Genomic DNA, 229,723 nt, shown 5'->3' with positions numbered 1-229,723 from the left:
ATCTGATCCGCTTTGTCACCTATCCGTTTGTATCCGGTACGTTCACACAGGCCATCTTTGTCTGCGTCTTTGTGCTGGCCATGGGTAAAATGGTGGCCGAGGTTTTTGGCAGTGTTCAGATGCTGGTGATCTTTGTGCTGTCGGGCGTGGGTGGTGCGCTGGCTTATGCACTGTTGCTGGATCCGCGCTTTCCGCTGGTGGGTGGGTTCCCTCCGGTCTATGGGCTGATCGGAGCGTTTACGTGGATATTATGGCGCAAGCTGTCGCTGGTGGGCGCAAACCAATCCCGCGCCTTCAGCCTGATCGCCGTTTTGATGGGCATTCAGTTGTTGTTCGGCCTGCTGTTTGGCGGAACGCTGGACTGGGTGGCTGATCTGGGCGGTTTTGCCACTGGTTTTGCCCTGTCGTTCCTGGTTGCTCCGGGTGGGTGGGCGCGGATCGTCAGGCGTATTCGGCGCGACTGATCAGGATCGACGCAGAGCCTTTCCGAACTCGGAAAGTTTGAATGCACCAATCAGGTGGCCGAGCAGGAAATACGTGACTGCAGCAACGATGATCAAACCGAGCAGTGCCAGGTAACGCCAGCCTTCCAGGGCAAAGGCCCAGCCAAACAGCTCAATAGCGGCATACAAGACAGCTCCCATCCCCATGGACGCCGCAATGATCCGCCATGCCCTGTTCTTGAACCGGTCGTCAAACTGCGCTTCTTTCCCCATTTTTCGCGCGCCCAAGGCCAGCAGTCCAACCATGGCCCATCCGGCCACCGAGGCGGCAATCGCCGGCGCGAACCATCCCACCAACGGATACAGCCCGAAAGCCAGTGCAGCGTTCACGACCATCGCAAACACTGCATAGTGAAAGGGCGAGCGTGTATCTTCTCGCGCGAAATACAAAGGCTGCAACAATTTCTGCAGCATGAACGCGGGCAGGCCGATGCCATAGATCGCCACGGCAAGTGCGGTGGCGGCGGTGTCTTCGGGGGTGAACTGTCCGCGCTCGAACAGAACCGAGACCAGCTGGGTGGGGATGAGCACAAAGGCAACGGTCGACGGGATGGTCAACAGCAACGTAAACTCACCTGCGCGAGAAAACGCATCGCGGGCGCCCGATTTGTCCCCAGCGCGCAGGCGGCGAGATAGATCGGGTAACAGGACGATGCCGACGGCGATGCCCACGACGCCTAATGGCAACTGGTACAAGCGATCCGCTGCAAACAACCAGCTGACGGCCTTTTCGGTTTTCGAAGCAACCAGCTGGCCCACCACCAGATTGACCTGTGTAACCCCCATGGCCAAGGCGGCCGGAACCGCAATGCGGACCATGTTGCGCATTTCAGGGCTGAGTTTCGGCAGGCCCGGGCGGATACGGATGCCCGCACGTTCGGTTGCAATCCAGACCAGCGCTAGCTGCGCAACACCAGCGATGGGGATGACGGCGATCAGCCAACGGATGACTTCTCCGCCTGATATAGCGCCGGCGATCAGTGCTGTGCAGGCAAAGATGTTCAGTAAAATCGGCGCGGCGGCGGCAGCCGCGAAACGGCCGGTTGCGTTCAGCACGCCCGAGAACAGCGCCGCTAGCGACATGAAAAAGATGTAGGGAAAGACCACATATCCATAATCCACGGCAAGGTCGAAGCGGTCGTCACCGTAAAAGCCCTCGGCCGTCAGCCAGACCAGGCCAGGCATGAAAACCATCGCCAGCCCGACCAGCGCCAGCACCGCCACGGCCAGCAGGTTGAACGCGTCCTGTGCAAAGCCTTGCGCGTTTTCCCCGCCTTCGAGCCGTTTGGAAAACATTGGCACAAAGGCTGCGTTAAACGCACCTTCGGCAAAGAAGCGGCGGAACATGTTGGGCAGGCGAAAGGCGGCGACGAATGCATCCATTACTGGCCCGGGCCCGATGTAGGCGGTCAGCAGGATTTCCCGCAGAAAGCCCAGAATACGGCTGGCCAGGGTCCAGAACCCGACAGTGAACAGGCCTGAAAACAGCCGGATCTGTTTCATGAGACCGCGCGCTCGGCGCCTTCGGAGATGGCCTTGCGCAGCTTGGCCTCAAGCCCGCGCTGCTTGCTTTCCGAGTGATATTTCAACCCAAACATATCCTTGACGTAAAAGGTGTCCACCACTTGTTCGCCATAAGTCGCGATCACCGCATTGGCGATATAGACATTGGCGGCAGCAAGCGTTCGTGTCAGATCATAAAGCAGGCCGGGCCTGTCCCGGGTATCGACCTCGATGATCGTGTAGATCTCGGACCCGTCATTGTCGAAGATGATATGGGTCGGCACGTTAAAGGCCCGTTCGCGTTTCTTGATCTTGTCGCGTGATTTAAGGGCATCCCGCGCCACGACCTCGCCTTTAAGGGTCTTGTGGATCATCTGTGTCAGGCGCGGCAAGCGGCTGGCCTCGAACGGGTGGCCATCGGCGTCCTGAATCCAGAACGCATCGGTGACATAGCCGTCCTTGGTGGTGTAACTGCGCGCATCAACCACATTGGCCCCGACCAGCGCCAAAGCGCCTGCGATACGGGCAAAAATGCCGGGGTGATCACCCATGGCAAAGCAGGCCCGCGTCGCGTCGCGGTCTTCATCCGGGTGCAGACGGATTTCCATCGCGCCAGCATCACCGCTGCGGTCCAGCTCTTTCAGCATCTCGGCAAATTCTACATGGGTCGAAAGGTTCAGGCCCTGCCAATAGGGGTCATAGTGCCGACCCGTCTCGGTTTTGAGGGCGGCTTTGGTCCATTCCGCCAGCTCGGCCCGCAACGCCTTTTTGGCACCGGCACCGCGATTGGCCCGGTTGAGGTCTTCCATCCCGGTCTCAAGCGCGCGTTTGGTTTCGGCATGTAGCGCCCGCAGCAGGGTGGCTTTCCAGTTGTTCCAGGTGTTGGGTCCAACGCCGCGAATGTCGCAGACGGTCAACACGGTCAGTAGGTCCAACCTTTTGACTGTCTTCACGGCCTTGGCAAAGTCGCGCACCGTGCGCGGGTCGGAAATATCGCGTTTCTGCGCCATGTCCGACATCAACAAGTGATAACGCACCAACCATTCCACGGTTTCTGAATCCGATTTGTTCAGACCCAGCCGAGGTGCAATCTTTCGGGCCATCTGTGCGCCTAAAATCGAATGATCCTCGGGTCGCCCCTTAGCAATGTCATGGATCAGCAGGGCAACATACAGAACCTTGCGATTGACCCCGCCCTCCAGGATTGAAGACGCCAGCGGCAGGGATTCCCCCAACTCTCCGCGTTCAATCTGGGCCAGATTGACGATGCACTGAATGGTGTGCTCATCCACCGTATAGCTGTGGTACATGTTGAACTGCATCATCGCCACGATGTGTTCGAACTCGGGCAGAAAGGCCGACAGCACCCCCAGTTCGTTCATGCGGCGCAGGGCGCGTTCCGGGTTGCCGTGTTTCAGCATCAGGTCGAGAAAGATGCGCCGCGCCTCTTTGTCTTCGCGCATGTCGTCATCAATCAGGTTCAGGTTGGCGCTGACCAGCCGCATCGCGTCCGGGTGGATCAGCATGCCGGTGCGCAGACCTTCCTCGAACAGGCGCAGAAGGTTCAACTTGTTCGCCAGAAACTTGTTCGGATCGGCTACGTCCAGACGCCCATGGACGACTTTGTATCCGGCTTTGATCCTGGGGCGGCGGCGGAAAATACGCTCTAGCAGAGGCGCGCCTTTCATATGCGTCGCCTCGAGTTTGGTCAGAAAGATGCGCGTCAGCTCGCCAACCTTCGTGGCCTCGCGGAAATAGCGCTGCATAAACACTTCGACCGCCCGACGACCGGCCCGGTCTTCGTATCCCATACGGGAAGCAACCTCGACCTGCATGTCAAAGGACAGTTGTTCGGTTGCGCGCCCGGTCACCAGATGCAAATGCGAGCGAACGGCCCACAGGAAATCTTCGGCTTCCACAAAAGTGCTGAATTCCTCGGGGGTGAACAGACCCAGCGGTACCAACTCGGCCACGTCCTGAACGCTGTAGATATATTTGGCAATCCAGTAGAGCGATTGCAGGTCGCGCAATCCGCCTTTGCCCTCTTTTACGTTGGGCTCGACCATATACCGCTCGCCCTGTTTCAGATGGCGCGCGTCGCGTTCCTGCAGCTTGGCCTCGATGAACTGGCGCTCAGTGCCTTTGAACAGATCGTCTTTCAGGCGCGTTTCCAACTCATTTGCCAGATCGGCGTCGCCAGCCAAATAGCGCTGTTCCAACATCGCGGTGCGAATGGTGAAATCCTCGGATCCCAGGCGCAGGCAATCCTTGATGGTGCGCGAAGAATGCCCGACCTTCAGCCGCAGATCCCACAGGATATACAACATGGACTCGATCACACTCTCTGCCCAGGCAGTGATTTTGTAGGGGGTCAGAAACAGCAGATCGACATCCGAGGACGGGGCCATTTCCCCGCGCCCATAGCCGCCCACTGCCAGCACGGCCATTTTTTCACCCTGTGTCGGCGTGGCCAGCGGGTGAAGCTCGCGACTGGCCACTTGCATCGCGGTGCAGACCAGCCCGTCGGTCAGGTAGGTATAGGAATGGGTCAGCCGCCGCGCGTCAAATGGATCGCGGACAAAGGCATCCGCGATTGCCTGACGACCGGATTTCTGGACGTTGCGCAAAATCCGCACGGTTTCGCCGCGCCTTTCGGCGTTATCAGATGTCTTGTCGAAGGCCTCTGACAGCTGTGCCATAACGGCTGCGCTGTCAAAGATTTCTTCGGGCTGGCAAATCAGGTCACCCCTTGGGATGAGTGTCAGAGCCAGCCGATCAGAATCCGGCGCCAGAGAAGCTTTGTGGGGCAGGGTCAATCACAACCACCTGTTTGTTCTGGATCGTGGCAATGGCCAGACCACGTTCATTCGTACCGTTGGGTCGCAGACGGAAGATACCGCCAACGCCCTGAAAACCGGCGTTCTGAGTTAGGGCAGATGCGGTCAGAGCGTCGGATTTGCCCTGGCTGACCAAGGCAGCAATCGCGGCTATGCCATCATAGGCTAGGCCACTGATCGGATGTGGTGCCTCGCCATATGTGTTGTTGTACCGCTGACGATAAGCCTGTGCCTTGGATGGGTCCGGCAATGCGAACCAGCCACCCTGAACGCCTGGCAGTTCCAGTGTCTGGGCCGGGATGTCCCAGCGAGTCAGGCCCATATATTGCGTGGTTGCCGGGGAGACGCCCGCTTCTGGTAGAAGCTGGGAATACAGCGGCAACGCCCCTGCAGTGGTCGAAGTCAGAAAGATCGAATCCGCCCCCGAGGACGCCACAGTAGCCTTGATTGTCGGCACCGAGTTGATGACCCCCTGCTGAGAGCGGTCATAGCCGACCGTGCCTGCATTACCCACTCGGCTGTTGCTCAGTGCGGTTGCAATAGCCGATTGTCCAAGCCGCCCGGCGGCATCGTTGCTATGCACGATGACCGTTCCGGTCTTGCCGCGCGAACCGGCATAGTTGACCAACCGGTTGGCGGTGTTTTCAAAAGTGGGGCCGAGCACGAAGACATTGCCGCCTGCGATGCTGGTATTGTTCGAAAACGACAGCAGGTTGACCTTGTTGTTCAGTACCGCAAGACCAGCTGAGTTTGCCGCCTGGGCGTAGACCGGACCGATGATTATCTTCGCACCGTCTGCCACGGCTTGCTGCGCGACTGTTGCGGCGGTACCCGAATTGCCCCGGGTGTCGTAGACCCGCAAATCAATCTGTACATTCTGCAGATCGGACATCGCCAGGCGGGCTGCGTTTTCAAGGCTGCGCGCCAGTTCAGCGTCCCCGGAATTTCCAGATCCAGCCGGAACCAGCAAAGCAACCGGTACAGGTTTTGAAGTGTTGATCGACGGGCCTCCGCCGATACTGCTGACGTCACACGCCGTCAGAATGGTCGCGGTGGCCAAGACGGCGGCTGCACGCGCCAACTTGCGAACGGGCTTGCAAACGGTAAACATCTAAATGAAAACTCCCTGATCCGGCGGCTTGGGATGCTGCCATTATTTGCGCCGCGATAATAGACGTCACGCTGTGAGGGTCCAGCTTTGAATTTTCAAAAAGTCAAATTGGGCACGGGCCTGTATTTTGTTGCCACTCCGATCGGGGCGGCGCGCGACATTACGCTCAGGGCGCTAGACGTGTTGGCGTCGGCGGACATGATCGCCGCCGAAGACACGCGCAGCCTGCGCCGGTTGATGGAGATTCACGGCGTTCCGCTCGAAGGGCGCCGCATTCTTGCCTATCACGATCACAGCGGTGCCGGTGCACGCGGCAAAATCCTGGACGCGCTGGCTGAGGGAAAATCGGTGGCTTATGCGTCCGAGGCCGGGATGCCGTTGATCGCGGACCCGGGCTATGACCTGGGGCGGCAGGCGGTCGAGGCGGGGCAAATGGTGACCTGCGCGCCGGGCCCCTCCGCCGCGCTGATGGCGCTGACGCTGGCTGGTTTGCCGACGGATGCCTTCTTCTTTGCCGGGTTTTTGCCCAATGCCTCGGGCGCGCGCCGGACGCGGATCGAGGCGCTGCGAGATGTGCCTGGGACGTTGGTATTTTATGAATCTCCGAAACGTGTGGCGTCCTGTCTGTCGGATCTGGCCGAGGTTCTAGGGGAAAACAGGCAGGCCGCGATGTGCCGCGAATTAACCAAGAAATTCGAAGAAGTTCGGCGCGGGTCGCTGGCAGAGCTGGCAGAAGAATTGGCGAGTCAGACGGTCAAAGGCGAAATTGTTCTGCTGGTAGACCGTGGCGCTTCGGAAACTGTTAACGATTCAGACATAGAAGAGGCTTTGATACGCGCCCTGGAAACTCATTCAGTACGCGATGCGGCGGATTTGGTGTCGCAGATGTATAAACTGCCGCGTCGACCGATCTATCAGAAGGCGCTGAAACTCGGGAAAGGGTAAGATGACCTCACGCACTGTCCGAAGTTCGGTTTCTTATCATGCGGGTCAGGCGGCGGAACAGCAGGTTGCGGCAGATTACGAGCGGTGGGGATATTCCATAGCACATCGCCGTTGGCGCGGGGCAGGGGGTGAGATTGATCTGATCGTCCGCAACGGTGACGGATTGGTTTTCGTCGAGGTCAAGAAAAGCACAAGCTTTGAGATGGCTGCTGCCCGGATCAAACGGCGCCAGATTGACCGTATCTGTGCCTCGGCCGCCCAATTTCTGGAAGGGGAACCCAACGGCCAGCTGACAAATGTTCGGTTTGATGCGGCTTTGGTGGATGCATTCGGCGCGGTGCAAATCATCGAAAACGCCTTTGATCAGGTCTGACCCCATTGAACCCCCGGCCTGGCTGGGCCATGTATCTGGCGTGAAACTGAGGGACACGCCATGAAAATTGCCTTTCAGATGGACCCGATCGGGGCCGTGGATATCAATGCCGACAGCTCATTCCGTCTGGCCGAAGAGGCACAGGCGCGCGGGCATATGCTGTTCTTCTACAGCCCTGACAAACTGGCTTATCAGGAGGGCCGGATCACGGCCCGCGGCCACGATATGACGGTGCAGCGCGTGGCTGGAAACCCGGCAGAATTGGGGCCCGAGCGCGAGGTTGATCTGGCCGAGTTCGACGTGGTCTGGCTGCGTCAGGATCCCCCGTTTGACATGCACTATATCACTTCTACCCACCTGCTGGACCGGCTTAAGGGACAGGCGCTGGTGGTAAATGATCCATTCTGGGTTCGGAACTATCCCGAAAAACTCCTAGTGCTGGATTTCCCTGATCTGACGCCACCGACAACCATCGCCCGCGATCTGCAGACGATTAAGGCGTTCAAAGAAAAGCACGGCGATATTATCCTGAAACCGCTTTATGGAAATGGCGGTGCGGGGGTGTTCCGGTTGGATGGCAACGACCGGAACCTGACATCTTTGCACGAATTGTTCACCGGGTTTTCGCGCGAACCTCTGATCGTTCAGAAATTCCTGCCCGATGTCAGCAATGGCGACAAACGGGTCATTCTGGTGGACGGTCAGGCTGTGGGTGCAATCAACCGTGTTCCCGCCAAAGGTGAAACACGATCCAACATGCATGTGGGGGGACGGCCCGAAAAGGTTGGTCTGACGGATCGCGATCTTGAGATTTGCGCAGCCATTGGACCTTTGTTGAAGGAAAAAGGGCAGGTTTTTGTTGGTATCGATGTAATCGGCGATTACCTGACCGAGATTAACGTGACTTCGCCAACCGGAATTCAGGAATTGGAACGGTTTGATGGCGTGAACATCGCGGAAAAGATTTGGCAGGCCATCGAAGCCAGGCTTTAAGATGCAATATTGGCGCTGATGCGAAAGCTCAGCGCCTCGGCCACATGGGGTCTTCGGACATCTGATGCGCCGTCCAGATCGGCGATGGTGCGCGCGACCCGCAAGATGCGGTGAAAGGCGCGCGCTGACAAACCAAATTTCTCGGCTGCTTTCAACAGCAGCTCTTTTCCTTCGGCATCCGGCGCGGCGATTTCTTCCAGCACATTGCCCTCAACATCCGCATTCTGGCGCGCGGACGTTCCCGTGTATCTTTGCGCTTGAACCGCACGCGCCTGCTCGACACGCGCGGCAACCGTTGCCGAACTGTCCCCGGATGGAGGCAGGTCAAGGTCGGTGAACCCGACCGGAGGCACCTCGATCCTCAGGTCGAACCGATCTATCAGCGGGCCTGAAATGCGTCCCAGATAATCCTCGCCGCAGACCGGCGCACGCGAACAGGCTCGCGCCGGGTCCGTCAGGTAGCCACATTTGCAGGGGTTGGCGGCGGCAACCAGCATAAAGCGGCAGGGATATTTCACATGCGCATTGGCACGTGCAATCATGACCTCTCCGGTTTCGATGGGTTGGCGCAGGGTTTCCAGAACGGTTCGTGGGAATTCGGGAAATTCATCCATGAACAAAACCCCGTTATGGGCCAATGAGATTTCTCCTGGTTTGGCTCCTTTCCCTCCACCAACAATGGCCGCCATCGATGCCGTATGATGCGGCTCGCGAAACGGTCTGGTGCGGCTGATGCCGCCTTCGTCAAGCAGGCCGCACAGGGATTGGATCATCGAGGTTTCAAGCGCCTCGGCCGGTGTCAGGGGCGGTAAGATCCCCGGCAGGCGCGCGGCCAGCATGGATTTCCCGGACCCCGGCGTGCCGATCATCATCAGGTGGTGCCGCCCTGCGGCGGCAATCTCCAACGCGCGTTTCGCCCGCTCCTGCCCTTTGACATCGCGCAGGTCGCGGGTGCTGGGGGAAAGGTTGACCTCGCCGGGCAGGGCAGCGGGCAAAGGGGCTTGGCCCGAGAAGTGGCGGACAACATCGCCCAAAGATTCAGCGCCGATCACCTGAGTAGCGTCAACCCAAGCCGCCTCGGCGCTGGAGGCCCGAGGGCACAGCAGGGTTCGGTCCTCGGCCGCGGCGGTCATCGCGGCAGGAAGCGCCCCGACAACAGGCACAAGAGACCCGTCCAGTGACAATTCCCCCAGTGAAACGGCCCCTTCAGCCGCGTCCTTGGGAATGATTTCCAGGGCTGACAGCAGAGCAACCGCAATGGGCAGGTCGAAATGGCTGCCTTCTTTGGGCAGGTCAGCGGGGGATAGGTTGATGGTGATACGCTTTGACGGCAGGGCAATGGCCATCGAGCTTAGCGCGCTTCGGACGCGATCGCGGGCCTCTGAAACTGCTTTGTCGGGCAGGCCGACGATGGAAAAGGCAGGCAACCCCGGTGAAACCGCGCATTGCACCTCGACCGGGCGGGCGTCGACACCTTGAAAGGCGACTGTATGAGAACGAGCGACCATGAACGACCTGCTTGGTTAACAGGTCGTTACTGGCACGCCGCCGGTTTAGGAATCGTTAACGGCGCTGACCATCTGAGTGAATTTCGGCCATGCCTCCGGATCGGCGAGGGTTTTGTCGCGGCAGAACCGATTGCAGAATCCCCAGCGCTGACCGTCCAGGTCCAGAAAATCTGTGACGGGCTCTCCGGAATAGGGGCAGGTCTGGTTGACCGAGGGACCGCTCTGGGCGGCCACAGCAGACGATGCCCCGCCGATTGGCCAGGGATCCGATTGAAGGTCCAGCGAATACGGGAAAGGGTCGTACTGGACTGTCAGACCCATCGCACGCCACTGCCTGACAACCGGATCCGACAGGAGGGTCAGGCAATAGTCCCGGTTGGCGTCCGAAACAGGCAGCCCATAACCGATGATCCGCGCGGCAACGGGCGTGTAAAACACATCCACCAAAGAATATGTACCGAACAAAGGGCCGGTGTTCGCCCCAGACACTTGGCGCGCATGATCCCAAAGGGTTTCGATCCGGCGCAGGTCAGCAAGCGTTTCGGCCGCCGGTTCGAACCCCTTCCAACTATGAAGCAGCTGCATCGCGCATTCCCCGCGGAGGGCTGAAAACCCGGCCACCATCTCGGTGCAAAGCCACCGTGCAGTGGCGCGGGCAGCCGCGTCAGAGGGCCACAATCCGACCTGTGGGTGGCGCTCAGCCAAGGTCTCGGCCATGGCAAGGCTTTCACCAACCACAGTTCCGTCTGGCAGGCGCAGAGCAGGCACCAGACGCGCCGGGAACAGGGGTTTCATATCCTCGGCCATAGTGCCTGAATAAAGGCCGATCATGTGGTTTCGATAGGGCAGGTCGAACTTCTCCAGCATCAACCAACCACGCAAGGACCAACTGGAAAACAGGCGGTCTCCGATAAACAAATCATAGGTCATGGGTCTAGGATGACTCAGGCTATTCAATCCGTAAAACAGAGATTTGTGCGCGGCCTGATCACGGGCAGTGATTGATCCGACCGACCGACCAACGGTCGCCGTGATGGGTGATCTCCGTCACGGAAAGATTGTCGATCCGGTGGCCGAAAGCCTCTTGCGCGTCCACATCCATGGCACGCTGGACCTGTGTCAGGATGACGCCGAAATGGGCAACAATGATCAGGTCCTGGCCGGTGTGATCGCCAATCAACCTGTCAATAACCGCGTTGACGCGGGCTCGGACTTCATTCCAGCTTTCGCCGTTTGGCGGGCGAACTTCACCGGGATTTTCCCAGTAGGCGAAGGTTAGTTCGGGGTCTTCGGCCTCGATTTCCTCGAACCCGCGCAATTCCCAACTGCCAAAATTGATCTCACGCAGGTCGGGGTGGTGGGGCAGGCGGTGCCGGGTGCCCTGTACCGCCGAAGCCGTGTCAGCGGCACGGCACAGGTCGGATGAGATCAACAACCCGTTGGCCGGCAGGTAGCTTTGTAGCCGACCAATGGCGGCGTGGTCGCTTAGGTCAGCAGGCAGATCGGACCAGCCGACCATGGTTTTGGCATGGGTCGGACCATGCCTGACTAGATGCAGACGCGTCATGGCAGTTGCCCTTTCAATACCACAGGAAGCCCGGCAGTGACCTGAACCACCAGATCAGCCTGCGCGGCGAGCGCGATGTTCAGGCGGCCTTGCGCCTCGCGGAATTGGCGAGACAGGGCGTTGCCCGGGACGATCCCGTGGCCAACCTCGTTCGAGACGATGACGACCGGGGCAGGACAGTCTCGTAACGCATCAAGCAGTGCTGTCTGGGCCTGCTGCAGGTCGTGTTCCGCCAGCAGGTGATTGGTTAGCCACATGGTGGCACAATCTATCAGACAGATCTGATCCTGGGTCAGCTCGGCCAGGGGTGCGCCAAGGTCCAGGGGGGTCTCGATCGTTTCCCAACCGCTGCCGCGCTGTGAAACATGGCGCTTAACCTTATCGCGCATCTCATCATCAAACACTTGTGATGTGGCCAGATAAACGCGGCTTTTACTTGATGAAACAACAAGTTGCTCGGCGAATGCCGACTTGCCTGAGGCTGCTCCGCCCAGCACAAAGGTTAAATCCGAACCCACGATCATTACCTTTTAAGTGATCCACCTGGTGTTGTTCTGCGTATCGACCATGGGTCGGCAAGGCAAGCCCGGGCCGCGCCAGCGAAAAAGGGAGATTTCCATGGCACTGGACAGCGCAAACGATTTCTCGATGTCGCGCAGGGCGATGAAGGCCGAGTTACTGGATGCAGAAACCGAGTTGAAGCTGGCCTATGCCTGGCGTGACCAGCGTGATGAAAAGGCGCTGCACCGGTTGATCACGGCCTATATGCGGTTGGCAATTTCGATGGCGGCCAAGTTCAAACGTTATGGCGCGCCGATGAACGATCTGATCCAAGAGGCCGGATTGGGTCTGATGAAGGCCGCTGACAAATTTGACCCGGATCGCGGGGTTCGGTTCTCGACCTATGCCGTCTGGTGGATCAAGGCGAGTATCCAGGACTATGTAATGCGAAACTGGTCAATGGTTCGGACCGGGTCCACCTCTGCCCAGAAATCCCTGTTTTTCAACATGCGTCGCGTCCAGGCCCGGCTTGAACGCGAAGCGGCCACTGATGGAATGGCGCTGGACCGTCACCAGTTGCACCAGATGATAGCAGCCGAGATCGGTGTTCCGTTGCGCGACGTTGAGATGATGCAAGGCCGGCTGGCAGGGTCGGATTTCTCGTTGAACGCTGTGCAATCCACGGATGAAGACGGGCGCGAATGGATCGACGCGTTAGAGGATGACCGGGAACAGGCCGCTGAAACCGTTGAAAACAAGCACGACACCGAACAGTTGCGCGAATGGCTGGTGATGGCGATGCAAGCCCTCAACGACCGAGAGCGCTTCATAGTGCGCGAACGCAAGCTGCGTGAACCGGTGCGCACACTGGAAAGCCTGGGTCAGGAACTGGGCCTGTCGAAAGAGAGGGTGCGTCAGCTTGAAGCCGCGGCTTTTGTAAAAATGCGTAAGAACCTTGAAGCTCAATCGCGCGAGGTGCAACACTTCATCGCATGAAACAGATTGCGATTCTGATGTGTACGCTGATGGTTATGGCTGGGTCCGGTCATGCCGATGACCTGATCCCTGACGATGTTACGGCCGCGATGCGAATGGCAGACGTTGTTTTGTTGGGCGAAACCCATGACAATCCTCGCCATCATCTGGTTCAGGAACAGGCGATTACATTGATCGACCCCTCCGCCGTGGTCTGGGAAATGGTCACCGAGGAAGGCGCACAGCGCCTGGCGCAAAAAGCGGCGTCCGATCCCGAAGAACTGTCACGCATCCTGCGTTGGGCGGAATCCGGCTGGCCCCCTCTCAGCCTGTATTACCCGATCTTTCAGGCCACGGATGCGCCGGTCTATGGCGCAATGGTCCCGCGTAAGGCAGCGCGTACAGCGATGGAACGTGGCGCTGCAACTGCGCTGGGCGCTGACGCAGCGCGATTTGGGTTGACCGTTCCTCTGTCAAAGGCGGAACAGGCGGCGCGCGAGGCTGACCAGATGGCGGCGCATTGCGATGCGCTGCCTGAAAGCGCTCTGCCGCAGCTGGTTGCGATCCAAAGGTTGCGCGATGCGGTGCTGGCACGGGCCATATTGCGTGCCGTTGACGAAACCGGTGGCCCGGTTGCAGTTATCACCGGAAATGGCCACGCGCGAAAGGACCGCGGTATTCCGACATTCCTATCGCGTCTGCGTCCGGGTCTTAAAGTGTATGTCCTGGGTCAGTCCGAAGACGGTACGATCCAAGGGGACTATGATGCAGTCATCGACAGCCCGACCGCGGACCGAGAAGACCCCTGCCTGGCCTTTCAACCGCAGAATTAACCGCTGGAACTGTCGGGCGCGCTTGCCTAATGTCGGGGCCGACCGAGACGGGAAGGGCACAACATGCTGGCATCGAAACGGATTCTGCTGATCATTGGTGGCGGTATTGCTGCCTATAAGTCACTGGATCTGATCCGGCGACTGAAGGAACGCGGCGCCTCTGTTGCGCCTGTCCTGACCCGCGCAGCAGAAGAATTCGTGACACCTCTGTCTGTTGCCGCGCTGGCCGGCGAGAAGGCCTATCGCGATCTGTTCGATCTGACCGATGAGGCCGAGATGGGGCATATCCAGCTGTCCCGATCTGCGGATCTTGTCGTAGTCGCTCCGGCGACTGCGGATTTAATGGGCAAAATGGCAGGTGGGTTGGCGAATGATCTGGCCTCGACCCTATTGATGGCGACTGACACACCGGTTCTGTGTGCGCCTGCGATGAATGTCCGTATGTGGGATCACCCGGCGACGCGTCGTAATTTTGAACAGTTGCAGGCGGACGGCATTCGTTTTGTCGGGCCAAACGAAGGCGACATGGCCTGTGGCGAATATGGTCCGGGCCGCATGTCGGAACCGCTTGAGATCGTCGCCGCGATTGATGCATCGCTGGGCAGCGGACCGCTCAGCGGTAAACGCATTCTTGTGACCTCGGGTCCCACGCACGAGCCGATTGACCCGGTGCGCTATATCGCGAACCGCTCATCCGGGGCGCAGGGCACAGCGATTGCACGTGCTCTGTCTGCGTTGGGTGCAGAGGTTGTGTTTGTGACCGGACCTGCTGAGGTTCCCGCACCAGACGGGGTCGAGGTTGTGCGGGTTGAAACAGCCCAGCAGATGTCAGACGCGGTGGATGCAGCATTGCCTGTCGATGCCGGGGTATTTGCCGCCGCCGTGGCGGATTGGCGGGTGGCCAGCGCGTCGGACCGCAAGCTGAAAAAGACACGCGAAGGTCTTCCGGCGCTGGATTTTGCTGAAAACCCGGACATTCTGAAGCGGGTCGCCAAGCTGGACGATGGACGCCCCGCGCTAGTTGTTGGCTTTGCCGCGGAAACGGACAATGTGATCGAACATGCGACCGCCAAACGCGAGCGCAAAGGGTGCGACTGGATCATTGCGAATGATGTCAGCCCGGCGACCGGGATCATGGGGGGCGCCGAAAACGCGGTGATCCTGATCTCCGATGATGGGGCTGAGGAATGGCCACGTATGGGCAAAGACGCAGTGGCCGAAAAACTGGCACACAAGATTTCCGACGCGCTGGCCGGTTAGACAAGAGGATATCCGATGGTAGCAATTCGTGTGATCCGTGAGGACGGGGCCGACCCTTCGGTGCCCTTGCCATCTTATGAAACCACCGGAGCGGCAGGCGCGGATGTGCGTGCAAACTTCCCGGACAAGACGCCGATCACGTTGCTGCCCGGTCAGCGGGCTCTGGTTCCCACCGGACTGCGGATTGAAATCCCAAAAGGGTATGAGGTGCAGGTCCGGCCCCGCTCGGGCCTTGCGCTGAAATACGGGATCACGCTGCCCAATACGCCGGGTACGATCGACAGCGACTATCGCGGCCCTCTGGGGGTGATCCTGTTGAACGCTGGGCAGGAGAGCTTTGAAATCACACATGGGGAACGTATCGCCCAACTGGTCGTCGCCCCGGTGGTGCAGGCGTCATTCGAGGCCACGGATACACTCAGCGATACTGACCGCGGTGCAGGCGGGTTCGGTTCGACCGGGCGCGGCTGATGTTACTTGTCCTGATCATCGCCGCAGCGCTTTGGGGGCTCGGCTATCTGGCTGGCGTGTCACGCAATGCACGGATGATTTCGGTTGGGGTGTTGTTGCTGGGGGTAATCTCGGCACAGCTGGTTTTGCCCCTTGGCAACCCCCTGCGTCAGGCCACGGGTGGTTCTGCTGCGACCTGGTTGATTTTGGTTGGTACGGGGGTTCTGGTTCTGATCTATGGAAGGGGACTGAAAGCGCTGCGAAAACGCGCGGCGCCGGCCTCGAACAAGGAGCCAGCCATGCCCTCAGACAAATTCTCCGAGACCGAGCTTGACCGCTATGCCCGCCATATCGTGTTGCGCGAAATTGGTGGGCCAGGGCAGAAAAAGATGAAGCAGGCCCGCGTGCTTGTGATCGGCGCTGGGGGGCTTGGGGCGCCCGCTTTGCAGTATCTGGCTGCGGCCGGGGTCGGCACGATCGGGGTGATTGATGATGATGAGGTTGAGAACGCCAATCTTCAGCGTCAGGTGATCCACCAGGATGCGGATATCGGTATGCCCAAGGTTTTTTCGGCCCAGCAGGCCATGCTGGCGCAAAACCCGAATGTGGTTGTTCTGCCCTATCACCGCCGACTGACCGAAGAGGTCGCCACCGAGTTATTTTCCGATTTTGACGTCATCCTGGACGGAACTGATAATTTCGACACGCGCTATTTGGCCAATCGCACGGCGGTCGCGTTGGGCAAGCCGCTGATTTCGGGTGCGCTGTCGCAGTGGGAAGGCCAGCTCAGCGTTTTCGACCCGGCCAACGATGCGCCTTGTTATCAGTGCATTTTCCCCGAGGCTCCGGCTCCAGGTCTGGCCCCGTCCTGCGCCGAGGCTGGGGTGATCGGCCCCTTGCCTGGCGTCGTCGGTTCGATGATGGCTGTTGAGGCGATCAAGGTGATCACCGGGGCGGGTCTGGCACTCAGGGGTGAGATGCTGATTTACGACGCTCTCTATGGCGAAAGCCGCAAGATTACACTGCCTCGCCGTGCAGATTGCCCCGTTTGTGGCAAAGGATAACCCCTCTGCTCTGGATCGAACGCGCCGTCGTTCTTAGGTAGGGGACAAAGGAGACTTCAATGACCAACCCGATTCTGTCCGCCTGGACCAGCGCGTTCGAAATTGCACCGTTCGACACGATATCCGACACGGATTTCGCCCCGGCCCTGGACGCGGCCATGCAGGCCCATAACGCTGAGATTGGCGCGATTGCCTCTAACCCGGAGGCCCCGACTTTTGCCAACACGGTCGAAGCGCTGGAAGCTGCAGGAGAGATGATGGACAAGGTTCTGTCGGTATTCTTCACGGTCGCGGGCGCAGACAGCAATCCCTTGCGTGAGGAGTTGCAGCGCGAATTTTCACCCAAGCTGGCCGCGCATTTCTCGGGGATTTCGTCCAACAAGGCGTTGTTTCAGCGGGTTGCCGATCTGTGGGCGCGCAAGGATGAACTGGGCCTGACGGATGAGCAGGCACGCGTTCTGATGCTGTCGCATCGCGGGTTTGTGCGCGCTGGTGCGGCGCTTGAGGGAAACGAAGACACGCGGATGCAAGAGATCAAAGCGCGGCTTGCCTCGCTGGGGACGTCCTTCACCCAGAACCTTCTTGCCGATGAGCGCGATTGGTTCATGGAATTGTCCGAAGATGACCTACAGGGGCTTCCTGGTTTTGTGGTCAATTCTGCCCGGGCAGCGGGTGAGGAAAAGGGTGCAAAAGGACCGGTTGTCACCCTGTCCCGGTCACTGATCGTACCGTTTCTGCAGTTTTCACCGCGCCGGGATTTGCGCCAGAAAGCCTATCGCGCATGGACTGCCCGGGGGGCAAATGGCGGCGAGACTGACAACCGGGAAATTGCCGCCGAAATCCTGCAGTTGCGTCAGGAACGTGCAAAGCTGCTGGGCTATGAAAGTTTTGCCGATTTCAAACTGGAAACCGAAATGGCCCGCACGCCCGACCGCGTCCGTGATCTGCTGATGCAGGTTTGGGAGCCTGCCAAAACGCGTGCCAATGCTGATGCTGAAATCCTGACGCAGATGATGCAGAATGATGGGGTGAATGGGCCTTTGGAGGCGTGGGACTGGCGTTACTACGCCGAGAAACGTCGCAAGGCTGAACACGATCTGGATGAGGCTGCGCTGAAACCGTACCTGCAGTTGGATCGCATGATCGAGGCCTCTTTTGCTTGCGCGAACCGTTTGTTCGGGCTGGAATTCAAGCAGTTGGACATACCGCTGTACCATCCGGACTGCCGGGCCTGGGAAGTGACACGGAACGGGCAACATATCGCGGTGTTCATCGGGGATTACTTTGCACGCGGCTCCAAACGGTCAGGCGCTTGGTGCAGCGCGATGCGCGGGCAGGCAAAGTTTCCCAAGGTGCAGGCTCCGGTCGTGATCAACGTCTGTAATTTCGCCAAGGGTGATCCGGCGCTGCTGTCTTATGACGACGCTCGGACTTTGTTCCATGAATTCGGCCATGCGTTGCACCAGATGCTGTCGAACGTGACCTATGAAAGCATCTCGGGCACCTCCGTTGCGCGCGACTTTGTCGAGCTGCCCAGCCAGCTATACGAACACTGGCTTGAAGTCCCAGAGGTTCTGGCCGAATTCGCCACTCATGCCGAAACCGGCGCGCCGATGCCGCAGGAGATGCTAAAGAAAGTGCTCAAGGCCGCCAATTTCGATCAGGGGTTCCAGACTGTAGAATATGTGGCCTCGGCGCTGGTTGATCTGGCCTTTCATGAGGGCGCTGTGCCCGACGATCCGATGGCGAGACAGGCAGAAGTTCTGGCGGATCTGGGAATGCCCGCGGCAATCCGGATGCGCCATGCCACGCCGCATTTTGCGCATGTGTTTGCCGGTGACGGCTATAGCGCAGGCTATTACAGCTATATGTGGTCCGAGGTCATGGATGCAGACGCCTTCGCCGCGTTCGAAGAGGCGGGGGGCGCCTTTGATTCCGAACGCGCAAAAGCGCTGGAGGAAAATATCCTGTCCACTGGCGGTTCCCGCGAAGCCGAAGACCTGTATCTGGCCTTCCGCGGTCGTTTGCCGGGGGTTGAGGCCCTGCTGAAGGGGCGCGGCCTTATCGCAGCCTAATATCCCAATTCGCGGTCAACGAGGTGCAGGAAAGGCTCGCCCGCCTCACCTCTGCGAATATTTTCACAGATCACCTGCGCCGATGTAACGGGGCGGGTTTCAGAGGCAATGTGAGGCGTCACCGTGACGTTTGGATGCGTCCAATACGGGTGGCTCGCAGGCAGCGGCTCGACCCGGAAAACATCCAGCGTTGCGTGACCGATCTGGCCCGTATCCAGAGCTGCCAGCAAGGCTTGATCGTCGATCAGCGGTCCTCGGCCCGGGTTGATGATATGCGCACCCTTGGGCATCAGGGACAGGGTTTCGGCGTTCAGTGTGTTTTCCGTGGCAGGCGTATCGGGCAGCAATAAAACCGCGATCTCGGCCTGTGTCAGTGCCGCACGCAACCTATCCTCACCGTGAAAGCAGGTGACCCCGGGGATGGCCTTGGCCGAGCGGCTCCAGCCGGTAACGTTGAAATTCAGTGCAGACAGCGCGTGGGCTGCGGCCTCTCCCAATGCGCCAAGGCCCAGGATGCAGACGGTTCTGTCCGAGGCCAGCGGTGGTGGATCTGGGGCCCAAACCCCATCCTGAACCGTGATGTGTCGGTCCATACCCAGATGATAGCGCAGCACGTGACCGACGACCCATTCGGTCATTCCCTGCGTCAACCCGTGGTCCACCATTCGCGCCAGCGGCACGGTCAGAGTGTCATTCTCGACGATGCTTTCGATCCCAGCCCAAAGGCTGAGCACGGCCTTGAGGCGGGTGTAAGGTGCAAAATCCCGTAAGCTGCTATTGGGCGCATAGACGACGTAATCCACCTGATCTGGTTCAAACGTGGTGCCTAGCTGAAACGCGACCCCGGCATTAGTCAGGTACTGTGTCATCAAGGGTTGATACACGGGCCATAGTTCGGGGCGTGCCGAGAACAGGATGTTTGCAGTCATAACGGGCCTTTCGGATCAGCGGGGGCGGTGAATATGGGCACTTTGGACGATGCCGAAAGCTGCCATCAAAACCAGCATGGCCGAACCGCCATAGCTGACCATCGGCAGGGGAACTCCTACGACTGGGGCCAAGCCCATGACCATCGACATGTTCACGGCAAAGAATAGGAAGAAGTTCAATGCGATACCCAGCGTGACCAAAGAGGAGAACCTGTCCTTGGTTGTCAGGGCCGTAACCAGGCAAAAGATCAGGATCAGCCCATAGAGAACCAGCAGGGTGATGCCGCCGACAAATCCGAATTCTTCGGCCAGCGTCGTAAAGATGAAATCTGTGTGTTTCTCGGGCAGGAAGTTCAGGCGCGATTGTGTGCCCTGCATGAACCCGCGCCCGTTCCAGCCTCCGGACCCCAGCGCGATCTTGGATTGGGTGATGTGATACCCCGCGCCCAGCGGATCGGTGGAGGGATCAAGGAAGGTGTCGATGCGGCGGAACTGGTAATCCTTGAGCAACTGCCACTCGGTTCCGCGGCTGTTGAAGACCGTGGCGATCAGACCGACACCCGCGGCGATAACCGCAGCGAAATAGGCCCAGTGAACGCCGGCCAGAAACATCAGGCCTCCCCCCGCCGCCAGCAGCAGGATCGAGGTGCCGAGATCCGGCTGGCGCAACACCATGAAGGTGGGGATCAGGATCAGGATGACAGGGATCAGAACCCAAAGGGGGCGTGACGTTTTATGCGATGGGAGCCAGTCGTAATAGGCCGCAAGCACCATCACCAGTGCTACTTTCATCACCTCTGATGGCTGCAGGCGCATGAACCCCAGGTCGATCCAGCGTTGCGCGCCCATGCCAACCGTTCCGAACAACTCGACCACCACAAGTAGAGCGATCGCGGCCAGATAAGCCAGAACCGACATATTTCGCCAGAACCAGATCGGGACCAGTGCCACAATGAACATCGCGATCAAGCCCAACCCAAAGCGTTCCATCTGAGGTTCGGCCCAAGGGGTCCATGATCCACCCGCCACCGAGTACAGCATCAGGAACCCTGCGCTGGCCACGCTGATCAGCAGCAGGGTCAGGGGCCAGTTCATATACAGGAACTTGCGGAACCCCGATGGCGTGGATTTGACGGCATATTCAAGATAGCTCATGCGCGGTCCTTCTGGGGCGGACGCGCTTTGGGGCGGCGGTCGCCCTCCAGCCGTTTTTGCTGTTCCTTGATACGCTCACGATCGGCGGCCGGATAGGCTTCGAGTGGTGGCGTACCGTTGTACAGCGCCTGCAGCATGATATCTCGTGCAACCGGTGCCGCGGCCTTCGACCCCCCGCCGCCATGTTCCACCACGACGGCTACGGCGTATTTCGGGTTGTCATAGGGGGCAAAGCTGACGAACAGCGCGTGGTCACGGCGTTCCCACGGCAGGTCTTCGTTGCGGATAACGCCAGCCGCACGTTCTGCCTTGGTGATATTGCGGACTTGGCTGGTGCCGGTCTTGCCCGCCATACGGAACTCATCCGAGATGATACGGCTGCGATAAGCGGTGCCGCGCCGGTCGTTCGAGACCGAAAACATTGCCTTGCGGACATATTCCAGATTAGTCCGATTGACCGCGAGCGGTTCCCCCGCGCCCGAGGGTTGTTCAACCCCATTGACCGAACGCACAAGGCGTGGCGAGACCGCACGCCCAGTTGCAATCCGGGCTGTCATGACGGCTAGTTGCAGCGGTGAGGCCAGCATAAAGCCCTGACCGATTGAGGCATTGGCAGTGTCACCTACCAGCCATTCTTCGCCGTGGACACGCTCTTTCCAAGCCTGATTGGGGGCAAGCCCTGCAGCCACTGCGGACATCGGGATATCGTGTTTCACGCCCAGCCCAAAGATACGAGCCATGTCGGAGATATTGTCGATGCCTGTGCGCAGGGCAACTTCGTAATAATACACATCGCAGCTGCGTTTCAGAGACAGACCAAGATCAACTGTACCATGCCCGCCGCGTTTCCAACAATGGAACCGGCGACTGCCGACTTTCAAGTGGCCGGGGCAGTAAACAGTGTTTCCAGGACCGATGACCCCAGCCTCAAGCGCGGCCATGGCAGTGATCATCTTAAAGGTCGAGCCGGGTGGATAGGTGCCCTGTACTGTCTTGTTGGCCAACGGGCGATAATTGTCTTGTGTCAGAGCCCGGTAATCGGCAACCGAGATTCCGCGCACAAAAAGGTTGGGATCAAAGCTGGGTGCGGAACTGATGGCGCGGATATCACCGGTCTCACAGTCGATCACCACTGCTGCGGCGCTTTCACCAGCCAAACGGGCCTGAGCGTATTGTTGAAGATCGGCATCGACCGACAGTTGCAAATCGGCCCCGGCCAAACCTTCTTGACGGTCAAGTTCACGCATCACGCGGCCGGTGGCGTTCACTTCGACGCGTTTGGCGCCTGCTTTGCCGCGCAGACTGATTTCCTGTTTGGCCTCAAGCCCGACCTTGCCGATCTGAAAACGGGGAATGCGCAGAACGGGTTCCGGATCTTCTATCTGACTGAGGTCGTAATCGCTGACCGGTCCGACATAGCCGACGATATGCGCGAAATCCTCATATCTGGGATATTGCCGGGTCATCCCGACCTCGGGAGTGACACCGGGCAGGGCGGGGGCGTTGACGGCAACTTTCGAGATATCTTCCCACGTGACTTGATCGGCCAGAGTGACCGGCAGGAACGGGGCCGATCTGCGCATTTCGGTCATGGCGCGTTCGATCTCATCCTCGGTCAGTGGGATCAGTTCAGAAAGCTTGGAGATGACGGCTTCAACATCGCCCGCATCTTCGCGCACCATGACGATACGGTAGGACGGAGAGTTTTGCCCGATGATCTGCCCGTTGCGATCGTATATTCGACCACGTGTGGGCGGGATAAGGCGGATGTTAATCCGGTTTTCCTCGGCCAACAGGCGGTATTCGTCAGCCTGATCTACCTGCATAAACCGCATCCGGGCAGCCAGACCCCCGATAAAGGCGGCTTGCAGGCCTCCAAGGATCAGCGCACGGCGTGGCAAACGTTTATAGGCGAGGCCCTGTGACTTAGGTTTGCGCTGTTTCATTACCGCCCTCCCGACAGGCCAGGGTCAGAAGGTGCGACACGACGCACACCAAAACCGTTCTGACTGAGCAGAACGATCAATGGGTAGATCCCGATTGTCAGAACCACTTGCACCACGACCATCCCCAATGCCGCTTGTTGCACGGACAGAATAGCAAGAATGACGCGATTCAGGAAAAAAACAGCTGTGATCACGACGGCAACGGTGGTCCATTCGCCCAAAAAGCCCGCGTCGCGCAACCCGGGAGTTGCGGACCGAAGATAGGCAGTACCCAACACAACAAGCGCGGCCAGCAAGCCGGGGGGACGTTGAAACAGAAGGTCGGCTGCCAGCATGATCAGGGCGACCAGCAGGGTTGGCACATATTCGGGGCGCCGCAGAACCCAGGCAAAGGTCAACGCAATCAGGAAATCCGGAAACGGCCAGCGATCCGGCTGCGTGTCCAGTGGCAGCAGGTGCAGGAACAAGACCAGCAGCGCCATCAGCAGATACAGGCCACGTTTGAGCCACAGATTGGATGCGGCACTATCCATCGCCGGTCTCCGTCGGTGTCAGTGCCGCTTCGGGTTGGCGTGGGCCGACAATTCCTCCGGGGTCCTGAATAAGTGGCGCAGACTGATAGCGTAGCACTCTTAGAAATTTGAGCCGTTCAAAATCTGCAGACAGCCGCACCCGCAGGCGGCCACCCGGATCAGCGGTAATCTGACCGATCAGCAGGCCGCCAGGGAAAACGCCGCCATCCCCCGAGGTCACAACCCTGTCGCCCGGGCGCACCAGTTCGCGGTTCTCCAGAAACTCAACCACAGGCGCGGCGGTGTTGTCCCCGGCAATCAGAGCGGTCTGCCCCGACGGTTGAATCGTGGCAGGTATCGCGCTGGATGCGTCGGTCATCAGGATCACCCGTGCGGTATCTGGACCAACACCCGAGATACGACCGACAACGCCAATCCCGTCCATGGTGGCCCATCCATCCATGATTCCGTCACGCTCGCCCACGTTCAACAGAACCGACTGCCGGAACGGAGAACCGCTATCGGCCATGACGACCCCGGTAATATAGGTCAGGCGCGGATCGAGACGCACATTGTTTAGATCCAGAAGCCGGGCATTTTCCTGCTCAAGTTGCAGTGCGGCCTCTTTCCAGGCGCGCATCAGACGCAACTCGCTGCGCAATTCCTGGTTCTGCTCGCTCAGGCGTTGATAGCTCTGAAAATCCCGTGCCAGATTGACCGCAGCGGTAACCGGAACCATCGCCCAATCCATCGAGGGCACCACGTTGTCGACAACCTGCGCCCGAAACCGTTCGACGCGAGGGCTGTCAATGCGCCAGACCAGAAAGATGCCCAGAAGGCACAGAACCACAATCCCCAGCAGCAGACGGCGGAGCGGGGTGGTGTATTCATCGCGCTGTGATCGGTCCTTTGCCACAGGACTCCTTCCCGTGCTGCTCGCGCCCGAATGTACCCATTAGAGGGTGCGCGCCTTAGCTTTCGTAGTCAATCGCGTGGCGCAGCTGTTTTTCGTATTCCAGTGCCTTGCCGGTGCCCAAAGCCACACAGTTCAGGCTTTCATCCGCAATCGACACGGCCAGACCTGTCTGTTCGCGCAGTGCCAGATCCAGATCGCCCAGCAGCGCACCGCCACCGGTCAGCATCACGCCGCGGTCCACGATATCTGCGGCCAGATCAGGCGGCGTAGTTTCAAGTGCGGTCATAACGGCTTCGCAGATTGCCTGAACCGGTTCCGACAGGGCCTCGGCGACCTGCGCCTGGCTGATCTCGATTTCTTTGGGCACGCCATTCAACAGATCGCGGCCACGGATATGCATCGACTGGCCACGTCCGTCATCAGGCATACGGGCGGTTCCGATGGTGGTCTTGATCCGTTCGGCGGTGGATTCACCCACCAACAGGTTCTGCTGGCGGCGCAAGTATGAGATAATCGCCTCATCCATTCGGTCTCCGCCAACGCGGACCGAACGGGCATAGACAATGTCGCCCAGCGACAGAACGGCAACCTCGGTGGTGCCGCCGCCGATATCCACGACCATGTTGCCGGTCGGGTCAGTGATGGGCATTCCTGCACCAATAGCCGCAGCGATGGGTTCGGCGATCAGGCCCGCCCGGCGAGCGCCTGCGGACATAACCGATTGGCGAATGGCCCGTTTTTCAACAGGCGTAGCACCATGGGGGACGCAGACAATGATTTTGGGCTTTGAGAATGTGGAGCGTTTATGCACCTTACGAATAAAGTGCTTGATCATTTCTTCAGCGGTGTCGAAATCCGCAATCACGCCTTCGCGCATGGGGCGGATCGCTTCGATCGAACCAGGGGTTCGGCCCAGCATCAGCTTGGCATCCTCACCGACGGCGAGGACTTTCTTAACCCCATCCTTGACGTGGTAAGCCACAACTGAAGGTTCCGACAGGATCACACCGCGCCCTTTGACATAAACAAGCGTATTTGCTGTTCCAAGGTCGATCGCCATGTCCGCTGAGAACAAGCCGCCCAGATTGCCAAAGATGCCCATGTTGTACTGATCCCGTTCGTCAGAATTTCTACTGCCCGCGACTCGACGGTTCCGGGACGGATGTCTTATAGGGTGCCATCTCGCCCGGTAAAAGGGCTGATTCCGCGTAACTCAGCACCTTTCCGCCTTATTGAGAGGGACTTTAGAAGGCAACATGCTCTCTTATCAACACATTTACCACGCCGGGAATCTGGCTGATGTTCAAAAGCACGCTCTTTTGGCATGGGTACTGGACTATCTGACGCGAAAAGATAAGCCGATAACCTATCTGGAAACCCATTCCGGGCGTGGCCTGTACCAGCTAGACGCAGCAGAAGCCGTGCGCACAGGCGAGGCAGCCGTAGGTATCAAGCGAGCGCAGCGCGAAGGGTGGTTTCCATCTGATCATCCTTTGTCTCTGGCGTTGGCCAAGGTCCATGAACGGCACGGAGAAAACAGCTATGCCGGTTCACCGCTGATCGCGGCCAACCTGCTGAGGGATCAGGACAGTCTGCATTTCGCAGAGCTGCACCCGCAGGAATACGCGGCATTGTCGATGACCATGTCCCCCTTTGGGGCAAAGGAGTACAAACAGGACGGGTATGAGCTGGCGCAGTCTTTGCTGCCACCAACGCCGCGGCGCGGGATGCTGTTGATTGATCCCAGCTATGAGGTGAAGGCGGATTATGACCGGCTACCGGGCGTGATCTCAAAACTGCACCGTAAATGGAATGTGGGCGTCATCGCGCTGTGGTATCCGATCCTGTCCGATCAACGTCAGGCCCCGATGGTTGCCGCGTTGAAGGCGCAGGGTTTTCCCAAGGCGATCCGTCATGAAGTCCGGTTTGCACCTGCGCGGGAAGGTCACCGAATGGTCGGATCAGGGATGTTTCTGCTGAACGCGCCCTTTGGCATCCAAGATGAAATGGACCGTCTGTCAGAGCTGTTCAAAGGGCTGTGACGCCAGTCTGATTTCGGACCACAAGGTTCTCCCGCCTCATCTGCCAGCATCTAAAGATGCCGTCAAACGTGTTGGGCCCGGCAGCGCGCCGCATGCGCGCTGCCGGGCCCAAAGCCGCAAGGGCGTCCGGTGTAGCCGGGCGCCCGCGGGTGCGGGAGCCCTTGGGAGTTTCATCTGGCGGTCAGGTCAGGTCCTTATAGCTGATTTCACGCGTGTCTGCACCTGGCCCGGCCTTTTCACGGCGCATGATCAGGCGGTTCAGTGCGTGGATATAGGCCTTGGCGGATGCCACGACCGTATCGGTATTCGCTGACTGACCGGTGGCGATCATGCCGTCCTCTTCCAGCCGAACCGATACGGTTGCCTGCGCATCAGTACCCTCGGTCACAGCATGGACCTGATACAGTTGCAGGCGGGCGGTGTTGGGATAGATTCGGCGAACGGCTTTGAAGGTGGCATCGACTGGACCGTCGCCATGTTCGGTCGCGACAATGTCCTTGCCATCCACTTCCAGCTCGACCGTCGATTCCGCCTGACCGCCGGTGCCGCAGGTGACTTTCATCGAAACCAACTGCAGGCGATCGTCGGCCTCATCATCCTGGCTCATCAACGCGATCAGGTCGTCGTCAAAAACCTCTTTCTTGCGGTCGGCCAGATCCTTGAACCGCACGAAGATGTCCTTGAGCTGATTGTCACCGACCTCAAAGCCGAGCGTTTCCAGCTTGTCGCGCAACGCAGCCCGGCCCGAGTGTTTGCCAAGCGGCAGAGAGGTGCCCGACAGGCCGATATCTTCAGGGCGCATGATCTCGAAATTCTCTCGGTTCTTCAGCATGCCGTCCTGATGGATTCCGCTTTCATGCGCAAAGGCATTCTTGCCGACGATGGCTTTGTTGAACTGAACCGGGAAGCCCGCAACCGTCGCAACCCGGCGCGAGATATGCATGATCTTGGTGGTGTCGATGCCGGTATGCCACGGCATGATGTCATTGCGGGTGCGCAGCGCCATCACAACTTCTTCCAGCGCAGTATTGCCCGCACGCTCGCCAAGGCCATTGATGGTGCACTCGATTTGACGCGCACCACCAGCGACAGCCGCCAGTGAGTTCGCCGTCGCCATGCCAAGATCGTTGTGGCAATGGGTGGCAAACACCACCTCATCCGCGCCCGGAACCGTTTCGATCAGGCGCTTGATCAGGTCAGCGGATTCGACAGGTGCCGTGTAACCGACAGTGTCGGGGATGTTGATCGTTGTGGCACCGGCCTTGATCGCGATCTCGATCACACGGCACAGATAATCCCACTCGGTCCGGGTCGCATCCATCGGCGACCACTGTACATTTTCGCACAGGTTGCGGGCGTGGCTGACGGTTTCGTGGATCTTGTCGGCCATCTCGTCCATGGTCAGGTTCGGAATGGCACGGTGCAGCGGCGAGGTGCCGATGAAAGTGTGGATGCGGTTCTTGCCAGCGTGTTTGATCGCCTCCCAGCAGCGGTCGATATCAGCGAAATTCGCACGGGCCAACCCGCAGATGCGGCTGTTTTGCGATCGCTCGGCAATCTCGCTGACGGCTTTGAAGTCGCCTTCTGATGCGATCGGGAAACCGGCCTCGATGATGTCGACACCCATCTCGTCCAGTAGTTCCGCGATTTCCAGCTTTTCGGCATGGGTCATGGTCGCGCCGGGGCTCTGCTCGCCGTCGCGCAAAGTGGTGTCAAAGATCAAGACGCGGTCTTGGTCGGTCACATTGGTCATGGGATTCTCTTTCTTCTTCTGTCCTAAAGCCTATGGCGCGCGGGCGTCCTCCTCTGAGCGGGCGCGCCGGGTGGCACGCTCAGAGGCGGATTAGGATCAGTAGGCCACGCAGAGACGCACCGCAGGGGGCGGTGTCGGCAACAAGGATATCTGCGCGGTTGATCATGGGGTTGAGCTTATACAGCGCATGCGGGGAATGAAAAGTAGGAATTTCATGCAGACGTCAAAACCTGCACGAACCGTGACGGTTGATTGCCGAGTGAAGACTGCTAGTTGATCCGGAATGGAGAAAGCTCTCATCATAGGTGCCTCGGGTGGTATCGGTGCCGCGCTGCAAAGGCTGTTGACCATGCAATCCGTAGACGTAACCACCTTGTCGCGTTCTGCAGATGGTTTCGACCTCACGAATGTCGAAGCTGTCGGCCCGGCTCTGGAAGCATTGCAATGCCCGTTTGACATGATCTTCATTGCGACGGGTGCTTTGGAAATCAATGGTGCACAGCCAGAGAAGTCCATCAGATCAATTTCAGCGCAGGCAATGATGGACCAGTTTGCCCTGAATGCGGTTGGTCCGGCCCTTGTGCTGTCACACGCTGCGCGGCTGCTACCACGGGGTAGGCGATCTGTCGTGGCGGTGTTGTCCGCCCGCGTCGGATCAATCGGAGATAATCAGCTGGGTGGATGGATCAGTTATCGGGCCTCAAAAGCTGCGGCCAACCAGATTGTGCGCACATCCGCGATTGAGCTGGCCCGCACCCACAAACAGGCGATCTGTGTGGCCCTGCATCCGGGCACAGTGCGTACAGAATTCACGCGCAAATATGTCGGGCGACACCCGGCCGTTGAATCGGATGAAGCCGCGCGAAACCTGCTGAGCGTCGCCAAGGCGCTTGTGCCCGCAGACACGGGCGGGTTCTTCGACTGGGCTGGAAAACCTGTGCCGTGGTGAGACCCGCTAACCGTCAGAGGCAGGGCTGGTTGCCGTTGTCGCGCTGTCGTCTGCCGGAGCACTCTCCTGCGGCTCGCTGGTGTTTTCACCCGGCAGAACACCGTTTTCCCAGACGCCGGTTTCTTCTTTGCCGTCTGCATAGCGCATCGTGCCGTCACCGTGGCGTTTGTTGTCCAAAAACCCACCTTCGTACACGTCACCAGTCGCATAGGTAGCGGTTCCGGTGCCGCTGATCTTCCCCTCGACCCAACCGCCTGTATAGGTGAAGCCGCGCGGTGTGGTTATCGATCCTTGCCCGTGGCGCTGCCCATCTTTGAAATCGCCCTTGTAGGTAGTTCCGTCCGGGAAGCTGGCTTTGCCCTCGCCCTGGCGTGCACCGTCGACCCAATCGCCTTCATATTTGTACCCGTTTGCAAATGTCAGAACACCGGTGCCGTGGTTCAGACCGTTCTTGAACTGCCCATCGTAGATGGCGCCGTTCGGGTAAGTGGCCTTGCCCTGACCCTCGAAGACTCCGGCGATCCAGTCGCCGTCGTAAATCAGGCCATCAGGATAGGTGTGCATTCCTTTGCCATGGGGCAGGTCTGCACTGAAATCACCGACATAGGTCGAACCGTCAGGATAGGTCAGCTCTCCGAGGCCCTCAATCTGGCCGTCTTTCCACTCACCGGTATAGTCGAACCCATCCGTGCCCAGAAACCGGCCTTTGCCGTGGCGGCGATCATCGTGATAGTCACCTTCGTAAATGGCGCCACTGGCATAGGTTGCCTTGCCTTTGCCCTGTCGGCGCCCATCAAAAAAATCGCCTTCATACAAATCGCCATTGGCTTGCAGTAGACGGCCTTTTCCGGTCATGCGATTTTCGGACCAGTCACCCGTATAACTCATACCTTCCGGCCGCGTCAGGCTGCCTGTGCCATGACGCTTGCCGTCTTTGATGTCGCCCTCATACACGTTGCCTTTGGCTGAGGTGATCTTGCCTTTGCCCTGCTTGACCCCGTAGACCCAATCGCCCTCGTACACCTCTCCGGTCGGGTCGGTCAGAGTGCCTTGGCCGTGGTGCCTGGCATTCTTGAACCCACCTTCGTATTTCGCTCCGTTGGCATAGACGGCGACTCCTTGGCCGTTGAACGAGCCATCGGCCCATTCCCCTTCATAGCTGCCACCATCAGCATAGACGATCGTTCCGAACCCTTCGGGTTGACCGTTGGCAAAGGCGCCCTGATAGATCGACCCGTTAGCATAGCGCGCAATACCCTGGCCCTGAATTTCGCCTTCGATCCATTCGCCTTCGTATTCGAAACCATCCGGCAACTGGTAGGTGCCGGTTCCGTGCCGCAGGCCATTTAGGAACGTGCCTTCGTATACGCCGCCCACTTCGTCATCGGCCACGACTACCTGATCGTTCTGCGCGAAGGCGGTCAGCGCTGACAGGGTCAATGCAACTGCGGCGATTGAAGTGCGAAAAACGTTCATGTTTGGTCCTGTCTGCGCGAGCATCGTGCTTTTGCGCAAAACTAGGATACCGACGCAGGCAGGGCAACGGCTTTTGCCTTATTGGTCTTTCACTCGCGGTGCGATCTGGTAAATGGCAATAGGACAGACGAGGGCAAGAGGGCAGTATGGCCGACCGTTTCCGTATCACTCTGGCGCAACTCAATCCCATTGTCGGGGATTTGGAAGGCAATGCGGCCAAGGCTTTTTCTGCGTGGGAGCAGGCGCGTGAGGCCGGTGCCCAACTTGTTGCTTTCCCCGAGATGTTCATCACCGGCTATAATACGCAGGACCTTGTGATTAAGCCCGCGTTCCACAAAGCCGCAATGAAAGCTGTTGAGGCGCTTGCGGAACGTTGCGCCGATGGACCTGCGATTGCGATCGGCGGGCCGTGGTTCGAAGATGACCGGCTGTATAACGCCTATCTCATCCTCAAGAACGGCAGGATCAGCAGTAAAGTGCTGAAACATCACCTGCCGAATGAGACAGTCTTTGACGAAGTGCGCCTGTATGATTCCGGCCCGCTGGGCGGTCCCTATTCGGTTGGCAACTCTCGGATCGGCAGCCCAATCTGCGAAGACAGCTGGCATCCGGATGTTGCCGAGACGCTGGAGGAGACAGGAGCCGAATTTCTGTTGATCCCCAACGGCTCGCCTTATTTCCGAAACAAATATGATGTGCGCCTGAACCATATGGTGGCGCGCGTGGTTGAGACCGGATTGCCGCTGATTTACCTGAACATGGTCGGGGGGCAGGACGATCAGGTCTTTGACGGGGCGACCTTCGGGTTGAATCCAGGCGGAGAACTGGCATTCCGTATGCCTGTGTTCGACGAAGCGATAGCGCATGTGGATATTGAACGCGGCGACGCAGGTTGGCGCATAATTCCGGAAGAGATTGTGCCGCAGCCAGATGCTTGGGAGCAGGACTATCGCGCGATGGTCCAGTCTCTGCGTGATTACATGGCCAAAACCGGGTTCAAAAAGGGTGTTCTGGGTCTCTCTGGCGGCGTTGATTCAGCCCTTGTCGCGGCAATAGCGGTGGATGCGATTGGCGCTGAAAATGTTCGCTGCGTGATGTTGCCGTCGGAATATACCAGCCAGGATTCTTTGGATGATGCCGAAGCGGTGGCTAAGGTGTTGGGTGTTCACTATGATTTCGTCCCTATTGCACAGGGGCGCGCGGCGATCACGGATACGCTTGCCCCATTGTTTGCCGGGCGAGACGAAGATCTGACCGAAGAAAACATCCAGTCCCGCCTGCGGGGGCTGTTGCTGATGGCCCTGTCGAACAAGTTCGGCGAGATGCTGCTGACCACAGGCAACAAATCCGAAGTCGCCGTTGGATATGCCACGATCTATGGGGATATGAACGGTGGTTATAATCCAATCAAAGACCTGTACAAAACCCGCGTGTTCGAGACTTGCCGCTGGCGCAATGCCAATCATCGCGGCTGGATGAAAGGCCCCGAGGGCGAGGTCATCCGACCCTCGGTCATCGACAAACCTCCTAGTGCCGAGTTGCGCGAAGACCAGAAGGACAGTGACAGCCTGCCGGATTATCCGGTTCTGGACGCCATTCTGGATATATTGGTTGATCAGGATGGGTCGATCGCGGATTGCGTGGCCGCCGGGTTCGAAGAAGCCGTTGCGCGCCGGATCGAACATTTGGTCTATATCAGCGAATATAAACGGTTTCAGTCCGCCCCGGGGACACGTTTGACCAAGCGGGCATTCTGGCTGGATCGCAGGTATCCTATCGTGAATCGTTGGCGCGACAGGACCTGACGCCTTACAGGAATCACCATTTTGACGCGAAAACTGTTTCCATTTTATGGGCAATAACCGCTTGCTTCTGGAACTGTTTTTATTTTTGAGTGCAGTGGCTTAGATTCTCTTGGGCGTATCCGAGCTCCACTTGATGCCCGGTCTTTTTTTTGCCACATTTTAGCTTGATTGTTGCCCCATGTGGGGCGGATGCGACGCATTGTGGGAAATAGGTGTTTATGAGCTTTCCCTTCGGTCTTTAGCGACGCGTCCGAAATTGGATGTCTGAGTTAACGATTTGGTGCCATTATGTACGATGAATACGATAAACCGCTTCATTCACCGCCAAAATGGCGGTCTATGCAATCCGAAGGTCGGTCTCTGGATGAGGCAAAGGTAGATGCTGCCATTGCCAATTTGTTGAATGAAGAGGTGCCCAAAGAGGAATCCACGACGGTGGGCCCCGGCGCGCAGTTTCTGGAAACAGAAGCCGAGGTGCCGGAAGGCGGTATCGCTACCTCTTTGCGTCAGAAACTGGCTGAATTGTGCGGCGCGGCCTGAAGTTTTCAAAATCCTGAATTAGATGCGCTGGCTTGCCACGTTGGCCGAATGGTCACAGGCCTGCGCAATAGTCATTGACGCAAAGTTTCTTCTGTTGCGTCTGTCGTGATCCCGCGCCTTCATTGCGGTCCGTGCAATGAATTATGAGCGGTTGATGCCTGGCCCCAAGCCTAATGCTGTTGAACCCGATCTAAAGCTGCCAAAAGCCGTTGATGTTGTTGTCATTGGTGGAGGAATTATTGGGGCATCAACCGCCCTCGAACTGTCAGAGCGGGGAATGTCTGTCCTTCTGTGCGAAAAGGGACAAATTGCCTCCGAGCAGAGTTCACGGAACTGGGGATGGGTGCGTTTGGGTATGCGCGATCCTCGGGAAATCCCGCTGATGCAGGAATCACAGCGTATCTGGGCGCAGCTCGATCAACGCACCGGGCGCAAGACAGGTTTCACACAGGCAGGTATCCTGTTCGGCGCCTCTGGCAAGCGGGAACAGGGCAATCTTGAACGCTGGCTTCGCCATGTGGAGGGGTTGAATACTGGGGCAAGGATGGTGTCCGGGGCTCTGTTGGCGGAACTAATGCCAGACCATCGGACGGGGTTGGATTGCGCATTGTTTATGCCGCAAGACGGTAGGGCGGAACCGCAATGGGCTGCACCCGCAATCGCCGAAGCTGCGCGTGACCGGGGGGCTCTGTTGATGACCAACTGTGCAGTGCGCAGTCTGGATACAGAGGCGGACCGTGTCGTCGGTGTCTTCACAGAACGCGGTCGCGTGGCCTGCGGCAATGTCGTACTGGCGGGCGGTGCGTGGTCGCGCTTGTTTGCAGGGAATGCCGGAGTTGATTTTCCACAACTGAAGGTGCTGAACACCGTATTCCGAACCTCTCCGGTTTCCGGTCCTGAGGCCGCCTTGTGGTCGGACGATTTTGCAATACGCAAGCGGGACGACGGAGGGTATACGATTGCGTCCGGGCACGAAAACACCGTTGATATCGTGCCGGATAGCCTTCGTCTGGCGTGGCAATTTCTTCCTGCGTTTCGTCAGGAGTGGCGGTCGCTGCGGTTTCGGGTGTCGAAGCGGTGGGCCGAAGAGGCGCGACAAGATCGGAGGTGGTTGCCCACGGATGTGACACCGTTCGAACTTTGCCGCACTCTGGATCCCGAACCATCGCGCCGGGCGTTGCGGCGGGCTTGGAAAAGCGCAATCACTGGCATTCCCGCGCTAAAGCAGGCTGAAATCGTTCAAAGCTGGGCAGGGATGATTGATGTAACGCCGGATGCGATCCCGATCATCTCGCACGTGGACCACAGGCCCGGCCTGTTCATCGCTACGGGTTTCTCGGGTCATGGGTTCGGAATCGGGCCCGGTGCTGGGCGGCTGATGGCTGATCTGGTCTCGGGCAATGCCCCCTGTGTTAATCCGGCCGTTTTCCGCCTGTCCCGCTTTGCGGACGGGTCGAAAATCCGGCCGGACCCGGGGTATTAGACGTTAACCCATCATCTGATAGCTGACCGGGACAAACCTGAACCCATCGCCGCGCGTCTCGACGTAACCGGCTGCGGGGAAGGGCATGTGATATCCGATCATCGGAACTTTGTCTGCCGCCAGCATCCCCAGCACATTGCGGCGTGAAGCGGTGGCTGCGGCTTTGTCCATGTCGAACTTTACCTCCCACTCGGGACGAGCAAAAGACCACACATAGTGATTGGCCAGATCGGCCGTTAGAACCAGGCGTTGGCCATTGCTTTCCAGATGAAAGACTGTGTGTCCGGGTGTATGCCCGTGCGCTGAAACGGCCGTTATTCCGGAAAGAACTTCGCCATTATCCCCGACAAAGGTCATCTTTTCGGCCAACGGAGTAACTTTCGCGGCGACTAGATCACCAACCCGATTGCCAGAATCCTGAGCGGCCCAAAAGTCATATTCGGTCGATGCGGTGACATAGCGCGCGTTCGGGAAAGTCGGCGCGTCATTTGTGGTCATGCCGCCAATATGGTCAGGGTGCATATGGGTGATGACGACGACGTCGATTTGATCCGGGTTCACGCCTGCATCTGCCAATGCCGCCTGAATGCCGCCTTGCCCAAGGCCAGTATCAAACAGCACAAGTTCAGATCCGGTATTGACCAGCGTTGGTGTGAAAAAGAACTGGGCTTTATCGGCAGGAATAAAATTCTGGGCCGATACGTTTGCAAATTCCTCATCCGTGGCGCCGCCGCCGAAAATCTCTTTGGCGCCATCGCGCGGCAGGCTGCCATCCAGCAGAGTTGTTACGGTGAAATCGCCCAGCTGGAACGATTTCGCGATGGTTGAATTCGCTTTGGTATCGCTTGCTGCAGCCAGGATGGGGGTAGCAGCTGATGCAAAAGGCAAGGCTGCCGCCGCGCCCAGTGCGGCCCTACGAGTTAGTGTAACGGTCATTTTGAGATCTCCCTGTGTGTGCCAGCACTTTGAAGATAGGGTATCGCCCGAGGATTGCCACCTGACGTTGGCGTGAACCGGTGCGGTGGCTGGACAATTTGCCCATGCTGTGAGAAGAGCCGCGCCAACAGGAGACTCCTATGACAACCACCCGTTTCGCCCCGTCACCCACCGGTTACATCCATGTGGGCAACCTGCGCACAGCTCTGATGAACTACCTGATTGCCCGCAAGGCTGGCGGCACCTTCATCCTGCGTATCGACGACACAGACCCCGAGCGATCGAAGGAAGAATATGTCGATGCCATCAAGCAGGACCTCGAGTGGCTGGGCCTGCATTGGGACCGGGTCGAACGACAGTCCGAGCGTCTGGACCGCTATGCCGAGGCAGCCGACAAGCTGCGCGAGATGGGCCGGTTCTATGAAGCCTTCGAAACCCCGACCGAGCTGGACCTCAAGCGCAAGAAACAACTGAACATGGGCAAGCCGCCGGTTTATGACCGCGCAGCATTGAACCTTAACGACGCCGAGAAAGACGCGCTGCGGGCAGAACGTGGCAACGGTGTCTGGCGCTTTAGGCTGGATCATGAACGGATCGAGTGGACCGACGGCATTCTAGGCGATATCTCGATTGATGCATCCTCGGTGTCGGATCCGGTACTGATCCGGGGCGACGGTCAGGTTCTGTACACGATTGCGTCGGTGGTCGATGATACCGAAATGGGTGTGACCGACGTGGTGCGTGGCTCGGACCATGTGACCAATACCGCGACGCAGATTCAGATCATCCAAGCGCTGGGCGGTACTTGCCCGCGTTTTGCACATCATTCTCTGCTGACCGGCCCCCAGGGCGAGGCGCTGTCTAAGCGACTGGGCACGCTGGCTCTGCGTGATCTGCGCGAGCAGGGCGTACAGCCGTTAGCATTGCTCAGCTTGATGGCGCGTCTGGGCTCATCCGACCCGGTTGAGTTGCGGACTGAGATGGCCGAGCTGATCGATGGATTTGACATTGGTCGTTTTGGTGCCGCGCCGACCAAGTTTGACGTTCAGGACCTGTTTCCGTTGACGGCAAAACACCTTCAATCTTTGTCATTGGCCGACGTTGCGGATGCTGTGGCAGATGCGGGCGTACCGGCCGAACTGGCCGAACCGTTCTGGGCCATGGCCCGCGAGAACATCACCACTCTGGCAGACCTGAAAGGGTGGTGGGAGCTGTGCCGTAACGGTGCCGAACCACTGATTGCCGATGAAGACCGAGAGTTCATCACCGAGGCCGTGGCGTTGTTGCCAGAAGGCCCGTTCGACGGCGAGACCTGGGGGCAGTGGACCAGCGCGGTGAAAGACGCGACAGGCCGCAAGGGCAAGAGTCTGTTCATGCCTTTACGCAAGGCACTGACAGGGATGGAGCGCGGCCCCGAGATGGCAACCCTGTTGCCCCTTTTGCAGGTGATCCGCGCGCGCGGCTGATCTTAGTGCCTTAGATTGTGATAAGGCGTGGTCTGCTGGCCGCGCCTTTTTTCTATAAGGTCTTTACGATCTGGGCTGCTATTCGCTTCAGCCGATCATCCACAAAACAAGTCTCATCCGGTTTCAATGCCTGGTGGCGCGGATACCGCGGCTCTGCCCGGTCATTCAGGATCGGGGCGTCCCAGCCATCAGTGGTGGCAAAAAAGCGATCGGCGCCCTCGGACCCGAACGCACGCAAATAGCCTTGCACAACCACGTCGATATAGCTCATCAGCAGGGGGTGGCGCCGGCTGGCCGCGGATTGACGGTCATCAGGTACGGCATAAACAGCGATCTCAACCTCGTGTGGCAGAGAATGGGTGACGGCCTTAGTCGCTGGAACGCGGTCGTAGGCCCACTCACGTTGATCCAGCGCGTCCCAGTCATTGCCTGGGACATGGGCAATCATGCCGTCGATTTCAGAAGTGGGATCCGGAATGGCGGTCAAGAAAGCGACCGGGCGCAAATCGGTATGCCGCCAGGCCCGCCGCCATCCCTTCAACTGCGCGGGATGCGGGTCGGGGAAATCGTGGGTCGCGAGGTTCACGAGGCTGCCGTAGCCAAAGAAATAGGGGTCTGCCATGCGGGATCACTTCTGACTGGGAATTGATGTATGTCAAACCGCTTTTTTGCCCAACATGCAATAAGGCAGCATGTTGAACTTAGGGAGGCAAACATGCGGATAACCAAGCGGACAAATATTGCTGTGCGCCTACTGATGTATTGTGCAGCAAATCCAGACAGGTTGGTGACCAAATCCGAGATCGCAAAGACCTGCAATATCTCGGAAAACCACTTGGCACAGGTGATCAACCAACTCAGCCAGTTAGATTATCTGAGCACTCATCGCGGTCGCAATGGTGGTATGGTACTCGCTAGATCTGCTGATCAGATACGGATCGGTTCGGTTTTTCGACATATCGAGGGCGACTTGCCGATTGCCGAGTGCTTTGCGGATGCCGACAATACATGCCCGCTCACCAACGCCTGCCGGCTGCGCCTTGCGCTGCGGGACGCGGCCGAGGTTTTTTATGCCTCGCTGGACGAAATCACGCTGGATTCGCTGGTGTGTGACAATGCAAATCTGCTGACGATTTTGCAGCCCGTCGCCTGCGTCCGATAAACTCAGTCGCTGGCGCGCAAGATGCGCGCCGGGCGAACGGCAAGGGGTTTCAGGGCAAAGATCAACCCCGCGCCCAGCGTGACGATGATCCCGGCCAATACGATGCCGATGGCAGATGGCCAGATGACGTCAAAGCTGGTGTCGAAAATATATGTCGCAACCGCCCAGCCGCCGAGGATGCCCACCATCAGGGCTACAATTCCAGCGGCAGACCCCAGCAGAACAGCCCGAAGGGCAAAGCTGATCAATATGCGCCGTCGGTCGGCACCGATGGTCTTCAGGACTGCGGCCTCGTACCGCCGGGCTGGTTCACCCGCTGCCGCGGCGCCGATCAGGACCAGAAAGCCGGTTAGCAGCGATACACCAGCCCCATAAGACGTCGCAGCGGCCAACCCGGCCAGCAGACCCGAGACCCGGTCAATCGCATCGCGGACACGGATTGCGGTGATATTGGGGAATTTACCCGCCAGATCACGAAGGATCGCGGCTTCGGCCTGCTCTTCGGCATAGACGGTGGCAATGAAGCTATGCGGTGCGCCGGCCAGGGCCGACGGATTCATGGACATGATGAAACCCATCCCGGCGGTCGAGAAATCCACCTCGCGCAACGAGGTGAGCTCTGCGGTGATGTCGCGCCCCAATATGTTGATGGTCAGTTGGTCACCCAGCTTCAGGCCCATCTCTTCGGCCTCTTCAGCGGCAAAGCTGACCTGAGGCGTTCCGGAATAGTCTTCGGACCACCATTCCCCGGCGGTGACCCGTGCGTTCGAGGGCGGGGCGTCGGAATAGGTGACCCCGCGGTCGCCTTCCAGTACCCAGTGGTCCCCGGCGACCTCAATCGCGGGCTGCCCGTTAATCTGCGTGATGATCCCACGCAGCATGGGCGCGCTTTGGATCCGGCTTACGGCAGGGTCGTTTTCCAGCCGTTCGGTAAAGCCAGGCATCTGCTCTTTCTGGATATCGACGAAGAAATAAGAAGGGGCGACATCGGGCAGGTTTCCTGAAATCGCGTTTCGCAGCGTGCCGTCGATCTGCCCGACTGCGGCCAGAACCGACAGGCCCAGCCCCAGCGACAGGACAACCGATGCGGCTCCTTCGCGTGGGTCGGAAATGGCTGACAGGGCCCATCGCAGGGGCGGATTCCCTCGGGCGGGTTTTGTGGTCAAGCGTGCCAGTTTGCGGATTGCCAGCGCCGCCACCGAAAGCAGAACCAACGCTCCGGCCAACCCGCCGCTGGTCCAAAGGGTCAGGCGCGCCGATCCGCTGAAAAAGGCAGCTGCGCCGATCAGCGCCGCAAGCCCGATGCCTGTCGCTAGGATGTATTTTGCACGGGGCAGGAAGCGCGCCGAAGACAGCGCATCGCGAAACAGGGTCGCTGCGCGGACTTCTTCAGTACGGGCAAGGGGCCAGAGTGTGAATAAAAAGGCGGTGAGCACGCCGTAAAGCGCGGCTTCAGCCAGAGGCTGCGGATAGAACGAGAACACTGCGGGCACAGGCAGGCGAGTTTCGATCAGCGGCGCAAGCAGCAGAGGCACCGATCCACCCAATATGATGCCCAGAAAAATCCCGATGCCAGAGAGAATACCGATCTGGATCAGATAAGTCTGAAACACGGTCGCCCGATCGGCACCCAAAGTACGCAAGGTAGCAATGGTTTCAGTCTTTTGCGCCAGATAGGCGCGCACCGCTGCAGATACGCCGATGCCGCCAACAGCCAGCCCGGATAGTCCAACCAGAACCAGAAAAGCGCTGAGCCGGGCAACAAATTCTGAAATGCCGGGGGCACCGTTCCGTGCATCGGTCCACCGCATTCCGCTGCCTTCAAGGGCTTCGCTTGCCTGCGCCGAAAGAGCTGTAAGATCAGACCCCGGCGGCAGATCCAGACGGTATTTGGTGGAAAACAGAGTACCCGGTGCCAATAATCCGGAATTCAGCAAGTCCTGTGTGCGGATCAGCGTGCGCGGACCCAATCCAAACCCGTCTGCCGCCCCGTCCGGTTCGTGGATCAGGGCTGCCATCAGGACAAATTCCTGAGTTCCAAGTGAAAACCGATCCCCAACCGATAGCTGAAGCCGGTCGATCAGAGCAGGAGCCATTACGGCACCGGGCGCCCCTTGCTGGCCTATAAAGGCGTCACGCAGGGGCATCTGAGGCTCTAGTATTGGCTTGCCCAACAATGGATAGGAGTCGTCAACGGATTTGACCTGCGTAAGCGCCCGCTGTGGGTCACTATTCTGCTGCGCGACTGCCATTGACCGAAAATCGACGACTTCGGAGATGGCTAAGGCCGCGTCGTTCATCCATGCACGCTCAGCCTCATCCGCAAAGCGATAGGTGAATTCCAGCTGTGCATCCCCGCCCAGCAGAGCCGCGCCTTCTTGCGTCAGTCCGGTTTGGATGGCGTGGCGGACCGAACCCACAGCGGCAATGGCAGCGACCCCAAGTGCAAGACAAGCCAGAAACACCCGAAAACCGCGCAGACCTCCGCGCAGTTCCCGCCGCGCCAGCCGCCCGGCCATCCGCAGGCTCATTCGGCAGCCTCTTGCCTTGTGTCATCGGCAATCCTTCCATCGCGCAGCCGGACAACACGGTCACATCTGCGCGCAAGGCTGTGGCTATGGGTCACCAGAACCAAAGTAGCACCATGCCTGTCGCGCAGGCCAAGCAGCAGATCAATGATGGCGGCTCCGTTTGTTTCGTCCAGATTGCCGGTAGGCTCATCCGCCAGCAGGATCTGTGGTCGCGGGGCAGAGGCACGGGCGAGCGCGACGCGCTGCTGCTCTCCACCGGAGAGCTGCGCCGGATAATGGTCGCGTCGATGCGTCAGCCCTACGGACTCCAATTCGGCTTCGGCCCGTTGAAAGGCATCTTTGTGGCCGGCCAACTCCAGCGGTGTGGCCACGTTCTCAAGGGCAGTCATCGTGTGGATCAGGTGGAAATTCTGAAATACAACGCCCATGCTGTTGCGTCGGAACCGCGCGAGCTCGTCTTCGTTCATGCGGGTCAGATTTTGCCCGAGTGCGGTTACCTGGCCGCCCGTCGCCTGTTCCAGCCCGCCCATCAGCATTAGTAACGACGATTTTCCTGACCCGGACGGCCCAATCAGACCCAGTGTCTCGCCCTTGTGTACGGAAAGCGTGATGTCGTGCAGGATATCTACCTGACCGGCATTGCCATCCAGCGATAAAGCGGCATTTTCAAGCGATAGAACAGTTGCGATCATGGGTTGGTCCGAACCGAGGTAATCAAATGGGATATGGAGCAGTTGAGATGTTGCGCAAGGCTTTGATGCCGGTGCTTATCACGTGTTGCGGCTTTGCGGCCACAGCAGAAACCGTAGTGATTGCAGCTCTCGGGGATTCTTTGACTCAAGGGTACGGCCTGCCCGAGCAAGACGGATTTGTTCCGCAGCTGGATCGTTGGTTGAAAGATCACGGAGCGGATGTGCGCCTGATCAATGCGGGTGTATCCGGGGACACCACCGCCGGAGGGGCGGCACGTGTGGACTGGACACTGACGCCCGACGTGGATGGGATGATCGTCGCATTGGGCGGGAACGATCTGTTGCGAGGGCTTGATCCGGCAGTTGCACGCGCAAATCTTGAGACGATCCTGAAAGCAGCAGATGGCGCTGAGGTCGCCGTATTGTTGGTCGGGATGCAGGCGCCGGGGAATTACGGCCCAGATTACAAAGCCGCATTTGATGCGATCTACCCCGATCTGGCGGATCGATATCAGACTGGATATGCGCCAAGTTTTTTCACAGGTTTGACTGCGGCAGGAAACCCCGAAGAAGTACGGGAACACATGCAGGCAGATGGCATCCATCCCAACGCCAGTGGTGTGGCCCTCATCGTTGAAGACCTTGGACCAAAGGTTTTGGAACTTGTGAAATCAGCGGAAGATTGATCAGACGACCGTCACAACTGTTCCAATCGGCACCCGCTGGTACAGGTCGATGACATGCGTGTTCAGCATGCGTATACATCCGTTCGAGGCCGCACGGCCTATGGTCTGCGGCTGAGTGGTCCCGTGAATTCGGAAATAAGTGTCAACGCCGTTCTGGAACAGATAAAGCGCCCGTGCACCTAACGGATTGCCGTCACCGCCAGGCTGCACATAGTCGTTATCCTTGAAACGAGCATATGTAATTGGCTCACGCTCGATCATTTCATTGGTGGGGCGCCAGGTGGGCCACTCCTTTTTGACGTCTATGGTCGCTGTTCCGGTGAACTCCAGCCCGGCTTTGCCCACCCCGCACCCGTAACGGATTGCCTTGCGAGGTTCTGTTACGAAGTACAGATAGAACGAGCGTGGAACCACCAGAAGCTGGCCTGGCAGGAATTGCTTTTTGATTCGAACAAATTGTGGAGTGGGGTCGTATTCGACGGCTTTCTTTGCCGACGCGGCGGTCGAAACAAGGCTTGCTGCTGCTGTTGCAGTCAGGAATGTACGGCGTGTCAACATATCAGCTCTCTTCAATACAACAGAAAAATCATGACCATAGTGTCCGGATGATATCCGATCCGGTCAATCGTCGGGGAAGAGTAACTGAATTGTGATGTAATCGCCGGGACACACTTTTACAGGTGGTCGCTCAGGCACAAATAGAAAAGGGCAGAGGAAAACCCTGCCCTTACAGCGGCTTACGCCAGCTGGATGTCGTCGGCGCTTTCGCGACCGTCACGACCCGAGCGCAGCTCGTACGTGACTTTCTGGTTGTCGGCCAGACCGGTCAGGCCCGAGCGTTCGACGGCCGAGATGTGAACGAAGATGTCTTTGCCGCCATCTTCGGGTGCAATAAAGCCGTAGCCTTTGGTGGTGTTGAACCATTTTACGGTGCCTGAAGGCATATCCGTGTTCTCCTTATCTGGTGCTGCCCACGGAGTTGCGACAGCCTGGCGTCGTCGTCTGTATCGATAGACTGAACGCCGTAGAAGGAGACAGTGGGTCGAAATAGAAAAACGGTAGCACTCTGAGTATGCCAGTTCAGACGAGATGTGACAAGCCGGATTTGCAATCCTGAACGGCTGAAACTAGCGCCAGGCATCAGAATCTACGCATCAGAATATCCTGAAACAATCTATACAATGTATGAGGTTAGACTGAATTTTTTGGATCCACGAACGCCCGGAAGAACGTCACTCGCCAGACCGTCCGAGGATCACTTTGCGAGCGGCAATTTGCCCACGATCTCGTTCATTTCGGGCGAGGCCACAAAACATCTGGGAAGCTGGGAAATCACTTCGTCAATCGGATCGTAGATTTGGCTCGCGGCCTTTCGCAGATCTTCCGGAATATCTTTTTCAGCCCGTTCACGCCGCGGAGCCGGTACAAATTTCAATCCGGTAAATTCAGAGATTTCGTCCTGATATTCCCACAACGCATCGTAGTGAACGCACAATACCGGGATGTCGTCATAAGTGACCCATTCCTTGATCTGCCGTGCCTGTTGCAGCACATCCCGTTCGAAAAGCTCGTCATATGTGCCCGTCGCATGCAGATTGTAGAAGTGCTTTTTTATCCACTCAGGGCCATAGCCTTCCATCGCTGTGTAGACTGAAAAGGTAGAGTCCTTTGTCGAGCCAAAGCAAAAGACGACTCGGGTATCTTTTGACCAGTTTGACAAAACCTGCGGAAAATCATGCGTCTTGTAAAGAAACGGCGCCTGGAAGGTGGCGTCGTCCAACCGAGACACGAAACTGGCCTGACCCGAGAGGTTTGGGTCCAGCCTTTCCAGTGCATCGCGCAGCGCATGGTAGGTCATGGTGCTGCCCGACCGGCCATTGCTTGCGACGATCACACAGTAATCTGTCTTGTACATTTGCCGGATGCGCTTGCGCAGCGGCGCGCTGATTTTCAGCGCGCTACGTTGCCATTTTTCCAACCGTCTTTTGAGCTTCCGTCTCATCGCGCAAACTTCTTATGCTTCAACCGCTTCGGCTCCAGCGCGTCTGGTCCCAGACGGCGTTTCTTGTCCTCTTCGTAATCCTCGAAGTTGCCCTCGAACCATTCGACATGGGCATCACCCTCAAACGCCAGGATATGCGTGCAGATCCGGTCGAGGAAGAAGCGGTCGTGGCTGATGACCACGGCGCAGCCGGCGAAATCGACCAGCGCGTCTTCCAGCGCGCGCAGGGTTTCGACGTCCAAATCGTTGGTCGGTTCATCGAGCAGCAGGACGTTGCCGCCCTCTTTCAGTAGGCGGGCCATGTGGACTCGGTTGCGCTCGCCCCCTGACAGCAGAGAGACCTTTTTCTGCTGGTCGCCGCCCTTGAAGTTGAAGGAGGAGCAATAGGCGCGGGAATTGACCTGCGCATCGCCCAACTGAATGATCTCGGCGCCGCCGGTGATCGCTTCCCACACGGTGTCGTTGTCCTTCAGGTCATCGCGGGATTGGTCGACATAGGACAGTTCAACCGTATCGCCAAGCGTGATGGTGCCTGCGTCGGGTTGCTCTTGACTAGTAAGCATCTTGAACAGGGTCGATTTACCGGCGCCGTTGGGCCCGATGACGCCGACAATTCCGCCGGGGGGCAGGGTAAAGTCGAGGTTCTCGATCAGTTGCTTATCGCCCATGTGTTTGGACAGGCCTTCGACCTCGATCACCTTACCGCCAAGGCGCTGGCCGTTGGGGATGACGATCTGTGCGCGGGTCAGCTTTTCGCGCTCGGACTGTTCCGCCAGATCGTTATAGGCGTTGATCCGGGCTTTGGATTTGGCCTGACGGGCCTTCTGGCCTTGGCGCATCCAGTCCAACTCGCGCTGCAGAGTCTTTTGCTTAGACTTGTCCTCGCGGGCTTCCTGCTCCAGCCGTTTGGCCTTTTGTTCCAGCCAGGCGGAATAGTTGCCCTCATACGGCAGACCACGACCCCGGTCGAGTTCGAGGATCCAGCCGGTGATACTGTCGAGGAAATACCGGTCGTGAGTGACGATCAGGATGGTGCCCTTGTAGTCTATCAGGTGCTGTTGCAGCCAGGCGATTGTTTCGGCATCCAGGTGGTTGGTCGGCTCGTCGAGCAGCAGCATGTCGGGCGCTTCGAGCAGCAATTTGCACAGCGCGACGCGGCGTTTTTCACCGCCTGAGAGGTTGGCGATATTGGCATCATCCGGCGGGCAGCGCAGGGCCTCCATGCTGACGTCGATCTGGCTGTCGAGATCCCAAAGGTTCTGGCTGTCGATCTCGTCCTGCAGCTTGGCCATCTCATCCGCGGTTTCGTCTGAGTAGTTCATCGCCAATTCGTTATAGCGGTCGAGGATCGCCTTTTTCTCGGCTACGCCCAGCATGACGTTTTCGCGCACGCTGAGGGTTTCGTCCAGTTTCGGCTCCTGCGGCAGATAACCGACCTTGGCACCTTCGGCCGCCCATGCCTCACCCGTGAAGTCTTTGTCGAGACCGGCCATGATCTTCATCAGCGTCGATTTACCAGCACCGTTGACGCCGACGACACCGATTTTCACGCCGGGCAGGAAGCTCAGGTGGATGTTTTCAAAGCACTTCTTGCCACCGGGATAGGTCTTGGAGACACCCTGCATGTGGTAGACATATTGATAGGCGGCCATGGTGTGTCCTCTGGGTCGGGGAAATTGGGTTGGGCGGTGTGATAGCGAAACGTGGGCGCAGGGGCAATCAGGATCGCATCGCGGGTTTGATTTTGATTGCCTGATACGACGCGCTGTTTTCAAAAGGCGTTGCGTTGAGCTGGCTGGGGTACTAAGCGGTCGCGGAAGATAAATATGAATTGGCAAGCCAGAGTGACGACGCTGGATCGACTTAAAACGGGATTGGCGCTGCTCGCAGCGTTGGGCTTTGTCATTTTGGCAAGTCTGCATCTGACCCGTCCCGTATCTGCAGATTCCGAACCGATTCTGCTTGGCTTTGCCCCCGGTGACATTTGTGGAACCGGTCAACCGAACGGCGATCAAAGCAGGTGCCCGGTTTGCACCTTAGCTGAAAGTGGTGTCACCTTATGTGGCCCTCTCGTGCTTGCGTCCTTGTGCCCTGAGGGTGTGCCGCTTCTTATTCCAGTTCGGGTGGAGTTGGTGCCACGTGGCGCAACAACGGCATATTTTGCGCGTGGACCCCCTTGGATGGTGTGAAGCTTCAATCCGGGTTGACCCCGGACGAAACAGAACGTCAAACAAGGAAATACCTTATGAAACTGGTGAAACTTACATCGGCTGCGATGATCGTGGCTGCAATAGGGACGACTGCGCAAGCGCACGCAACTCTGGAGCAGCAGGAAGCTCAGGTGGGCAGCTTCTACAAGGGGGTGATGCGGGTCGGCCATGGCTGCGAGGGCGAGGCAACGCTAAAGCTGCGCATCGCCATCCCCGAAGGTGTGATTTCGGTCAAGCCGATGCCCAAACCCGGCTGGAAGCTCGAAACCGTCGCGGGTGATTATGCCAACAGCTACGACTACTATGGCACGACCCTGACATCGGGTGTGCAAGAGATTATCTGGACCGGCGAATTGTCGAATGATCATTACGATGAGTTTGTATTCCGGGCCAAGCTGGATGGATCGCTTGCGGCAGAGCAGATGCTGTTTTTCCCGACCATTCAGGAATGTGCCAACGGCAGCCACAATTGGGTGGAAATTCCGGCCGAAGGTCAGGATCCGCATGACTTGGATCATCCCGCGCCGGGCTTGTATCTGCAACCGGAGGGTAAGCATTCGCACTGACCCCGGAATGTTGATCTGATCTTAAGAGCGGCAGGCGTTGGTACTGCCGCTCTTGTATGGCGCGATCGGTGCCTGTAGCTCGGACAGGGATAAAGCGGGAAGACTGGCAATGGCGGATTTGAAGGCCTTGATTTCCGACTGGGCGCAGTCGGGTTGTGTCGAATGGATCGGATTGCGGCCTGCACGACGAGATGAGTTGCAGTTGGTTGAAACTGCGATGATTTCGGCCGACGGTCTCGATGGCGACCGAAGCCGTGCAGGCAAACGGGCCGTGACGCTGATCCAGCAGGAGCATTTAGCGGCGATTGGGTCTTATCTGGGGCAGGGGCCGGTTGCGCCTGAAATACTGCGGCGCAATTTGGTGGTGTCGGGGATCAATCTGGCGGCCCTAAAAGAGCGCGAGGTTCAGGTGGGGGAGGCTGTTTTGCGGTTCACAGTCATCTGCGCCCCTTGCAGCCGGATGGAGGAGGCGCTGAGCAAGGGGGGCTATTCTGCCGTGCGTGGGCATGGCGGGTGGTGTGCCGAGGTTGTTCGGCCCGGGCGGGTGCGGCTTGGTGATGCGGTACAGCCGATTGATTGACAACGCCCTTCAGTTCTGAACATCAGCAAGGGATGCAACGCAGTGACATTCCATATGTGCGGCCCGGGCAGGTCGTGGGGTTGTTCGGGGGGTCATTTGATCCGCCGCATAAGGGCCATGTGCATGTGACACTCGAGGCAATGAAGGCCTTTGGGCTGGATCGGGTGTGGTGGCTGGTCTCTCCGGGCAATCCGTTGAAAGAGCACGGGCCTGCGCCATTGGCGCGGCGGGTGAAGGCAGCGCAAGCTGTGATGCAGCATCCACGTGTCGAGGTGACGGATATCGAGGCCCAGACCGGCACGCGCGCCACGGCAAATACTGTCGCAGCCCTGAAAAAGCTTTATCCGCAGGTCAGGTTTGTCTGGCTGATGGGCGCGGATAACCTGGCGCAATTCCATAAGTGGCAGGATTGGCAGTCGATTATCGAAACCGTACCGGTTGGCGTTGTTGCCCGTCCCGGAGACCGCATCTCTGCACGTATGTCCCCTGCGGCGCGTCGCTATGCCGACTACCGGATTGACGGGCAGGCGCGGCATTTACTCGGCCGGGCACAGGCCCCGGCGTGGTGTTTTGTGAATGTGCCGATGCTGGATGTCAGTTCGACCCAGTTGCGCATTCAGGGGGATTGGGGCAACAAGGTGTTGCCTGAATAGCCCCTGTGGGCCCATAATTCGGATCTCAGGTTGTTTGCCTGTGATCTCTGGGATTTTAATTGACCCATGATTGATCGTTATTCGCGACGAGGATTTATTGCTGGGCTGGGCGCGGCCCTGATGCCTGTAGCCGTTATGGCTGAGGCACCGCTGACGTCACTGAGACCTCAGCTTCGTAATGAGCCGATCGTAGGTGTTGAGCGCTTGGTCGATGCCGCGAACCTGCGCGGCGAGGTCGCCTTTGCCGTAGCGGACGCCAATACTGGCGTTGTGCTTGAGACCTATGGTGGCGACCGGAGCCTTCCTCCGGCGAGCGTTGGCAAGGCTCTGACCGCGCTCTATGCGCTGAATGTGCTGGGTGCCGATTACAGGTTTGAGACTGCATTGGTCGCCGAGGGGCCAATAGAAAACGGCATATTGAACGGCGATCTTGTTCTTGTTGGCGGTGGTGATCCATTGCTGGATACGGATGCGCTGGCCACGATGGCGGCAAACTTGCGCGAGGCCGGAATCACCGAGGTTCGCGGCGCGTTCAAAGTTTATGATGGCGCGTTGCCTTACGTGTTCAGCATTGATCCGGGGCAGCCAGATCATTTGGGGTACAGTCCTGCGATCAGCGGCATTTCTCTGAATTTCAATCGCGTGCATTTCGAGTGGAAAAAGCAGGGCGCCAGCTATGACGTGACCATGGATGCCCGAAGCACGCGCTATACCCCTGCAGTGGAAGTGGCGTCCATGAAGGTCGAGGGCCGCAACCTGCCGATCTATACCTACGAACCCAGCGCCCGTCAGGACCGGTGGACTGTTGCCAAAGGCGCGTTAGGTAGCGATGGGGCGCGGTGGCTGCCTGTCCGCAAGCCCGCGCTTTATGCAGGTGACGTTTTCAGAACATTGGCCCGATCCAACGGAATTGTGCTGGGGCGGACGCAGGTCACGCGGCAGATGCCGAATGGAACGCCTTTGGTCATTCATCAAAGCGACCCGCTCAAGAGCATATTGCAGGGCATGCTGAAATACTCGACCAACCTCACTGCCGAGATGGTAGGGCTCGCTGCCTCGAGGGCGCGCGGTACGCGACCGCAGACTTTGGCGGAGTCAGCCGCCGAGATGAACAGATGGGCCACAGAGACCTATGGTGTGACCGGGGTTGCGATGGTCGATCATTCAGGGCTTGGGGGCGATTCACGCGTAGCGCCCGAGGATTTGGTGGTCGCGCTGCTGGCGGCGCAGAAAGCCGGAGACCTCCGGCCTTTGCTGAAGAAATTTACCCTTGCCGACAGTCAGGGGCGGCCGGTTAAGGATCATCCGATCAGAGTGAATGCGAAAACCGGAACCCTGAACTTTGTCTCGGGCCTGGGTGGGTTCATAACCTCACCGGATGGGGCAGAGCTGGCCTTTGCAATATTCACGGCCGACATAGAGCATCGCGCAACGATCCCCCGAGCGTATCGTGAACGGCCCGAAGGCGGGCGGAGCTGGAATAACAGGTCGCGCAAATTGCAGCGCGCACTGATCGAAAGGTGGGGGAAGCTGGCCGGCAGCAGCTGACGTCAGGTCGTGTGCCGTGCCCGCGCGCCGCGCTCGATGGCAGCAGCATGCAAACGGTCGATGTCCAACTCGTAACGGATTTCCTCGAGCAGCCGCAATTCGGATTCTGCCAGCGTACCATCTGCAGCAGCAACATCACATGCAAGCGCATAGGAGGTTTCGTTCAGGCGTTCGGGCAGGTTGTCGCGGATCAGTCCAAACAGGGCATCCAGGCCATCTTCTTGTTCAAACAGATCGAAGACGATCTGGGAAACGCGATACATCCGGTCGATGTCATATTCTGCAAAGACAGGCAGCATGTTGACCGCGCCCTCGATCTTGACCAGCTCGGCGGTGCGGATGGTCTCATCTGATGCAGAGATCGCAACCATAATCGCCACGAGGCAATCTTGAGGAGACATCGGGTGTGGCACTTGGTTGGTCATAGGGGTGTCCTGATTGAACTGTTCTGATCCCGCACGATAGGTGGGGCAGGGAATAGGTTCAACGGATTTTGGAGCGATAGATCAAAGAATGGGCAAAGGGCCACGTGTTTTCGTCTGCCGCAGTACAAAATTGCTGCGAGTGTCGCGGACTAACCCCGATTTCAACAGCCTTTGCATGATGAACGCCTCAAGATCTTCGGGTGTTTTCGAATAGACTTTCAGAATGAAGTCATGATCCCCGGTGATTGAGGCGCACTCGACAATCTGAGCCTCGGTCTCAACCAGCCGCAAAAACGAAGTGATGCTGTCTTCCTGATGATCGCGCAGCGCAACATGAACATAGGCTATTGCGTTCAGGCCAACGGATTTGGCGGGCACACGAGCGGTATAGCCTGCCACAACCCCGGCAGCTTCGAGATCGCGAACCCGCCGCCAACATTGCGAGGCAGACAGGCCGGTACGATCCGCGAGCTCTTGCATAGACAGACGGCCATCGGTCTGAAGCTCTTGCAGGATGGCGATATCCGCGTTTTGAAGCATTTGCGTCATATCTTTTGAGTTTGTGAGATGTTTCGTTCATATTGTATGATCCTGAAAAACATTCAAATGAAATTTTTCACGATGGCTGGCTATGCTCTTTTCAGGAGGAGCTTCCATGCCAAAGTCGACAAAATACGTCGCCAAGGTGGCCAATGCCAATGGTCACATCACATATACCGACGAAGAGGATGCTGTCTGGGCTGATCTTTATGCCGCTCAGCAAGAGAACGTACAGCGCTATATGGCGCGTGATTATCTTGAGGGGCTGGACCGGCTGGAGCTTCCGAAAACCCGTGTTCCATCATGCGCTGATATTTCTGAGAGGCTTCTGGATATGACAGGCTGGAAAGTGCAGCCTGTACCCGCGCTGATCGGGTTCAAGACCTTCTTTGGCATGTTGGCCGACCGGGTTTTCCCGGCGGCCTCGTTCATCCGGTCCCGCGAGGATTTCGATTACATCGAAGAGCCTGACATCTTTCATGAGATTTTCGGCCATACCCCACTGCTGAGCGATCCGCGATTTGCCGCCTTCAGCCACGCTATCGGATTGGCGGGGGTGCAGGCCGGTGAAAAAGACTATGCCTGGCTGATCCGGCTGTATTGGTTCTCGATCGAATTTGGCCTGCGGCGTCAGGATGGGGTGATCAAGGCGCTGGGATCGGGGCTTGCCTCATCCCCGACCGAACTTGTCTACGCGGTGGAAAGCGAAATACCCGACCGCGATCCCTTTGACGTTCTTACGATCCTGCGCACGCCCTACCGGATTGATATGCACCAGATGGGCTATTTCGTGCTGGACGACCCCGAGGAACTGTTTGCTGCCGCCGATCGGGATTTGCTGGCGGATGTGCATAAGGCGCAATCACTGGGCCTGTTGCCGAATAAGTTTCCCGAAAAGGCAACAGCGGCGGAGTAAGCTGGACATGACCACATCAGAACAAACCTGCACCCTATCGGATCGGACCTGTGCCCCTTGTTCCGGCGGCATTCCAGCTTTGAACCGTGATGCGGCAAGCGCGCATCTGGCCCAGTTGACCCCGGACTGGTCGCTGGATGCGGATGCAAAAACTCTCAGCCGTCATTTCAAATTCAAAGGCTTTGCCAAGGCGATCTATCTGGCAAACCTTTGCGCCTGGCTGGCCGATCAGCAAGGGCATCATCCCGACATCAGATTTGGATGGGGATATGTGGACGTTCTACTGACGACACACGAAATCAGTGGCCTCAGCGAGAATGATTTCATCTGGGCGGCCAAGTTGGATCAGTTGGTCGCCTGATGTCAGCTTCCCGTTAGGAAAAACAGCGTGCTTTATTGACTCATGCTGCACCGGCACAATAGGAGGGGTCGGTCGGCTGCAAACCAAAGCTGACGCTGTTTTTCCGATGGAGCTTGAAGAAAATGTCTGAACTGCGTGAAACCGCGATGTCGTCCAAGGCCTGGCCTTTTGAAGAGGCGCGCCGGTTACTCAAACGCTATCAGAAAGGGGCTCCGGACAAAGGGTATGTGCTGTTTGAGACGGGCTATGGCCCGTCTGGCCTGCCGCATATCGGGACATTTGGCGAGGTGGCGCGGACCACCATGGTCAAGCGCGCGTTTGAGGCGCTGTCGGATATCCCGACCAAGCTGATCTGTTTCTCGGATGATCTGGACGGCATGCGCAAAGTGCCCAGCAATGTGCCCAACCCCGAAGCACTTGCGGAGCATTTGCAGCGTCCTCTGACCTCGGTCCCTGATCCGTTCGGGGAATACCCAAGTTTCGGCGAATATAACAACGCGATGCTGCGCCGGTTCCTTGATACCTTTGGGTTCGAGTATGATTTCTATTCGGCGCGCGACTTTTATCGCTCGGGTCAGTTTGACGAGATTCTGAAGCGGGCGGTCGACAACTATGATGCCGTAATGGCCATCATGTTGAAAAGCCTGCGAGAAGAGCGGCAGCAGACCTATTCGATCTTCCTGCCGATCCACCCCGAAACGGGTCGGGTTCTGTACGTGCCGATGAAAAAGGTCTGCGTCGAGACCTATACCGTCACCTTTGATGACGACGACGGCAAGGAATGGACGCTGCCGGTCACGGGGGGCAACGTAAAGCTGCAATGGAAGCCGGATTTCGGTGCGCGCTGGGCCGCGCTGGGCGTTGATTTTGAAATGTATGGCAAGGAACATGCCACCAACGAAAAGATCTATGACGCGATCTGCCGGGCGTTGGGTGGCCGTGCGCCAGAGCATTTCAGTTATGAGCTGTTTTTGGATGAGAACGGTCAGAAGATTTCGAAATCTTCGGGCAATGGTGTCTCGATCGACGAATGGCTGACCTATGCACCGACTGAGAGTCTTGCGTATTTTATGTATCAAAAGCCCAAGACCGCCAAGCGGATGCATTTTGATGTGATCCCCAAGGCCTATGATGAATATCATCAGCAACTGCGGGCCTATCCGGGGCAAGAGTTGAAGGCGCAGCTGAACAATCCCGTGTGGCATATCCACGGCGGCGATGTTCCTGAATCGACGCTGATGGTGCCGTTTGCGATGCTGTTGAATCTGGCGTCAGTTTCGGGGGCCGAAGACAAAGAAGCGCTGTGGGGCTTCATCCGCCGCTATGCGCCGGAGGCCACGGCTGAGACGCATCCTGATCTGGATCAGGCGGCGGGATTTGCGGTCCGCTACTTTAACGATTTCGTCAAGCCCACCCGCCAGCACCGGGCGCCGACGGATCAAGAGCGCGAAGCGCTGGAGGCGTTGAAAGCAGAGCTGGCGGCATATGACGGACCGATCGAGGATGAGGCGCTGCAATCGGTGGTCTACTCTGTCGGGCGCGAGCGGTTTGACCCTATGCGGGGCTGGTTCACCGCGCTCTACGAGGTGTTGTTGGGCGCATCCCAGGGGCCGCGATTTGGCGGGTTTATCGCGCTTTACGGCGTGCCGGAAACCATTGCGCTGATCGACAAGGCGCTGGCCGGAGAGCTGGTCTGATTTGACCTAATCTCGCGTGGGGCTATCCTTCGATCAGGAGGTGGCACCATGCGTCGTTTATTGCTTGCTGTATCTTTGAGTGCCGGACTGGCATCCGGAGCCTTTGCCCAAAACGCCGAGATCGAGGCGAATATCGCGGGGCAGATACAGGCATTCAAGGCGGATGATTTCGCAACCGCCTTTACCTTTGCCAGCCCCACCATCCAGCGCCTGTTCGGAACGCCCGAGAATTTCGGGGTCATGGTCCGGCGTGGCTATCCAATGGTCTGGCGACCTGCGGATGTGCGGTTTCTGGAACTTCGCGAAATTTCAGGGGCGTTGTGGCAGAAGGTGATGATCACGGATGGCGACGGGCAGGTTCACATTCTGGACTATGAGATGATCCCTCAGGAAGAGGGCTGGAAAATCAATGGCGTGCAGCTTTTGGGCAATTCGGATCCGGCGGCGTAACGCAACACCACCGTCACGGTGATATGAGCGGCGGTTAATTCCTTTTCGATACTCAGACTTTTGCGTTCGGGGTGCGTGGCCCTGGGCACTGGGTTTATGCGCACGGCGACTGACCGCAGCGCGATTGGGAAAGGGATTTCTATGAATAAGGCAATCACTGACGGCATCGTATTCATGCCGCCTGTTTTCGCATCCGGTCTGAACGTGTGGTCGAGCCGCGATGGTACTCCGGGTTCGCCAACCTATGACGGATCGGGGAACGGCGTATATGTCCCGGCCGATGCGGATTTTGGCGGATGTCTGGAAATTCTGAAGGTGAACGCAACACAACAGCTGCGTTATATGGGTCAGACACCGCTGCTGCCGGGATGCTACTTACAGATCAAAGCCCGGATAAAAGCGATTAGCGGCCCCTTGCCCGAGGTTCGTATCGCCGCTTGGGCGGGTGGTGCAGGTGATGTTCAGGTGACGGGCGTGGTCGAGCAAGGCCCGGCAACACAGCTATCTGGCTATGGAACAGTGCACGAAATCACAGCGATTGTGGGCGCGGGGCAACGGACGGGTGTGGATATGTCTTGGGGTGTTTCCGCCCTGTACGGGCATTTCGGGTTGGATATTGAGGGCACCAACGGGGCTGTGGTCCGGGTTGACGACATCGAAATCACGGATGTTACCAATGTGTTCCTGCGCGACATGATCTCTCTGGTCGATGTGCGCGATTTTGGGGCCGTGGGCGATGGCGTGGCAGATGACACGGATGCGTTTGTCGCGGCTGATCAGGCGGCGAATGGGCGGCGTGTTTTTGTCTCGAATGGCACTTACCTTTTGACGGAGAACACGACGATCTCGTCTGAGATTGAATTTGAGGGCACGGTCACGATGCCCGATGACAAGATGCTATTGCTGACCAAGGATTTTAACCTGCCAGCCTATATCACGGCCTTTGGCGCCGAGGATCTGGCGTTCAAAAAGGCCTTTCAGGCTTTGCTGAATAACTCGGATCATGAATCGCTGGATTTGGGTGGGCGTAAGATTTCGGTGAGCGAGCCGATTGATATGGCGGCGGCGGTTCCCAACAAACAGACCGGGTTTTCGACACGGCGGATCATCCGCAATGGCCAGTTCGATGTTCAGAGCAGTTCGGCCTGGGACACCGAGACGTTCACATCTCTGGCAAGCTACAGCCCGTCGGACCCAACGCGTTTGACCAATGTTGCGAATGTGGCCAACATTCCTGTCGGCGCGCTGGTGCAGGGCAGCGGCGTAGGCCGCGAGATCTATGTCCGGTCCAAGGATGAGGGGGCGGGAGAGATCACTTTGAACGCCCCGATCTATAACGCATCCGGGACGCAAACGTTCACCTTTTTGTCTTTCAAATATCTGCTCGATTTCAGCGGTTTCAGCACGTTGCGCAAGTTCGGAATGGAAGAGATCGAGTTTCAATGCAATGGCCGCTGTAGCGCAATCCGCCTTGCGCCGTCAGGCAGCACATTTGCCATAACGAACTGTTTTATCAGCCGACCTTTGGATCGTGGTATCACCTCGATCGGTACAGGGTGTCAGGGCATGTTGGTCGATAATTGTCAGTTCCTGTCTTCTGAAGAGTCCTTTGACGTCTCGGATCGCAAGTCGATTGCGTTGAACTCAACGGCCAATGACATCAAGTTGCGCCACAATCGCGCGGTTCGTTTCCTGCATTTTGCGGTGCTGGCAGGGACCAACAACATGGTCCTGGGTAACCATTTTTTCCAGGGAGACAGCATCGCTCAGGGGGTGCGCTCGGCCGGTTTGGTCATGATCGGAACTTACAACAGCTCGACCATCGCCGAGAACTATGTCGATAACTGTTTTGTCGAATGGACAAATGAGCGGGATTCAGACCCTGTTTACACCGCTGGCTTCTCATTCAGCGCCATGAGCATTACCGACAATATCTTCTACTCGAACGAGGTCGCACCCTGGTTCAGCAGCATTGTCATTCGTCCCTATGGCGCCGGGCATTTCCTGAACGGCGTTGTCGTGACGGGGAACAAATTCCGGTCCATCAACGGTGGGATCGACCGGGCCGAACGCGTGGACACGACATTCGCTGATCTGAACAACACAGCCCATTTGAACGTGACGTTTGAAAACAATACGTTCCATGGTGTCACTGCTAAAACCGCAAATCCACTGAGAGTACGGCACGCACAGAACACCGCTGCAACGGCTTGGACGGTGTCTTCTGAGGATCGGTTGCCCTTTGGTGGCAAGGCGCGCAGTTGTGACTCGGTTACCGTTCTGGGGCCTTTGAAGACAGCGCTTGGGTCAACCAAATATTTGCACCCCTATGTCCTGCTGGAGCACGGGGTGGATGGATCTGATATCCAGTTACGCTGGCCTGAGGGTCTGAAGGGCGAGGTTTCAGCAATCCTGAGGATGGAGCGCTGACGGTGCGGGCGTCTGCCTGAATTAATGTAGGAACGGATTGGACTTAGAATTCGTTCCACAAAGCCAGTTTGATGCCCGTGTTTTTGCGGGCATCGTTTCTTTCCACCCCCAGAACCCAGGTAGTAGAACTGTCTTTGGTTCGGATCATGACCGAGGGGCGTGCCTTCCAATATATTGAGTGCCCAGACCTGTAGGCCGTTTCGATTTGGATTAGGGGATTGATCAACCTGTCCGATGAAAGCCCTGTTGTCAGGTCGAGCTTTCGATAGATGTCATCATGTGTTCGGTTTTCGATGGCGGCATCAATCGCGATCCAACCGCTTCCCAAGGCGCTCTGGAATCCTTTGCCGTAAGACAGCGTCACTTTGTACTGTGCCCAAGCCCGTTCTTGTTTGTGATATGCACCGGCACCAAATTCAGCAGCGAACCGACCCCATTGGCCCAAATCCGCTACTGGGACACGGGCAAAGATAAGTGCATGGCCATAGAGGTCTTGGTTTTGTTCGAAATCAAAGCCGACCGTCAGGTTCTGGCTGTATCCCCATTCCGCATAGAGAGAGGTTTTATAGTCGTACCCATCCTCAGGGAGCCGAAAAGCTGTCAGTGAGGCAGCTGTGAATGCTGCATCCTTTTCTCGCAGCCATGCACCTGACCAGGCAGGAGAGGCCATCAGCAACAGGTGCAATATCAGGGCAAAGCGATACATGCTTGCAGCTTCCGTCAGCATGGTTAACGGAGTGTTAGTGTTTTGTTCATTTTGAACTGAAAAGAGCGCGCCTAGGCCAAAAGGAAACACAAGACCTTTCAGAATCCTGTGTTAGGTTTGAGACAAACAAGGGAGTTTCAAGATGCCAAAGATTTCCAAAAACGCTACTGTGCAGACCGTAATCACAACATTTGAAATGACGCCTGGCACCTGCCAGGATCTGCTTGAGGCGTTGACGGATGCCTATGCCAGCTTCATCTCAAAGCAACCTGGATTTGTTGCAGCGGGATTGCACGTGAATGACGCCCAGACCCGGATTGCCAATTATTCGCAATGGGAGCGTCGCGAGGATTTTCTGGCCATGCTGCGTACGTCAGAAATGCGTGATAGAAACCGTAAAATCAACGAGCTGTGCAAGAGTTTTGAGCCCGTCATGTACGATGTTGCGGAAACCTTCAACTGATCCTGACCTGGATCAAGGTCACGCGTCTGGTAATCGACCAGTATACTTGAGCAACCAAGGAGGCGCGTGCCATGTATCACAATATTCTTGTACCAATTTCATTCGACGACGCGCGTGATATGCCGTCCGCATTGAAACTGGCGCAACTGTTGGCGGCACCCGAGTCGCAGGTCACGTTGCTGCACGTGGTCGAACATATACCGGCCTATGCCAGCGCTTATATGCCGGTCGGGTATCTGGACGAGGCGCGCAAGGCCGTTCAAGCCGAGTTGGATGCGCTGGCAGAAAATATTTCGGGCGCCCGCGGAGTCGTTGTCGAGGGGCATTCCGGTCGGACGATCCTTGACTGGGCCGACGTGAATAAGCCGGATCTGATCATCATCGCGTCTCATCGACCAGGTATGCAGGATTTGCTTTTGGGCTCCACCGCTACCCATGTTGTCCGCCACGCTGCATGCTCAGTGCACGTGGTGCGTTAGGTCTCTGCCAGATCACAAGCGAGCAGCCAAGAATTTGGCGGTCTGTCTTGTTTGCTTGGTCCAGGCTCGTAGAGCGTCCTGCATCGTGACAGAGTTTCACAGATATGTTTGTCCCTTAGGTATCGGCATCCCACGGATACTGGTGTATTGATCGGGAATGCAGCCAGAAAAGACCACTCCCAAGGCGCTGTTCACGGATCCGAAATCGGCCAAACGTGTTCAACGCGCCGAAGCTCTGCGCCGGCGCGCATTGTCACCGGTGCGGATTCTGCTGATGGTCCTCATGTTGCCGCTGACGACAGGCATCATTGCCCTGAGCGTCTGGTTGCGCACTTCCGAATTCGAGCGTGATGAGGCGGTTTTACATCTTGTTGCCCTTGCCGGATGTGGCGCTGCGCTCTCGGTTCTTCCTGGTCCGTTTCTGGAGGGCGAGCCGGGTTATCACCTGCAAAACGATCCCGATCAGGATGGTGTGGCCTGTGGAGTGATTGCCCCGAATGCAGAACAAAGCGCTGCCCCTCAAAAACGCGTTGGCAATGCCAAATTCGTGAGGCCCTGACAGGTGGGTAAGGACTTCGGAACAAAGAGGCTGAGCCGATGACGCGAGCAGAGTTCAACAGTTTCTGCGCGGGCCTGAAGGCCAGCTCTCATGTGGTTCAATGGGGCAATGCAGACGTGTGGAAAGTGGGGGGCAAGGTGTTTGCGATCTGCGGCTGGAACGACGGTCAGGACGCCTTCACCTTCAAAGCCACTGAACTGGCCTTTGAGGTGCTGAGCGACGAACCCGGAATTCGCCCTGCGCCATATCTGGCCTCGCGCGGGATGAAATGGCTGCAGGTCTATGAGGACCGCGGGATGAGCGACACGTCGCTGCGCGAGCATATCGTGACGTCCTATGATCTGGTCGTGGCCAAGCTGACCAAGAAGATGCGGGCGGAACTGGGCGTATAGGAATAGGTAATCCCATCCGCCACCCAGCCCATTTCACCTTTACTCACTTGCGCCAATAGTTGTTCGCTGCCGCCACGGTCTGGTAATTTGTCGCCACGACATGCGACACCATAGTCAGGCTGTCCGCATCGTTTTCGTAGATCGGCCTCAGGCGCTGACGAATCTCGTCATTGGGCTGCGTCTTCTTAACCGCCATCCGTGATAGTTTGATTGCCAGGTCAAATCCCTCCTCGGGTGTCTCGGTGATGAGCGTTGGTAGCCAGGACATGTGTCGTCTCCTATATCGCGTACAATAATATCGAGCACGATATAAACTACCTTGTGGGCGTGGGTCAATGAATTATATCGTGCACGATATAAGCGAGCGAAGGTGCTGCCGTGACAGATTCTCCGACCCAACCGAAGACCGACGAGATGTTTTGCCATGCGGTTTATACGTCGTGGCATGTGATCAACCGCGCTTATAAGAGACACCTCGGCCCGCTAGGGCTGACCTATCCGCAATACATCACCCTGACCCTGCTGTGGCAGAGAGACCGGCGAAATGTCAGTGAGTTGGCCAACGCGTTGTCGATGGAAACCAGCACGCTGACCCCGCTGCTGAAACGCCTTGAGGCCGACGGGCTTGTCGACCGAACCCGTAGCAAAGAGGACGAACGCCAGGTTGTTGTTTCTCTGACCGGGGCGGGATCGGCCTTGCGGTCTGTGGCGCATGAGATCACCGCCTGCATGATCGCCGATACCGGGCTGGACGAACCTGACCTAGACCGCCTTTTGAATACGCTGGAGAAGCTGAAAGCTGGCTTGTCACAGGCCGGCAATTAGTACAGGCCGCAAACACGGTGAACGGCGCTTTGGTAGTTCGGGTTCGATCTGGCTGCGGCTGTGGAATCACAATATGTGAATTCAGATGTCGAGCCTTCCGCGCTGGGCAGCAACTCTGGCGTGTCAGTGGCCCAAATACAGTGAGGCGTATGGTTGAAAATGGCCACAAATCACGCGTATCAATGTGAGATTTCGGGCTGCCGTGCTAGGTTGCGTGCGGCGGGGTCGTTCCGACCGCGCCACATGGCGATATCGCCGGACGAGGGAGGAAGATCATGTTCGCACGTATTACTCAATTCAAGATGAAGCCCGGCACGCGTGAGGCGGCGACGGCGAAAATGAACGCATTGAAATCAGAAATCATGGGCATGCCCGGCATGCACAGCTTTACCAATGTGATGAACGAGGACGGGTCGGGCTATGTGATCTCGGTTGTCGAGAGCGAGGAGACCTCAAACGCAAACGCACCCAAAGTGGCCGAGCTGTGGGGCCATTTCGCCGAGTTCATGGAAGGCCCACCGACGCCGGTTGGGTATGATGTGATTGCCCATTGGGATAAGGGGTAAGGTATCGGGCGGGATATTCCCGCCCTTTTTTTGCAAAAGAACCTGTGCCAGATTCTCGGCCAGCACCACACGGATGCCGCGCACCCGGTGAATGGCGCTTTGGTCCTCATGGGTACTGGGCAGGGTGTGGGAGGTTGTCATGGCAACAGGTTGGGATCACAATTCGTGATTTCAAACGTGGAGGAGAGGGCGCTAGGCTGTAAGTTTGAAGTGCGGGTACCTTGAATTGCGAACGTGTTGGGTAGTGCTTTCACCCATATTTGGTTGGCAATCCGAAAAAATGGGAGCGAGCAATAGACGAAATTCGCAGTGCTCGACTGATAGACTAGAGAGCGGGTGCGTAAGACTCCAATAGATTGATATCTACAGATCGCTTGCACAGGTAAAGTAGTATCCGCATAGTTCATACGCGCAGCTTGGAATCAGTATATGTGGAACTTCAAAGGAAGCCTCTGATGATTGGGCTGATAACCCTGATTAAAGAATTCTGTGTCTTCAACTCTGGCGCTCTAAAAGTGCTGGTTTGCTTGAGCCCAGGTGTCGTTTGGAAATTTGTGTACCCTGAAATCTATTATTCGTCTGGGTGGTCAGGATATGCCGACTTTAGCATTTTGATTCTAATGCCGTTGATGGTAATTTTCATGATTTGGGAATTTATCAAGCACAAGCGCCAACCTGCATAAATTGGTGCAAGAACCAAGTAACTTGGTCGTGCGCGAAGGGAACGTGCGTCGGTAGTTTCAGAAAAGTTAACTTTTGCGAGACTGAAGCAATGAGAGTGAATAGGTACGCGGGCGCGATATGGAAGGTTCGCAAATAGATATCTTCTCAGCCTACCTCTTCCGCCGCTTCACATTCCCACCCCGCTGCCCGGGCCGTCCGGCCGTTGATCGTCCACGCGATTTCACCGCGTCCTCTGATGCTTTCTCGACCGCCCATTGGCGCGCCATGGGGTCGTCGGCGATGGCCAGATCGACTGCTTCCAGGCGTTTGATCTCGTCCCTAATATTGGCGGCCTCTTCGAATTCCAGATTCTCGGCAGCTTTGCGCATCTTGTCGCGCAGCCCGTCCAGATGCGCCTCAAGATTCGCGCCGTGCATCGGTTTGTCGATGGTGGCGGTGACGCGGTTCATGTCGACGTCGCCTTTGTAGAGACCGGCCAGAACATCCTCGACGTTTTTCTTCACCGTTGCTGGGGTGATGCCGTGTTCTTCGTTATAGGCGATCTGCTTGGCGCGGCGGCGATCGGTTTCGTTCAGCGCGCGCTCCATGGAACCGGTGATCTTGTCGGCATACATGATCACCCGCCCGTCAGCGTTCCGCGCGGCGCGGCCAATGGTCTGAACCAGTGAGGTTTCCGAGCGCAGGAAGCCTTCTTTGTCGGCGTCCAGAATGGCCACCAGCCCGCATTCCGGGATGTCGAGCCCCTCACGCAGCAGGTTGATGCCGATCAGAACGTCGAAGGCCCCCAACCGCAGGTCACGCAGAATCTCGATGCGTTCCAGCGTGTCGATATCCGAGTGCATGTAACGGACCCTGATGCCCTGTTCGTGCATGTATTCAGTCAGGTCCTCGGCCATGCGTTTGGTCAGGGTGGTGACCAGCGTGCGATAGCCATCGGCGGCGACCTTGCGCACCTCGTCCAGCAGATCGTCGACCTGCATGCCGACAGGGCGGATTTCGACCTCGGGATCCAGCAGGCCGGTGGGGCGGATCACCTGTTCGGTGAAGACGCCGCCGGTCTGTTCGATCTCCCACTTGGCAGGCGTGGCAGAAACGAACACGGATTGCGGGCGCATGGCGTCCCATTCCTCGAACTTGAGGGGTCGGTTGTCCATGCAGGATGGTAGGCGGAACCCGTGTTCGGCCAGGGTGAATTTACGCCGATAGTCGCCCCGGTACATGCCGCCGATCTGCGGCACGCTGACGTGGGATTCGTCGGCAAAGACGATGGCGTTATCGGGGATGAATTCGAACAGGGTCGGGGGCGGCTCGCCCGGCGCGCGACCGGTCAGATAGCGCGAGTAGTTTTCGATCCCGTTGCAGACGCCAGTGGCCTCAAGCATTTCCAGATCGAAGTTGGTGCGCTGTTCCAGCCGTTGGGCTTCCAGCAGCTTGCCCTCGCCGACCAGCTGGTCCAGCCGGATACGTAGTTCCTTTTTAATGCCGATGATCGCTTGGTTCATCGTTGGCTTCGGCGTCACGTAGTGGGAATTCGCATAGACGCGCACCTGCTCCATCGACGCGGCGCGTTCGCCGGTCAGCGGGTCGAATTCGGTGATAGTCTCCAACTCCTCACCAAAGAACGAGAATTTCCAAGCGCGATCTTCAAGGTGGGCGGGCCAGATTTCCAGGCTGTCACCCCGCACCCGGAACGAGCCCCGTTGGAATGCCTGATCATTTCGGCGGTATTGCTGGGCGACCAGATCGGCCATGATCTGGCGCTGGTTGTATTCACCGCCGACCTTCAGGTCCTGCGTCATCGCCCCATAGGTTTCGACCGAGCCGATACCGTAGATGCACGACACTGAGGCGACGATGATTACGTCGTCGCGTTCCAACAGCGCCCGCGTGGCCGAGTGGCGCATCCGGTCGATCTGTTCGTTGATCTGGGATTCTTTCTCGATATAGGTATCCGACCGTGCGACATAAGCCTCGGGCTGGTAATAGTCGTAGTAGGACACGAAATATTCGACCGAGTTTTCCGGGAAGAAGCCTTTGAATTCGCCATAGAGCTGCGCCGCGAGCGTTTTGTTGGGCGCAAGGATAATGGCGGGTCGCTGGGTTTCCTCGATCACTTTGGCCATTGTGAAGGTCTTGCCCGTCCCGGTCGCGCCCAGCAGAACCTGTTCTCTTTCGCCGTCGAAGATGCCGTTGGTCAGCTCTTTGATCGCGGTGGGCTGGTCGCCTGCCGGTGAGAACTCGGTATGCATGACGAATTCTTTACCGCCTTCCAGTTTCAGGCGGGCGCGGACGTCATCAGCAGTCAGCTGAGTCTTGTCGGAATGGGCGTAAGGCATGGGCAGGCTCCAGGTCAGGCCCCTACATTTGTTCTTATTTTGTCCAACTGCAAGACCTGATCCGAGATAGAAACGGCAGTTTCAGTAATACGCAAACCGATGATCCGGAATTTGATCCGAACGCACCTTTTCTTCAAGCGCTTTCAGGTTGTCACCCAGGACACGCCCCATCATCGCTTTCAGCACAGTCTGCCCGATAAGCCATCCCAATGGACCAAACTTCATTTGATAATCCATGCTCCAGACTACTCTGGATTGGTTGTTGGCAAGGGGTTCAACGGCGATTGCTGCATGTGCTTGGGTCAGAGGCATTGCAGACATCTCAGACAAGCGGACACGGTAGCCCCGGTTGATTTGCCAATCCGTGACTTCTTCGACCAGAGACGTCCCATTTTCAAAATGGCATCGTCGTTTCGATCCCACCCCATCCGCACCTTGTGTTAGCGCATCTACTGAAGTCACCTGCGGGGCGAAATCGTCGATATGCATGAACCGGCTCAGAATGGCCCAGATATCTTCGGGTCGGGTATCAATGTCGAGGCTGCGTTCGTGGTGGATCATCTTGCTGTCCTTGTTGTGGCGTTTGAATGATTATACCATTCCCCTAATGACAGTTTTCGTCATCAGAACATCCTTGTCCTCCGCGACATTTGCCACCTTGTCCCAGGCCTCGCTCTGACGCATAAACAACCTCAGCCAAGTGAGTACGGAGAGGCGACATGCGCGCACGGATCTACCAGCCTTCGCGGAATGCGATGACATCGGGTACGGCCAAGACCCGGCATTGGGTGTTGGAATATGCCCCAGCATCCACGCGCGAGGTTGATCCGTTGATGGGCTGGACGTCTTCCAGTGACACCCAGACCCAGGTGCGTCTGAATTTCGACACCAAGGAAGAGGCGCTGGATTACGCCAAGGACAACGGTATCGACGCACAGGTCAGTGAACCGCATAAACGCAAGCCGAACCTGCGCGCGCGCGGTTATGGCGAGAATTTTGCCACCGATCGGCGCGCACCCTGGACGCATTAAATGATCGACATTCGCGAGGCTGACCCAACCTCCGACGCATTGCGCCCCGTGGTCGAGGCGCATTTTGCCCATAGCGAAACCGCCGGGCCAGCCGAGAGCAATCACACGATGGATGCCAGTGCCTTGGCCGGGCCCGGAATGCGGTTCTGGGCTTTGTATGAGGGTAACAAGGTGCTGGGCTGCGGCGCGCTAAAGGCGCTGCCGGATGGGACCGCCGAAGTCAAATCCGTGCATATCCTTGCCGCAGCGCGTGGCCGCGGTCTGGCGCGAGTGATGATGACCCATCTTGCTGATCACGCACGGGTCGAAGGAACCTCGGCGCTGGTTCTTGAGACGGGCGCCGATCATCTGTCCTACTATGACGCCGCGCGCAGGCTGTATGAAGCGCTGGGCTATTCCTATTGCGGCCCGATCTACGGCTATGAGGCCGACCCCAACAGTGCCTTCATGCGATTGGATCTAAAGCCCGCAGAATAGGCCGGTTGTTAGGCACTATCTTCGTTCAGCAATGCCACGACCTGTTGCGTTTCGAGTCTTTGCCGCGTTGCGCCAGGTATCTGGACGAACAGAAAGCGGCCCGTTGGGCAGGTGTATTCGCTTGCAGACTTAAGAGCGCCGCTTGCCAGGGCATCCTCAAGCAAACATAGATGCCCCATCAGAATACCCGCACCTGCCTTCGCTTCCTCCACGGCCAGGCTGTACAGAGAAAACTTCGGCCCGGTCTGCGCATCTTGCAGTTCAATTCCCGTGTTCTGTGACCAGATTGTCCAATCGTCGTTCCAGGTCTGGTCATGCAGAAGGACGGCGTCGCCAAAGTGGTTCATACGTTCGATCAGGCTAGGCGCGCCGACCGGAGAGATGAGATCGGGGCAAATGCAAATCTGCTTGGGCTCAGCATTGGGTTCGCCAATGAATATGGCCAGATCGAACAATTCCCGATCAAGACTGGGTGGGTTTTCCATCGCGGTCACCGAAAAATTGATATGCGGAAACTGCGCCCTGACCCGGCTTAGCCGTTTCGGTAGCCAAAGCTGCGCAACAGATGGCAAGGCGGCGATATGAAAATCGGCGTTGGGTTTGAGGTTGCGGAGGGCACGCGTCGCCTCGGCCAACCCGTCGAAGGCCGCAGAAAATTCAGCCACCAGAGAAGCCCCGGCCTTGGTCAGTTCCACCCCCTGCGCATTGCGCCGAAACAGCGCGGTACCTGCCCAGCCCTCCAGTGTTTTGATGTGCTGCGAAATCGCTCCGGGCGTGACGCTCAATTCCTCAGCGGCGGCGACAAAGCTGACATGACGTGCGGCAGCTTCAAAGGCGCGCATTGCATTCAGCGGGGGCCCTTTCGGGCGTTTGGGCATGACACTCATTTCAAGCCTTAGTTTTTCTACGCCAAGAAATAGCAAATCTGCTTTGCGCTGTCACGGAATGGCTGCCACCATGCTGCAAAACGGAGGACGTCCAATGACGCTTGCACAACGAGATTGGGTGCCGAGCACCAGTGAAATCCTGATTCAGGACATAGCGGCCACGACGGCGTCCGCAACGTCTGCCGATCTGCTGGCCCGTATCGAGCAGCTGGCCGAGCAGAACCGAGTGATCCATGAGGAAGAGTGCTTTAACCTCAACCCTGCGACCAATGTGATGAACCCGAAAGCCGAAGCGCTATTATCCTCTGGCATCGGGTCGCGCCCCTCTTTGGGGTATCCCGGCGACAAATACGAAATGGGACTGGAAGCGATCGAGGAAATCGAAGTGATCGCGGCCCAGCTTTGCGCGGATGTGTTCGATGCCAAATTCGCCGAGGTTCGTGTGCCTTCTGGTGCGATTGCCAACCTCTATGGCTTTATGGCCACCTGCAAACCGGGCGACACAATCATTGCGCCGCCCGCATCCCTAGGCGGGCATGTGACGCATCATGTCGATGGCTGCGCCGGCTTATACGGCTTGCGCACCATAGAGGCCCCGGTGAGTGCCGATGGCTATACCGTTGAGCTGGACCAACTGCGGGCGCTGGCACGAGCCGAGCGGCCCAAGCTGATTACGATTGGTGGCAGCCTGAACCTGTTCGAGCATCCCGTGTCCGAAGTGCGGTCCATCGCCGATGAGGTCGGGGCCAAGGTCATGTTCGATGCGGCCCATCAATGCGGCATTATTGCCGGGCGCGCCTGGTCCAACCCGCTGGCCGAGGGCGCGCATTTCATGACGATGAGCACCTATAAAAGCCTTGGTGGCCCTGCAGGTGGGCTGATCGTTTCGAATGATGCAGAAATCGCCAAAGCGCTGGACGCTATCGCCTTTCCCGGCATGACGGCCAATTTCGATGCGGCGAAAACTGCAGCGCTTGCGGTCACGATGCTGGACTGGAAAGACTTTGGCGCGGCCTATGCGAAAGAGATGATTGCTATGGCGCAGGCATTGGCTGCGGCTTTGGATGCACAAAATGTGCCTGTGTTCGCTGGGGCCGAGGGCTTTACCAACTCTCACCAGTTCGCTGTGCTGGCCGAGCCATTCGGGGGCGGGCAAGCGGCCTCAAAAACCTTACGCCAAGCTGGGTTCCTTGCCTGCGGCATCGGTCTGCCTGTGGTGGCGGTTGAAGGTGATATGAACGGTCTGCGAATTGGCACGCCCGAGCTTGTCCGCTGGGGGATGACCGCAGGCGATGCGGATCGTCTGGCGGGGCTGATCAAACAAGGTCTGCAAGGCGCGCCGATTGCCTCCGAGGTTTCAGCCTGGAGACGCGCGTTCAATACGCTGTGCTTTGTCCATTAGATCACCGTTTCCAAAAGCAACCGGCGCGCACGGTGTTTGGTGATCGTTCAATCCCGGCCTTCACAAATGAATGGCCGGGATCTGTTCCGCTTGATCCAAGCTTAGTTTCCCAGAATACCAGGCAGGCGCAGCCCGTGTTCACGAGCGCAATCCTTGGCCAGGTCATAACCCGCATCGGCGTGACGCCACACGCCCGAGGCAGGGTCGTTCCACAAAACGCGCTCCAGGCGTTTGGCAGCATCATCGGTGCCGTCGGCGCAGATCACCACACCCGCATGCTGGGAAAAGCCCATGCCAACGCCGCCGCCATGGTGCAGAGATACCCAAGTCGCGCCCGAGGCGGTGTTGACCAGTGCATTTAGCAGAGGCCAGTCCGAGACCGCGTCAGACCCGTCCTTCATCGCTTCGGTCTCGCGGTTGGGCGAGGCGACTGAACCGGAATCCAGATGGTCACGACCAATGACCACCGGCGCGCTTAGCTCGCCCGTTCTGACCATCTCGTTAAACGCCAGACCCAGGCGATGTCGGTCACCCAGACCAACCCAGCAGATGCGCGCGGGCAGGCCCTGGAATGCGATCCGTTCGCGCGCCATGTCCAGCCAGTTGTGCAGATGTGTGTTGTCGGGCAGCAGTTCCTTGACCTTTTGATCGGTCTTGTAGATGTCCTCGGGGTCCCCCGACAGGGCCGCCCAGCGGAACGGGCCAATGCCACGGCAGAATAGCGGACGGATATAGGCAGGCACGAAGCCCGGGAAGGCGAAGGCGTCTTCCAGACCTTCCTCAAGCGCCATTTGCCGGATGTTGTTGCCGTAATCTACGGTTGGAACACCATCATTGTGAAAAGCAACCATCGCCGCGACCTGCACCTTCATCGAGGCGCGGGCAGCCTTTTCCACTTCCTTCGGAGCTGTTTCAGCCTTGGATCGCCACTCGGCTACGGTCCAGCCCTGCGGCAGATAGCCATTGACCGGGTCGTGCGCGCTGGTCTGATCGGTGACGATATCGGGCTTGACGCCGCGCTTGTGTATTTCGGGGAAGATATCGGCGGCGTTTCCGATCAGCGCCACGGATTTGGCTTCGCCCGCTTTGGTCCAGCGGTCGATCATGTCCAGCGCCTCGTCCAGACTGTGGGTTTTTTCGTCGACATAGCGCGTGCGCAGCCGGAAATCGGCGGATTTCTCGTCGCACTCCACGGCCAGACAGCAGGCACCCGCCATCACAGCAGCCAGTGGCTGAGCACCGCCCATACCACCCAGACCCCCGGTCAGGATCCAACGGCCTTTCAGACTGCCACCATAGTGCTGACGTCCTGCTTCCATGAAGGTCTCATAGGTGCCTTGGACGATGCCCTGCGACCCGATGTAAATCCAGGAACCCGCGGTCATCTGGCCATACATCGCCAGACCTTTCTTATCCAACTCGTTGAAGTGATCCCAATTCGCCCAATGCGGCACCAGGTTCGAGTTGGCAATCAGCACGCGCGGTGCGTCCTTGTGGGTTTTCACGATGGCGACGGGCTTTCCCGACTGCACGACCAGGGTTTCGTCCGCTTCCAGATCTTTCAGGCTGTCGACGATCAGGTCGAAATCCTTCCAGGTTCGCGCGGCCCGGCCTATGCCGCCATATACTACCAGCTCGTGCGGGTTTTCTGCCACGTCGGGATGCAGGTTGTTCATCAGCATCCGCAGTGGTGCTTCGGTCAGCCAGCTTTTGGCATTCAGTTCGGTCCCGGTTGGCGGATAGATGTCCCGGCTGTTCTTACGAGGATCGCTCATCGGTCATTCCCTTCAGATTGGATAGAGCCCGACAGGGCAAGGGCATTGAAGTTTTCAATCATGTGTCTCGGCTGCGGTCGCGCGCCATCATGGCAAAGACCGCCATCAGTTAAGGCCCGGCAAAGAGGCGTTCAGCGCGTTCAGCAACGCGCCCGACGCGACCAATTCCTTTGCCGCTTTCAGATCGGGCGCCATATAGCGATCCTCTTGCAGGCTCGAAACATCCTCGCGCAGCCGTGCGATGGCCTGTTGCAGCAACGGGCTCGTCTGGAGGGGGGCGCGGAATTCGATGCCACGCGCGGCGCAGAGCAGCTCGACCCCAAGGATGTGGTTGAGATTTTCGACCATGCGGGCCAGCCGCCGCGCACCATGCGCTGCCATCGAGACGTGATCTTCCTGATTGGCGGAGGTGGGTGTTGAATCGGTGACACAAGGGTTGGCCAGATGCTTGTTCTCGCTCATCAAAGCGGCTGTCGTCACCTCGGCAATCATCAGGCCGGAATTCAATCCGGGTTCAGGTGTCAGGAAGGGCGGAAGATCGAAGCTGAGCGTTGGATCGACCATCAGAGCAATACGCCGTTGACTGATCGCGCCAATCTCGGACAATGCCAGCGCAATCATGTCAGCAGCGAACCCAACGGGTTCCGCGTGAAAATTACCACCGGATACGATCATATCCGCTTCGGTCAGCACAAGTGGATTGTCTGTTGCAGCATTCGCTTCGATCAAAAGGGTTTGTGCGGCTTGTCGCAGGACATCCATCGCCGCACCAGTCACCTGCGGCTGACAGCGGATGCAATAGGGATCCTGAACACGTGTATCATCATCCCGGTGGCTTTCTCGAATTTCGGATTGCGCCAGTATCTCACGCATCGAACCTGCCGCTTCGATCTGGCCACGATGTCCTCGCAGCGCATGGATTTCGGGCTGCAGCGGAGCGGTTGATCCCATGATGGCATCGGTGGACATGGCCGAGATGACCAGCGCATTGCGTACAGCACGCCAGACTTCGAACAGACCGGCAAGCGCATAGGCCGTTGAAAACTGTGTGCCATTGATAAAGGCCAAACCTTCCTTGGGGCCAAGCTCGATCGGGGACAGGCCAGCCTTTGCAAGCGCCTCGGCACCCGGAAGAATTTCGCCTTTATATTCCGCCTCTCCCTCACCGATCACTACTGCGGTCATATGTGAAAGAGGTGCCAGATCGCCTGACGCGCCAACCGATCCCTGATTTGGAACAACAGGGGTGACGCCTTTTTCCAGCATGTCTTGCATAAGCTTGATCAGTTGCCAGCGGACGCCAGATGCGCCACGGCCAAAACTCAATAGCTTAAGAGACATCATAAGCCGAACCATCCGGCGGGGCATCGCGTTTCCTACGCCGCAGCAATGGCTGAGGATCAGATTTCGCTGCAAAGTGGCGGTGTCTTCAGATTTGATCTTGAGACTGGCCAATTTGCCAAAACCCGTGTTGACGCCATAAACCGGTACATCACCCGCAGCGGCGATAGCGATCCGTTTTGCGGCCGCCTCGACCGCAGGACGACACGTCGGATCAAGTATGACCGAGGCTTCATCCCAATAGATGGTTTCAAGCTGAGGCAGAGTAGCCTGCCCGGGCGCCAGAGTGAGAGTTGTCACGCTTGACCTCCAAAGATGCGTTTGTGAAGCGGGTTGAACCCGATACGATAAGAAAGCTCGGCCGGACGGCCCACATTCCAGACCGCCAGATCGGCCCGCTGACCCGCTGCGATCATACCGCGATCACTCAAACCAAGGGCACGCGCTGCGTTACAGGTTACGCCCGCAAGTGTTTCCTCTGGCGTCATGCGGAACAGGGTGCAGCCCATATTCATGGTCAGAAGAAGAGATGTCAGGGGGGATGATCCCGGATTGCAATCGGTTGCCAGTGCCATTGGGACATCGTGTTTGCGCAGAAACTCAATCGGAGGCTGACGCGTTTCGCGCAGAGTATAGAACGCACCGGGCAGGATTACGCCCGCTGTTCCCGCCTGGGCCATGGTGATCACGCCGTCTTCGTCAAGATACTCGATATGATCCGCAGACAATGCGCCATAGGAGGCGGCAAGCTGCGCCCCGCCCAGATTAGAAAGCTGCTCGGCATGCAGTTTAAGCGGAAGGCCAAGCGCAGCGGCGGCGTCAAAGACACGGGCGATCTGTTTGGGCTGAAAGGCGATCCCTTCGCAGAATCCGTCAACCGCATCGACCAGCCCTTCTATATGGGCGGCCCGCAAGGTCGGAATGACGACCTCGTCGATATAGGCGTCATCGCGCCCCTTGTACTCTGGCGGAGTCGCGTGGGCGCCCAGATATGTGGTTTGAACAGAAACTGGGCGACGTTTTCCAATTTCGCGCGCGGCGCGCAGCATGTTCAGTTCTGTCTGTTGTTCTAGCCCATAGCCGGACTTGATTTCGATAGTGGTCATGCCCTCTTGGATCATCGCGTCGACGCGGGGCAATGCACTTTCTATCAGCTCTTCCAGGCTGGCGGCCCGTGTCGCTTGAACGGTTGCGTTAATACCGCCTCCGGCGCGCGCAACCTGTTCATAGCTTGCACCATTCAGGCGCATTTCAAACTCTTGGGCGCGGTCGCCGCCAAATACAACATGGGTGTGGCAGTCGATCAAACCGGGCGTCACAAGGCGTCCGTTCAGATCCTCGGCCTCAAGCTCGGTATATTCATCGGGCAGATCGCGTCTGGGTCCGACCCATTCGATAAACTCACCTGATATTACGATGATGCCATCCTCGATTAGCCCATAAGGGCCCTGCTGGCTGGCTTGTGTTGCAATTTTCGCGCCACGAAGGGTTGTTTTACCAGTCATGAGAATCTGATCCCAAGTTGCAATGCTTCTGAAATAGGTATACTGATTACTTCATAATGTGTACACAAAATAATGAAAGGCATCGCGCCGAAGCCGCCTTCTTGGAGTCAAATTAGGTGGAGGTCTTAGGTGCGGGGCAGAGTTACATGCTTCATTGCAGATGTCTAATGTGTATGTATAAGCCAAATAAGGCCGGTTTTTGAGTTGGGGAGTTTTATGGCAAGACCTCAGGGGAACATGAGCTTTCGGGACATCAAGCAGGTGGTTTTGGATCGAATCCAAACCGGTATCTGGAGCCCGGATTCCATTTTGCCAAGCGAGATGGATTTGGCCGCTGAATTCTCAAGTACACGAACAACGGTCAACCGGGCGTTGAGAGAGCTTGCCGAAGAAGGATACCTGGAAAGAAAACGCAAGGCCGGCACGCGGGTTCTGAATTCTCCCATCAGAAAGGCGCAATTTGCGATCCCTTTGGTGCGTGACGAGATAACGGCCACCGGTGCGGCCTATCGGTACTCTTTGGTGGACCGAGAGGTGCAACCCGCACCGTCCTGGCTGGCATCACGCCTCGACCTGAAAAAAGAGCAGGACGTCTTGCACCTGCGATGTATGCATTATGCCGACAACGTAGCGTTTCAGCTTGAGGTGCGATGGATAGTTGCCGACGTTGTACCTGAAGTGTTGGAGGAAAGTTTCGAACAATCGGGGCCGAATGACTGGTTGGTTAACAGGGTACCATTCAGCAATCTGGAGCTTAGTTTCATGGCGACCAAGGCTGATGGTGAAATCTCCAAGTTCCTGGACACGCCACCTGGCGACCCGATCTTTACTGCCGAACGCATTACCTGGCTGCGTCGCGCGCCGGTGACATATGCCAAGCTTTACTTTGCGCCGGGATACCGGATGACGACGCATCTCTGATCTGACCGGAGTCCAGCTTTTGGGGCGGTAAAAAATGTCGGTTTTCGTCGGTCCGCCGAATTATGGGCTGACAGAACATCAAACAAAGGGAACGCGATGGCTGTTCAGAATCTGATGACGTTTAAGGCGGGTTCAACGCCGATTTTGCTGAATGTCCCACATGCCGGAACCTTGCTGCATCCGGAGGTAGAACGCCGTTTGCGACCCGCCGCGCTGGAGCTGAAGGATACGGATTGGCACATGGACAAGCTGGCGCTGCCTTGTGCCGAATTGGGTGTGGGTGTCATGGCGGCGCAGTATTCGCGCTATGTGGTGGACCTGAACCGTTCAGCTGATGACGCGCCGCTTTATTCCGGTCCGACAACCGGCCTGATATCGCAAATCGATTTTGACGGTCAGCCGCTTTATCTGGAAGGGCAAGAGCCAGATGGGCAGGAGACACAGGCGCGCATCCAATCCTATTGGGGACCGTATCATCAGGCTCTCAAGGCTGAGATTCTGCGGATCAGGGCGCAGTTTGGCACCTGCATTCTGTTGGATCTGCATTCCATCCGTTCCGAAGTGCCAAGGCTGTTTGATGGGGTGCTGCCGGATTTGAATCTGGGCACAAATAGCGGGGCCAGCACAGCCGCGCGCTTTGAGGCCTGCGCCGAAAGATCGCTGGGGTCCGGCCAATACAGCTTTGTCAAAAACGGCCGCTTTAAGGGAGGCCATATTACCCGGCACTATGGCCAACCCGACCAGAACATTCATGCGCTGCAACTCGAAATTGCACAGTCCACCTATATGATCGAGCACGCCCCTTGGGACCTTGTGCCCCCTAAGGCAGAGATGCTTGGCGCCGCGATCAAGAACCTTGTTACCGCGTTGCTGGATGAAGTTAACACCACCCGTGGATGACCCAAACAGACTCGCCGATACGGCATCCAAGTAAAGGAAAGTGGATGACAACTGGATTTCATTTCAAACAGGCACTGACGGACCAGGGTTGGCTTAGCAATATCTCTGTAACCGTCACGGAATCTGGTGAGTTTGGAGCACTGGTCGCAGACGACAATCCCAACGCCTATCCGGTGATTGAAAGCCCGGTTGTGCCGGGCATGCCCAACCTGCACAGTCATTCCTTTCAATACGCGATGGCGGGGTTATCAGAAGTGCGCCGGAATCCGGTCGACAGCTTCTGGTCCTGGCGCGAAATGATGTATTATTTCGCTCATAACGTATCGCCCGAGGACCTGCAGGCAATCACTGCCAAGCTGTATATGGAATTGCTCAAAGGCGGCTATACCGAGATTGTCGAGTTTCATTATCTGCACAACGAAGAGGATGGAGCGCACTACGCCCAACCTGAGGAGCTGTCTTCTGCTATTGTCTCTGCTGCAGATCGAACGAGCCTCAGCCTGACGCATCTTCCGGTGTTTTATGCACACGCAAATTTCGGCGGGCTGTCTCCGCAAGATGCTCAGAGGCGATTCACCAATGCACGCGATCAATACGCTTTGCTGATCGAAACCCTGAAGCAGCAGCATGAAAAGCTTAACCTCGGAATCGCGCCGCATTCCCTGCGCGCCGTAACCGAAGATGAAATGTCATGGCTTATGGAGCTTCGGCAAGACCAGTTGCCGGGGTGTCCAGTTCACATCCATGTGGCCGAACAGACCAAAGAGGTGGAAGACAGTATCGCCCATAGTGGCAAACGCTCTGTTTCGGCGCTGATGGACCAGGTCCAGATTGACGCCGCGTGGTGCCTGATCCATGCCACCCATCTGGATGACGCCGAGGTTGCGGCCATTGCCGCTTCGGGTGCGACCGTGGGTCTGTGCCCGCTGACGGAATCAAATCTTGGAGACGGGATTTTCCGGGCGGTCGATTTCGTGGCAGCAAATGGCCATTTTGGTATCGGCTCGGACAGCAACATCTGTACCCAGGCAGTTCAGGAGCTGCGCACACTGGAATATAGTCAGCGCCTGCTGCACCGGCAGCGCAATGTTATGTGCTCCAAGGACATGCCCAATGTCGGCGGTTATCTCTGGCAAGCCGCCGCCCAAGGTGGAGCGCGTGCAGCCGGGCGCAATATCGGCCGTATCGCAGAAGGGTGCCGTGCTGATTTTGTAGAATTGTCTTACGATAGGAATGGTCTGATGGCGGCGGTGTCGCCCGAAGCCGTGCTGGATTTCCACATGTTCTCGGGTCAGCAGGCAGAAATCATTGCCGTCTATGTTGCTGGTCAAAAGGTCATTGAAGATGGTCAGCACCCCGATCACGAGTCCATCGACGCCGGATATATTTCCACCATGCGTCGGTTGGCGCAAAAACTATGATGTAGGGTGAATAGAACCAGCGGAACTCATTACTGTGCGAGCTTAAGAACCTTGGGGCACTTGGTGCTGGTCAGGCTGAAAACACTGTCCGAGATCGCCGAGGAATTTTCTGTCACCCAGCCCATTGGTCTCGAACATTCCAGTTGGTACGCGCCTTCCGAACCTTGTCACATCAATGGCGCGCGTGATGCTGGCGGATCTGAGCGAAACGGAACTGGATCACCGTACCCCCCAATGACGGGTCTGGGCATGTGTGCGGTGCTATTAACAATTCCGGCCACCGCAATCAGCTGGGATCTGCGGAAGATCTGATCAAACAGGTCTGCCACTGCGCGGCGCAATATCAAATTGCAGTGATGCAGGTGGCGGCATCCCAGTTTGCCGATGTATTCCGTCATCGTGACAGGCTGCATATGCGGCCTGAATTAGTCTGGTAAGTTCGACTCGGTTAGGGCCTTTTGAGGCATGGCTTCGAGGTGCAGTCCACCCAGCAATCAAGGTACCTGTATAAGCTTGCTCCGGTCAGAGATAATGCTGAAATCAGAGAGGTTTTTTGCCCCAAAACCTCATCTCTCCATCAAGTTGACAAGGCGAGGGATTTGGCTGATACAGCCAGAATATGAGCGGGCCGTTAGCTCAGCTGGATTAGAGCAGGGAACTTCTAATTCTCAGGTCGGGGGTTCGAGTCCTCCACGGCTCGCCAAATGCACAATTCCTAATTGAGTATTCATCCGCCACCCTCAGATTACGACGTTGGCAAAGCTCTCGACTGTGACGATCGGACGTGGTTGTCCCGCCAGGCTTTCTGCATCGGTCAGACGCTGCGCCAATGGGTCGGCGTCGCTAAGGGGGCCAAAGTTCAGCCCGGTTAATTTTTCCAAATCCCGGACGCGGATCTGGAATGTCTTATAGGCACCAAACTCAAACCCACCGACAGATTCCACGCTCCCCTGGTTCGAGAGCATCTGTTGGATGACCTCAACCTGGCTGAGTACATAGGCGGTGGAATGAAGGCGAAGAATGCCTTCGCTGCCATCCTCTTCGGCCAGCATGGTCACAAGCTTGAAGAACTTCAGGGGTACCGGCGATCCGGTATCTTTCAACATCGGCTCGTCACCGGTCAGGATTGGTCCGGTGAACACACAGGCCTTGAATCCATGTGTGCGCACATTTGTCATGATAAAGTTCTCAAGACCCAACCATTGCGCGTGGCTCCGGTTAAAGGCCCGGTGCTGCGGGGCAGCAGCGGTATAGTGAAAGCTGTCATCATTGGCCTGTTTGGCCTGTGCATCATCGACACCCCAATTTGTCGCCGCACGGCGAACCAGGTGGCCCCGGTCAATATCCGCGTGATCATAATCCTCTTTGCCGAGTTGGACATTTGCTGGGATGCGCAGGTCGGCGAACCACTTGTCGCTACCTCGTTTTTGCGGTCGGGTCTTGGCACCATCGATATTTAGCGCGGCAATGATCGGTGTTTTGAAAGTCGCAGAATAGAGAATGCCGAAATTCTGATAGCGCAATTCGTTGGGGCGTTCCGGGGTCGCATCCGACGGAGTGGCAAGTCCAAACGCATTCGGTACCACCGGCAGAGGCACCTCTGCCACCTGAAGGAAGTCCGGGTTGTACCCGTCGCGCGGTTCAAAATGGTCTGCGTCATGGTTTCCGTCAGGTCGTTCTGGCCGGACGATTTCAGTTCCGGGGATCGAGGTCGGCACCGCCCCGTCCAACAATGCGTTGACCGTGCTGATCCTGACCGCCGAGTTTCCGACGCCGAAGGTACCTGCATAATGCAGACCAACTGCTTTGCCGCTGTCCAACGAGATCACAGGCGAGCCCGAGTTGCCGCCCAAAGTCGTGCAGTCATGGCGCAGGATCGTCACGCCGCCATCTTCGATGAGAAATCCGGGCGAAAAGCGTTTCACGTCATACAGGTCGTTGAAATAGTTGGACATCTGCGTGGGGTCATTGCGCAGGGAATCCTTGGCGGGATACCCGATCACCGCGACGCATTCGCCGTGCTGGGCATCCGTATCGGCGCGCGGGATCGGCGCAGGCGTGAAATTGGCCGTATCTGCGGGCAGGTCGATCTTTCCAAGCGCGATATCTGCGGCCGCATCTTCGGCGATATAGGTGAACTTGCGAATGTCGAAAAGCCGTTCGGGGTCTTGTGCCGCGCCGACCTCTTCGAGGAAATCTATCCGGGCGCCATAGCGGGCATTGCCAGGGGCAAACATGAAGACACCATCGCCCAGGAAACTGCGCCGCGCGACCAGCTTGGCAACATGGCGATTGGTGATGATCAGCAGATGGTCGTCCTTCTTTTCGATCACCCAGCCAGTGCCACCCCAGCTAAAGTCATGATTGATAAACTCGATCCGCCCGACCGAGGCGATATTGTCTTCGGCCTTGCCGATACGAATGTCGATATCCGGCGGAAAGTCGGATGACAGCGATTGTTTGCCTTCAACCTTGCCGCCGCGCACGATCAGGGGCGGACGTCCGACCGCGCGCACGATGGCTTCAAGTTGCGAGGGCGTGGAGCCAAAGCTTTCCAGCTTATTCATCTGTGCGCCCATCAATTCACGGGCACGATCCGGTGTCAGGCCCATTTCACCAAGAATGCCCGGACTGGCATCCAGAACCTCGCGCGCCTTGTCGATTGTTCCGGCATTTCCAAGGCCTTCCAGCCGGCTGAATGTTTCCTTTTCGAAATCGCTCATGGCATTGGTTCCTCAGCTAATATGAAGTTTTCAAACTCAGTCGATCTGCCTCTAGGGATCGAGGTATTTTGGCCCCCGCCCTGTTTCGGCAAACATGGTCAGTGCCGGATGAAACACCACGGGCGCCCGGCTTTTGGTAAGCCAACCAAGGATTTCCTCTGTTCCTGAACCATGGGTGAGCCCCCGAGCGACTGGTGCAAGGCGGCGTTGCAGGGTTTGAGTGGACTTACCGCGCCCTTCGTTCAAAGGATCCGCCCAGAAGTTTAGAACTCGGTCTGCCAGACCATGACTGCCGCGTTCCAAAAGGTCGACGGTTCGACTTGATGTCAGGTCGCTCCATTCCCGTGTGGAATTCCATTCTGGTGGCGGTGGTGAGGGGAAGGCCCAATAGCCGCCGATGACTTGTTGCCAACGTCTTGCCGCGCGTGCGAGCGTTGGCAAGTCAGGGATCGGGTGGTAAAAACTGTACCCCTCGGCCCAATCAGCGGTAAGGCCCATCGCGCGCAATAGCGAAATCACATCCGTTGGACGCTCTGACAGCTGGGACATCGCATTGTTGATCCCCTGTAAACCCGGGGCAAAAATGTCAGCCGCTTCATATAGGCCGGTGGCAAGGTTGGACAAATCGCGCAGAACACGACCTCGGCCACTTGCTTGAAACTCTTCCACAAGCGCCAGCATCCGGTCGAAATAGGGATTCAATGGGGCCAACGCGAGCCCGTAATCATCCGTCGGTAAAGCGGGGTCGGGCATGTCCGGCTCTGAATATTCCAGCCCGAACTCCTGACGGATACCCGCCGCATAGCGGAGCCTTTCATAGGTCAGCTCGCGTGGGCCGTGATCCAGATAGGGGGCGATCAGGCCCAGAACCTCATGATCACCCTCAAAGCTCATACCCGTTGCCAGAAGAGCGAATTCAAGCGCTGCTGACTGCATTCCAATTCGAGACGAGCTGTTCACGACGCGAAGAGCTATGTCGCGAAAGTCCTTATCGCGGAGTCGGTTAACGAGCTCTTCGAATTCAAACTCGGCATAAATCTCTAGGAGCATCCGGCCTTCCAGTTCGGGCCTTTGTTGTGCCTCTCTCAGCAAGGTATCTGCTGGCAACAAATTGAATAGGCTTCGCGCCATGGACCAATGACCGCTCTGCCAGTTGTGGCACAGGATCAGGATGCCAACTTCGCTTGCCGGATCATAGGCGCCTTTCAATCCTTCGCGTATGATATGTGTTGCCTCGCGGCGCTGGCCCTGCTCCAACATCGCTCGCAGGTCTTTGACTGCGCGACTATCTGGTGCGGCCACATAACCGCGACCTTTGACGATCCGTGCTCGTGCCGTCGCGGCCTTGGACTCAACCTGTACAAGGTCTTCGGGGGGAAGTTCAGAACTGCTGTCCAGCCCAGTGGCGCCGTATTCCCGTTGTTTGGTTTCTTGCACCGGGGCCGAGCGCTGGCCGCGAGCTTGACGGATCAGGTCCTGCGCGTCGATTGGCAGCTCTTTCAACAGCTGTTCGGGGAAGCGTTCAGCCAGTGAGGGATTGATGCTTGGAGGGGCTTCTCCGACGCGCATAAGCTGAAGCGAATGATAAAGGAACAACAGCGGATCGCGGTCAGCGTAATAGTCACAAGCTGCACGGTTTACCTCTGCGGTTTCGACGGGGCTTTGGTTATAGGTGGGTTCTAGCAGGTCCCGCCGCATGTCGGCCTTATGGGTCAGTTGACCATCAGTGGCGGCGTCCATCAGCCAGGATTGCAGGCCAAGATCCGCGACGATTGTGCCTGCTTCGCTGCTGAGGTCACCCAGCCCAAGCGCCGGTGCAACGATGCCGTTCAGGTTGTCGGCGTTTATCTCGCTTAGAACCATGCCGTAATTGGCTATGCCACGCAGGTGCACGGGCAGGCGCGATGTGATGGCCCGGTTCACGATGCCCGCAGCAATCGGGTCATTCTCGTCTTCGGTGACTTCGGCCAATCGGCCCTCGGTCTGCACCTCGTCAATCAACAGCCGCAATTTCAACGGATTGCCCTGACAGCGCAAAATGATCTGATCGCGGAATTCCTCGGGGATTCCGGCCTCATCCAGCGTTTGATTGACCAATTCGTCTTCGATCTGGTCGAGCTTGATGTATTCGCCCCGTCTTGGGTGATCTTCGCCGAAAATCGGCCCGCGACCGGCTGAGATGATCGATACTTCGATCTGTTCCTTTTCGACAAAGCGATCCAGATCGTTCATGAGGTTATTCACGAAGGTCGCGCCCTGACCATGCAGTACTTCGAGCGTATCCAGCAGAATGACAAGGCGCAGGCGGGCATCAGCCACCGCGTTGGTCATCGCCAGGATCAACTGACGCGGTGTAAGGTCCGAGCTTTCGTAGATCTCTCGGGTGACCTGTTCGGAATAGCGCAGCCGCAATTTGCGGAGTTCGGGGGCCGCTTGGGGTATTGCGGTACCGATCTGACGCGAGATCTCTTCAAAGATTGGACCGGTCTGCAATGAGGGCTGATCGAAATCCAGCCGGATCAGGATGACGTCTTCGCGTTCGCTTGTAATCTGGATGATGCGTTCCAGAAGGTAGGATTTTCCGATCCCGTACTGACCTTCGATATGCAGGGTTTTCAAAGGGGCCGAGCGCATAGGGTGGTCGATCCAGCGTTGAATCTTGTCGATTTCGCTGACACGCCCCACGAATTTTTCGCCCAGGCGCTCTTTTGACCGGCGCTCGCGTCTGAGCAGGTTCAATCGGCTGCGCAGCCTGAACAGACGGTCATATCCCGGCGCTTTTTGGCCTGCACGCTCTAACGTGACAAGGTGCTGCGACAGGTTTTGTTCATCTGTTTCCGCCTCGATAAGGTGATCCAGAGCGCCCGGTGCGAACCCCTCTTGGCCCGACAGGGCCTGCACGATCTCGGACTGCGTGGTGGCCGAGTCGAACTCTTCCATCTCAGACAATTCGCGATGTCGGGCGGTCAGGCGGAGAATCCATTTGGTCGAGTCGCCCGACTTATCAACATGGCTCAGCTCACGAAGGGATGACATCAGCCGCGCCCGCAGCACGCGGTTGCGGTATTCATCCTCGCTCAGCACCTCGCGCATAAGCTGCCGTGGTTCAAATGCCCCGCGAAGGGCGGCGGCGCGCAGCAGGCGCGAACGGAGTTCTTCCTGCGCCTCGTTCATCCTTCTATCTCCAGAAAGCGTTTGGCCTCTTGGCGAACACGGGTGACAACGGTTTCCAGATGTTCGCCATCGAATTCACCTGTGTTGTCAGGGCTCAACCCGGCCAGAGCAGAGTCCACCATTGCCCGTCGAGCAGCCGGTGTCAGCTCTTTTGCCGGGTCAAGCGAAGTGATCATGCTGTTAATTGTAGCCTCAACATCGCTACGTGTGAATGGTCCCAGCTCTTCCACCAATAGGCCGCTGCGCTGCGCGCCGTCGACAGCGCCGACATTGGCAAAACGCAGGGGCGACAGGCGATAGGTCTCATAGCCTGCGAGGATCAGGCGCAGATTCTCGGATGTGGGCAAGCATTTGGCGATATGCTCGAACTGTACCTGGGCACGTGGTGAGAGCCCTTCGGGCGGGTTGTCGAAATAGATCCACCATGTTTGCCCTGCGGTTTTGGCGGCCTGATCCATGTCAGCAATCAGGGTCTCCGCGCGGCTGCCTTCGAATGCAACATCGGTAGTCTGGGCGGCGGTTGTTCCAGCAGCAGCGTCTGGCGAGGCGACGGTCCCGTTGGCCTTCTCGGCAAGATCAGCAAGCAAATCGTCCGTATTCAGGGTCGGCCCCAATCGGATGCAACGATGTTGCGGCGCCGCGTTAGGTGCTTCTTGCATCAGCAGATAGGATTCCAGCATGTCATAGCTGAATCCGAGACCACGAATAGACGTCGTATCCTCGCGCCTGATCCAGATCCCACGCAGTTTGGACTTGGGATGATCCAGCATATAGGCAAGCCCGGATACGAATTGGTTGCGGCCGATGATGATGGTCCCGTCAATGTCGCGGCTCAGCGACCACATGTCCCGCTGTTTCGAGTTCTTGCTGATCAGATCTTGGAAGTCGGGGTCATCGCGGAACTGCTCGAAAGGGACAAGCCGTTTCGTTGTCTCCCATTTGCCCTGGTGGATGCCCAAAAACCTGAACTGGCTGTCAAAACCGGGGCCACCCGATGACCCGCCGGATGTGTCGATGTCATGAGGGAACCGTTTGGCGCCAGGTTCTCGGTGCACTTTGCCGGGCATGAACCCCTTGGTGACACCTTCGGGGTAGTGGACCAATGTGAACAGGTCCGCGCCCTCAAAATCGGGGGGGTCGCCGGTCACATCGACACTGCCATAGGTATGCCCCAGCGGCAGGAATATCCGCAGCAGCGCGATATCCACCTCATCGCCCGGCGGCAGGTTTCCGGTCTTTTCACTGGTGTGATAGGGCCAGAGCTTTACGCATTTTGCCCGGTACCGTTTTTCGTCCGAGGCAAGTATTTCAAGCCGTGGGTCGACCCCGGCGGGCACGGAGTTAAGCGGGTCCAGAACATGGGCTGCGGTCAGCACCAGGTTTGGGGCCACAAACGCGCCGGATCCTTCGAATGTGTTGTTGATCCAGATCTGACAGCGAAAGCTTTCCGCGCGCGGGGCAAAATCGCCCAATGCGGCAAAGTCGAACGAATTATTTGCCGGTGTGCCAATCAAGGTGCCGTCAAACCGAGCGATGTTTTCGGCAAAAATCAGGTTACGGTCGCGCGGCACAGGGTCGGCGCCGCGCGCGCGCAGAAAGTTGAGGAACTGCTTGACCTTCGCAGCGTCGACCAGAATTTCCAGCAAGACATCGGCAAGCGTTTCGCCGATATCTTCGTCTACACTTTCCTCGACGGCTTCATAATTCACCGGGTCATCAGGGTCGGGAAACAGCGCAGTCAGAGCATGACGCACAATCGGTTCATGCTTTCGGATTGCAATCCGGATATGCGCTGCATTCACCATCCGTGGCTTATCCCATGCCCAAATAGGCGCTGAGGGCCGGTTTGTCCGACAATGCGGTGTCCAGCCCCGAGGTCGGGGCGTCTTCGCCAACCATGGCCTCGGCCCCACCATCGCTTTCGACGATACGCTTCCGGGCCCCGCGACGATAGCTGAGCCAGATGATCTCATTGGCGTAATCGGCCATGTCTGGGGTAATTTCTCCGGCGGCCTCGCTGTCTGTTCCCGCAAGATGCGAGACCAGAATGTTCAATGTCGGGGTTGCATTCGGGTCGGGTGCCGCCGGGCTTTCGGCGCCTGTGGGTAGCGGCGCGTCCAGGACCGCCTTAGCGTTGATGATGCCCGCGCCAAGATCGGTGGCGCCGTTCCAGACGGCTGGCTTGCTCATCCCGTGTTTGGCACAGTGCAACCACATCGCCTGAACGGTGGTCCCAGCATTCTGGGCCTTTTGCAACAGCGCCGCCCGACCGCCGTGATGTGCGACCCACAGCGCTGCAACGCCTCCAGTCATTGAGGTGGCAAGCGTGGTACCCTGGCTGGCGCGGATACCCGAGTTTGGGTCGGTCGCCTTGTTCTTGGCCGCGCCCCACACGTTTTCGCCATAGGCCGAAAAGCTGACCTCGGGGCCACGCCCAGTTTTGCGCCAGGGGCGTCTGTCGGGCTGCAGTGCAGCGACCGCTGTGCAGATTTCCAGTGATGCATAGGCGGCGGGAAAGACCACATTCGGATAACAGTTGCCCGCAGCGCAGACGATGACCAGCCCGGCCTGTACCGCATTGCGCAACGCCTGTTCCGTCGAAGAGACCCGTACCGGCCCGCCAAGCGCCATCACGATGACATCGGCGTTTTGGCTGACCGCATGAGAGATTGCCGCAGGAATACGCAGCTGGGTCATGTCGATCACCGATTTGATCGCCCGGATCGGCAGAACCTTGGCCGCAGGGGCCGTACCGGTTATTGCCCCGGGCGACGTGGTGTCGCCATTCATATCGGCCCCGCCCCGCGATCCGACGACCGAGGTGACAAGCGTGCCATGACCGGGATGTTTAAGGACGCCGCCTGAAAACCGGTCACGCGCATCCCCGTTCCCTTCGACAAAATTCCACATGCCGTTGGTTTCGATCACGCCCGCCAGTTCGCTATGGTCGGAATAGCCCGTGTCGATCACCGCGACCTTGCTACCCTGACCCCGGGTGTGCTGCCAGGCCAGCGGTGTCTTGATCCGTTTGTGGTGCCAGCCATAGGGCCGAGAGTTGTCGCGCTTGGTTTCGCAGAAACTGAGAAAGCTTTCCGTACCCACATGTGCAGCCCCGTACAGGCTGTCTGGCAAGACCGGGTTGGCCTCGGCTACGTCCAGCGCCATACGGAGGGCACGGCCAAATGCAAAAACCTCACGCTCTTGGCCTTTTGGATCGATCTCGGGGAATTCAACAAAGAAAAATCGATCCGCATCTGCGTCAAAGACCGCTTGGGTACTGGTGGCAACATCAGGAAGTGCACTACCCACACGTTCTTGAATTGCCGACAAGGATTGCGGTGTATCCGAGACCACTTCAATGACTAGCGGATCGCCGTCGAGCGAGACATCGGACCTTGTTAGGGCGTCATATTCCTGCATGGCAAATATCCTTATACAAAAGCAAAAGATGGTGGGGCGCATGGGCCAACGCCGTAAGCGCAAGCGCGGTCAGCAACAGGGTGAATGCGCTGGCGCGGGGGTCGGGGCGAAGAACGGCGCGCTCCGACAGGATGATCACAGTCAAAAAGATCATGATGGCAAAGTCATGGGTCCCTAGCATGACAAGCATCATCGGCAAGCAAGAGGTGATGCAATCGCGCGCATAGGTCAGCCCAAAGATCAGCACATCGCGGTCGGCACTAGGACCAAAGGCGGCCAGGACCGGACGGCTGTGGCATTTCCTTAATGCGCTGCGTTTTTGCGGGCTGAACTGCCATGCTGCGGCGCACAGGCAAGCCAACGGCGCGAACACGGTTTGGTGCAGAACCGGCGCCAGAAGAAACGCAGCAAGCGCGCCTGCGACCAGCCAGGCCAACAGATATGGCAGAACAAACAGAAGTGCCGCGCGTGATCTTCGATCTGCGAAGCTGCGCGCGCGGACATGTGCGATCTGCGGAACAAGCGTTGGAAGCATCATCGCCAGAACCATCGCCGGCCAATGCAATGAGGGCGCGGGCACCAAAGCAAGCCAAAGCCATGCAAGCGCTGCCACGCCAAGTGTCGTGCGTATTTCGATATCGGCCCGTCCAAACAGGCGAGGGCGATCTATTCCGGTAGCCGACGCCATGGGCGATCAGTCGAAATAAAGGTTTATGCGGCCGATCTCAATGTCTGGCTGCTGTTCTGTTGGGGCGATCTGTTCCAACCCTGGTACTTGGCCAAAGGCCTCGCTGTCATCAAACATCCGTTGAAACCGGATTTGCAACCTGTTGGCGTCGCCTTGGCTCAGCCCCAGTGCAAAGGCCAGCTTTGTGATCTCGTAAGTCACCGCAAGGCCGTTGCCGCCATGTGGACCGTCCGGGTTGCTTGCCTGTTCAAGGCCGAACGGCGACAAGGTGCCAATAATCGCTGGCGGCAAAGCGTCATCCGGAAGATCCAGCATGACGCGGTAAGATCCGGGCATGCCACGGCCCTTGATCCCCTCAAGATGCAGGTGAACGCGCCGGGTGGTGCCGGGGGCCTCGGCGCCGGAAATCAGCGCGACTGAAGTGTCGAGCTTTACGCCAGCAGTGGTCATTGCACCACGCAACTTGACCGGAGCTTCGCTTGCGCCAGCAAGCTCGGGTTCCTTGCCTGCCATGACGAACTCCTCTGCTGGAATGGCGGGTTCTACTGCGGGTGGAACGCCGTCATATTGAAACCCGTGCAGGACGCTTGTGCTGTCCAGCATTTCTTCGCTGTTGAAGGTGAATGCCGCGCCATCGCCATCATGCATCGAGAATGTCTGGCCAGTGCGCCACAGTGGCGAGGGTGGGGCGACATGGCTCGGGTCGGCGTTGCGCCAGACTTCCCATAGCCGATCAATGTTGCAATGGTGCAGCCAGAAAATCGGATCAAAGGCCGCAGTGGCCGGATTTGCCATAAAACCGCCAGAGCCCCCAATCCAAACGTGTATATCGTTATGGGGCGTGCTTTCCAATGCGCCATTGTCCCCACCGCCGGGGTGAAACCCGGTTTGCGGGCCACCAAACCCTGATGAGAATCCGGGCGTATCATTGGTGAAATCTTCATGATCCAACGCATCCAACGACACCACGTCGTCCGGAAATCCGAAATCTCCATTCACCACTACACGTCGGCGGGAAAACAGGAAGTTGCGCGTGCCGTCTGACTTGGTCGGCTCACGGAACGCCACAGGAAGGCGGCGCGCATTCGGGTTTTCTGACAGGGGTTGGGAATAGTCCCAATAAGGCAGCGCCCAATCCTGCGGCCCGCCCAGATCGGCGACGGCTTTGCCGACGACGGCCTCAAATGCGGTGATATATCCGCGGTGCCAGGGCAGGAAGAACCAGCTTTGGTGCTGGCATTGGTTCCAGAATTGTCCGGAACCGGGAATGTTCGGAAAATTCTGCGGCTGCCCATGAACTGCGCCCATGAAAAACCACGATGTCGGGTCTTCCAGATCTCGGTCCCAGAGAGCTTCGACAGCACGCTCATACCAGATTAGAGTTTCGTCGTTGGCTGGCAGGGTCCAAACGTTTTTGCGGATTCTTGTGGCCATAACAATACCTCAAACTGCAAATAAATCTTGGAATCTAATAATGCGTCGAGTGTAACACTTGCGTGGTTTTATGTTAACCAAAATGAATCCAAGCCATAGCAGGGTAGGCCTGGACAGGTGTTGAGTGTGCCAATGTGCGTTTCCCAAATAAGATGAATTCAGGGTGACGCGCGGCCTTTCGCTTGCGTTCTGAGTCAGAGGCGCCAGTTACTGTATATTTGTGAATTGGACGGCCGCAGCTGCAGTGGGCACACATGCCGAGTACCCGAAAACAAGGGTGAATTCGAGTAACAGTGAAATAATTCTTGCAACCGGTTGCAAAGAGAATCATTGTGGTGTCGAAAAAAGGGATTCGGGGGCGCGGGATGCTAAAAGTAGGATTGCTGGGGGCTGGGCGCATTGGGCGTGTTCACGCGCAGGCTATTGCGGCGCATCCTTACAGTGAACTGAGTGCGGTGTCTGATGCACTGCCCGAAGCTTCGGCGCGTTTGGCTGAGGAATTCGGGGCCAGTGCGCGACAGTCACAAGAGATTATTTCCGATCCTTCGATAAATGCAGTGCTGATCGCCACGCCGACGGATACGCATTCCGACCTGATCGAAGCGGCCACCCAAGCCGGGAAAGCGGTATTGTGCGAGAAGCCGGTTGATTTGAGCCTTGAGAGGGCTGTCGCCTGTCAATCCGTTGCAAAAGCCACCGGCCAGCCCGTCATGGTCGGTTTCAATCGTCGATTCGACCCGAATTTTTCTGCTTTGAAGGCTGCATTTGAGGCTGGTGAGGTCGGCAAGGCCGAGTTGTTGTCCATTACATCTTTCGACCCAGCGCCGCCACCGGTGAGCTATGTCAAAGTATCAGGAGGGCTGTTTCGGGACATGATGATTCATGATTTCGACATGGCGAACTTCCTGATGGGTGACCTGCCGGAAGTAATCTCGGCAGTGGGCACATCGGTTGTTGACCCCGAAATCGGTGCCGTAGGTGATGTGGACACGGCGGTCGTGACAATGACTTATGCAGATGGCCGGATCGCTGTGATCAAAAACTCTCGGCGTGCGGCCTATGGGTATGATCAGAGGGTTGAACTTCTGGGATCAGAAGGGATGCTTCAGGCGCAAAATATCCTTGAAAACTCAGTAGTTAAGTCAACTTCGAATGGCGTGACCGGTGCCAAGCCGACTTACTTTTTCCTTGAACGCTACATGTCTGCCTATCGCGCAGAATGGGATGCATTCGTTAGGTCAGTAAATTCTGGATCAGGGGTGCCTGTAACTCTGGACGACGGTGTAGCCGCGCTTGCTATGGCCGAGGCCGCAACCCGTTCTGCGCAGTCCGGACAGTCGATGGTTTTGGCCAAAGTTTTGAAACCGGTTGCAAAATGATCGGATATGCGGAAACTTGGGGCAGCTTCGCCCCGGATCGGGGCGAAGAAGATTCGGTTTAATCGGAAGATTGGGGCCAAGACCCCAACACACTGTTCAAACGGGAGGAGAAACCATATGAATAATTTCTTTAAAGGCGCACTGGCAGCTGGTGCACTGGCGATGGCCACGCCTGCATTCGCGCAGGAGATCGTCGTTGTGTCTCATGGTCAGGCCAATGACGCCTTCTGGAACGTCGTGAAAAACGGCGTTGAGCAAGCGGGCAAGGATGTCGGCGTGAACGTGGAATACCGCGCACCCGAGACCTTTGACATGGTTGCGATGTCACAGCTGATCGACGCCGCCGTGAACCAGGAACCGGACGGGTTGATTGTCTCGATCCCGGATGCCGATGCGCTTGGCCCGTCAATCGAACGTGCTGTTGCTGCCGGAATTCCAGTGATCTCGATCAACTCGGGTTCGGACGTGTCCAAACAGCTGGGCGCATTGCTGCATGTCGGTCAGGACGAGTTTGATGCGGGCAAGGCCGCAGGCGAAAAGCTGGCTTCGATGGGTGGCGCGAATGCGATCTGTGTGAACCACGAAGTCGGAAACGTGGCGCTTGACCTGCGTTGCGCCGGTTTTGCCGAAGGCTTTGGTGGCAGCGTAGAAGTTCTGCCGACCTCGAACGATCCTTCAGAAATCGAAGCGAAGGTCTCGGCCGCTCTGGCCGCGAATGACGCTGTCGACACAGTCATGGCGCTGGGTGCAAGTTCGGCTGGTGAACCCACGGTAGCGGCTGTGAAAGCATCGGGCCGTGATGTGAACGTGGCCTCGTTCGACCTGTCTGCGAACTTCTTGCAGTCCATCGCCGATGGAGATGCGGCATTTGCCATTGACCAGCAGCAGTATCTGCAGGGCTATCTGTCTGTGAACTTCATGGGCCTGCATGCCAAATACGGTCTGATGCCAGGTGGCAACGTGCCATCGGGTCCGAACCTGATCACACAGGACAAGGCAGCCCAGGTTATCGACCTATCGGCACAGGGTATCCGCTGATCCGTTTGGGACAGTGAAAAACAGAAACGGCGCCAGGTGCGCCGTTTCAACCGAATTGGGAGGGAAACATGAGTGAGTCAGCGCCCGTCACTACGGACGAACGCGTAAAGAAAGAACCGTTTCTGACCAAGCTGATGAAACGTCCAGAGCTTGGTGCCATGGCCGGTGTGGTCCTGGTGGTCATTTTCTTCGCGCTCACGGCAGACGATTCCATGTTCACGCTGGCTGGAGTTATGAACTTCATGACGCCTGCGGCACAGCTGGGTATCCTGGCTATCGGAGCGGCGCTGCTGATGATCGGGGGTGAGTTTGACCTGTCGATCGGTTCGATGGTTGCCTTTGCAGGCTTGTTCTTTGGTGTCTGCGTGGTGACTTGGCAGTTACCTCTGATCATTGCGATCCCGATGACATTTGTTTTTGCGGCCTTTGTTGGGGCGGTGAACGGCAATATCGTCATACGGTCGGGCCTACCTTCTTTTATTGTAACTCTGGCTTTCCTTTTCATTCTGCGCGGTCTCTCACTGGTGGGTCTCAAAGCAGCCACTGGCGGGTCAACCCAGCTGCGTGGCGTGCGCGATGTAGTCGAAAACGACTGGCTGGCCCCGTTCTTCTCGGGCGAAGCTTTTGCCGGTTTGTTTGCCTGGCTGGCTGCAAACGGATTGATCGATACATTCAAAAACGGGGCGCCGAAAGTACCGGGCATTCCGGTCGAGATTCTGTGGTTTATCGTTCTGGCCCTAGCGGCGACCTATGTTTTGCTGCGGACCCCAGCTGGAAACTGGATTTTTGCCGCCGGTGGCGACAGCAATGCGGCGTCGAATTCTGGTGTGCCGGTGAGCCGTATCAAAGTGTCTTTGTTCATGCTAACCGCCTGCTGTGCGGCGCTGGTCGCAATCATCACCGTGATCGACGCGGGATCGACCGATGCGCGCCGTGGCTTCCAGAAAGAGTTTGAGGCCATCATTGCGGCGGTGATCGGAGGTTGTCTGCTGACCGGTGGCTATGGATCGGCCATCGGGGCGTTCTTTGGCGCGATCATCTTTGGCATGGTGGTCATCGGGCTGACTTACACGGATTTCGATCAGGACTGGTTCCAGGTGTTCCTGGGCGCAATGCTTCTGATCGCGGTATTGTTCAACAACGCCATCCGCAAACGCGTAACCGGGGAGCGCTGATATGACTGAAGACAGCAAGTTCCATCACGGGGATGCGGTAAAGGATGTTGCGCCGATCGTGCAAATGAAGAATATCGAAAAGCACTTTGGTAACATTATTGCCCTGGCAGGCGTCAGCTTTGACGTCAGGCCTGGCGAATGCCACTGCCTGCTGGGCGACAACGGTGCCGGAAAGTCGACCTTCATCAAGACCATGTCCGGAGTTCACAAACCCACCAAGGGCGAGATCTTTTTCGAAGGCAAACCGCTGCAATTTGACACGCCACGCGATGCGATGGAGGCGGGCATTGCGACCGTGTTTCAGGATCTGGCGATGATCCCGCTGATGAGTGTGACGCGGAATTTCTTCATGGGTCGCGAACCGACCAAGGGCAAGGGATTGCTGAAACGGTTCGATATCGACCAGGCCAATGAGGTCTGTATGGCCGAGATGCGCAAGATGGGTATCAATCTGCGCGGGCCGGATCAGGCCGTTGGAACCCTGTCAGGGGGCGAGCGTCAGACGGTTGCCATTGCCCGGGCGGTTTACTTCGGGGCCAAGGTTTTGATCCTTGATGAGCCAACCTCGGCACTTGGGGTACGTCAGACATCGAATGTTTTGGCAACCATCGACAAGGTGCGTAATCAGGGCGTGGGTGTGGTGTTTATCAGCCATAACGTGCGCCATGCGCTGGCAGTGGGTGATCGCTTTACCGTGCTCAATCGTGGCAAGACGCTAGGCACGGCCACACGTGGAGAGATCACACCCGAGGAATTGCAGGACCTGATGGCCGGAGGTCAGGAAATGGCCCAGCTGGAAGGCTCTTTGGGCGGAACGGTTTAACCGTTCCCCCGTCTGGGCCACAGGCCCCTATTTTCGAAATTGCAGGAATGGCCGAGATGGCCTTGTGTTGAAAGGTATCACTATGGGCAACACAGTCCGACTGACCGCAGCGCAAGCTTTGGTGCGCTATCTGGGCGCGCAGATGAACGAAGCGGGCGAGCCCTTTATCGCCGGTATCTGGGCCATTTTTGGCCATGGCAATGTGGCCGGGCTGGGCGAAGCGCTGCACGGCGCGAAAGACAGCCTGCCAACCTATCGCGGGCAAAATGAACAGACAATGGCACATTGCGCGATTGCCTATGCCAAGCAGATGCGGCGGACGCGGGCGATGGCGGTGACCTCATCCATTGGACCGGGGGCCACCAATATGGTCACCGCGGCGGCGTTGGCGCATGTGAATAGGTTGCCGGTTCTGATTATCCCCGGCGATGTGTTTGCCACCCGCGGGCCTGACCCTGTGTTGCAACAGATCGAAAGCTTTGGTGATGGTACGGTTAGTGCCAATGACTGTTTTCGCCCGGCCAGCCGGTACTATGATCGCATCTCGCGGCCTGAACATCTGTTGACGGCCTTGCCTCGCGCCTTTCGCACCATGACCGACCCGGCCGATTGCGGGCCTGTGACGTTGGCCTTTTGCCAGGATGTTCAGGCTGAAGCCTATGACTATCCCGAGAGTTTCTTCGAGCCGAGGGTCTGGTATCAGCGCCGCATTCGCCCGGATGAGGCGGAGTTGGCCCGTGCGGTGACTGCAATCAGATCAGCCAAACGTCCCGTTATCGTTTCCGGAGGTGGCGTGCATTACTCCGGAGCGACGGATGTGCTGCAGAGCTTTGTGGAATCCCACAATATCCCGATCACCGAGACGCAGGCCGGGAAATCGGCGCTGGCCTGGGATCATCCGTTGAACCTTGGCCCGGTTGGTGTAACCGGTGGTGAACCGGCCAACGCCACCTGCGCCGAGGCCGATCTGGTGCTTGCTGTTGGGACGCGGTTGCAGGACTTTACCACCGGGTCCTGGGGGCTGTTTTCCAATCCGAACCGCGAGATGATCTGCCTGAACACAGCCGCCTATGACGCCGAAAAACACGGCGCAATGCCGCTGCAAAGCGATGCGCGTGTCGGGTTAGAGGAACTTGGCGAAGCCTTGCACAGCTACCGGGCCGACCCGGTGGCGGACACGCTGAAGGCAGATTGGTTTGGCAAGGTGGATGCACTGACCGACGCGCCCGGTGACGGAAACGCGTTGCCTACGGATATGCAGGTAGTGGGTGCGGTGCAACGCGCCTCGGACAATAACACGGTAGTCATGTGCGCCGCGGGCACGATGCCAGGTGAGCTGCACAAGCTGTGGAAAGCGCCCCGCCCAGGTGCCTATCACATGGAATACGGGTTCAGTTGCATGGGCTATGAAATCGCCGGTGCAATGGGCATCAAGATGGCCCAACCTGATCGCGACGTCATCTGCTTTACCGGTGACGGCACCTATATGATGGCGAACTCCGAAATGGCGACGGCAGCGATGATGGGCATCTCCTTTACTGTCGTCGTGACCGACAATCGTGGATTCGGCTGCATCAACCGCCTGCAAATCGGCACCGGCGGGGCCGAGTTTAACAATCTGCTGGATCATGCGGTGCACGAAACGCCCTCGGCCATAGACTTCGCTGCGCACGCGGCGGCGATGGGGGCGACTTCGGTCAAGGTGGGCTCGATCGTTGAGCTGGAGCAGGCATTGGCCAAACGTGGCGAGGTCACCGGCCCCTATGTGGTCGTCATAGACACCGATCCGTACCCGTCGACCGAATATGGCGGCACCTGGTGGGAAGTGGCCGTGCCCGAGGTCAGCATCCGCCCGGAAGTGAATGAAAAGCGCGCAGCCTATGAGGTTGCCATCAAAGAAAGAAACACGAAATGAGCGTGAAGATCGGCATCTCTCCGATTGCATGGCAGAATGATGATCTGCCGGACCTGACCGCGGCTTACACGATGGAACAGGCCCTGAAAGAGGCGCGCGAGATCGGCTATACCGGCGTCGAACGCGGTCAGCGGATGCCCGGCGATACCGAAGGTCTGCGCGCCTATCTCGAAACCAATGATATCGCCCTGTGTGGCGGTTGGTGTTCTGGGGCTTCTCTGGTTAACGATTTTGCCACCGAGCGCGAGGCCGTGCGCGCGCAGGTCGAACAATTCGTAGCGCTCAACAGCCCGTGCATCGTCTATGCCGAATGTTCGAACACCGTGCAGGGGCAGATCGGGGTCGCGGTTAATGACCGGGTGAAACTGTCCCGGGATGAGGTGTTGGCCTATGCCGCCAAAATCACCGAGCTGGCCAAATGGATGGCTGATCAGGGCATGCCGATGGCCTATCACCACCACATGGGCACGGTTATCGAAAGCGAAGAGGATGTTAACTGGTTGATGGAAGGGTCGGGCCCCGAGGTTGGCTTGTGCTTTGATACCGGCCACTTGCTGTTTGGTGGCGGCAACGTGATGGCGACCCTCAATCGGTGGGGCGACCGGGTGCATCACGTCCATTTCAAGGATATCCGTCCGGCGGTCGTACAGGATGTGCGCGAAAACAACCGCAGCTTCCTGGATGCTGTCGTCGCGGGCGCGTTCACCGTGCCTGGCGATGGTTGCATTGATTTTCAGGCCGTGACGAATGCGCTGAAATCCATGGGCTATGACGGCTGGATCGTGGTCGAGGCCGAGCAAGACCCCGCCAAGGCCCCGCCCTATGAGTATTCTAAGATGGGTTACGACCACATTGTCGATGTCTGCGCTCAGGCAAGATTGGAGATCACCAGCTAACAAACCGCCCCGAGGGGCAACACCAAGGCCATGAAAAAGGAGAAAATCATGGTAAGTCAAAGAATTGGATATGTCGGGTATTTTGACCGGGAATCCTGTGATCTGGACGAATTCAAGGTGTTGACCTCTCGGAAACTGACCTCGGACATGGTTCCGCAGGCCGCGATGATCGAAAAGAACGTCCCCGTCTATGACATGAATGCCCTGCGTCCCGCGCTGGAAGATACAGGGCAACGGCGCGCTTTGATGGCGGAATGGGGCCATGTGCTGAACCAAACCGCCGGGGTGATCGCGCTGAAAGGGGCCTATCAGGATCTGTCGGTGATCGACCGGGCGACCGAGGTTTTTCGGCAGATCATCGACGAGGAACGCCAAAGCGGCGAAGGCGAGGGTGATCATTTTGCCGCCTCAGGGGCGAATGACCGGATATGGAATGCGTTGCAAAAGCACTGCCTGCGCGATCCGGAAGGTTTCTCAAGATACTTCGGCAACGCTGCTGTTGCCACCGCCTGCGAGGCATGGCTGGGGCCGAACTATCAGCTCACCGCTCAGGTCAATCAGGTCCGCCCCGGTGGCAAGGCGCAGCAGGCGCATCGGGACTACCATCTAGGCTTTCAGACCGCTGAAAGCGCTGCCCGGTACCCTGTGCATGCACATCTGCTGACGGCGGCGCTGACCTTGCAGGGGGCAGTGGCACATTGTGACATGCCGGTGGAAAGCGGGCCCACCAAACTGTTGCCGTTTTCACAGCTATATCCAGCCGGATATATTGGCTTTCACGACCCCGCGCACAGGGACCACTTTGAGAAGAGCTATGTTCAGGTGCCGTTGAACAAAGGCGACGCGGTATTCTTCAACCCCGCGCTGTTCCACTCGGCCGGCGAGAACCGCAGCACGGATATCGACCGTATGGCGAACTTGTTGCAGATCTCATCCGCTTTTGGTCGTGCGATGGAGGCCATCGACCGCCGGTCCATGGCGCTGGCCGTACTGCCGTCACTGGTGGCCTTGAAGCGAAGCGGCGAGCTGACTGGGTCCGAGCTGGACGCGGCCATCGCGGCGACTGCCGAAGGCTATCCGTTTCCGACAAATCTGGACACAGATCCCCCGATTGGCGGTAATGCTCCGGAAAGCCAGGCGGATATCTTGCGGCGTGCGGTCGCCGAAGAATGGACGCCAGAGCAACTGACCTCGGCACTTTCGGCTTTGAAAACCCGACAATCCGCCTGACGTTACGAACCGGGCCAGCGCGCCCAGAAAGGAGGCCCCATGGCCAACCTGCTCAGGAAACCACGCGGCTCCTATGGCAAGGTGCATGACATCACCCCTGCCTCTGCGGGATGGCGTTATGTCGGGTTCGGTCTTTACCACCTACGCGCAGGCGACAGGGCGACCGAAGAAACCGGTGACAATGAGGTCATACTGGTCATGGTCGAGGGCAAGGCGCATATCACCGGGGCCGGGCAGGATTGGGGTGTGCTGGGTGACCGCATGGATGTCTTTGAAAAGACGCCGCCGCATTGTCTGTACCTGCCCAACGGAACCGATTGGCAGGCCGTGGCGGAAACCGATTGTGTTGTGGCCGTGTGTTCGGGCCCCGGCACAGGTGGCCACCCGGCGCGACGGGTCGGGCCGGGTGGCATCACACTGACCGAACGCGGGAAGGGTGTGAATACCCGCTATATCAACAATATCGCGATGGAGGCCGAAGACGTCGCTGACAGCCTGCTGGTGACCGAGGTCTTCACGCCCAACGGCCACTGGTCCTCCTACCCCAGCCATCGCCATGATGAGGATGACTTTCCTCGCATCACCTATCTGGAAGAGACCTATTACCACCGTCTGAACCCCGCGAACGGCTTCGGCATTCAAAGAGTCTATACCGATGATGGCGATCTGGACGAGGCTATGGCTGTGTCGGATGGCGATGTCGTGCTTGTGCCTCGGGGGCATCATCCCTGTGGCGCACCATATGGGTTTGAGATGTACTACCTGAACGTCATGGCCGGCCCATTGCGGAAATGGCGCTTTGTAGCCGCCCCCGAAGTAGAATGGATCATGGAGCGCGACGCATGAGCACGAGTTTCGCCAATTACCCGGGTCTTGCGGGAAAAACAGTCTTTATCACCGGCGGGGCCGGGGGGATCGGCGCCGAAACGGTTCGCGCCTTCGCCGCCCAGGGGGCCAGGGTCGGGTTTGTGGATCTGAACGCAGATGCGGGCCAAGCGCTGCTGGCGGAGCTGGACGGGCAGCATGCCTTTGCCCAATGCGATTTGCGCGACATAGATGCGCTGCAAGAGGCATTCGGGCGGCTGGTCGCCGCGCTGGGCGAAGCGGATATTCTGGTTAACAACGCCGCACATGACGAACGCCACGACTGGCGCGAAGTGACGCCGGGATATTGGGATGACCGAATGGCCACCAATATCCGCCATATGTTCTTTGCCATCCAATCGGTTGCCCCAGGCATGATTGCCAAGGGCAAGGGGGCCATCATCAATCTGGGATCGAATTCCTGGTGGGAATGCGGCGCAGGATTCCCGGCCTATGCCACCGCCAAATCAGCCGTCCACGGCTTGACCCGTACCATGGCGCGCGAGTTGGGCGACCATCGCATCCGGGTGAACACGGTGGTTCCGGGCTGGATCATGACAGACAGGCAAAAAGAGCTATGGGTGACGCCCGAAGCGCTGGCCAAGCAACTGGATCGCCAGTGCCTGCCGGACCCGATTGACCCGGTCTTTGTGGCGCGCATGGTCCTGTTTCTGGCCTCGGACGACGCGGCCATGTGCAGCGCGGGGAACTTCATGGTCGAAGGCGGCTCGATCTGAGGGGATGCCGCTTGGCGATGCGCTCCCGGCAGATTGGTAACATGACGCCCTAACGCTGGGGCGGGGCGCCGAATGCTCGGATCACGGTGCGGGCAGCTGCCTCAACCGGGTCGTGCGTTTCCTTCAGGATCGTGACGCGGTCAAACCGTTCAGGATCACGATTGACGGCTTCACGCATGGCATTTCCGAATGCCATACGCAGCTCGGTTCCTATGTTGAACTTGCAGATCGAGGTCTCGCGCGCCAGCTTCATACGCTGCTCTACCGGCACACCGGACCCGCCATGAATGACCAAAGGCACTTCGGTCACGGCATCGATTTCGGCGATACGCGCCTCATCCAGGCCACCTTCTTTGTTTTGCTGCAAGTGAACATTGCCAACCGAAATCGCCATCGCGTCGACGCCGCTTTCGCGTGCAAACTTCGCGGCTTCCTCGGGGTCGGTACCATTTGAGCCTTCGCCGCCGGAATACCCCACAAAGCCGATCTCTCCCTCGCATGAAATCCCTGCCGCATGGGCCATTTCGGCAATGGCCGCGGTCTCATCGATGTTTTGCTGCAATGGCTTACGCGACCCGTCGAACATCAGCGAGGTAAAGCCGCTGTCCAACGCGATTTTGCAGTCCTCGAAGGTGTACCCATGGTCCAGGTGGGCGACGACGGGGACAGAGGCGTTTTCGGCCAGATAGCGGAACATCTTGCCCAGAACGGGCAGGGGGGTGTGCTCGCGGCAACTGGGTCCGGCCTGCAGAATCAGAGGCGCGTTTTCGGCTTCGGCTGCGGCCACATAGGCGCGCATATCCTCCCATCCTAACGTGACCAGGCCGCCCACGGCATAGCCTTGTTCATAAGCCGGTTGCAGAACGTCTTTCAGTGTGGCGAGGGTCATTTGAATTTTGCAATCATGTCTTTGATGCCCGGTATGGTTTCGATCTGATAGGCATGGGTGGGTTGGAAATACTGGACTAGCGAGCGTTGGGTCAGGCCGCCGAGGATCGTGAAATAATACATCTCATACCCCGGCAGGACGCAGCAGGGGTGATAACCCTTGTCGATACAGACGGTCGATCCGTCCATGATATGATAGGCGTCGCCCGGTTCGTTATCCTCGCGCTGCAGCATCTGTAGGCCAGAGCCCCAGTTGGGTTTGAAACGGAAATTATAGGTCTCGTCATGGCGGGTCTCATCCGGCAGGCGGTTAGTATCGTGTTTGTGGCTGGGAAATCCCGACCATCCCCCCTGACCCACGGTGAACAACTCACTCACCAGCAGACGGCCCACCTTGTCATGCTGTTTCTGGCCCAGGATGTGCTTGATCTTGCGGTGGGTTTTGGTGTCGTCGCTGCCGTACTGCACCAGATCGTGCTGGCGGACATCGAACGGGTCCAGCACCTTGTCGTATCTGGCGCCCGCGATGAAGACTTCGGTGTGGTCCGAGGCGCAGACGATCTGCACCTTGGCGCCAACGGGTGCATAAACGCCCTCTGGCTCTCCATCCCAGACATCCTCTCCTCGGTTGCCCAGCTTGGCAAATTGCACGCCTTCGACATCCACATCGACCGTACCTGTGGCCGGGACGATGCAGGTCTCATACCCCGGCACTTGATATTCGAACGCCTCGCCCTGTTTCAGTTTGACGATGTTGAAATAGTTCAGGGGCACCATTGGGTCATCGGCATCCACGATGGGTTTGTTCTGGTTCTCATAGGGGGCGATATGCATTGGGATCTCCTATGCCGTGGGGCCGGGATGGGTGGCCAGAAACGTGTCTAGCTGTTCGGTAGTCGGCATAGCGGGCGCACAGCCGGGTTGAGACACGACGATCGAGGCGCAGGCCGATCCGCGCATCACCGCGTCCTTCAGCGAGTACCCCGCTGCAACCGAGGCCAGTAACCCGGCCATGAAACTGTCACCTGCGCCATTCGGCTTGACGGCAGTCACCGGATAGATGCCTGTCTGAAATTCCTGCCCGTCCATCAGCGTGATGGCGCCTTTTTCACCCATTTTATAGATCACCACGCGGCCTGGTTTGGCCGCCAGTTCCTGCGCCTTGGCAAACCCTTTGTTTATCCCGCCCGCCATGAAACCGAATTCTTCGTCATTGCCTACGATCAGATCACTGGCGTCACCGGCGCGGGACAGGACCTCGGACGCGACTTCGGGTGAGGGCCAACTGTAAGGGCGATAGTCTATGTCAAATATTACGGGCACACCGGCCTTGCGGGCCGTATCGATGGCCCGGAATGTGGCGCTGCGCGAAGGCTCGGCCGCAAAGACGGTTCCGGCCGAGATCACAGCCGAGAAGGAGCTGAAATCGACCTGGTCCATATCCTCTTCGGTGACTTGGAAATCGACTGCGCCATTGCGGTAGATGACATTCTGGAAATCTTCTGTCCGGCTTTCGTAGATTGCCAGCGACATGCGGTATTCGCCCCTTACAACCCGTATGTTGGACGTATCGACGCCGTAATGCGCCAGCCGGTTCAGGCAGAACCGCGCGACCGCGTCGTCTGATACCGAGGTGATCAGCGACGCTTGACTGCCCAGCTTGACCAGACCCACACATATATTTGCCGATGAACCGCCCAGATCGGCCCGGAACGCGTCGGCATCCTCACTTTTCTCGCCGATGGGATCGGCAAACAGGTCCATGCCCGCACGACCCAAGACGCCAAAGCGGTTTCCTTTGATACCGTCCATCAAAGCGGTCACGTCATTTCCTCCGGCGAAAAGGGTCGGCAAGGTGTGTTGATCCTTGCGTTGAATCGATTCACACGATACTGATTTTGCAACCGGTTGCAAATGATATGTGCGAGGCCGCGGCAGATGCCTGAAATTGGAATTGGAATTGTTGGCGGCGGCTATATGGGCAAGGCCCACTCCGTCGCGATGTCAGCGGTAGGTGCGGTGTTCGACACCGCGCTGCGCCCGCGGCTTGAGGTGATCTGTGCCTCGACATCTGCAAGCGCGGAAGTCTATCGCGCCGCCTACGGGTTCCAGCGCGCCACCGATGACTGGCGCATGCTGGTCGAGGATCCAAAGGTCGAGGCCATTGTGATCGCCTCACCTCAATCGACACACCGTCAAATCGCTGAGGCGGCGTTTGCCCTTGGTAAACCGGTGCTGTGCGAAAAACCCTTGGGGGCGTCCTTGGACGACAGCCGCGCGATGGTGTCGGCAGCCGAGGCCACAGGTGCAATCAACATGGTCGGGTTCAACTATATCCGTACGCCCGCTAGCCAATATGCGCGTCAGCTTATTGCTGAAGGGGAAATCGGTCAGGTCACATGGTTCCGTGGCGAACATACCGAGGATTTCTATGCCGACCCCGAGGCCCCAGCAACCTGGCGCACAACGGGAATGGCCAATGGAACCATCGGCGATCTTGCTCCGCATATGGTGAATGGTGCGTTGGCGCTGATCGGGCCGATCACTCAGGTTATGGCCGATGTGGAGACGGTGCACCGGCATCGCCCCGGCGGCGAAGTTACCAATGATGATCACGCGCAGATGATGTGCCGTTTTGAAAGCGGGGTCATGGGCAACCTCTATTTCAGCCGTGTCGCAACGGGTCGCAAGATGGGCTACGCCTATGAAGTCTCGGGTACCAAAGGTGCGATCCGGTTCGATCAGGAGGACCAGAATGCCTTGTGGCTGTATCGCCGCGAAGGTCCCGAAGCTGCACGCGGTTTTACCAAGATCCTGACAGGCCCTGCGCACCCGGATTACGAACCTTTTTGCCAGGGTCCGGGGCACGGCACAGGTTATCAGGATCAGATCATTATCGAGGCCAAGGATTTCCTGCAGGCCATCGATTCAGGACAGAATACCTGGCCCACCTTCCGCGATGGGCACGAGGTGAACCGCGTTCTGGCGGCTGCATTGGCATCGTCAGACGGGCGGCAATGGACAGATATCAGCGATTTCTGAAAGCTCACCACCCAATTTCCAAAGAGAGACTAAGACCATGACAAAGCTGAAATGGGGCATGATCGGTGGCGGTGAAGGCAGCCAGATTGGCCCTGCGCACCGCCTTGGCGCACAGGCCGATGGGCTGTTTGAGTTCGCTGCCGGTGCGTTGGACCACCGCCCCGACGTGGGACGTGAATATGCACAGCGTCTGGGCGTTGCAACTGATCGCGCCTATGGCGACTGGCAAGAGATGCTAGCCGGTGAAAAAGACCGTAGCGACCGCATCGATCTGGTTACCATCGCGACACCGAACTCGACCCATTTTGAAATTGCCAAGGCCTATCTCGAGGCGGGTTTTAACGTTCTGTGCGAAAAGCCGATGACGATGACCGTGGACGAAGGCGAAGAGATCGTGCGCATCGCCGAAGCATCGGGCAAGCTATGCGCCGTGAATTATTGCTATTCGGCTTATCCGATGGTGCGCCAGGCACGTGCAATGGTGAGAGTCGGGGATATCGGCAAGGTGCGTCTGGTCGTGACGAATTTCAGCCACGGCCACCACGGGGATGCCTCTGACGCCGACAATCCACGCGTGCGCTGGCGGTATGATCCGGCGATGGCCGGTGTCTCGGGGCAGTTCGCGGATTGCGGTATACACGCGCTGCATATGGCCAGCTTCATTTGCGATGATGAGGTCACGTCGCTGTCCGCCGACATGGCCTCGACCATCTCAAGCCGCGTGCTGGAGGATGATGCCATGGTCAACTTCCGGACAGAGCGTGGCACCGTCGGGCGCTTGTGGACTTCGTCCGTTGCGATCGGGCGCCAACATGGGTTCGACATTCAGGTCTTCGGTGAAACCGGCGGTCTGCGCTGGACCTCGGAACAGCCCAACCAGTTGCTCTATACACCGGTCGGCGGCCGCACACAGATCATTGAAAAGGGCGAAGGTGGCTTGTACGAGGACGCCCAGCGCCTGTCGCGGGTGGCCATCGCACATCCTGAAGGGTTTCCCTTGGCTGTGGCCAACATCTATTGCGATCTGGCCGATGCCATTCGTGGCGAAACCCGCGACGGGTTGCCAGGCGCAGCGGATGGGGTGCGGTCTATCGCAGCGGTCCATGCTGCCGTTGCGTCGGGCAATGAAGACGGAGCCTGGAAGGATGCGCGCCCCCCTATGTTCCGCTGACTAGGCGCGGGGGCGCAGCGTGCCCCTTTCGACTACGCGGCAGGGGAAAATGCGGGCCTCGGGATAACGCTCGGGGTCTTTCAGCATTTCTTCCACCAGATCCACAGACGAGGTGATGATTTGCTTGATCGGTTGGTGGATGGTTGTCAGATTTACGCTTTCCCAACGCGACATCTCCATGTCATTCAGGCCGATGATCCCGATATCCTTGCCCGGTTTAAGCCCGTGATCCGACAGGGCGGACAGCGCACCGACGGACAGAATGTCATCGCCGCAGAAATAGCTTTCGGCTGGTTGACCCTTTAGCAGATCCAGCATTTCCGCGCGCCCCGCCTCAAATGAATAGGCCCCGGCGAAAGAGTATGTGACCTCAAGACCAGGGTGCTTTTCGGCCTCTTCCATAAAGCCCTGATAGCGATCCATGGCCGAGGTCGCATCCTTTGGCCCGCCCAGATATCCAACACGCCGATAGCCCCGCGCCTGCAGCTCGCGGGCTGCCATGCGACCACATTCGACATTGTCGATCCCGACGACATGTACCTCTGGTGAGGTCGCCGAGCGCCCGAACGTATGCACAACCGGAACACCGGCATCGTGAAACGCCTTGGCGAAACTTGGCGGCAGGGTCGAAGAGGCCACGATGGCAGCGTCAACAGAATACTGGCGCAGCATCCGAACGGAATTGGCAGGCTCGGTCTCATCGGTCAGGTTCACGATCAACGGGCGCAAACCGCGTTCCTGCAAGGCGCGCGTGAATTGATCGAAGACTTCAAGGAAAATCGGGTTGTGAAAGTTGTTCGAGATCAACCCAATCAGTTTTGTCCGCCCCGTGGTCAGGGACGAGGCCAGGGCGTTTGGGCTGTAACCCAGTTCCGCCGCGGCCTTTTCCACCTTGCTTCGGGTTTTTGCCGAAACCGAGGCACCCTCGGTAAAGGTGCGCGACACGGCAGAGCGCGACACCCCGGCCAGAGCTGCGACGTCTTTTAGGGTGACGCTCATGTTTCGTACCTGCAGAAGAAAGGTGGGATGACAGACATTTTCATGTCGTGATACTAAGCCAGTTAGTCTGGTGGCTGCAATCGGTTGCAAATGATTGCTCGTTTGACGCGGGGCCCGGTTTATTGACCCCGAGCAGCTTCTCACCAATCGATTCTTTCTGACGGGAGATCAGGTAAATCTGCCGCCGCGCACCGTAAATCGGTCCGCGATTTGACACATTTCCGCCCAAAATGATCGAAAATTCGCCCTAAGCGGGAATTTCTTTTCGTTTGTGGGGAGGTTTCGGCACCGCCTCATCGGTAACGATTTAGTTAACGGGGGTGTGTTCCTCGTGTCAGTGCGGGATTTCGCACTTTGGTAAAACAGTCTGGAGTTCAAGTAATGTTGAATGGAATTCGCAAAGTATTTCTGAAGCTACGCAAAGACGAGAGTGGCGCCACCCTGGTTGAATATGGCATCGCGCTGTTTGTTGCGATTGTCGTCGGCGGGACAATTCTGACCAATTTGGCTGGCACGACCAGCAGCAACTTTAGTGATGCAAACTCGGCAGCCCAGCGGACAACGCCTTAAGCTGCGCGCCAATTTCCCAAGTGAAAAAACCTGACTTCCCATTCGCAAGCGTGGGGCGTCAGTTTCCTACCAGACCACCTTTGATTTGCATAAGCGGTCTGTTTGGCCATTCAGGCCCAATTAAGTAATTATCCTGAGTTTTCCCGGGAATTGGAGGATACCATGCGTATTAAATCATTTTTGATGACTTTCCTGGGAATAGGTTTGGCGGGTGGCGCAGTCATTCTGGCGCAGGATCAGATCCGAAGGAATCAGTCAGCGGGTGAACCAACCATAGTTCGTGTTGTGGCCGTGGCCGAAGATATCGCATTCGGAACGCCGATCGAAGGGCACAAGCTGACGACCATTGATTGGCCTACTGCATCTGTGCCTGCAGGTGTTTTTACAAGCTTTGATGATGTCTTGCCTGCCGCCGGCATAGAACCTCGCCGGGCCAAGCGCGCTTTGGCGCAGGGTGAAATTCTTTTGACCTCGAAAGTTTCCGATTTTGGTGAAAAAGTGACAATCGTTCAGACGATTGGCGAGAATAACCGCGCGATGGCGATCAATGTCGACGCGCAGACAGGGGTAGGCGGATTTGTTACGCCTGGCGACTTTGTCGACATTGTTCTGACCCGCGGCACCAATGATACACTGCGTGCAGTGACGATCCTGCAGAATATCCGGGTCATCGGCGTGGACCAAACCGCGGATGAAGAGCTTGACCAACCCGGCATTGCCCGCACGGTTACGATCGAGGTCACCCCGGATGAAGGTCAGAAGTTGGCTCTGGCGCAGAAGGCCGGGCAGCTCAGCCTGTCTCTGCGGTCTCTGCAAACAGAAGAGGATAAGCCGCTGGAAGCGGTTCGCCTCAGCGACATCCTCCTTGAAAAATCACCGCTAGAAGAGGGCACGCCCAGGCCGATTGTGAAAGTTCGCCGTGGGGCAACCGACGTTCAGGAAATTCAGGTCTTTGGGAACACCAGTGCAACAACTGAGCCGGTGAACTGAGGTCAGGTTGGTCTTTCGAGGGAGGTTGATATGACTTCGCTACGCAAAATCAGGGACAAAGAAGACGGCACAATTCTGGTTTTTGTCGGCATGTTCATGGTCGTCATGATCGGAATGGCTGCACTGACTTTTGATCTGGGGCGTATCGCCTCTACCCAAACTGACATGCAAGCCTATACCGACCACGTGGCGCTTGCCGCCGCAGGAGAGCTGGATGGCAATGCTGACGCCATTACACGTGCAACAGCTGCGGCATCCGGCATGATCGACGACGAACAGTTTTTCGCGGATGGCAGCCAAAGCCTTGGAACTTCTGCGGATTTTTCGCTTCGCTTTCTGACCGGATTGCCTACTCCGGTGGCAGACCCAGACGATAACGACTCGGTTACGCCCTTTGTGACGACAGACCCGGCGCGTGCCGTCTTGGTCGAGGTGACCGCGACACCACGGACTGTTTTCCTGCCTTTTGGCCGATCGCTGGCCAGCTTGCTGGGTGTCGCCGGCCCGTCCGGAGAGGTGAATTCAGTCTCGATCGCTGGGTATTCAGCATACGCCTGTGACGTAACGCCGTTGATGTTCTGCATCCCGTCGGGCTGGACCTCCAGCGCCAATATCGGCGCTTCCATCAAATTGCGTACTGGCGGCAACAACTCGGCCTGGGGGCCGGGGAATTTCGGATTTCTGGATCCAACGGATATCGGGATCAATCCAAACGGGCCATGCGCAGGTCTAACCGGCTCAAAGCTGTATATCTGCCTCATTGCTGCGAATGGGAACCTGACTAAATGCGTGTCTCAGCGCGGTGTCGACACCGAACCCGGTCAGCGTAACGGGATTGGCAGCGCGATCTACAATTCGCGGTTCGATATGTTCCAGTCGACCATGAACCAACTGAAGAACGATCCAGACTATGCGCCGGGTCCAAATGTGATTTCAGGCTGGGACCATTCTGGCGGGGGCTGTGTGAAAAACAACCCGGACCTGTCGACCAATACTATTCCAATGCCGCCGGATGACTGCTTTGACCCGGTGAGTGGTCTTTGCAATGGCAGCCGTTTTGGCAATGGCAACTGGACGTCAGGGCAAGCGGCTTACAATCTTATGAATTATGGAGTTGGACCGGACGGTACGCTGACACCGCATGCGCAGGGCGCACCGAAAGGAAACACCCGGTATCAGGTATATCTGGACGAGGTCAGCCGGGCCGGGTCGGGCGATATCGTCACCGGACGGGACGAGACCGGCCGCGCCCAATGTTCAGGCCAACCCAGCACCGATCCCGAGCGGCGTACGTTCATCGCCGCAGCGATTGACTGCACCGCGAACCCGGTTTCCGGGCGGGCCACCGATGTGCCGGTGAAGGAATTCGTAAAAGTATTTCTGTTTCAGCCACTTGAAGAATCCACAGGCTCAGATTTCGACATCTTCGTCGAGGTGGTCAAACAGGTTGGCGGCGGAGTTGGTGGCAGTGCCGTTGATGGCATTTTCCGCGATGTCGTGAGGCTGTACCGATGAAGCCGCTGGGTCGCTTCCTCTCACGCTTTCAGCGCTGCGAGTCTGGCGCGCCGATGGTCGAGTTTGCCATGGTTCTGCCGGTTATCTTGCTGTTCTTTGTTGTGATCATCGAGGGCAGCCGGATCACCTGGATACATCAGGCGACATCTGCCGGCGTACGGGATGCGTCACGCATGATCGCTCGCATCGCACCGCTGGATCTATGCAGCGCGGGCGGCGTCGCAAGCTATGATGCAATGGCCACAGATATTGTAGCCAACCGACTGGGCGGTGGGGCGCATTTGCCGGTCGGAACAACGCTGGTAGATGTAACCCCGACCTGCATATCGCGGTCTGGCAGCTATCGTATTGACCCGACCTCAGTGGTCGAAGTGACCGCGAAAATCCAGATTGATTTTATCCTGGGCAATGTTCTGGGCTTGTTCGGCGGGGCTGTTAGCACGCTTGACACGGTGATTTCGGATCAGAGCCGGGTGTTCGGCGTATGACCCGGTTGTCGCATATCCTGCGGACCTTCCGGAGTCAGGAGCGTGGCGCTGCCCTAGTCGAATTGGGGATGGTCATTCCACTGTTCCTGTTGCTGATGTTCGGCATTGTGGATTATGGCCGGTTGTTCTGGTCGACAACCATGGCGCAGAAGGCGATGCAAAAAACATCCCGGCTGGCAACTCTTGGGCCTCCGCTTTGCGGCGCGTTGCCGACCGAGCACACGCTGGCAAGCGGCGCTCCTACAAGTACGAAATTTGGGGTGCTCTGCCGCAGTGGCAATGTCTGTGCCGTGCCTGCCCTGCCTGCGCCTTGCCCTTTGAATACCGCGACGGATTACGGCGCACGTGTCTGGAATGATATCCGCATGTTGCTGCCACCGGGAACGACTGCCGCCAACGTACAGATCGGATATTCGCATGACGCGCGCCTTGGATTTTTAGGGGGGCCATATACGCCGGTCGTTACCGCCGAACTTGTTAACGTAAACTTTAACTTCATGATGCCAATCGCCGGTCTGGCCGCTCTTGCGTCGAACGGCACAACACCTGCGTCAAATACCCCCAACAGTATTTCTCTTCCCGCGATGAGCACATCGGTTCCCGCCGAAGATCTGGCGGCCGGGGCGAGTGAGTAAGGAGAAACATAATGAGTGCCAAGCAGATTTCAGTATTGTTGATTTCACCGGACGAGCAGATTTACTCGGCCATAGAAGGCTCGTTGCGGGGGCAGGCGAACTGCCGGTTCACCGGTCGTCAGGACACCGTTGCGGGGGTAAACGGCTCTGCGATCTCGCTGACTGCAGAGCATGATGTTGTTCTGTTCGATGTGGATGAGAATTCCGGGGACCTACTGCAAACCGCACGGAAAATCTGTGATGCCCGTATGCCAAATGCGATCATCATTGCGTTGGCCCACGAGGATCTGCCCTTGGAAAAGGCGCGCCAGCTGAAAAAGCTTGGTGTCGACGACGTTCTTCCGAGAAAGTGGATCGACGAGGAAATTGTGCCGCAGGTGGACGCAATCCGGGCCCGCCGTCAGGCGCAGTTGCCGGCCGTGTGGGGCGGTCAGGCAACCCTGGGCAAAGTGATCGCCGTGGCCAAATCCCGTGGTGGGGTTGGATCGTCTATCGTCGCTGCCAATCTGGCCAACGAGCTACAGGCCAAGGAAGGGTTCTTCAAGAAGAAAGCCGCCAACGAAGTCGCGGTTGTCGATTTGGATTTTCAGTTCGGATCTATTGCCGCCCTGATGGATGTTGAGGAAAGTGACGCCATGTGGCGGATGGCGATGGATGAGAGCATTCCCGATGGCGCCTTTCTGGAACAGGCCATGACCAAATCCCCCTGTGGGGTTGATGTTCTGGCTGCACCGTCGCGCTTTGGTCCTCTCAGTGCCATTAATGAAGAACAGATCTCGGCCATTTTGGACAGCCTCAAGCGCAGCCATGATTATGTGATTATTGATCTGCCGCGAGCTCTGGTCGAGTGGATCACGCCGGTTTTGTCCCAAGCCGACCGGCTGCTTTTGGTGACGGATGTCGCGGTGCCTTCGATCCGGTCAGCGCGGAAATTGATGGATTTCTATCACGCCGAAAACCCGGCCTTGGAAATCCAGCTGGTTGCGAGCCTGGAAAAGAAACCCCTGATCCCGGCCGCGCACCACCGCGCAGCGGCAAAGCTGTTGGAACAGGATTTCGCCCACTGGATTCCCAAGGATGAGCGAACCGTTCGTGAATGCGTGGATCGGGGCGTACCTCTGCAAGAGGTCTCAAACCGGGCGCCTCTGACACGAGCCATCCGCCGCATCGCGCAGGAAACCACAGTTTCTCTGCCGCCACGCGTGGGCAAACAGTAAATCGAAGTCCGAAGATGTGAAGATCAGTTAAGTAAAAGGTAAAGCAGAATGTTTCGTGAATTTGACAGAACGGGTCGCACTACATCCCAATCCCCAAAAGTTGTGCCGTTGGACACGAAACAGCCGAACGGAAATGTTGCTGATATCGAGGTCAAGAACGCCGAACGCCGTGCCATGGAGCGCGAGCGCGAGATGGACCGTATTGACCTCAAGGCCCGGATGCACAACTCGCTGCTTGATAAGCTGAATCTGGCTGTGATCGACAAGGTCGAAGAAGACACTTTGCGGGGCGAAATCGGCAAACACGCAACTGATCTGTTGCGGTCCGAGGGCCGGGCCATGCGGTCCGAGGAAATCAAGCTTTTGGTCGAAGAACTGATGCACGAGGTGCTTGGGCTTGGGCCACTGGAGCCTTTGCTGGCCGACCCTTCGATCAACGATATTCTGGTGAACGGTCACAAGCAGATTTTCGTCGAACGTTCGGGTATTCTGGAAAAAACCTCGGCCCGTTTTCGGGATGAACGTCATTTGCTGCGGATCATCGACAAGATTGTCAGTCGTGTCGGCCGTCGTATCGATGAACGCCAACCCTGGGTGGATGCGCGGCTTGAGGATGGCAGCCGTGTAAACGCGATCATTCGGCCCTGCGCGCTGGACGGGCCGGCCTTGTCGATCCGTAAATTCGCGCGCGTACCGCTGACGATGGAGCGGTTGGTTAAGAACGATGCATTGAATGACAGTGCCGCGGCGTTGTTGCGCGGTCTGGTCGAGGCAAAGATGAATGTCCTGATTTCCGGAGGAACCGGATCAGGTAAAACGACGATGCTGAATGCCTTGTCTTCCTATATCGGCGGCAACGAACGGGTCGTGACCATCGAAGACGCTGCTGAACTGCAACTGCAGCAGGAACATGTTCTCCGCATGGAGACCCGCCCAGCCGGTTTGGACGGGACCGGCGCTGTGGCCCAGCGTGATCTTGTCCGCAATGCGCTGCGGATGCGCCCTGACCGTATTGTGGTCGGCGAGGTGCGCGGATCAGAGGCCTTCGACATGCTGCAGGCGATGAATACCGGCCATGACGGTTCGATGACGACCGTTCATGCCAACAGTCCCCGCGATGCGCTGTCTCGGGTCGAGCAGATGGTACAGATGGGCGGGATGGAGCTGCCGCATTCGGCGATCCGGGCCACCATCGCTTCGGCCATCCACTTTGTGCTTCAGTTGAACCGACTGTCAGACGGGACGCGCCGGGTTACTTCGATCTCGGAAGTGACTGGAATGGAAGGCGACATCATCACCATGCAGGACATCTTTGTCTTCAAGCGCGAAGGCAAGGATGAAGACGGCAAGGTTCTGGGCCGGTTCATGCCCACGGGAATTCGGCCAAAATCCAGTGATGCACTGGCGGCTGCCGGGGTCGACCTGTCCACGGTCAAGTTCAACTAAGGAGGTCTGGGATGTTCGAGAAAATCAGGTCATATCTGGCCAACCTGAACATCAACAACCTGATCGGCCCGGAAATGGAAGTTGCTGGGTTCGATGTCAGGTTTGTTCTGGCGCTTGCGGTTTTCCTGGGTGCGCTGATTGCTTTTGAAGGGCTGCGTCAGTTTATGCGGCGTGGCGAAAACCGCGAAGAGGCGATCAACCGCCGAATTCAGATGCTGTCCGAGGGGAAGTCGGGTGAGGATGTCCTCAGCCTGTTGAAACCGCAGGAAGCCAAGCCACTGTTGCGGAGTTTCCCGCTGGTGGGGGATTTGCCTCTGGCGTTGAAGGTTTCGGGCCTGAACATGGTTCCCGAAATGTTTCTGGCCGGTTGTGGCGCAGCCTTTCTGATCTCGGCCATTGGTGGGTCTATGGTGGCTGATCCGTTGAAAGTGGTCCCCACCTGCGCCCTTGTTTTCCTGATTGCGCCACTGGTTGCGTTGGGTGTGACGTTGCGCAAGCGCAAGGCGGCGTTGATCAAGCAGTTGCCCGATGCGCTGGACCTGATGTCCCGTGGATTGAAGGTGGGGCACCCACTGAACACAACCTTACAAAGTGTCGCCGAAGAAATGCCTGACCCGATTGGAACCGAGTTTGGGCTGGTCGTTGATCAGGTCTCTTATGGCGAAGAACTGACAACTGCGATCAAAAGCATGGCTGACCGCATCGATGAAGAAGATATCCAATATCTAGCTGTTGCACTGATGATGCAGCACGGCACAGGTGGCGACCTGGCCGGCATCCTGCGCACACTGGCTCGCGTGATCCGAGCGCGCATGTCATTGCGTCGCAAGGTCAAGGCCATCTCGGCCGAAGGCCGCATGACGGCTTATATCCTGTCATCCATTCCCGTTGGCATTGCCGTGTTCATGACCATCATGACGCCGACATATTATGGCGATGTCGCGGACTCTCCGGCCTTTGTGCCAGTCATGAGCGTTATCGCCGTGACCATCGTCCTGAACGCGATTGTGATGTTCAAGCTTGTGAATTTCCGGATTTGAAGAGGCGTATTCGATGGAGTATTTGAGTTCGATTTTTGATAGCGAGTTATCAACGCAGATCCTGGTTCTGGGTTGTGTGCTGATAGGTGCGGTCGTAGCGTTTCTTGGTATCTCGTCCTCGCTTAGCGAACGGTCCACAGCCGCAGAGCGCATGGTGTCAAGCCGACCACGTCAGGCTTTGTCACGGGCAGTTCCTGAAAAAGTCGAGGGCGAAGCGCCGACAGGGTTGAGTGCGGCCCTGATACCCAGCGATGCCAGTGTACGTTTCGAAGTTGGGCAAGTGTTGGCGCGTTCCGGATTTCGCAGCAAAAACGCAATCGTGAATTTCTATCTTATCCGTCTGGGGCTGGCGACGTTCCTGCCGCTGGCCTTCCTCTTCCTGATGTCCTGGCAACCGGCAAACAACTTGGGTGCGCGGATCGCGGAATATACGTCCAGCCTGAACGCGTTCGAGATTATCCGGAATGTCGGCGTATTGTGCGGAATCGGGTATCTCATACCGCAGTTATGGATGGGCGCCCGGATCAAAGAGCGCAAGCGTCTGATGGAAAATGCGTTTCCGAACATGCTGGATCTGCTTCAGATCGGTATCGAGGCTGGCCTCGGTTTTGATCAGGCCTTGCTGAAAGTGGCGGTCGAAATGCAGCTTGTCGCGCCGGAAATGTCCGAAGAGATGCTGATTGCGCTTTCCGAGATTCAGGCAGGGCGTGACCGAGATACCGCGCTGATGCGTATGGCGCGTCGAACAGGTATCGAGGAAATGAGCTCATTCGTAAGTGTTGTGCTGCAATCGACCCGGTTTGGCGTTCCCCTGGCTGCGGCTTTGAACACCTATGCCGAAGAAATGCGTGAACTGCGCGAGGTGCGGGCACAGGAAAAGGCCAACAAGTTGCCTGTCCAAATGTCGGCGGTTATGGCCAGTTTTATGCTGCCTGCAATCGCTGGGCTGATCCTGGCCCCGATCGTGATCCGTTATATGGATGCGTTTGGCCCCTAAAACGCTGACATGGTCAGAACCAAAGCGCAGTAGCCGACCAGATTGCAAGGATCACCCCGGATGATCCGATAGCGATTCCAAGAGGAAATTCGCGCGACTGGGCGGTCGACTTGATATGCGAGGAAGTTTGTCGGGCGAAGCGCCGAAACAGCGACATTCCGATCAGCCCCGCTGCCATGCAGCCTGCCAGTATTAGCAGATAGGTCGATACGACCGGGACCGGAATTGCGGCAAATACGATTGGCAATATCTTGGCGTCGCCACCGCCCAGCCAACCCGCTGCAAACAGACCGAAACAAATCGCAAAACACGCTGCGGCCACAAGAAGGCGCAGCAGCAGTTGGTTCCAATCCGGAAACGGCGCGGTCACAAGCACGACTGCACCGCCCAGCAGGCAGTACAGGTTAGGGATGCGCATTTGGGTGAAATCCGTCCAGGCGATCATTACGAACAGCGGTGTGAATACCCACAATGTCAGCCAGGACTGCCAGTCCAGTTCAGGCATCAGGCACGTGCCTGGCCAGGTTTCCCAAAAAGGGCCTCGCGCTCTTCTACCGATACCAAGCGCCGGGCCAGCATGTGGAAGGTGTCCAGCGCCGTTTTTGAATAGATATGCTTGAGATGCGTGCGAACTGTCGCTGGTCCGATCTCAAGTTCGGCACCAATGGACTGAGGCGACAGCCCGCGTGAAACAAGAACGCAAACACGCCATTCGGCACGGGTCAGGCCCGTTGGGTTCTCGGTGCTGAGAATAGGTGCTTCACTGTATGATTTTCTGAGTGCGGTGACTGATTGCCGAGACAATGATTCAGTGATCAGTCCGGCTCGGCGGGCCTGATAGGTCTCGGATAGTTGCGGAGCCACCTGTTCAATAGCTTCGCGGTAACCGGGTTCGGAACTCTGCCCGAAATGAAGTTCCAGAAAGTCGATTTCGCCGCCGTTATGGTCCAGGCATATGAACAGAATGTCATCCAGCTTGCGGTGCGACATCCAATCCAACAAAACTGCGGAGATATCACTGGGGTCTGCCCCGTCATCTCGCAGACTAAACACCGAGGCGCGTTTTGGTTTGTTCCGAAACGGGCCGAGGGCGTCGTTGGCGAAAGAATGAAACAATGGTCTTTGGAATTTTGGATCCCGTGTGTCAGCCCGTGCGGCAACACGATGGGCCCCTTTGTTCAGCCACACACGGCTGATGACAGCACAATCGGCGCCAAATGCTTTGACGATACCTTCAAGCGCGGCATCAAGAACGACGCCTGCCTGGCTCCAATGAATGAAATTAATGATGGCTCTGGCATGAAGCGCGTTTGGCAACCACGCAGCGCTCTGAGCATTCCCCCGGACCATAGATAACAACCTGTACTCGAACAAACATAAACGCGCATTTGCAATATAAGAGTGCGCAACCTCCTACCGATTCTTTACATTCCTATAGTTCTATATAATCGTCTAAAACTCATCTAAAAAATCATTAACCTAATTATGTACGATCAATTCGTCGCGTTTCAGTAAACAAACTGCACAAAATCCGCGGACTATTTCTTTGAACTATTCGCGGAATACGGGGCGAAGCGTAGCGGTTTATGCCTTTTTTGTAAGGTTATTGCGCTTGTTTGGTCGTCGGTTGGTCGGGCGGTTGCCTGTATTCACCGATGCAGCCGTGGAGGGATTAACCGTTTTTCAATTTGTCACAATTCTTGATTTGCACGATGCTTCGGGTTTGAGAATCCAGGTTCAAACGGCTTGATCTGCAGGGGAAGTCAGCTCGTCCCGGTGACCATCTGAGCTGTATCATGCGGCCCGGGCTCTCCTTTTGATTTAGCAACAACTTCTTGCTTGCCGAGCAGAGCGGCACTGCCTGCATGGCGATCACCCGCATGTTTTCAAATAATACCTTTTAATTTCAATTCTTAAGAAGCATAAGATGTTTAAGAATTTACAAAAATCCGCACCTAGGTGTTCATTTGTTTACATAACATAGCTGCTTTTTGAATAGGTTATTGAGAAATTTTCAGAACCCCCGCCATACTCGCGGTGCGTAAACCTGCGCAATCGTTTGCTGGAAGAGGAGCCAACAGACGTAAAACAGGGAACTGGGAGGAATGAATGACTAATAAATCTGTCACACGCCGCGGCGTGCTGAAGTCTGGTGCTGTTGCCGGTACCGGTCTGGCCCTACCTACGATTTTTACCGCATCGTCGGCTGCTGCATATACTAACGAACCTTCTGGGTCGTCTGTCACATTGGGTTTCAATGTTCCGCAGACCGGGCCTTATGCAGAAGAGGGTAATGATGAACTGCTGGCACAGCAGCTTGCAGTCGAGCATCTGAACGGTGAGGGCGATGGCGGTTGCCTGAACACCTTTACGTCCAAGGCCCTGAAAGGGAACGGGATTCTTGGTAAAAAGGTTGGGTTCGTAACCGGCGACACCCAGACCAAATCGGACGCCGCACGCGCATCGGCCAAGTCGATGATCGAAAAAGACGGTGCGATCATGATCAACGGCGGCTCGTCTTCGGGCGTGGCTGTCGCAGTTCAGGGTCTGTGTCAGGAAGCGGGCGTGATCTTCATGGCTGGCCTGACCCATGCCAACGACACGACCGGTAAGGACAAGAAGGCGAACGGTTTCCGCCATTTCTTCAATGCTTACATGTCGGGCGCTGCTCTGGCGCCGGTTCTTGCTGCCGAAATGGGCAGTGAACGCCGGGCCTATCATCTGACCGCTGACTACAACTGGGGCTGGACTCAGGAAGAGTCGATTGTGGCCTCGACCGAAGCCCTGGGATGGGAAACGGTCAACACGGTCAAAACACCGCTCGCGTCGACGGACTTCTCGTCCTATATCGCGCCGGTTCTGAACTCGGGCGCGGATGTGCTGGTTCTGAACCACTATGGCGGTAACATGGTGAACTCGCTGACCAATGCGATTCAGTTCGGTCTACTCGACAAGGTGGCCAACGGCAAAGACTTTAAGATTGTCGTGCCGCTGTATTCCGAATTGATGGCTGCTGGTGCTGGCGAGAACATCAAGGGCGTGCTGGGTTCGATGAACTGGAACTGGCAGCTGCAAGACGAAGGCACCAAGGCCTTTGTGAAATCCTTTGGTGAGAAATACGGCAAGCCGCCGTCCAATTCGGCTCAGACCTGCTATGCGCAGGTTCTGCTCTATGCGGATGCGTGTGAACGGGCGGGTACCTTCAACCCCTGTGGTGTCGCCGAAGCGCTGGAAGACTTTGAGTTCGACGGTCTGGGCAACGGACCGACATGGTATCGTGGCGCGGATCATCAGTGCTTCAAGGATGTGCTGGTGGTGCGGGGCAACGAGAACCCGACCAACGCCTATGACACGCTGGAGATCGTCGAGATCACCCCACGCGCGCAGGTCGAATACGATCCCGAGCACCCGATGTTTGCCGGTGGCGAACTGGGTAAATGCAATCCGGGCGCGTAACACAAGCGCGAGAATTTTCGAAGAAAATTCTCTGACCTAGAAAACGGGCTCTCCCGCCTATGGGGGAGTCCACTGGACAGGCCAAAGGTGGGGACTATGGACGCCATTCTTCTGCAAATTCTGAACGGGTTGGACAAGGGGTCGGCTTATGCGCTGATCGCGCTTGGCCTGACGCTGATTTTCGGAACGCTTGGAGTTGTGAACTTTGCCCATGGGGCGCTGTTCATGATTGGCGCGTTCTGCGCGGTGTCTTTGCAAAAACTCTTTAACTTGAGCTACGTGACCCTTGATGAAAGTCAGAAAGATTTTCTGGGCAACCCGCTGAAGGTTGAAACCCCGTATATTGAGGCCTGGTTCGGCCCCGAGATTGGCGCGTCAATCATAGATTGGTCCGTTCCTCTGGCTGTCCTGTTCGCGATCCCGATCATGTTGTTTGTCGGCTATGTGATGGAGCGCGGGCTGATCAAACATTTTTACAAGCGCCCTCATGCGGATCAGATCCTTGTGACTTTTGGCCTGGCGATCGTGCTGCAGGAGATCATCAAATATTTCTTCGGTGCCAATCCGATCCAGACCCCGCCCCCCGATATGCTGAGTGGGTCTGTTGATCTTGGCATCATGGTTGGATTCGATCCCAACGCCATCATCTATCCGATCTGGCGGCTGGTCTATTTCGGGTTTGCCGTTGGCATTATCGGAGCGGTGTTCTCGTTCCTGCAATTCACAACCTTTGGCATGGTCGTGCGGGCTGGCATGGCAGATCGTGAAACGGTGGGCCTGCTGGGGATAAATATCGACAGGCGGTTTACCATCATGTTCGGGATTGCGGCCGCGGTCGCGGGTCTTGCCGGGGTGATGTACGGGCCGCTCAACCCCCCGAATTATCACATGGGCATGGACTTTCTGGTTCTCAGCTTTGTGGTTGTGGTTGTGGGGGGGATGGGCTCATTGCCGGGCGCGGTTCTGGCCGGGTTCCTGCTGGGCGTGCTCGAAAGCTTTGCGTCGACCACCTGGGCCACGACCACGATCCCCGGCATCAACCAGATCATCATCTACCTTGTCGCCATCATCGTGCTTTTGACCCGTCCACGCGGGTTGATGGGGCGCAAAGGCGTGATGGAGGAATAAGCCATGTTGGGACTGAACAAGAGAGATACCAGCCTGCTGATCATCGTCGCCATACTGACCCTGTTGGCGCCCTTTATCCTGAACCCGTTCCCCGAAGGCAGCGCCATGGCGCAGTTCAACGCGGGCTATCCCGATTTGATGCAGCGGTTCGTGATCTTTGGGATCTTTGCGATCGGCTTCAACATTCTGTTTGGATTGACCGGATACCTGTCCTTTGGCCATGCGGCCTTTCTTGGGGTGGGGTCGTATTCCGCTGTGTGGATGTTCAAACTGCTCAGCTATAACGTCATTCCGGCCATCGCACTCAGCGTTCTGGTTGCTGGATTGTTTTCGCTGCTGATCGGATTTGTCAGCCTGCGTCGGTCGGGCATCTATTTCTCGATCCTGACGCTGGCTTTTGCACAGATGAGCTTTGCGCTGGCCTATTCGGTGCTTTCGAACCCAAAATTCAACCTGACAAATGGTGAGACCGGCTTGCAGGTCTATGCGGACGATCCGCAGATCCTGCAATCGGCCAGCGCGCCAAACCTACCGCATCTGTTCGGCATTCCCATGCGCGCGACCTATACGTTGGATGTGGGTGCCTGGAGCTTTGACTTTAACGCGGGCTATTACCTGTGTGCGGTGATCATGATGGCGGTGTTCTATCTCTCTATCCGCATCTTCCGCTCGCCCTTTGGCATGATGCTGCGGGCGGTGAAATCCAACCAGCAGCGGATGAACTATACCGGCCTGAACTCCAAACCCTACACGCTGGCGGCCTTTGTGATCTCGGGCATGTATGCCGGTCTGGCGGGGGGGCTGATGGCCGCGATGGACCCGCTAGCGGGGGCCGAACGGATGCAATGGACCGCCTCGGGCGAGGTGGTACTGATGACAATTCTGGGCGGTACAGGGACCCTGATCGGGCCGGTACTGGGAGCAGGCTTTATCAAGTATTTCGAAAACATCTTCTCGAAGATCAACGACAATGTTCTGCACAGCTGGTTCGCTTTCCTGCCCGATGGGATTGAGGACGCGGTTGTGTTCCTGATCCATCCGTTCATCGGCAAGGGTTGGCACCTGACGCTGGGTATCCTGTTCATGCTGGTGGTGATCTATCTGCCGGGTGGGCTGGTTGAAGGTGGTCAGCGGCTGATGGGCTGGTTCAAGCGTAAGAAGCCGGGCGCCGATGATGCACCGAAGGGCAAAACCGAGCCAGCGGAATAAGGGGGCACCATGGCAATTCTACGAGTCAAAGACGTCAGCAAACGCTTCGGTGGCCTCAAGGCGCTGTCGGATGTGAACCTCAACGTCGAAGAAAACTCGGTCCACGCGATCATCGGCCCGAACGGTGCGGGCAAGTCAACCTTGCTGAACTGTTTGGTGGGAAAGCTGATGCCGGATACCGGTTCTGTTTTGTTCGACAACAATTCTGTTCTGGGGTTGGAACCCTATCAGATCAACCAGATGGGTATCAGCCGTGTGTTCCAGACGCCCGAGATTTTCGGCGATTTGACTGTGATGGAGAACATGTTGATCCCGATCTTTGCGATGCGGGACGGCGCGTTTCGGATGCACGCCTATGAAACCATCTCCAGTGAAAAGGCGATTGTCGAGCAGGCCGAGGCGATGCTGTTAGAGATGAACATGGCTGACAAACGCGAGATGCACGCGGCATCGCTGTCACGCGGGGACAAGCGACGACTTGAGATCGGCATGTGCCTCAGCCAGAACCCGCGCCTGCTTTTGCTGGACGAACCCACCGCCGGGATGGCCCGGGCAGATACCAACAACACGATCGACCTGCTCAAACAGATCAAGGACGAGCGTGACATTACCATCGCCATCATTGAACATGACATGCATGTGGTGTTCAGCCTGGCCGAGCGCATCACCGTTCTGGCGCAGGGAACACCTCTGGTCGAAGATACGCCAGAAAACATCCGCGGGCATCCCAAGGTTCGCGAAGCTTATCTGGGTGAGGCCGCGTAAGGAAAAGCAATGAACGAGAAACCTGACTTTTCGAAAAACGCCAATATGGCCAGCACCGCCCCTGCGTTTTTGTCCGTATGGGACATGCATTCATACTATGGCGAAAGCTATATCGTGCAGGGCGTCAGCTTTAACGTGCACGAAGGTGAAATTCTGGCCCTGCTGGGCCGGAATGGTGCTGGCAAGACCTCGACGCTCAGATCCATCGCGCGGGTCAGTGACCCCGAGGTGCGTCATGGTGAGATCTGGCTGGATCACAAGCCGCTGCACAAAATGACCAGCTATGAGGCTGCCGCCGCAGGCCTTGGCCTTGTGCCCGAGGATCGCCGTATCATCCCCGGTCTGACGGTCGAAGAGAACCTGCAACTCGCCCAGATCGCTCCACCTGTCGGCTGGTCGCTGGAACGGCTTTATGAGCTGTTCCCAAGGCTGGGTGAGCGCCGCAAGCAAGAAGGCATTACCCTGTCTGGCGGAGAGCAGCAGATGCTGTCGATTGCGCGGGCTTTGGCACGGGACATCAAGGTGTTGCTTCTGGATGAACCCTATGAAGGGCTTGCCCCGGTGATCGTGGATGAGATCGAAAAGACTCTGCTTCACGTCAAACAGCAGGGTATGACCACGATCATTGTCGAGCAGAACGCGGTGCGCGCCCTGGAATTGGCGGACCGTGCGATCATTCTGGATACGGGCAGCATCGTGTTTGATGGAGCCGCCAGCGAGGTGTTAGAGAATCCACAGCTGCGCGAGGAATATCTGGCAATCTGAACATGCGGATTCAGAAATTGTTCTGAACCGTCGGGCGGGGTGTTCATCCCCGCCCGTTTTCGTTGTTCAGCTTTCGATTGGCGGTGTCCTGGGTCCAGGTCACCAACGGAAAATGACAATATTCAACGAATTTCTAGAATTTACGGATAATTTATTATTTAATTTCAATACTCTATCTAGGGCTACGGGAAACCCCCTATATCTTTGATTGGAGCGATTCGTTAACTTCAAATCATCCAAGGAGTTTCCAAGGACCTACCACTTTTCCCCCTTGAGGGGCTGGCTACTTACCCCCTCGGCCGGCCCCTCACTAGTTGGGGGACATCAACCCAATTCCCCCAAAAGCTCACTTACGAGCGCAGGCACTTCGTGCCAGTCGGCGAAGTTACAGGTATGATACAGTTCAGAAACCGGGCTTTTCCGATAGCCTTCCGTGAATAGCAAAAAGGGCACCTGGGCCCGTTCAGCGGTTTCTGCATCGACCTCACTGTCACCCACGAACAGGCGCGGACCTATAGCGGCCACTGCGCTAAAACTTGCCTCAAGATGGGCTGGGTCTGGTTTGCGCGTGGCCAGGCTGTCACCACCCAGGGTGGCATCGAAATGATGGGTCAGGCCCATCGACTTCAGAACATGGTCAGCCGGTGCTTTGGGTTTGTTTGTACAAACACCCAGAACACAACCCATCTGGCGCAGCTGTTCAAGCGCTTCGGCCACGCCAGGGTAAACGACGGTTTTGTCGCTGGAGGCTGCGTTGTAGTGGGTCAGCGTCAGTTCCGATAGCTCGGCATGGCGATCCATAGGCAGGTCGCAATGAAACATCATACGTTCTACCAATTTCGGGAGGCCATTGCCGACGAATTGTTTGATCGTGTCCTGGGGCAGGGGCGGGACACCAGTGTCCCGCAGCATTGCATTCGCAGCGGCGGTGATGTCCGGAAGGCTGTCGACCAGTGTTCCGTCCAAATCGAACATAATTGTAGCGCTCATTGAAATCCTTGCCTCTGAAGCTGCACCGCAAGTCCTAACTGGTGTGTTCAGGCAGTGCAATTCAACCCGGTTGCGAGAGTGGGATATTGAGGCTTGACATACCTGACTAAAATAATCAGATTATATTTCAAGCCGTCAGCAACCCCGGAATCGGGCCAGCCAGATACCCGAAAAGTAAACCGATAAGGCGCATTGCCTGAAACCCTCCGGAGTGATCCTGATGAATGTTCAGAACCCGAATCCCAGCCAGTCTTTTGCCGTATCAATGCTGCCTGCACATAAGGCTGAAGATCTGACCAAAGGGGGCAATCTGGCCCATATCGAGCTGGGCGATCAGCTGTACACCCTGCGCATCACGCGCGCGGGCAAACTGATCCTGACGAAATGAGCGCGCCTGTAGCCCGGGGTGGCGCGACCGTTGGTCGTCTGTCCGACCTAAACCCTGTCGAGGCCGGTGCGGTCATGTATCTGCGCCTCTGGGGGGACGGAATGCAAACGCGTATGGATGCGGCGCAGGACTTTCAGATCGCCCTGGGTACGGATCAGGGCCGGGCAGCGATGTTGACGCTGGACCGGCTGTGCTCGCTTTGTGCCCATCACGGGCGGCGCCCGCTGATCCGGCATGGGTTGGGCTGTGCCTGCCTTGGCGCGGATGAAAACTGTTTCGCCCAGATGATTGCGGCGGCATCAGAAGGCGCGCGCGAAGACGCTATGATGATGGCGTCCCTGATCGTCCGTCCCGATTTTGCCCCCGCATTGGCCGCTTTGTCTGAGGAATTAGGGCTGGCTTTGCGACGCATGACGGTCTCGATCCCGATGCCAACCTCAAGACATCAGAACCCCACTGCCACGCTGCACTAAGCAGCAGGGCAGGTGCAGAACCCCGGCGTATGCGCGCCGGGGTTCCGTGCCCTCAGCAGCAGCCGCACCCTGCGTGGTGATGGTCATGATCGCATGAGGGTGGCGGGCTGTAATCACCAACTTCTGCCAGCACATCCCGTAATGCCCACAGGATCATGTCCACATCTTCCGCTTCGATCGTCAGCGGCGGGCGAATTTTCAGGATGCTGTCCTTTGGGCCTTCGCTGCCAATAAGAATCCGGTGGTCGCGCATCCGGTTCTTGACATATTTGCAGATCTCACGGCCCTCAGAGCCATCGGGGTTGATCAGTTCGACTCCAACGAACAGGCCCATGCCGCGCACATCACCGACAGATCCGAAATCGGTCTCGATCTGACGCAGGCCTGTCATCAACCTGTCGCCCATCAGGCGGGCATTGTCCTGCAAGCCTTCATCATCGACGATATCCAGAACTTCTTTGCCGATGCGGCAGGACAGGGTCGATCCGCCAAATGTCGAAAAGAACTCGATCCCGTTGTCAAAGCTGCGGGCGATCTCTTTGGTAGTAACCAGAACGCCCAATGGATGACCGTTGCCAATGGGTTTGCCCATGACCACGATATCCGGCAGCGCGCCTTGATGCTCAAAGCCGAAATAATATTTGCCCAGACGCCCCAGACCTGTCTGCACCTCGTCGGCGATGCAGACACCCCCAGCGGCGCGGATTTTCTCATAAACCGCGGGCAGATAGCCTTTGGGTGGTATGATCTGCCCGCCAACTGAAGGGAAGGTCTCGGCAATGAAACCGGCAACGCCCTGACCTTTGTCCTGTAGGGCTGCAATCGCTGGGTCCACTAGATCTGCAAACTTCTGGGCGCGATCGGGGTCGTCGCGCCGGAAAGACCCTCGGTAGTCATCCGCGACCTCAACCAGTTCCACCCAATCCGCCTGACCAACTCCGCCCGGTTTGTTGAACTTATAGGCCGAAATTGCCACCGCGGCGTTGGTATTGCCGTGATACCCATGATCGGGCGTCACGATCCCTTTGGCGCCGGTATGGGCGCGGGCCAGCCGCAGGGCGAGCTCATTGGCTTCGGTGCCGGAATTCACAAAGAAGCAGACCTCGAGGTGATCGGGCAGCTTGGACAGAACCTTATCGGCAAAAGCCGTCTGGGCCGGATGCAGATACCGGGTGTTGGAATTCATCCGCTTGAGCTGATCTGCTGCGACAGCCTGAATGCGCGGGTGGGCGTGGCCCACATGGGGTACATTGTTATACGCATCCAGATAAGGGCGACCCCATTCGTCAAACAGGTGATGCTTCCAACCGCGTACCAGCATGACTGGATCGTCATAGGTCAGGGACAGGTTGCCTCCGAAGTGGTCCTGCCGTCCCTGCAGGATCGCCTGTTTATCGGTCGGCCGATAGAACACCTTGTCATCGGGAAGGTTCAGCAGAGCCGCCGGATTCGGGCAGACGGCGTGCCACAGTTCAAGCTCGTCAGGGTCGCCAACACCCGGCCAGTTGGCCTGCATCCCGTTCGTAGTCAGGGCCAGCTGGAAATGTACATGTGGGGCCCAGCCCCCGTTCTGTGTGACATCCCCAAGCCGTGCAAAAGCCGCTCCCTGTGCGACTGGATCGCCCGGGTTCAGCCTGTCGCAGACCTCGGGATCCAAATGTCCGTAGAGTGTATAGAACGGATCGCCTTGGGGTGTTTCGTGATGCAGGATCACCACCCCGCCATAGTCAAGGTGACTGTCGCGGTTCTCGACCGCCTCGACCCGGCCACTGATCGGGGCATTCAGGACAGTGCTGGAAGGCGCGAACACATCCACCGCTAGATGCACGGTGCGTCGGTCCGAAGCTTTCCATGGCCCTTTGCGGAACCCCGGCTCTGCGTAAATCAGGCGGGGTTCATTGTAATATCCCAACCAGAAGTCTGTGCCATTTTCCTCGCCAACACGTGCCGCCTCGGCCAGGGGCATGTGGAATGGGTTTTGCGGCCACACCGAGTTTTCGACCGATAGCGAGCCAATGGGCACATCTTTTAGACCCTGTCCAAACATCTCGGCGAATTGACCGCGATGCGCGGACAGATAGGCGTGGATGCGTTCGGCCCCATCGGTGACCGGCAGACTACAGGCGACGCGCAGGCGCGCTGGCATCAATCCGCCGTTGACGTTTTGGTCCTCAAGAAACCGCCAGGCCGGCGCCTGACTGATGGTGACATAAGGATCATCCGGGTTTTCAAGGGCCATCAGGGTCGAGTTCACAACCGACACAGCCAGTCGCATCCGCAAGAGAGGCCAGATCAGATCGACTTCGTCCGCGCGCAGGGGGTTTGCCGCCTGATAGCCGCGCACCAGTGCCGCCAATGCGCGTTCGGGTTGCGGATGATCCAATACGATATAGGCCCCGGCAATCGCCAGATCGCAAACGCGTGGCGCGGCACACATATCGCCAAGGTCAATCAAGCCCGACACCCCCAGGCGCTGGCCAGGCTCTGCTTCGACCAGAACGTTATAGTCATTGGCGTCATTATGAATCGCCTGACTGGGCAAGCCTGCCAACTTGTCTGATATCGCATTGAATTCGGAACATATCTCGGCCAGCACTGCCTGCCGTGCGGGGCTACTAACGGTGTCCAGATGCTGTTCGATCCACCCTGCCTGCGTCAGATTCCATTTGAAATCGCCCCGGGCCAAACCCTCATGCGTGAACCGCTCTAATGCGCGGTCTGTAGCACCCAGAACGCGACCCAGCTTTAGGATCAACTCTTCGGATTTGGGTGCCGATTTCGCATAGCATTGCCCAGGCAGGCATTCCAGCAACCAAACAAGGCGCGGTCCCCCCTCGTGATCTTCGATCCTGGGCAGATAATCCCCCTGCAAATCGGGAAACACTGTAGGAAATGGCAGCCCCGGTGCTTCTGAGGCGATATGTTCTAAGGCTTTGACCTGGAGGTCCACAAGCTCTGCTTCGCATCCGGGGCGCATGACTTTCAGAACATAATCCTGTCCGTTGGTTGCCCGGACCAGAAAATTAAGATCGTATTCGCCGTCCAATCGGGTCAGCCGCGCGTCCAGCCCCCAATTTTGCTGCAAAGCATCAGCCCAAAATGCGATGATGTCGTTCATTTGAAACCCTGTCCCAGTAAACCGGGGTCCTTTTCATCTGGCTAAAAATATCTTCGGGAGTGAAATGGCCCTGCGGGCCAAGAGGGGGCAGACAGCCCCCTTTTCCCGTTACCCCAATGCGCGCAACCGTTTAATAAGCGAGGACGTATCCCACCGATTCCCGCCCATTTTCTGCACATCCTTATAGAACTGATCAACCAAAGCCGTCACCGGCAGGGATGCCCCTGTTTCATCTGCGGTATCCAAGCAAATTCCCAGATCCTTGCGCATCCAGTCCACCGCGAAACCGTGCTCAAAATGATCGTCCAACATGGTTTCATAGCGGTTCGCCATCTGCCAACTTCCTGCGGCCCCCTGACTGATCACTTCCACAACCGCCCGGCCATCCAGCCCGGCTTTTTCGGCAAAATGCAGCGCCTCGCTGAGGCCCTGAACCAGTCCGGCAATGGCGATCTGGTTGCACATCTTGGTCATCTGACCGGCGCCACTGTCCCCAATGCGGCGGCAGATTTTGGAATAGACCTGCATAATGGGCTCGGCCGCGTCATAGGCAGCCTGATCCCCCCCGCACATGATCGACAGAACGCCGTTTTCGGCACCGGCCTGTCCGCCCGAGATCGGCGCATCTACAAAAGCGATTCCTGCAGTTTTCCCGGCACCATAAAGCTCTCGGGTTACCTTTGCGGAGACGGTCGTATGGTCGACGAAAACCGCGCCGCTGGACATTGCGCCGAAGGCGCCATCGTCGCCGGTGCAGACCATGCGAAGGTCATCATCATTGCCCACACAAGCCATGACAAACTCGGCTCGCTTAGCCGCCTCGCGCGGGGTAGCGGCCATTGAGCCGCCATATTGGGCGACCCAAGCCTCGGCCTTAGCGGTGGTTCGGTTGAAAACCGTGACCTCATGACCTGCAGCCTGCAGGTGGCCGGCCATTGGATATCCCATGACACCCAAACCAAGGAACGCAACTTTTGCCATTTGGTGAACCTCTCTGCTGTCCGGGTCCGGTCAGACGCCGCAAGCCGGATTGTTTGGCAGAGACAAAGCAAAGCTGAAGACAAAGGGCAACCCCGTGTCAGGGTTGTCCGCCCAAATCCTTCAGGATCGGACAATCAGGCCTGTCGTCGCCGGCGCAGGCGTCAATTAAATGACCCAACGTATCGCGCATCGCATTAAGGTCGGCAATCTTCGCTTCGATCTGGACCATATGCGCGCGGGCAACCTTCTTCACATCTGCACTTGCGCGGGATTCATCCTCATACAAGGCCATCAGGGTCCGGCAATCTTCGATCGTAAATCCCAATGCGCGGGCCCGGCCCAAAAAGTTCAGTTTGTGCACATCCTGACTGCGGAACCGGCGATAGCCATTATCATCGCGCAGGGGTTTGATCAGTCCGATATCTTCGTAATAGCGGATGGTCTTGGTAGGGAGACCGGTTTGGTTGGAAACGTCGCCGATATTCATGACGTCACCATTTGTGGAGCCGCCGTATGTGATCCCTCGGGCAGGCTGGCGCGAACCCTGCGAAGACGCAGCGCGTTTGTGACGACAAAGACGCTGGACAAAGCCATGGCTCCGGCCGCCAGAACCGGGGAAAGAAGCGGGCCGCCAAAAGGATACAGCAGCCCGGCGGCGACGGGGATCAGCAAAACGTTATATCCAAACGCCCAGCCCAGATTCTGACGGATATTGCCCATAGTCCGGCGGCTGATTTCAACCGCATTGGCGACCCCGCGCAGATCGCCCGACATCAGCACCACATCCGCCGTTTCAATCGCCACATCCGTGCCAGTTCCGATTGCAATGCCGACATCCGCCGCAGCCAATGCCGGGGCGTCGTTGATCCCGTCACCGACAAAGGCCAGCTCTCCGAACTGGTCGCGCAGGGCGTTGATTGTGGCGAGCTTTCCGTCCGGCAGGACCTCGGCTGTAACATGGTCAATGTCCAGCTTGTTTGCCAAAGCCTGCGCAGTTAGGGCGTTGTCCCCGGTGACCATCGCCAGCGTCAGGCCCATAGTGTGCAGCCTGTGCAAAGCTTCGATCGTGCCCGGTTTGACCGGATCCGAGACCGTAAGAAGTGCCGCAGCCTGACCGTTGATCGCGACGAACACAGGTGTCGCCCCTTCGGCGGCATGCTGGTCGGCCTGTTGGCTCAACGCGGATAGATCAATGCCGTTCTGCGCCATTAATCTGGGTGAGCCGATCAACAGATCGTGCCCATCAACGGACGCGTGCGCACCCAGCCCTGTTAGCGATTCAAAGCCGGAGATCGAGGGCAGGTCCGCCGGTCCGGCCCGCGTGATCGCCGTGGCAATCGGATGCTCGGACCGCGCCTCAACCGCAGCGGCCAGCCGCAGAACAGTATCGCGCTCAAACCCATTCGTGGTCGTAACATTCGCCAGTTCAGGACGCCCCAGTGTCAGCGTCCCGGTCTTGTCCAAAGCGATGATCTTAGCCTGTTGCAACTGCTGTAACGCATCACCTTTGCGAAACAGGACGCCCAGTTCGGCGGCTCGCCCAGTCCCCACCATGATCGAAGTCGGAGTCGCCAGCCCCATGGCGCAAGGACAGGCAATGATTAAAACCGAAACCCCTGCGACCAATGCCATCGGCAAGGTAGGAGCGGGGCCAAAGACCAGCCAGACCGCAATGGTCAGTAGGGCAACGCCAATCACAACGGGAACAAACCACGCCGTGATCCGGTCGACCAGCCCCTGTATCGGCAACTTGGCACCCTGAGCTTGCTGAACCATCTGGATCACCTGTGCCAGCACCGTTTCGGACCCAACCCGCGTGGCGCGCACGCGCAGCGCGCCCGTGCCGTTGACCGTGCCCCCTATCACCTGATCTTCGGCCGATTTCCCTATAGGAACGGGTTCGCCGGTAATCATGCTTTCATCAACGTATGAGGTGCCGTCCAACACTTGAGCATCCACTGGGACGCGCTCTCCGGGTCGGATCTGCAGCACATCGCCAACCAGGATTTCGGATATGGGCCGATCGACCGTGCCCCCGTCCTGTTCTAGCCGGGCTGTTTTCGGTTGAAGCCCGACCAGTTTGCGAATAGCGGCCCCGGTCCGGCCTTTTGCCCGCGCCTCCATCGCGCGACCCAGCAGGATAAGGACCACGATGACCGAGGCGGCCTCGTAATACACATTTGCACTGCCTTGCGGCAGAACCTGAGGCGCAAAGGTGGCCAGGACGGAATACAGATAGGCGGCACCGGTTCCCATCGCGACCAGCGCATTCATATCAGGTGTCCCGCGCAGCAAGGCCGGGATACCCTTGGCATAGAACACCCTTCCGGGGCCGATCAGCAGAACCGATGTCAGCACAAACTGGATGAGATGGCTGGTCTGAATCCCGATTGTCGCCTGAACCCAGTGGTGAAAGGCTGGGATCATGTGCCCGCCCATCTCGAGTATAAACACGGGCAAAGCCAGCGTTGCAGCGATCAGGGTGGTGCGGATCAGCGCAGAGGCTTCGCCCGGTTTCTCATCGTTGCTTTCGGCCATCCTGGAAGGGTGCGCCGGGTAGCCCGCTTTGGTGCTTAGCTGCGCCAGCTTCACAGGATCAGTTGCCCCGTCGGCAAAACAAATGGTCGCGGTTTCAGTGGCCAGGTTGACCCGAGCACTTATGACGGCCGGATCTGCGCAGAGTGCTCGTTCAATCCTTGCGACGCAAGAAGCACAACTCATTCCGTCAATCTGCAGAACGGCTTCTGCCACTGACACCGGATAACCAGCTTTGTCCAGCGCGCCGGTCAGGTCGCTGATCGGCCCGTCATAAGTGACCTGTGCGGTCTCGGTTGGGAAGTTGACCGAAGCCTCGGTAACCCCGGGAACATTGCGCAACGCAGATTCCACGCGGCCTACGCAGGATGCGCAGCTCATTTCGGTGACCTTCAGTCTGATAGCATGTGGGGTGGCCAATCGACTCATCCTGTCCTGTTTCCAACCCTAGATGGGGGTTCCAGTCACAGGAAGGTCAAGGGCAGAGATCATGATTTAGGCACAATCTCTTGTTTCGGGGGCCGTACGGTTCTTAGTCTTGGGTCAGTTTTTCCAGCAGCAGCGAATTATAAAGCGCGGGCGGGGATGTCCGAACAGCTTCGGGAGATGCGAAAAATCCCAGCATAAGAAAGGCAATCGACAAAGCGAAACCAAACAGGACTATGAAGGCTCGGTGCAGCGTTAACGTTATCATGATGTCAGTCCTTAAACCACAAGTTGGGGAATGCTTGGCACTGGGGCTTATTTCTTATTTTCCAGTTCCCGTTTCAGCCGGTCATTTTCCGCCTGAAGTTGGGCCAGCTGCTGGCCCAATTCGTTCAGGTGGGGGCGCAGCTCGGCCTCGGTGAATCGTGGGGTAATGTGACTTGGGCAATTCCAGTCCAGACCTTCGACCTTGATAATGACGGCGCGCTCTGCCGGGGTCTGGGTGCCTTCGGGGGAGAGGCTGGCAGCCGCCGCAGCGCCTTCGGCAATTTCGACACGCCCAAGTATTTTCAGGCGTCGCTGGTTGGCATAATCCATCAGGATCAGCGCAACCCGGTCATTGCCATCCAAATTCCCACGCGAGATATACTGTTTGTTGCCCGAAAGATCAGCATACCCGATGGTCTGCGCATCAAGTACTCGTAAAAACCCCGCGGGTCCGCCACGATACTGCACATATGGCCAGCCGGTCTCGGACACGGTTGATTGGTAGAACCCGTCGCGGGCCTCGATGAACTCTTTTTCGGCGGCTCTGATTTCGTGACCCTGCACAGGGCCGCTTTCCAGGAATTTCGCATAGGTTTTTGCCGATCCCATCCTTTCTTGATGGATGAGAACGGCAGGCGTGAAGGTTAGTTTGGAAAAAGCACGTGGCATAATAGGTCCTTTCTACAGGCCCAGATCAGACAGGTCGGGATGGTCGTCAGGGCGCGGACCAAGAGGCCAAAGGAAAACCCGATCCTGTTGCCTGATCGGAAGGTCGTTCAGCGAGGCATGACGTTTGGCCATCCGACCATCCCTATCGAATTCCCAGTTCTCGTTACCATATGAGCGGAACCACTGGCCGCTGTCGTTCCGCCATTCATAGGCATAGCGCACGGCAATACGGTTTTCCGAATAGGCCCAGAGTTCTTTGATCAGCCGGTACTCCTGCTCATTTCTCCACTTGCGGGTCAAAAGCGCGTGAATTTCAGCATGGCCCGCGACAAACTCCGCCCGATTCCGCCATTGGCTGTCCTCGGTATAGGCGGGCGTCACGATATCCGGATCGCGGCTGTTCCAAGCATTTTCAGCCATGCGGACCTTTTGTGTAGCGGTCTCAGCAGTGAATGGCGGCAGAGGGGGGCGGCTCATGTCATGATCCTTCAGGTTAGCGATGCAGCGAGCAGCGCAAGGGTCAACAGAAATGGGATGTACTGGCGGTTGAAGGGGCTGGTACGGCGTTTCATGACGGCTCCATGGTTAACTGATCGGTACATCGTGTCGTAAAGGTGTACTGATCGGTACCTCTTTGCAAGGGGTGCCTGTAAAATATCTAAAATTTTTCTCTATCCAGGTGGAAAATAAAGAGAATTTCCTGAACATTGGTGGCCCTTGCGGATTATGGAGGGTACAATTATGTACAGATCGGTACGTATAGGAGGCGAATCATGCGCCCAAACAAAAGGGATGAGCTGGTCCGCAAGGCCCTGAAGGTCTTTTATCGTGACGGTTTTCATGCGACCGGCATGGACAAGCTGGTGGCTGAGACGGGTGTGTCGAAGACTTCGATGTACAAACATTTCCGCACCAAGGAAGATCTGATTCTGGCGGCTTTGCGTCTGCGGGACGAGAATTTCCGCAACTGGTTCATGCGTCGTGTCGAGGAATTGGCCCACACCCCTGCGGACCAGTTGATTTCAAGCTTTGATGCACTGGGCGAGTGGTTCGCCGAAGACGGGTTTCGCGGCTGCATGTTCATCAAGGCTGGCGCCGAGTTCCAGGAGAAAGAGCACCCGATCCACGTGCAGGCGGCGGAGCACAAGCGGTTGTTGTTGGAATATTTCACGGATCTGGCCCGCAAAGCCGGTGCCTTCGACCCTGAAAGCCTGGGATGTCAGATTCTTCTGCTGAAAGAAGGGGCAATCGTGACGGCGGTTCTGTTGAAAAGCTGTGATCCCGCGCAAGATGCCAAAGCTGCAGCGCGGGTCTTGCTGGAAAACGCGTTGGCCGCACCGATCCCGTGACCCGGCGAAATCTTCCAAAAGACGTTGCGTAGCGTTTCATCCAACGCATTGGATTACTTGGCGGTCCAAATTACGCTGGCAGCAAGTTGATCTTGGAGGATGCGCAATGTCTCTTATTACCCCTACATCCAGCTGGGTGTCAGAAGAGCACCAGATGTTTGCCGAAATGGCGGACCGTTTCATGCAGGACGAACTGGTGCCCAATATCGAGCGCTGGACCGAAAACGGGGTTGTTGATCGTGCGTTCTGGCGCAAGGCCGGTGACATGGGACTGATGGCTGGCGCGATCACCGAAGAACACGGTGGTGTCGGTGGTGGCATGGGATTTGATGCTCTGACCATGTACGCCCAGACCTCGCACGGAGATTCCGGTTGGGGCTATGCGATCCAGTCGATTGTCGTCCACTATATCACCGCTTATGGCAGCGAAGATCAAAAGTTGAAATGGCTGCCGAAACTCGCCTCGGGCGAGATGATCGGCGCGCTGGCCATGACAGAGCCCGGAACCGGTTCCGATGTGCAGTCGATCCGCACAACTGCGGAAAAGAACGGTAACTCATACTGTCTGAACGGGTCCAAGATCTTTATCACCAATGGGCAATCTGCGGACTTGATCCTTGTGGCCGCAAAGACCGACAAGACCCAAGGGTCGAAAGGGGTATCGTTGGTCGCGGTCGAAACGCAGGGCGCAGATGGGTTCCGCAAGGGGCGGAACCTCAAGAAACTGGGCATGAAGTCCAATGACACGGCCGAGCTGTTCTTTGAGGACGTCAAGGTCCCGATGACAAACCTGATTGGTGCGGAAGAGGGGCAGGGTTTTTACCAGATGATGCGGCAACTTCCCTGGGAACGCCTGACGATTGCAATCGGTGCCCTGGGTGCGATTGATTTCGCGATTGCCGAAACAGTGAAATACACGCAGGAGCGCAAAGCCTTCGGTCAGCGCGTGATGGATTTCCAGAATACCCGCTTCAAGCTTGCCGAGTGTAAAACCAAGGCCGAAGTGCTGCGCAGTTTTGTCAACGACTGTATTGCCCGGCTTGAGGCTGGAACTTTGGATGCATCGACCGCGTCGATGGCCAAATACTGGGGGTCTGAGGTGCAGAATGAGATCATGCACGAATGTCTGCAGCTGTTTGGTGGCTATGGGTTCATGATGGAATATCCGATTGCTCGGCTTTACGCGGATGCGCGGGTTCAGATGATCTATGGCGGGACAAATGAGATCATGAAGGAACTCATCGCTCGGTCGTTGGACACATAATCCTGTTCGGAACGCTCCCGCCCCGCAGTTTTCTAGGGTGGTCGGAATGGCCCGGTCACGAGATTTGGTCGACTTGGCCTTGCAGCCAAGAACAGAACGACTTCAGCGGCTCGGATGCCACCCGGGATTGCGGCCAGACCAGAAAGAAATCGCCCAGACTGACGCCCGGGCCTTTCCAGGCGGGAACGAGTCGCCCGGTTTTCAGGTCGTCTTCGACCAGATAGCTGGGCAGCAGCGCCACCCCAAGCCCATGAATTGTGGCTTGTCCCATGGTCGAGAATTGGTCGAACAACATGCCGCCAAGCCCTGATGCCACAAGCCCTTGTGCGGCAAACCATTGCTCCCAGGCATCAGGGCGCGTTTCCAGGTGCAGCAGCGGGGCATTCATTAGCCAGTCAATCTGTTCCGGGTTTTTGGGCAGAATTTCCGGAGCGCAAACCGGTACAACATTTTCACGCATGATCGGCAGGTAGTTGACGCCGTGCCAATCTCGACGCCCGAAATGAATCGCGGCGTCGAAATGTTCCGTTTCGAAATCGAAGGGGCGAAGCCGGGTGTTCAGATTGACGGTCACCTCGGGATGTCGGCGAGCAAAGTCCTGAAGACGCGGCGCCAGCCAATGCATCCCAAACGCCGGCAGGATCGACAGGTTCAGCGATCCTCCGGTCGGATTGGCTCTGAGTTTTAGGGAGGCCTGCGCCAGTTGGTGCAAGCTTTTGCGCGCGACCTGAACGTATTCTTTTGCCGCCGGGGTAAGCTGCAGCCGCATCTGGGTTCGCTGGATCAGTTCGATGCCCAGCTGTTCCTCCATCGACTTGAGCTGTCGGCTGATGGCGCTTTGGGTCAGCGAAAGCTCTTCCGCTGCCGCTGAAGCACTGCCAAGGCGGTCAACGGCCTCGAGTGCCAGCAGAGAGGGGATAGACGGCAGAAAACGACGGGGGGCGATCATATGATAATTCCTCATACCTTTCGGATGGAATATCACTGGCTTTTAGGGCCCGCCAGCCCGATACCAAATGAATATTTTGGTCAAGAGAGACGTTGGCAGTGTCCAGGGAAATCGCAGCAGATAGTTTTAGGCGTGCAGACAGGCTGCGCGGGATTGAGTTGTCAGAGATTGTTCAGATCTCTGAGCAGGCTGCGCGCCTTAAGGCGCAGGGTGTCGATGTGGTCGCGCTCAGTACCGGCGAGCCTGATTTTCCGACCCCTGAACATGTGGTCGAAGCGGCTCATCAAGCGGCGCTGGCCGGGCAAACACGGTACCCGGCGACGGCAGGGGCGCCGGACCTCCGGGCGGCCATAGCCGAGGACGCCGGTGTGCAGTCGCAAAACGTGATCGTCTCAACCGGGGCCAAACAGGTTTTGTCGGGCGCGCTGATGGCAACGCTGGACCCCGGGGATGAGGTGATCACCGCCGCGCCGTTCTGGACCAGCTATGCGGATATGGTCAGACTGTCCGGCGGAGTTCCGGTCGTTCTGGACTGTCCTGTGTCTCAGGGGTTCAAACTGACCCCCGCACAGCTTGAGGCCGCGATTACGCTGCGCACCCGTTGGCTTTTGCTGAACACTCCCTCAAATCCGACCGGCGCCGTCTATACAGAATCGGAACTGCAGGCGTTGGGCCGCGTCTTGGACAGGCATCCCCATGTCTGGGTGATCTCGGATGAGATTTATCAGCATCTGTCCTATGTCCCGTTCACGCCCTTTGTTCAGGCCCTGCCGCATCTGGCGGATCGGGTGCTGACCGTGAACGGGGTTTCCAAGGCATATTCGATGACCGGGTGGCGGATCGGTTGGGGCATCGGGCCGTCCCCCCTGATCAAGGCGATGATCGCTGTTCAGGGACAGATTACATCTGGCGCATGTTCCATCGCGCAGGCCGCAGCGCTGGCTGCAATCACCGGGCCGCAAACGCTTTTGGGCGAACGCCTGCAGGCAATGCGGGCGCGCCGTGATCTTGTGGTTGAGGGGTTGAATGCCGCCGGTCTGGAATGCGCCGTTCCGGATGGCGCGTTCTATGTCTTTCCCAAAACACCGGCTGAAATGCCAGTCGATCACGAATTCTGCCGGTATCTGCTGGACGAAGTCGGGGTGGCACTGGTGCCGGGGCGTGCCTTTGGTTTGCCGGGCCATCTGCGGCTTTCTTTTGCTTACGCCACCGAAAGCCTGCAAGAAGGGTTGCGGCGCATTTCTGTTGCGACCGCCAGATTGAAGTAGAGGGGCCGCCATGGATCGCGCTCAGATCGTTCATGAGAATTTCCTGACACGTGTGGCGCAAGGCCACCTGCCTGACGGCGCAGCCCCGCGCCCCGGACTTAGCAATACCGAGGCGGTGTCGCTGTACCGGTCGCAGGTTCTCAGCCGGGCGTTGGACCGGACCAGCCGCGCGATGCAGAAGGCGGGGCAGGGGTTCTACACGATCGGCTCGTCCGGCCACGAAGGCATGGCGGCTGTCGCCCACGCGCTGCGGCCCACGGATATCGCGTTTCTGCACTACCGGGATGCCGCCTTTCAGATCGCACGTTCCGAACAAGTGCCGGGCCAGCAAATCGCCTGGGATATGTTGCTGAGTTTCGCCTGCTCGAAAGAGGACCCGATCTCGGGTGGCCGGCACAAGGTGCTGGGTTCAAAGGCGCTGATGATCCCGCCGCAGACCTCGACCATCGCCAGCCATCTGCCCAAGGCCGTGGGTGCGGCCTATTCGATTGGCGCGGCGCGGCGGCACCCGCCCGAGCATCGTGAGCTGCCTGCGGACGGGATCGCCATGTGTTCCTTCGGGGACGCATCGGCCAACCACTCGACTGCGCAGGGGGCGATCAATACGGCGGGGTGGACCAGCGTACAGTCGACCCCTTTGCCCCTGTTGTTCGTCTGTGAGGATAACGGGATCGGTATCTCGGTCAGAACGCCAAAGGGATGGGTTCAAGCGTCGATGCAGCACCGGCCGGGGATCAAATATTTTCAGGCCAACGGTTTGGATATTTTCGAAACCTATGCGGTTGCGAAAGAGGCAGCGGAATACGTGCGCACTCGGCGCAAACCGGCTTTCCTGCATCTAAGAACCGTTCGGCTTTATGGCCATGCGGGGGCGGACGTCCCGACGACCTATATGGCGAAATCCGAAGTCGAAGCTGATGAGGCAAATGATCCGCTGCTGCATTCGGTGCGGCTGTTGGAACAGGCCGGGGCGCTATCGTCGGATCAGGCGCTGAAGATATATCAGGATACCTGCGCCCGCACCGACAGGATCGCGGCAGAGGCCGTGACCCGCCCGCATCTGACCACCGCGTCCGAAGTCATGGCCAGCTTGATCCCGCCAAAGCGCGACTGCAAACCCACCAATGGTCCGGGGGCCGAGGCCCGTGCAGCCGCTTTTGGCGGCGACATGCGCGCGATGGACGATCCCCAGCCGATGAGTCGTCTGATCAACTGGGCACTGACCGATCTGATGCTGGAACACGCCGAGATCGTGTGTATGGGCGAAGATGTGGGACGCAAGGGTGGCGTCTATGGCGTGACCCAAAAGCTGCAACAGCGGTTCGGCCCGGATCGGGTAATCGACACGCTGTTGGACGAACAGTCCATTCTGGGGCTGGCCATCGGTATGGGGCATAACGGCTTTGTCCCGATCCCTGAAATTCAGTTTCTTGCCTATTTGCACAATGCCGAGGACCAGATCAGGGGCGAGGCCGCGACCTTGCCGTTTTTCTCGAACGGGCAATTCACCAACCCGATGGTCCTGCGGATCGCCGGGCTGGGATATCAGAAGGGTTTCGGGGGGCATTTCCACAACGACAACTCGCTGGCAGTACTGCGCGATATTCCCGGTGTGATCATTGCCTGCCCTTCGACCGGTGCGGACGCGGTGCAGATGCTGCGCGAATGCGTAAGGCTGGCGCGCGAAGAACAACGCGTTGTAGTATTCCTGGAACCCATCGCGCTTTATCCGATGCGCGACCTCCATCAGGCACAAGATGCCGGATGGATGACGACCTATCCTTCGCCGGATCGCAGCATCCGCCTGGGCGAGGTCGGGGTACAGGGGGACGGCACCGATCTGGCGATTGTGACCTATGGCAACGGCCACTACCTGTCGCAGCAAGCCTTGCCCGAACTTGAGGCCGCAGGAATCCGAACCCGGATTATCGACATGCGATGGTTGGCTCCATTACCTGCAGAAGCGTTGCGCGAGGCCACCAAAACCTGTGCGCATATTCTGGTCGTTGACGAATGCCGCCGGACCGGAAGCCAGTCAGAGGCGCTGACAACTTTCTTCGTCGAAGAAAGCCCCGACACACCAATCGCCCGCGTAGTGGCAGAAGACAGCTTTATCGCGACCGGGCCTGCATATGCTGCGCCATTGCCGTCAATGGATAATATTGTCGCCGCTGCGCTCAATCTGACTGGAAACCGCTCATGACCCGCACTGCCGTCGTGATCTGCCCGGGTCGGGGCACCTATAACAAGGCCGAGCTGGGGTATTTGCACCGACATCACGCAAGCCGGATGCAGATGTTTGGCAATTTTGACGCCATCCGTGCCAATGCGGGGCAAGCGGCAGTCACGGCGCTGGACGGTGCTGATCGGTTCACGGTCAGTAAGTACTCGCGCGGTGATGTGGCCTCACCCCTGATTTATGCGGCCTCTTTGGCCGATGCTCAGGCGCTTGCTGATGACATTGAGGTGGTCGCCGTCACCGGCAACTCGATGGGCTGGTACATCGCCTTGGCCGCCGGAGGCGCGGTGTCGCCCGAGGATGGCTTTCGTGTGGTGAATACAATGGGGACGCTGATGCAGGACCACCTAATTGGTGGGCAGCTCGTATACCCATTCACAGACAATAGCTGGGCGGATGACCCACAGCGTAAGGCTGAATTGCTGGCCGATGTGGCGCAGATCAACGCGCAGGACGGTCAGGTGCTGGCATTGTCGATTGATTTGGGCGGAATGCTGGTTCTAGCGGGTAACGAAGAGGGCTTGCGCGCGTTCGAGGCATCGTGGCCGAGTGTGCAAGACAGGTTCCCCATGAGGTTGGCAAATCACGCCGCATTTCACACCCACCTTCAAGCTCCGGTGGCTGCGGAAGGGCGCACGCAACTTGGTGCGGAGCTGTTCAAACAGCCTGACCGGCCTCTGATCGACGGGCGTGGCAAAATCTGGTGGCCGGGTGCGACGGACACGCAGGCACTGTGGGATTACACCCTGGGGCATCAGGTGACCGCGGCCTATGACTTCACCCACGCAATCCAGACCGCCGCGCGCGAATTCGCGCCTGACCTGTTCATCGTGACAGGCCCCGGAGCGACTTTGGGCGGTGCCGTTGCGCAATCGCTGGTTCTGGCCGGGTGGCAGGGGATGTGCGATCGGGCAGCGTTTCAGTCGCAGCAAGAGGCGCGGCCTTTCCTGATCGCGATGGGGCGTGAGGATCAAAGGGCTCTTGCGACGACCTGATCCCGCGTCCTAATGGTTTTTGACACCGCAAGGAGTCCGCATTGAGCGACTACGATCAATCCCTTTGGCTACACACCTGCCGCGAGCATGTGGAGAGCGCCCCGCTGACCAGCGATTTGTCTGTGGACCTTGCGGTGATCGGCGGCGGTTATACTGGCTGTTCCGCGGCTTTGACGGCCGCACGGGCCGGTGCCTCGGTCTGTGTGCTTGAAGCGCAAGAGATCGGGCATGGGGGGTCTGGGCGCAATGTGGGGCTGGTTAATGCTGGGCTCTGGGTACGCCCTGCGGAAATCTGCGCTCATCTGGGGGATGCGGCCGGAACACGTCTGATCGAAATCCTTGCGGCGGCCCCAAGTGAAGTATTCAGCGTGATCCAGACACATGGGATCGAGTGCGAGCCGATGCGCGCGGGCACGTTGCATTGTGCGCATTCTGGCTCTGGTCTTGCTGATTTGAAAATACGCCATGCACAGTTGCGTCAGGCAGGCGCTCCGGTCGAGTTGCTGTCGTCGGACAAGACGTACCAGCGCACGGGCAGCGCCACCTTTCGTGGAGCTCTGTTCGACCCGCGCGCCGGAACGATCCAGCCGATGGCATATGTGCGTGGTCTGGCCCGCGCGGCTGCCGCAATCGGGGCACGCGTTCACACGCATAGCCCAGTGATGACGATGCGCCATGTCGATGGCCAGTGGCTGTTGGAAACCACGCAGGCCACGGTGCGCGCCAAATCAGTGATCCAGGCCACCAACGCGTATCATAAAAACCTGCCCGACACGTCGCCGGCCTATGTTCCTGTCTCGTATTTTCAATTCGCCACCGCGCCTTTGTCCGACAATCTGCGCGCCAGTATTTTGCCCGGAGCCGAAGGATGTTGGGATACCGGCCTGATCATGACCTCTTTCCGAATGGATCACGAAGGGCGCTTTATCCTCGGCGCAATGGGCAATCTAGAACATGCGGGCAGCGCCGCGCATACCGGATGGATCAAGCGCAAACTGTCAGAGCTTTATCCTCAGCTTGCGGATCAACCCTTGCAGCAGGGATGGCATGGCCGCATTGCGATGACCTCGGATCACATTCCCAAGATCACTCGGATCGGACCGGATGCGGTTTCGATCCATGGCTATTCAGGCCGGGGTATCGGGCCGGGCACGGTGTTTGGCCGTATGGCGGCTGAGAGCCTTTTGGCAGGGGATCCAGCGTTGCTGCCAGTTCCCGCTGTGGCGGAACATACTGAACGCTGGACCCGCCTGCGTCACGCCTACTTTGAAACCGGTGCTGCACTGGCCCATTTGGTCAAGGCCCGCTGAGATCAGCGGCGATGGCCTCGACCCGCGCGCGCAACCAACGATGCGCCGGGTCATTGGCCGACCTTTGGTGCCAGACCATGTAAAGCGGAACCGGGGTGCATTCAAAGGGCAAATGCGCACAGTCCAACCCGGCCAGAGGACCTTGTCTCATCAAGGCGGTATCGGTCGAGATCAATGAGCTGCCCCGCACAAAGGCCGGAATCGCGTTGAAATGGGGCAGGGTAACAATCGGCGCTCTGATCTGGCTTTGATCAACACCCCGCATGACGGCACGGGCGTTGCGGCCATCGGCAAAGCGCACCTCGATATGGTCGCTCTCGCAGTAGGTCTGCCAACTGTTTGGCGGGGTGCAATGGCTGGCATCATAAAACATCATCAGCGGGCTTTCGAGCAGCCGTTTCTGGTAAATGTCCGGCCCATCCGGCGGCAGAGGGGTGACCATCAACTGACACCGGTCGCTGCGCAACAGGTCCGGATCGGGAACGCCCGATGGGATGAACTCTAACCGTAGCCGTGCACCCTCGGCGCGTGTGTCGCGCAACAGCCTTGGGAATATCACTTCGCGAGGCATGTCATTTGTGGCGATGCGAATGTCGATCTGTTCGGATAACGGGTCAAAGGGGCGACCGTCGGTCAAGGCACGCATCCCGTCCAGCACCGTTTGAATAGGGTCCTTCAGGGACAAGGCCCGTTCGGTCGGGGTCAGGCCCTGACCTGAACGTACAAACAACGGATCGCCCAGCACCTGCCGCAGTTTGGACAGCGTGTGGCTGATTGCCGATTGCGTGACCCCCAGCCGATCGGCTGCTTTCGAGACCGAGCTTTCCTCGAGTATTGTCAGAAAGACCCGCAGGACTTTGCCGTCCAAATCAGTGAAATCATTTTTATTCATATTATTTATGATTAAGTATGAATGGTATTGCTGTCTACCGGGCATTAAGGGTCAGACGGGCAAGGGGAGGCACGCTATGGGAATCCGTTTCTTTTCAGACCGGAACAGGCCAGTTCATATGGGCGGCTACCCGCTAGAGCGGTTGGCGCGGCAGGACACAATGCCGGACCTGTCTCAGGTGACGCCTATGGGCGATCTTAGCTTTCGCCGACCCGATCAGCCCCACAGCATCGTCAATGCGATGGGTGAGTTTCAGGCGATGATGGATGCGATCCGCAACGGGCTGGTGAACACGGCAATGGCCGATATCCCGTCAGAGCCGCGCGAACGTGCCAACCATTTGAAGGCCTTTGGTTATTTCAACGATGCGTCGATGATCGGATGCGGTCCGCTGCCGTCCGACGCGCTGTTATCCGCGCCACGCCGTAATCCCGATATCGACCGGCTGTCAGATGCCTTAAGAACTCGGCAGACCAAGACACTGGCCTCGGGTATTGACGTCATCATGGCGGATTTGAAAGACAGTATCGAGGCTGCACCCAAACCGATTGACAGCCACCGCCATGCAATCGTGTTCCTATATGAACACAACCGTGACCCGGACCCGTCCGAGCCCGGAGCCGATTGGATCGTGGATGCGCAGGATCATCGCGCTTGTTTGTTGGCGACCGAAAATGCGGTGGTTATTGCCAACTACATCCGCCTGCTTGGCTTTGATGCGCGGGCGCATACGGCGATGTCGTCGGACGTTGATCTGGGCAAACTGGCGGTCGCTGCGGGTCTTGCCACGGTTGAAGGCGGAAAGCTTGTCGCCCCTTGGCTTGGGACTCGGTTCGGGCTGGCCGTAGTGACGACCGAGATGGAGATCGCCCATGACCGCCCGCTGTGCCCGATGGCCCAGCAACCGCGGTTTCGCACACAAGGGCCGGCATGGTGGTTGGGGGCGGGTTTTGCCAAGAATGCGTTGAACCGAGACTCCTATGCCAAACGGCGCTATGTCGACGGCGCGCATCCCTTCGAAAAGCTTAAGCGTGTCGAAACGCCGACAACTTATATTGACGAGGAAAACGTTGCACGCGTCCCCAAACGGGCTGACATGTTTGCCCGGGCGCAATTCGGCGACATGGGTAAGACTCTGCAGGACGCCGCCAAGGGTGGGCATTATGTGCGCAAGGCGGCCCCCAGTTTCGCGCAACGGCGCGCGCTGGGCGCGTTTGTTCTGCTGCAGGATGGCGACAGTGCCCAGACCACGCCACCGACAGATGCCGCCCGGAACGCCGCCAATATCAAGGCCGCGACCTATTTTCTGGGTGCGGATGCCGTCGGTCTCAGCCGGTGCCCCGATTGGGCGTGGTATTCACATGATGCTGCCGGAGAAGAGATCACGCCGCCGCATGATCAAGCCATCAGCATGATCATTGATCAGGGTTACGAGACCATGGAAGGGTCCAGTGGTGACGACTGGATTGCAGTGGCCCAATCCATGCGCGCCTATCTGCGGTTCTCGCTTTTGGGTGGGGTCGTTGCACAGCAGATCCGCAACCTTGGGTACAAGGCAAAGGCCCATACGGTGATGGATGGCGAGGTGCTGCAGCCTCCGCTTTTGCTGTTGTCGGGACTGGGAGAGGTCAGCCGGATTGGCGAGGTCATCCTGAACCCCTATTTGGGCCCGCGTCTGAAATCCGGTGCGGTCACAACAGATATGCCTCTGGCTCATGACAAGCCGATAGATTTCGGACTGCAGAGTTTTTGTGAAAGCTGCAACAAATGCGCGCGAGAATGCCCCTCGGGGGCGATCACCGCCGGGCCAAAACTGATGTTCAACGGCTATGAAATCTGGAAGTCCGACAGCCAGAAATGCGCGACTTACCGGGTGACAACATCGGGTGGTGCGATGTGCGGGCGGTGCATGAAAACCTGCCCATGGAATCTGGAAGGCATCTTCAAGGAACGTCCCTTCCGTTGGGCCGCGATGAACTTCCCCCAAGCCGCGCCAGCGCTGGCGAAACTGGACGATGCGGTGGGCAATGGTGGCTTGAACGACACCAAGAAATGGTGGTGGGATATCGAATTGCAGCCCGACGGCGCGTATCGCCCGACCCAGCATCCGCTGAACCGGCGCAACCTGCAGACGGACCTTGCCCTGAAATATGAGGATCAGACGCTGGCGGTCTATCCCGCCTATCTGGCCCCGCATCCCTGGCCCTATCCTTTTGCCATGGACCGCGAAGCCGGGATTGCAGCTTATGAAGCGATGGTCACGGCAGAGGAGTACAAGGCACGCAAGGCCGCCGGGGACATGTCTGTTGTTCACAACTATTCGATCGCAGGTGATGCCCCTGTCATGCGGGTCGAGCTGAGCATGGTCGACCGGATGACGGATGATGTGACCAAATATGAGTTCGCGACGCTGGATGGCGCGCCGCTGCCTCAGTGGACCGCAGGCGCCCATCTGGACGTGCTGGTCGCGCCAGAGTTCCTGCGGCAATATTCAATGTCCGGCAATCCGGCGAACCCAGCGACCTATCAGATCGGTGTCTTGCGCGAGGATGAGGGGCGGGGCGGCTCGGCCCTGTTGCACCGGATTTTTACCGAAGGGCGCAAGGTTTTCATCTCGAAACCCATCAACCATTTCGAACTGGATGAGACCGCCACCAGGACATTCCTGATGGGCGGCGGGATCGGCATCACGCCGATGATCGCCTTTGCCCACCGCCTGCACAGTCTGGGCAAACCCTTTGACCTGCATTACTCGGCCAGTACCCGCGCCGGGGCGGGGTATCTGGACGATCTGGCCGCAATGCCCTGGGCCGATCACGTGCACTATCATTTCTCGGACGAAGGTACGCGCGCTGATTTACAGTCAATCCTGTCGGGATATCAGGCAGGTTGGCACGTCTATACCTGCGGCCCGGATCGGTACATGGAAGGCGTGATGCAGGCAGCGGAACGTCAGGGGTTCCCAGACGAGGCGCGGCATCTGGAGTATTTCTCCGTTCCCGAGCAGCCCGAATATGAGAACCATTCTTTCACGCTGAAACTGGCCAAATCGGGGCGAGAGCTGCAGGTTCCCGCCGACAAACACGCGGCGCAGGTGCTGAACGAAGCCGGAATTCAGGTCGACGTGAAATGTTCGGACGGAATTTGCGGCGTCTGTAAATGCGGTGTGATTTCGGGTGAAATCGAGCACAGGGATTTCGTGCTGTCGAACAAGCAGCGCGAAGGCGCAATCATCCTGTGCCAAAGCCGTGCTGCGGACCCGGACGGGGTGGTCGAGATCGACCTCTGATCCGAGGTCTGGAAACGACATTTCGGGATCGAAAAATAGGTCGTTCTTGCCATGGACGCCAGTGTGTTGCTGCACTAACGTCCCTGCGAACCCCAGTGGATCCTGACCAACAGGCGCGAGGTAAAATCATGGATTATCACAGCCCTGCCAGCTTTGCCGAGGCGTCGGCTCTGGCAGAAAATGCAAAAGGCGTTACACGGTTTCTTGCCGGTGGCACCGATGTTCTGGTGCAGTTGCGCTCGGAATTGGTGACGCCTGATACATTGATAGACATCAAGAAAATCAATGGCGTAAGCGATATCACCTGCAATGCTGACGGCAGCTGGACGCTGGGCGTGGCGGCGACGGGTGCGGAAATGAGCGAACATCCCGGGTTGGGCCGCGACTGGCCCGGCGTGGTCGAAGCGATGGATTTGATCGGATCGACTCAGGTGCAGGGGCGGGCGACGCTGACTGGCAACCTGTGCAATGGCTCGCCTGCGGCGGATTCGGTGCCAGCCATGGTGGCAGCGGGCGTGACCGTGACAGTAACCGGACCAGGTGGCATCCGTGAGGTTGCCGTCGAAGATATTCCGACCGGCCCCGGCAGAACGTCCTTGGCCAAGGGTGAACTGATCTCGGCGGTCAATATTCCTGCACGCGGCGAAAACGGAGGTGATGCCTATCTGCGGTTCATCCCAAGGACCGAGATGGATATTGCGGTGGTTGGCGTAGGTGTGAATCTCCGTCTGGACGGGGATACCATCACCGAGGCCCGCGTGTCTCTGGGTGCCGTGGCTCCGACTGTTCTACTTGTCGAAGACTGCGCCAAGGCGATCATGGGCAGCACCCTTGACGATGCTGCATTGGACGCGCTTGCCGCTGCCGCATCTACTGCCTGTAACCCGATCGACGACAAGCGCGGCACGATCGCATTCCGTACCGAAGTGGCCGGGGTTCTGGCCAAACGCGCCGCGAAAATCGCCTATGCCCGCGCCAAGGGAGAGCAAGCATGAGCAAGTTCCACGTATCCACCACCGTCAATGGTGACACGGTCGAATACCTGTGTGACCCACGCGAGACCCTGCTGGACTGTCTGCGCGACAAGCTGAACCTGACCGGTGCGAAAGAAGGCTGCGGCACCGGCGATTGCGGTGCCTGCTCGGTAACTGTCGATGGCCGTTTGGTTTGTTCCTGCCTGATGCTTGGGATCGAAGCAGAGGGTAAACAGATCGAGACGGTCGAAGGTATTGCAGACGGGGACGTTCTGCATCCGCTGCAGAAGAAGATGATTGAATATGCCGCTCTTCAATGCGGTATCTGTACCCCCGGTATTCTGGTCGCGGCCAAATCGTTGCTGGAAAAGAACCTGAACCCGACCGAGGAAGAGACACGGTATTGGTTGGCCGGTAACCTGTGTCGCTGCACCGGGTATGACAAGATCATTCGCGCCGTGATGGATACAGCGGCTGAACTGCGGGAGGCTTCGTAATGGCACTCGACGATCGCAAATCTGAATTCACTTTCGTTGGTACCCGACCGAACCGCCCTGACGGGCTGGACAAGGTCACGGGGCGCGCGAAATTTGGCGCTGACGCCACCGCGCCGGGCATGTTGCACGGGGCTATTCTGCGCTCACCCCATGCCCATGCGCGGATCGTAAAGATCGATACCTCCAAGGCCCAAGCGCATAAAGACGTCAAAGCCGTTGTGACCCGTGACGATTTCGCTGAGGTGCCGTTTAAGCCCGGTCTTGAAGGTGAGTTCTGGAACGTGCTGGAAAACGTTATGGCAGGCGAGAAGGCCCTGTATGACGGCCACGCGGTGGCAGCTATTGCGGCAACTTCGGCGCTGTCGGCGCGTGACGCACTCAAACTGATTGAGGTCGAATATGAGGTGCTGCCCCATGTGACCGATGTCGACAAAGCGATGGCTCCGGACGCTCCGGTTATACGCGAGGGGGCGGCGGATTATTCCGTGCCCGAAGGGATGCACCCGAACGTCGTGCGCTATCACGAAAGCGGGCATGGCAATGTCGAAGCCGGTTTTGCCGAGGCGGATCTGGTCGTTGAAGACAGCTTCGTCACCGAGGCAACCCATCAGGGCTATATCGAACCTCATGCCTGTTTGGCGACGCTGGGAAATGACGGCAAGGGTGAGCTGTGGTGCACCACCCAAGGGCACTGGATCGCGCAGAAAACCTGTGCGGCTTTGCTGGGGATCGAAACATCGCAACTGCGGGTGACGGCGTCCGAGATTGGCGGCGGCTTTGGTGGCAAGACAACCGTATTCATCGAGCCGGTCGCGCTGGCGCTGAGCCGCAAGGCCAACCGCCCGGTCAAGCTGGTGATGACCCGATCCGAGGTATTCCGGGCCACCGGTCCGACGGCCTCCGCGTCGATGGATATCAAGATCGGGATGAAGAAAGACGGCACGATCACCGCAGCGCAAGGCGTGTTCCGCCTGCAGGGTGGGGCCTTCCCCGGCGCGCCGGGTGATATGACGGCCATGTGTGCCTTTGCTCCTTATAACCTGACTAACGTCAAGCAGGTGGGCTATGACGTCATGGCCAACCGCCCGAAACAAGCGGCCTACCGGGCGCCCGGTGCACCGATGGGAGCCTTTGCTGTTGAGTCGGTGATTGACGAGCTGTGCAAGAAACTGGGTCTGGACCCCGTGGACGTGCGTCTGAAAAACGCCGCCTACGAAGGTACGAAGGCCAGCTATGGCCCGCGCTACGAACGCATCGGTCTGGTCGAAACGCTTGAGGCCGCCAAGGCGCATCCGCACTATTCTGCGCCACTGAAACCAGGGCAGGGGCGTGGGATATCCTGTGGATTCTGGTTCAACCACGGCGGCGAGACATCGGTGTCGCTTGCCCTGTCCGAGGACGGCTCGGCCCAGCTGATGGTCGGCACGCCCGATATCGGCGGCTCGCGCGCGTCGATGGCGCTGATGGCAGCCGAGGTTCTGGGCATTCCCTACGAGAATATCCGCGTCACCATCGCGGACACGGCGACGCTGGGATACAATGACGTTAGCCACGGATCGCGCGTGACCTATGCCTCGGGTCTGGCCACGATCAAGGCGGCCCGGCACGCGGTCGAAAAGCTCAGCGAACGGGCGGCGGCCAAGTGGGGCATCCCGGTGGATGCGGTGAAATGGGAAAACGGCTGCGCGGTGCCCTCGGGCCCCAATGCAGGTGATTTCGACCCGATGCCGCTGGCTGATATCACCGCTGATATGGGCGCGACCGGCGGTCCGATCTCGGGCCATTTCGAAGCGACGCCCGAGGGCGCAGGCGTGTCCTTCGGCACCCATATCGTCGATGCCGAGGTCGACCCGGAAACCGGCAAGACCAGCATCACTCGCTATACGGTCATCCAGGACGCCGGTAAGGCCATCCACCCGACCTATGTCGAAGGCCAATATCAGGGCGGCGCGGCGCAAGGTATCGGCTGGGCGTTGAACGAGGAATATGTCTATGGCGAGGATGGTCGTCTGCAGAACTCGATCTTCCTCGACTATCGCATCCCGGTCGCCAGCGACCTGCCGATGATCGACACGGTGATCGTCGAAGTGCCCAATCCCGGCCACCCGTTTGGTGTGCGCGGCGTGGGCGAGACCGGCATCGTGCCGCCGCTGGCAGCCATCGCCAACGCAGTTTCGAACGCGGCGGGTGTGCGGATGAAACAACTTCCAATGTCACCGCCGCGCATTCTGGCGGCGCTCAAGGACAATGGTTGAGGTTCACCTGTGGTCCGGCCTCCGGTCTTTGACCGGGGGTCAGCAGGTGGTCGAGGTCGAGGCTAAAACCACCGGCGAGTTGTTGCAGGCGCTCGCGCGGGTACATCCGCAGCTTCAGGCGCCGATAGATGCCGGTGTATCCATCTCAATCAATGGGCGCGTGATCGCCAGCGGGTTGACCGAACCGATCCCCGAAGGCAGCGAAGTGTATCTGATGCAAAGGCTGCGCGGCGGTTAGCCCTTGGGTAACCAGGGTTCGCGCCCGACCATCCTGTCTGCTTCGGCAGTGATGTCGTTCATATGCGCCTCAAGGCTTAACCGCAGGGTCTCGAGTTCTTCTTCACTGGTCTTGCGGGGAACGTTTTCGGTCCATTCCCGGCACAGAAACACGCCTTTGTTGCGCCAGGGGCGCGGCATCAGCAGGCGATCCCAGGTTCCGGCCTCGCTGCCGTGGCGGGCGGAATAGGTGATACCGAAGACCCGCTTGCCCGAGGTGCGTGCCCAAACCAGAGGCACTGTCGACAGCACCCGTTCCGGACCGCGCGGGCCGTCAGCGGCGATACCGATGGAAATGCCCCGCTTGATCTTGCCGATCACTTCGCGTGACACTGCGATGTTGTTGGCGTTTTTGCTGGTCATGGCGATGGTGTCCATGCCGAACAGTTTCTGCACCCGACCAACCATGCTGCCAGCGCGTGCCGAAGATGTGATCGAGCAGATACGCCCCTTATCCAACGGAAAGAAATAGGGCGATTGTGCCAGTCGCTGATGCCAAAGGACAACGATGACCGGCTCGCCCTGATCGGCCAGTTGGTCCAGCTCTTCATAGCCGATGCGTTGCCATTGGGTGTTGCGGTTGACCATCCGAATATAGCTCGCGATGCGGCGGGCGGTCCAATTCAGGACGGCCTCGCTATCGGCGATTTTCTTGCGGATACTCACGAATGGTGACCCTCATATTGATCAAACCGTGTCTTATAGAACTCAACGCCATACGCAACTTGTTTGTCGTGCGCATAACTGAGGAGGAATCTGAAAAAGCCTCTTGAGTCCGCCGCGCGGCTGGCATATTTGAGGCGGACCTTAGGGGTATAGCTCAGTTGGTAGAGCGACGGTCTCCAAAACCGTAGGTCGCGGGTTCGAACCCTGCTGCCCCTGCCATTCTCTCCATTGCCAGAAGTTTGTGCCAGCTTGGGCGGAATGGGACACGAGTGACCCTTTGCGCAGCCTAGCTGTTACAACTTGGACCAGCAGAGCATTCGACCGATGCGATAAACCGCGTTCTGGTTGCTCAACAAATCACGGTCTAACCCAAAATCGGTGATATGCCACCGGCAAAAGCGGCCAAGATTGGGGCCGTCAGGGCGAAGCCGGCGCGGATGATGTCACCTGTGCCTTCTGTCAGCTTATGCGACGATCTCCAGTCATCAATGTCGAATGCCTGGTCTGTGCCGCCCTGATTTCGGGCAGCCAAAGCGAGGTTAGAAATTCTTCCGTCCAGAAGGACTGCCACGGGAAGAAAGTAGCTGAGCATTAGCAAGCAAAAATATGTGCCGGTGAACAAGGCCGATGCGTTGAGCAATGCGCTATAGGCGGCCCTTTCTGATTCAGCGATCATGGGCAAGGGCCAGTACATCCAGCTTGCGGCAAAGAACATGCCGAAGGTCAGCACCAGACTGGACAGGTAGAGCTGCTGCCGCATCTGCCGCAGGTTTTGCGCCAGCTCAGCTGCGGTTGCTTCGATGTCCTGAGATTCATGCCGACCAAGACACAATATCATTCCGACAATCAGCGACCCGATCGCAAGGCCGGCCATTGCATTCACCAGGTCCAGAATACGGTTGAACAGCGAAAGAACAGGGGCCTGCCCGCATTTCCCAAACATCCAGCTATCTTCCGAACCGGAACATGCCGGTAAGGTGCCTTGCGACAATGCTGTTTCAAAAACGGCTTTGCCGATCTGGTGGTAAATCTGCGGGCTTTGGTCGGTCATATGCTTTTGAATGGTCGGCACGAGAGCCAGAAACACGATGGCGACTACAATCGCGATTGCCGCGATCCGGGTGTTTTTTTCGATCGGGCGTGACAGGGTCCGGAACAAGACTGCCACGGGCAACAAGGCCAGCGATAAAAAGAACCAGGACGCGGCAAGAAACCGAAACCGACCAACGGCTTCTTGCCAAGAGCTACCGCTCAACACAAAGTTCACTGGAACGTCCAGTTCATTGGCGATCATTTGGTTCTGGATCAGTTTATGGATTGCGAAAACACATACCGGCAGCAGGGCGATGGCAAAATAGCGCGGTTTTACTCGGCTTTTTGACACGTGATACCTTTCTTGCCGGGGCGTTGCACAGCACACAGTTTAGCACAAAACTCGTACATCGATGCCTGGAGTTTCAGGCGGGCTTTCTGATGGTGACAATCGAACGGCCGGTACGCTTGCCCATTTGCCCCAGCCAGACCGCCAGAAGTACGATACAGACACCGGCGATCTGCACAAAGGTCAAGTTTTGCCCAAGCATGACCCAACCAATCAATACGGCGGATAACGGGCTGAGAAAGCCAAGTGCCGAGACCGCAGAGGGTTCGATCCGGGCGAGGCCTCGGAACCACAGGATATAGGTCAGGGCAGCCCCGATGACGCTCAGATATCCAATTCCGAGAAGGCTGTTTGTTTCAAGCGCTGGTAAGGCGGGCTCAAATATCAGTGCAAGCGGCACCAGCAACAGCCCGCCGGCGGTTAGTTGCCAAGCGGTAAATGTCAGCAGCGGCACTGGCGGTTGCCATTTGCGCGTCAGGACAGTTCCTGCCCCCATCGAAAGGGCGCCACCCAGTCCAGCGATCAGGCCAACCGTATCAAGATTGATAGCTGTTCCGAGGACAAGGCACCCGACGCCGATCACCCCCAGCAGCGCTGCGCCGACCGATCTCAGCCCAACCGGGGTGTTCAGCAGAAATGCCGACAGGAAGACTACAATAAGAGGTTGTACCGCGCCGACAGTGGCTGCGACCCCACCGGGGAGCCTGTAAGCCGCGACGAAAAGCAGGGTCCAGAACACGGTGAAATTGAGCGCGCCCAGAATGAATATGCGGCCCCACCAATGACCCCTTGGAAGTTGACGGGACAAAACTAGCAGCAGCAGTCCGGCAGGCAGCGCACGCAGCGCGGCCATCGTGATCGGATATCCGACGGGCAAAAATTCGGTCGTAACATAATAGGTGCTACCCCAGATCAAAGGGGCAACAGCAGTTAGGGCGATGTCGGTTTGGTGTCTCATGGCGAATCCCTTTATCTTGACGTCAAGATATATTGCAAAATCTTGACGTCAAGATAAAGTTGGGCTAGCCAGAACTCATGGATCATGTGGAGCGAATTATCGCGCAGTGGAACAGTGCCCGGCCCGACCTGGATGTGGGGCCGATGGAAACCGTTGGTCGACTGACGCGGTTGGCGGTTCAGTTGCGAAGGGCGATGGAGAATACTTGGGCTCTTCATGACATGAACGCTGCCAGCTTTGATGTCCTTGCCACGTTGCGAAGGTCTGGCAAGCCAGAGGGTCTTTCACCTGGCGAGCTTTTGGAGCTTACAATGGTGACGTCCGGCACAATGACGAATCGCGTCGATCAACTGGTTAAGGTGGGGATGGTCGAAAGAGTGCAAAACCCTGAGGATGGCCGGGGCTTCCTGATCCGTCTTACCCAAAATGGGTTCAAAGCGATCGAGGCCGCCGTTTCGGATCATGTAGAGACTCAGCAGCGCCTGGTTCAGGGTTTGTCCCTGCAACAGCGCGATCAGCTCAATCACCTGCTCAGATCGTTGTCTGAAACGCTGGACTGATCCAGGCAGGTAAGCATTCTGGACCGGGGTGCCAATTCCGATGTGGCATAAGCCGTTTTAGTGCGCACGGCTCAAATTCTATAATTCTTGGGCTATGCGGTTTCCTCGGTCAGGGGATTGGCATATTGTTCAAACGAATTTCAGGTAGCCGGATGAGGATACATGTCGCGCTTCGATGGATATTTCCTGCGGCAACTGCTGATTCTGTTCGGCTTTTTCACTCTGATTCTGGTGGGGGTTTTCTGGATCACCCGCTCGGTCAGCCTGTTTGACCGTGTCATCAGCGGTGGTCAATCGGCCATGGTGTTTCTTGAATTTACCGCTCTTACTTTGCCGACGCTGATCCGTACGGTGATGCCCATGGCCGTGTTCGCAGCGGCCGTCTATGCCACCAACCGCCTGAGCCGTGAAAGCGAGCTTACGGTGATGCTGGCCACAGGTTCCAGCCCGTGGCGGCTGGCTCGCGCTGTGGTTCTGTTCGGTCTTGTTGCTGGTCTGATGATGGCCTCGATCAGTGTTTTCCTGCGCCCGGCCTCGGTCGATCTACTGGAAAAACGGCAGGCCGAAGTGGCGGGTGACGTCACAGCGCAGTTATTGAATGAAGGCGAATTCCTGCATCCTGCAAGTGACGTGACCGTCTATATTGGGGGGATTGATCAGGACGGGACTTTGCGCGAAGTTTTTGTTTCGGACCGGCGGGATAAAACCAGCCCGGTCAGCTATTCCAGCCAAACAGCTTATCTGGTCAATAACGGCTCGGGCATTCATCTGGTGATGGTTGACGGGGTTGCCCTGCGTCAGGACCGGCAGGGACGTACCCTGTCGTCTACACTGTTTCAGGACGCGTCCTATGACATCTCAGAATTGACGAGTACCGACAACACGGCCGAGCGAAGCCTCGAGGCCATTCCCACCGCAGAGCTGTTGCGCGACCGGGCTGCGATTGCGGCAGCAGAAGGGTTCACTGAGGGCGCGTTGATCGACGAGCTGCATCAGCGATTTTCATGGATCACCATTTGTATCGCGGTCGCAATGGCGGGCTATGCAACCCTTATGTTGGGCAGCTTTTCCAGATTTGGCCTGTGGCCACAGATTTTTGGAGCATTCATAATTCTGGTCCTTTTGGAAGGTATGCGCGGCTTTGTGTCGCCGTTGGTGATCGAAGACCCGAAATTGTGGCTATTGCTCTATTTGCCTGCTGTCATGGGCATATTGATCTCGTGCCTGTTTCTTTTGATTGCAGGTCGTCCGCTTCTGCGCGTGCGCGCAAGAAAACACTCGCAGGCATTGTCCCAAGCCTGAAGTTACGGCGCATTTCGGCGCAATGTTCTTCGGCCAAGCTAATTCGTTTTTTCGCTCAGGTTTTCTGCGTTAGGCTGCGGTTGGATGATCAGTCAAAAGGACCGGACCATGCTGGACAAAACCCACAAACCCACCTGGACCAGCTTTGAAGAGGCGACCAAGGCCGATTGGGACGCCGTCATGGAATACGAAGAGGCCTATAACGCCGCGTTGCCGGACAGGATACTGGATGCGATCCGTTCGCTGGACGAGGATTGGACGCCCTATCCCGTGAACCGCTATCAGCACAGCCTGCAGGCCGCGACGCGCGCCTATGAGGATGGGGCGGAAGAAGAGCTGGTCGTCGCAGCGCTGATCCACGACACCGGCGATATCCTGTCTCCCTATAACCATGGAGAGCTGTCAGCGGCGATGATGAAGCCCTATGTCAGCCAGAAAACCCATTGGATCCTCAAACATCACTGCGTGTTCCAGGGCTATTACTACAATCACCACCTGGGCGGAGACCGCAACGCCCGAGACAAGTACCGCGACAGTCCTTATTGGGGGGAATGCCGCTATTTCTGCCATGAATACGACCAAAAGGCGTTCGATCCGGATTACCCGACCAAACCGTTGGAGTTCTTCGAGCCGATGCTGCGCCGTGTCCTAAGCCGCGGCGAGGGGCATATGGAGTTGAACGAAACCGCCGAAGGTTAGCAGGCGGCCATCAGACGGTAGACGATCTGTGCGGCGGTAAAGTCCCAGGCGGCATTGCCGTCCGGGGCCAGCTCGACCACGTCGAACCCCACGCATTTGCGCCCCCGAAGGGCATGCTCGACCAGTTGCAGCGCCTGATAATAGCCCAAGCCGCCGGGCACGGGTGTTCCTGTGGCCGGCATTTGCGAAGGGTCCAGCCCGTCGACATCAAAGCTGACATAGACCAGTTCGGGGAAATCCTTGGGCAGATCGACCGCGTTGATGTTACCGGTGACCAGCTCCTCGGCATCAATGTGGAACACGCTGTTCTTCACCCGGCTCTGCGCCTCTTCGGTCGAAAAGGCCCGGACGCCGAATTGGGCCAGTCGGACGCCTTCTTCGGCCAGTAGATGCATGACCGAGGCATGGCTGTGCTTTTCACCCTGATACGTGTTGCGCAGGTCCGCATGCGCATCAATCTGGACGATCCCGATCGGTTGGTTCAACGCGCGGGCCACACCCATCACCGCACCGTAGCTCAGAGAATGCTCACCGCCCAGAGTAACCGGCACTTTACCAGCGCGAATGGCGGCTTCGGTGCGCAGGGCAAGGCGTTCCATCACTGCAGGCATAGGGCCGTCACAGTTCAAAGGTTCCTCAGTGAAAATACCCGCTGTGCAAGGCTCGGCAAGGCCAGTGATGCGCTCCAGCTCGTTGCTGGCCTCGATGATCGCCGCCGGGCCACCGGCTGTACCCGAGCCGTAGGATACCGTGCGCTCCAGCGGTACTGGGATTACACGAAACCGGGCGTTTTCGGTCCGTTCCGATGTGGTCAATTCACTGTCGAGGAAAACGCTCATGAGAGCCTCTCTTTAAAGTCGTCATAGCCGAACTGTTTGATGAGTTTCAGTTCGTCCGTCGCACTGTTCCACAGGGCAATGGTCGGCAAGGGGACGCCGTTGAACGTGTTGGTCTTGACCATCGAATAATGCGCCTGATCGAGGAAGGCAAAGCGTTGGCCGATCTCAAGCGGTTTGTCCCACGTGTAGTCGCCGATCACATCCCCGGCCAGACAGGAGGGGCCGCCCAGACGGTAGGTATGCCCTGCCTCGGCCTCGTCCATCAGGGCAGGGCGATAGGGGGCTTCGATCACATCGGGCATGTGGCATGTGGCCGAGATGTCGGTGATCGCAAGGGTCATGCCATTGGTCGGCAGGTCGAGAATTTCGCCCACCAGAATGCCCGCATCCAGTGCCACAGCCTCGCCGGGTTCAAGATAGACGTCGACGTCATGGGTTTCGCGGATCGCCTTGATGAACGCGATCAACCCATCACGATCATAGTCGTCACGGGTGATATGGTGGCCACCGCCGAAGTTCAGCCATTTGAGATGACCCAGGAACGGGGCGAGTTTTGGTGCAACGGCTTCCCAGGTGCGTCGCAAGGGCTCGAACCCTTGTTCGCAGAGGGTGTGCATATGCAAGCCATCGACCCCGGCCATGATTTCAGCGCTTAGATGGCTGACTGGCGTGCCCAGACGCGAACACGGCGCGCAGGGATCGTATTTAGGGATTTCACCTTCGGAGTGTTCGGGATTGATGCGCAGGCCGACCTGAACTTTGGCGGCCTGTGCTTTGGTCAGGAACCGGTCCTTTTGTGCGGGTGAGTTGAAGATGATGTGGTCGGACAGTGACAGGATTTCATCGATGTCAGCGTCTTTGTACCCGGCGCAGTAAGTGGCGACCTCACCGCCATATTCTTCGCGGCCTAGACGGGCTTCATAGATACCGCTGGCGCAGGTGCCGCCAAGGTGTTGGCGGACCAAGGGGGCCAGCGAGAACATCGAGAACGCTTTGAGCGCGCTGAGGACATGTGCACCGGACCTGCTGCCGACATCGGACAGGATCGCCAGATTTTTCTCAATTGCTTTTTCGTCGACCACAAAGCACGGGGTCGGCACGCGGGTGAGGTCGAAATTGCGGAAAGCACCGGCATCGCCTGCTTGTGTGGTCATCATGTCGGACATATCAGGCGTCTCCGAATTTGGAGAGGGCGGGGGGCGCTGCCCCCCGGACCCCCCGAGGTATTTAGGGCCAGATGAAGCTTTGCGGATCAGAACTCGACCGGGCCGTCTAGTTCGTGGACCTGCCATGGCAGACCATGTTCATTCAGCATGTCCATGAAATCATCCGGGTCGAGCTGTTCCATGTTCCACACTCCTGGCGCGGTCCAGTTGCCTTTGAGCACCTGCGCGGCACCGATCATAGCCGGAACGCCAGTAGTATAGCTAACCGCTTGGCTGCCGACCTCGGCGTAGCATTCCTCGTGGTCGCAGATGTTATAGATGTAATAGGTTTTCTCGCCCGAGCCATCCTTGGCCTGACCCGTGGCGATATCGCCGATACAGGCCTTGCCCTTGGTTTCGGCACCCAGATCGCCGGGATCGGGCAGTAGGGTTTTCAGGAACTGGATCGGGATGATCTCTTTACCGTCGTGCATCACCGGGTCGATGCGGGTCATGCCGACATTCTCCAACACCTTGGCGTGGGTGATGTAGGCGTCGCCGAAGGTCATCCAGAAGCGGGCGCGCTCGATCTCGGGGAAATGGGTGGAGAGGCTCTCCAGCTCCTCGTGATACATCAGGTACATGTTTTTGGGGCCGATGGCGGGGAAATCGAACTCGACCTTATGGGTCATGGCGGGGGAGTGTTTCCATTCGCCAGCTTCCCAATGGCGCACTTCGGCCAACACTTCGCGCAGGTTGATCTCGGGGTTGAAGTTGGTGGCGAATTCCTGATCGTTGCTGCCACCATTGGCGTCCAGCACGTCGATCTGGCGGATCGTATCCAACTTGTGTTTCTTTAACCACGTCGCAAAGACAGACGTCACGCCCGGATCAAAGCCCGAACCGAGGATGGCGGTCAGTCCCGCCTGTTTGAACCGATCCTGATAGGCCCATTGCCAGTGATACTCGAACTTGGCTTCATCCTCGGGCTCGTAATTCGCGGTGTCGATGTAGTGGATGCCCGCCTCAAGGCACGCGTCCATCAACACGAGGTCCTGATAGGGCAGGGCCAGGTTCACGAGGACCTCGGCACCGGTGTCCTTGATCAGTTTGACCGTGTCCGCGACCTTATAAGCGTCCAGCTCCGCAGTAGCGATATCAACGCCCACACGCTCTTTCACGGCCTTGGCAATGGCGTCGCATTTCGACTTGGTGCGGCTGGCCAGCGTGATTTCAGTGAAGATGTCCGAATTCATCGCCATCTTGTGCACCGCAGCGTGAGAGACGCCGCCCGCGCCGACAACCAGCGTTTTGCCACTAAAAGTTCCCATGGGGTCATCTCCTCTCGGGGGTTATTCGTAATAGGTGTAGCCATTGATCGAGTCGCGATATGCGCTCATCAGGGTCTTGCGGTCTTTGGCCAGCAGAGTACCGGTCGAGATCGCCTCGTCCACCATTTTGCGGAAGGCGGCGACACAGTCGGCCGGATCAAACTCGACATAGGACAGGACCTGACCAATGGTATCGCCTTCTTGCTCGTGCAGCAGATCGAAACCGCCATCAGAGCGCAGGTCGATGGTAACCACATTGGTGTCGCCGAACAGGTTGTGCAGATCGCCCAGCGTTTCCTGATAAGCACCAACAAAGAAGACGCCCATGAAGTATTCGTCATTCTCGGGCAGGGAATGTACCGGCAGGCTGGGCGAGACACCTTCGGCCAGAATAAACCGGTCGATCTTGCCGTCGCTGTCGCAAGTGATATCGGACAGCACCGCGCGGCGGTCGGGCGTTTCGTTCAGACCCTGCAGCGGCACGATCGGGTGTAGCTGGTCAATGGCCCAGACGTCGGGCAGCGATTGGAACAGTGAGAAGTTGCAGTGATAGATATCAGCCACTTTTTCCAACTGTTCGTCGACATCCGTGTCGAGCTCATCACTGGCAGCCAACGCCTTGAGGCGGGCCATCAATGACAGATAAATGCGTTCGGCGCGCGCCATCTGGCGCAGGTCGATATATCCGCGGCGGAACAGGGCGCGCAGCTCGTTGCGATAAAAAGTGGCGTCGTTCCAGCATTCCTGAAGACGGTCGCTGGAGAGGTATCCGTGCACAGCTGCAAGGTCTGACACCAGATGATGGTCATCCGCCTCGACTTCCGGCCCATCCGGCGCGTCATAAAGCGTGCTTTCCAGCACGTTGAACACCAGCATGGATGAGGTCGCAACGATAGCGCGCCCGCTTTCGGTGACCAATGTGGGGTGCTCAACCTCGGCTTCATCCATGGCATAGGCCACGGTTTCGACCACGTTGGCGCAGTATTCTTCGACCGTGTAATTGATCGAGTTTTCGGCGGCTTTCTTTTCGCCCGTGTAATCCACGCCCATGCCTCCACCCAAGTCCAGATGGGTCAGCGGTACGCCTTCGCGGGTCAGTTCGGTATAGTATCGGCAGGCCTCACCCACGGCGCGGCGCACGTCATTGACGTCCTGCACCTGCGATCCAAGATGCGAGTGCTGCAGCTTCAGGCAGTGCAGCAATCCGGCGGCCTTCAGCTTGTCCACCGTGGCGACCAGTTGATCGGTGTTCATACCAAAGGCGGAACGGTCGCCCGAGCTTTCTTCCCATTTCCCGCTGATCTGGTTGGTCAGTTTAACCCGTACGCCGATCAGCGGTTCGATGCCCAGTTGGTTATAGACTTCGATCACCGTGTCGGCCTCTTTCGGGCTTTCCAGCACGATCACCGTATTGAACCCGATTTTACGGCTGAGGATGGCCAGCTGGATAAACTCGGCATCCTTGACGCCGTTGCAGACGATCAGCGCCTCATTGGCCAGACGATGGGCAAGCGCGACCACAAGTTCCGGTTTTGAGCCAGCCTCAAGGCCATAATTGTACTTCTTCCCAAACTCGACGATCCGGTCGACCACCTGAGCCTGTTGGTTGACCTTGATCGGAAAGACACCGCGATAGCTGCTTTTGTACCCAACCCGGGCAATCGCCTCTGCAAAGCATTCGTTAATATGGACAATCTCGTGCTCCAGATAGGAGCTGACGCGCAGGATCATCGGGGCCTTGATGCCGCGATCGTCCAGATCACGCAGGATGCCGGGCAGGCTGATCGCCTCGGCCTCGGGCGCAAGGGGATTGCGCAGACCGATTTCGCCGTCTTCCGTCACCTCGATGAGGTCTTTGCCCCATTTCTCAACCCCGTAGATGGAATGCGGTGCGTCGGGCGTCTGTTTCAATCAAGTCTGTCCTTAACCTAGGGTGCCTGCTTCGCGCCCGCCAATACGGCAGCAATTCGATTCGTCCAAGTGTAATCTATGTGACGGGTATTTCCGAATTTATACAGGCAGACCAACGGGAACCAGATGGTTATCCCACTGACAATCCGGCCGGGCGGAAATGCGGGCCTTGGCAGTAAGCGCTCCGACCAGTCCGGTGCCTGTGGTGAAGACAAAACCGGAAGGCCCGGCACCCAGGCCGCAAACATCCTCAAGCGGGGTCGTGTCGTTAAGTTGACCGGTCAAGCTGTCGAACCGAAGCAAACTGTTGCCGCGAGGGCAGGTGATGGCGATGGTTTTGCCGTCCCCGGCAAAAGCAATGCTGCCAGCGTAACCCTGCAAGGCACTTTGCACCGATTCCGGGGCTGCAAGCAGGCGCGGAGCCTCGCCTCTTTTGTGCAGTCCCAGCAAAGGCGGGTGGTTTGACTTGTTGCCCTGCCATTGCATTGCAAACCCGACCAGACCGTCGGATCGAACGGCAAGGTGCCGGATCGAATTTTTATGCAGTGTGTGGGGCAGCTCGATCTGTTCCAGGACCGAGCCTGACAGACTCAGATAGGCTAGGCTCGGTTGCATGATGGGCAGATTCAGCTTGGTTCGGCCCGTTTCAGGATGCGTTTCAATGCCGCCATTGGCGATGATCAGAGTTTCCCCATCCGGCATGAGCCGCATATCATGCGGCCCGACCCCGCCCGAAGAAAACTCGCCCAACCGCGTGTAGTCCTCCGAGTCCCAGACGCCAATCACACCCTCACCGGCCTCATAGTCGTTCTCGGTGGTGAACAGATGGGTTCCATCTCGGGAAAACACGCCATGGCCATAGAAATGGCGGCCTTTGGGAGCATCCATCCGTGCGGTTTGGGTTCCGCTCTTGCAATCGATCACCACGCCAAAGGTGCCAGGGCGGCGAGCGAAAGCCACGGCTTGCGCGCGTGACGGATGCGCCGCAGCGGCATGGCCGCGCGCCGGCAGGGGGAGAGAGAATAAGATACCGCCTTCAGAACTCAGGCCCGCCAGCCGATAGGTGCCGTCCGGAAACAGCGCCGCCGCCAGGAAATCTGGCGCGCCGACAGTCGACCAACCTTGTGTTGGGGCAAGGCTAGCTGCAGCCAGGCCCGCAAGGAATTGACGGCGGCTTGTCATGGCTTAGTCCCCGTCCAGCGAATTGAATCCGGCACTGATACCCAAGGTCGGGCCCAGCTCGGTTGCTGCAATCGTGTGGATGTCGTTGATCATCTGCTGCAAGGCTTCGACCCGTATCCGACCCGAAGGTGTCGAGACACCGGCCAGTGTAGGGTCGTCTAACTCACGCGTGCGGATGATAGCCTTGTCGAACGCATTATCCAAATCAGCGGCAATCTGCGGATGATCTGCGGACAGCCCGGTGGCCAGATCGCGCAGCGTGATCAATGACAGTTCGACCTGGCGTAGTGACCGTTCAGACCTGCGCGCTTCGGCCCGATTGGGACGGGGGCGCTCTAGGGTGCCCATGGGGCGTCCAAGGCGTGTTTCGGCAGTGAATTCCAATCCGGTGATCAGAGCTTTGTAAAGTTCCTGCATGGCCTCATCAGCAGACCGGTAAGGACTGTCTCCGCCGGGCATGGTCAGGTTGGCAGAGAAAGGTTGCCAGTCGTGGTCCATCGCCTTCGCATTGCGGTTTATATCTGCAGCAATCGCCCGGATCAAAGCGCATCGATAGGCCCTGTCGCCCTGATCCGCGAGGGCTGGGTCGAATAGCATCAATTCAAGTGCAAGAAACCCGCGTCCCGCGATCGAAGCCTCGGCATAAGCCTCGGGGGTGTCAACCACCGCGTCTTGGGTGGCAATCAGGCCGGATAGGGTTTTGGGTGTAAACCCTTTTGTGTCTGGCCAGAATGCCATCGCAAATGCGCGGTCATCGACCTCGGAGGGGCCAAAGCGCAAGTGGCTTACCGTGACCCAGCGGTCGAATGCCAGGTGATAGGCTGCACGAAGGTTCGGTGAAGCGGCTGTGCAATCCGCCTGCGCTGCCGCATCCAGCGCAGCTGTTGCGTCAGATAGCTGTGCGTATCCGGGGAGAATGTGCCCTTCAACAACATCTGTCAGGATCTGGCTGGGATTTTGCGCCAAGGCTGACAGGGGCAGAATAAGGGCAATGGCCAGGCCGAGGGCACGCATCAGAGGCTCTCCAGAAAGCGGATCAAAGCGTCGCGGTCGGGTTTGGGCATCGAGACAACGGTGTCGCGCGCCGTCTGCGCCTCTCCGCCGTGCCACAGAACGGCCTCCAGCAGCGATTGCGCCCGCCCGTCATGCAGGAATTGGGTATGACCCGAGACCTGCTCGGTCAGGCCGACACCCCAAAGAGGTGGCGTGCGCCATTCCCGGCCTGTTGCCCGCGCTTCGGGGCGGTTGTCGGCCAGACCATCGCCCATGTCGTGCAACAGCAGATCGGTATAGGGCCAGATCAGCTGAAAACTGTGTTCGGGCCGGTCGTCCATCCGGTGGGTGACATAAGACGGCGTGTGGCACGAGGCACAGCCGGTATCAAAGAACACCTGCTTGCCGCGCAGGACCTGCGGGTCATCAATGTCGCGCCGCCCTGGGACGCCGAGATTGCGGCTGTAAAACGCCACAAGGTCCATGCCTTGCTGGTCAATCTCGAACACGCGGTCGTCGTTGTCGCCATGGGGAGCGGTGACGCAATCCGCCTGCAATTCGGTGCAATCGCCATGGGCTGTAGGGAAAAGCGGGCTCGAAATCCCGATATCCCCGGCAAAAGCCGCCGCTGATTGCTCCATGATCGTGGGCATCCCGGCCTTGTATCCGAACCGGCCCATCATCGGCGCGTCGTATTCGGCTGACCAAACGATGTTGGGACGGCCCGAGATGCCGTCGCCATCCGCGTCGTCCGGGTCGGCCTTTGCCAGCAGGTCCGCGACCGGAATCGCTTCAAGCAATCCCAGACCGATCATCTGTGGGGCCACGCGCGGGCTCAGCATCGCCTCGGGGTGCAGCGGGCCATATCCAAGATCCGCCGCGGTATAGGTCGGGCTGCGGAGAATGACCGTTTCGCCGTCTGATAGCGCGACAGGAAGGTTTTCATAGGTGATGTCCAGCCGGTACTCGGCGGGGTGGCCCGCGAGGGCCAGATCCTGCATCTGCCCGCCGTAATTGGGTTCGGGCTGAGTGGCGATGTAGTCCGCGATTTCATCGATTGCGCCGCCACCGGGGATTGAGACCCGAAGGAACATCGAAACAGCCCCGTCATCGGGCCCATTTGGTGTGTGGCCGCGCCCGTCCTTGATGTGACATCGTTGGCAAGAGCGCGCGTTGTACAATGGCCCCAAACCGTCCGAGGCCAGGGTCGAGGAAGGCGAAGACACCCAGATTTTCTTGAACAGCCCGTTGCCGACCTTGAAATCCAGTTCCTGTTCGAATTTCAGATTGCCCGAAGGTTGCGAAAATGCATCTGCGTCCTGACGTGCCCTTACGGTTGCGGCACCGGCGGGCAGGTCCTCGAACCGTTGCGCGGCGTCGAAATCCGTGGGCGCGGCGATCACATCCGCGATCCGGGCCTTTTCATCTTCGGTTCTGGGTTGGAAGTTGAGATGCAGATCCTGCAGTTCAGCGGACAGGATCGGGGTGGCTGCAATCGCAGCCACCGCCACAAGCGAGAGCTTACTCGCCTTCGTCCATTTTCGATGCGTTAAGTTGCGCATAATTGGCTTCGCCAATCCTTTCGTACAAATCAAGCTGTGTTTCGAGGAAGTCGATGTGGCCTTCTTCGTCACTGATCAGGTTCTCGAAAAGAGACATAGTGACGTAGTCGCCCGCCTCTCGACAATATTCACGGGCCTCAACGTACAGGGCACGCGCATCATTCTCGGCAGCCAAATCACATTCCAGAGTTTCCTTCGGGGTCTGTCCAATCCGAAGCGGGTCCAGTTTCTGCAGGTTGGGGTGACCTTCCAGAAAGATTATGCGCTCGATCAGCTTGTCGGCATGGCCCATCTCTTCGATGCTTTCCTCACGGCTTTTCTTTGCCATGTGGGTCAGGCCCCAATCCTCTTGCAGACGGTAATGCAGCCAATACTGGCTGACTGCCGTCAGTTCATGCCGCAGAGATTTGTTGAGGTATTCTATGACTTTGGGATCGCCCTTCATCTACACTCTCCTGTGATGCCTTGGTGCGTAATGCACAAAGCTGCATGGGGACTTCCAGATTATCGCTGGAGCGCATGGTGTCTAGGAAAAGCGGCATGCATCCGCCACAATCCGCTGATTTTCCAAGGGCATGATAGATCTTGCCAGGGGTTATGACTGCCCTAGGGTCGGAAACGCGCATCCAGTCGATGGCGGCATGAATCTCGGTGTCTGTGATCTTGGTGCAATGGCAGACAATCATGGAGGTGGCGCTCTGGTTTGTATTCTTACTATATTAGTCAGTTATTAAGTGCATGTCCTGCGGCATACTGTCAATTAGCCGAAAATAAGTTGGGGGCGGGATAATCCTCCGCCCCCGAACCGCTAGGTTTACTGGAAAACAGCCGTCGGGTTGTCCAGGCTTTCAGAACCTTCGAACTCAATCTGATCGACGTCCAGAATGGTGACGATCCGCTCGATTGTCTTGGTCTGGTCCACCAGCCCGTTCACACCGCCCATGATCAAAACTTCGCCACCTTCGTTGCCGCGTTCCAGCATCTGGTCATAGGCGAACCCGGCCTCGGCTGTGGATTTGATCCGACCCAGCGCCTGCATTGTGTTGGCCAGCTTCAGCTTCATCTCGGCGTCTAGAGATGGGTCGGAGGCAATCACCAAATCCGAAAGCGATGCGCCGCTGACAGGAGTTCCGTCGATGCGGGTATAGCTGCCTAAATAGACGTTCTGAATGCCAAGACCATCATAGTAGTGGCTGTTATGCGTGTTGTCCGAGAAGCAGTCATGCTCTTCCTCGGGATCGTTCAACATCAAGCCAAGACGCATCCGCTCACCGGCCTGCTCACCATAGGACAGCGAGCCCATTCCGGTGAGGATCGCGCTTATTCCTGCGCTCTCATTTTCGGTCAGGGCAGTTCGGGCCGCACCTCCGTCCTGCCACTGGGTCGCCATCCATTCCAAATCGGTGACCAGCAGTTCAGTCACGGCCTCAAGGTACTGGGCGCGGCGGTCACAGTTACCGCCGGTGCAGGTATCACCTTGGGCATAGTCCGTCCATGGACGGCTACCCGCGCCTTCACCGTGGCCGTTCAGGTCCTGGCCCCACAACAGGAACTCAATCGCGTGGTAACCAGTGGCGACGTTGGCCTCGATCCCGTCTGCCTCGTGCAAAGTGCCCGACAGCAGTTCCGGGGTGATGTCGTTGGCATCGATTGGTTCGCCTGAAAGTTCAAAGCTTGGGTTGGCGATGACGTTCAACGCGGCGAACTCATTCTCGTCGCTCGGGCCGCCGTAGGTGGTGTCTACATAGTCGATCAAGCCCTCATCCAGGGGCCATGCGTTCACTTTACCTTCCCAATCATCAACGATCGCATTTCCGAACCGATAAACCTCGGTCTGCTGATAAGGGACGCGGGCCGCAATCCAAGCGGAACGGGCGGCATTCAGTGTTGCGTCGTTTGGTTCGGAAATCAGCGCGGTCACGGCGCGCTGCAGCGATTTGGCTGCAATCAGGCTGTCATCGTACTTCGCCTCGGCGATATTGGCGTAGGTATTCAGAACATCTGCTTTCGAGGGGGTCTCGGTTGCAAAAGCAGAGGTGGCGGTCATCAGAGCCACGGCGCTTGTCAGGATCAGGGGGGTATTCATTGGGGGGTAGTCTTTCTTGTCAGATAACAATGGGTTCGCGCGATGCGACGCTCGACCAATTAACTGATAGAAATAGTCAACTAAGTCAACCTGAGTTTTATAGTCAGGTAAATTGTGAGCGAAAATAGCCCATTCCTACCCAAATCTAGTGGGCTTTGGTGTATTGTGACGCGATTGCGCGAATGTTTTTTCAGTTTAGAGTCGCTTAGTTGATTCTTTTCAGATGGTTCCATGGTCATGAAGTTCTTAGTTTTTGTTTTAACGCTTTTCCCGGTAAACGCGTTGCCTCAGTCTCAGGTTGCAAATCAGCACGAGCATGGGCAGGGACGATTGGCGGTTTCCTTTTCGGAAGCCGGGATTTCAATTTCCCTTGTGGTTCCTGGTCTTGACGTCCTGGGGTTCGAAGGCCCAGCGGAAACCGAAGGCGATCAGGCCTCGGTCGCCGGAGCCATTTCCGAATTGTCCAACCCGCTTGATCTGTTCAGTTTGCCTGAAGAGGCGGGGTGTTTCACTGTCTCGGCCAATGTCACCCTGTCTGGTGAAGGGTTGGGACCGGTCGTAGACAGCGGATCAAATGTGCATACCGAATTCAGGGCAGACTATCAGATGCAGTGCCAGGACATGACGCATCTGGACCACGTCACCTTTCCCTATTTTGACCGCTTTCAACGTGCTGAATCTCTGATTGTTCAGATCGACAAATCCGGGAAGGTTGATCGTCACACCGTGACGCGCGACGCGCCTGATTTAGACCTCAACACAGGCCTGTAATTCGGCAAAGAAAGCAAAGGCTTTGCTGCCAGAATAGGTTGGGCTTTCCTGTGTTCTTCAGCACCAGTTCCCAGTGCAAAGGCCATCGCATGTCTGAAGCCAGAGGACCCCGCATCCAACGTTAGTCTTCTTGCACCCACCGGCAAGACATTCCTGCATTGCCCCACAATCATTGTGCCACCACATACAGGATCTCGAAGACGAACATGTGCAGGTAGGCGGCGCGCCTTTAGCAATTTCGATAATCGGGCTATCGCAAGCATTGTCGCCGAGTTGCTGCGTATATTTATGAAACACCGAGTGATCTGGAAAAACCTTCTCGATCACAGGCGACAACTCATCAAGACGAGAAGTGGCCGTATGGTTCGCTTTGTCTTCCGAGTAGCAGTCAGGATTGAGTAACTCCTGAAGCTCGGAAAGTAATCGGCACTGAGACTTGTCAGACAGTGCCGCAATGCCTTCACTAAGCCGGTCTTGCCACACTGCCGCCTGAACAGCGGCGGGAAGGCAGTCAAAAATTGACTTCTGTTCGGCGATGTTCAAAGCCGACAAGCCGATCCGAAATTTTGAGATAGATGATACGGGATTGTACATAGTAGCCCCCTTTTCTAAGGGGCCATCATAACACATTTTTCGTTTGCGCGTTTGTCCCGACCTTCTGAGGGCGCAGAGAACAGGCTGAAGCAAGGGCTCGATAAGCCTTGGTATGTCCTTAGAAGTGAGATCGAGGACGAAGTCGGAAAGAGAACGTTTTGGCTTGCTTTTGTGATGGCAGAGTCGCCAGCACCATCACAAATTAACCGGGTTTGAACTGTGAACTCAACGCTCAGTTATGAAGGACAGTCCAGACACAAGCTGTCTCAATCCAAGTGCGGCACCTGCAAAGATTGCAACGAATGTGACGGGCGCGCTGTAGGCCAGAAGTGAGAATGCAGATATACCTTGCCCGACGCTGCAACCAACCGCGATGATCGCACCTGGACCCATAATCGCAGCGCCCAGCATTTGTCGCTTGAGTTCACGTGGATCTTCGCATGCTTCCCATCGGAAATGGCCCTTAGACCACGACCCCAGAAACGCGCCAATGAGAACGCCGGAGACTGATCCGACCGCAAAGGACAAAGTGTTTCCGGACGCAGTCATAAGGTAGAAAATAGTGTCACCCAGGGGTGCCGCGAAGGTATGGGTTTGCACCGGCTCACCATCGAAACCATGTGTCGCAACCCAATTCGTGCCAAGCCAGCCCGAAACGATTGCCAGTCCAACTACAGACCCCCAAAACACCTGTGCCGGAGTGCGGCGGAAGCGATGGCTTGCCAAAGCAAAAAACACCAAAGCCACACCGATAACAGAGCCAATGAGCCAAGCTGGAATAGAGGTCAACCGTTCGGCAAGAAAGCTAATGCTCTGGGGGCCATTGAGATCCATTTCCTCTGGAAAGATCCATACCCGCAGATAGGCGAGGGGTCCGGACATTACGACGTAAGCGGAAAGACCCATGATCAAAACAATTACGAATGATCGAAGGTCACCACCTCCCAGCCTTGCCAGCGCGCCATAGCCGCAGTTACCGCAGATGGCCATTCCGTACCCGAACATGAGGCCCCCCACGATCGAACCGAGGGGGTTCCAGGTCTGTGCAAGATACCTTGTTCCGACAGGGTCAAGTCCCCCCAATGCCATAGCTGTGTGGCTGCCGACAATCGCAACACCGATTGCCATTGCCCACATGCGCAGCCGCCGGTCATCATCTGCGTAAAGGTAGTCTTCGATTGCACCCAACGTGCAAAAACGGCCGATGCGTGCGGCCAATCCCAATACGATGCCGCCAATCAAACCGATCAGAGCAACGGTATTTGTGTCTCCCAATGCTTCGAGCATTGCCAGTCTCCTCCCAAAGCTGGCGGCTTTCTGACCGGCTTCTACTTCTCCCTGCAGAAAAGGTCGTAAACGACTTCCAGGATTTGGGTCGAACGATCATCAGCCAATCTGTAGTAGATCGTTTTCCCCTCGCGTCGTGTCTTCACCAAGCCCTCGAAGCGTAAGCGGGAGAGTTGTTGAGATACCGCGGCTTGACGCGCTGAGAGCATTTCCTCCATCTGCGTGACCGATTTTTCCCCTGACGACAGATAACACAAAATCATCAGGCGCCCCTCATGGCTGATTGCCTTGAGGAAATTTGACGCGGTCTGAGCATTCTCCATCATTCTGTCCATGTCTTCGGCGCACATGTCCTTGGAGAACACAGGCAGGTTCGAAGATTTGTCCAACAAGATCGCCTCGCTTTCATGGCTTCACGCATTCAAAACAGTTTATGTAATATACTGCAGTTTATCCAGAGGTCTCAATTAGTATCCCAGCGTCACGCAGTAAAACGCCCAACACACCCCAGAAAAAATCTTCACCGGGATAGCCTTCGATTCGTCCGACCTCTCGGCCATTGTCCAACAGAACAAAGGTTGGTGTGTAGTAGAGAGGCCGTTCCAATGTGATGTCGTCAGGCATGGCTGCGCGGATATCGACACGCCGAAGCGGTGCTGCATTTCCTTCGGGTGTCTTAGGGTAGATTTCTGAAATTTCGGAGTCCCAGCGGGCGCACCACATGCACCCATCTTCTTCTGCCATCAGAAGTGTCATTTCGGCCCGTAAAGCCACGGGAAAAACAAGCAACGTGATCGCAAGCAAACGTAGGATTAGGTGGCGCATCCAAAGCTCCGATTGACCGCAGTGACATATCTTTATAATTTTGAATGTGTGAATAATAGCGCGTCAGGACAGGTTTGACCATGCTCGACATTACTTTTGCAGGAGCTTTGGTCGCCGGACTTTTGTCCTTTCTGTCGCCTTGCATCCTGCCAATTGTGCCGTTTTACCTTAGTTATCTGGCTGGTGTCGGGATGGAGCAGATTTCTGCGACATCCGCTATTTCCGGCGAGGTTCGCCGCCGGGCAACGCTTGCTGCAATCGCATTTGCGGCAGGAATCATAACCATCTTTATGGCTCTCGGGGCCACGGCTTCGATATTTGGTCAGCTGGTACGAGAATACTTCGATATTCTGCGTTGGATTGCTGCAGCCATCATCATAGCGATGGGCCTGCATTTCCTGGGGTTAATTCGCATCGGGTTCCTGTATCGGCAGTTACGTGCAGATATTGGCGAGACATCAAACGTGAGCCTCGCTGGGGCATATGTACTTGGATTGGCATTTGCTTTTGGCTGGACGCCCTGTGTTGGGCCGGTGCTCGCTGCAATCCTGTTTACAGCGGCCGGAACTGAAACGGCTTGGCGGGGCGCGGGGCTTCTGTTCGTTTACGGGGTTGGAATGACTGCACCGTTTGTTCTGGCGGCCTTTTTGGTTCGCCCCTTCATGCAATGGATGGTGCGGTTCAGGAAGCACTTGCCGCAGATCGAAATGGCAATGGGGGGGCTGTTGATCCTGTTCGGGGTCCTGATCGCAACCAACTCGATCAATCACATAGCACAATGGATGCTGGACTATATGCCCTGGCTTGCGGCCATTGGTTAATCCGGGAGGAAGACATGAAACGCACTTTGTCAGTTTTGATCGCATGCATGATAGGGGCTGCAGTCTCTGCTGCTGATCTGGGCGACGATGGATTGCATAAAACACCGTGGATGCGTGATACGTTCAAAGATCTTCGCGAGGATCTTGAAGAGGCGTCAGGTGAAGGTAAGCGGTTGGTTTTGTTCATTGAACAACGGGGCTGCATCTACTGTAAAAAGATGCACGAAGAGGTTTTCCCACAGCCCGACCTGGCGGCGTTTATCGAAGAGAACTTTTTTGTCGTCCAGCTGGATTTGCATGGAAGCACCACTGCCACTGATTTTGACGGAGAAGAGAGTGAGCAAAGAGCGCTGATGCGCAAATGGGGGATTCTGTTTACCCCAACGCTTGTTTTTCTGCCGGAAGAGGTGCCCGAGGCTGCCTCAGCCATCGATGCTGCCGTTGCTGTAATGCCGGGAGCATTCTCCAAGGGAACAACCTTAGACCTTTTCACCTGGGTCGATCAGAAGCGATATGAACTTGATAATGGCGAAGATTTCCAAAGGTATCACGCGCGGCGCATTCAGGAGCGAAACAATATTTCGCAGGAGTGAGATTGGACGTTACAGATAAAAAAATTCATTATGATGAATTTGATGTTGCGATGAACCATGTTCGTCGACTACGGTGCACAAAGTCTTTGGGTCGCAAAGCGCCACAGGCGCGGTAGCAAATGGGAGGGATCATGAAGCTGAGACTCTTAACACTGGCATCCGCTATGATGGGCGTTGCCGCATTTGCCGAAGAGACAAGTCCGAAAGACGTACCCTATGACGACTATGGTGCAATCGAGGTCTCTCTGACCGATGTTAATGGTGACGCGGCAAACGGTGCACTCATCGTTGGCGACAAGTCCAAAGGCAATTGCGTGGCATGCCACGCGGTCTCAGCTTTGGCGGACATTCCGTTCCATGGTGAGGTTGGCCCGATGCTGGATGGCGCCGGTGATCGTTGGACCGAAGCAGAGCTTCGCGGTTTAGTCGCAAACGCAAAAATGACGTTCGAAGGCACGGTAATGCCGGCGTTCTACAAGGATGACGGTTATATCCGGCCAGGCGATGCCTATACGGGCAAAGCGCCAACGGCGCCTCTAACGACGATCCTGACTGCACAGGAAATTGAGGACGTGGTCGCGTTTCTAGCGACACTGAAAGAGGAATAATCTCGCCTTCTGGCGTGGCTTTTCGAAGATTCAAAGGAGATTGAAAATGGAACTCTCTCGCCGCGAGACTCTGGCCCTTGGGCTGGGCGCCGCGTTCCTGACAATTATGCCGCTACGAGCGAATGCAGCTGCTGAAGATGCGATCTCCGCATTTTCAGGCGGGGCAGATGTGGCTGATGGCGGTGTTACACTGACGGCACCGGAAATCGCGGAAAACGGAAACACCGTACCAATCGAAGTCAGTGCTCCGGGCGCAGCTGCAATTCTGATCGTGGCCGCAGGCAACCCCGAACCGGGTGTGGCAACGTTCAATTTCGGCCCGCTGGCTGCTGAACAAGCCGCTTCAACCCGCATCCGTCTTGCCGGAACGCAGGATGTCATTGCCGTGGCGAAGATGGCAGATGGCAGTTTTGCCAAAGCGTCCGCGACCGTAAAAGTGACAATCGGCGGTTGCGGCGGTTAATCGCCACGCGCCCTGAAGAACAGGAGATTAACCAATGGCATCCGGTGTAAAGCCCCGCGTCAAGGTTCCAAAGACAGCCGCTGCTGGCGAAGCTGTTACGATCAAGACACTAATCAGCCACAAGATGGAAAGCGGCCAGCGCAAGGATAAAGAAGGCAACGTCATCCCGCGCTCGATCATCAACCGTTTCACTTGCGAGTTTAACGGTGAAATGGTGATTGATGTGACTATGGAGCCAGCGATTTCGACAAATCCGTACTTCCAGTTCGAAGCAACCGTGCCCGAGGCTGGTGAGTTTGTCTTCACCTGGTACGATGATGATGGCTCAGTTTACGACGAGAAGAAAACGATCGAGATCGCCTGACGGCTCGACCACTAAGGAAGGTTAGCGCTGGTTGTGATTTCTGGCGCTGGCCCACCAAGGGAGGAACGTAATGAATACCAAGGCACTTACGGCGATCGCGGCTGTTCTGGCTTTCCCAATGGCAGCAATGGCTGGACCGGACGAAGATAATCTTGTGATCAATGACGAGCTGAATATGACCTCGGTCACCGAGGCCGCGGCGCATCTGGAGAATTTGGACACGATCTATTCGGGTTGGCATTTCCGCACAGATGAAACTCAGGCACTGCAGATTGATGATTTTGACAATCCGGCAATGATCTTCGTCGATCAGGCAGCCGACCTCTATGAGACAGTTGATGGTGCTGCAGGTGAAAGTTGTGCCTCGTGCCATGATGGAGTGGAAAGCTTCAAAGGACTGCAGGCGTCCATGCCCAAGGTCGATGCTGAAAGCGGCGAGCTGGTGGTTATGGAAGATCTGATAAACAAATGCCGTACCGATCGCATGGAGGCCGATGCCTGGAAATGGTCTGGTGGTGACATGCAGGGTATGGTCGCATTGATCGGTCTGCAGTCACGCGGGATGCCCATGAACGTTGCTATTGATGGTGATGCCGCGCCATTCTGGGAAGAGGGCAAGGAAATCTATTATACCCGCTACGGTCAGTTGGAACTGAGCTGCGCCAACTGTCATGAAGAAAACTGGGGCAATATGATCCGAGCGGATCACCTGAGCCAGGGTATGATAAATGGATTCCCTACCTATCGTTTGAAGCAGGCCAAACTGATCTCGCGCCACAATCGGTTCCGCGGTTGTATTCGCGATACACGTGCTGAAACCTTTGCCGAAGGGTCGGACGAGTTCCGGGCACTGGAGCTCTATGTCGCTTCGCGTGGCAACGGGCTTTCAGTCGAAACCCCAGCTGTACGTCAATAACGAATGACCCGCCTGGGCAATGCCCGGAGCGGGTTTTTCACCTATATAACATTCACACATATATATGTGTAAAAGGAAAGCTGATAGATGATTTCTCGACGTGACTTCTTGCAGGTTTCAATGGCGGCCTCGGCTCTGTTCGGAGCGTCCGGGTTTGGCAACTGGGCCAGGCTTGCTGCGCAGCAAAGTCTAACGCAGGATCAACTGCTAGAGTTCGAGACCTTTGGCAATATCAGCCTGATTCATGTCACCGACATTCACGCGCAACTCAAACCAATTTATTTCCGTGAACCCGAAGTCAATCTTGGTATTGGCGATGCAAGAGGACAGATGCCACATGTTACTGGCGCCGCGTTCCGCAAGGCATACGGGATAGAAGATGGAAGCCCGTCGGCCTATGCGCTGACCTACACTGATTTTGAGTCACTGGCCAAGACCTACGGTCGGGTGGGTGGCTTGGATCGGGTCTCAACTGTCATCAACGCCATTCGAGCGGACCGTCCTGATGCGTTGCTTCTTGACGGGGGTGATACTTGGCACGGTTCTTACACCTGCTATCAGACGGCCGGTCAGGACATGGTTAACGTCATGAATGCGCTGAAACCCGATGCGATGACTTTCCATTGGGAGTTCACGTTGGGCAGTGATCGTGTCAATGAGATTGTTGAAGGTTTGCCTTTTGCCGCCTTGGGGCAGAACATTTTTGATGCGGAATGGGATGAACCCGCAGAGATGTTCAAACCCTACAAGTTCTTTGATCGGGGCGGTTCCAAGATTGCGGTGATCGGACAGGCCTTCCCGTACATGCCGATTGCAAATCCGGGATGGATGTTCCCCGAATACTCGTTTGGGATCCGGGATGAGAACATGCAGGCAATGGTGGTCGAAGTTCGCGATGCCGGCGCCGATGTCGTTGTCGTCCTAAGCCATAACGGCTTTGATGTGGATAAGAAGATGGCGGGTCGCGTTCAGGGGATAGACGTTATCCTCAGTGGCCACACCCATGACGCACTGCCCGAGCCGGTTCTGGTGGGTAAAACGCATATAATCGCCTCTGGATCGAACGGCAAATTCGTCAGCCGTGTGGATCTCGACGTGCGGGATGGGCAGATGATGGGGCTAAAGCACAAGCTTATCCCGATTTTCTCTGATGTTATTGCACCAGATCCTGCGATCACTGCTCTGATAAATGATCAGCGCGCGCCTTATGAGGCGGCGCTGAGCGAGGTGATCGGCAAAACGGACTCGTTGCTGTACCGCCGCGGCAACTTCAACGGCACTTGGGATGACCTGATCTGCGATGCTCTGATCAATGAGCGTGAGGCAGATATCGCAATGTCGCCCGGCGTCCGTTGGGGGCCGTCAATCCTGCCGGGACAGGAAATAACGCGCGAGGATATTTGGAACGTCACCTCGATGTCCTATCCGAACGCCTATCGCACAGAAATGACCGGGGAGTTTATCCATGTCATCCTGGAAGATGTCGGCGACAATCTGTTCAATCCCGACCCCTATTACCAGCAGGGTGGCGACATGGTCCGCGTTGGCGGGCTGGGTTATCGGATCGACGTAACCAAGCCGCAGGGGCAGAGGATCAGCGATATGACGCTGTTGAAAACCGGTGAGGCGATCGACCCGGCCAAGTCCTATGTCGTGGCCGGTTGGGCCAGCGTCAACGAAGGCACCGAGGGCCCGCCGATTTGGGATGTCGTCGAAAACCATGTTCGCAACCTTGGCACCGTAACGGTGCAAGAGAACACCAGTGTCGAAGTAATCGGCGCTTAAGAAACCGATGGAGACCTAAGAGATATGGATGACGCGTTCAAACCGTCCCGCCGGGCCTTCCTGAAAGGCAGTGCCGCGGTCGCCGCAGGATCCGTTGCAGGTGCGGCAGCGGCAGAAACACCCGACCCACTGATAACAGAGCTTCAGGATTGGGCATCTTATACGGGGGCAGGTGTTGATGAGACGCCTTATGGCATGCCGATCAGCTTTGAATCCCATGTCGTGCGCCGCAATGTGGAATGGCTGACCGCCTCTCCGATTTCGTCGATCAACTTCACACCGATCCACGCGCTCGATGGCACGATCACTCCGCAGGGATGCGCCTTTGAGCGTCACCATTCAGGCGCGATCGAGCTGCGCAAGGAGGACTACCGCCTGATGATCAACGGGCTGGTTGATCGCCCGCTTGTCTTTACATACGAAGACATTGAGCGGTTCCCGCGCGAAAACCACGTGTATTTCTGCGAATGTGCGGCGAACACAGGTATGGAGTGGGCTGGTGCGCAACTCAACGGCGTCCAATTTACTCATGGCATGATTCACAACATGGAATACACCGGTGTTCCGCTGCGCGCGCTGTTGCAGGAAGCAGGTGCCGACATCTCACCTGACAAATGGGTCTATGTTGAGGGCGCAGATGCGTCGTCCAATGGCCGCTCTATCCCGATGGAAAAAGCGCTGGATGACGTGTTGGTTGCATTCAAGGCGAATGGCGAAGCGCTGCGGATGGAGCATGGGTACCCTGTGCGTCTCGTGGTGCCGGGTTGGGAAGGCAACATGTGGGTCAAGTGGCTGCGCCGGATCGAGGTTGTTGATATGGCGGTCGAAAGCCGCGAAGAAACATCAAAATACACCGATGTTTACGTCGATGGCACGGCCCAGAAATGGACTTGGGTGATGGATGCTAAATCTGTCATCACCTCACCCAGCCCGCAAATGCCGATCAAACACGGACCGGGTCCGCTGGTCATTTCCGGGCTTGCCTGGTCAGGCCACGGACAAATTACACGGGTCGATGTGTCAAAGGACGGTGGAATCACATGGGAGACAGCGCGTCTTGGTAAGCAGGGCGACACCAAGGCTCTTACACGTTTCTATCTCGATACGAACTGGGACGGGGCGCCAATGCTCTTGCAGGCCCGGGCGATAGACGAGACCGGTTATGTGCAACCAACCAAAGACCAGTTGCGTGAAAAACGCGGAGAAAACTCGGTCTACCACAACAACTGTATCCAGACTTGGTACGTGAGCGCAGAAGGGATCGCCGAGAATGTTGAAGTCTCTTAGTCATGTTTTCCTGCCCGTATTTGGCGGTACGGCGTTGGTGCTCGCGGTAGCTGTGTCTTTCGCGAACCGGAACTACGGCCACTCGAAGATTGAGACATTGGAAACCCGGATAGGGCAGGTTGAGGCGCATGCAGCAGTTGCCCAGGGGAATGCGGAAGCAGAATCCAAACGAGCAGCCGAACTGGAGATCAAAGTCGAAGAAATCCAGGCAGCGGCGGCAGAACGGGTCGCCAATGGTGCGAACTTGACCGCATCCGCGCCCATCCACGAGAGTAGCATTGGGCTTGGGCGGTCGGCACTGAAGGAAGAGATCGCGGCCTGGGACGTTGACGTCTTGCCTGATGGGCGTGGCCTACCCGTAGGTTCAGGCGACGTCTGGACCGGAGAAGAGGTGTTTGTCGCCCGCTGTTCGTCATGCCACGGTGAATTTGCCGAAGGTGCCGATAACTGGCCTGTTCTGGCCGGTGGGTTTGACACGCTTGCAGACGAAGATCCTGTAAAAACCGTTGGGTCATATTGGCCACATTTGTCGACTGCCTGGGATTACATTTCCCGCTCAATGCCCTTTGGTGAAGCGGGCACGCTGACAGCGGATGAGACCTACGCAATTGTCGCATACATCCTCTACTCCAATGATTTGGTGGATGACGATTTCGAGCTGAACAACGAAAACTTCGCCGAGTTCAAAATGTACAATATCGACGGTTTCGTTGTCGATGTACGACCCGAGACCGAATACACTGAATGGCGCAAAGAGCCTTGCATGGAGAACTGCAAGGCAGAGGCCGCCGTCACAATGCGTTCGGTTTTTCTGGTTGAAACACCCGCGGAGGGTGGTTCGAACTCGGTCATGAATAATGCCAGCCCGGATGAGTTGCCGGTGTTTTCGGCGAAAGGCCCCTCGTTCATTCCATCTGCAGCGCCAAAGCCTGATGAAGAGGCCGCAGCCATACCGGCCGCTCAAGAAACCGAAGTGACAGACGAGGTTACAGAACTGGCTGCTGCAGGAGAGAAAGTCTTTAAGAAGTGTAAGTCCTGCCATCAAATTGGTGAAGGTGCAAAGCACAGCACTGGGCCTGCTTTGAACGGGGTAATCGGAGCTAATGCTGGATCGGTCGAGGGCTTCAAATACTCCAAAGCGATGCAGGCGTCTGCGGAGGCAGGGCTAGTCTGGACCGATGAAGAAATGACTGCCTTTCTTACGAAGCCCAAGGAATACATGAAAGGCACAAGGATGTCTTTTGCAGGTCTCAGAAAACAGGACGATATCGAAGCTTTGATCATTTATCTTAAGACGTTTGGAAGTTGACGATGCGTTGGTCGAACGCGCTTGTCTGTGCCGCGTTCTTTGGGGCTACTGCTTCATCGACCTACGCTGCAGAAGACCTTGGCGATGCTGAGGCAGGGAAAGCTGTGTTTGCCAAATGCAAAGGCTGTCATCAGGTTGGAAAGGGGGCCGAAAACAAAATCGGTCCGCATCTGAATGGGATTTTTGGGCGCAGGGCAGCTGGTCTGGATGGCTTTAGCTATTCCAAAAGCCTTGCGCGCGCGGGTAGCTCGGGTCTGGAGTGGCACGCTGACACACTGTCTGCGTACATCGAAAACCCACGTGCATTCGCGTCAGGCACCAGGATGAGTTTTGGTGGCCTGAAAGACCCGGAAGACCGCGCCAACGTGATCGCCTATTTGCGGGATTTTTCCGACAATCCTCAGGACATCCCAGAAGCGGACCCGACGGCGAAGGGCACGGATCATTCTATCGACCCCGCGATCTTGGCGATTCAAGGAGATCCGGAGTACGGCGCATATCTCAGCAGCGAATGTACAACGTGCCATCAGATCGACGGAGGCGATGAGGGCATTCCCTCGATCGTGTACTGGCCTGACGAAGACTTCGTGGTCGCCATGCACGCATATAAAGACAAACAGCGGCCACACCCGGTCATGCGAATGATTGCCGGACGGCTGAGCAATGACGAGATCGCGGCATTGGCTGCCTACTTCAATAATCCATAGTGACTGTGTCCAAGAGGAGGAAACGCGATGACGCTAAATAGACGAGTATTTCTTGGAGCCGCCGGGGTGGTAGCAGCCGGGTTATCGGCACCGATGGTGTTGGCGCAAGGCAAACCACGCGTGGTAATTGTCGGCGGCGGTGCGGGCGGTGCAACTGCTGCGCGCTACATCGCAAAAGACAGCAGTGGTGAGATCGACGTAACGTTGATCGAGCCGTCGCGGACCTATTACACCTGTTTCTTCTCAAACCTGTATCTGGGAGGGTTTCAGGAGCTTTCGGACATTGCCCACAGCTATGGCACGCTTGCCGCGAACTACGGCATCAACGTGGTGCATGATTGGGCCACAGGGGTGGATCGCGATGCCAAGACGGTGTCCTTGGCAGGTGGCGGGTCTGTTCCATATGACAAGCTGATTCTGAGCCCGGGTATCGACTTTGTTGATGGTGCGGTCGAGGGCTGGGACGTCTCGGCGCAAAATAAAATGCCGCATGCGTACAAGGCTGGATCTCAGACCGAGCTTCTCAAGGCGCAGATCATGGCAATGCCCGAAGGGGGTACATTTGCAATGGTCGCGCCACCGAATCCGTACCGTTGCCCACCCGGACCGTATGAGCGGGTTTCAATGGTTGCGCATGTTCTGAAGGCGAACAACCCGACAGCAAAGATCATCGTTGCTGACCCGAAACCGAAGTTTTCCAAGATGTCATTGTTCCAAGAGGGTTGGGCCAACCACTACGAAGGAATGGTTGACTGGATCGGCGAAGATTTCGGCGGCGGCAATGTCGCCGTAAACCCGGATGCAATGACCGTTACTATCGACGGCGAAGAAACCAAGGTCGATGTCTGCAACGTGATCCCAGCGATGAAAGCCGGACGCATTGCGGAAATGGCAGGGGTGACCGATGGCAACTGGGCACCCGTGAACGCCGCGGATATGTCCTCCAAAGCCGACCTGGATATCTACGTTCTTGGTGACGCCAGCCAACAGGGTGACATGCCCAAATCCGGCTTCTCGGCCAACAGTCAGGCGAAAGTTTGTGCGAATGCCGTGCGAGGTGCGTTGACCGGGACCAAAGTGTTTCCGGCCAAGTTCTCCAACACGTGCTGGTCGCTCATCGACACCGATGATGGCGTCAAGGTTGGCGCAACTTACGAAGCGACTCCCGAAAAGATTGCCAAAGTGGACGGCTTTATCAGCCAGACCGGCGAAGATGCGGACTTGAGGAAAGCAACTTATGAAGAGTCGCTGGGTTGGTACGCTGGTATCACTTCAGACATGTTCGGTTAAGGTATTCAGGGGTTTTGACTGGTGTCAAAGACCCTGATGAGCAATCTGAGAAGATGCGGCTCAAGAGGAGGATTAAAATCATGAAACACTTTATCGCTGTAGCCGCGTTTTCCACTGTTCTGGTGAGCCATGCGTTTGCGGAAGAGATCATCACCGCCCCATTTGACGGCAGTTTTGATGATGCAACCTTCGCCGTCGAGTCCGCGATTGTCGGACAGGGACTGGTCATCGACCATGTAAGCCATGTAGGCGACATGTTGAATCGCACGGGCGCTGATGTCGGCAGTGACAAGCAGATATTTGCGGCCGCAGACATCTTCATTTTCTGCTCGGCAAAAATCTCGCGCGAGGTGATGGAAGCCGACCCTATGAATATCGGATTCTGCCCCTACGGGATTTTTGTAGCCGAAGACGACAGTGGCGTGATGGTGGGATATCGAGGCTACCCTGATGGGCCAATGCAAAAGGTTCAGACCCTGTTATCCGAGATCGTCGAAGAGGCCGTAGGGAATTGAAATGAACTATCAGCAGTTTTTTCGTGATCAGCTAGACCAGCTTCAAGAGGAAGGGAACTATAGGGTCTTTGCGGATCTCGGAAGGCAGTGCGGTGCATTCCCGACCGCGCGCAATTACGCAGAAGACGGTCCCGAAAAAGTCACTGTCTGGTGCTCAAATGATTATCTTGGCATGGGTCAACACCCCTGCATTCTTGCAGCAATGCACCATGCGATTGATGAGTGTGGTGCCGGGGCGGGTGGTACGCGGAATATCTCTGGAACCACTCACGAGCACGTTTTGCTGGAACAGGAACTTGCCGACTTGCACTGCAAAGAGGCGGCATTGCTATTTACGTCCGGCTACGTCTCAAACTGGGCGGCTTTGGGAACTTTGGCCTCCCGCATTCCTGGTATCACTGTACTGTCAGACGAGTTGAACCATGCCTCGATGATTGAGGGAATTCGCCACAGCCGTTGTCAAAAGCGGATCTGGAAGCACAATGATATTGCAGACCTTGAAAGGCAACTTGCTGACATACCAGCCAACGCACCAAAGCTCATCGCGTTCGAAAGCGTCTATTCCATGGATGGTGATATAGCGCCAGTTGCCGAGATCTGTGATCTGGCGGATCGCTATGGCGCGATGACCTATTTGGATGAGGTTCACGCCGTAGGGCTTTATGGACCGCGCGGCGGTGGCATCGCCGAACGTGAAGGCCTGATGGATCGCCTAACCGTTATCGAGGGGACATTAGGCAAAGCCTTCGGTGTCGTCGGTGGATACATCGCGGCGTCGAAAGAGCTTGTGGACTTCGTCCGGTCCTTTGCCAGCGGGTTTATCTTTACCACTGCATTGCCTCCGGCCGTAGCCGCAGGTGCGGCAGCCTCGGTTCGGCACCTGAAGCAAAGCAATGCGGAACGATATCTGCACCAGCAGCGAGTGCGCGAAGTTCGAGACAGGCTGGACGAACTGAGTATTCCCCATACTCCGAACCCAAGTCACATCATTCCGGTCATGGTCGGCGATCCGGTTAAGTGTCGCTTCATCTCTGATGTACTGATGCGTGACTATGGAATTTACATCCAGCCGATCAACTATCCAACCGTTCCCAAGGGAACGGAGCGTCTACGGATTACACCGTCGCCGGTGCATTCTACTGAAGACGTGGATCGACTGGTATCTGCATTGGGTGAGTTGTGGACGCAATGCCAGTTGGCGCGCAGGCCAATGGTCGCACAATGACAACTTGACCGAAGACAAGGATGCACACGCTACGAAGTGAGAGTTTCTGCTGATGGAGAGACTCATCGATCTGTTGGGAGACTCTGGTGCCTTGGCATTTGCCGGAGTGCTCGTCGGTATCTTGTTCGGCGTGACGGCTCAGAAGTCTCACTTTTGTTTAAGAGCGTCGGCAGTCGAAGTCGCCGAAGGCGAGCTAGGTCCCCGCTTGGCGGTTTGGCTGATCGCCTTCACCACTGCGCTCGCCTTGGTACAGGCGCTTATCGCGTTTGAGTGGCTAGACCTGTCCGAGACACGTGCAATCGCGTCGACAGGTAGCCTGAGCGGCGCGGTAATCGGTGGAGCGATGTTCGGCGCAGGCATGGTTCTGGCGCGTGGATGTGCATCTCGCCTTTTGGTATTAGCCTCCTGCGGTAATCTGCGCGCCCTGGTTACGGGATTGGTTTTGACCTTAGTGGCTCAAGCCGCCTATACCGGTGTTCTTAGTCCCGTCCGCGAGTTGCTGTCTGGTATCTGGGCTGTCCCAGGAGGCGCGCCGCGTGATCTTTCAGAAATACTTGGGCTCTCGCCAACGGTTTATACAGCAGTTGCAGCGTTGGGACTGGTGTCGGCCATTGTCTTTGCGTCCCACCGGAAAGTCGCGCCTATAAGGATCATAGCGGCCGCAGGAGTTGGCCTGGCTGTGGCGCTCGGCTGGTTGTTAACATTTGCCATCGCGCAAGCATCTTTTGAAGTCGTGCCTGTGTCTTCTGTCACCTTTACCGGACCGGCCACGGACACACTAATGGCGTTGGTTGCAAGTCGAAACGTTGTTCTGTCCTTCGGTATCGGCCTTGTCCCAGGCGTAGTAATTGGCGCGGCAGGCTCGGCCTTGACTGCAGGGGAGTGGAGGATCGAACGATTTGGCTCGGAAACTCCGATGGAACGCTACCTCGTAGGGGCTGTTCTCATGGGGTTTGGGGCCATGCTGGCGGGAGGTTGCGCGGTGGGTGCCGGGCTTTCAGGAGGGTCCGCCCTGTCATTGACCGCATGGGTTGCCGTATTTTTCATGTGGGTCGGGGCGATCAGCACGCATAGACTATTGATGCTAATCCCTGTTCCGCAACATTCCTGAGCTACTCGAATTCCATCTGTTCGAAAACGCGCCCTGCATTTTTCGTGGCCAGTTCTTCAAACGTGTCCAGGTTGGCATAAGGTGACTGATCGACGTAGTAAGCCTCAGCCAGATCACCTCCTGCATCCATATGCTCTTGAATCTTGCCGCGCAGATATATCAGGTAGTCGCGTGTATAGCGGCGCACCTGATCCATGTTCGTAGGATGGCCGTGTCCCGGTATCACATAAGTGGCATCTAAAGCCTCGAATTCGGTGTCCCAAGTTACAAGCCAATCCGCTGTATAGGTGTCTTGAAAGATTGGCAGCATGCGTTCGTGAAACGCCATGTCGCCCGCAATGACAAGGCCTTGGTTCGGCAACCAGATCGAGATATCGCCGGGACTATGGGCAGGGCCGAGGTACTTTGCCTCAATCCGGAATTCACCCATCTCAACCACGTACTCATCATCGAATGTCTCGGTTGGGCCAGCCAGGAATGTTCCGTCTGCCTTGTCCTGATTGTATCGCTGCATTCCCTGCAGAATTTGCGGGCCATATTCCTCGAATTCAGCCGCTGCTTCTGAATGTGCGATGATCGGAATGCCGAGTTCTGACCAGTAAGCGTTGCCGAGCATCGCGTGCCCCTGGCCATTCTCGTTGAAGACAAGTCTGACCGGCTGATCCGTGATGGCCTGAATTTCCTTGTGAAGCGCTTCGGCAAGGACATAGGCTGCACCGCCGTTTATGACGACCACACCTTCACCGGTTACAATGAAACTGAGATTGTTGTTGTGACCAGAGTTTTCGTAGGTTGGTGGTGCGGTTGCGCCAATGGCGGAATAGACGCCAGGGATATACTCGACCGGTTTGGAATACAGCACGTTTTGCGGATATTGGTCTGCAATTTCCTCGCTTGCCCAAGCTGGTGCGGCCAAGGCCAAGGCAATCGCAAGCGTTCGTATCATGTTGGTTCTCCAATGAACTTATACGCAGAGCCAGTTTTTTCGACCCGGCCGATTCCACCATTCGGCAGGTGGAAGCCAATTATCTTCATTTGCTCGCGAGAAATCTGATCTAGCAGCAAACTACGAGTTGCTGCAGCTGCCTGTGGATCCTGATCCGTGCCACTGTGCCAATCAGGCCGTTCAAAAGCCACGTGTGGATTTCCCAACGCGTCGCCGACAATCATCACGGATTCACTGCCGCTGCGGATTTCAAACGCCATGTGGCCGGGTGTGTGCCCAAAGCTTGCACGGGCGGCAATGCCTGGAAGGATCTCTTGTCCGTCGTCAAAGAACGCCACCTGATCCTCAATTTCTTCCATCCGGCGCTTCGCGCCTACAGCGAACGCAGCGCGATCTTCTCCTATTGAATCCACCGTTGAAGGGTTCCACCAATAATCCCACTCTTTACGGCCAAAGTGATGCGTCGCGTTGGGGAAAAGCAGGTCGTCGAAGTCATCCAAAATGCCCCAGATGTGATCCGGATGCGCATGGGTGAAAATCACGTGCGAAACGTCTTCGGGCGACAGGCCGATTGTTTCAACAGTTTCCATAAGTTTGCCAGACGTAGGCATGAAATCCGGCCCAGCTCCGACATCGAATAATACCGTGTTTTTACCATCACGATAGAGCGCCACGTTGCACTCTGGCTCGTACTTGGTCGCGTCCACTCGATTGCGATTCAGAAGCTGCTCGAGTTCTTCTTTCGGCATGGAATCAAAGATCATTTCCGGTGGCAATGACAGGTACCCGTCTGATACGGTTGAAATCCGAGCTGAAGGGCCGAGTTGCAACTCGGCCCTCACGATCCTGGATTGAGTACCAAGCATCCCAAGGCAAGCGGCGCTGTACAAGAAAGTGCGGCGAGAAAGTGTATTTCCATCCATACACAATCAATAAAATGAATGTTATTATTTGTAAATGGAGAAAGAAAGGCTGTGTGTGCAATGCTGCTTTCGTCTTGATCACTAAGAAGTCTACTCAACTTCTTCGGTACCGGCGGGTAAGTTAGCGATTACACCGGTGCCCCTGAGAGCCTGCATCTCAACTCTTGGAGCGAAATGGGACTGGTTGCGGCGTGTGGCGTTTCCCGCTTTTTCGTGACGATTCCCAGTTCTTTTTGAACACAAAATTCGTCTGCTGTTACCCAAAATGCCACCCAAACCATGTTTGCGGTACGTGAGAGCAACGCTGAGTTCACGTTTCTAACTGATATGTTATGGGAATTTGGTAGCGGAGGAGGGACTTGAACCCCCGACACGCGGATTATGATTCCGCTGCTCTAACCAACTGAGCTACTCCGCCATGAGTGAATGGCGATTTAAGGGAGGGGTTGGGGAGGGTCAAGAGGGAAATGGCGCCTTTGTTGGGAATATTTTAGCTGGGACTAATCCGAATTCGGCACAACCGTCGCCCTGGGTTCTGTATTTTGTACCACGCCGCGAATGAAGTTGTTGCAGATGTCCGGGACTGTCAGGGGGATCATATGGCCCAGCCCTTCGATCTGTTCAAAACTCAGACCAAACGCCTGCATTGATTCACCGTGTTGCGTGGCTGACAAGAGCGCATCCTGTGCTCCAAACAATATGGAGCCAGGCACTTTCAGGTCGCCATAACGGGCGACCTGCGCCGGCATGCTCTGTTCAATCCCGATCACATCCTGTGAGGCGCTGATAAACGCGGATGGACGCATCCCCAAAGCGCCGCCGGCGCGGTCCAGAAAGTCTTGGGGCGCGGGTTCTGGCGCAAAAGCCGCGCTAAGGGTGTGCGGTGCGGTTTTTGCGGCCAGCGGGACGGCAATCGTGTTGCCGATCAGACTGCGCAGCCATGCTGTCCGGATTTCAAGCGGTTTGAACACGGCGGGCGGCCCGGGCATCGCCTGAGTAAGCGGAGCTAGCAGGGCCAGCGCTTTGATCTTGTCCGGGTAATCCAGCGCCATCGCCAGAGAAACCGCGCCACCCAGCGAATGGCCGACCAGAATTGGGTTGCTGACCCCCTTTGCCTCTAGAAATTCATGTATCATGCGGCCCTGTTCGGGCAACCGCCCAAGCTCTGCCGACTCACGAGTTGAGTATCCGCAACCGGGGCGATCCACGGCAATGACGTGAAAATCCTCGGCCAGTTTATCCATCAAGGCGTAGGTGAAATGTTGCAACTGCCCGGCCAGCCCATGAATGAGCACAACCGTCTGATTGGAAGGGTCGCCCTTTTCCACATAGTGGATATCGCCGCCACGCACGGGAATGATCTCCCCCGGTTGCGGAACACGCATCCGGCCGTCACGGGTCAGCTTGCGGGTCCAAAGGTTCATCGCAACAAGAAACAGTGCAATGAACAGCGCAATAGTCAGGAAGATTGTCATCAGCCTATCCTCTGGATGGAGCAGATCAGATTACTGACCGGATAGCGCCACAACCCGAAGGCAATGTCCACAGCTCGCTTGAAGGATCTAATGCGGACTGGGTTAGCCGCGCAAGATCGTCCCAGTTGGATCAAAGGGCGGTTCTTTCAGGATCGTTGCCCTATGCGGGCGCCCTAATACCATGACCTCGACCCTATCGCCTGCCTCGGCACCCGAAACATAGCCCAAGGCCAGCGACATCCCCACGGAATAGCCATAAGCGCCCGATGTCACCCGACCAATTCCGCGCCCGTCCATGAAAATGGGTTCGCCTCCGGTCGCGTCAGCGTTCGAAGCTGCGGTGTCGGCTTCGTCCAGATGCAGCAGGACAAGCTGCTCTCTGGCCGGAGAGGTCATGGCAGTATTTGCGGCATCTTTGTTCAGGAACGATTTGTCGAATTTGCACAACCGGTCCAACCCGACCTCGTGTGGCCAGTATTCGGGGCTGTATTCGCGCCCCCAAGACCCATAGCCCTTTTCGATCCTCAGCGACATCAGTGCGCGGCTGCCAACTGGGCCTGCGCCGAACTCTTTTCCGGTCTCGATCAGCGCCTCATACAGGCGGAGCTGATCTTTCGCGGCGCAATGCACCTCCCAGCCCAGATCGCCGGTGAAGGAGACACGCAGCGCCAGGACCGCAATTCCGGCGATTTCGATCTGTTGCGAGCGCATGAAGGGGAAATCCTCGGGGCTGAGCGAGGTATTCGTAAGCCGTTGCAGGATTTCCCGCGATTTCGGTCCAGCCACGTTAAAGCCGCAAGTCTCTTCGGTGCGGCTTTCGAAACGGGTGCCGTCGGGCAGAGGAACTTGTTTGAAGAACCGTTTGTGATAGCGCTCGGCCATGCCCGAGCCGATGATCCAGAATTCGTCTTCGGCCACGCGGGTCACGGTGAAATCGCCGGCAATACCACCCCGTTTTGAGATCAGCGGGGTCAGGCAGGATCGACCAACCGATCTCGGCATGGAATTTGCGAATACGGCATTAAGCCAACCCTCGGCTCCCGGACCTTTGCAAACATATTTGGCAAAGTTTGAGATGTCGATGATCCCGGCCCGATCGCGCAGCATCCGGCATTCCGCGCCCACCGGTTCCCACCAGTTCTGGCGGGTGAATCCGTTGGTGTCCGTGGCGCCGGGCGCCTCTGCGAACCACAGCGGGTGTTCCCATCCGACATTCAGGCCAAAGACGGCACCCATGTCCTTTTGCCTGTCATAAATCGGGCGGGTCCGGGCAGGGCGTCCTGCGCTGCGTTCTTCATTTGGGAAGTGGATGGCAAAGCGGTGTGCGTACTGATCCTGCACGCGGGCCTTGGTGAAATCTTTCGTAGCCCATGTGTCGAACCGCGCCACGTCCCAGGCGAACATGTCGTATTGGGTTTCGCCTTCGATGATCCACTGCGCCGCCATCAGGCCCATGCCACCCGATTGCGAGAAACCCGGGATGATGCCGTTGCAGCAGAAATAGCCGTCGACCTCGGGCACTGGCCCCATCAGAACGTTGGCATCCGGTGACCAGATCATCGGTCCGTTGATGATCCGTTTGATCCCGGCGTCGCCCACGGCAGGTACGCGTTCGATGGCGTTCATCATATTCTCTTCGATCCGCTCCAGATCGTCGGGAAACAGATCATGGGCAAAATCCAGGGGTGTGCCGTCCTCGGCCCAGAATTTCATATCCTTTTCATAAGCCCCCACCAAAAGGCCCTGACCTTCCTGCCGCAAATAGTACTCGCCATCGCGGTCACTGACCGAGGGCAGGCGTGTATCATGCGCCGCGACGTCAGCCATGGTTTCGGTGACAAAATACTGATGCTCGGTCGGTTGCAGGGGTAGCTCAATCCCGGCCAACATGGCAACTTCGCGGCCCCACAGACCGGCGGCATTCACAACCCACGGCGTTTGGATGTCCCCCTTAGGGGTGCGTACGATCCATGTGCCGTCTTCTTGCTGATCTGTCGCAGTGACTGGCGTAAAGCGGTGGATTTCGGCCCCACGCTGGCGCGCGCCGACAGCGTAGGCGTTGGTGACCCCCGAGGGATCAACATTACCGCCATCAGGTTCGTACATGACACATCGGATGCCATCGTAATTGACCAGCGGGTTCAGACGCTGCGCCTCTTCGATGCTGATCTCATAGAAATTCATCCCGTACAGCTTGGCCTTGGCGGCCTGCAGCCTCAGCTGGTGCTCGCGCTCTTCGGTTTGGGCCAGATATAACGAGCCGGGCTGGAACACGCCGCAGCTTTGGCCGGTTTCAGCCTCAAGCTCTTTGTACAGCGTCATCGTATAGTGTTGGATGCGGCTGATATTGGTGCTGTCATGCAGTCCGTGGATGTTCGCCGCCGCGTGCCAGGTCGAGCCGGATGTCAGTTCATCCCGTTCCAACAGCACCACGTCTGACCACCCCGATTTGGTCAGGTGATACAGGATCGAGCACCCAATCACACCCCCGCCGATTACCACTGCCTGTGCATTTGTCTTCATGAGTCTGTCATCCAAAATTTTGGTCTTGTCGTCATGTGTTACCAGTACTGAACCCAAGACAACGGGTTTAAATTTCACGTGGGATTGAACAGATATAAACCAAGGTTAGTCTCCGATGCCCACCACTATGCACGTCCATACTCGACCAGTCTGTGGTTCAATTCATCTGTTTCAGAGGCCCCGGCTTCCAGGGCGAATATAAAGGCGTGGGTCAGGTAAAAACAGGCCGCGTCGATATCTTGCACCGCTTCGCATTCATCTGCTGCAATAGTGTAATAGCGGACCAACGCGGCAGGATCATCATGATCATGCGCCTCAAGTAGCAAGCGATCCAGTTCTGTTCTGTCCATCGGGTCTCCGTCGCGTCTGGCCAGTCGTGCGTGGCCAGACAGCTGGTTCAGTCGGCGCGACCGCTTTCAATCTGCGTCGCAACCCAGTGATGGAAATTATGGGTCGGACCATCCATCACCGGAGAGAACCGACCGCCGTCGAACAACATTCCGTGCCGACCCTTTTGCATCCCTTCAACAACGAACACATCCTCTTCAAACACAGTTTTCCATTGCTGGGCGTTTGCCGCCCTCAGGCCATCATGTTCAGGTGTGTCTTCGATGCTTTTGGCATAATAAAGCTCGATATGCTCAACGGTATTTTCGTGATCAACCGGTTCCAGGACAATGGCAAAGGCATGGTCACGCTGCACACCCAAAAGAACATTTGGATACACGGCCACATACTCTGCGCCCTCATTCCATTGATCGCTGAGCCCGTCGAAATCGGCGAATGTGGTGCCGTCATGGTCAGTGAGTTGTCGATAGACCAGCGTGCCTTGACCGGAATAATGCCCGCGCATTTCGATGTTATAGTGATCTTCAAGTCGCGAATAACTGTTCAGGCCGGGATGCACCCAGGGCAGGTGATAGCTTTCGCAATAGTTCTCAACCGCCAGCTTCCAGTTGGTCTTGACCTCCAACTTGAACGAAGAGGCCTCACCGCCGTGATGTACTGGTTGATCAAACTCTTTCCAGCGTTCCAATAAGGCGGCGTGCGCCTCTTCGAATTCGGGTGCATTGCCGTCCACATTAACAAAGACCACGTCCCGCCAGACATAAGAGCGAATACGGATCAGGCCCAGAGATTTGCGATCCACGTCCTCATGGGTGTTGTGACCGGCGCCGCCAACATGTGGCGTCGCACGCAGCTCTCCCTTCAGGCTGTAGCACCAGCTGTGATAGGGGCAACGGATCGCGCCACTTATCTTGCGAGGGGTATCGACAAGGATCATCCCGCGGTGACGGCAGGTATTTTGAAATACGCCAACCTCACCATCCCGATCCCGCACGATTAGTAAAGGCATGCCTAGGAAATCGACCGGCATGGCATCGCCTTCCTCGGGCACGTCTTTGCCAAAGCCGATCCCGGACCAGTTGGCGTACAAAACCGATCTACGCTCTTCGGCGAAAAGTGCCGGGTCGATATAGTGTTCGTTTGGCAGGCCGTTTGCGACATTCACATCGACCAGAACGGAAGACAGCGCAGTATGCTTGTTCATCGGGCTCTCCTGCAGGTGTTGCTTGGTCTCTATTGGCGGATACGCTGGCATCCACTCAATATCAGAAAACCTCATCACAGGGTGATTTCACCTAAACCGAACCGTCCTGAACCTCTTGAATGATCCAATCTTTCAGCGCCCGGGCACTTTCGGACAAGTCTTCATCCGAGCGGCCAACCAGATAAAACTGGTTTGGAGCGATCTGGAGGTGGGGCCCGATTGCCACCAGCTTTCCCGATTGCAGCATGGGTTGGATCAAGCGTTGCCATCCAAGAACCAGCCCGGCCCCCTTACGCGCCCGCTGGAGGGCTACCGAATAGCTGTTCACACGAGAATCGATCGGAATGGTTCCCGTGTACCCGAGTTGTTGAAACCATTCGGGCCAAGTGGTCCAGCTGCGGTCTTCAGAGTCCAGATGTATCAGTCGTTCAGCGGCGAGATCTTCAAGGCTTGCACCGGCCAACCGATCCGCCACCTCTGGGCAGGCGACGGGGACTAGACAATCCCGAAACAGAGGAGTGTGCGAAAGGTCACCGTTGCCGTCCCGGCCGTAGCGAATAAAGAAATCGATATCCGGCCGATCCCGAAATGGTCGATCCTGTGAAAGCTGGTCAACATTTACTTCAGGCATTTCGCGCCAGAACCGGATTACCGATGGCGACAACCAAAGAGCAGCCACTGCAGTGGTTGATCCTACGGTTACCTTTTCGACGGTGGCACGGTCGCGGATTGTTGCCAGTGTTTTTGAGATGCGGGTAAACGAAGAAGCCAGCGCGTCATACAGCGCTTTGCCGTCTTCCGTCAGTTCGACCCCTCGGTGTTTGCGCTGGAACAAGGCGGTGCCAAGATCACCTTCCAACGCTTTGATCTGATGACTGACCGCGCCCGGCGTCACTGACAGTTCTTCAGCCGCATTCTTGAAGCTTAGATGGCGCGCAGCGGCTTCGAAGGCCGACAGCGTGGTGAGTGGCGGCAGATTATAGTGGCGTCTGGACATGACAGGTGTAGCCGTTGGTGGTCTTCAGGTTAATTATTCTCACTCAAATATTGGACTTTTTAAGATTGTGCGCCAGAAGAAATTTTCAAAAACGATGATGTCGAGTGCCGTGTTTCCGATGCGTGCCGTCAAAATCAGGTAATGTTTCTGTGACGACCGGGTTTGGTGTCAGCCAGTTCATTGACGGTTCTTATGCAATCACCGGCATGGAGTGGATCATAGATATGGGCGGAGATGATCCCGAGCCAAGCAAGGTTGAACTGATAGCAGGTCTAGTCGTCATCATGGGTCTGTAGATCATTTCGGCGGTTTCGGGTGCGGGTCGCTTCCTGCAAACATGTATCGCAATTAGTGAGGCTTGCTTTGACCAAATACCGCAATCTTTTGGGGAGGATTGGAGGATCGCCCTGTGAATATGCGTACCATGACCCGAACCGGTGGCCGCGCGGCCCGGCGCGCGCTGCGCTCTGCTCCGAATTTCGAGATGTTGCCCGGCCTGACCAGAGGCATCCCCCTATGCGAGGTGATGGATGGCAGCCAGATCGACAGGATCGACAGCGCCTCAATGGATATTCTCGAGAATGTCGGTGTTCAGTTTCGCGATGCAATCGCACTGGAGGATTGGAAAAAAGCTGGCGCAAAGGTCGAGGGCGAACTGGTCTATCTGGACCGGGGCCTGGTCCGAGAGCTGATCGCCACCATTCCCAGCACCTTCACTTATCATGCACGCGATCCAAACAAGAACGTGCGACTGGGCGGACGGCACTCGATCTTTGTGCCGATGACCGGCGCGCCCTTTCTGCGCGATCTCGATGACGTGAGGCGTAATCCGACGCTCGATGATCTGGCAATGTTCCACAAACTAAGCCACATGCTGCCGGCGATGCATTCCTCGGCGCATCACATTGTCGAACCTTACGACCACCCGATCAGTCAGCGACATTTGCGCATTACCTATTCGTCGATGAAACATTCGGACAAGACGTTCATGGGTATGACCACCTCGCCCAGAAACGCCGAAGACGTCATTGAGATGTGTGCGATCCTGTTCGGGGAAGATTTCATTGAAGATCACCCGGTCACCACGGGAAACTGCAACGGAAACTCTCCGCTGGTCTGGGATGAAACGATGCTGGGCGCGATGCGGGCCTTTTCTCGCCGCAATCAGCCTGTCTTGTGCTCGCCCTTTGTGCTGGGCGGGGCCAATACGCCCGCATCGGTTCCCGCCACAGTGGCGCAGTTGAACGCCGAAGCACTGAGCGCGCTGGCCTATACCCAAGTCATTCGCAAAGGTGCTCCGGCGATTTACGGGCACTACCTGTCGACGGTGTCGATGAAATCAGGTGCCCCGATGGCCGGCACGCCCGAGATCAGTCTGATGAACTTTATGATCGGGCAGATGGCCCGGTTCTACGACGTTCCATGGCGCACCTCGAACACGCTGGGTGGGGCCAAGACATTTGATGCGCAGGCCGGGTACGAATCCGCCACGACGCTGCAGGCGGTTCTTCATTCCGGTGCGAACTATATTTGGCATTCGGCGGGCTGGAATGAAGCTGGGATGCATTGTTCCACCGCCAAGTTCATTGTCGATGCTGAACAATGTGCGATGGCTTATCGCATGGCAGAAGGCCCGCAATGGGATGATTTCGACCAAGCTCTTGCCGCCATTCCAGAGGTCGGTCCAGGCGGGCACTATCTGGGTCATCCGCACACGCAGGACAATTTTCAAACGGCGTTTTTCATGCCCGAGATGTTCGACAATAACTCGATTGAGCAATGGGTGGCAGAAGGCGGGGTTGAGATCACTGAGCGCGCGTTGAAGCACGCGCGCAAGCTGCTGGCCGAATACCAGGAACCGACACTGGACGTGGCCAAAAACGAGGCCCTGCTGGACTATATCGCCCGGCGGGAACGGGAAATTCCCGCCGCTGACGAGCTGAACCAAACCTATTAGAGATTTCGCCTTGGACCTATCCCGACTGCATTGTCGGGTGGGTTTCCATTTAGCACTCGGAGGGAAAATGGAACTGACCGGCAAAACAGCGCTCATCACAGGGGCTGCGGGCGGCATCGGATCTGCTATTGCACAGCGGATGCGGCAGGCAGGGGCACGGGTTGCGGTTGCGGACGTTTCGGTTGAGGGTATCGAGGCCGACGCCCATTTGCCCGGCGATTTGCGCGAGAGCGCTTATGCAGATGCATTGCCGCAACATGCGGCGGATGCGCTGGGCGGGCTGGATATCGTCGTCAACAATGCGGGGGTCATCACCCGCGGAGCGGTGACCGAGACTTTGGATACCGACTGGGCATTGTCGCTGGGCGTAAATGTCGAGGCCCCCTTTCGCATCTGTCGCGCCGCAATCCCGATCATGGCGGCGCGTGGTGGTGGCGCGATCGTGAACACAGCGTCATGCTGGGGGCTGCGCCCTGGGCCGAACCACGCGGTCTATTGCATGACCAAGGCAGCTATTGCGTCGTTGACACAATGCATGGGTATGGACCACGCGCATCAGGGCATCCGCATTAACGCCGTCTGCCCGAATGAAGTAAACACGGCGATGCTGCGGTCGGGGTTTGAAAAACGCGGCTTCGATCCGGATACTGCCGTGGCAGAGCTGGGCCGGACGGTGCCCTTGGGGCGTATCGCCGAGCCCGAAGATATTGCTGATGTGGTGATGTTTCTTGCCTCGGACGCCGCGCGCTATGTGTGTGGGGCATTGCTGGAAGTGAACGGAGGAAAACCGGTTTCATGACGCGATTTACCGGCAAAACCGCACTGGTCACGGGCGGGCGCAGCGGTATCGGACGCGCCATCGCGGAACGTTTGCAACACGAAGGTGCACGGGTCTTTACCGCGCAACGTGGGAGCGATCCGGAATTCGAAGGGTTCGAGGCCGATTTCAGAGATCCCCACAGCCCGCAAACGGTGGTCAATCAGGTCGTTGATCTGTCCGGGCGATTGGACATTCTGGTCAATAATGCAGGCATGATGCAGGAAGCCGGCGTCGAGCAGATGAGCCTTGCAGACTGGCAGCGCACGCTGACAGTCAACCTCACGGCCCCGTTCCTGCTGATCAAGGCGGCGCTGCCCCATCTACGGCGGGCGGGCGGGGCGATTGTCAATATCGGCTCGATTGAGGGGCTGGGCAGCAATCCCGGCCATGCTGCCTATTGCGCATCCAAAGCCGGGTTGCATGGCCTGACACGAGCGGTGGCCGTGGATCATGGGGCAGAGGGTATTCGTTGCAACGCCGTGGCCCCTGGCTGGATCGACACCGAGTTGAACGTGGATTTCATCGCCTCAATGCCGGACCCGGAGACATTTCACGAGGATATCAAGCGCATACACCCCGTTGCCCGAACCGGAAGCCCGCAAGAGGTTGCGGCGCTGGTCGCCTTCCTGGCGTCGGATGATGCCAGCTTTATCACCGGGCAGGTCTACACAGTCGACGGAGGCCGCATGGCCAAGCTGAGCCTGCCCTGATCACTCGTCCCGCGCGCGCCATTCTTTCCAGCGCAGCACTGCATTGGCACCGATCTCTCGGAATGGCTTTGGGGGCAGGCGTTTGGGTTGATCCTGGGCGTCGAAATACCGGGTGATATTCGAGCTGTGGCCGCAGGTGCGTTCTGCTGCCGCGATACCGGTCAGGGTGCCGCGCGCCGTGCCCAGCCCGTTCTGGACACAGCCGGAAATCACGCCCTGTTCGACCTCTCGCGCGACGGAAACGCCGTTCAGGCTGAGGCAGAGATGACCGGCCCAGTGATATTGCATGTCCAGCCCCGCCAACTGCGGAAATCGCTGGTCGAATTTGCGCTGCATCACCCGCGAGGCGCGCGCCAGATCACCAGCAGTTGAGGTCATGCCCGGGCGCAGGGCCGCGCAGGTACGGGTTATGATCCGATTGCCGCCCTGCGCCGTATCGATGCGCCGCATTGTTGTACCCAACGGATCAGATGGTGTGACACTCCAGCGGGGTTGCCCCCCAAGCCGCGACAGCACTTCGGCGTCCAGCTCCGGGGTCATTGCCGCAAAAAGGAACAGTTGCATCAGCCGGTCGCGCTCGATCCCAAAGCTTTCCAGATGCCCGTTCACCGTCAGGATGACTGTACCAGTGCTGACGGTACCGCGCGCGGTTTTTACCAGCCACGCACCGCCTTGCTTCTCAAACCCGGTCACGCCAGAGCTCTCGTACAATGCAATGCCATCCTTGATCAGTCCCGCAGCCAGACCGCGAATATAGCCTGCTGGTTGCAACATAACCGTGCCGGGTGTGTATAGCCCCGACCGATAGTGGCGCGACCCTGTCAGGGCGTGCATCTGCTGTTGGTCGAGCATTTCACTGGTCTCACCCAAAGTGCTGAGATGATGCGCATAGCTGATATTATGTGCATGTCCCGCCGCGCTCACCGCCCCGTTAACCTTGCCAGCCGGATCAAAGAAATTCGGGTCGATCTGATATTGCTCGACCGCCGATCGGGCAAAATCAATTGCAAGTCGGTTTAATGTGATCATGGTGCGATCATCCCCCGGCCCGGAATAATTGTCCGAGGCCAGGTCATGTGGCAGATCGATCATAAAACCCGTATTGCGCCCCGCAGCCCCTTCGGCCACGCGGCCAGCCTCAAGCACGACAATCTTTGCGTCGCTTTGCAGCTGCCTCAAACGCTGTGCCGCTGACAACCCTGCGAAACCGGCACCAACAATCACGACATCCGCCGTCAGATCACTATCCAGTTCTTGGGCCGGGAGTGGATCGCCTAATATGACGCTCCAGGCCGCAGGTCCGCGATGGACTGGCAGGGTTCGGGCGGCATAGCTGCTCAATCCACGGCCTCATCCGCATCGTCGGACAGGTCGAACCAGATGGTTTTTAGCTGGGTATACTGGTCATGCGCATGGATCGAGTTGTCGCGCCCACCAAAGCCAGACTGTTTATAGCCGCCAAAGGGCGTGGTGATATCGCCCTCACCAAAACTGTTCACAGTCACCGTTCCCGCCCGGATCATCCGCGCCCCGCGAATGGCGCGTTTCGCATTGGCTGTGAAGATCGACGCACACAAACCATACTCGGTATCGTTGGCGATCTTGATGGCCTCATCAAAGCTGGAAACCGTGATCACCGAAAGAATGGGACCAAAGATTTCGTCACGTGCCAGGATGGCGTCATTGCCAGGGAGTTCGACTACGGTGGCCTCGACAAAGCCATTGTCCGCTTTGCCTCCGATCACCACGTTTTCGGCCTGATCCAGATATCCGCAGACCTTATCGAAATGAGCTTCGCTGACCATTGCGCCCAATCGTGTTTCCGGGTTCAGAGGCTCGCCGACATTCCATTGCTTTACATGATGGGCGATGCGGTCGAGCAACTCGGCCTTTACGGCCTTGTGGACAATCAGGCGGGACGTGGCCGAGCAGTTCTCACCCATATTCCAGAACGCACCATTGACGATATGTGCCGCCACGCGGTCCAGATTTTCTGCATCTTCCATCACAATGGCCGGATTCTTGCCGCCCATTTCAAGCACCACCTCTTTGGCGTTGCTTTCCGCCGAATAGCTCAGGAACCGTTTGCCAGTCACGGTTGAGCCGGTGAAGGACACCATATCTATATCCATGTGCCGCCCAATAGGTTCGCCCACCTCGGCACCTGCGCCGGGGACGATGTTTAGGACGCCGCGTGGCAGACCGGCCTCCATCGCCAGTTCGGCCAGCCGCAATGCCGTCAGTGAAGTTTCCTCGGCCGGCTTCACCACCACCGAGCAGCCCGCAGCCAGAGCGGGCCCGATCTTCCATGCCAGCATCAGCAATGGGAAATTCCAGGGCAGGACTAGCCCGACAACGCCAATCGGCTCGCGCACGACCAAAGCGATGTGGTCGTCACTGGCGGGCGAGACCTGATCATAGATCTTGTCGATCGCCTCAGCATGCCATTTCAGGCAATGAATGGTCTCGGGCAGGTCGACGGTCTCGCAGTCAAAGATGGTCTTGCCACTGTCGATACTTTCCATCACCGCCAGTTCACGTGCATTGCGTGTGATCAGTTTGGTCAACCGGATCAGCACATTTTTGCGCTCGGATGGGTGCAGCCTCGACCAGCGGCCATCTTCGAACGCTTCGCGCGCCTTCTCGACGGCAAAATCCACGTCCGCTACACCGCAGGCGGCAATGTTGGCCAATTTCTTGTTGGTCGCCGGGTTAACCGTTGTGAAGGACTGCCCGGAAATCGCCGGGCGGTACGCGCCATCAATAAAGGCGCCGGTTGGCAAGGTCAGACCCGCGGCGATGGAGTCGTATTCGTCCTGCGTCAGCAATGTCATACCTTACTCCTCTGCCATGATGTCAGCGATTTTCTGTTTCAGCACGCGCGTCACTTGCTCTAGCGCGCGTTTGTCATCTTTGTTCAAAGATTTCAGCGGCGGCCGAACGATGCCCGCGTCAATCCCATTCATTGTGACACCATGCTTGATGGTCTGGATGAATTTGCCACCCTGTTCTAATACCCGCATCAAGGGCATCAGCGCCGACATGATCCGACGGCCCTTGGCAAAATCGCCCTCGATTACACAGGCCTGGTATAGCGCCACATGCTCGGCAGGCAGAAAGTTCGAGCCGCCACAGACCCAGAACGGCGCGCCCCAGGCAAAGAATTCCAGCGCCTGATCGTCCATACCGCATCCCAGTTGGATATGCGGATAGTCCCGCGCCAGAAGATGCACCCGGTTGATATCGCCCGAGCTTTCCTTGATGCCGCAGAAATTCCTGCTGCGTCCGACGCGGTCCAGGAATTCTTCGCCCATCATCGTGCCTGTGCGGTGAGGATAATTGTACAGCATTACCGGCAGGTCGGCGGCCTTGTCGATGGCCAGCGCATTCAGCGCATTTTCGCGGTCGGTGGGCACCGAATAGGGCGGGCTGGCCAACAGGATCGCATTCGCCCCGATTTCCTTTGCACCCGACGCCAGCGCAACCGAGTCCGACGTCAACATCGCGCCCGTGCCAACAACCAGAGGCAAACGGCCTTTCAGACGCAAATGGGTGAACCGCGCCAATTCGAGCCGTTCCTCCACGGTCTGCGCATAATTCTCACCTGTCGACCCGCCCGAGATTAGACCATGCACGCCATTCTTGATCAGAAGCTCGATCACCTGCGCCAGCGCGTCCCAGTTGACGCTGTCATCGGCCTGATAGGGCGTGACCACCGGGGTATAGACCCCCTCAAATCGGAAAATTGGATTCATTCCGTCCTCATGCAGGTTTCGAAAGCGGTGGGAGGCCCATTGGGACATCCAGCGCATCGGGCATCACGAACAGTTCGATCTGATCGCGTGACAAGTTCCAGTGATCTTCGGCCAGCTGCGCAGCAGCCGTTTCATTGCGTGTCTCTATGGCGTCGATGATGGCGTCGTGTTGCTGGCTTGCCTCGGACAGGTTTTCGACCATCCTGCCCGACTGTGGCCGGTAGAAGGTCATGCCGATACGGGCATGGTCAATCAGCAAACGGTTGAAAGAGGGCAATAGATAGACATTGCCCGACATTTCGCCGGTCACTTCGTGAAAGCGGTTATTGGCCAGGGCGCGCTCTTCGGCTGCCCCATCCCGCAGCGCGGCCTTGAATGCCTGCTGTGCGGTTTTCAGGGCTTCAATCTGCACAGGCTTTGCATTCGCCGCTGCCAGTCGCAGGATTGCACCATAGATCATCGGAGCGGCCAGAAAGAAATCGCGCAAGGTGGTATACGACATTTCGGACACGCGCGCGCTGCGGTTTGTTCGCAGGTCCAGATATCCTTCTCCGGCGAGTTGTCGGAACACTTCACGTAAAGGCGTTCTCGACAGGCCAAACGCATCGGACAGATGCACCTCGTCCAGATCGGTGCCAGGTTGCAGGCGCAAAGTCAGGATCGAGACCTTCAAGTGCTCGGCCAGCTGCGTTTTGCGGGTTTTTGCGACGTCCTTCATCCGGATCCTCCAGCCCAGCCAGCAAGAATCGATTGGGTTCGATTGCCTCCTTTTTGTATCCGAATAAAATACATATTGTATACATGGAAATTTCGTGCAGCATAATCCAACGACAAAGACTCAGCCAATCCGGCCGAACAAAGTGGAAAACCCTATGCCTCAGATGCGGCACATCACCATTGTTCTGATCGAGGAGTTCTCGCATCTCGCCTTTTCCTGTGCCGTCGAACCACTGCGGATCGCCAATCTGGTCAGTGAGAAAACGCTATATGATTGGACGCTGATATCGGAGGACGCAGAGCGTGCAGTATGTTCCAATAAGGTGGTGACACTTGTGCATGGCGGGTTGGGCGATATTCCAAAGACTGATCAGCTGTTTGTCTTGTCGGGCATCCACATGCGCAACCATGTCTCACGCGACCTTCTGGCGACGTTGCGACGCGAACGTGCGCGGGGCACGCCGATCGGGGCATTGTGTTCTGGTGCTTGGCTTCTAGCAGAGGCTGGATTTCTGGATGGCTCTCAGGCTGCGATCCACTGGGAATATCACGATGCGTTTATGGAAGCGTTCCCAGAGGTGAACCTTGTGCGCAGTGTCTTCGTGGCAGACGCGAAACACATCACGGCATCGGGTGGGACGGCAACTGCCGATCTTTTGCTGCATCTGATCGGACGCGATCACGGCGAGGAGCTGGCGATCGCGGTTGCAGACCAGATGGTGTATAATGCTGCCCGCAACGCAACGGCCAAACAAAGGGTATCATTGCAATCGCGCAACGGGATGCGTAACGCACATCTGGCTCGGGCTATCCATACCATGCGCGAATGCCTTGAAGCACCGGTTTCTCCGTCAAAGATCGCGGATGATCTTGGCATATCCACGCGCCAGTTAGAGCGGTTATTTGGTAAGTATCTCAACACTTCGCCCAAAAAATACTTTATGGAATTACGCCTGGAACGCGCGCAAAAGCTTTTGCTTCAGACCGAAGCATCCGTCACTGAGGTCGCCTTGGCTTGTGGCTTTGAAAATCCCGGTCATTTCTCGCGGGTTTATCGATCCAGTTTTGGTGTCACACCGCATTCGCAAAAAAGCAAAATCGACTGACGGAAGGCGGCGGGGGGAGCTGCTCTGCCCTAGGGCGAGCCCGGCCCGGCAGGCGCTCACCCCCTAGTCCCGCTTGTACCCCCTCGTTAAATTCAAACTCGTAAACTGATCAGCAGGATTGACTGTTTGTATTTGGTAAAAAGGGCACAAATTCTGCAAGATCGTGTCAGATGTAAGGGGGTTTAGGGCGATATAAAGGCCCAGATTTCTGCAAAAAATGCGACCCAAATCCCACACAATTAATAGCTCAAATAGCCAAGTTTGTCCTTGAGTTTGCGTTACATATGAAAAATGGCTTTTAAGTTTAGCCAAAATACCGGGTATACTTACAAACTATGGCAGAGATTCACATCGGGATGCATTTTCGAACCCCCATGTTCCCTTCAGCAACCAAAGCCGGAGGCCATGCATGAATTTCGAAACTTACCAGCCGGTCGTGACACCTGTCCCGCCAGTCATACCCGTAGACGTGCGCGAGGATCAGATTATTCAGGCCTCACAGGCGGCCAGTGCAGCATTTGAAAAGATATCCGCCACGGCATTATTTGAGGTGGATACAGTCACTGATACTCAGAAGCGCATACTTGCGATCTTTCGCTGGTATTTTCTGGCGGCCTTTTGCACGCGCATGTTGTCTGGGGCAACGCATCGGCTGGATCATTTGACGATGCAAGTAGGCATGGATGTTTACAGTGCGGTTGGTATGATTTTGTCCCGCGATGAGATCGAGTATTCGAGAAACCTGGTTGAAAAAATGCCGGATTCTGCGGCTGATGCACGGATGAAGGCGATCGGCGCACGGGGGCACAAGGCAGGTTGGATCGCGGCCAATCAATATAAACAGGGCAGAAGCATGCCCTCAGAGATCAAGGTCGCTCTGTCAGGTGCTTTGGCGGCTGTGGATCGTTTGAATTGAACAGCGGTCCCAATTCGACATGAATTTACAAGTGTCGGTGAATTTGCCTCGCAGCAGGCAGGTGCGCCTTTCGTTGAAGCTCAGGTCGAAGGGTGGAAATGCTGCCCATTCACAGTAGGGGATTGAAAACCGTACCAAATCACTACATTCACCCCTGATAGATCCAACAGGTTAATGCTACATGCCCCTTTCAAGAAGATTGCTAACCTATGGCTCGGTTCCCGTGGTTGCGATTGTATGCTTTGCCGTTTGGTATACCAGTATCGGTTCCAAACCAGGTCCTGAGTTTGTCCGGCTGGATGGTGGAGAATTCCTGATGGGTTCGCAAAACTTTCAAGCGGAAGAGACTCCGGTCCATCCAGTGAATGTCGGGTCCTTTGACATTACGCGGACAGAAATTACCAACGACCAATTTGCGAAATTTGTCGAAGAAACCGGGTATCAGACAACGGCAGAGCGTGGCTTGTCGGCGGAGGATTTCCCGGGTCTGCCTGCAGATTTGCTTGAGCCTGGGTCGATGGTCTTCGCCCAGCCTAAGGAAGCGGTGTCGCTGAATAATCCAAACGCATGGTGGCGCTATGTCAAAGGTGCAAGCTGGCAACACCCGGCAGGACCGGGCAGTTCGATTGCGGAACTGGGCGACCATCCGGTGGTGCATGTGTCACCCGAGGATGCCGCAGAATTTGCAGAGTGGATCGGAGGTCGTCTGCCGACCGAGGCCGAATGGGAATTTGCAGCTCGCGGCGGGTTCGAAGGCGCCGACTACACCTGGGGTGACAGCTATGATCCCAGCAATGGGTGGAAGGCAAACACCTGGCAAGGACAGTTCCCAAGCGAGAACCTGGCTGACGATGGCCATGCCGGAACCGCACCCGTAGCGTCATATTTGGCCAATGGCTACGGCCTGTATGACATGGCGGGCAATGTCTGGGAGCACGTGGCCGACTGGTGGGTGCCGGGGCACATTCCTGGCGACCAAATTGATCCTACCGGCCCGGAAAAGGCCTTTGCCGCCCAGTTCGGTAGCGCATCGATGGGTGCAATGCGGTTGGTCAAAGGGGGCTCATGGCTTTGCGCGCCGAATTTCTGTCTGCGTTACCGACCTGCTGCGCGGCAGCCGGTTGAGATGTCGTTGGGCAGCAATCATGTCGGATTTCGCGTTGTCCGCGATGTAGACTAATCGCCGGGTATTCCGGTCATACGGCGGGCTTATTCCGCCCCGTACCGGTGGCACAATCGATTCCAGAACATATCAAGCGCGGCAAATTTGACGCCCTTGCGACGGGCAGCGCATATGTTCCAGGTCAGAGGTTGCGTGGTTCGTATCTCTTTCAACATCCCCAATTTCAGGTGCTGATCAAAATCTTCCTTCATTCCTCCGGCAATCAGGTCTGCTCTGCAGGCCATATCGGCAACTAAAGAGAAATCGTCACTTTCGATCTGGGGCAATCGGTCAACAATATGCCAGGCTTTCTCGTCATTCCCCAAAGTGGCGGCAATGGCAGAGCGCCAGTGGCGATGCATATGCGCGGTTATAAACGGATGCCGAAACACCTCAGCGATTGAGACCGGAGTAGCCTGATGAATGGGATGGTCGGGGCGAGCGCAGAAGAAAACGGGTTCCTTTCGAACGACCTGAATGTCCAGATCGCTTAGGTTGGGCGTGTGCGTCAGATCGCAAACCGCCACGTCCAGGCGCCCTATCCGCAATGCTTCGAGGGGTTCCATGGTGGCCCGCACATCAACGCGGACGCGAAGATCTGGCCAGTTATCAAGCAGCTCTGCCAGAAGCGGCGTGATGATCGTCCGGGTCGTCAGGGGGCCGCAGCCGATATTCAGCACCTCCGGGCCGACCGAACGCAGCCGTTTGACTCCTGCTTCAAACTGGCTGGTCGCATTGTGCAGCGCGTCCAGAAGTTGCAGAAAGCGTTTCCCCGCCGGTCTGATGGTTGCGCCGCGGCCTGTCCGTTCAAATAGCGCCTGACCGGCATAAGTTTCTGCCTGGCCGATATAGCGTGAGAAACTTGCCGGAGAGGTTCCGATTGCATCCGCTGCCACGCGAAAGTTGCCGTGTCTGGCCAATGAGCGCACCGCATCTATGGCTTTGGAATCAATCATTTGCACCCTCGTTCCAATATTCAGAACGCTCATACCAAATGATGGAATGGTCGTCTCTTTCTGTAGCCGGAATTGTCGTTTCCTGCGACATTATTGTCGACCGTGGCACGACGCCCCGGACTTCCCACATAACGGAGGATTCAATGGTTCCTTTAAGGAATATATTAGCTGTGCTTGGCGCTTCGGCGTTATCAACGACTGCAGCACTTGCCGATTCTGAGGATACACGCCCAAACGTTCTTATTCTAATCGCAGATGACATGGGGTTTTCCGATGTTGGCGCATTTGGCAGTGAAATCGAAACGCCCTCGATCGACCAACTGGCAGATGACGGTATGCTGTTCACCAATTTCCACGTCGGTGCGTCTTGCTCGCCCACTCGGACTATGCTGATCAGCGGTGTCGACAACCATCTCGCAGGCCTCGGCAATATGTTAGAGATTCAGGCCGATAACCAATTCGGCAAGCCTGGCTATGAAGGTCATTTGAACGACAAAGTTGTTGCGTTGCCGCGTCTGTTGCGCGACGCAGGATACCACACCTATATGACCGGCAAATGGCACCTAGGTCATGAGCCTGGCACGATCGCTTATGACCGCGGATTTGAGAAATCCTTTATGCTGGGCGAAAGCGGTGCGGATAACTGGGTCGAGCAGCCCTATGCCCCGTTCTATACGCGGGTGCACTATTACGAGGACGACAAGCTTGTCAGCCTGCCAACGGACGACTACTTCTCGTCCGATTTTTATACCCAAACGATGATCGATTACATCGACAGCAACCTGGATGACGGTAAACCATTTTTGGCCTGGGTCGGGTATCAAGCCGTCCATTATCCTCATCAGGCGCCAAAAGAATTCATCGACAAATATGACGGCGTTTATGACGAAGGGTTCGAGGCCCTGCGGGTTTCGCGCCTGGAAAAGCAGAAGGAACTTGGGCTGATCTCTCCGGATGTGGAATTGGACCCGGAGTTTGCGAAAACCTCTTATGAACCGTGGCAGATGCCGGATTGGGAAAAGCTTAACGACGAAGAAAAAGCATTCAACGCGCGACGGATGCAGACCTATGCCGGAATGCTGGACAATATGGATGTCAATATCGGCAGGATCCTGAGCTATCTGGATGAAAAAGGTATTGCGGACAACACGATCGTCATTTTCCTTGCGGATAACGGCCCGGATCCGAACCAGTTGCCGCTGTCTGAAGCCTATCGTGATTGGTACAAAGCCCATTACGACAAGGTCTATATCGAGGATTTTGACGGCGATTATTCGGATATGGGGCAGCAGGGTGTCTATGCTGATTACGGCCCTGGCTGGGCGGCAGCCGCAGCGGTTCCGGGCAGCTACTTTAAGACATTCTCGACCGAGGGTGGTTTGCGTGTCCCTTTGATCGTGAAATTCCCGGGTGTTGTCGAGCCCGGATCGCAAGTCGATAAATTTGCCTTTGTTCGCGATATCGTTCCAACACTTCTTGACGTTGCCGGCGTCGACGTTCCCGGACCGGTCTATGACGGTCGCGAAATTTATACGCCAGACGGTATCAGTATGATGCCGGTCCTGAAGGGTGAGACGGAAACCGTGCGCGACGATAACAACCCGGTCGGATATGAGCTTGCAGGGTCTTCGGCAGTATTCCAGGGAAAATTTAAACTGATGCAGAATCTGGCCCCTAAAGGCACAGGCGAATGGGAGCTGTTTGATATCGAAGCTGATCCGTCGGAGTTACACAATCTGGCGGACCAGATGCCCGAGCGTGTCGCGGCGATGCAGGCCTATTTTGAGGACTATGCAAAAAGGGTAAATCTTGTGCCTGTTCCCGAAGGCTATAACCCTCTGGAGCAGACGGTCGTCAACGCCAAGCGCAGTGGCGCGCATTAACTGAAATGTCATCGCGCCGTTTCGGGACGGAAACGGCGCGATGCGTATATTTGAAAAAGGCACGCTGCTGGTTGGTCCGCCGATAGATATGTGGCGCTACTGCGGGTGCAGCCACTGTTTGCCGCAAGCACACGCCCATGGAACAGGCCGGTGCATTGTTAGGAGGAGATGCGGGTTATTGCCCTGTGATTTCCGTGCAAGTTCCTTTGCCCCAACCGGTTCTACTACCAGAGGCAGAGAAATCGAACGTGCCTTTCTGGGGGTGGACGTTATAACTCAACGTGTGATCCTCGCCGATATACAGGTAGGTCAAGGTATCGAGCCCCGGGAAAACATCGACCTCTTTGTCGATGTCACCGATCTTGATACGACCTTTGTTTTGATCTTCGTATTTGATCAGTTTCGCAGCCATTTCGGGATGCTGTTCGTCTGGCGACTGACATTCAAAAACCCGCTCTTCTGCGAGCGCCGTGAAGGGCATAAATATAAGAAGAATGGCCAACTTTTTCATTTGATCTCACCTAGAGCAGATTCGTTTCGAACGCCGCAGCTAGGTGTGATTTCTGTCATAAATTTGCTGAAATTCTGGCCAGAGTGTGCCTTGGGCACAACCAAAGAAAATATGGGTGTTGGACCGTCTGCAAAATCAAAATTCTAGTGTCTCGGCAAGAAGCCTGTGGCAAAGATCGCATCCCAGAACAGAATGCAGGTCGGCTCCGCATGGCATTGCATTCACTACCAATCAAATCTCTCATAAGTATCTGTTTCAATACAAGTAATATTTGCATCTCCGAAGGTTGAGATCGGCTCGTCCAGAACATCCACCTCTGGGGCATTGTCGGTCGGATGGATAGCATCCCAAGGCAGGGTTCCAGGAGTGCTCGAGTACAGCGCTTCGTAAGTCAGTTCTTCGTCCAAAGAATTCCCTGCGCTGACAGGGTCGTCACCGACGGTCAGGGCAAATGGGTTTTCCGAAGTGATGAGAGTGCCGGCGCTGTCTATGTCTGACACAACGATCTGACCATGAATTACGCCCTCGAAACCTACTGGCGGGGAAAGCTCCAGATGGTTGAGATTACAACCCGACAAATCCACCGGATCACCATTGGTGATCACCGAATGCTCACCACTGATTATCAGGGTATTTGCCGGTAACCCCTCCAGTGTAACAATCGCCTGATCAGACGCATGCGACACTTGGATGCCAACTTGGATCGCGTCGTCCTTGGGAATCAACAAACCGGGATCGGCCTGCATCACCTCACGGCCATCGGTATCCGGACCGTCCCATTCCAGCTTCAGCCCCGCATGGCCGTGGTTCTCGACATATCGGACTTCGATGCCATAAGTCCCAGGCTCAAGATTGACCTCTTCTGAATACGTGCGAAACCCATGTGGCTTATCGTACTCGATGATCTTTGTTCCATCGATGAAAACAGCAATCCCATCATCTGCTCCGGCAAAGAAAGTATAGCTGCCCCCTTCCTCGACAGTGAAGGACCCTTCCAGCCTGGTACCGAATGTGTCCGAGGATCCGCCTTCCCGGAATGAGTCTTTTCCAAGTTCGTAGTCGATTTCGGAAACAACTTCCTGATGAGTCGGGGCTGAGTTCCAGTCGATTTGATCCATTCGGGTCAGTCTCTGGTCTACATCGTAGTAACTTGCATGAAAACCAGTTTGCATTTCGGCGCTTGGGGCAGGGGGCTGTGCTCCGCTCTCATATGGTGCCGAAGGTTGGTTTGGATCAGCAGGCGATTCAGGCTGAACCGGACCGAGACCATCTGGCTGAAACTCTGCCTTTTCCGAAATGGGGTCTTGGGCATCACTCCCATCAGAGAGTTTTGCATCTGGTTCAGGCTCGTCAGGCTCGCTCTCGGTGACTTGGGGCTGGTCCCCATCTGTGCCGGCGGAAATACGGGGATCGACCATGTCCGCGACATTGACGGTAAAGCTTTCGGTCAGAGTAAGACCGCCCTCGTCAATGACAGTTACATCCACCGTTACAGATGAGGCCTCTTCGTGATCAAGCGCCACATCAGGTTTTAGCCGCAACTGGTTGTCGACAACCTCGAACCGGTCATCAGAGACTTCAAACCGATGCGAGCCGCCAAGGTCAGGGTCGTCAAAAGAGATTTTTCCAACAACGGCACCTTCAACATTCTCGGCCACCGTTAGCTCGGCCGCAGTCAGAGTAATGTTGTCGACAAGCGCGCCATAGCTGTCATTTTGGTTTTCAGCTTCCCTCAACTCCAGGTTGTCCTGACCGGTTCCAACCACCTGAAGGTCGAATGTTTGCCATTCGGCGGATTGAGGATCAAGCTCCGCGACCAAATTGCCATTCCAGCAGACCTCAACCGTGTCCGTTCCACCTGCAAGGCGTTCGCGCAGGTCGATGCCAAGATCATAAAGCTGGCCTGCCTCGGTTTCGACGACCTGAGAGATGCTGTCTACGCCGCGCGCATGGTCCATTTCCATTAGTTGATCACCCTCAGAAGCCTGGGTTCCGCCGAGACGGTCCCAGATTTCGATCCCGTTTGCGTCGGTCCAGGCGCCGCTATCGTCGCCGTCAAATCCCCGCCAGCGACCTTCATCAAGGTCAAACTCTTCGAAACTACCGTTGCGGATCAGGTTTTCGGTGTCATTGCCAAGGCTAAGATCTGTGGGTTCTTCGTTGATGTCTTTGATGTTGATGACAAAAGACTCGGTCACGCTCAGCCCTTCAGAATCGGTGGCGGTGACCTGCAGGTCGATCTGAGCGGTCTCTTCGTGATCAAACTGCATCCCGGGTTTCACGCGAAGCTCTCCATTGAAGACCTCGAACCGGTCATCTGACACTTCGAATACGTGGTCATCTTCAGCGTCCGGGTCGATCGCCTCGATTCGGCCAACAATCGCACCGGCGACGTTTTCCGATATTGTGGTATCGTCCAGCGCGATACCTACTGGGCCTTCATTCACGTCGAGAACATCAACCGTGAATCTTTCCGTCAGGCTCAACCCGCCGGCATCGGTGACTGTGACATCCACCTCGACCTGCGCCGCCTCCTCATGATCCAGCGAGAGGCCGGGTTTTAGCTGTAGCTGACCGTCGACAATTTCGAAGCGGGCATCCGAGACTTCGAATGTATGTGTGTCGCTGTCATCCGTGTCAGTGATTGTGATGTGGCCGACGACCGTGCCCGTCGAGTTCTCGGAAATGGTATTGCCTTCCAAGGTGATTTTTTCTGGGCCTTCATTCACGTCGAGAACATCAACCGCGAATCTTTCCGTCAGGCTCAACCCGCCGGCATCGGTGACTGTGACATCTACCTCGACCTGCGCCGCTTCCTCATGATCCAGCGAGAGGCCGGGTTTTAGTTGTAGCTGACCGTCGACAACTTCGAACCGGTCGTCCGATATTTCGAATGTATGTGTGTCCCCGTCATTCGGGTCCACAACCGAAAGGGTTCCGACCACGCCGCCCACTGCATTTTCAGCTATAGTTGTGCCGTCCAACAAGATTTCTTCGGGGGCGTTGTTCACGTCCGGCTCCGAAAAATCTGGAGACTGTCCGGCAGTTTTCTGGAATGAAATCGGCTGACTTGCTTCCGCCGCTTGCAGAGCCAGTGGGTCAATTTCAATGGCCTGTTGCAGCTCGAACGGAGTTTGGGCGGGCATGTTCCCTTCGCGAGGCGGGGTATCCACCGCAGGTGTGCCCGCTGTGTCCTCAGACTGCAAAGGCTGCGCGGCACCTGAGGATCCAGTTTCGCTGAAATTGGATAGGCTCTGGTCGGTTGGTGCCTCGAAACTTTCAACCGCGGTTGGCGCGGTTACGTTCAGCGTTTCAATCGACTCTTCAAAGCGCGCGCGGTCTTCCAGCGCGCCGGATTGTTGCTCGCCGGTATGCAATGTACTGCGGCTGGGATCGTCAGAGGTGTTGATGGTATTGCGCGATAGATGAGCGGCGATTTCATGCGTTTCGTCGTGTTCGGCCTGCAGTGTTTTCGCCCGAAACTCCGGATCGTCTTTCATATCGCTCATCGCGTGACACCTCAGGAAATTTGTTGATTCACGTCACCTTTTACCATGCAGGTGTTCAGCGAAGGTCAATTAAACCTTTAAATTTTAAGAGAAAATATCCACTCTCACGGCGCTCAGATTTACTGTTCTTCAATTTTACGCCCCCAAAGCTGAAGGCCAACCAACTGGGTGAAGAGAACGATGAAACCGCGTGGGTTATCCGGGCGAAGGACGGCAGGACAAAGCGATATCCCTGTCTGGGCCGCATCCATTTCGCTGAATGTGCTTTCGTTGCTGATGCCAATTTCGATTCTGCTGATCTTTGATCGGATCATTCCGTTTCAGTCGGTCGACACCCTGCGGGTCCTGACAGTTGTGTTATTGGTCAGCGCAGTGTTGGAGCTGATTTTGCGTCAATGCCGTGCAATTTTGCTCTCGGCTGCAGCTGAGGATGCCGCTGTATCGAATTTCCAGCGGTTTATGACCACGGTGATCACAGCGAATACGCTGAGCTTTTCCAAGGTTCCGGCAAGCACTTACGCGGAACGTTTCGGGGCGATCGGCCAATTAAGAGATCACCAGGCCGGGCAGGGGCAAACTCTTTTGATTGATCTGCCATTCACCCTGTTGTTTGCGGTGCTGATCGGGTTGATCGGGGGTTGGCTTGTTTTGGTCCCGCTTGGAGCATTTTGTACGGTCACCATTTTCGCGGCCATCATGAAGCGTGCGCAATGGCATTTGTTCCGCCGTCGCAAATCAATCGACACGCGCCGCTATGCGTTTCTATCCGAGATTTTGACCAGCATGCAGACGGTCAAGGCCAACCGGATGGAGCCGCAAATGACCCGCCGTTTCGAGATGCTTGAAAGCCAGACAGTGGATATGAGCCGGAAGTTGATTCATTTTTCCGGTCTGGCCCAAAACTTCGGAGCGATCTTTTCGCAAATGACCGTGGCGGCCATGGGTCTGCTTGGAGCCTATCTGGTAATCAGCAATCTGATTGGCATCGCTGAAATGGCTGCCTGCATGTTGCTGAACGGCCGGATTGTGCAGCCGTTGACCAAGCTGATGGCGCTTTGGGTCCAGTCCGAGAATGTCGCGATCTCGCGCAGCAGGCTCGGCGAAATGGACAGTCTGCAGACGGTTTCCAGTGCGGTCTCTGATCAGCCAGCCTTGACCGGCAGGATCGAGATCAATGATGTCTCGATGAAGCGGTTGAATGGCTCTGGGCATAGTTTCGGCCCTATCAGATTTCGGGGCGCGCCTTCTGCTGGGGTTTTGATCGAAGCTGAGAAAAGCTGGATGGTAGATGAGCTTTTCGATGCCTTGTCCGGGCAACGAATGCCCGATCAAGGAGAAGTTTGGATCGACGAACGACCCGCAGTCCAACGTGCGGCACAGCGTGGGCAGGACGCCATGGTCATGCTCGAGGCTCAGCCAGCGATCCTGTCCGGCACGCTGTTGCAAAACCTAAGTGCTTTTGGTGATGCCGCGATGGTCGAGCGAGCAAAAACAGTAGCTGCAGCATTAGGGCTGGAGAAACGCATTCATCGTCTTCCTCTGGGCTATAACACTCCGCTGAACACCGGGACAGCATTTGAAAAAGACCCGGTGAACAGGCAGATGATCGCCCTGACACGGGCTCTGGCCTTGCAGCCGCGCATCCTGCTTATGAATGAGCCAACGGCAGTTTTGGACACCGCCGAAAGGCAAGCGCTGGCTGACTATCTGATGTCTGTTTCGCCGCGACTGACCCTGATTATTGCCAGCCCCGATCCCCGAATGAAGAATCTCACACAAGAGACAGTTCGCCTCAGGTCCTCTGCCGAGGGTGTGTATGCGGAATGGGAACTCGACACGACTTTAGAGCAAACAGCGGCAAAGCTGATCAGAAGGGGGGCGGCATGATTGCTTTGAACGCGCAAATTGCAGGGCAGTTGTTACAGCAGCTTCTGGTTCAGGGCGGATGGCGAAACCGTCCGGATGCGATCATCGAAGCTAGGCCACACATGTCCGAATGGTTTCGGGTAGAGGATATTCTTCAGACGCTCCGCAACCTTGGTATTCCCCATACGCAGTTGAGGTGCCGCGAAAACGAGATATCTGATTGGCAATGCCCGGCCATGGTCTTTCCAGATCAGGGAGGCTGCTATCTTGCGATAGGACGAGCAGGGGGCGGCATCCAGGTCAGCGACAACCTCAATCCCGATCTGCGTCTATTACAGCCAACACATCGTTCTTGCAGGGTTATCAGGATCGACCGGTTTGATCATCAACACGAAGACGACCGCCCGATAACTGTAGGAGCAGCATTTGGTGGCCTGCGGGCGATGATGCCATGGCTGATCATTTCGTCGTTTCTAACTAACCTGCTGGGGCTGACCGCGCCCCTGTTGGTCATGGCCATTTACGATCGCGTGATCCCGTCTGGATCAGTCGATCTTTTAATTTCATTGGCTTTCGGCGTGGCCATAATCGGCTTCTCCGATCTGTGTTTTCGTCACGCTCGTACCCGAGCGCTTGCTTACATTGGCTGGAATGGCGAACGACAGATGATGGAGGCATTGTTTCGCAAGTTGATGTCCCTTCCACTGAGCCAGCTTCAGAAGTCTGACATAAATCAGCAACTGTCCCGGTTCAGACAATTCGAATCCCTGCGCGACATGTTTACCGGTCCGGTAATGGGAGCTTTTCTTGACCTGCCCTTCGTTCTGATTTTCTTTGCGGTTTTGTGCTATCTGGCGCCATCTGTCGGTCTGTTGACATTGGGTTCGATCCTGTTCCTTGTCGGCCTTGGTATCTTTACCACTGCCTTTCAACAACGATTGGACAAGTCGGCGGCCGAGGCTAATGCGGCCAGTCAAGCCGCCATTCATGACGCGGTGCTGCATCAACAGGTGATGGTCAATCTGGGAATGCAAAAACAATGGCTGGCACGCAGTCTGCCCCTTGCTGAAGCCGGCGAACGCGCGACAGCACGTGCGCGTTTGTTTCAGTCATTTACCCAGTCGCTTGTACAGTCAATCTCTGGATCGGCGACGGTCGGGGCAGTCGTTTTAAGCGCATATGGGGCCCTGAATGGCTCATTGAGCTTTGGCGCAATGATCGCCTCCATCGCGTTGGTGTCCAAAGTGCTGGCTCCGATTCAATCTCTGTACACCAGCTTCCCGCAAATTCTGTCGTTCCGGTCCAGCAGCACACAAGCCGATCGAGTTCTTGGACTGCCCGAAGAGTTGGAAATGGGGCTCAAGCAATCGCATCAGAAGACGCTTAGCGGTTGGGTCTGTTTTTCGGGGGTGACGTACCGTCCCGATCCGTTGAATCCTCCGATCCTTTCGCAGGTCAGTTTCCAGTGCAATCCGGGTGAGGTCGTGCTGGTCATGGGGAGTGATACGGCAAGTCGCACTGCCATTCTCGACCTGATAGACGGGCTGTATAGCCCCCTGAGCGGCACCATCGAGCATGATGGGATAGATATTCGCCAGATCGCCCGTGACGAATTACGGAAATCCGTCACATACGCAACCTATGAGAAATCCTTGTTCTACGGCACGGTCGCGCAGAATTTCCGCCTGGCGGTGCCCAGCCTTTCTCCGGACCAGGTTGCCGAGGCTCTGGACAGGATGGACCTGCTGCATGATCTCGAACTTTTACCAGAAGGCCAGGAAACGCGACTGACCGACACTGTTCTGTCGCAGTTGCCTGAAGAGGCGGTCAAAGCGCTGACTCTGGCTCGCTGTATGGCGCGGCCTTCTTCGCTCTTTCTGTTTTCCGAACCGACCAATGGTCTTTCGGATCATCGGCGTCACCTGTTCAAGCACTGGGTTGGTGACAAGCGGGGGAAATGCACTGTGGTCATCGCAACCGCCGACCGCTCATTCATGCAGATTGCCGACCGTTTCATATTTCTCAATGGCGACAAGGTTGCTGTGAATGCCACCGGAGTGGCTGGCCGGAAGAAGCTGCAAGCTGTGTTGAAAGCGCTCGGAGGATAGCCATGGCCATATTCTTGAATAAACCAATCCCGCAAGAGGCGTCGGAAGTGAACAGCCGAAATCGCAGCAGGCAGAAACCGCGCCTGGCAGCCTTTTTGGCATTGACCTCTTTGGGGATGATCGCTGGCCTGATTGCTCTGTCAGCGCAAACGGCGATCCCGCAAATCACGCGCGCACCGGGTACAATCATCCCTTTCGGAGACTATTTACAGATCGAGACGTTGCAGGGCGGTGTCGTTCAGTCTGTGCATGTCCAAGACGGTCAGATTGTCGAAGAGGGCGATGTCCTGATTCAGCTTCAACACCCAGACCTGTTGCACGAGCGCGATGTCCTTGCGGGGCAGATGTCAGCGGTCGGGCAGGAATTGGCGAACGCGCGTGCCGTGCTGACAAAACTGGGCAGTTCAGAACCGTTGTCTCAGTCGGAAATCGAGGTTCTTGCCCTGAGCGGTTTAACAAGCGCTTCGGCGGCGCTGGAATTGTATGCCGAAAGTCAGCGTATCCAGCGCCTGTCTATCGCCCAGCAAGAGGGGACACTTTCTATCCTGGCCAAGGCGGCCACGGTCGCTCAGGAACGGGTGGACAAGAAAGAGATTGCCCTGCAGCGATACGCCCAGTTGCAGTCACAAGGCCTCAAATCCCTAAGCGATTTTCTGGAGGAAGAGGATGAGGTTGATGCATTGCGCGCTGCCGTCTCTGACGCGCGGGTCCGGGTTGCGGAACTCAGGAACGCCCTGACCTTGGCAAAGGCATCTCTGGCCCGGGAAACCCTTTCGTTACGCGAAGAAACGCTTATTCGGCTTTCCGAATTGGAACAGGAAGATGCGCGCCTGCGTGTATCGGTTGGCGTGGGTACCTCCAAGCTGGACGCCCTGCGCATTTCTGCTCCGGCTCGTGGCATCATCCAGGCGGTCACACACCCTAGCCCCGGTGAGGTCATCGCCCCCGGAGAGGCGATATTTGAACTATTGCCGACACGACAGGAACTGGTTGTCGAGGCGAGGATACCCAATTCCGAAGTTGGGCATGTAAGCACTGATCAGCCGGTCGCCGTCAGCATTGATACTTTTGATGTGCGTCGATTTGGGAAAGTCCCGGCGCGTCTGAAATCGGTCTATCCGTTGCCGTTGACAGATGAGCAGACCGGGGAGACCTATTTCCGCGCAGCCTTTGCCCTGTCCCAAGACAAAGTCGGATCGGGATCGTTCCAACGTCCTTTGAGTGCAGGCATGACTGTGGTGGCAGAAATGACAACCGGAGAGCAGACTCTTTTGTCATACCTATTGAAGCCGGTTCAACAGACTATCGAGGGGGCATTCAAGGAGCGCTAGATTTTTTAGCGCATCTCAGAGCCAGAGGAAATGAAGATGTAACTGCCGGAATCCTGCCTGAATTCGTTTTCCCAAGGGCCGGCTTACAACAGCATCGGTTTCGTAAAACAGAGCATACAAACATCCAAAACACTGGGCATTCAGTGTCGATTTGTCCACCGCAAGGATATTAGAAACTAGCGGGAAATGGTGGGTGATGAGAGACTCGAACTCCCGGCATCTTCGATGTAAACGCAGCGCTCTATCCTAATCCGCACGTGCAACAAGGTGCTGTTTCCCCCCTGCCGCAATCAGCACTACCTTGGAGAGATATCTAGTGTTGTCAGTGGCTTGAAGGTTGCACAATCTTCTGGACGTATCATGATCATATGACATCTTTCTTAGATCAGGTCTGTCGCTGATCGAACTGAAAAAAGAGTTGGTGCAGCGGTAGCGCCGCGCTGCATGCACAGCCGCAGGGACTATGGGGGCAATTGTCCCTCTGTGATCCTTAGATAGGGGCTCCAAAAAGTGTGTTGCAAATCCTTGTCGGCCCCCACTTGGTGTGTAGTGGAAAAGCAATCTAACTATTCGCAACGTAACAATACACCGAGGCGGAACTTGGTCGGTGTCATTCCGGTTTGACCTCGGAAAAAGCGAGTGAAATGGGACTTGTCGGAATAGCCGAGCATCAGACCAATCTCTGCGATTGTCATCTGGTCTTCTTTGAGGTGCTCTTTGGCGACATCGACACGCAGCCGTTTGATTTCACGGGGTAGCGTTGTGCCTTGTCGCTGAAGCGCTTTCAGAAACCGTTCCGGTTGTATTCCCAGCATTCCAGCCACCATCTCTGGCCCCAAATCGGTTTCATCCAGTTTGTCGCGTAAGACAGAGCGCAAAGCTGCCACCACGGTTACTTCTTCCTCTTGTTGAGGTGAGACTATGGGCTTGGCAGAGCCCTCAGAGACATGGTGCAAAAACAACCAATCCACAGGAAAACTAATTTGCATTCCGGGATCAGTCCCAAGGCCAACCTCGATCCCTTTGTAGTCGATAGGCAGACCATTGATGTATCTGCTTTCCCATCGCACACGCGAAGAATCCCAAGAATCTCCGACGACGGTCTGCAATAGGCGTACATAGATTGCGGCACCAAAACCGGTCACCTGAATGGGCGGGACAGTTGGTTCCTGTTGCCTCTCGATACGATAAGTCGCTTTGTCTGCTTCGATGACGAGACTGTGCCGCACAGAATTGGACTCCTGCGGTACGAGCCCAACAAAGCGAGTAAAAAACTCGAATAGCGTTTTTGTAGATTGCAAGGCCTGAGCGAAGGGCGGCCATCCTTGTAGGTCAAACGCCTCCCCTACATTCAGTCCTAGGTATCGATCCCCTGATACTTCTGAGAAGGCATTCACCAAACCGTAGACCAGCTCTGAGTGAACGAAGACGGATGGGTCAGACAACAGTTCGGCTTTCAATCCGACCTGGTCCAATGCTGGTTGCGGATTGATCTTGCGTTCGGTGAGATATTGCAAAAACGGAGCGGCTAAGGAGAGGCGAATAAAGCCCTCGCTATGCTCTTGAGAGGTGGAGTTGAAAGGCAAGCTCGTCACCCGTGTGATGATTGGTCGATTTATTCAGTGGCCATTTTTACGATCACATTCGAACATGCCAATTCAAAAGTGGCAACCGAGGCAAAATTTTCCGGACTACAGTTGGCAAAACATGAATATGAAGGGAGTACTTATGTCCGGTCTACGAATGTCGCTTTGCTCGACGGTAATTGTCGCTGCAGGTCTTTCTTTTTCAGCGTCCGCGCAGGCTCAAGATCAAGAAGAACCCCAAACGTTGTTTACCAACGTGCACATCTTCGATGGCGTGAATGAACAGCGTATCGAGAATGCCAGCGTATTGGTCGAGGGCAACCTGATTAAGTCCGTATCAACCGATGCGATCGATGCCCCCAATGCTACGGTCATCGACGGAGAAGGGCGGACGCTGACACCCGGGTTTATTGAACTGCACGCACATCTCATGCTGATGGGGCCGACCTTGCCTGCGATGGAGGCCAACACGACCTGGGAGGACTTTGCCATACACGGTGCGCGGATGGCTGAGATGTATTTGATGCAGGGTTTCACCACTGTCCGGGATGCTGGTGGCGCTAATGGCGGACTACGTAGGGCGATTGACTCGGGGCAAATCGAGGGCCCTCGTTACTATCCATCTGGGGCGTTTATCGGAACACGCGGTGGTCACGCTGACTTCGCGAATTTCACAGCACCACCTGGTTCGGAGACAAACATGGGTCGGCTGAACATGGCTCAGGAGGTCAGTGGTGTCGATGACGTCTATAAATTCGCACGTAACAACTTTCGTATGGGCGCGACGCAATTGAAATTCATGCAATCCGGTGGTGTCGTGTCGGCATTCGACCCTTGGCAATTGCTGGCCGGGTCGCCCGAAGAAATCAGAGCCGCCGTGCAGGTCGCGAATGAATATGGCAGCTATGTCATGGCGCATTCCTATCGTAAGGAAGCTATCCTGAGTGCGCTCGACGCAGGTGTTATGTCAATCGAACATGGTTTTTCTTTTGACTGCGAAATTGCCGAAGTCATGAACGAGAAGGGTGCGTACATTACAACAAACCTAACGGCATTTGACCCCGGCCTTCTCGACATTCCGGCTGTGGCGAATGTTCCGGTGAGCCTTGCCAAGGCAAAGTCTGCCTCGGCCACATTTGCAGGCTATATCGACAATATGAAAGAATGCCCGGTGAAGCGGGGTTTCCAGACAGACTGTGTTGGTTCGGTAGAGGCGTGCAATATCCAGATTGCCTACGAAAAACACTTAAACAATGATTTCTTCGGCCCCTATACGTCCATGGTCACGTTGACATCGACGGGTGGCGAGGTAGTCGCTCTATCAGGAGACTTTATGAACCCCTATCCCGAAGGCAAACTGGGTGTGATCGAGGAAGGCGCCTATGCAGACATCCTGCTGATCGATGGTAACCCACTAGAAGACTTCTCGGTTGTTGGCACGGGTGATCAGTGGTTTGGTGCCGATCCGAGGCCGGAAAGCCCTGAAACGATCCGGCTGATCATGAAGGACGGTGTGATATACAAAAATACACTGAATTGACCCCAAAACTCGACCGGAGAGTATTCATGTTCCTTTGGTTTCGTTCCGTCTTGCTCGCGGGTTTGGTCTGTTACGGTCATTCTGCCATGGCAACGCCAGGAGCAGCGCTGGACTGGGCAGACCTCCCGGACCCATCTGTGCAGGTCTTTGAGGATCCCTATCGGGACCTCAGCCCCGAACAGTTCGACGACGTCCTATTCGTTGTGCGGATGCGTGGCAGGCTGCAGCAAGACACTGGCAGCGCGGAAGAAAGACTGAAATGGCAGGAACTTCTGACCGAGACCGAGGATGCCTTGGCGGGAGTTGGCGTTGATGTCGATTGGCTGCTCGATCAAAGAGAGCTTGTGAAAGAACGGCGAAGAAAGGCAGGAACAAACGGAAATCCGCAATTCGACGGTCAAACAATAACAATCGCGGGCTTTGCCATCCCGGGCCCGAGCGATCTAGACGGGCGATCTGTGGCGTATCTAGTGCCAGAACGAGGAATGTGTAGCCACATGCCCCCGCCCCAACCCAATCAAATGATTCGCGTGCGGTTGAATGGCGACTGGACGCCCAGCTATTTCCACGAACCCGTTCGGCTGACGGGCACGCTGACTATCGATCCCACTGTTCAGAATATGATGGTTGTGGACGGCCTCATGCCTATGAGTGCGACATTCCAGCTGGAGACGGAACGTGTCGAAACTCTGGAAACCGAAGCAGACAGGCTGGAATGGAAGCAGCGTGCCGCTGATCGTATCCGAGCGGCGGGCAATCGCAAGACCGGCAGGGCAAAGGCGTCTGAATGATAAGACTTCTCGTTGTCGTACTGAGTATTGTCTTTGCCGGCGCGGCGTCGGCTCAAGGTCTGTCCGGGCCCTCTTCGGTCGAAGCTGATCTTGAGCCCGGAGATGGACTGACCGATCCACAATATCGTTCCGATTTTCCGCGCAATACCGCACCGGGTTGGTTTCAGTGGAAAGACCGACTGGCGGAGAATGGGTTTCGGTTCAACATTGATTACTTGGCATTGGGCCAAACCACGAACGCGGATCTGGGGGAGGGCGAAGCTGCCAGCGGAATTGCGCGGTTCTATGGCAGTTGGCAGGCGACTGAACAGGGGTCTCTGACATTCAAGATCGAAGACCGGCACAACTATACCGATGTTGCCCCACAGTTTCTTGGTCTGGATGGTGGAGCCCTTTCGATCACGGGAACAGCCTTCAACGATAATGGTTTGCTATTGACCAACCTGTTCTGGACCCAAAGGGCCGAGAACGGTTCGTGGACGCTGCAAGTCGGCCAGATTGATGTAACGGACTTTGTGGACATTTATGGGTTGGTAAGCCCATACAGTGGTTTCCAAAACCTGTCTTTCAATACCAACCCGACAATCAACGCACCCAACCAAGGCCTTGGCATTGCAGGCGGGATAAAGCTGAGCAAGAACCTCTTCGCCGTTGCGAGCGTCTCAGACGCAAACGCCGACCCGTCTGATCCAAACTTTGATGTGTTTAGCGACGGCAATCTCTTCAAATCACTCGAACTTGGTTACACCTCTGACTTTGATCGCATTTACTTCGACAATATCCATCTGACCCTCTGGCATGCGGATGCGGCTGACGATGGTAGCCGTCCAGAAGATTACGGTGCCGCGTTCTCAGCAGCATGGTTTATTGACAATAAGTGGATGCCGTTCTTCCGGGCAGGGGCCTCAAAAGGGGCAGCAGCACTCTATGATCGGTCCGTTTCTGCGGGTATTGGCTACTACGGTCGCAATACTGATTTGGCCGGGTTGGGCCTGAACTGGGCCGAGGCAAGAGGCATAGATGGCGATCAGTTCACACTCGAAGCATTCTACCGTTTTTCAATCGCACCCGGACTGCAGATCACGCCATCACTGCAGTTCATTTCTGACCCGCTGCTGAATCCCGCTCAGGATAGCATTACGCTGTTCGGCCTAAGAACCCGGATCGTTTTCTGAGGTGGATCGAAAGTAGCAGCTAAGATCAAAACAGTTAGGGACGTTCTGTCATGAAGACCCTGTTGGCCGCATGCGCCATAGCGATCACTTTTGGTGGCGCACTACACGCCAGCGAGGAAAGCAAGACTTGGGATGCGTCAGAAGAGGCGAAGCATTTCGTGCAAGACATAATCGTCATCGGCGTGTTGGCCAGCCCATACGGCAGTGGTTGAACCGACTACAACCAACTTCATACCTACTTCGCGCGGGCTCGGGACTTTCGCAGCACTTCACCAAGTGTCATCTCGGATACGCCCACACTGAGGGTTGGGGTTAGCAATCCCCTGTCGGTGCTCATCTCCGTTTCACTAACCCACTTCGTCGCATCAGCACGCTTATGAATAGACTTAGATCGGGATTGCCCGTCCTTCCGCACAGTCGCTTGCCACTTCCCGCTAGGTCGTTTTACGATTGTTGCCATAGCTCATATCTCCTGTGTTGGAGACATCATCTCCGTTTAAGTGCAGCGGAGGCGCAGCGGACACAGTTTCATGCGCAGCACAGCAAAAGGTGCTAGCCGCGTAAGACCTTGATACATTGTAGGGAAAGAATGGTGGGTGATGAGAGACTCGAACTCCCGACATCTTCGGTGTAAACGAAGCGCTCTACCAACTGAGCTAATCACCCGTGAGGCTGCATTTAGCCAAGCCAGCGCGCGGGCGCAAGAGGGTCTGGCACAATTTCTTTCACTGAATTTAGACAAGGCGGGAATCTGGGGTGATATCACAGCCAACCGAGCTCCGATTTATCAGACTTTCTGAGGGATCACGAAATCTGAACCGGTCGTTTCGGACCAGGCACCTTCAAAATATCTTGGGTGTTGTAGCGGCTATGGATTGCCCGTTTCAAAGGTTCTTATTCACGATGCGTCCTATCGATGCTTGCGCGCCCCCCGCCGCCTCAGATATCCCCTGATGGAACCTTAACCTACGAGACGGGAACAATATGACCCTGTCATCCGCAAGCCGTTTTCTGGTTGCTGCTATTGTTTTGGGTAGTTTGATATCGACTCCGCAGCGTGCAGAGGCCGACGATGTTTTGGTTTTTGCTGCTGCCAGTCTGAAAAATGCTCTGGATTCACTTGTGCCGAGTTTTGAACGGCAAAGTGGTCAGGAGGTTGTCATATCGTATGCGGCGTCTTCTATACTGGCACGTCAAATTCAACAGGGCGCCCCGGCGGATGTGTATATTTCAGCCAACAGTGACTGGATGGATGTCCTTCAGGAGAATGGGCTGATAGATGCTGGATCGCGGGTTAACCTTTTGGGAAATGGGCTTGTCCTGATCGGTGGGCCGACGGCCGTTGAAATTGAGGGGCTTTCCCCGCAGACGGACATCTCAGCCGCTTTGTCAGGTGGGCATCTTGCGATGGCCCTGGTCGATGCCGTGCCTGCAGGAATTTACGGCAAAGCGGCGCTGCAAAACCTAGGTCTTTGGGATAGTGTTCAGCAGCAGGTGGCGCAGACCGACAATGTACGCGCGGCTCTGGCTTTGGTTGCCGCGGGGGCTGCCCCCTTGGGTGTTGTCTACCGATCGGATTCCCAGGCCGAGGATCGGGTGCGGGTTGTGGCCTCTTTCCCTGCAAATCTTCACCCGGAAATTGTCTACCCGGCCGCTGTAACAACGCAAGCCTCAGCCGAGGCATATGCATTTCTAAGCTACTTACAGACGGGCGCAGCGATGACAGTCTTTGCAGAGCAGGGATTTGCCCTGCCGGGCGACTAGCCGATGGGTTGGCTGGGACCGGAAGAACTTGAGGCGCTGAAATTGTCGCTGCGTGTCTCTTTCTGGGCAACGCTGGTTACTTTGCCCTTTGGTGTATTCGTTGCCTATGCACTGGCACGCTGGCGCTTTCCCGGGCGACAAGTGTTGAATGGGTTGGTGCATTTGCCATTGATCCTGCCGCCCGTTGTTACGGGATATCTGCTGCTATTGACCTTTGGTATTCAGGGCCCGATTGGTGGACCTCTGGCGGGGCTTGGAATTGTCTTTGCGTTTCGCTGGACCGGCGCGGCGCTGGCCGCCGGGATCATGGCGTTTCCGCTGATGGTCCGTGCTATTCGCCTTTCGATCGAAGCCGTCGACCCTAAGCTCGAACAGGCCGGAGCCACGCTGGGTGCCTCGCGTCTTTGGGTTTTTGTCACCGTAACTTTGCCGATGATTCTGCCGGGGGTGATCGCCGGGACCATCCTTGCCTTTGCAAAAGCCATGGGTGAGTTCGGCGCGACGATCACCTTTGTTTCGAACATACCTGGACAGACACAGACGTTGCCATCGGCCGTTTATGCGTTTCTGCAGGTTCCGGGTGGTGAGGCGGCGGCGATGCGGCTAGTGGTGATATCGGTCATCATCGCGATGGGGGCGCTGCTTTTGTCAGAGTTTGTCGGTCGTCGCGCCGCGGCAAGGGTGTCGGGGACATGAGCCTTTCCGTCAATCTGCAACATGATCTGCCAGGTATTCAGTTGGATGCCAAATTTGATGCGCCTGCCGGGGTGACGGTTCTGTATGGAAGGTCCGGCGCCGGTAAGACGACAATCGTTAACGCTGTTGCGGGATTGCTGGAGCCCAAAGCTGGTCGCGTATCCGTGGACGGATGGACGTTGTTCGATACGGAAAAGCGCCTTTGGCTGCCTCCGCATAAACGCCGCTTGGGGTATATTTTTCAGGAAGGACGGCTGTTCCCGCATCTGACAGTGCGCCAGAACCTGTCCTATGGGCGCTGGTTTGCGCCCAAAAGCGTGCCGCGCGAAGACCCCGATAAGGTAATTGAGATGTTGGGGATCGGGCATCTTCTGGACCGTCGTCCACTGAGCTTGTCAGGTGGCGAGAAGCAGCGTGTCGCCATAGGCCGCGCCTTATTGGCCAGCCCGCGTCTGATCCTCGCGGATGAGCCTCTGGCCGCATTGGATGATGCACGGAAGGCCGAGATACTGCCCTATTTCGAACGGCTTCGGGATGAGATTTCGGTGCCGATCCTTTATGTGACCCACTCGGCAGCCGAAGTTGCGCGGCTGGCAACTTCTGTCGTTGCCCTGCAGGACGGCAAGGTGGTTCGGCAAGGCCCGGCTTCCGAAGTGATGGCTGATCCTTCTGTGGCCCCGCTCGGTGTCAGAGCCGTTGGTGCGGTGCTTCAGGTGCAGGTATCAGCTCACCATGCAGACGGGTTGACCGAGTTGGCAGCCGAAGAGGCGCGCCTATTTCTGCCGCGTATTCCCCATAAGGTCGGCGAAAGCCTGCGTATTCGCATCCCCGCACAAGAGGTGATCCTTGCCAGTAAGCGGCCCGAGGGCCTGTCAGCGCTGAATGTACTGGAGGGCAGGGTTGATACGATCCGAGCCGGGGAAGGCCCCGGTGCGATCGTCTCTGTCATTACACCTGCAGGGACTATTCTGGCTCGGATCACCCGACGTTCGGTAGAAGCCCTTGGGCTTGCTGCGGGCAAACCTTGCTTTGCGGTGATAAAAACCGTGGCGCTTGCGCCGCAGGATGTCGGTGGGCGGCTGCACTTTGAGAATTGAAACGGCGCTTTACGGAAAGCGCATCTGTTCTATGATTTCCCAAGGAAACCATTTTGTCCGGGGTCGAGCACCATGAAATACTTTGTATCAACATGTATTCTAACGCTGATGATGGTGCCTGCCATGGCCCAGGCTGTTGGGTTCGGGGTCGGTATAAACCCCGCATTCCAAACGACAGTGACACCACGTGACAATGGCGTTTACGAGGTCTCAACCAGCGGCAGTTCTGCGCCAGTGGCCTATTGGTGCGGGATCGGGGATTTTGCGATACGCACGCTTAGAACCAAATCGAACCAGCGTATTTACATAACCCGGGCCTATGACAAACAGACACGGACGGTGCAATTCTCGCTGACTGCGCCCGAAGGGGTTGATACGACGCCGGGCTATTCGGTTACTGTCAAACGCGTTGGCGAGAACATGTCAGCGGCATCGGCGCAGCGCTATTGCTCTGACAATTTCATGGATTTCGGGTTCTGAAACCTCGGAAGTAAAAAGCACCGCAGAGGCAGGTCAGGCGTTAGACCCATTTGGCCAAGGGCGGCAGGCTCATAAGCACTGCGTCCGGGTCGTGCCCGGTCTCTAGCCCGAATTTGGTTCCGCGGTCATAGACAAGGTTGTATTCGGCATAGAGCCCGCGATGAATCAGTTGGGTATCCTTATCGGCGGCGTCAAAGCTCTGTTGCCTGCGCTTTTCAACCAAAGGCAGAAAGGCTGGCAAGAAGGCCCGCCCGATATCCTGTGTCAGGGCAAAGTCCGATGACCAGTCCCCGGTGCAATAGTCATCCAGAAAGATACCGCCGACACCGCGGGCGCGCTTGCGGTGCGGGATAAAGAAATACTCGTCGGCCCACTCTTTCAAACGCGGATAGTGGCCCGGTCCGTGGGGATCCAGATGGGCCTTCTGGGTTGCGTGGAAATGGGCAGTGTCTTCGTCATATTCGATACAGGGATTCAGGTCTGATCCGCCGCCGAACCACCAGGCGTGAGGTGTCCAGAACATGCGCGTATTCATGTGAACAGCAGGAGCGTGCGGGTTCTGCATATGGGCAACCAAGCTGATACCCGAGGCCCAGAACCGCGGGTCCTCGGTCATTCCGGGAATGCCTTTTCGGGCAGCCATTGCCTGTTGCGCCCGTTCCCCGAGCTGGCCGAATACTGTCGAGACATTGACGCCGACTTTCTCGAACACGCGGCCGCCGCGCATCACGGACATCAAACCGCCACCGGCGTCCGCCCCGTCATCGGAATGCCGTTTGGTCTCTTTGACTTCGAAACGACCGGGTTGAGCATCGGAAAAAGGTCCGGTGTCGTGGGAATCCTCAAGCTGCTCAAAAGCGTTTACGATTTCATTGCGCAAGTCACGAAACCAGGCTGCGGCGGTGGCTTTTTCAGTATCGAACATCTGTTTAATGGGCCGGGGCTGCGACGGGGTCCAGCAAAGTGCGTCCGCCGTCAATGGTTAGGATTTGTCCAGTGATGAAACCTGCGGCGTCCGAGGCAAGGTACTGTGCGGTTTCGGCCAGTTCGTTTGGCGCGGCAATCCGGGAAAGGGGTGTGTGCTTTTCGATATCATCCCGAAATGTGCGATTTTCCTTGAGCGTGGATTGCAGCGAAGCGCTCATCACCGATCCCAGCGCGATCGAGTTCACGCGGATGCGGTTTGGGGCAAGGGCAACGGCCAGGGATCGGGTCAACTGATCAAGCGCTGCTGTAGACACCGAATAGGCCATCAGATCGGGATGGGTGCGACGGGCAGCAATCGAAGATAAATTGATGATGGATCCCGCAGGGTTTTCGTTTTCATCATCACCGGATTGCTTGATCATCCGTTTGGCAACAAGTTGGCTCAGTCGCAAGGCAGGCATCAGGTTCTGGTTCAATAAGGTGCGGACCGAGTCGTCTTCCATGTCCAATGGATCAGACGGGATAACCTGGCGCGAGCCATTTATCAGGATGTCGACCTGTTCGAAAGCGTCAATCGTGGCCGAAAGCAGGTTCGCAATCGTCAGCTTTTCACGCAGATCCCCGGCGAAGAAACGGATGTTGCTGTCATCTGCCTGCTCGCCCAGTTCATTGGCCAGTCGTTTTTCATCCATGTCGGCGAACATGACATTGGCCCCGGCATCCGCGAAGTGACGTCCGATGGCCAATCCGACACCATTTGCACCACCTGTGACGATCGCGGTCTTGCCGGCTATGGAAAAGGACATGCGTGTTCTCCTGATGTGCGGTGCAGGTTAGCGGGTATCACCGCCGAGGGCGAGAGACGTGGAAGACCTTGAAACGATTGTCCCCGGTCACTTCCTTCACCTGCGCGAAGGCCTCGTTCAGCGTAATTTCATAGGGTAGGTGTCGATTGGCGACCATCCAAAGGGAACCGCCCCGTGTCAGACTGCGCGCAGCAGATTTGATGAATCCCTGACCCAACGTGGGATCAGCACTGCGCGATGTGTGAAACGGCGGGTTCATAATGACCGTATCCAGCGGCTCAGGCGCGCGCCAGGTGACCGCGTCGGCCCAGTGGAACTGTGCACGGTCGTCTTTTACATTTGCACGAGCACATTGCAGGGCGATGTGATCGGCCTCGACCAGATGCAATTCCTGCAGCCCCCTTGCACCCATTAGCCCTGCGGACAGGTATCCCCAGCCAGCCCCCAGATCGGCGACCCGACCGCCCAGTTTTTCAGGCAGGGCAGCAAGCAGCATTACTGAAGCCGGGTCGACCCCGTCTGCAGAAAATACTCCGGGCGCTGTCTGAAATCCGTCGGCGGATTGGGTGGCGGGTGCGGCCCAGTCCTCGAACGCGTTGGCGTCGGACTGAAACCAAAAGATCTTGCCATGTGCTTTTGCGATTGGTCCCTGCACGGCAACGCGTTTGCGAATATCCTTCAACAGGCTGTCGATGCCATTTGTCTTGGCGCCGTCGACCACAACCAATCCGGCCGAACGCTGGCAAGCCTGATACACGAGGCTGCGGGCCAAAGCCTTGGCACGCGGCAGGAAAACGATGGCGTCCTGGCACAGGTCATCGGCCTCGGGCGTGGCCCTGAATCCGTGATCCGCAAAATGGTCGTGAAACGGCTTGAATGGCTGGACTACCTGCGTATCTGAAGCCAGCCCAGCGAGGTCTTCCTCGGGCGTTGGCCCAATCACGGACAGGGGTTGCGCGATTTCAAGGCCGCTTTGCAAGGCAAGATCTAGGCGAGGGGACATTGGCAATTCCGAAAAGAGGTCAGCAGGCGTCGCCTTACTCTTCGCGTTCCATAGTGCACTGCAGGGGGTGTTGATGGCGGCGAGCAAAATCCATGACTTGCCCGACCTTGGTTTCGGCAATCTCATGACTGAAGACACCAACAACGGCGACGCCCTTCTTGTGGACGGTTAGCATGATCTCGAACGCCTCTGCGTGGGTCATGCCGAAAAAACGTTCCAATACGTGAACGACAAACTCCATCGGGGTGTAGTCGTCATTCAAAAGCAGCACTTTGTACAGCGGCGGGCGTTTGGTCTTGGGGCGCGTCTGTACCAGGATCGACGAATCTGCATCGTCGTCCGATTTGTCAGACATCATCCATTGGTTCTCAAACATTAGGCGCAAACGTCCGATTCAGGCTTCGGTTTATCTGTGCGCTTATATAACGTCCAATGCGTCAGATAAAAGAGCCAGCAGGACGTTATCCAAATGGGCGAAAAACTAACCACAATCGGGTTCGATGCCGATGACACGCTGTGGCACAACGAACGGTTCTTTCAGCTGACGCAGGCACATTTTGTCGACCTGCTATCAGATCATGCCGAATCGGATCACCTGATGGACCGATTGCTGGCTGCCGAAAAACGCAATATCCGGCATTATGGGTATGGAATCAAAGGCTTCACCCTCTCCATGATCGAAACGGCGATCGAAGTGACCGAAGACCGTGTTCCTGCAGGGGTCATTCGCCAACTGATCGAAGCGGGGCAAGAGATGTTGGCCCATCCGATCGAGCTGTTGCCCTATGCCCGGCAGGCCATCGAAAGCGCTGCCGACACCCACCGCGTAATCCTGATCACCAAGGGTGATCTGATAGACCAGGAACGCAAACTTGCGCAATCCGGTTTGGGCGATCTTTTCGACGGGGTCGAGATCGTGTCTGAAAAGACCCCGGAAATCTATCGCCAGATCTTCGCGCAGCATGGCGAGGGGCCCGCTGCGGCTATGATGGTCGGAAATTCGATGCGGTCCGATGTGGTTGCTCCGATTCAGGCCGGATGCTGGGGCGTATACGTGCCGCATGGGCTGGTCTGGGAGATCGAGCAGGCCGACGTGCCGGCCGACAGTTCCAGATACCACGAATTGCCCGATCTTAGTGGATTGACGGCGCTGGTTCGCTCTTTGAGTTGATGTTGCCATTTGGTCGCAGTTTCCGAAAATAGGGGCCAGTCGACGACACAGTCTTGACGAAATGGCAGGTTTAGCGGTGCGCCGCCGTTTGCACCGCCACATCTAGTGGGTCTTTGACATACGCTGAAAGCGTTAAAGTTATGAGCTTTCGGTTTCTTTCGCGGGGGTGCTGTGCTACGCTGATGAGCAATAAAATAAATAGTAGCTGACCGGGAAAACCCGGCGGCCTGAGGTAGACAGAGGCAAAAATCGTGCAGGTACGGCGGACAGTTCCGGCCCCTATGGGCGTATTCCTTGCAGCATTCCTGTTGTTGTTTTCCTTCGCTCCGGCGCAGGGCATTGCTGCCCCATATGCGGCGATGGTGATCGACGCGCGAACGGGCGAAGTGCTGCATTCCCGAAACGCCGATACACGCCTCCATCCGGCCTCGTTAACCAAAATGATGACACTGTACATCGCATTTGAAGCGGTTCGGAACGGCGAAATCACTCTTGATACGCAGGTGACCATCACCAAAAAGGCTTCCTCTGAACCGCCTTCAAAGCTGGGTTTGCGTTCGGGGCAGAAGATTGCTTTCCGCTATTTGATCCGTGCGGCGGCGGTGAAGTCGGCCAATGACGCAGCCACTGCCATTGGTGTTGCCCTCAGCGGGTCCGAGGCCGCCTTTGCGCGCCGCATGACACGTACCGCCAAGGCGATGGGAATGAGCCGTACAACCTTTAAGAACGCACATGGTCTGACCGAGGCCGGACATCTGTCGACCGCACGGGACATGACCACGCTGGGGCGGCATCTGCTGTATGATTACCCGCAATATTACAACCTGTTTTCGCGCCAATCCACGAATGCGGGGATCAAAACCGTTCCCAATACGAACCGTCGCCTGCTAGCGGCCTATCGCGGTGCGGATGGGATCAAGACGGGCTATACCCGTGCAGCTGGGTTCAATCTGGTTGCCTCGGCCAAGCGCAAGGACGAACGGATCATCGCGACTGTCTTTGGTGGCAAATCCGGCGCATCGCGCAATGCCAAAGTAGCCGAGCTGTTGGACATGGGTTTCCGCCGCGCCCCGTCGCGCGCGCCGATCCGCAAACCAGCCCGGCCGGCCTATGCCGGTAATGCAGGTTTGAATGCGAAAGTCGCCAGCGTAAGCGGCGCGCCCACCAGAAGCCTGCGACCGGTTCTTCGACCCCAGCGGGGGAGTACCGTTCTAGTGGCGAACAACGTCGCCGCAACCGCAGCCAAGAACGACGCGCGGATTCAGGACGGTATCGCCGCAGCCATCGCCTCGGCAGGTGTAGAGACGCCGACCGAAGGAACGACGCGCCCGACGGTACGCACAGATGATCTGGTGCTGGCCTCGGCAGAACAGCCCGAGCCAGAGCAGGAAATCGTCACACGCTTGTCGACCTCTGGCGGTCATTTGTGGGGCGTGAATGTGGGGCGCTATACGACCCGGTACGAGGCTGAAAAGGTTCTACTGAAAACGGCCCTGTCGGAAATGACCACATTGGAAGGCACGCTGCGCAAGGTCAATCAAAACTCACGCGGGTTCGATGCGACGTTCCAGGGCATGACCCGAGAGCAAGCCGATCTGGCCTGCCGCAGACTTCGGGCCCGCAATGTCACCTGTTTCATGATCGGGCCGTCATAAGACCCGACATATACTCTCCTGGATGGGTCTGGCCACGGAATTCCGTGGCCTTTTTTTGCTGAGCGAGCGTGCCGTAGTAGGCGGCAGGGATCAGGTCAGTCGAATACGTGGCCGTGCTGATATTGCTCATCCTGACCGGCGGCCGCAGTCAGGGCCGCGACGTTATCTTTGGTAAAGAACCCATCATACTTATGACAGCGCTCGATATACTCGGTGATCAGCAGAGTGTTCTTCGAGTGTTTTGAGAAGATCTGCTTGAGGTTCGGATCGTCTTTGCACTCTCCAACCACATGGGCCAGGAATGGCACCCCTTGGTCTTTCAGAGTGTTTACAACGAAATCCACATTCTTTTCGCCCGCACCGTGATCGCCGTCCAGAATCTCGATCGCCATGTGATGCAGCCGACGTCCGAAATTGCGGACGAAATCCTCGGTTGGCATGGGCCGTTTGGCAAAAGAGTTTACAAACGAAGGCGTATTATTGGCTGTAAATACCTTGGCCGGGGATTTCTTGTCATCATCCACACCGGCATTGCGGTTCACATTGGTCGACGAATTCATGTCGAAAATGTTGTACGCCCCCCAGAAATAGTAGGGCACCATCGTCAGAAATTCGAGGATCGCATCCTCTCGCTCACCAGCCAGAACGCGTGTCGCCAGATGGTCGATGCCCAACATCAGTGAAGAGATATCGCTATCGGCACCAAAGGCAGCAGCCTCATCCAGTCGCGCTTGTTCTGCGCTGCTGAGCAATACCCTGTCGCCCAGACCCAAACTGTCGGTATCGTTGAAATCCAGCGTTGAATAACCGACCCGGTTGCAGGTGAAATCAGAAGGGGTGGTGAACCGAAGGCCCTTTAGCGTGTAAAACGGGTTCTCGGTGTCGCCGGAATATTCGAACCGGATATTCTGATCCTCCAGCGTTTTGGTCAGCGTGTTCAGGTCAGTGGCGCTAAACACTTCGCCAACATAGCGCGTTTGCGGCGTGTTTCGTGCCAACGGGTACATGCGGTTGATGCGCGGGATGAAGTCTTCGAATGTCGGGCTAAGCGGAGCCATCACGATGAGCGCCGGGTAGTCCAGGTGTGAATGCAGGACCGAGTATTTATGCGTCCGTCCAAGATAGCTGGCCGTGTGGCGGTATGGCGACATCACATATAGCTCGACCAGAGTGTCGAAAAGAACGTCAGTTTCGACCTGAAGCACGACAGCGCGCATGGACCCAACCTGCTGGGCGACACCAGAGCTGGCACGGCGTTCGTAAATTTTTGGCAAATACTCGTTGAAGAAGTCCGAATTCTTCTTGTCGCCGCGTGGTTCGTAAGACGCTAAATCAAAAGACATAAAGTAACTCCTTGCCCAGACTAGGCAAACCAGGTGCGGTTCGTTGCCGGGATTGTGGTATTCAGAACATATGCTTGCTGACATGCTAGGGAGGGAATTCAACCTCGGCAACAGTCTGAGTACGGGCGGACGCATTGCACCCGCGGGATTAACGCAGGAACTTTGTCACCTCGACACCGCCCGCGATCAGGTTTTCGCGGACCGAATGCGCAATCTGAACGGCGGTTGGTCCATCCCCGTGCAGGCAGATCGTGTCGATCGCGGTATTAAGCCTTTTGCCGGTTTCGGTAATGATGGCCCCCTCGCTGACCATTTCCAGAATTCGAGGCCCTGCAATTTCGGGGTCGTGGATGACGGCGCCGGGCAAGCTTCGGTCGACCAGAGTGCCATCGTCGTTATAGGCGCGGTCGGCAAAGATCTCGCCGACCCACTTGCAGCCCAATTCCCGAACGGCTTCTTCCTGCTTGGTGACGGCCAGCACCATGATGATGATATCTGGGTTCACGTCCAGCGCGCCCTGATAACAGGCCCGCGCCATGTCGATATCGACCGAACACATGTTGGACAATGCACCGTGCAGCTTCAGATGCCGGACCTGCGTTCCAACGGCGTTTGCCATACCGATCGCCGATCCCAACTGATACCGAACAAGATTTCGCAGGCTATCGTGGGGTATTTTCATATTGCGACGGCCAAATCCCTGTAGGTCAGGAAAGCCGGGATGCGCGCCAATGCCGACACCGTTTTCCGCAGCCAGGGTCATCGTTTGCGCCATGACGTCCGGATCGCCCGCGTGAACGCCACAGGCAATGTTGGCCGAAGTGATAATCCGCAACAGGCTTTTGTCATCGCCCATGCTCCAGGGGCCAAAGCTTTCCCCCATATCGGCATTAAGATCTACGCTGAGCATCGGCAAACTCCTTAATCTGTGGCAGAGATCATTCCGCTGACCAGTTGATAAGATAGCAGGTCAGCAATGTCATGAGGATCACGGATCAGCGGTTCGACCTTGGATGGCAGGTTGGCCAGTTCTTTTTGAAAAGCCGCCTGCAGGGAAATGGCCTCGTCCATTTCGACCAGCCTGAACTGAAGCTGTACGCCCGCCGGGGTTTGCGCAGCCCGCGGCAGGTCACAGGGAAGGACGGTCGCAATTCTGGGATACCCGCCGGTTGTCTGACACTCGGGCAGCAGAATAAAGGGATTGCCAGTGCCGGTCATCTGAATGTCGCCGGGGGTGATGACCTCGGACAATATGTTCAGCTGCCCCTTTGCGGCGAAGCCCTCTCCGTCGCTTTCCAGCTGCATTCCCATGCGATTTGCGCGGGACCCGCGAGTGAATGTCGTCCGCAAAAAGCGGTCTAGCGTTTGCCGGTCGAACAGTTCGGTCTGAAAACTGGCCACAACCCGCAGCGAACCGCCCGAGAACCGATCTTCAGCCCGCAACTTCTGTCCTGCCTGCTGTGACGCTGCCCCGGCGGATAAGCTGTCTCCGGCCTGTAGGGCGCGCCCGATTTTGGCAGTAAGGTGAGTTGAGCGGGACCCCAGAAACTCCTGCATCTCAATACCGCCGCCCAGGTGCAAATATCCATAGGTTCCCCGTGTGGCGGCCCCGATCATCACCCGCTGTCCGGTTTCAAGGCGGTAAGAGGCATTCCACGAAATGGCAGTGCCATCAATACTGGCCCGCATCGGTGCGCCCGTCAGTGCAATCTGTATGGGATGAGTGGCCTCAAATTCACCGCCCATTCCGACCATTTCAAGCGCGGCAAGTTTTGGGCTTTGTCCCAGCAATGCAGCGCCTTCGTGCAGGGCCAGTAAATCTGCTGCGCCAGATCGGGACAGCCCTTGATCCAGATACCCGTGGCGGCCTTGATCCTGTATTGTACAAGCAGGCCCTATGCGCAGGACAGACAGGCTCAAACCGCGATCTCCTGACAGGTTGCGCCGCCTGATCCATCAACGTCATTGGCGCGTATCGCTTCTAGTTCCTCACGCGTGACTGACACGAACTGCATTTCGTCGCCGGGTTTCAGGGCAAAGCTGTTCTGTGCTTCAGGACGAAAACAGCGAAAAGCGGTTTGGCCGATATGTCGCCACCCGGTTGGTGAGGGCCCCGAGAAAAGGACAAATTGCGAAATCGCCAATACCAAAGCGCCCTCGGGCACCATCGGGGTCAACTTATTGAGGCGCGGTATGTTGAACTCGGGGCCGAGCGGGCCAAGATATGGCTGACCAGGAGCAAATCCGATCGTCAGGACGCGGACGGTTGTGGTGCTCAATCGATGAGCGGCTTCATCGGGGGACAGCCTGGCCGCAGCCGCTGCCTCATCTAATTGAGGGGCAAGCGCGCCGCCATAAACCGTGGGGACACTCCATAACCTGCGCCCCTGGGGGAGGGGCGCTTTGTACCAATCCTGCCGCCGCAGCAGCTGCTCGACCCGTTCGCGAAGGTTTGCGTGGGCAAACTGGGATGGTTCAAATCGGATATAAGTCGACGCTAGCGTCGCTGAGGTTTCAATGACACCTTCCCACCGTTCAGAATCCACCGCAGCTCGAAACGCCAATGCTGCCCGGTTCGATGGCTCGGCCATGGTTTCGGCGAAAGAGACCAGCAGGCCGTCAAAGCCGACGGTGCATATGCGTGGGAAGATGGCGGCGTGTGTTCGTGTCATCTCGCTGCGTGCCAGTATGTAACTAGTCAGGTGACCTGAACGCAATCCAGAGCGTTTCGCAAGAGAGGGTGCAAAGTATTTGCCGGTGCATCCCCGTTTCAGACCGCGTGCAGGCAAATTCCGACTCGGTGCGGGTGTGTTTCATACCCGGCGACTCATACGAGTCTTGTAGTAGACGTGGGGAGCTCAACAATATGTTGATATCGGGCATAGCTCGTACGGAAAGCAGTGTGGATACCTTAGGCGTGATAATGGGCTTCCCTGGGTGCATCGGCCGAATTTATCACCTTAATTATCTGAATTTATTGAGTAAAATAAGAAAGTGCAAAAAAGTTGCTCAGGGCGTGATTTTCTGCTTGCGGTGTATGTTTGTAATGCTTAGAACCCCCTTCACCGGCGCTGCTGAGGCGCTTGGGACACACTGGAGAGACGGTGGGACGGGTTGGAGAGACGGCCGGACGC

210 protein-coding genes, 4 tRNA genes and 1 pseudogene (1 of these 215 cut by a window edge) are annotated in these 229,723 nt (G+C 57.0%); 118 read left to right on the top strand and 97 right to left on the bottom strand.

What is annotated here, in order from left to right:
* A protein-coding gene (locus tag AC2FH6_RS06245; protein ID WP_281995206.1) for a rhomboid family intramembrane serine protease crosses the window boundary here: on the top strand, positions 1-464 show its 3' portion. It extends 223 nt beyond the left edge of the window; 464 of the gene's 687 nt are visible here — the last part of the coding sequence; its start codon lies beyond the left edge, outside the window; the stop codon is at positions 462-464.
* Here AC2FH6_RS06245 and murJ read toward each other — a convergent pair whose 3' ends face one another.
* From murJ to AC2FH6_RS06230, 3 genes are read right to left on the bottom strand one after another with little or no spacing between them, the layout of a single operon-like run.
* Entirely contained in the window at positions 465-2,006 is a 1,542-nt protein-coding gene (murJ, locus tag AC2FH6_RS06240; RefSeq protein WP_496701730.1) for a murein biosynthesis integral membrane protein MurJ, read from the bottom strand. It abuts the gene before it with no gap.
* Entirely contained in the window at positions 2,003-4,822 is a 2,820-nt protein-coding gene (locus AC2FH6_RS06235; RefSeq protein ID WP_496701729.1) for a [protein-PII] uridylyltransferase, read from the bottom strand. The genes murJ and AC2FH6_RS06235 overlap by 4 nt, the downstream gene beginning before the upstream one ends.
* Entirely contained in the window at positions 4,782-5,954 is a 1,173-nt protein-coding gene (locus tag AC2FH6_RS06230; RefSeq protein WP_142635560.1) for a penicillin-binding protein activator, read from the bottom strand. The genes AC2FH6_RS06235 and AC2FH6_RS06230 overlap by 41 nt, the downstream gene beginning before the upstream one ends.
* Positions 5,955-6,041: 87 nt before the next feature.
* Here AC2FH6_RS06230 and rsmI point away from each other — a divergent pair, with 87 nt between their 5' ends.
* From rsmI to gshB, 3 genes are read left to right on the top strand one after another with little or no spacing between them, the layout of a single operon-like run.
* Entirely contained in the window at positions 6,042-6,899 is an 858-nt protein-coding gene (rsmI, locus tag AC2FH6_RS06225; RefSeq protein ID WP_281995203.1) for a 16S rRNA (cytidine(1402)-2'-O)-methyltransferase, read from the top strand.
* Position 6,900: 1 nt separating this feature from the next.
* On the top strand, positions 6,901-7,272 hold the full coding sequence (locus AC2FH6_RS06220; protein WP_496701728.1) for a YraN family protein: 372 nt from the start codon (positions 6,901-6,903) through the stop codon (positions 7,270-7,272).
* A 60-nt stretch (positions 7,273-7,332) separates the two neighbouring features.
* Positions 7,333-8,265, top strand: a complete 933-nt coding sequence (gene gshB / locus AC2FH6_RS06215) for a glutathione synthase (protein ID WP_496696384.1) — start codon at positions 7,333-7,335, stop codon at positions 8,263-8,265.
* Here the strand turns inward: gshB and AC2FH6_RS06210 are convergent.
* Genes AC2FH6_RS06210 through cobU form a run of 4 tightly spaced genes read right to left on the bottom strand, consistent with a single transcriptional unit; the run spans position 8,262 to position 11,858 of the window.
* Positions 8,262-9,773: a YifB family Mg chelatase-like AAA ATPase gene (locus AC2FH6_RS06210; RefSeq protein WP_496691773.1), complete on the bottom strand. Its 1,512-nt coding sequence runs from the start codon at positions 9,771-9,773 to the stop codon at positions 8,262-8,264. The genes gshB and AC2FH6_RS06210 overlap by 4 nt on opposite strands.
* Positions 9,774-9,818: 45 nt before the next feature.
* On the bottom strand, positions 9,819-10,703 hold the full coding sequence (locus AC2FH6_RS06205) for a glutathione S-transferase (RefSeq protein ID WP_142635570.1): 885 nt from the start codon (positions 10,701-10,703) through the stop codon (positions 9,819-9,821).
* A gap of 58 nt (positions 10,704-10,761) precedes the next feature.
* Positions 10,762-11,340, bottom strand: coding sequence for a histidine phosphatase family protein (locus AC2FH6_RS06200; protein ID WP_496701726.1), 579 nt, complete (start codon positions 11,338-11,340; stop codon positions 10,762-10,764).
* Positions 11,337-11,858, bottom strand: a complete 522-nt coding sequence (gene cobU, locus AC2FH6_RS06195) for a bifunctional adenosylcobinamide kinase/adenosylcobinamide-phosphate guanylyltransferase (protein ID WP_496701724.1) — start codon at positions 11,856-11,858, stop codon at positions 11,337-11,339. Before cobU ends, AC2FH6_RS06200 begins: the two co-directional genes overlap by 4 nt.
* Before the next feature lie 100 nt (positions 11,859-11,958).
* On the opposite strand from cobU, the gene AC2FH6_RS06190 reads away from it, so the two are divergent.
* From AC2FH6_RS06190 to AC2FH6_RS06165, 6 genes are all read left to right on the top strand, one after another.
* Positions 11,959-12,837, top strand: a complete 879-nt coding sequence (locus tag AC2FH6_RS06190; RefSeq protein ID WP_142635576.1) for an RNA polymerase factor sigma-32 — start codon at positions 11,959-11,961, stop codon at positions 12,835-12,837.
* Entirely contained in the window at positions 12,834-13,649 is an 816-nt protein-coding gene (locus AC2FH6_RS06185) for a ChaN family lipoprotein (protein ID WP_281995197.1), read from the top strand. The genes AC2FH6_RS06190 and AC2FH6_RS06185 overlap by 4 nt, the downstream gene beginning before the upstream one ends.
* A gap of 63 nt (positions 13,650-13,712) precedes the next feature.
* Positions 13,713-14,909, top strand: coding sequence for a bifunctional phosphopantothenoylcysteine decarboxylase/phosphopantothenate--cysteine ligase CoaBC (coaBC, locus tag AC2FH6_RS06180; RefSeq protein ID WP_496701722.1), 1,197 nt, complete (start codon positions 13,713-13,715; stop codon positions 14,907-14,909).
* A 15-nt stretch (positions 14,910-14,924) separates the two neighbouring features.
* Positions 14,925-15,380, top strand: a complete 456-nt coding sequence (gene dut, locus AC2FH6_RS06175; protein ID WP_271948363.1) for a dUTP diphosphatase — start codon at positions 14,925-14,927, stop codon at positions 15,378-15,380.
* Positions 15,380-16,423, top strand: a complete 1,044-nt coding sequence (locus AC2FH6_RS06170; RefSeq protein WP_496701720.1) for a HesA/MoeB/ThiF family protein — start codon at positions 15,380-15,382, stop codon at positions 16,421-16,423. The genes dut and AC2FH6_RS06170 overlap by 1 nt, the downstream gene beginning before the upstream one ends.
* A gap of 59 nt (positions 16,424-16,482) precedes the next feature.
* Positions 16,483-18,498 carry a M3 family metallopeptidase gene (locus AC2FH6_RS06165; protein ID WP_496701718.1) on the top strand — a complete coding sequence of 672 codons (2,016 nt, stop codon included), beginning with the start codon at positions 16,483-16,485 and terminating at the stop codon, positions 18,496-18,498.
* Here AC2FH6_RS06165 and AC2FH6_RS06160 read toward each other — a convergent pair.
* Genes AC2FH6_RS06160 through AC2FH6_RS06135 form a run of 6 tightly spaced genes read right to left on the bottom strand, consistent with a single transcriptional unit; the run spans position 18,495 to position 25,058 of the window.
* A complete protein-coding gene (locus AC2FH6_RS06160) occupies positions 18,495-19,427 on the bottom strand; it encodes a 2-hydroxyacid dehydrogenase (protein WP_496701716.1) in 933 nt (310 codons plus the stop codon). The two genes, AC2FH6_RS06165 and AC2FH6_RS06160, sit on opposite strands and share 4 nt — an antisense overlap.
* Before the next feature lie 15 nt (positions 19,428-19,442).
* Positions 19,443-20,582, bottom strand: a complete 1,140-nt coding sequence (rodA, locus tag AC2FH6_RS06155) for a rod shape-determining protein RodA (RefSeq protein ID WP_271948355.1) — start codon at positions 20,580-20,582, stop codon at positions 19,443-19,445.
* Positions 20,579-22,528, bottom strand: a complete 1,950-nt coding sequence (mrdA, locus tag AC2FH6_RS06150) for a penicillin-binding protein 2 (protein ID WP_496701714.1) — start codon at positions 22,526-22,528, stop codon at positions 20,579-20,581. The genes rodA and mrdA overlap by 4 nt, the downstream gene beginning before the upstream one ends.
* Positions 22,528-23,061, bottom strand: coding sequence for a rod shape-determining protein MreD (locus tag AC2FH6_RS06145; RefSeq protein ID WP_496676512.1), 534 nt, complete (start codon positions 23,059-23,061; stop codon positions 22,528-22,530). The genes mrdA and AC2FH6_RS06145 overlap by 1 nt, the downstream gene beginning before the upstream one ends.
* Entirely contained in the window at positions 23,054-23,956 is a 903-nt protein-coding gene (mreC, locus tag AC2FH6_RS06140; RefSeq protein ID WP_281972515.1) for a rod shape-determining protein MreC, read from the bottom strand. Before mreC ends, AC2FH6_RS06145 begins: the two co-directional genes overlap by 8 nt.
* Before the next feature lie 55 nt (positions 23,957-24,011).
* Complete coding sequence (locus tag AC2FH6_RS06135; protein ID WP_142635599.1) at positions 24,012-25,058, bottom strand: rod shape-determining protein; 1,047 nt, start codon at positions 25,056-25,058, stop codon at positions 24,012-24,014.
* A 154-nt stretch (positions 25,059-25,212) separates the two neighbouring features.
* Here AC2FH6_RS06135 and rlmJ point away from each other — a divergent pair, with 154 nt between their 5' ends.
* Complete coding sequence (rlmJ, locus tag AC2FH6_RS06130; RefSeq protein WP_496700847.1) at positions 25,213-25,998, top strand: 23S rRNA (adenine(2030)-N(6))-methyltransferase RlmJ; 786 nt, start codon at positions 25,213-25,215, stop codon at positions 25,996-25,998.
* A gap of 181 nt (positions 25,999-26,179) precedes the next feature.
* Here rlmJ and AC2FH6_RS06125 read toward each other — a convergent pair whose 3' ends face one another.
* Positions 26,180-27,751: a 2-isopropylmalate synthase gene (locus tag AC2FH6_RS06125; RefSeq protein WP_142635603.1), complete on the bottom strand. Its 1,572-nt coding sequence runs from the start codon at positions 27,749-27,751 to the stop codon at positions 26,180-26,182.
* Between the two features lie 283 nt (positions 27,752-28,034).
* On the opposite strand from AC2FH6_RS06125, the gene AC2FH6_RS06120 reads away from it, so the two are divergent.
* Complete coding sequence (locus AC2FH6_RS06120; RefSeq protein ID WP_496701712.1) at positions 28,035-28,700, top strand: SDR family NAD(P)-dependent oxidoreductase; 666 nt, start codon at positions 28,035-28,037, stop codon at positions 28,698-28,700.
* 6 nt (positions 28,701-28,706) lie between these two features.
* Here AC2FH6_RS06120 and AC2FH6_RS06115 read toward each other — a convergent pair whose 3' ends face one another.
* Positions 28,707-30,176 carry an MORN repeat-containing protein gene (locus tag AC2FH6_RS06115; RefSeq protein WP_496701710.1) on the bottom strand — a complete coding sequence of 490 codons (1,470 nt, stop codon included), beginning with the start codon at positions 30,174-30,176 and terminating at the stop codon, positions 28,707-28,709.
* Positions 30,177-30,322: 146 nt separating this feature from the next.
* On the opposite strand from AC2FH6_RS06115, the gene AC2FH6_RS06110 reads away from it, so the two are divergent.
* From AC2FH6_RS06110 to AC2FH6_RS06100, 3 genes are all read left to right on the top strand, one after another.
* Positions 30,323-31,981, top strand: coding sequence for an NAD+ synthase (locus tag AC2FH6_RS06110; protein ID WP_496701708.1), 1,659 nt, complete (start codon positions 30,323-30,325; stop codon positions 31,979-31,981).
* Between the two features lie 288 nt (positions 31,982-32,269).
* Positions 32,270-32,521 (top strand): hypothetical protein, encoded by a 252-nt coding sequence (locus AC2FH6_RS06105; RefSeq protein ID WP_496691760.1) that lies wholly within the window; start codon positions 32,270-32,272, stop codon positions 32,519-32,521.
* A gap of 154 nt (positions 32,522-32,675) precedes the next feature.
* On the top strand, positions 32,676-34,004 hold the full coding sequence (locus AC2FH6_RS06100) for an NAD(P)/FAD-dependent oxidoreductase (protein ID WP_496701706.1): 1,329 nt from the start codon (positions 32,676-32,678) through the stop codon (positions 34,002-34,004).
* A gap of 3 nt (positions 34,005-34,007) precedes the next feature.
* Here the strand turns inward: AC2FH6_RS06100 and AC2FH6_RS06095 are convergent, their stop codons facing one another.
* Positions 34,008-34,940 (bottom strand): MBL fold metallo-hydrolase, encoded by a 933-nt coding sequence (locus tag AC2FH6_RS06095; RefSeq protein WP_496701704.1) that lies wholly within the window; start codon positions 34,938-34,940, stop codon positions 34,008-34,010.
* Between the two features lie 140 nt (positions 34,941-35,080).
* Between AC2FH6_RS06095 and gltX the strand changes: the two genes are divergently transcribed.
* Positions 35,081-36,406: a glutamate--tRNA ligase gene (gltX, locus tag AC2FH6_RS06090; protein WP_496701702.1), complete on the top strand. Its 1,326-nt coding sequence runs from the start codon at positions 35,081-35,083 to the stop codon at positions 36,404-36,406.
* A gap of 52 nt (positions 36,407-36,458) precedes the next feature.
* Here the strand turns inward: gltX and AC2FH6_RS06085 are convergent, their stop codons facing one another.
* On the bottom strand, positions 36,459-37,028 hold the full coding sequence (locus AC2FH6_RS06085; protein WP_142635620.1) for a gamma-glutamylcyclotransferase family protein: 570 nt from the start codon (positions 37,026-37,028) through the stop codon (positions 36,459-36,461).
* Between the two features lie 93 nt (positions 37,029-37,121).
* Between AC2FH6_RS06085 and AC2FH6_RS06080 the strand changes: the two genes are divergently transcribed.
* Positions 37,122-37,568: an RrF2 family transcriptional regulator gene (locus AC2FH6_RS06080; RefSeq protein WP_496691756.1), complete on the top strand. Its 447-nt coding sequence runs from the start codon at positions 37,122-37,124 to the stop codon at positions 37,566-37,568.
* A gap of 2 nt (positions 37,569-37,570) precedes the next feature.
* On the opposite strand, the gene AC2FH6_RS06075 is transcribed toward AC2FH6_RS06080, so the two are convergent.
* Positions 37,571-40,099, bottom strand: a complete 2,529-nt coding sequence (locus AC2FH6_RS06075) for an ABC transporter permease (RefSeq protein ID WP_496691755.1) — start codon at positions 40,097-40,099, stop codon at positions 37,571-37,573.
* The gene (locus tag AC2FH6_RS06070; protein WP_496701700.1) at positions 40,096-40,791 is read right to left on the bottom strand and encodes an ABC transporter ATP-binding protein; all 696 of its coding nucleotides are present in this window, start codon (positions 40,789-40,791) and stop codon (positions 40,096-40,098) included. The genes AC2FH6_RS06075 and AC2FH6_RS06070 overlap by 4 nt, the downstream gene beginning before the upstream one ends.
* A 26-nt stretch (positions 40,792-40,817) precedes the next feature.
* Here AC2FH6_RS06070 and AC2FH6_RS06065 point away from each other — a divergent pair, with 26 nt between their 5' ends.
* Positions 40,818-41,477, top strand: coding sequence for an arylesterase (locus AC2FH6_RS06065; RefSeq protein ID WP_425595584.1), 660 nt, complete (start codon positions 40,818-40,820; stop codon positions 41,475-41,477).
* Here AC2FH6_RS06065 and AC2FH6_RS06060 read toward each other — a convergent pair whose 3' ends face one another.
* From AC2FH6_RS06060 to ettA, 4 genes are all read right to left on the bottom strand, one after another.
* Positions 41,478-42,035, bottom strand: coding sequence for a L,D-transpeptidase (locus tag AC2FH6_RS06060; protein ID WP_142635628.1), 558 nt, complete (start codon positions 42,033-42,035; stop codon positions 41,478-41,480). It abuts the gene before it with no gap.
* 179 nt (positions 42,036-42,214) lie between these two features.
* Positions 42,215-42,421 (bottom strand): cold-shock protein, encoded by a 207-nt coding sequence (locus AC2FH6_RS06055; RefSeq protein ID WP_142635630.1) that lies wholly within the window; start codon positions 42,419-42,421, stop codon positions 42,215-42,217.
* A 311-nt stretch (positions 42,422-42,732) separates the two neighbouring features.
* Positions 42,733-43,479, bottom strand: a complete 747-nt coding sequence (locus AC2FH6_RS06050) for a hypothetical protein (RefSeq protein ID WP_142635632.1) — start codon at positions 43,477-43,479, stop codon at positions 42,733-42,735.
* Positions 43,476-45,131 (bottom strand): energy-dependent translational throttle protein EttA, encoded by a 1,656-nt coding sequence (ettA, locus tag AC2FH6_RS06045; protein WP_496691753.1) that lies wholly within the window; start codon positions 45,129-45,131, stop codon positions 43,476-43,478. The genes AC2FH6_RS06050 and ettA overlap by 4 nt, the downstream gene beginning before the upstream one ends.
* Positions 45,132-45,724: 593 nt before the next feature.
* Between ettA and AC2FH6_RS06040 the strand changes: the two genes are divergently transcribed.
* From AC2FH6_RS06040 to dacB, 4 genes are all read left to right on the top strand, one after another.
* The gene (locus AC2FH6_RS06040) at positions 45,725-46,255 is read left to right on the top strand and encodes a YcnI family copper-binding membrane protein (RefSeq protein ID WP_496700828.1); all 531 of its coding nucleotides are present in this window, start codon (positions 45,725-45,727) and stop codon (positions 46,253-46,255) included.
* Positions 46,256-46,364: 109 nt separating this feature from the next.
* Positions 46,365-46,835, top strand: a complete 471-nt coding sequence (locus AC2FH6_RS06035) for an MOSC domain-containing protein (protein ID WP_496700827.1) — start codon at positions 46,365-46,367, stop codon at positions 46,833-46,835.
* A gap of 32 nt (positions 46,836-46,867) precedes the next feature.
* Complete coding sequence (locus tag AC2FH6_RS06030; protein WP_496700825.1) at positions 46,868-47,488, top strand: nicotinate-nucleotide adenylyltransferase; 621 nt, start codon at positions 46,868-46,870, stop codon at positions 47,486-47,488.
* Positions 47,489-47,554: 66 nt separating this feature from the next.
* Complete coding sequence (gene dacB, locus AC2FH6_RS06025; protein ID WP_496701697.1) at positions 47,555-49,036, top strand: D-alanyl-D-alanine carboxypeptidase/D-alanyl-D-alanine endopeptidase; 1,482 nt, start codon at positions 47,555-47,557, stop codon at positions 49,034-49,036.
* Between the two features lie 2 nt (positions 49,037-49,038).
* Here dacB and AC2FH6_RS06020 read toward each other — a convergent pair whose 3' ends face one another.
* Together AC2FH6_RS06020 and AC2FH6_RS06015 are read right to left on the bottom strand one after the other, a co-directional pair.
* Entirely contained in the window at positions 49,039-49,461 is a 423-nt protein-coding gene (locus AC2FH6_RS06020; RefSeq protein ID WP_142635642.1) for a tellurite resistance TerB family protein, read from the bottom strand.
* An 81-nt stretch (positions 49,462-49,542) separates the two neighbouring features.
* The gene (locus tag AC2FH6_RS06015) at positions 49,543-50,001 is read right to left on the bottom strand and encodes an Lrp/AsnC family transcriptional regulator (RefSeq protein ID WP_142635958.1); all 459 of its coding nucleotides are present in this window, start codon (positions 49,999-50,001) and stop codon (positions 49,543-49,545) included.
* A gap of 115 nt (positions 50,002-50,116) precedes the next feature.
* Between AC2FH6_RS06015 and phhA the strand changes: the two genes are divergently transcribed.
* From phhA to AC2FH6_RS05990, 5 genes are all read left to right on the top strand, one after another.
* A complete protein-coding gene (gene phhA / locus AC2FH6_RS06010) occupies positions 50,117-50,917 on the top strand; it encodes a phenylalanine 4-monooxygenase (protein ID WP_496701696.1) in 801 nt (266 codons plus the stop codon).
* Between the two features lie 7 nt (positions 50,918-50,924).
* Positions 50,925-51,278, top strand: a complete 354-nt coding sequence (locus AC2FH6_RS06005; protein WP_496701694.1) for a 4a-hydroxytetrahydrobiopterin dehydratase — start codon at positions 50,925-50,927, stop codon at positions 51,276-51,278.
* A 122-nt stretch (positions 51,279-51,400) separates the two neighbouring features.
* Positions 51,401-52,975, top strand: coding sequence for a lysine--tRNA ligase (locus tag AC2FH6_RS06000; protein WP_496701692.1), 1,575 nt, complete (start codon positions 51,401-51,403; stop codon positions 52,973-52,975).
* Between the two features lie 48 nt (positions 52,976-53,023).
* A complete protein-coding gene (locus tag AC2FH6_RS05995; RefSeq protein ID WP_271948323.1) occupies positions 53,024-53,425 on the top strand; it encodes a DUF4864 domain-containing protein in 402 nt (133 codons plus the stop codon).
* A gap of 141 nt (positions 53,426-53,566) precedes the next feature.
* A complete protein-coding gene (locus AC2FH6_RS05990; protein WP_496701690.1) occupies positions 53,567-55,855 on the top strand; it encodes a glycosyl hydrolase family 28-related protein in 2,289 nt (762 codons plus the stop codon).
* Between the two features lie 43 nt (positions 55,856-55,898).
* Here AC2FH6_RS05990 and AC2FH6_RS05985 read toward each other — a convergent pair whose 3' ends face one another.
* Positions 55,899-56,561, bottom strand: a complete 663-nt coding sequence (locus AC2FH6_RS05985; protein ID WP_496701688.1) for a hypothetical protein — start codon at positions 56,559-56,561, stop codon at positions 55,899-55,901.
* Positions 56,562-56,703: 142 nt separating this feature from the next.
* Between AC2FH6_RS05985 and AC2FH6_RS05980 the strand changes: the two genes are divergently transcribed.
* The 4 genes from AC2FH6_RS05980 to AC2FH6_RS05965 all read left to right on the top strand — a co-directional run bounded on the left by AC2FH6_RS05980 (position 56,704) and on the right by AC2FH6_RS05965 (position 58,454).
* Positions 56,704-57,024, top strand: coding sequence for an antibiotic biosynthesis monooxygenase family protein (locus AC2FH6_RS05980; RefSeq protein WP_142635654.1), 321 nt, complete (start codon positions 56,704-56,706; stop codon positions 57,022-57,024).
* A 71-nt stretch (positions 57,025-57,095) separates the two neighbouring features.
* Positions 57,096-57,503 (top strand): universal stress protein, encoded by a 408-nt coding sequence (locus tag AC2FH6_RS05975; protein ID WP_496688893.1) that lies wholly within the window; start codon positions 57,096-57,098, stop codon positions 57,501-57,503.
* A 157-nt stretch (positions 57,504-57,660) separates the two neighbouring features.
* On the top strand, positions 57,661-58,062 hold the full coding sequence (locus tag AC2FH6_RS05970) for an excalibur calcium-binding domain-containing protein (protein WP_246097187.1): 402 nt from the start codon (positions 57,661-57,663) through the stop codon (positions 58,060-58,062).
* A 38-nt stretch (positions 58,063-58,100) separates the two neighbouring features.
* On the top strand, positions 58,101-58,454 hold the full coding sequence (locus AC2FH6_RS05965) for an MmcQ/YjbR family DNA-binding protein (protein ID WP_142635658.1): 354 nt from the start codon (positions 58,101-58,103) through the stop codon (positions 58,452-58,454).
* A 43-nt stretch (positions 58,455-58,497) separates the two neighbouring features.
* On the opposite strand, the gene AC2FH6_RS05960 is transcribed toward AC2FH6_RS05965, so the two are convergent.
* Positions 58,498-58,722, bottom strand: coding sequence for a hexameric tyrosine-coordinated heme protein (locus tag AC2FH6_RS05960; RefSeq protein WP_142635660.1), 225 nt, complete (start codon positions 58,720-58,722; stop codon positions 58,498-58,500).
* 110 nt (positions 58,723-58,832) lie between these two features.
* On the opposite strand from AC2FH6_RS05960, the gene AC2FH6_RS05955 reads away from it, so the two are divergent.
* Both AC2FH6_RS05955 and AC2FH6_RS05950 read left to right on the top strand, forming a co-directional pair.
* On the top strand, positions 58,833-59,279 hold the full coding sequence (locus AC2FH6_RS05955) for a MarR family winged helix-turn-helix transcriptional regulator (RefSeq protein WP_271948315.1): 447 nt from the start codon (positions 58,833-58,835) through the stop codon (positions 59,277-59,279).
* Between the two features lie 275 nt (positions 59,280-59,554).
* Positions 59,555-59,845: an antibiotic biosynthesis monooxygenase family protein gene (locus AC2FH6_RS05950; RefSeq protein ID WP_496701686.1), complete on the top strand. Its 291-nt coding sequence runs from the start codon at positions 59,555-59,557 to the stop codon at positions 59,843-59,845.
* A gap of 833 nt (positions 59,846-60,678) precedes the next feature.
* Here the strand turns inward: AC2FH6_RS05950 and uvrB are convergent.
* Both uvrB and AC2FH6_RS05940 read right to left on the bottom strand, forming a co-directional pair.
* Positions 60,679-62,865, bottom strand: coding sequence for an excinuclease ABC subunit UvrB (gene uvrB / locus AC2FH6_RS05945; RefSeq protein WP_496701684.1), 2,187 nt, complete (start codon positions 62,863-62,865; stop codon positions 60,679-60,681).
* 81 nt (positions 62,866-62,946) lie between these two features.
* Positions 62,947-63,426, bottom strand: coding sequence for an SRPBCC family protein (locus AC2FH6_RS05940; RefSeq protein ID WP_496691740.1), 480 nt, complete (start codon positions 63,424-63,426; stop codon positions 62,947-62,949).
* A gap of 158 nt (positions 63,427-63,584) precedes the next feature.
* Between AC2FH6_RS05940 and AC2FH6_RS05935 the strand changes: the two genes are divergently transcribed.
* Complete coding sequence (locus AC2FH6_RS05935; RefSeq protein ID WP_142635668.1) at positions 63,585-63,896, top strand: ETC complex I subunit; 312 nt, start codon at positions 63,585-63,587, stop codon at positions 63,894-63,896.
* Positions 63,897-64,373 (top strand): GNAT family N-acetyltransferase, encoded by a 477-nt coding sequence (locus AC2FH6_RS05930; protein WP_496701682.1) that lies wholly within the window; start codon positions 63,897-63,899, stop codon positions 64,371-64,373.
* A gap of 8 nt (positions 64,374-64,381) precedes the next feature.
* On the opposite strand, the gene AC2FH6_RS05925 is transcribed toward AC2FH6_RS05930, so the two are convergent.
* Positions 64,382-65,251 (bottom strand): LysR family transcriptional regulator, encoded by an 870-nt coding sequence (locus AC2FH6_RS05925; protein WP_496701680.1) that lies wholly within the window; start codon positions 65,249-65,251, stop codon positions 64,382-64,384.
* A 103-nt stretch (positions 65,252-65,354) separates the two neighbouring features.
* Here AC2FH6_RS05925 and glyA point away from each other — a divergent pair, with 103 nt between their 5' ends.
* Positions 65,355-66,662: a serine hydroxymethyltransferase gene (gene glyA / locus AC2FH6_RS05920; protein ID WP_496701678.1), complete on the top strand. Its 1,308-nt coding sequence runs from the start codon at positions 65,355-65,357 to the stop codon at positions 66,660-66,662.
* Positions 66,663-66,763: 101 nt separating this feature from the next.
* On the opposite strand, the gene hutU is transcribed toward glyA, so the two are convergent.
* The 3 genes from hutU to hutI form a co-directional block, all read right to left on the bottom strand.
* Complete coding sequence (hutU, locus tag AC2FH6_RS05915) at positions 66,764-68,437, bottom strand: urocanate hydratase (protein WP_496701676.1); 1,674 nt, start codon at positions 68,435-68,437, stop codon at positions 66,764-66,766.
* Between the two features lie 105 nt (positions 68,438-68,542).
* Positions 68,543-70,078 (bottom strand): histidine ammonia-lyase, encoded by a 1,536-nt coding sequence (gene hutH, locus AC2FH6_RS05910; protein ID WP_496701674.1) that lies wholly within the window; start codon positions 70,076-70,078, stop codon positions 68,543-68,545.
* On the bottom strand, positions 70,075-71,283 hold the full coding sequence (hutI, locus tag AC2FH6_RS05905; protein ID WP_496700799.1) for an imidazolonepropionase: 1,209 nt from the start codon (positions 71,281-71,283) through the stop codon (positions 70,075-70,077). The genes hutH and hutI overlap by 4 nt, the downstream gene beginning before the upstream one ends.
* Positions 71,284-71,499: 216 nt before the next feature.
* On the opposite strand from hutI, the gene hutC reads away from it, so the two are divergent.
* From hutC to AC2FH6_RS05885, 4 genes are all read left to right on the top strand, one after another.
* Positions 71,500-72,204, top strand: a complete 705-nt coding sequence (gene hutC / locus AC2FH6_RS05900) for a histidine utilization transcriptional repressor HutC (RefSeq protein ID WP_246097191.1) — start codon at positions 71,500-71,502, stop codon at positions 72,202-72,204.
* A 96-nt stretch (positions 72,205-72,300) separates the two neighbouring features.
* The gene (hutG, locus tag AC2FH6_RS05895; RefSeq protein WP_496701672.1) at positions 72,301-73,104 is read left to right on the top strand and encodes an N-formylglutamate deformylase; all 804 of its coding nucleotides are present in this window, start codon (positions 72,301-72,303) and stop codon (positions 73,102-73,104) included.
* A gap of 44 nt (positions 73,105-73,148) precedes the next feature.
* The gene (locus AC2FH6_RS05890; protein ID WP_496701670.1) at positions 73,149-74,525 is read left to right on the top strand and encodes a formimidoylglutamate deiminase; all 1,377 of its coding nucleotides are present in this window, start codon (positions 73,149-73,151) and stop codon (positions 74,523-74,525) included.
* Between the two features lie 625 nt (positions 74,526-75,150).
* A tRNA-Arg gene (locus AC2FH6_RS05885) sits at positions 75,151-75,228 on the top strand.
* A 37-nt stretch (positions 75,229-75,265) separates the two neighbouring features.
* Here the strand turns inward: AC2FH6_RS05885 and AC2FH6_RS05880 are convergent.
* The 6 genes from AC2FH6_RS05880 to AC2FH6_RS05855 are packed head-to-tail and all read right to left on the bottom strand — an operon-like array spanning position 75,266 to position 85,964.
* The gene (locus AC2FH6_RS05880) at positions 75,266-77,248 is read right to left on the bottom strand and encodes a DNA/RNA non-specific endonuclease (RefSeq protein WP_496701668.1); all 1,983 of its coding nucleotides are present in this window, start codon (positions 77,246-77,248) and stop codon (positions 75,266-75,268) included.
* Between the two features lie 51 nt (positions 77,249-77,299).
* Positions 77,300-80,422, bottom strand: a complete 3,123-nt coding sequence (locus AC2FH6_RS05875) for an ATP-binding protein (RefSeq protein ID WP_496701667.1) — start codon at positions 80,420-80,422, stop codon at positions 77,300-77,302.
* Entirely contained in the window at positions 80,419-82,227 is a 1,809-nt protein-coding gene (locus tag AC2FH6_RS05870; protein ID WP_496701665.1) for a S1 family peptidase, read from the bottom strand. Before AC2FH6_RS05870 ends, AC2FH6_RS05875 begins: the two co-directional genes overlap by 4 nt.
* Before the next feature lie 7 nt (positions 82,228-82,234).
* On the bottom strand, positions 82,235-83,842 hold the full coding sequence (locus AC2FH6_RS05865; RefSeq protein WP_496701663.1) for a S8 family peptidase: 1,608 nt from the start codon (positions 83,840-83,842) through the stop codon (positions 82,235-82,237).
* The gene (locus AC2FH6_RS05860; RefSeq protein ID WP_496700789.1) at positions 83,829-84,530 is read right to left on the bottom strand and encodes a copper chaperone; all 702 of its coding nucleotides are present in this window, start codon (positions 84,528-84,530) and stop codon (positions 83,829-83,831) included. The genes AC2FH6_RS05865 and AC2FH6_RS05860 overlap by 14 nt, the downstream gene beginning before the upstream one ends.
* 6 nt (positions 84,531-84,536) lie before the next feature.
* A complete protein-coding gene (locus AC2FH6_RS05855; RefSeq protein WP_281972479.1) occupies positions 84,537-85,964 on the bottom strand; it encodes a tyrosinase family protein in 1,428 nt (475 codons plus the stop codon).
* Positions 85,965-86,329: 365 nt separating this feature from the next.
* On the opposite strand from AC2FH6_RS05855, the gene iolG reads away from it, so the two are divergent.
* From iolG to AC2FH6_RS05810, 9 genes are all read left to right on the top strand, one after another.
* A complete protein-coding gene (iolG, locus tag AC2FH6_RS05850; RefSeq protein ID WP_496701661.1) occupies positions 86,330-87,343 on the top strand; it encodes an inositol 2-dehydrogenase in 1,014 nt (337 codons plus the stop codon).
* A 117-nt stretch (positions 87,344-87,460) separates the two neighbouring features.
* Positions 87,461-88,381, top strand: a complete 921-nt coding sequence (locus tag AC2FH6_RS05845; RefSeq protein WP_142635704.1) for a sugar ABC transporter substrate-binding protein — start codon at positions 87,461-87,463, stop codon at positions 88,379-88,381.
* A 68-nt stretch (positions 88,382-88,449) separates the two neighbouring features.
* The gene (locus AC2FH6_RS05840) at positions 88,450-89,556 is read left to right on the top strand and encodes an ABC transporter permease (RefSeq protein ID WP_142635706.1); all 1,107 of its coding nucleotides are present in this window, start codon (positions 88,450-88,452) and stop codon (positions 89,554-89,556) included.
* Between the two features lies 1 nt (position 89,557).
* Entirely contained in the window at positions 89,558-90,379 is an 822-nt protein-coding gene (locus AC2FH6_RS05835) for an ATP-binding cassette domain-containing protein (protein ID WP_142635708.1), read from the top strand.
* 82 nt (positions 90,380-90,461) lie between these two features.
* Positions 90,462-92,294, top strand: a complete 1,833-nt coding sequence (gene iolD, locus AC2FH6_RS05830; RefSeq protein ID WP_496701660.1) for a 3D-(3,5/4)-trihydroxycyclohexane-1,2-dione acylhydrolase (decyclizing) — start codon at positions 90,462-90,464, stop codon at positions 92,292-92,294.
* Positions 92,291-93,190: a myo-inosose-2 dehydratase gene (iolE, locus tag AC2FH6_RS05825; protein ID WP_496701659.1), complete on the top strand. Its 900-nt coding sequence runs from the start codon at positions 92,291-92,293 to the stop codon at positions 93,188-93,190. Before iolD ends, iolE begins: the two co-directional genes overlap by 4 nt.
* A gap of 48 nt (positions 93,191-93,238) precedes the next feature.
* The gene (locus AC2FH6_RS05820) at positions 93,239-94,420 is read left to right on the top strand and encodes a phytanoyl-CoA dioxygenase family protein (protein WP_496691724.1); all 1,182 of its coding nucleotides are present in this window, start codon (positions 93,239-93,241) and stop codon (positions 94,418-94,420) included.
* Between the two features lie 39 nt (positions 94,421-94,459).
* Entirely contained in the window at positions 94,460-95,266 is an 807-nt protein-coding gene (gene iolB, locus AC2FH6_RS05815) for a 5-deoxy-glucuronate isomerase (RefSeq protein WP_496701657.1), read from the top strand.
* Complete coding sequence (locus tag AC2FH6_RS05810) at positions 95,263-96,021, top strand: SDR family NAD(P)-dependent oxidoreductase (protein WP_496691722.1); 759 nt, start codon at positions 95,263-95,265, stop codon at positions 96,019-96,021. Before iolB ends, AC2FH6_RS05810 begins: the two co-directional genes overlap by 4 nt.
* Before the next feature lie 49 nt (positions 96,022-96,070).
* On the opposite strand, the gene AC2FH6_RS05805 is transcribed toward AC2FH6_RS05810, so the two are convergent.
* Genes AC2FH6_RS05805 through iolC form a run of 3 tightly spaced genes read right to left on the bottom strand, consistent with a single transcriptional unit; the run spans position 96,071 to position 98,721 of the window.
* Positions 96,071-96,910 (bottom strand): class II fructose-bisphosphate aldolase, encoded by an 840-nt coding sequence (locus AC2FH6_RS05805; protein WP_496701655.1) that lies wholly within the window; start codon positions 96,908-96,910, stop codon positions 96,071-96,073.
* Positions 96,907-97,743, bottom strand: a complete 837-nt coding sequence (locus AC2FH6_RS05800; RefSeq protein ID WP_496701653.1) for a 5-deoxy-glucuronate isomerase — start codon at positions 97,741-97,743, stop codon at positions 96,907-96,909. The genes AC2FH6_RS05805 and AC2FH6_RS05800 overlap by 4 nt, the downstream gene beginning before the upstream one ends.
* Before the next feature lie 9 nt (positions 97,744-97,752).
* The gene (gene iolC / locus AC2FH6_RS05795) at positions 97,753-98,721 is read right to left on the bottom strand and encodes a 5-dehydro-2-deoxygluconokinase (RefSeq protein WP_271948662.1); all 969 of its coding nucleotides are present in this window, start codon (positions 98,719-98,721) and stop codon (positions 97,753-97,755) included.
* A gap of 126 nt (positions 98,722-98,847) precedes the next feature.
* Here iolC and AC2FH6_RS05790 point away from each other — a divergent pair, with 126 nt between their 5' ends.
* On the top strand, positions 98,848-99,951 hold the full coding sequence (locus AC2FH6_RS05790) for a Gfo/Idh/MocA family protein (protein ID WP_496701651.1): 1,104 nt from the start codon (positions 98,848-98,850) through the stop codon (positions 99,949-99,951).
* Positions 99,952-99,988: 37 nt separating this feature from the next.
* Positions 99,989-101,122, top strand: coding sequence for a Gfo/Idh/MocA family protein (locus AC2FH6_RS05785; protein WP_496701649.1), 1,134 nt, complete (start codon positions 99,989-99,991; stop codon positions 101,120-101,122).
* Here AC2FH6_RS05785 and AC2FH6_RS05780 read toward each other — a convergent pair whose 3' ends face one another.
* Complete coding sequence (locus AC2FH6_RS05780; protein WP_281972472.1) at positions 101,123-102,121, bottom strand: LacI family DNA-binding transcriptional regulator; 999 nt, start codon at positions 102,119-102,121, stop codon at positions 101,123-101,125.
* A gap of 381 nt (positions 102,122-102,502) precedes the next feature.
* Between AC2FH6_RS05780 and AC2FH6_RS05775 the strand changes: the two genes are divergently transcribed.
* The 9 genes from AC2FH6_RS05775 (at position 102,503) to AC2FH6_RS05735 (ending at position 111,019) form a co-directional block, all read left to right on the top strand.
* On the top strand, positions 102,503-102,691 hold the full coding sequence (locus AC2FH6_RS05775; RefSeq protein WP_281972471.1) for a Flp family type IVb pilin: 189 nt from the start codon (positions 102,503-102,505) through the stop codon (positions 102,689-102,691).
* A 162-nt stretch (positions 102,692-102,853) separates the two neighbouring features.
* Complete coding sequence (cpaB, locus tag AC2FH6_RS05770; RefSeq protein ID WP_142635731.1) at positions 102,854-103,681, top strand: Flp pilus assembly protein CpaB; 828 nt, start codon at positions 102,854-102,856, stop codon at positions 103,679-103,681.
* A 30-nt stretch (positions 103,682-103,711) separates the two neighbouring features.
* On the top strand, positions 103,712-105,196 hold the full coding sequence (locus tag AC2FH6_RS05765; RefSeq protein ID WP_496701647.1) for a pilus assembly protein TadG-related protein: 1,485 nt from the start codon (positions 103,712-103,714) through the stop codon (positions 105,194-105,196).
* The gene (locus AC2FH6_RS05760; RefSeq protein ID WP_271948250.1) at positions 105,193-105,684 is read left to right on the top strand and encodes a TadE/TadG family type IV pilus assembly protein; all 492 of its coding nucleotides are present in this window, start codon (positions 105,193-105,195) and stop codon (positions 105,682-105,684) included. The genes AC2FH6_RS05765 and AC2FH6_RS05760 overlap by 4 nt, the downstream gene beginning before the upstream one ends.
* Positions 105,681-106,319 (top strand): TadE/TadG family type IV pilus assembly protein, encoded by a 639-nt coding sequence (locus AC2FH6_RS05755; protein ID WP_496701645.1) that lies wholly within the window; start codon positions 105,681-105,683, stop codon positions 106,317-106,319. The genes AC2FH6_RS05760 and AC2FH6_RS05755 overlap by 4 nt, the downstream gene beginning before the upstream one ends.
* Positions 106,320-106,330: 11 nt before the next feature.
* Positions 106,331-107,536 (top strand): CpaE/TadZ family protein, encoded by a 1,206-nt coding sequence (locus AC2FH6_RS05750; protein WP_142635739.1) that lies wholly within the window; start codon positions 106,331-106,333, stop codon positions 107,534-107,536.
* Between the two features lie 48 nt (positions 107,537-107,584).
* Positions 107,585-108,982, top strand: coding sequence for a TadA family conjugal transfer-associated ATPase (locus AC2FH6_RS05745; protein WP_142635741.1), 1,398 nt, complete (start codon positions 107,585-107,587; stop codon positions 108,980-108,982).
* A gap of 11 nt (positions 108,983-108,993) precedes the next feature.
* Entirely contained in the window at positions 108,994-110,022 is a 1,029-nt protein-coding gene (locus AC2FH6_RS05740; protein WP_142635743.1) for a type II secretion system F family protein, read from the top strand.
* Positions 110,023-110,035: 13 nt separating this feature from the next.
* Entirely contained in the window at positions 110,036-111,019 is a 984-nt protein-coding gene (locus AC2FH6_RS05735; RefSeq protein WP_142635745.1) for a type II secretion system F family protein, read from the top strand.
* Positions 111,020-111,032: 13 nt separating this feature from the next.
* Here AC2FH6_RS05735 and AC2FH6_RS05730 read toward each other — a convergent pair whose 3' ends face one another.
* Together AC2FH6_RS05730 and AC2FH6_RS05725 are read right to left on the bottom strand one after the other, a co-directional pair.
* On the bottom strand, positions 111,033-111,524 hold the full coding sequence (locus AC2FH6_RS05730; protein ID WP_496701643.1) for an A24 family peptidase: 492 nt from the start codon (positions 111,522-111,524) through the stop codon (positions 111,033-111,035).
* Positions 111,524-112,369, bottom strand: a complete 846-nt coding sequence (locus AC2FH6_RS05725) for a helix-turn-helix transcriptional regulator (protein WP_246097200.1) — start codon at positions 112,367-112,369, stop codon at positions 111,524-111,526. The genes AC2FH6_RS05730 and AC2FH6_RS05725 overlap by 1 nt, the downstream gene beginning before the upstream one ends.
* Before the next feature lie 759 nt (positions 112,370-113,128).
* Between AC2FH6_RS05725 and AC2FH6_RS05720 the strand changes: the two genes are divergently transcribed.
* The 5 genes from AC2FH6_RS05720 to AC2FH6_RS05700 all read left to right on the top strand — a co-directional run bounded on the left by AC2FH6_RS05720 (position 113,129) and on the right by AC2FH6_RS05700 (position 118,342).
* Complete coding sequence (locus AC2FH6_RS05720; RefSeq protein ID WP_142635750.1) at positions 113,129-114,475, top strand: substrate-binding protein; 1,347 nt, start codon at positions 113,129-113,131, stop codon at positions 114,473-114,475.
* A gap of 96 nt (positions 114,476-114,571) precedes the next feature.
* A complete protein-coding gene (locus tag AC2FH6_RS05715; protein ID WP_142635752.1) occupies positions 114,572-115,603 on the top strand; it encodes a branched-chain amino acid ABC transporter permease in 1,032 nt (343 codons plus the stop codon).
* Positions 115,604-115,606: 3 nt separating this feature from the next.
* Positions 115,607-116,812 carry a branched-chain amino acid ABC transporter permease gene (locus AC2FH6_RS05710; RefSeq protein ID WP_281995340.1) on the top strand — a complete coding sequence of 402 codons (1,206 nt, stop codon included), beginning with the start codon at positions 115,607-115,609 and terminating at the stop codon, positions 116,810-116,812.
* Between the two features lie 9 nt (positions 116,813-116,821).
* A complete protein-coding gene (locus tag AC2FH6_RS05705; protein WP_142635756.1) occupies positions 116,822-117,577 on the top strand; it encodes an ABC transporter ATP-binding protein in 756 nt (251 codons plus the stop codon).
* Positions 117,578-117,586: 9 nt separating this feature from the next.
* Positions 117,587-118,342, top strand: coding sequence for an ABC transporter ATP-binding protein (locus tag AC2FH6_RS05700; RefSeq protein ID WP_142635758.1), 756 nt, complete (start codon positions 117,587-117,589; stop codon positions 118,340-118,342).
* A gap of 324 nt (positions 118,343-118,666) precedes the next feature.
* On the opposite strand, the gene gph is transcribed toward AC2FH6_RS05700, so the two are convergent.
* Positions 118,667-119,332: a phosphoglycolate phosphatase gene (gph, locus tag AC2FH6_RS05695; RefSeq protein ID WP_496701641.1), complete on the bottom strand. Its 666-nt coding sequence runs from the start codon at positions 119,330-119,332 to the stop codon at positions 118,667-118,669.
* Between the two features lie 220 nt (positions 119,333-119,552).
* Here gph and hemP point away from each other — a divergent pair, with 220 nt between their 5' ends.
* Entirely contained in the window at positions 119,553-119,720 is a 168-nt protein-coding gene (hemP, locus tag AC2FH6_RS05690; protein WP_142635762.1) for a hemin uptake protein HemP, read from the top strand.
* On the top strand, positions 119,717-120,193 hold the full coding sequence (locus AC2FH6_RS05685) for a hypothetical protein (RefSeq protein WP_496701639.1): 477 nt from the start codon (positions 119,717-119,719) through the stop codon (positions 120,191-120,193). The genes hemP and AC2FH6_RS05685 overlap by 4 nt, the downstream gene beginning before the upstream one ends.
* Before the next feature lie 52 nt (positions 120,194-120,245).
* Here AC2FH6_RS05685 and AC2FH6_RS05680 read toward each other — a convergent pair whose 3' ends face one another.
* From AC2FH6_RS05680 to AC2FH6_RS05650, 7 genes are all read right to left on the bottom strand, one after another.
* Positions 120,246-123,311, bottom strand: a complete 3,066-nt coding sequence (locus AC2FH6_RS05680) for an aminotransferase class III-fold pyridoxal phosphate-dependent enzyme (protein ID WP_496701637.1) — start codon at positions 123,309-123,311, stop codon at positions 120,246-120,248.
* A gap of 108 nt (positions 123,312-123,419) precedes the next feature.
* Positions 123,420-124,292: an NAD(P)-dependent oxidoreductase gene (locus AC2FH6_RS05675; protein WP_496701636.1), complete on the bottom strand. Its 873-nt coding sequence runs from the start codon at positions 124,290-124,292 to the stop codon at positions 123,420-123,422.
* A 97-nt stretch (positions 124,293-124,389) separates the two neighbouring features.
* Entirely contained in the window at positions 124,390-124,779 is a 390-nt protein-coding gene (gene cueR, locus AC2FH6_RS05670) for a Cu(I)-responsive transcriptional regulator (RefSeq protein WP_496700755.1), read from the bottom strand.
* Complete coding sequence (locus tag AC2FH6_RS05665) at positions 124,776-127,256, bottom strand: heavy metal translocating P-type ATPase (protein WP_496701634.1); 2,481 nt, start codon at positions 127,254-127,256, stop codon at positions 124,776-124,778. The genes cueR and AC2FH6_RS05665 overlap by 4 nt, the downstream gene beginning before the upstream one ends.
* Before the next feature lie 103 nt (positions 127,257-127,359).
* Complete coding sequence (locus AC2FH6_RS05660; RefSeq protein ID WP_496696238.1) at positions 127,360-127,521, bottom strand: hypothetical protein; 162 nt, start codon at positions 127,519-127,521, stop codon at positions 127,360-127,362.
* 47 nt (positions 127,522-127,568) lie between these two features.
* Positions 127,569-128,189: a pyridoxamine 5'-phosphate oxidase family protein gene (locus AC2FH6_RS05655; RefSeq protein WP_496691710.1), complete on the bottom strand. Its 621-nt coding sequence runs from the start codon at positions 128,187-128,189 to the stop codon at positions 127,569-127,571.
* A gap of 12 nt (positions 128,190-128,201) precedes the next feature.
* Positions 128,202-128,666, bottom strand: a complete 465-nt coding sequence (locus AC2FH6_RS05650; protein ID WP_496691709.1) for a nuclear transport factor 2 family protein — start codon at positions 128,664-128,666, stop codon at positions 128,202-128,204.
* Between the two features lie 296 nt (positions 128,667-128,962).
* On the opposite strand from AC2FH6_RS05650, the gene AC2FH6_RS05645 reads away from it, so the two are divergent.
* Positions 128,963-129,538 (top strand): TetR/AcrR family transcriptional regulator, encoded by a 576-nt coding sequence (locus tag AC2FH6_RS05645; protein ID WP_496696234.1) that lies wholly within the window; start codon positions 128,963-128,965, stop codon positions 129,536-129,538.
* A gap of 106 nt (positions 129,539-129,644) precedes the next feature.
* Positions 129,645-130,802 (top strand): acyl-CoA dehydrogenase family protein, encoded by a 1,158-nt coding sequence (locus AC2FH6_RS05640; RefSeq protein ID WP_496701632.1) that lies wholly within the window; start codon positions 129,645-129,647, stop codon positions 130,800-130,802.
* 55 nt (positions 130,803-130,857) lie between these two features.
* Here AC2FH6_RS05640 and AC2FH6_RS05635 read toward each other — a convergent pair whose 3' ends face one another.
* Positions 130,858-131,751: a LysR substrate-binding domain-containing protein gene (locus tag AC2FH6_RS05635; RefSeq protein ID WP_142635780.1), complete on the bottom strand. Its 894-nt coding sequence runs from the start codon at positions 131,749-131,751 to the stop codon at positions 130,858-130,860.
* A gap of 98 nt (positions 131,752-131,849) precedes the next feature.
* Between AC2FH6_RS05635 and AC2FH6_RS05630 the strand changes: the two genes are divergently transcribed.
* The 4 genes from AC2FH6_RS05630 to AC2FH6_RS05615 are packed head-to-tail and all read left to right on the top strand — an operon-like array spanning position 131,850 to position 137,563.
* Positions 131,850-133,019, top strand: coding sequence for a pyridoxal phosphate-dependent aminotransferase (locus AC2FH6_RS05630; RefSeq protein ID WP_496701630.1), 1,170 nt, complete (start codon positions 131,850-131,852; stop codon positions 133,017-133,019).
* A gap of 10 nt (positions 133,020-133,029) precedes the next feature.
* Positions 133,030-135,222, top strand: a complete 2,193-nt coding sequence (locus AC2FH6_RS05625; RefSeq protein ID WP_496701629.1) for a dehydrogenase E1 component subunit alpha/beta — start codon at positions 133,030-133,032, stop codon at positions 135,220-135,222.
* Positions 135,219-136,253: an ACP S-malonyltransferase gene (locus AC2FH6_RS05620; protein WP_496701627.1), complete on the top strand. Its 1,035-nt coding sequence runs from the start codon at positions 135,219-135,221 to the stop codon at positions 136,251-136,253. The genes AC2FH6_RS05625 and AC2FH6_RS05620 overlap by 4 nt, the downstream gene beginning before the upstream one ends.
* 41 nt (positions 136,254-136,294) lie before the next feature.
* Entirely contained in the window at positions 136,295-137,563 is a 1,269-nt protein-coding gene (locus AC2FH6_RS05615) for an NAD(P)/FAD-dependent oxidoreductase (protein WP_496701625.1), read from the top strand.
* On the opposite strand, the gene AC2FH6_RS05610 is transcribed toward AC2FH6_RS05615, so the two are convergent.
* Positions 137,550-138,455 (bottom strand): LysR family transcriptional regulator, encoded by a 906-nt coding sequence (locus AC2FH6_RS05610; RefSeq protein ID WP_496701623.1) that lies wholly within the window; start codon positions 138,453-138,455, stop codon positions 137,550-137,552. The two genes, AC2FH6_RS05615 and AC2FH6_RS05610, sit on opposite strands and share 14 nt — an antisense overlap.
* Positions 138,456-138,531: 76 nt before the next feature.
* On the opposite strand from AC2FH6_RS05610, the gene AC2FH6_RS05605 reads away from it, so the two are divergent.
* The 5 genes from AC2FH6_RS05605 to AC2FH6_RS05585 all read left to right on the top strand — a co-directional run bounded on the left by AC2FH6_RS05605 (position 138,532) and on the right by AC2FH6_RS05585 (position 145,708).
* Positions 138,532-141,744, top strand: coding sequence for a reductive dehalogenase (locus AC2FH6_RS05605; protein ID WP_496701621.1), 3,213 nt, complete (start codon positions 138,532-138,534; stop codon positions 141,742-141,744).
* Positions 141,745-141,872: 128 nt separating this feature from the next.
* Positions 141,873-142,739 carry an FAD binding domain-containing protein gene (locus AC2FH6_RS05600; protein WP_496691700.1) on the top strand — a complete coding sequence of 289 codons (867 nt, stop codon included), beginning with the start codon at positions 141,873-141,875 and terminating at the stop codon, positions 142,737-142,739.
* Complete coding sequence (locus AC2FH6_RS05595) at positions 142,736-143,215, top strand: (2Fe-2S)-binding protein (protein ID WP_496701619.1); 480 nt, start codon at positions 142,736-142,738, stop codon at positions 143,213-143,215. The genes AC2FH6_RS05600 and AC2FH6_RS05595 overlap by 4 nt, the downstream gene beginning before the upstream one ends.
* The gene (locus AC2FH6_RS05590) at positions 143,215-145,470 is read left to right on the top strand and encodes a xanthine dehydrogenase family protein molybdopterin-binding subunit (protein WP_496696213.1); all 2,256 of its coding nucleotides are present in this window, start codon (positions 143,215-143,217) and stop codon (positions 145,468-145,470) included. The genes AC2FH6_RS05595 and AC2FH6_RS05590 overlap by 1 nt, the downstream gene beginning before the upstream one ends.
* Positions 145,463-145,708: a MoaD/ThiS family protein gene (locus AC2FH6_RS05585; protein WP_281972450.1), complete on the top strand. Its 246-nt coding sequence runs from the start codon at positions 145,463-145,465 to the stop codon at positions 145,706-145,708. Before AC2FH6_RS05590 ends, AC2FH6_RS05585 begins: the two co-directional genes overlap by 8 nt.
* Here the strand turns inward: AC2FH6_RS05585 and AC2FH6_RS05580 are convergent.
* A complete protein-coding gene (locus AC2FH6_RS05580; protein ID WP_496696211.1) occupies positions 145,705-146,412 on the bottom strand; it encodes a lysophospholipid acyltransferase family protein in 708 nt (235 codons plus the stop codon). The genes AC2FH6_RS05585 and AC2FH6_RS05580 overlap by 4 nt on opposite strands.
* A gap of 143 nt (positions 146,413-146,555) precedes the next feature.
* Here AC2FH6_RS05580 and AC2FH6_RS05575 point away from each other — a divergent pair.
* A tRNA-Trp gene (locus AC2FH6_RS05575) sits at positions 146,556-146,631 on the top strand.
* Between the two features lie 145 nt (positions 146,632-146,776).
* Here the strand turns inward: AC2FH6_RS05575 and AC2FH6_RS05570 are convergent.
* Positions 146,777-147,796, bottom strand: a complete 1,020-nt coding sequence (locus tag AC2FH6_RS05570) for a hypothetical protein (RefSeq protein WP_496691697.1) — start codon at positions 147,794-147,796, stop codon at positions 146,777-146,779.
* Positions 147,797-147,869: 73 nt separating this feature from the next.
* A complete protein-coding gene (locus AC2FH6_RS05565) occupies positions 147,870-148,751 on the bottom strand; it encodes an EamA family transporter (protein WP_271948205.1) in 882 nt (293 codons plus the stop codon).
* A gap of 77 nt (positions 148,752-148,828) precedes the next feature.
* On the opposite strand from AC2FH6_RS05565, the gene AC2FH6_RS05560 reads away from it, so the two are divergent.
* The 3 genes from AC2FH6_RS05560 to AC2FH6_RS05550 all read left to right on the top strand — a co-directional run bounded on the left by AC2FH6_RS05560 (position 148,829) and on the right by AC2FH6_RS05550 (position 151,312).
* The gene (locus tag AC2FH6_RS05560; protein ID WP_271948203.1) at positions 148,829-149,311 is read left to right on the top strand and encodes a MarR family winged helix-turn-helix transcriptional regulator; all 483 of its coding nucleotides are present in this window, start codon (positions 148,829-148,831) and stop codon (positions 149,309-149,311) included.
* Positions 149,312-149,473: 162 nt separating this feature from the next.
* Positions 149,474-150,613, top strand: coding sequence for an LPS export ABC transporter permease LptF (lptF, locus tag AC2FH6_RS05555; protein ID WP_496700732.1), 1,140 nt, complete (start codon positions 149,474-149,476; stop codon positions 150,611-150,613).
* A 108-nt stretch (positions 150,614-150,721) separates the two neighbouring features.
* On the top strand, positions 150,722-151,312 hold the full coding sequence (locus AC2FH6_RS05550) for an HD domain-containing protein (RefSeq protein ID WP_496701616.1): 591 nt from the start codon (positions 150,722-150,724) through the stop codon (positions 151,310-151,312).
* Here the strand turns inward: AC2FH6_RS05550 and speB are convergent.
* The 10 genes from speB to AC2FH6_RS05500 form a co-directional block, all read right to left on the bottom strand.
* Complete coding sequence (gene speB / locus AC2FH6_RS05545; protein ID WP_496701614.1) at positions 151,309-152,151, bottom strand: agmatinase; 843 nt, start codon at positions 152,149-152,151, stop codon at positions 151,309-151,311. The two genes, AC2FH6_RS05550 and speB, sit on opposite strands and share 4 nt — an antisense overlap.
* Positions 152,148-153,317, bottom strand: a complete 1,170-nt coding sequence (gene nspC / locus AC2FH6_RS05540; RefSeq protein ID WP_496701613.1) for a carboxynorspermidine decarboxylase — start codon at positions 153,315-153,317, stop codon at positions 152,148-152,150. Before nspC ends, speB begins: the two co-directional genes overlap by 4 nt.
* Positions 153,318-153,403: 86 nt before the next feature.
* Positions 153,404-154,627, bottom strand: coding sequence for a saccharopine dehydrogenase family protein (locus AC2FH6_RS05535; protein ID WP_496701612.1), 1,224 nt, complete (start codon positions 154,625-154,627; stop codon positions 153,404-153,406).
* A gap of 21 nt (positions 154,628-154,648) precedes the next feature.
* Complete coding sequence (gene speA, locus AC2FH6_RS05530; protein WP_496701610.1) at positions 154,649-156,538, bottom strand: biosynthetic arginine decarboxylase; 1,890 nt, start codon at positions 156,536-156,538, stop codon at positions 154,649-154,651.
* 99 nt (positions 156,539-156,637) lie between these two features.
* A complete protein-coding gene (locus AC2FH6_RS05525; RefSeq protein ID WP_271948192.1) occupies positions 156,638-157,720 on the bottom strand; it encodes a DUF1513 domain-containing protein in 1,083 nt (360 codons plus the stop codon).
* 3 nt (positions 157,721-157,723) lie between these two features.
* Entirely contained in the window at positions 157,724-158,734 is a 1,011-nt protein-coding gene (locus AC2FH6_RS05520; protein WP_271948190.1) for an imelysin family protein, read from the bottom strand.
* Entirely contained in the window at positions 158,734-160,275 is a 1,542-nt protein-coding gene (locus AC2FH6_RS05515; RefSeq protein ID WP_496701608.1) for a di-heme oxidoreductase family protein, read from the bottom strand. Before AC2FH6_RS05515 ends, AC2FH6_RS05520 begins: the two co-directional genes overlap by 1 nt.
* On the bottom strand, positions 160,235-160,720 hold the full coding sequence (gene bfr, locus AC2FH6_RS05510) for a bacterioferritin (protein WP_142635826.1): 486 nt from the start codon (positions 160,718-160,720) through the stop codon (positions 160,235-160,237). Before bfr ends, AC2FH6_RS05515 begins: the two co-directional genes overlap by 41 nt.
* Complete coding sequence (locus AC2FH6_RS05505; protein ID WP_496700718.1) at positions 160,668-160,961, bottom strand: (2Fe-2S)-binding protein; 294 nt, start codon at positions 160,959-160,961, stop codon at positions 160,668-160,670. Before AC2FH6_RS05505 ends, bfr begins: the two co-directional genes overlap by 53 nt.
* Positions 160,962-161,089: 128 nt before the next feature.
* On the bottom strand, positions 161,090-162,361 hold the full coding sequence (locus tag AC2FH6_RS05500) for an imelysin family protein (protein ID WP_496701606.1): 1,272 nt from the start codon (positions 162,359-162,361) through the stop codon (positions 161,090-161,092).
* Between the two features lie 237 nt (positions 162,362-162,598).
* Here AC2FH6_RS05500 and AC2FH6_RS05495 point away from each other — a divergent pair, with 237 nt between their 5' ends.
* Positions 162,599-163,132, top strand: a complete 534-nt coding sequence (locus AC2FH6_RS05495; protein ID WP_496701605.1) for a ZrgA family zinc uptake protein — start codon at positions 162,599-162,601, stop codon at positions 163,130-163,132.
* A 57-nt stretch (positions 163,133-163,189) separates the two neighbouring features.
* Here the strand turns inward: AC2FH6_RS05495 and AC2FH6_RS05490 are convergent, their stop codons facing one another.
* From AC2FH6_RS05490 to AC2FH6_RS05475, 4 genes are all read right to left on the bottom strand, one after another.
* A complete protein-coding gene (locus tag AC2FH6_RS05490) occupies positions 163,190-163,726 on the bottom strand; it encodes a bacteriocin fulvocin C-related protein (protein WP_496691685.1) in 537 nt (178 codons plus the stop codon).
* Between the two features lie 225 nt (positions 163,727-163,951).
* Positions 163,952-165,013, bottom strand: coding sequence for a YeeE/YedE family protein (locus AC2FH6_RS05485; protein WP_496701603.1), 1,062 nt, complete (start codon positions 165,011-165,013; stop codon positions 163,952-163,954).
* Between the two features lie 41 nt (positions 165,014-165,054).
* Entirely contained in the window at positions 165,055-165,363 is a 309-nt protein-coding gene (locus AC2FH6_RS05480) for an ArsR/SmtB family transcription factor (RefSeq protein ID WP_142635976.1), read from the bottom strand.
* 100 nt (positions 165,364-165,463) lie between these two features.
* Complete coding sequence (locus tag AC2FH6_RS05475) at positions 165,464-165,838, bottom strand: hypothetical protein (RefSeq protein ID WP_496691683.1); 375 nt, start codon at positions 165,836-165,838, stop codon at positions 165,464-165,466.
* Positions 165,839-165,918: 80 nt separating this feature from the next.
* On the opposite strand from AC2FH6_RS05475, the gene AC2FH6_RS05470 reads away from it, so the two are divergent.
* The 14 genes from AC2FH6_RS05470 to AC2FH6_RS05405 all read left to right on the top strand — a co-directional run bounded on the left by AC2FH6_RS05470 (position 165,919) and on the right by AC2FH6_RS05405 (position 178,832).
* Positions 165,919-166,659 (top strand): cytochrome c biogenesis CcdA family protein, encoded by a 741-nt coding sequence (locus AC2FH6_RS05470; protein ID WP_496701601.1) that lies wholly within the window; start codon positions 165,919-165,921, stop codon positions 166,657-166,659.
* Positions 166,660-166,673: 14 nt separating this feature from the next.
* Positions 166,674-167,252: a thioredoxin family protein gene (locus tag AC2FH6_RS05465; RefSeq protein WP_496688793.1), complete on the top strand. Its 579-nt coding sequence runs from the start codon at positions 166,674-166,676 to the stop codon at positions 167,250-167,252.
* A 131-nt stretch (positions 167,253-167,383) separates the two neighbouring features.
* Positions 167,384-167,860 (top strand): sulfur oxidation c-type cytochrome SoxX, encoded by a 477-nt coding sequence (soxX, locus tag AC2FH6_RS05460; RefSeq protein WP_142635844.1) that lies wholly within the window; start codon positions 167,384-167,386, stop codon positions 167,858-167,860.
* 46 nt (positions 167,861-167,906) lie between these two features.
* A complete protein-coding gene (gene soxY / locus AC2FH6_RS05455; RefSeq protein ID WP_142635846.1) occupies positions 167,907-168,323 on the top strand; it encodes a thiosulfate oxidation carrier protein SoxY in 417 nt (138 codons plus the stop codon).
* 34 nt (positions 168,324-168,357) lie between these two features.
* Positions 168,358-168,687, top strand: a complete 330-nt coding sequence (gene soxZ, locus AC2FH6_RS05450; protein WP_142635848.1) for a thiosulfate oxidation carrier complex protein SoxZ — start codon at positions 168,358-168,360, stop codon at positions 168,685-168,687.
* 70 nt (positions 168,688-168,757) lie between these two features.
* Positions 168,758-169,603, top strand: a complete 846-nt coding sequence (gene soxA / locus AC2FH6_RS05445; protein ID WP_496700709.1) for a sulfur oxidation c-type cytochrome SoxA — start codon at positions 168,758-168,760, stop codon at positions 169,601-169,603.
* A gap of 87 nt (positions 169,604-169,690) precedes the next feature.
* Entirely contained in the window at positions 169,691-171,388 is a 1,698-nt protein-coding gene (gene soxB, locus AC2FH6_RS05440; RefSeq protein ID WP_496701599.1) for a thiosulfohydrolase SoxB, read from the top strand.
* Between the two features lie 24 nt (positions 171,389-171,412).
* Entirely contained in the window at positions 171,413-172,675 is a 1,263-nt protein-coding gene (gene soxC / locus AC2FH6_RS05435; RefSeq protein WP_271948170.1) for a sulfite dehydrogenase, read from the top strand.
* On the top strand, positions 172,659-173,984 hold the full coding sequence (locus tag AC2FH6_RS05430; protein ID WP_496701596.1) for a c-type cytochrome: 1,326 nt from the start codon (positions 172,659-172,661) through the stop codon (positions 173,982-173,984). Before soxC ends, AC2FH6_RS05430 begins: the two co-directional genes overlap by 17 nt.
* A gap of 2 nt (positions 173,985-173,986) precedes the next feature.
* Entirely contained in the window at positions 173,987-174,691 is a 705-nt protein-coding gene (locus AC2FH6_RS05425) for a c-type cytochrome (RefSeq protein WP_142635858.1), read from the top strand.
* 27 nt (positions 174,692-174,718) lie between these two features.
* The gene (locus AC2FH6_RS05420) at positions 174,719-175,981 is read left to right on the top strand and encodes an FCSD flavin-binding domain-containing protein (protein WP_496701594.1); all 1,263 of its coding nucleotides are present in this window, start codon (positions 174,719-174,721) and stop codon (positions 175,979-175,981) included.
* A gap of 80 nt (positions 175,982-176,061) precedes the next feature.
* Positions 176,062-176,496, top strand: a complete 435-nt coding sequence (locus tag AC2FH6_RS05415) for a DUF302 domain-containing protein (RefSeq protein ID WP_142635862.1) — start codon at positions 176,062-176,064, stop codon at positions 176,494-176,496.
* A gap of 1 nt (position 176,497) precedes the next feature.
* Positions 176,498-177,721, top strand: a complete 1,224-nt coding sequence (gene hemA, locus AC2FH6_RS05410) for a 5-aminolevulinate synthase (RefSeq protein ID WP_496701592.1) — start codon at positions 176,498-176,500, stop codon at positions 177,719-177,721.
* A 52-nt stretch (positions 177,722-177,773) separates the two neighbouring features.
* The gene (locus AC2FH6_RS05405; protein ID WP_496701590.1) at positions 177,774-178,832 is read left to right on the top strand and encodes a YeeE/YedE family protein; all 1,059 of its coding nucleotides are present in this window, start codon (positions 177,774-177,776) and stop codon (positions 178,830-178,832) included.
* A gap of 1 nt (position 178,833) precedes the next feature.
* On the opposite strand, the gene AC2FH6_RS05400 is transcribed toward AC2FH6_RS05405, so the two are convergent.
* From AC2FH6_RS05400 to AC2FH6_RS05365, 8 genes are all read right to left on the bottom strand, one after another.
* Positions 178,834-179,778: an MBL fold metallo-hydrolase gene (locus AC2FH6_RS05400; RefSeq protein WP_496701588.1), complete on the bottom strand. Its 945-nt coding sequence runs from the start codon at positions 179,776-179,778 to the stop codon at positions 178,834-178,836.
* Positions 179,775-180,527 carry an MBL fold metallo-hydrolase gene (locus AC2FH6_RS05395; protein WP_496701586.1) on the bottom strand — a complete coding sequence of 251 codons (753 nt, stop codon included), beginning with the start codon at positions 180,525-180,527 and terminating at the stop codon, positions 179,775-179,777. The genes AC2FH6_RS05400 and AC2FH6_RS05395 overlap by 4 nt, the downstream gene beginning before the upstream one ends.
* 515 nt (positions 180,528-181,042) lie before the next feature.
* Positions 181,043-181,119 (bottom strand) — tRNA-Met (locus AC2FH6_RS05390).
* A gap of 82 nt (positions 181,120-181,201) precedes the next feature.
* Positions 181,202-182,176 carry an alpha/beta fold hydrolase gene (locus AC2FH6_RS05385; RefSeq protein ID WP_496701584.1) on the bottom strand — a complete coding sequence of 325 codons (975 nt, stop codon included), beginning with the start codon at positions 182,174-182,176 and terminating at the stop codon, positions 181,202-181,204.
* 102 nt (positions 182,177-182,278) lie between these two features.
* Complete coding sequence (locus tag AC2FH6_RS05380) at positions 182,279-184,699, bottom strand: GcvT family protein (protein ID WP_496701582.1); 2,421 nt, start codon at positions 184,697-184,699, stop codon at positions 182,279-182,281.
* 125 nt (positions 184,700-184,824) lie between these two features.
* Positions 184,825-185,049 (bottom strand): hypothetical protein, encoded by a 225-nt coding sequence (locus AC2FH6_RS05375; protein ID WP_142635874.1) that lies wholly within the window; start codon positions 185,047-185,049, stop codon positions 184,825-184,827.
* Between the two features lie 47 nt (positions 185,050-185,096).
* Entirely contained in the window at positions 185,097-186,251 is a 1,155-nt protein-coding gene (locus AC2FH6_RS05370; protein ID WP_496691671.1) for an aromatic ring-hydroxylating oxygenase subunit alpha, read from the bottom strand.
* A 91-nt stretch (positions 186,252-186,342) separates the two neighbouring features.
* On the bottom strand, positions 186,343-187,248 hold the full coding sequence (locus AC2FH6_RS05365) for a LysR substrate-binding domain-containing protein (RefSeq protein WP_282021563.1): 906 nt from the start codon (positions 187,246-187,248) through the stop codon (positions 186,343-186,345).
* 143 nt (positions 187,249-187,391) lie between these two features.
* Here AC2FH6_RS05365 and AC2FH6_RS05360 point away from each other — a divergent pair.
* From AC2FH6_RS05360 to AC2FH6_RS05345, 4 genes and pseudogenes are all read left to right on the top strand, one after another.
* Positions 187,392-187,541 (top strand): annotated as a pseudogene (locus tag AC2FH6_RS05360) (BCCT family transporter); the annotation flags it as partial.
* Between the two features lie 122 nt (positions 187,542-187,663).
* Positions 187,664-189,205 (top strand): trimethylamine methyltransferase family protein, encoded by a 1,542-nt coding sequence (locus tag AC2FH6_RS05355; protein ID WP_142635980.1) that lies wholly within the window; start codon positions 187,664-187,666, stop codon positions 189,203-189,205.
* A 67-nt stretch (positions 189,206-189,272) separates the two neighbouring features.
* Positions 189,273-190,004 carry an SDR family NAD(P)-dependent oxidoreductase gene (locus tag AC2FH6_RS05350; RefSeq protein ID WP_496701580.1) on the top strand — a complete coding sequence of 244 codons (732 nt, stop codon included), beginning with the start codon at positions 189,273-189,275 and terminating at the stop codon, positions 190,002-190,004.
* The gene (locus tag AC2FH6_RS05345) at positions 190,001-190,735 is read left to right on the top strand and encodes an SDR family NAD(P)-dependent oxidoreductase (RefSeq protein ID WP_496700687.1); all 735 of its coding nucleotides are present in this window, start codon (positions 190,001-190,003) and stop codon (positions 190,733-190,735) included. Before AC2FH6_RS05350 ends, AC2FH6_RS05345 begins: the two co-directional genes overlap by 4 nt.
* Here AC2FH6_RS05345 and AC2FH6_RS05340 read toward each other — a convergent pair whose 3' ends face one another.
* The 4 genes from AC2FH6_RS05340 to AC2FH6_RS05325 are packed head-to-tail and all read right to left on the bottom strand — an operon-like array spanning position 190,736 to position 195,208.
* Positions 190,736-192,076 carry an NAD(P)/FAD-dependent oxidoreductase gene (locus AC2FH6_RS05340; RefSeq protein WP_496701577.1) on the bottom strand — a complete coding sequence of 447 codons (1,341 nt, stop codon included), beginning with the start codon at positions 192,074-192,076 and terminating at the stop codon, positions 190,736-190,738.
* Positions 192,073-193,569, bottom strand: coding sequence for an aldehyde dehydrogenase (locus tag AC2FH6_RS05335; protein ID WP_496701575.1), 1,497 nt, complete (start codon positions 193,567-193,569; stop codon positions 192,073-192,075). The genes AC2FH6_RS05340 and AC2FH6_RS05335 overlap by 4 nt, the downstream gene beginning before the upstream one ends.
* A gap of 3 nt (positions 193,570-193,572) precedes the next feature.
* A complete protein-coding gene (locus AC2FH6_RS05330; RefSeq protein WP_496701573.1) occupies positions 193,573-194,490 on the bottom strand; it encodes a dihydrodipicolinate synthase family protein in 918 nt (305 codons plus the stop codon).
* A 7-nt stretch (positions 194,491-194,497) separates the two neighbouring features.
* A complete protein-coding gene (locus AC2FH6_RS05325) occupies positions 194,498-195,208 on the bottom strand; it encodes a GntR family transcriptional regulator (RefSeq protein WP_496691668.1) in 711 nt (236 codons plus the stop codon).
* Between the two features lie 154 nt (positions 195,209-195,362).
* Between AC2FH6_RS05325 and AC2FH6_RS05320 the strand changes: the two genes are divergently transcribed.
* The 3 genes from AC2FH6_RS05320 (at position 195,363) to AC2FH6_RS05310 (ending at position 198,409) form a co-directional block, all read left to right on the top strand.
* Entirely contained in the window at positions 195,363-196,313 is a 951-nt protein-coding gene (locus AC2FH6_RS05320) for a GlxA family transcriptional regulator (RefSeq protein ID WP_496700683.1), read from the top strand.
* Positions 196,314-196,722: 409 nt separating this feature from the next.
* A complete protein-coding gene (locus tag AC2FH6_RS05315) occupies positions 196,723-197,229 on the top strand; it encodes a hypothetical protein (RefSeq protein ID WP_496701570.1) in 507 nt (168 codons plus the stop codon).
* Between the two features lie 181 nt (positions 197,230-197,410).
* Positions 197,411-198,409, top strand: coding sequence for a formylglycine-generating enzyme family protein (locus tag AC2FH6_RS05310; RefSeq protein WP_496701568.1), 999 nt, complete (start codon positions 197,411-197,413; stop codon positions 198,407-198,409).
* 29 nt (positions 198,410-198,438) lie between these two features.
* Here AC2FH6_RS05310 and AC2FH6_RS05305 read toward each other — a convergent pair whose 3' ends face one another.
* Entirely contained in the window at positions 198,439-199,347 is a 909-nt protein-coding gene (locus AC2FH6_RS05305) for a LysR family transcriptional regulator (protein ID WP_496693669.1), read from the bottom strand.
* A gap of 143 nt (positions 199,348-199,490) precedes the next feature.
* On the opposite strand from AC2FH6_RS05305, the gene AC2FH6_RS05300 reads away from it, so the two are divergent.
* A complete protein-coding gene (locus AC2FH6_RS05300) occupies positions 199,491-201,230 on the top strand; it encodes an arylsulfatase (protein WP_496696146.1) in 1,740 nt (579 codons plus the stop codon).
* Between the two features lie 175 nt (positions 201,231-201,405).
* Here AC2FH6_RS05300 and AC2FH6_RS05295 read toward each other — a convergent pair whose 3' ends face one another.
* Together AC2FH6_RS05295 and AC2FH6_RS05290 are read right to left on the bottom strand one after the other, a co-directional pair.
* Complete coding sequence (locus AC2FH6_RS05295; RefSeq protein ID WP_142635900.1) at positions 201,406-201,741, bottom strand: hypothetical protein; 336 nt, start codon at positions 201,739-201,741, stop codon at positions 201,406-201,408.
* Between the two features lie 224 nt (positions 201,742-201,965).
* The gene (locus AC2FH6_RS05290; RefSeq protein ID WP_496701566.1) at positions 201,966-205,250 is read right to left on the bottom strand and encodes a PA14 domain-containing protein; all 3,285 of its coding nucleotides are present in this window, start codon (positions 205,248-205,250) and stop codon (positions 201,966-201,968) included.
* 180 nt (positions 205,251-205,430) lie between these two features.
* Between AC2FH6_RS05290 and AC2FH6_RS05285 the strand changes: the two genes are divergently transcribed.
* From AC2FH6_RS05285 to AC2FH6_RS05275, 3 genes are read left to right on the top strand one after another with little or no spacing between them, the layout of a single operon-like run.
* Positions 205,431-207,137: an ABC transporter transmembrane domain-containing protein gene (locus AC2FH6_RS05285; protein ID WP_496701564.1), complete on the top strand. Its 1,707-nt coding sequence runs from the start codon at positions 205,431-205,433 to the stop codon at positions 207,135-207,137.
* Positions 207,134-209,224, top strand: a complete 2,091-nt coding sequence (locus AC2FH6_RS05280; protein WP_496701562.1) for an ABC transporter transmembrane domain-containing protein — start codon at positions 207,134-207,136, stop codon at positions 209,222-209,224. The genes AC2FH6_RS05285 and AC2FH6_RS05280 overlap by 4 nt, the downstream gene beginning before the upstream one ends.
* Before the next feature lie 2 nt (positions 209,225-209,226).
* Positions 209,227-210,555 carry an HlyD family type I secretion periplasmic adaptor subunit gene (locus AC2FH6_RS05275; RefSeq protein WP_496701560.1) on the top strand — a complete coding sequence of 443 codons (1,329 nt, stop codon included), beginning with the start codon at positions 209,227-209,229 and terminating at the stop codon, positions 210,553-210,555.
* 566 nt (positions 210,556-211,121) lie between these two features.
* Here the strand turns inward: AC2FH6_RS05275 and AC2FH6_RS05270 are convergent.
* Positions 211,122-212,150, bottom strand: a complete 1,029-nt coding sequence (locus AC2FH6_RS05270) for an AraC family transcriptional regulator (protein ID WP_496701558.1) — start codon at positions 212,148-212,150, stop codon at positions 211,122-211,124.
* On the opposite strand from AC2FH6_RS05270, the gene AC2FH6_RS05265 reads away from it, so the two are divergent.
* From AC2FH6_RS05265 to AC2FH6_RS05250, 4 genes are read left to right on the top strand one after another with little or no spacing between them, the layout of a single operon-like run.
* Positions 212,131-213,681, top strand: coding sequence for an amidohydrolase family protein (locus AC2FH6_RS05265; RefSeq protein ID WP_496701556.1), 1,551 nt, complete (start codon positions 212,131-212,133; stop codon positions 213,679-213,681). The two genes, AC2FH6_RS05270 and AC2FH6_RS05265, sit on opposite strands and share 20 nt — an antisense overlap.
* A 26-nt stretch (positions 213,682-213,707) precedes the next feature.
* Positions 213,708-214,472: a DUF3299 domain-containing protein gene (locus AC2FH6_RS05260; protein WP_496701555.1), complete on the top strand. Its 765-nt coding sequence runs from the start codon at positions 213,708-213,710 to the stop codon at positions 214,470-214,472.
* Entirely contained in the window at positions 214,469-215,647 is a 1,179-nt protein-coding gene (locus AC2FH6_RS05255; RefSeq protein WP_496701553.1) for a carbohydrate porin, read from the top strand. The genes AC2FH6_RS05260 and AC2FH6_RS05255 overlap by 4 nt, the downstream gene beginning before the upstream one ends.
* A 50-nt stretch (positions 215,648-215,697) precedes the next feature.
* Entirely contained in the window at positions 215,698-215,859 is a 162-nt protein-coding gene (locus AC2FH6_RS05250; protein WP_496701551.1) for a hypothetical protein, read from the top strand.
* 378 nt (positions 215,860-216,237) lie between these two features.
* Here AC2FH6_RS05250 and AC2FH6_RS05245 read toward each other — a convergent pair.
* A tRNA-Val gene (locus tag AC2FH6_RS05245) sits at positions 216,238-216,313 on the bottom strand.
* A gap of 318 nt (positions 216,314-216,631) precedes the next feature.
* Between AC2FH6_RS05245 and modA the strand changes: the two genes are divergently transcribed.
* From modA to AC2FH6_RS05225, 4 genes are all read left to right on the top strand, one after another.
* Complete coding sequence (gene modA, locus AC2FH6_RS05240) at positions 216,632-217,411, top strand: molybdate ABC transporter substrate-binding protein (RefSeq protein ID WP_496701550.1); 780 nt, start codon at positions 216,632-216,634, stop codon at positions 217,409-217,411.
* Positions 217,412-217,414: 3 nt separating this feature from the next.
* Positions 217,415-218,107, top strand: a complete 693-nt coding sequence (gene modB, locus AC2FH6_RS05235) for a molybdate ABC transporter permease subunit (RefSeq protein WP_142635905.1) — start codon at positions 217,415-217,417, stop codon at positions 218,105-218,107.
* Complete coding sequence (gene modC / locus AC2FH6_RS05230) at positions 218,104-219,204, top strand: molybdenum ABC transporter ATP-binding protein (RefSeq protein ID WP_496700658.1); 1,101 nt, start codon at positions 218,104-218,106, stop codon at positions 219,202-219,204. The genes modB and modC overlap by 4 nt, the downstream gene beginning before the upstream one ends.
* A 72-nt stretch (positions 219,205-219,276) precedes the next feature.
* Positions 219,277-219,684, top strand: a complete 408-nt coding sequence (locus tag AC2FH6_RS05225; RefSeq protein WP_496701542.1) for a hypothetical protein — start codon at positions 219,277-219,279, stop codon at positions 219,682-219,684.
* A 40-nt stretch (positions 219,685-219,724) separates the two neighbouring features.
* Here the strand turns inward: AC2FH6_RS05225 and hemF are convergent, their stop codons facing one another.
* The 4 genes from hemF to clpS are packed head-to-tail and all read right to left on the bottom strand — an operon-like array spanning position 219,725 to position 222,796.
* Positions 219,725-220,609, bottom strand: a complete 885-nt coding sequence (hemF, locus tag AC2FH6_RS05220) for an oxygen-dependent coproporphyrinogen oxidase (protein ID WP_281995301.1) — start codon at positions 220,607-220,609, stop codon at positions 219,725-219,727.
* 4 nt (positions 220,610-220,613) lie between these two features.
* Positions 220,614-221,417, bottom strand: a complete 804-nt coding sequence (locus AC2FH6_RS05215) for an SDR family NAD(P)-dependent oxidoreductase (RefSeq protein ID WP_142635913.1) — start codon at positions 221,415-221,417, stop codon at positions 220,614-220,616.
* Positions 221,418-221,454: 37 nt separating this feature from the next.
* A complete protein-coding gene (locus AC2FH6_RS05210; protein ID WP_496701540.1) occupies positions 221,455-222,420 on the bottom strand; it encodes a class I SAM-dependent methyltransferase in 966 nt (321 codons plus the stop codon).
* Positions 222,421-222,454: 34 nt separating this feature from the next.
* Positions 222,455-222,796 (bottom strand): ATP-dependent Clp protease adapter ClpS, encoded by a 342-nt coding sequence (clpS, locus tag AC2FH6_RS05205; protein ID WP_496688683.1) that lies wholly within the window; start codon positions 222,794-222,796, stop codon positions 222,455-222,457.
* 93 nt (positions 222,797-222,889) lie between these two features.
* Between clpS and AC2FH6_RS05200 the strand changes: the two genes are divergently transcribed.
* Together AC2FH6_RS05200 and AC2FH6_RS05195 are read left to right on the top strand one after the other, a co-directional pair.
* Complete coding sequence (locus AC2FH6_RS05200; protein WP_496688681.1) at positions 222,890-223,591, top strand: HAD family hydrolase; 702 nt, start codon at positions 222,890-222,892, stop codon at positions 223,589-223,591.
* Positions 223,592-223,872: 281 nt separating this feature from the next.
* Positions 223,873-225,246 (top strand): D-alanyl-D-alanine carboxypeptidase family protein, encoded by a 1,374-nt coding sequence (locus tag AC2FH6_RS05195; protein WP_496701861.1) that lies wholly within the window; start codon positions 223,873-223,875, stop codon positions 225,244-225,246.
* Positions 225,247-225,341: 95 nt separating this feature from the next.
* Here AC2FH6_RS05195 and AC2FH6_RS05190 read toward each other — a convergent pair whose 3' ends face one another.
* The 4 genes from AC2FH6_RS05190 to AC2FH6_RS05175 all read right to left on the bottom strand — a co-directional run bounded on the left by AC2FH6_RS05190 (position 225,342) and on the right by AC2FH6_RS05175 (position 229,261).
* Positions 225,342-226,589, bottom strand: a complete 1,248-nt coding sequence (locus AC2FH6_RS05190; RefSeq protein WP_496701539.1) for a hypothetical protein — start codon at positions 226,587-226,589, stop codon at positions 225,342-225,344.
* Positions 226,590-226,737: 148 nt separating this feature from the next.
* Positions 226,738-227,499, bottom strand: a complete 762-nt coding sequence (locus AC2FH6_RS05185; RefSeq protein ID WP_496700652.1) for a LamB/YcsF family protein — start codon at positions 227,497-227,499, stop codon at positions 226,738-226,740.
* A gap of 11 nt (positions 227,500-227,510) precedes the next feature.
* A complete protein-coding gene (locus AC2FH6_RS05180; protein WP_496701537.1) occupies positions 227,511-228,509 on the bottom strand; it encodes a 5-oxoprolinase subunit C family protein in 999 nt (332 codons plus the stop codon).
* Positions 228,506-229,261, bottom strand: coding sequence for a 5-oxoprolinase subunit B family protein (locus AC2FH6_RS05175; protein ID WP_496701535.1), 756 nt, complete (start codon positions 229,259-229,261; stop codon positions 228,506-228,508). The genes AC2FH6_RS05180 and AC2FH6_RS05175 overlap by 4 nt, the downstream gene beginning before the upstream one ends.
* Positions 229,262-229,723 lie beyond the last annotated feature (462 nt).

It is taken from the genome of Ruegeria sp. CDSC045 (assembly GCF_059610725.1).
Note: the sequence above shows the minus strand (reverse complement) of the source record. Positions and strands in the feature narration are given on the sequence as shown.

Bases quoted from the DNA above. Each gene is read 5' to 3' on its own strand.
- rodA (WP_271948355.1), bottom strand. From the start codon at position 20,582: ATGAGCTATCTTGAATATGCCGTCAAATCCACGCCATCGGGGTTCCGC.
- AC2FH6_RS05855 (WP_281972479.1), bottom strand. From the start codon at position 85,964: ATGGCCACAAGAATCCGCAAAAACGTTTGGACCCTGCCAGCCAACGAC.
- AC2FH6_RS05505 (WP_496700718.1), bottom strand. From the start codon at position 160,961: ATGATTGTCTGCCATTGCACCAAGATCACAGACACCGAGATTCATGCC.
- AC2FH6_RS05645 (WP_496696234.1), top strand. From the start codon at position 128,963: ATGCGCCCAAACAAAAGGGATGAGCTGGTCCGCAAGGCCCTGAAGGTC.
- rlmJ (WP_496700847.1), top strand. From the start codon at position 25,213: ATGCTCTCTTATCAACACATTTACCACGCCGGGAATCTGGCTGATGTT.
- AC2FH6_RS05725 (WP_246097200.1), bottom strand. From the start codon at position 112,369: ATGGTCCGGGGGAATGCTCAGAGCGCTGCGTGGTTGCCAAACGCGCTT.
- AC2FH6_RS05840 (WP_142635706.1), top strand. From the start codon at position 88,450: ATGAGTGAGTCAGCGCCCGTCACTACGGACGAACGCGTAAAGAAAGAA.
- gph (WP_496701641.1), bottom strand. From the start codon at position 119,332: ATGAGCGCTACAATTATGTTCGATTTGGACGGAACACTGGTCGACAGC.
- AC2FH6_RS05835 (WP_142635708.1), top strand. From the start codon at position 89,558: ATGACTGAAGACAGCAAGTTCCATCACGGGGATGCGGTAAAGGATGTT.
- glyA (WP_496701678.1), top strand. From the start codon at position 65,355: ATGACGCTTGCACAACGAGATTGGGTGCCGAGCACCAGTGAAATCCTG.
- AC2FH6_RS05560 (WP_271948203.1), top strand. From the start codon at position 148,829: ATGGATCATGTGGAGCGAATTATCGCGCAGTGGAACAGTGCCCGGCCC.
- AC2FH6_RS05380 (WP_496701582.1), bottom strand. From the start codon at position 184,699: ATGAAGACAAATGCACAGGCAGTGGTAATCGGCGGGGGTGTGATTGGG.
- AC2FH6_RS05500 (WP_496701606.1), bottom strand. From the start codon at position 162,361: ATGAATACCCCCCTGATCCTGACAAGCGCCGTGGCTCTGATGACCGCC.
- AC2FH6_RS06110 (WP_496701708.1), top strand. From the start codon at position 30,323: ATGGCCGACCGTTTCCGTATCACTCTGGCGCAACTCAATCCCATTGTC.
- AC2FH6_RS05995 (WP_271948323.1), top strand. From the start codon at position 53,024: ATGCGTCGTTTATTGCTTGCTGTATCTTTGAGTGCCGGACTGGCATCC.
- iolC (WP_271948662.1), bottom strand. From the start codon at position 98,721: ATGGACGGTATCAAAGGAAACCGCTTTGGCGTCTTGGGTCGTGCGGGC.
- AC2FH6_RS05780 (WP_281972472.1), bottom strand. From the start codon at position 102,121: ATGAGCGTCACCCTAAAAGACGTCGCAGCTCTGGCCGGGGTGTCGCGC.
- coaBC (WP_496701722.1), top strand. From the start codon at position 13,713: ATGCTGGCATCGAAACGGATTCTGCTGATCATTGGTGGCGGTATTGCT.
- AC2FH6_RS05765 (WP_496701647.1), top strand. From the start codon at position 103,712: ATGACTTCGCTACGCAAAATCAGGGACAAAGAAGACGGCACAATTCTG.
- AC2FH6_RS05425 (WP_142635858.1), top strand. From the start codon at position 173,987: ATGCGTTGGTCGAACGCGCTTGTCTGTGCCGCGTTCTTTGGGGCTACT.
- bfr (WP_142635826.1), bottom strand. From the start codon at position 160,720: ATGAAGGGCGATCCCAAAGTCATAGAATACCTCAACAAATCTCTGCGG.
- hutI (WP_496700799.1), bottom strand. From the start codon at position 71,283: ATGACTGGTAAAACAACCCTTCGTGGCGCGAAAATTGCAACACAAGCC.
- iolB (WP_496701657.1), top strand. From the start codon at position 94,460: ATGGCCAACCTGCTCAGGAAACCACGCGGCTCCTATGGCAAGGTGCAT.
- AC2FH6_RS05820 (WP_496691724.1), top strand. From the start codon at position 93,239: ATGGTAAGTCAAAGAATTGGATATGTCGGGTATTTTGACCGGGAATCC.
- AC2FH6_RS05865 (WP_496701663.1), bottom strand. From the start codon at position 83,842: ATGCAGGAATATGACGCCCTAACAAGGTCCGATGTCTCGCTCGACGGC.
- AC2FH6_RS05640 (WP_496701632.1), top strand. From the start codon at position 129,645: ATGTCTCTTATTACCCCTACATCCAGCTGGGTGTCAGAAGAGCACCAG.
- AC2FH6_RS05430 (WP_496701596.1), top strand. From the start codon at position 172,659: ATGTTGAAGTCTCTTAGTCATGTTTTCCTGCCCGTATTTGGCGGTACG.
- hemP (WP_142635762.1), top strand. From the start codon at position 119,553: ATGAATGTTCAGAACCCGAATCCCAGCCAGTCTTTTGCCGTATCAATG.
- AC2FH6_RS05870 (WP_496701665.1), bottom strand. From the start codon at position 82,227: ATGGTGAATGCAGCGCATATCCGGATTGCAATCCGAAAGCATGAACCG.
- AC2FH6_RS05600 (WP_496691700.1), top strand. From the start codon at position 141,873: ATGGATTATCACAGCCCTGCCAGCTTTGCCGAGGCGTCGGCTCTGGCA.
- AC2FH6_RS06205 (WP_142635570.1), bottom strand. From the start codon at position 10,703: ATGACCTATGATTTGTTTATCGGAGACCGCCTGTTTTCCAGTTGGTCC.
- AC2FH6_RS06210 (WP_496691773.1), bottom strand. From the start codon at position 9,773: ATGGTCGCTCGTTCTCATACAGTCGCCTTTCAAGGTGTCGACGCCCGC.
- iolD (WP_496701660.1), top strand. From the start codon at position 90,462: ATGGGCAACACAGTCCGACTGACCGCAGCGCAAGCTTTGGTGCGCTAT.
- AC2FH6_RS05470 (WP_496701601.1), top strand. From the start codon at position 165,919: ATGCTCGACATTACTTTTGCAGGAGCTTTGGTCGCCGGACTTTTGTCC.
- AC2FH6_RS06065 (WP_425595584.1), top strand. From the start codon at position 40,818: ATGGGATATGGAGCAGTTGAGATGTTGCGCAAGGCTTTGATGCCGGTG.
- AC2FH6_RS05250 (WP_496701551.1), top strand. From the start codon at position 215,698: ATGAAGACCCTGTTGGCCGCATGCGCCATAGCGATCACTTTTGGTGGC.
- AC2FH6_RS05860 (WP_496700789.1), bottom strand. From the start codon at position 84,530: ATGGCGTCGGCTACCGGAATAGATCGCCCTCGCCTGTTTGGACGGGCC.
- AC2FH6_RS06075 (WP_496691755.1), bottom strand. From the start codon at position 40,099: ATGAGCCTGCGGATGGCCGGGCGGCTGGCGCGGCGGGAACTGCGCGGA.
- AC2FH6_RS05930 (WP_496701682.1), top strand. From the start codon at position 63,897: ATGATCGACATTCGCGAGGCTGACCCAACCTCCGACGCATTGCGCCCC.
- modB (WP_142635905.1), top strand. From the start codon at position 217,415: ATGGGTTGGCTGGGACCGGAAGAACTTGAGGCGCTGAAATTGTCGCTG.
- AC2FH6_RS05730 (WP_496701643.1), bottom strand. From the start codon at position 111,524: ATGCCTGAACTGGACTGGCAGTCCTGGCTGACATTGTGGGTATTCACA.
- AC2FH6_RS06085 (WP_142635620.1), bottom strand. From the start codon at position 37,028: ATGGCAGACCCCTATTTCTTTGGCTACGGCAGCCTCGTGAACCTCGCG.
- AC2FH6_RS05975 (WP_496688893.1), top strand. From the start codon at position 57,096: ATGTATCACAATATTCTTGTACCAATTTCATTCGACGACGCGCGTGAT.
- AC2FH6_RS06060 (WP_142635628.1), bottom strand. From the start codon at position 42,035: ATGTTGACACGCCGTACATTCCTGACTGCAACAGCAGCAGCAAGCCTT.
- soxB (WP_496701599.1), top strand. From the start codon at position 169,691: ATGATTTCTCGACGTGACTTCTTGCAGGTTTCAATGGCGGCCTCGGCT.
- AC2FH6_RS06165 (WP_496701718.1), top strand. From the start codon at position 16,483: ATGACCAACCCGATTCTGTCCGCCTGGACCAGCGCGTTCGAAATTGCA.
- AC2FH6_RS05300 (WP_496696146.1), top strand. From the start codon at position 199,491: ATGGTTCCTTTAAGGAATATATTAGCTGTGCTTGGCGCTTCGGCGTTA.
- AC2FH6_RS05395 (WP_496701586.1), bottom strand. From the start codon at position 180,527: ATGCCGAAAGAAGAACTCGAGCAGCTTCTGAATCGCAATCGAGTGGAC.
- AC2FH6_RS05350 (WP_496701580.1), top strand. From the start codon at position 189,273: ATGGAACTGACCGGCAAAACAGCGCTCATCACAGGGGCTGCGGGCGGC.
- AC2FH6_RS05305 (WP_496693669.1), bottom strand. From the start codon at position 199,347: ATGATTGATTCCAAAGCCATAGATGCGGTGCGCTCATTGGCCAGACAC.
- AC2FH6_RS05775 (WP_281972471.1), top strand. From the start codon at position 102,503: ATGTTGAATGGAATTCGCAAAGTATTTCTGAAGCTACGCAAAGACGAG.
- AC2FH6_RS05335 (WP_496701575.1), bottom strand. From the start codon at position 193,569: ATGACATTGCTGACGCAGGACGAATACGACTCCATCGCCGCGGGTCTG.
- cueR (WP_496700755.1), bottom strand. From the start codon at position 124,779: ATGAATATCGGCGACGTTTCCAACCAAACCGGTCTCCCTACCAAGACC.
- AC2FH6_RS06170 (WP_496701720.1), top strand. From the start codon at position 15,380: ATGTTACTTGTCCTGATCATCGCCGCAGCGCTTTGGGGGCTCGGCTAT.
- AC2FH6_RS06095 (WP_496701704.1), bottom strand. From the start codon at position 34,940: ATGACCGTTACACTAACTCGTAGGGCCGCACTGGGCGCGGCGGCAGCC.
- AC2FH6_RS05595 (WP_496701619.1), top strand. From the start codon at position 142,736: ATGAGCAAGTTCCACGTATCCACCACCGTCAATGGTGACACGGTCGAA.
- AC2FH6_RS05605 (WP_496701621.1), top strand. From the start codon at position 138,532: ATGGGAATCCGTTTCTTTTCAGACCGGAACAGGCCAGTTCATATGGGC.
- AC2FH6_RS05275 (WP_496701560.1), top strand. From the start codon at position 209,227: ATGGCCATATTCTTGAATAAACCAATCCCGCAAGAGGCGTCGGAAGTG.
- AC2FH6_RS06185 (WP_281995197.1), top strand. From the start codon at position 12,834: ATGAAACAGATTGCGATTCTGATGTGTACGCTGATGGTTATGGCTGGG.
- AC2FH6_RS05175 (WP_496701535.1), bottom strand. From the start codon at position 229,261: ATGACACGAACACACGCCGCCATCTTCCCACGCATATGCACCGTCGGC.
- AC2FH6_RS05650 (WP_496691709.1), bottom strand. From the start codon at position 128,666: ATGAGCCGCCCCCCTCTGCCGCCATTCACTGCTGAGACCGCTACACAA.
- gshB (WP_496696384.1), top strand. From the start codon at position 7,333: ATGAAAATTGCCTTTCAGATGGACCCGATCGGGGCCGTGGATATCAAT.
- AC2FH6_RS05195 (WP_496701861.1), top strand. From the start codon at position 223,873: ATGGGCGTATTCCTTGCAGCATTCCTGTTGTTGTTTTCCTTCGCTCCG.
- AC2FH6_RS05485 (WP_496701603.1), bottom strand. From the start codon at position 165,013: ATGCTCGAAGCATTGGGAGACACAAATACCGTTGCTCTGATCGGTTTG.
- hutG (WP_496701672.1), top strand. From the start codon at position 72,301: ATGGCTGTTCAGAATCTGATGACGTTTAAGGCGGGTTCAACGCCGATT.
- AC2FH6_RS05625 (WP_496701629.1), top strand. From the start codon at position 133,030: ATGGATCGCGCTCAGATCGTTCATGAGAATTTCCTGACACGTGTGGCG.
- AC2FH6_RS06190 (WP_142635576.1), top strand. From the start codon at position 11,959: ATGGCACTGGACAGCGCAAACGATTTCTCGATGTCGCGCAGGGCGATG.
- AC2FH6_RS06120 (WP_496701712.1), top strand. From the start codon at position 28,035: ATGGAGAAAGCTCTCATCATAGGTGCCTCGGGTGGTATCGGTGCCGCG.
- AC2FH6_RS05285 (WP_496701564.1), top strand. From the start codon at position 205,431: ATGAAACCGCGTGGGTTATCCGGGCGAAGGACGGCAGGACAAAGCGAT.
- AC2FH6_RS06125 (WP_142635603.1), bottom strand. From the start codon at position 27,751: ATGACCAATGTGACCGACCAAGACCGCGTCTTGATCTTTGACACCACT.
- AC2FH6_RS06050 (WP_142635632.1), bottom strand. From the start codon at position 43,479: ATGAGACGGAAGCTCAAAAGACGGTTGGAAAAATGGCAACGTAGCGCG.
- AC2FH6_RS05940 (WP_496691740.1), bottom strand. From the start codon at position 63,426: ATGATCCACCACGAACGCAGCCTCGACATTGATACCCGACCCGAAGAT.
- phhA (WP_496701696.1), top strand. From the start codon at position 50,117: ATGCCAAAGTCGACAAAATACGTCGCCAAGGTGGCCAATGCCAATGGT.
- soxZ (WP_142635848.1), top strand. From the start codon at position 168,358: ATGGCATCCGGTGTAAAGCCCCGCGTCAAGGTTCCAAAGACAGCCGCT.
- dacB (WP_496701697.1), top strand. From the start codon at position 47,555: ATGATTGATCGTTATTCGCGACGAGGATTTATTGCTGGGCTGGGCGCG.
- AC2FH6_RS05655 (WP_496691710.1), bottom strand. From the start codon at position 128,189: ATGCCACGTGCTTTTTCCAAACTAACCTTCACGCCTGCCGTTCTCATC.
- AC2FH6_RS05675 (WP_496701636.1), bottom strand. From the start codon at position 124,292: ATGGCAAAAGTTGCGTTCCTTGGTTTGGGTGTCATGGGATATCCAATG.
- AC2FH6_RS05790 (WP_496701651.1), top strand. From the start codon at position 98,848: ATGCCTGAAATTGGAATTGGAATTGTTGGCGGCGGCTATATGGGCAAG.
- AC2FH6_RS05200 (WP_496688681.1), top strand. From the start codon at position 222,890: ATGGGCGAAAAACTAACCACAATCGGGTTCGATGCCGATGACACGCTG.
- AC2FH6_RS05550 (WP_496701616.1), top strand. From the start codon at position 150,722: ATGCTGGACAAAACCCACAAACCCACCTGGACCAGCTTTGAAGAGGCG.
- AC2FH6_RS05515 (WP_496701608.1), bottom strand. From the start codon at position 160,275: ATGCGCAACTTAACGCATCGAAAATGGACGAAGGCGAGTAAGCTCTCG.
- dut (WP_271948363.1), top strand. From the start codon at position 14,925: ATGGTAGCAATTCGTGTGATCCGTGAGGACGGGGCCGACCCTTCGGTG.
- modA (WP_496701550.1), top strand. From the start codon at position 216,632: ATGACCCTGTCATCCGCAAGCCGTTTTCTGGTTGCTGCTATTGTTTTG.
- AC2FH6_RS05520 (WP_271948190.1), bottom strand. From the start codon at position 158,734: ATGCGTGCCCTCGGCCTGGCCATTGCCCTTATTCTGCCCCTGTCAGCC.
- AC2FH6_RS06100 (WP_496701706.1), top strand. From the start codon at position 32,676: ATGCCTGGCCCCAAGCCTAATGCTGTTGAACCCGATCTAAAGCTGCCA.
- AC2FH6_RS06070 (WP_496701700.1), bottom strand. From the start codon at position 40,791: ATGATCGCAACTGTTCTATCGCTTGAAAATGCCGCTTTATCGCTGGAT.
- AC2FH6_RS06115 (WP_496701710.1), bottom strand. From the start codon at position 30,176: ATGAACGTTTTTCGCACTTCAATCGCCGCAGTTGCATTGACCCTGTCA.
- AC2FH6_RS05735 (WP_142635745.1), top strand. From the start codon at position 110,036: ATGGAGTATTTGAGTTCGATTTTTGATAGCGAGTTATCAACGCAGATC.
- AC2FH6_RS05680 (WP_496701637.1), bottom strand. From the start codon at position 123,311: ATGAACGACATCATCGCATTTTGGGCTGATGCTTTGCAGCAAAATTGG.
- AC2FH6_RS06005 (WP_496701694.1), top strand. From the start codon at position 50,925: ATGACCACATCAGAACAAACCTGCACCCTATCGGATCGGACCTGTGCC.
- AC2FH6_RS05490 (WP_496691685.1), bottom strand. From the start codon at position 163,726: ATGTACAATCCCGTATCATCTATCTCAAAATTTCGGATCGGCTTGTCG.
- AC2FH6_RS06020 (WP_142635642.1), bottom strand. From the start codon at position 49,461: ATGACCAACCAAGTGCCACACCCGATGTCTCCTCAAGATTGCCTCGTG.
- AC2FH6_RS06220 (WP_496701728.1), top strand. From the start codon at position 6,901: ATGACCTCACGCACTGTCCGAAGTTCGGTTTCTTATCATGCGGGTCAG.
- hutC (WP_246097191.1), top strand. From the start codon at position 71,500: ATGGCAAGACCTCAGGGGAACATGAGCTTTCGGGACATCAAGCAGGTG.
- AC2FH6_RS05295 (WP_142635900.1), bottom strand. From the start codon at position 201,741: ATGAAAAAGTTGGCCATTCTTCTTATATTTATGCCCTTCACGGCGCTC.
- cpaB (WP_142635731.1), top strand. From the start codon at position 102,854: ATGCGTATTAAATCATTTTTGATGACTTTCCTGGGAATAGGTTTGGCG.
- nspC (WP_496701613.1), bottom strand. From the start codon at position 153,317: ATGTCCGACATGATGACCACACAAGCAGGCGATGCCGGTGCTTTCCGC.
- AC2FH6_RS06200 (WP_496701726.1), bottom strand. From the start codon at position 11,340: ATGACGCGTCTGCATCTAGTCAGGCATGGTCCGACCCATGCCAAAACC.
- AC2FH6_RS05925 (WP_496701680.1), bottom strand. From the start codon at position 65,251: ATGCCCAAACGCCCGAAAGGGCCCCCGCTGAATGCAATGCGCGCCTTT.
- AC2FH6_RS05960 (WP_142635660.1), bottom strand. From the start codon at position 58,722: ATGTCCTGGCTACCAACGCTCATCACCGAGACACCCGAGGAGGGATTT.
- AC2FH6_RS05215 (WP_142635913.1), bottom strand. From the start codon at position 221,417: ATGTCCTTTTCCATAGCCGGCAAGACCGCGATCGTCACAGGTGGTGCA.
- AC2FH6_RS05280 (WP_496701562.1), top strand. From the start codon at position 207,134: ATGATTGCTTTGAACGCGCAAATTGCAGGGCAGTTGTTACAGCAGCTT.
- AC2FH6_RS06030 (WP_496700825.1), top strand. From the start codon at position 46,868: ATGCAACGCAGTGACATTCCATATGTGCGGCCCGGGCAGGTCGTGGGG.
- AC2FH6_RS06230 (WP_142635560.1), bottom strand. From the start codon at position 5,954: ATGTTTACCGTTTGCAAGCCCGTTCGCAAGTTGGCGCGTGCAGCCGCC.
- AC2FH6_RS06145 (WP_496676512.1), bottom strand. From the start codon at position 23,061: ATGGATAGTGCCGCATCCAATCTGTGGCTCAAACGTGGCCTGTATCTG.
- iolE (WP_496701659.1), top strand. From the start codon at position 92,291: ATGAGCGTGAAGATCGGCATCTCTCCGATTGCATGGCAGAATGATGAT.
- AC2FH6_RS05480 (WP_142635976.1), bottom strand. From the start codon at position 165,363: ATGTGCGCCGAAGACATGGACAGAATGATGGAGAATGCTCAGACCGCG.
- AC2FH6_RS05985 (WP_496701688.1), bottom strand. From the start codon at position 56,561: ATGTATCGCTTTGCCCTGATATTGCACCTGTTGCTGATGGCCTCTCCT.
- AC2FH6_RS05610 (WP_496701623.1), bottom strand. From the start codon at position 138,455: ATGAATAAAAATGATTTCACTGATTTGGACGGCAAAGTCCTGCGGGTC.
- AC2FH6_RS05990 (WP_496701690.1), top strand. From the start codon at position 53,567: ATGAATAAGGCAATCACTGACGGCATCGTATTCATGCCGCCTGTTTTC.
- AC2FH6_RS06040 (WP_496700828.1), top strand. From the start codon at position 45,725: ATGAAACTGGTGAAACTTACATCGGCTGCGATGATCGTGGCTGCAATA.
- lptF (WP_496700732.1), top strand. From the start codon at position 149,474: ATGTCGCGCTTCGATGGATATTTCCTGCGGCAACTGCTGATTCTGTTC.
- AC2FH6_RS05810 (WP_496691722.1), top strand. From the start codon at position 95,263: ATGAGCACGAGTTTCGCCAATTACCCGGGTCTTGCGGGAAAAACAGTC.
- soxX (WP_142635844.1), top strand. From the start codon at position 167,384: ATGAAGCTGAGACTCTTAACACTGGCATCCGCTATGATGGGCGTTGCC.
- AC2FH6_RS05325 (WP_496691668.1), bottom strand. From the start codon at position 195,208: ATGAAGGACGTCGCAAAAACCCGCAAAACGCAGCTGGCCGAGCACTTG.
- AC2FH6_RS05185 (WP_496700652.1), bottom strand. From the start codon at position 227,499: ATGCTCAGCGTAGATCTTAATGCCGATATGGGGGAAAGCTTTGGCCCC.
- AC2FH6_RS05475 (WP_496691683.1), bottom strand. From the start codon at position 165,838: ATGCGCCACCTAATCCTACGTTTGCTTGCGATCACGTTGCTTGTTTTT.
- AC2FH6_RS05405 (WP_496701590.1), top strand. From the start codon at position 177,774: ATGGAGAGACTCATCGATCTGTTGGGAGACTCTGGTGCCTTGGCATTT.
- AC2FH6_RS05705 (WP_142635756.1), top strand. From the start codon at position 116,822: ATGGCAATTCTACGAGTCAAAGACGTCAGCAAACGCTTCGGTGGCCTC.
- AC2FH6_RS05800 (WP_496701653.1), bottom strand. From the start codon at position 97,743: ATGCATATCGCCCCCTATGAGAACCAGAACAAACCCATCGTGGATGCC.
- AC2FH6_RS06135 (WP_142635599.1), bottom strand. From the start codon at position 25,058: ATGGGCATCTTTGGCAATCTGGGCGGCTTGTTCTCAGCGGACATGGCG.
- AC2FH6_RS06080 (WP_496691756.1), top strand. From the start codon at position 37,122: ATGCGGATAACCAAGCGGACAAATATTGCTGTGCGCCTACTGATGTAT.
- AC2FH6_RS05370 (WP_496691671.1), bottom strand. From the start codon at position 186,251: ATGAACAAGCATACTGCGCTGTCTTCCGTTCTGGTCGATGTGAATGTC.
- AC2FH6_RS05785 (WP_496701649.1), top strand. From the start codon at position 99,989: ATGACAAAGCTGAAATGGGGCATGATCGGTGGCGGTGAAGGCAGCCAG.
- AC2FH6_RS05385 (WP_496701584.1), bottom strand. From the start codon at position 182,176: ATGACAATCTTCCTGACTATTGCGCTGTTCATTGCACTGTTTCTTGTT.
- AC2FH6_RS06000 (WP_496701692.1), top strand. From the start codon at position 51,401: ATGTCTGAACTGCGTGAAACCGCGATGTCGTCCAAGGCCTGGCCTTTT.
- AC2FH6_RS05635 (WP_142635780.1), bottom strand. From the start codon at position 131,751: ATGATCGCCCCCCGTCGTTTTCTGCCGTCTATCCCCTCTCTGCTGGCA.
- ettA (WP_496691753.1), bottom strand. From the start codon at position 45,131: ATGGCCGCCTATCAATATGTCTACCACATGCAGGGTGTCTCCAAGACC.
- AC2FH6_RS05665 (WP_496701634.1), bottom strand. From the start codon at position 127,256: ATGAGTCGATTGGCCACCCCACATGCTATCAGACTGAAGGTCACCGAA.
- AC2FH6_RS05720 (WP_142635750.1), top strand. From the start codon at position 113,129: ATGACTAATAAATCTGTCACACGCCGCGGCGTGCTGAAGTCTGGTGCT.
- AC2FH6_RS06105 (WP_496691760.1), top strand. From the start codon at position 32,270: ATGTACGATGAATACGATAAACCGCTTCATTCACCGCCAAAATGGCGG.
- AC2FH6_RS05320 (WP_496700683.1), top strand. From the start codon at position 195,363: ATGCCTCAGATGCGGCACATCACCATTGTTCTGATCGAGGAGTTCTCG.
- AC2FH6_RS05875 (WP_496701667.1), bottom strand. From the start codon at position 80,422: ATGAACGAGGCGCAGGAAGAACTCCGTTCGCGCCTGCTGCGCGCCGCC.
- AC2FH6_RS05590 (WP_496696213.1), top strand. From the start codon at position 143,215: ATGGCACTCGACGATCGCAAATCTGAATTCACTTTCGTTGGTACCCGA.
- AC2FH6_RS05755 (WP_496701645.1), top strand. From the start codon at position 105,681: ATGACCCGGTTGTCGCATATCCTGCGGACCTTCCGGAGTCAGGAGCGT.
- AC2FH6_RS05980 (WP_142635654.1), top strand. From the start codon at position 56,704: ATGCCAAAGATTTCCAAAAACGCTACTGTGCAGACCGTAATCACAACA.
- AC2FH6_RS05535 (WP_496701612.1), bottom strand. From the start codon at position 154,627: ATGGGAACTTTTAGTGGCAAAACGCTGGTTGTCGGCGCGGGCGGCGTC.
- AC2FH6_RS05890 (WP_496701670.1), top strand. From the start codon at position 73,149: ATGACAACTGGATTTCATTTCAAACAGGCACTGACGGACCAGGGTTGG.
- AC2FH6_RS05310 (WP_496701568.1), top strand. From the start codon at position 197,411: ATGCCCCTTTCAAGAAGATTGCTAACCTATGGCTCGGTTCCCGTGGTT.
- AC2FH6_RS05740 (WP_142635743.1), top strand. From the start codon at position 108,994: ATGTTCGAGAAAATCAGGTCATATCTGGCCAACCTGAACATCAACAAC.
- iolG (WP_496701661.1), top strand. From the start codon at position 86,330: ATGCTAAAAGTAGGATTGCTGGGGGCTGGGCGCATTGGGCGTGTTCAC.
- hemF (WP_281995301.1), bottom strand. From the start codon at position 220,609: ATGTTCGATACTGAAAAAGCCACCGCCGCAGCCTGGTTTCGTGACTTG.
- speB (WP_496701614.1), bottom strand. From the start codon at position 152,151: ATGAGCGTTTTCCTCGACAGTGAATTGACCACATCGGAACGGACCGAA.
- AC2FH6_RS05700 (WP_142635758.1), top strand. From the start codon at position 117,587: ATGAACGAGAAACCTGACTTTTCGAAAAACGCCAATATGGCCAGCACC.
- AC2FH6_RS05400 (WP_496701588.1), bottom strand. From the start codon at position 179,778: ATGATACGAACGCTTGCGATTGCCTTGGCCTTGGCCGCACCAGCTTGG.
- AC2FH6_RS05190 (WP_496701539.1), bottom strand. From the start codon at position 226,589: ATGTCTTTTGATTTAGCGTCTTACGAACCACGCGGCGACAAGAAGAAT.
- AC2FH6_RS05620 (WP_496701627.1), top strand. From the start codon at position 135,219: ATGACCCGCACTGCCGTCGTGATCTGCCCGGGTCGGGGCACCTATAAC.
- modC (WP_496700658.1), top strand. From the start codon at position 218,104: ATGAGCCTTTCCGTCAATCTGCAACATGATCTGCCAGGTATTCAGTTG.
- AC2FH6_RS05420 (WP_496701594.1), top strand. From the start codon at position 174,719: ATGACGCTAAATAGACGAGTATTTCTTGGAGCCGCCGGGGTGGTAGCA.
- AC2FH6_RS05330 (WP_496701573.1), bottom strand. From the start codon at position 194,490: ATGAATCCAATTTTCCGATTTGAGGGGGTCTATACCCCGGTGGTCACG.
- AC2FH6_RS05565 (WP_271948205.1), bottom strand. From the start codon at position 148,751: ATGAGACACCAAACCGACATCGCCCTAACTGCTGTTGCCCCTTTGATC.
- AC2FH6_RS05845 (WP_142635704.1), top strand. From the start codon at position 87,461: ATGAATAATTTCTTTAAAGGCGCACTGGCAGCTGGTGCACTGGCGATG.
- AC2FH6_RS05710 (WP_281995340.1), top strand. From the start codon at position 115,607: ATGTTGGGACTGAACAAGAGAGATACCAGCCTGCTGATCATCGTCGCC.
- AC2FH6_RS05660 (WP_496696238.1), bottom strand. From the start codon at position 127,521: ATGATAACGTTAACGCTGCACCGAGCCTTCATAGTCCTGTTTGGTTTC.
- AC2FH6_RS06055 (WP_142635630.1), bottom strand. From the start codon at position 42,421: ATGCCTTCAGGCACCGTAAAATGGTTCAACACCACCAAAGGCTACGGC.
- soxY (WP_142635846.1), top strand. From the start codon at position 167,907: ATGGAACTCTCTCGCCGCGAGACTCTGGCCCTTGGGCTGGGCGCCGCG.
- AC2FH6_RS05210 (WP_496701540.1), bottom strand. From the start codon at position 222,420: ATGTCCCCTCGCCTAGATCTTGCCTTGCAAAGCGGCCTTGAAATCGCG.
- AC2FH6_RS05345 (WP_496700687.1), top strand. From the start codon at position 190,001: ATGACGCGATTTACCGGCAAAACCGCACTGGTCACGGGCGGGCGCAGC.
- AC2FH6_RS05355 (WP_142635980.1), top strand. From the start codon at position 187,664: ATGCGTACCATGACCCGAACCGGTGGCCGCGCGGCCCGGCGCGCGCTG.
- AC2FH6_RS06015 (WP_142635958.1), bottom strand. From the start codon at position 50,001: ATGCTTCAAAACGCGGATATCGCCATCCTGCAAGAGCTTCAGACCGAT.
- AC2FH6_RS05970 (WP_246097187.1), top strand. From the start codon at position 57,661: ATGCAGCCAGAAAAGACCACTCCCAAGGCGCTGTTCACGGATCCGAAA.
- AC2FH6_RS05745 (WP_142635741.1), top strand. From the start codon at position 107,585: ATGTTTCGTGAATTTGACAGAACGGGTCGCACTACATCCCAATCCCCA.
- AC2FH6_RS05465 (WP_496688793.1), top strand. From the start codon at position 166,674: ATGAAACGCACTTTGTCAGTTTTGATCGCATGCATGATAGGGGCTGCA.
- AC2FH6_RS05750 (WP_142635739.1), top strand. From the start codon at position 106,331: ATGAGTGCCAAGCAGATTTCAGTATTGTTGATTTCACCGGACGAGCAG.
- hemA (WP_496701592.1), top strand. From the start codon at position 176,498: ATGAACTATCAGCAGTTTTTTCGTGATCAGCTAGACCAGCTTCAAGAG.
- AC2FH6_RS05315 (WP_496701570.1), top strand. From the start codon at position 196,723: ATGAATTTCGAAACTTACCAGCCGGTCGTGACACCTGTCCCGCCAGTC.
- AC2FH6_RS05760 (WP_271948250.1), top strand. From the start codon at position 105,193: ATGAAGCCGCTGGGTCGCTTCCTCTCACGCTTTCAGCGCTGCGAGTCT.
- AC2FH6_RS05935 (WP_142635668.1), top strand. From the start codon at position 63,585: ATGCGCGCACGGATCTACCAGCCTTCGCGGAATGCGATGACATCGGGT.
- AC2FH6_RS05290 (WP_496701566.1), bottom strand. From the start codon at position 205,250: ATGAGCGATATGAAAGACGATCCGGAGTTTCGGGCGAAAACACTGCAG.
- AC2FH6_RS05715 (WP_142635752.1), top strand. From the start codon at position 114,572: ATGGACGCCATTCTTCTGCAAATTCTGAACGGGTTGGACAAGGGGTCG.
- AC2FH6_RS05585 (WP_281972450.1), top strand. From the start codon at position 145,463: ATGGTTGAGGTTCACCTGTGGTCCGGCCTCCGGTCTTTGACCGGGGGT.
- AC2FH6_RS05375 (WP_142635874.1), bottom strand. From the start codon at position 185,049: ATGGACAGAACAGAACTGGATCGCTTGCTACTTGAGGCGCATGATCAT.
- AC2FH6_RS05255 (WP_496701553.1), top strand. From the start codon at position 214,469: ATGATAAGACTTCTCGTTGTCGTACTGAGTATTGTCTTTGCCGGCGCG.
- AC2FH6_RS05225 (WP_496701542.1), top strand. From the start codon at position 219,277: ATGAAATACTTTGTATCAACATGTATTCTAACGCTGATGATGGTGCCT.
- clpS (WP_496688683.1), bottom strand. From the start codon at position 222,796: ATGTTTGAGAACCAATGGATGATGTCTGACAAATCGGACGACGATGCA.
- gltX (WP_496701702.1), top strand. From the start codon at position 35,081: ATGACAACCACCCGTTTCGCCCCGTCACCCACCGGTTACATCCATGTG.
- AC2FH6_RS05880 (WP_496701668.1), bottom strand. From the start codon at position 77,248: ATGAGCGATTTCGAAAAGGAAACATTCAGCCGGCTGGAAGGCCTTGGA.
- AC2FH6_RS05495 (WP_496701605.1), top strand. From the start codon at position 162,599: ATGAAGTTCTTAGTTTTTGTTTTAACGCTTTTCCCGGTAAACGCGTTG.
- soxA (WP_496700709.1), top strand. From the start codon at position 168,758: ATGAATACCAAGGCACTTACGGCGATCGCGGCTGTTCTGGCTTTCCCA.
- uvrB (WP_496701684.1), bottom strand. From the start codon at position 62,865: ATGCCTTACGCCCATTCCGACAAGACTCAGCTGACTGCTGATGACGTC.
- AC2FH6_RS05965 (WP_142635658.1), top strand. From the start codon at position 58,101: ATGACGCGAGCAGAGTTCAACAGTTTCTGCGCGGGCCTGAAGGCCAGC.
- AC2FH6_RS06160 (WP_496701716.1), bottom strand. From the start codon at position 19,427: ATGACTGCAAACATCCTGTTCTCGGCACGCCCCGAACTATGGCCCGTG.
- AC2FH6_RS05685 (WP_496701639.1), top strand. From the start codon at position 119,717: ATGAGCGCGCCTGTAGCCCGGGGTGGCGCGACCGTTGGTCGTCTGTCC.
- hutU (WP_496701676.1), bottom strand. From the start codon at position 68,437: ATGAGCGATCCTCGTAAGAACAGCCGGGACATCTATCCGCCAACCGGG.
- AC2FH6_RS05415 (WP_142635862.1), top strand. From the start codon at position 176,062: ATGAAACACTTTATCGCTGTAGCCGCGTTTTCCACTGTTCTGGTGAGC.
- AC2FH6_RS05525 (WP_271948192.1), bottom strand. From the start codon at position 157,720: ATGACAAGCCGCCGTCAATTCCTTGCGGGCCTGGCTGCAGCTAGCCTT.
- AC2FH6_RS05950 (WP_496701686.1), top strand. From the start codon at position 59,555: ATGTTCGCACGTATTACTCAATTCAAGATGAAGCCCGGCACGCGTGAG.
- AC2FH6_RS06035 (WP_496700827.1), top strand. From the start codon at position 46,365: ATGGCGGATTTGAAGGCCTTGATTTCCGACTGGGCGCAGTCGGGTTGT.
- AC2FH6_RS05365 (WP_282021563.1), bottom strand. From the start codon at position 187,248: ATGTCCAGACGCCACTATAATCTGCCGCCACTCACCACGCTGTCGGCC.
- mrdA (WP_496701714.1), bottom strand. From the start codon at position 22,528: ATGAAACAGCGCAAACCTAAGTCACAGGGCCTCGCCTATAAACGTTTG.
- murJ (WP_496701730.1), bottom strand. From the start codon at position 2,006: ATGAAACAGATCCGGCTGTTTTCAGGCCTGTTCACTGTCGGGTTCTGG.
- AC2FH6_RS05260 (WP_496701555.1), top strand. From the start codon at position 213,708: ATGTTCCTTTGGTTTCGTTCCGTCTTGCTCGCGGGTTTGGTCTGTTAC.
- AC2FH6_RS05805 (WP_496701655.1), bottom strand. From the start codon at position 96,910: ATGACCCTCGCCACACTGAAAGACGTTCTGCAACCGGCTTATGAACAA.
- soxC (WP_271948170.1), top strand. From the start codon at position 171,413: ATGGATGACGCGTTCAAACCGTCCCGCCGGGCCTTCCTGAAAGGCAGT.